Genomic DNA, 230,686 nt, shown 5'->3' on the forward strand with positions numbered 1-230,686 from the left:
TTTCGGCATGGCCGTGATTACCCGGTATTGATGGGGATTGACTGGTGACTGGAGGCCGCCTGATGTCAGGCGGCCTTTTTTTGCCCAGAAGTTTGCTCAAACCCCGCGCGCGCGCTCGACGGCAAATTGCTGGCGGAAGGCGGCAAAGCGGCCCTGCTCCAGCGCCTGGCGCACTTCGCGCATCAGGTTCAGGTAGTAGTGCAGGTTGTGGATGGTGGTGAGCATGGGCCCGAGCATTTCGCCGCAGCGGTCCAGGTGGTGCAGGTAGGCGCGCGAGAAGCCTTCGCGCCCGCCGTTTTCCCAGCTCACGCCGCTGCTGCCCGCGCAGGCGTGGCAGGTGCAGGATGGGTCCAGCGGTTGGTGGTCGGCCTTGTGGCGCGCGTTGCGGATCTTCAAATCGCCATAGCGGGTGAAGATGGTGCCGTTGCGCGCGTTGCGCGTGGGCATGACGCAGTCGAACATGTCCACGCCGCAGGCCACGCCCTCGACCAAATCCTCGGGCGTGCCCACGCCCATCAGATAGCGCGGCTTGTGTGCGGGCAGGCGGTGCGGCGTGTGGGCCATGATGCGGCGCATCTCCTCCTTGGGCTCGCCCACGCTGACGCCGCCGACGGCATAGCCGGGAAAGTCCATCGCCACCAGTTGCTCCAGCGATTCCTGGCGCAGGTGCTCGAACATGCCGCCTTGAACGATGCCAAACAGCGCATTGGGGTTGTTCAGGCGGGCGAATTCCTCCTGGCTGCGGCGCGCCCAGCGCAGGCTCATTTCCATGGATTGGCGCGCCTCGGCCTCGGTGGTGATGTGGCCCTTGGTCTCGTAGGGCGTGCATTCGTCGAGCTGCATGACGATGTCCGAGTTCAGCGCCGTCTGGATTTGCATGCTGACCTCGGGCGACATGAACAGCTTGTCGCCATTGACGGGGCTGGCGAAATGCACGCCTTCCTCGGTGATTTTGCGCATGCTTCCTAAGCTCCAAACCTGAAAGCCGCCGCTGTCGGTCAGGATGGGCTTGTGCCACTGCTCAAAGGCGTGCAGCCCGCCAAAGGAGCGCATCACATCCAGCCCGGGGCGCATCCACAGGTGGAAGGTGTTGCCCAGGATGATTTGCGCGCCCATCTCGTGCAGGCTGCGCGGCATCACGCCCTTGACTGTGCCATAGGTGCCCACGGGCATGAAGATGGGCGTTTGCACCACGCCGTGGTTGAGCGTGAGCGCGCCACGGCGCGCGTGGCTGGTGGCATCGGTGGCGAGAAGCTGAAATTGCAGCATGGCAGGGCAGGGGGCGACGAAAAAAAGAGGGCGATTATCGGCCAAGCGCCCAGTGCGCTGCCCTACAGATCACTGTGGCAGGGCCTGGGCCTCGTCGATCCAGATGCAGGCGGCCATGCGGCCGCTGCTGCCCAGACGGCGCGCATCGCGCCGGTGCGAGAAAAACCAGCGCGCATTGCCCAGCGTGCACCAGGGCGCGCTGCCATCGTTGCCGTAAATCGCCTCGACGCCCAGCGCCTGCAGGCGCAGCCGCGCCAGCGCCGGCAGGTTGGCGTGCCAGCGCATTGGGTCGGCATGGCCGGGGGCAGGCCTGACCTGCGCCGCAGAAGGGGCGGGCGATTGTGCGGACGAAGGGGCCGCAAAACAGCGGGCCACAGCCGCCTGGGCGCTGGCGGGCTGGCCGGCCAGAAAGGCCTGGCGCACCTCGGCGCCGACCTCAAAGGCCGCAGGCCCGATGCACGGGCCCAGCCAGGCCAGCGTGTCGCGCGCGGCCTGCGCCGCCGGCAGGCCGCAGCGCCGCTGCACGGCCTGGGCAAACTGCGCCAGGCTGTGCTCCAGCACGCCCTGGCCATTCTGGCCAGCCAGGCCACGCCAGCCGGCGTGGATGGCCGCCACGACGCGGGCTTGCCGATGGGCCAGCAGTACAGGCAGGCAATCGGCCACCAACATGGTGCAGGCCAGGCCAGGTTGGCTGGCCAGCGCGGCATCGGCCACCAACGGCGCGGTCCGCTGGCCAACTGCCGCATCGCAGTCCGGCTCGTTGCAGCCAGGCTCGGCAGACTGCAGGCCATCGCGCGACAGGGCATCGAGCGGCAAGACATCGCAGCCATGCACTTGCTGCACGAACACCGGCTGCGGCGCGCGCGCGTCCAGCGCCGTCATGGCGCGCTGCAGCAGCGCGCGGTTGGCGGCCACCCGCGCAGGCGCATCGCCCACGTGGTCGCCCAGGTTCCAGCCATCCCAGGGCGCGGGGCTGCAACCGCCCTGGCGGGTGGTGAACAGTGCCCGAACCCAGGGCGGGGCCGGCCAATCGGGGCGCAGCAGCGCCAGCGTGCGGCCATCGCCCAGCTGCAGCGTGTGCAGGCCGGGCGGCGCGATAGGGATGGATGGGGCGGGACAGGGCATGGCGGCGCTTCAGCGCACCCAGGTGTTCATCTGGATGATGGGCAGCAGCACAGCCAGCACGATGACCATCACGGCCAGGCCCATGGCCACGATGAGCAGCGGCTCAAGCATGGTGGCCAGGCGCACGGCGCGGCGCTGCACCTGGCTTTGTAGCTGGCGGGCGGCGCGTTCGAGCATCAGCGGCAGCTGGCCGGTTTGCTCGCCCAGGCGCGCGAACATGGACAGCAGCGCCGGATAGCGTTTTTTCTGCGCCAGCGCGGCGGCCAGCGGCGCGCCTTCGCGCACCAGGGCCAGGGCCTCCAGCGCGTCGCGGCGCATGCTGCGGTTGCCCACGGTTTGCGCGGCCGCTTGCAGGGCCTTGAGGATGGGCACGCCGGCGCCGCTGAGCATGGCCAGTGTGGAGGCAAAGCGCGCTGCATTGAATTGCGCGGCCAGTCGGCCCAGTATGGGCAGCTTCAGCCAGGCGGCGTCGAATTTCTCGCGCTGTGAGGGGATGCGCAGCCAACGTCCGAACAGCCAGGTCGCCAGCGCCAGCGCAGCCAGCAGCCACAGGCCGTAGGCGCGCAAGAAGGCGCTGATGCCCATGAGGATTTCCGTCAGCAGCGGCAGGCTGCGCCGGCCGCCGGCAAAGACGCTGGCAACTTGTGGCACGACGTAGCTGAGCAGGAAGATGACGATGACGATGCCCACCACGGTGACGATGGCCGGATACAGCGCCGCGCCGGTGATCTGGGCTTGCAGGGCCTGGCGGTTTTCCAGCTCGTCGGCCAGGCGCTCGAGCACCAGCGCCAGCTCGCCGCTTTGCTCGCCGGCGCCGACCACGGCCACATAGACCTCGGAGAATTCCTGCGGCCAGGCGGCCAGGGCGCGGGCGAAGCTGCTGCCGGCATTGACCTCGGCGCGCAGGCTGGCCACCAGGTGCTGCTGGCGCAGGTCTTCGGCCTCCTCGGCCAGCATGGCCAGGGCGCGCTCCAGCGTCAGACCGGAGGAGACCAGGCCGGCGAGTTGGCGCGTCCAGATGGCCAGCGCGGTGGCGTTGAAGACACGCCGCCGCAGCCAGCCGCCGCCTGCGGCGGCCTGCGCCGGAGCGCTGGCAGCCACGGCATCGACGCGCAGCGGCACCAGGCCCTGCGTGCGCAGTTGCGAGCGCGCGCTGCGCGCGGAGTCGGCCTCCAGCGTGCCTTTGCGCGGCTGGCCCAGTTCGTCGATGGCTTCGAAGGAGTAGGCGGGCATGAAGGGGCGGGGGTGCGAAGACTTGGAACGGTTTTTTTAGACGGAGCGGCTCAGGCCGCCGTCCACGCGCAGGTTCTGGCCGGTGATGTAGGCCGCGCCATCCGAGGCGAGAAAGGCCACCGTGGCGGCGATTTCCTCGCTCTTGCCGTAGCGCTGCAGCGGCACGCTCTGGCGGCGCTCCTCGGTGGCTGGCAGGCTGTCGATCCAGCCGGGCAGGATGTTGTTCATGCGGATGTTGTCGGCGGCGAACTGGTCTGCAAACAGCTTGGTGAAGCTGGCCAGCCCGGCGCGGAACACGGCTGAGGTGGGGAACAGCGCGCTGGGCTCGAAGGCCCAGGCGGTGGAGATGTTGATGATGGCGCCACCACCCTGGCGCTGCATCAGCGGCACGACCAGGCGCGTTGGGCGCACGACGTTGAGCAAATAGGTGTCCATGCCACGGTGCCAGTCCTCGTCGCTGAGCTCGAGCACTGGCGCGCGCGGGCCGTGGCCGGCGCTGTTGACCAGCACGTCCACGCGGCCCCAGCGCTGCTCGGCCAGGGCCACCAGGCGCTGCAGGTCTTGGGGCGATTGGTTGGAGCCGGTCACGCCCACGCCGCCGAGTTCGCGCGCCAACGCCTCGCCCTTGCCGGAGGAGGAGAGGATGCCCACGGCAAAGCCATCGGCGGCCAGACGCCGCGCGGCGGCCGCGCCCATGCCGCTGCCGCCGGCGGTGATCAGGGCCACTTTTTGTGTCGTTGTCATTGCAAGCTCTCCTTTTAGAAAAATCATTGCGACCGCCGTGGCGGTTGAGGGTGCGCGTGCCGCCAGGCCCAGGGGGGCGTGGGCTCGCGCTGCGTCCACAGGCCCTTGCCGCTGCGCTGCGCCTGTTGCTGCAGGCGCAGCAGGCGCGGGTAGTCGCGCGCCGTGCCACGGTGCACCCAGGCCAGGCCTTGCGCGACCAGGCGCTCGGCCACGGGCACGCCGCCGCAGTGTAGATCGACCAGGGTGCGGCCATAGCGGTCGCGTTGCGCGCGCGCGGGCAGTTGCACGCGCTGGTGCAGGCACAGCGCGAGCAGCGCCTGCCTGGCGGCTTGGCCGTAGGGCTGGCGCAACTCGGGCGCGTCGATGGCGCGCAGGCGCAGCTTGAGCCGTTGCGCGCGCGCGCCGTGCTGGCAGCGCGCCTGCAGCGAATCGCCATCGGAGACGCGGGTGACGATGCACTGCGCCGGCGTGGCCAGCGCGCCGGCAGCCTGGGCCGGGCCGATGGGCAGCAGCAGCCAGGCCAGGCAAAACAGGCACCGCAGCCGCAGAGGAAGGGCGAGCAGCCGCGCAGGCCAATGGCGCAGGGCGTGGCCCCAGGCGTGGCGGGGGGCTGGCAGGCGGGCAGGGGGCGTCATGGCGCAGGCGCTGCGGCCGGTGCCGGGGCTGTTGCCAGGCCATCGTCCGACTGGGCCTGCGCCGAGGCCAGCTGAGCCTGGGCCAGGCCGGTGTGCATGTGGTTGCGTTGCGCCAGCTGCAAAAACAGCGCGCTGTGGTCCAGCGGGCCCAGCCCGCCATCGAGCGCTTGTTGGTAGAGCTGCGCCAGCAGCGCGGTGATGGGGGCTTCGAAGCCCAGCTCGGCGCTGCTGGCCAGCACATTGCGCAAGTCTTTGAGTTGCACGCTCATGCGCCCGCGCGGCGCAAAATCGTGCGCCACCATGCGCTGGCCGTGCAGCTCCAGGATGCGGCTTTGGGCAAAGCCGCCAGCCATGGCCTCGCGCACTTTGGCCGGGTCGGCGCCGCCTTTTTCGGCCAGCAGCAGGCCCTCGGCCACGGCGCCGATGGTGATGCCCACGATCATCTGGTTGACCAGCTTGGCCAGCTGGCCGCTGCCAGCCTCGCCCACGCGGGTGGCGCGGCCCAGCACGGCCAGCAGGGCCTGCACCTGGGCGCGCTCGAAGACCTCGGCCGGCCCGCCGACCATGATGGCCAGCGTGCCGGCCTGGGCGCCCACGGTGCCGCCCGAGACAGGCGCATCCAGCGCGAGCACGCCGCGCGCCTGCAGCAGCGCGGCGTGCTCGCGCGCCTCGCGCGGTTGCATCGAGCCCATGTCGATGAACAGGCTGCCAGGTCGCAGCGCCTGCGCCACGCCGTGCGCCTGCAGCACCTCGCGGCTGATGGCGCCGCTCTCGAGCATGGCGATGGTGATGTCGGCCGCCGCCACGGCCTGCGCGGCGCTGGCGTGGCCGTGCGCGCCAGCCTGGCACAGGGCCTCGGTCTTGCTGGCGGTGCGGTTCCAGACGTGCAGCGCATAACCCGCATCCAGCAGGCGCTGCGCCATGGGCTGGCCCATCAGGCCGGTACCCAGAAAGGCAATGGTCGGAGAGGTGCTGTCGGTGTGCATGTGGTGTTCTGTGGGGCGGGCAGGGCAAAGCAGGGGGTGAGTTTGGGTATAGTACGGCCCCGCCCGGGCCAGAGAGCCCGCACAAGCCCTTGTGCGGGTATTTTTTTGCGCTGCGCCTGGCGCGTGTTCCGTTTTTTCTCTTTTTTGCCCCTTCTCCCATGGCATCCATTTCCCTGCGCAACGTCATCAAACGCTACGGCCGTGGTGCCAAGGTCAATCAGGTCATCCATGGCATCAACGCAGAGATTGCCGATGGTGAGTTCATCGTGATCGTTGGCCCCTCAGGCTGCGGCAAATCCACGCTGCTGCGCATGGTGGCCGGGCTGGAGGAAATCTCCGGCGGCGAGATCCTCATTGGCGGGCAGGTCGTCAACGACCTGGAGCCGGCGCGGCGCGACATCGCCATGGTGTTCCAGAACTACGCGCTCTACCCGCACATGAGCGTGTTCGAGAACATGGCCTACGGCCTGAAAATCGCCAAGACCCCGGCCGATGAAATCAAGCGCCGCGTGGACAAGGCCGCGCAAATCCTGGAGCTGGGGCATTTGCTCGAACGCAAGCCGCGCGAGCTCTCGGGCGGGCAGCGCCAGCGCGTGGCCATGGGCCGCGCCATCGTGCGCCAGCCGCAGGTGTTCCTCTTCGATGAGCCGCTGTCCAACCTGGACGCCAAGCTGCGCGCGCAGACCCGGCTGGAAATTCAGAAGCTGCACCGCGAGCTGGGCATCACCTCGCTGTTCGTCACGCACGATCAGGTCGAGGCCATGACGCTGGCGCAGCGCATGATCGTGCTCAGCGGCGGGCACATGGAGCAGTTCGGCACGCCCGAGGAGGTCTACCACACGCCGGCGACGACCTTCGTGGCCAGCTTCATCGGCTCGCCGCCGATGAACCTGCTCAAGCACGCCCCGGGCAGCCCGGAAGGGTTGATTACTGGCATTCGCCCCGAGCATCTGGACCTGGTCGAACCCGGCCAGGGCTGGCCCGTGGAGGTCGAATCGGTGGAGCTGCTGGGCGCCGAGCGCCTGATCTACGCCCGCCTGCAAGGCGAAAGCCTGATCGTGCGCATTGAGGAAGGCCACTTCGTGCCCGAGCCGGGCCAGACGTTGTACGTGCAGCCCCGCGCCGGGCGCCTGCACTTCTTCGACGCCGAAAGCGGCCTGCGCATCGAGCGCGCGGCCTGAGCCGGCGGCGCCCAGCCGCTCGGGGCTGCGGCCTGCGCCTTCTGGAGCGGTTTCGATGCTCGTGAAGACATTTCCTGAAAGCGCCGCCTTCTCTCGTCACACCTGCGAAGGCGGGTGTCCAGTCGCGACGCGCTGACAGGCGGCGCTGCCGTTTGCCAATCTCCCCACTCGCGCGCAATGGTGGCGCTGGATGCCCGCCTGCGCGGGCATGACGAGAGCCATCTTCGAGATTGCGATGGCAGTCAGCGGCCTGTCTTGGATTTGTCAACGTTCGAGCACAACACGCTCTGATCCCCCGATCAACGCCTGCCTGTGAGCAGGCGTTCGCCCATCTCGCCCATCTCGCCCAGAGCGTGAGCAGCCCTGCTCAGGCAAGGCCAAGGGCCCTCAGGCGTCGGCCATGCTCAGCGCCTCTTGCATGTCCACGGCCACGATGCGCGAGACGCCGCGCTCTTGCATGGTCACGCCGATGAGCTGCTCGGCCATTTCCATGGCGATCTTGTTGTGGCTGATGTAGAGGAACTGGGTGTGCGCGCTCATGCGCTTGACCAGGCGCGCATAGCGCTCGGTGTTGGCGTCGTCCAGCGGCGCGTCCACCTCGTCGAGCAGGCAAAAGGGCGCGGGGTTGAGCTGGAAGATGGCAAACACCAGGGCAATGGCCGTCAAGGCCTTTTCGCCGCCCGAGAGCAGGTGGATGGTCTGGTTGCGCTTGCCCGGCGGCTGGGCCATGACTTGCACGCCTGAGTCGAGGATTTCCTCGCCCGTCATGATGAGCCTGGCCTGGCCGCCGCCGAACAGCTCGGGGAACATGGCGCCAAAGTGCTGGTTGACGGTGTCGAAGGTGCTTTGCAGCAGCTCGCGGGTTTCGGCGTCGATGGTGCGAATCGCCTCTTCCAGCGTGGCCATGGCCTCTTGCAGGTCGCTGGCCTGCGCGTCCAGGTAGGTCTTGCGCTCATTGGCCTGGCCCAGCTCCTGCAGCGCGGCCAGGTTGACGGGGCCCAGGGCCTCCATCTGGCGCTGCATGCGCTCGATCTGGCCTTGCAGGCCTTCCAGGCGCACCTGGCCCTGGGCGATGCTGTGCGCCACGGCCTGTTTGTCGCTCTCGGCCTCGCTCAGCAGGTCTTCGAATTGCTGCCAGGCCAGTTGCGCGGCCTGCTCTTTGAGGCGCAGCTCGGTGATGCGCTGGCGCAGCGGCTCCAGCGCGCGCTCCTTGTGCATGCGGGCCTCGTCGGTGGCGCGCAGCTGGCGGCCCATTTCGTCGTAGTGCTGGCGCGCCTGCTGCAGGCGCTGCTCGCAGTCGAGCTTGACGGCCTGGGCCTGCTCCAGGCCGTCGAGTGCGCCGGTCTCGGCAAAGCGCGCCTGTTCGATCTGCGCCTGTTCGAGCTCTTGCTGCAGGGCCTGCAACTGCTGGCTGGCGGTGGCCAGGCTGCGCTGCAACTCCTGGCGGCGGTGCTGGATGCTTTGCTGGCCGAACTGCGATTCCTGCAGCTGGCGCTCGAGCTGGCGCAGCTGCTCGCGCGCCTGGCCCAGCTGGCGCTCGGCCGCGTCCACGGCCTCGTCCTGCGTCAATTGCAGGGCCTGGGCCTCGGCCAGCTGGGCGTCTAGCTCCTCAAAGCGCGCCTCGGCCTCGATGCTGCGCGCCTGCAATTCTTCCTGGCCTTGCTGCAGCTCTTGCCAGTCGTCCTCCAGCCGGGCGTGCGCGGCGCGCAGCTGCTCGGCCTGCTGGCTCAGCTGCATGACTTCGACCTGCAGCTGGTGGGCCTGTTTTTGCGCCTGGTCGGCGGCGCTGCGGCGCTGTTGCAACGCGGCGGCAGCCTCTTGGTAGGCGCTCTCGGCCTGGGCCTGGGCGCTGCGCTGCGCCTGCACGCTGGTCTCTTGCGCCTGGCAGTCGGCCTGCAGGGCCTCGATCTCCTGGGCGCGCGCCAGCAGGCCGGCCTGCTCGCTGTCTTCGGCGTAAAAGCCCAGGCTGTGGCCGGTGACGCTGTGGCCCTGGGCCAGCAGGATTTGCTCGCCCGGGCGCAGCAGGCTGCGGGCGGCCAGCGCGTCGTCCAGGTGGGCGGCGCTGTAGCAGCCCTGCAACCAGTCGGCCAGCACGGCCTGCAGCTGCGGGTTGTCGCAGCGGATTTTCTCGCTCAGCGGCGGCAGGGTCATGGCCGGGTTGGGGGCGACAGGTGCGGCGGCGGGCGCGGCGGGTGTGTGGCCAGGGGCATTGGCGTAGAACACCAGCTTGACGGGCGGGCGGCGCTCGGCGCTGGCAAAGCCGCGGATGCGCTCCAGGTCGGAGACGGGCAGGGCGGCCATGCGCTCGCGCAGCGCGGCTTCGACGGCCTGCTCCCAGCCGCTGTCCACGTGCAGCTGGCGCCACAGCGGCTCGAACTGCTCCAGCCCGTGCTCGGCCAGCCAGGGGGCGAGCTTGCCTTCGGCCTGCACCTTGTCTTGCAGGGCGCGCAGCGCCTGCAGCCGCGCCTCCAGGCTGGCGAGCTTGCCGGCGCTGGCCTGCAGCGCGTTTTGCGCCTGGCGGCGCTGGCTGTCCAGCTCGGGCAGGCTGGCTTCCAGCTCGGCCCAGGCGGCCTGGGCCAGTTCGGCCTCCTCGCGCGCCAGCTCCAGCGCCTGCTGCTGCTGGGCCAGCTGTTGCTCGTCGATGGGCTGCAGGCCGCGGCGCTCCTGCTCGATGCGCTCCATGCGGGCCTGCTGCTGCTGCTGGCGCTCGGCCAGGCCGCGCTGCTCGGCGGCCAGCACCTGCAGCTGCTGCTGCACGTGCTGGGCCTGCTGGCGCGCCTGCTCGGCCTGCTCGCGCGCCTGGCGCCAGGCCTGCTCCAGCTCGGGCAGTTGGGCGCTGTGCTCGTCGAGCTGGGCGGCAAGGATTTCGCTGCGCTCCAGCGCGCTGGCGTCGTCGCCTTCGAGCGCGCTCAGGTGCTCGCTCGATTGGCTGGAGCTGTGCTGCCACTGCGCCATCTGCTGCTGCAGCGCGTCGATGCGCTGCTCGGCGCGTTGCTTGCCTTCGAGCACGAAGCGGATTTCGGCTTCGAGCTTGCCGACCTCGGCCGAGGCTTCGTAGAGCGCGCCCTGGGCGCTGTTGACCTGCTCGCCGGCGGCGTAGTGCTGCTCGCGCGCCTGCTCCAGCTGCGCGGCGGCGACTTCGATCTCGCCGGTGTGCAGTTGTAGCTCATCCATGGCCTGCTGGCCGGCGGCCTGGGCCTGCTCCAGATCCTGCTGGGCCTTTTGCTGGCGCAGCAGCCACAGTTGCTGCTGCGCCAGCGTGACGCGCTCTTGCAGCTGGGTGTACTGCGCGGCGACCTCGGCCTGGGCCTGCAGCTTGCCCAGCTGGCTGCCCAGCTCGCGCAGGATGTCTTCGATGCGGGTGAGGTTCTCGCGCGTGTCCTTCAGGCGCGCCTCGGTCTCCTTGCGGCGCTCCTTGTACTTGGAGACGCCGGCCGCTTCCTCCAGGAACAGGCGCAGCTCCTCGGGCTTGGATTCGATGATGCGGCTGATCGTGCCCTGGCCGATGATGGCGTAGGCGCGCGGGCCCAGGCCGGTGCCCAGGAACACGTCCTGCACGTCCTTGCGGCGCACCTGCTGGTTGTTGATGTAGTAGCTGCTGGCGCCCTCGCGCGTGAGCACGCGCTTGACGGCGATCTCGCCAAACTGGTTCCACTGCCCGCCGGCGCGGTGGTCGGCGTTGTCGAACACCAGCTCCACGCTGGAGCGGCTGGCGGGCTTGCGCGTGTGCGTGCCGCTGAAGATCACGTCCTGCATGGACTCGCCGCGCAGCTCGCTGGCCTTGGATTCGCCCAGCACCCAGCGCACCGCATCCATGATGTTGGACTTGCCGCAGCCATTGGGGCCGACCACGCCCACCATCTGGCCTGGCAGCAGAAAGTTGGTCGGCTCGGCAAAGGACTTGAAGCCGGCGAGCTTGATGGAATTGAGGCGCACGGGGGAAAACGGGCTGGACTGCTGTGGCGGCGGCGCGCGGCGGCCTGGATGCCGCAGGGCGCTGCCACTACACAACAAAAGCAAAAGCCGCCAATGGTAAAGGCAGTAAAGGCAACGGGCGGTTTCAGGGCCCGTTCAACACAGGGGCATCATGCAGGGCATCAGGATCGACAGGGCATCAGATCAGCCCTGCAGGTTGCGCACGAAGGCGGCGATGCGCCGGGCGGCCTCCAGGCACTCGGCGGTCTCGGCCACCAGCGCCATGCGCACGCGGCCTGCGCCCGGGTTGGTGCCCGCGGCCTCGCGCGCCAGATAGCTGCCGGGCAGCACGGTGACGGCCTGCTGTTCATACAGCGCGCGGGCGAACTGCGCATCGCTCAGGCCCAGATGCGGCGGGATGCCGGCCCACAGGTAAAAGCCCGCATCGGGCAGGCGCACGTCCAGCACGGACTGCAGCACGGGCGTGACCTGGGCGAACTTTTCGCGGTAGAGCTGGCGGTTGTGCGCCACGTGCGCCTCATCGCCCCAGGCGGCGATGCTGGCGGCCTGCACCGGCGGGGCCATGGCGCAGCCGTGGTAGGTGCGGTAGAGCAAGAACTGCTGCAGGATGCCCGCATCGCCGGCCACGAAGCCGCTGCGCATGCCCGGCACATTGCTGCGCTTGGACAGGCTGGTGAGCATCACCAGGCGCTGCCAATCGCGCCCGAGCTGGCGCGCCGCCTGCAACGCGCCCAGCGGCGCTTCATCCTGAAAATAGATTTCGCTGTAGCACTCATCGCTGGCGATGACGAAACCGTGCCGCTCGCTCAGCGCAAAGAGCTTGTCCCACTCGGCCAGCGGCATCACCGCGCCGGTGGGGTTGCCCGGCGAGCAGGTGAACACCAGCTGCGTGCGCTGCCAGACGGCCTCGGGCACGGCATCCCAATCCACGGCGAAATTGCGCGCCGGATCGCTGTTGGCGTAATACGGCTGCGCGCCCGCGAGCAGCGCCGCGCCCTCGTAGATTTGGTAGAAGGGGTTGGGGCAGACGACGATGGCCTGCGCATCGCCCGGATCGACGACGGCCTGGGTGAGCGCAAACAGCGCCTCGCGCGAGCCGTTGACCGGCAGCACCTCGCGCTCGGCATCGGCCTGCACGCCATAGCGGCGCTGCAACCACTGCGCGCAGGCCTGGCGCAGCGCCGGCGTGCCCGCCGTGGCCGGGTAGCTGGCTAGGCCCGGGCTGTGCAGGGCCTGGGCATAGGCATCGAGCACCAGCTGCGGCGTGGCATGGCGCGGCTCGCCAATGCCCAGGCTGATGGGCGCCAGCGCCGCATTGGGCGCAACACCGGCAAACAACTGGCGCAGGCGCTCGAACGGATAAGGGTGCAGGGATTGAAGGCGCGGATTCATGGGGCGCGATTATCGGCCCGCCGCGGGCGGGCCAGCGGCTGCGTGGGCCGGGTGCTTGACATCGGGCGCTCTTGCCAACGGCAGGGCTGAGGCAGGAGAGGGTGACCAGGCAAGCGCGCGGCCAGGCGCCAGGGAGCGAAGAACCTGCTCAAAATGGCAATCCAGTGATCAGGGCGCCTGCTGCCCTGCAAAGCCTCTCAGGGCCACCTGGCCTGATTGCGCCGGCTGGTGTTTGCGCCTTGCAGCCCATCTCAAACCATTTCTTGCCCAACCGCGCTGAAATTTTGAACAGGTTCTAGAATCATTGGCCTGCATTGCCAATGCAATGGGGCTTGCGCTCATCGCTGTTTTACAGAGGATGCTTTCTTGAAAGATGGACTGCTCTAATTTATTTTGAGGTTCCTATGCGTGAAGATGAAGAAAATGATGTCATGCCTGCCTTGCAAACCATTCAGAGGGAGTTTGATTTGCCGGATTGTGTGGGAGGTTTGTATTTTTTGAAAAATGGGGAGATATGGGAGCAAACACCCAAAATCACTCGCCCCAAGCCATGTCCGGAAGAAGGGTCAAATCCTTGGATCATCCAGATGAAGCGAGCCTCTTCATTGAATGTTGTTGCCTATAAGGTATGGTCTAGATACATCATGGCCAGAGGGGTTGCGCTTGCCAAGAAAAAGTTGCAGGATATTTTCTCTTCAGATTATCCGGGGGAGAGGATTTGCTTTTTTATCATGTCGGATGTGGATGAGTCCATGAGTGCGGCTGGTAATTTTTATTTCTTTGCGCCCAAAAGATTTGTTTTTCCCAATAGCTCATCGGGGCGCTGCACTGGTGCGATCGTGGTTTCCGCCAATCAGGTTGGGTGCAAGCTTCTTTTGCAATGCAGGAGAATATCTTCCCAATATTATCAAATGGTTCATGAATATGCTTTTGAGAAGTGGAAGGAGATTGATGGGTTCATTCGTCATCAATCCCTGAATCAAAAGCTTGGGTTGAAGGATCCGCCATTTTCTATGGGGCTTTATGGCTTGGTTTCTCCTCCTTATCCGGACATGCGGCATGAGTTTTTGGAGGAGTTGACGCCTTTTTGGGGACCTTACCTTCCAGATCAGGAATTGCAAAAGCCCATCATATTCAATATAGGTAAGGAGCAGGAAGACCGGATTGCAAAGGAGCTGCAGGCCATTCGAGAGAAGTTTAATCTTGACGAAAGGAGAATGTTAAGGTTAAGTTGGACGCCTCAGGGCGAGTGCATCAGCTCCTCTTATTCTGCTTATGAAGGGGCGCTATGGATTCGCCAGGCCTGGATTGGGTGGTATTCCCCTTTCGAAGAAAAGCCGCCGACAGATGAGGCGGCAAAATTCATCGACTTTTATAAAGAGTCTGACTGTCTGAATAAGGTGGTTGTCAAATTTTGGGGAGTCGAAATTGGCGTGGAGGCGTTAAAATATGCCAAGCGCAGGATGGCTGAATTATTGGCCAAGGACGATCCTGATGAGGAGCTTGTTTACATGGAAATTTGCAATTATGAGACCGAGCAAGACTCCAAGGGCAAGCTGTCGACTGCATTCTATGCGCCCCGGTCTTTTTTGGCGCGAAACAATATTTCTCAATGGCGGGAGTCGATGTGGGGAGTTGAGATTTCTATTGGCGCCCTGGAGCCGGAGTTCATCAAGCGCTTCATGTCTCTCTATAATAGAAGCAATCAAATAGCTTATGAGTACGAATTGAAGAAGTGGTGGGAAATACATGAATTTATATGTGATCAGCGAATGAATGAGCGACTCGGATTGAAAGACCCTTTGTTTACCATGAAGCTTTATGAAATCAACTACCCTCGGCTTGCGGAAAAGCAGTGGATTTTTTCGCTGTACCAGGCTTCGAGAAAAACTGGGGAAAACTCAAAATGCTGACTTGAAGGAAAAATTTCAGGCCTGAAAGAATTTCTCAATACATATGACGTTCAGCTTCATCACAGCGCAACCGAGTCTGAATCCTGCCCAGGCCAACCCAACCCCAGCACAGGCGGCGCGCATCCAGGCCATTTCGCTGGATCTGGACGATACGCTCTGGCCCGTCTGGCCGGCCATCGAGCAGGCCGAGGCCGAGTTGCTGGCCTGGATGCAGGCGCACACCCCGGCGGCGGCGCGGCGTTGGGCCGAGCCGGGGGCGGCGCGGGCCTGGCGCGCGCAGGTCGAGGCGGCCCATCCGCAGCGGGCCCACGATTTGTCGTTTCTGCGCCTGCAAACCATTGCCCTGGCCATGCAGGCCGCTGGCGAGCAGGCCGCGCCGCAGCGCGCGCAGCAGGCTTTCGAGGTCTTTTTTGCCGCGCGCCAGCGGGTGCAGCCGTTTGCCGAGGTGGCCCAGGCGCTGGACTGGCTGGCGGCGCGCTACCCGCTGCTGGCGCTGAGCAATGGCAATGCCGATGTGCTGGCCATGCCCATTGGCCGCTGTTTTGCCGCCAGCCTGCCGGCGCGCGAGGCTGGCCATGCCAAGCCCGATGCACGCATCTTCAGGCTGGGCGCGCAGCGCCTTGGGCTGCCGCCGCAGGCCGTGCTGCACGTGGGCGATGACCCGCTGCTGGACGTGGCCGGGGCGCGCAATGCCGGCATGCAGGCGTTCTGGCTCAACCGTGAAGGCAAGAGCTGGCCGGCCGAAGCCGGGCCGCTGCCGCCGCAGGCGGCCGATTTGCTGCAGCTGTGCCAATGGCTGCAGCAGGTGGGCTGAGGCAGGGCGAAACCGCGCCCAGCGAAACCGCTGCAGGCCACTGCGCGCGGGCCTTGGGGGCAGGGCCTTCAGTTATACTCAGCCGGTTTATCTCACCCGTTCTGATCTGGCCTGTTTGGCCGCCTGGCTGCGCCTTGCCTGCGGCCTTTTTGGGCGCTGCTGCCGGATCGAAAAATGCACAGGCAGGGCGGGGCCTGACGAATCCTTTTTGAGGTGATTGCGTGCTTTTGTCTCTACAGCAAGGGGATTTCCCTGTTGCGCTTTTGGTGCTGGCCGACGGCACGGTGTTCACGGGCAATGCCATCGGGGCCGAGGGCGCCACGGTGGGCGAGGTGGTGTTCAACACCTCGATGACGGGCTATCAGGAAATCCTCACCGACCCGAGCTACTGTCAGCAGATCGTGACGCTGACCTACCCCCACATCGGCAACTGCGGCGCCAATGAGGAGGACGACGAGTCCACCCAGACCTTCGTGGCCGGCCTGGTGATCAAGGATTTGCCCTTGCTGGCCAGCAACTTCCGCAGCACGCAATCGCTGCAGGAGTTCCTGCGCCGCCGTGGCGTGGTGGCCATTGCCAACATCGATACGCGCCGCCTGACGCGCCACCTGCGTGAAAACGGTGCGCAAAACGGCTGCATCATGGCCTTGCCCGCTGGCGGGCAGGCCACGCCGGAGGCGATTGCCCAGGCCCGCGCGCAGGCCCAGGCCGCGCCGTCCATGAGTGGCCTGGATCTGGCGCAACGCGTGAGCACCGACAAGCCCTATGAGTGGACGCAGACCTCCTGGGTGCTGGGCCAGGGCTATGGCCAGCAGGCCGAGCCCAAACTGCACGTGGTGGCCTACGACTTTGGCGTCAAGCGCAACATCCTGCGCATCCTGGCCGACAAGGGCTGCCGGGTGACGGTGGTGCCAGCCAAGACCCCGTTCGAGGAAGTGCAGGCCCTGCAGCCCAACGGCGTGTTCCTCTCCAACGGGCCGGGCGATCCCGAGCCCTGCGATTACGCCATCGAGGCCGCGCGCCGCGCCATCGACAGCGGCCTGCCGACCTTTGGCATCTGCCTGGGCCACCAGATCATGGCGCTGGCGCTGGGCGGCAAGACCTACAAGATGAAGTTCGGCCACCATGGCGGCAACCACCCGGTCAAGGACCATGACAGCGGCCGCGTGAGCATCACCAGCCAGAACCACGGCTTTGCCGTCGATGCCCAGTCGCTGCCGGCTACGGTGCGGGTGACGCACACCAGCCTGTTCGATGGCACGGTGCAGGGCCTGGCCCATGCCGAAAAGCCCGCGTTCTGCTTCCAGGGCCACCCGGAGGCCTTGCCCGGCCCGCACGACATCGCCTATCTTTTCGACCATTTCATTCAGCTCATGCGCCGCCAGGCTGCGTGAGTGCGGGCTGGCAGCAAAGGCTGCGGTGCTGGCCTTTCATCCACGACTTGATCCGAGCATCTGATCCATGAAACTCTTCAGCTTTCCTGCCACGGCCCTGGAAAAGGCCATCGCCAAGCGCATGCTGACGCTGGAGCCCGGCGCGCGCGAGTGGTTTTCCGAGCGCTGGGCGCAAAAGCCCTACAAAAAGGCCTTCATCGAGAAGAAGGCCATGCCGCTGGTGATCTTCATTGCCAAGGGCAAGAACTGGAGCGATGAAGAGTTCGAGCAGGAGCTGCTCGACTGGGATGTGAATTTCTACCCGGCCGAGGTCGACGTGCTGCGCCCCATCGCCGAAGGCGAGGGCATGCTGCAGCTGATGCAAAAGAAAGTGCAACCCGAGCGCCTGGAAAAGCTGCTGGCGCACATCCAGTCGCGCACCATCAGCGGCACGGCCTGATGTTCGCTGCAGCAGCAGGCAGTGGGCCAGTGCAGGCGCGCAGCGCGGATCGCGCGGCCTGGCTGCAGCGGCGGGCGGTTTCGACAACCGCCTTTTCTGTGCCCGCCGGCGTTGCCATGCCCAGGCCTTGGCCCGGCCTGCCGTTTTGTCTCTAGTGAGTCCCCCGAGTTATGCCCAAAAGAACCGACATCCAATCCATCCTCATCATCGGCGCAGGCCCCATCGTCATTGGGCAGGCGTGCGAGTTCGACTACTCCGGCGTGCAGGCCTGCAAGGCGCTGCGCGAGGAGGGCTACCGGGTCATCCTCATCAACAGCAACCCGGCCACCATCATGACCGACCCGGCCACGGCGGATGTGACCTACATCGAGCCCATCAACTGGCAGACGGTGGAGAAAATCATCGCCAAGGAGCGGCCCGACGCCATCTTGCCGACCATGGGTGGGCAGACGGCGCTCAATTGCGCGCTGGATTTGTGGCGCAACGGCGTGCTCAACAAATACCGGGTGGAGCTGATCGGCGCCAAGCCCGAGGCCATCGACAAGGCTGAGGACCGCCAGAAGTTCAAGGACGCGATGACGCGCATTGGCTTGGGCTCAGCGCGCAGCGGCATTGCCCACAGCATGGCCGAGGCCTGGGAAGTGCAAAAGACGGTGGGTTTCCCGACCATCATCCGCCCCAGCTTCACGCTGGGCGGCACGGGCGGCGGCGTGGCCTACAACGCCGAGGAGTTCGAGACCATCGCCAAGCGCGGCCTGGAGGCCTCACCCACCAGCGAGCTGCTGATTGAAGAATCGCTGCTGGGCTGGAAGGAATATGAGATGGAGGTGGTGCGCGACAAGGCCGACAACGCCATCATCGTCTGCTCCATCGAGAACCTGGACCCCATGGGCGTGCACACGGGCGACTCCATCACCGTGGCGCCGGCGCAGACGCTGACCGACAAGGAGTACCAGATCATGCGCAACGCCAGCCTGGCGGTGCTGCGCGAGATTGGCGTGGACACGGGCGGCTCCAACGTGCAGTTCGCCGTCAACCCCAAGGACGGGCGCATGATCGTGATCGAGATGAACCCGCGCGTGAGCCGCTCCTCGGCGCTGGCCTCCAAGGCCACGGGCTTTCCGATTGCCAAGGTCGCGGCCAAGCTGGCCGTGGGCTACACGCTCGATGAGCTGAAGAACGACATCACCGGCGGCGCCACGCCGGCGAGCTTCGAGCCGAGCATCGACTACGTGGTCACCAAGGTGCCGCGCTTTGCGTTCGAGAAATTCCCCCAGGCCGACGACCGCCTGACCACGCAGATGAAGAGCGTGGGCGAGGTCATGGCCATGGGCCGCACCTTCCAGGAGTCCTTCCAGAAGGCCCTGCGCGGCCTGGAAGTGGGCGTGGACGGCATGAACGAGAAAACGCAGGACCGCGAAATCCTCGAGCGCGAGCTGGGCGAGCCCGGCCCCTCGCGCATTTGGTACGTGGGCGACGCCTTTGCCGCGGGCTGGTCGCTGGACGAAGTGCACGCCATCACCAAGATCGACAAGTGGTTCCTGGTGCAGATCGAGCAAATCGTGCGCATCGAGCTGGATCTGGACAAGCTCTACGCCGAAAAGGGCCAGCAGGCCCTGGCCGCGCTGGATGAGGCCACGCTGCGCGCGCTCAAGCAAAAAGGCTTCTCCGACCGCCGCCTGGCCAAGCTGCTGCACACCGACGAGCACGCCGTGCGCGCGCGCCGCCACCAGCTTGGCGTGCGCCCGGTGTACAAGCGGGTGGACACCTGCGCGGCCGAGTTCGCCACCAACACCGCCTACATGTACTCCAGCTACGACGAGGAGTGCGAGGCCCAGCCCACCGACAAGAAAAAAATCATGGTGCTCGGCGGCGGCCCCAACCGCATTGGCCAGGGCATCGAGTTCGACTACTGCTGCGTGCACGCCGCGCTGGCCATGCGCGAGGATGGTTACGAAACCATCATGGTCAACTGCAACCCCGAGACCGTCTCCACCGACTACGACACCAGCGACCGCCTGTACTTCGAGCCGCTGACGCTTGAAGACGTGCTGGAAATCGTGGACAAGGAAAAGCCCGCCGGCGTCATCGTGCAGTACGGCGGGCAGACTCCGCTGAAACTGGCGCTGGGCCTGGAGAAGGCCGGCGTGCCCATCATCGGCACCACGCCCGACATGATCGACGCCGCCGAGGACCGCGAGCGCTTCCAGCAACTGCTGCACCAACTGGGCCTGCGCCAGCCGCCCAACGCCACGGCCCGCACCGAGGCCGAGGCGCTGGAAAAGGCCGCCGAGCTGGGCTATCCGCTGGTGGTGCGCCCCAGCTACGTGCTGGGCGGGCGCGCGATGGAGATCGTGCATGAGCAGGCCGGGCTGGAGCGCTACATGCGCGAGGCCGTGCAGGTCAGCAACGACTCGCCCGTGCTGCTCGACAGCTTCCTCTCCAACGCCATCGAGTGCGATGTGGACGCCGTGCGCGACGCCAGCGGCCAGGTGCTCATCGGCGGCGTGATGGAGCACATCGAGCAGGCGGGCGTGCACTCGGGCGACTCGGCCTGCTCGCTGCCGCCGTACTACCTCAGCGCCGAGACCATCGAAGAGCTCAAGCGCCAGACCCGCGCCATGGCCGAAGGGCTGAACGTGGTGGGCCTGATGAACGTGCAGTTCGCCATCCAGGAAAAGGAAGAGGGCGGGCAGAAGAAAGACGTGATCTACGTGCTGGAGGTCAACCCCCGCGCCAGCCGCACCGTGCCCTTCGTGGGCAAGGCCACCGGCCTGCCGCTGGCCAAGATCGCCGCGCGCTGCATGGCCGGCCAAAGCCTGGCCGAGCAGGGCGTGGGCGGGGAGGTCACGCCGCCGTACTTCAGCGTCAAGGAGGCGGTGTTCCCCTTCGTCAAGTTCCCTGGCGTGGACACCATCCTCGGCCCCGAGATGAAATCCACCGGCGAGGTCATGGGCGTGGGCAAGACCTTTGGCGAGGCCTACACCAAGGCCCAGATGGGCGCGGGTGAGCGCCTGCCCGCCAGCGGCACCGTGTTCCTGACGGTGCGCGACAGCGACAAGCCGCGCGCCGTGGCCATCGCCCGCGACCTGCTGGCCATGGGCTTCGAGCTGGTGGCCACGCGCGGCACCGCCGCCGCCATCGAGGCCGAAGGCCTGGCCGTGAAAGTCGTCAACAAGGTCGCCGAAGGCCGCCCGCACATCGTGGACATGATCAAGAACGGCGAGATCGCCATGATCATCAACACCGTGGAAGAGCGCCGCAACGCCATCGCCGACAGCCGCTCCATCCGCACCAGCGCGCTGCAGGGCCGCGTGACCATCTTCACCACCATCTACGGCGCCGAGGCGGCCGTGGAGGGCATGAAGGCGCTGTCCGACCTGGACGTGATCTCGGTGCAGGAGATGCACGCCCAGCTGTGAACCTCGCGGCCCGTGCGCAGCAAGGCCGTGTGGCTTGTGCGCGGGCGGCGATGGCGCTGAACGCCGGGCATGGGCCAATGCCCGCTTTGCTTTTTGCCGGAGGCCACGATGTCTGATTGGAGTGCTCTCGCCCCCGCCCCTGGGGCGCTGCCGCTGGCCGCACTGGCGCAGGCCTTCGTGGCCGCGCTGCTGTTGCAAACCGTGCTGGAGCTGTGGCTGGCCTGGCGCCAACGCCGCCACGTGCTGCGCCACCGCGCCCAGGTGCCGGCGGCATTCGCGCAGCGCATCACACTGGCGGCGCACCAGCGCGCTGCCGATTACACGGCCGACACGGTGCGGCTGGGCATGTGGGAGGGCGCGCTCTCGGCCCTGGTGCTGCTGGCCTGGACGCTGGGCGGCGGGCTGGACGCGCTCAACCAGGCGCTGCTGCGCTGGATGGGGCCGGGCCTGGGCCAGCAACTGGCCCTGCTGCTGGCCTTTGGCGCCATCTCCGCGCTGCTGAACCTGCCCCTGAGCCTGTACAAGACCTTCGTCATCGAGCAGCGCCACGGCTTCAACCAAATGACTTGGGCCCTGTGGCTGGCCGATGCGCTGCGCGCGGCTTTGCTGGGCTTGCTGCTGGGCGTGCCGCTGCTGGCGGCGCTGCTGTGGCTGATGCAGGCCGCAGGCAGCCTGTGGTGGCTGTGGGCCTGGGCGCTGTGGATGGGCTTCAACCTGCTCATGCTGTGGCTGTACCCGAGCTGGATTGCGCCCATGTTCAACCGCTTCGAGCCGCTGGCCGACCAGGCGCTGGAGGCGCGCATCCGCGCGCTGATGCAGGCCAGCGGCTTCAAGGCGCAAGGCCTGTTCGTCATGGATGGCAGCCGCCGCAGCGCCCATGCCAATGCCTATTTCACCGGCCTGGGCAGCGCCAAGCGGGTGGTGTTTTTCGACACCTTGCTGCGCAAGCTCGGCCATGGCGAGATCGAGGCCGTGCTGGCCCATGAGCTGGGGCACTTCAAGCACCGCCACATCGCCAAGCGCCTGGCGCTGTTTGCGCTGCTCAGCGCCCTGGGCTTTGCCGCGCTGGGCTGGCTGCTGCAGCAGCCGGCATTCTTCACGGCCCTGGGCGTGAGGCCGCAGCTCGATGCCCAGGGCGGCCTGCTGCCGCAGGCCCACAATGCGCTGGCGCTGGTGCTGTTTTCCATCGTCGCGGGCGTGCTGGGCGGGCTGCTGCAGCCGCTGTGGGCCCAGCTCTCGCGCCGCCATGAGTTCGAGGCCGATGCCTACGCCGCACGCCACAGCAGCGCGCAGCACCTGGCCGCAGCCCTGCTCAAGCTGTACGAGGACAACGCCGCCACGCTCACGCCCGATCCGCTGTACGCGCGCTTTCACTACTCGCACCCGCCGGCCAGCGAGCGCCTGGCCCGCCTGGGCCAGCAGGGGCAGGCATGAGCCGGCCTGAGTCCAGCCTGCAGCAAGGCCTGGTGGTGACCGGCCATGGCCGCCACTATGTGGTCGAGGCCAGCGATGGCTCGCGGCGCATCTGCCACCCGCGCGGCAAGAAAAGCCAGGCCGTGGTGGGCGATCGCGTGCAGTGGCTGGCCGCGCCCACCGGCCTGGACGAGGAGGGCAGCATCGAGGCCATCGCGCCGCGGCGCAACCTGTTCTACCGCCAGGACGCGGTGCGCACCAAGGCCTTTGCCGCCAACATCGACCAGGTGCTGGTGCTGCTGGCGGCCGAGCCGGTGTTCTCCGAGGAGCAATTGGCCAAATCCCTGGTGGCGGCGCAGGCCGCGGGCATCGAGGTGCTCATCGGCCTGAACAAGCAGGACGTGCAGGCCCCGTTCGAGCGCGCCTGGCAGCGCCTGCGCGCCTACCGCCAACCCTGGCCGCAAGAGGATCCGGGCGCGCCGGCCCAGCCGCTGTACCCGGTGCTGCGCCTGCAATTGGATGCCCAGCACGGCGGCAGCGACTTTGCCCAGCTGCGCCAGCGCCTGCAGGGCCGGGCCACCCTGGTGCTGGGCCCTTCCGGGGTGGGCAAGAGCACGCTGATCAACCGCCTGATCCCCGATGCGGCGGCGCAGACGGCAGAGATTTCGCGCGCCCTCAACAGCGGCCGCCACACCACCACGGTGACGACCTGGTACTGGCTGGAGCGCGCCAGCGGCACAGCGGTGCTGGATTCACCCGGCTTTCAGGAGTTCGGCCTGAACCACATCCGCCGCCAGGACTTGCCGCGCTGGATGCCCGACATCGGCCGCCACGCCACTGGTTGCCGCTTTCACAACTGCAGCCACCGCCATGAGCCCGGCTGCGTGGTGCGCGCCGCCGTGGCCGAGGACGACGACGCGCCGCCTGCCGCGCCGCAGGCCACCCCCCCCCACCAGGCCCTGCCGCCCATTGCCGCGAGCCGCTATGCGCTGTACCAGCGCCTGTTCGAGCAACTGAGCAGCTAGAGCGTGTTCTGCTCGAACGCCTACAAATCCAAAACCTGGCCGCTGACTGGCATCGCCATCTCGCAGGTCGCTCTCGTCATGCCCGCGAAGGCGGGCATCCAGCGCCACCCTGCGCACGAGAGGGGATTGGCAAACGGCAGCGCTGTCTGTCCGTGTCGCGACTGGACACCCGCCTTCGCGGGTGTGACGAGAACAGGCGGCACTTGCAGGAAATGTCTTCATGAGAATCCAAACCGCTTCAAGCCATTGAGAGCCTGAGCGGCAGGCCATAAAAAAGCCCTGCCGGCTGGGCAGGGCTTTGGACATGCAAGCGGGCAATGCCGCGCGCATCAGAACAGGTGGCGTACGCCCAGGGCGAAGGAGCTGAAGTCCTTGCCAGCGGCCGGTGCGCCGCCGTAGCTGGCGTTGCGCGCATTGTCGATGCGGGTGTAGAAGCCGTAGAGCTTGGTGCGCTTGCTCAGGTTGTAGTTGTAGCCCAGCGTGAACTGGGTGGCGCCGCTTTTCTCCAGCTTGTCATAGGCATCGGCCCAGCCCACGTTGGCGTGGAACTCCGATGCGCCGGCGAAATAGGCCGCAGCCAGGCGGGCCGAGAGGCGATCGCCCAGGCCGGCGCCATGGCCGTTCTCGTCGTACTGCAGGTAGCCGCCCAGTGCGATGCTGTCGGTGGCGTACAGGGCGCGCAGCGTGTAGGCCTCGGCCTTGCCGTGCTTGGCGAAGCCGCCGGCCAGGTCGAAGTTGCCGAACTTGTAGCTCACGCTCAGGTCGTAGGGCGACTTGCCGCTGTGGTTGTCTTCAAAGCCATAGCCCAGCTCCAGCGAGAAGCCGCCCAGCTCCGGCGTCACGTAGCCGACCTTGGCGGCATTGGGCACGATGTAGGCATACAGCGCATCGGCCGACGAGCCGGTGTCGTGGTTGTGCATGCTGATGTAGTCGGCGGTGTTGCTGTAGGCCGTGGAGTTGTAGTTGCCCAGGCGCAGCTTGCCGAAGTTGCCGCCCAGGTACAGCTCGGACTGGCGGCCAAAGCCGTCGGTGGCTGCGCCGGTGGTGGAATCGACCTTTTGCTCGTAGACGAAGCCGGCCTTCAGGCCGCCGCCCAGGTCTTCCGTGCCACGAAAGCCGATGTACGACGAGTTGCTGTGCAGGCCGGTGCTGGCCTTTTCACCCTGGAACTTCTGATGTTCCACGGTGGTGTTGATGCGGCCGTAGAGCGTGACGCTGCTTTGCGCGTGGGCGGCGCCGAAGGCCAGCAGGGGAATCAGGGCGAGGGAGAGGTGCGAGGTTTTCATGGCGGGAATCCCAAAGATTGAAACAATGCCCGGCTGCATGGGGAGGCCGGCCGGGGCGGTGTTCGTCTGCTGCGCCGCGCCTGTGGCAGGCATTGGCAATGCATCGACGCTGCCGAGTGTACGAGCGCGCCTGCACGATGCTTAAGCACTATTTGCATTTGCCCTTGCAGAGCCGCTCAAAGTGTTGCTGTTATGCAACTTGTTTGGTAATTACCCCAGTGAGATCAGGCACTTCGAGGCATTTTTTGCGAGCGATTCTCGCTGTGAAACAGCCACTTGGATCCAGCCGGACGCTGCTCCAAAGCAGCCTGAAAAAAGCGGCCAGGAGGCCGCTGAGGAGGAGGGGCGGGCAGGCGCTTCAATCGCGCAGCAGGTCGTTGAGGCTGGTCTTGGCGCGGGTCTGGGCGTCCACGCGCTTGACGATGATGGCCGCGTACAGGCTGTAGCGCCCGCCGTCCTTGGGCAGAGAGCCGCTGATGACCACGGAGCCGGCGGGAATGCGGCCGTAGCTGACCTCGCCGGTGGTGCGGTCGTAGATCGGCGTGCTCTGGCCGATGTACACGCCCATGGAGATGACGGAGTTTTCCTCCACGATCACGCCCTCGACGATTTCCGAGCGTGCGCCGATGAAGCAGTTGTCCTCGATGATGGTTGGGTTGGCCTGCAGGGGTTCGAGCACGCCGCCCAGGCCCACGCCGCCGGAGAGGTGCACGTTCTTGCCCACTTGCGCGCAGGAGCCCACGGTGGCCCAGGTATCGACCATGGTGCCCTCATCGACGTAGGCGCCGATGTTGACGTAGGAGGGCATCAGGATCGCGCCCTTGGCAATGAAGCTGCCGCGCCGCGCCACGGCCGGCGGCACCACGCGCACCCCGGTGGCGGCCAGCTGCTGCGCCGACATGCCCGAGAACTTGGTGGGCACCTTGTCGTAAAAGCCCAGCTCGCCGGCCTGCATCAGGCGGTTGTCGTTGAGGCGAAAGGACAGCAGCACGGCTTTTTTCACCCACTGGTGCACCGTCCAGTCGCCCACGCCATTGCGCGAGGCCACGCGCAGGGCGCCGCTGTCGAGCTGGGTCAGCACCTCCTCGACGGCGTGGCGCACATCGGCCGGTGCGGAAGCGGGGGAGAACGCAGCGCGCTCTTCCCAGGCGTTTTCGATCAGGGTTTGCAAGGCTTGGGTCATGGTGGTGAGAGGGAGAAAAAACAGTGAAGCAAAAAAGAGAGGGCCAGGCAGGGCTGGCCCGGGAAGGGTCCATGTGCGGCGCTGGCACGTGCGGCCCGCAGCGCGGCGAGTCTCTGAACAGGTTCTGAAACGGGCTCTCTTACTGGGCAACCCAGCCGCCGTCCATGTTCCAGGCCACGCCGCGGACGTTGTCGCCGGCGGGCGAGCAGAAGAAGGCCGCCAGCTCGCCAAGCTCCTGCGGCGTGGTAAAGCGCAGCGAGGGCTCCTTGGCGCCCAGCAACTGGGCCTGGGCCTGCTCGTTGCTGATGCCGCTTTTCTCCGCCAGGGCGTCGATCTGCTTTTGCACCAGCGGCGTCAGCACCCAGCCGGGGCAGATGGCATTGGCCGTCACGCCAGTGGTGGCCGTCTCCAGCGCAGTCACCTTGGTCAGTCCAACCACGCCATGCTTGGCCGCCACGTAGGCCGATTTCTCCACCGAGGCCACCAGGCCATGCACCGAGGCAATGTTGATGATGCGCCCCCAGTTGGCCTGGCGCATGGCCGGCAGCGCCAGCCGCGTGGTGTGGAACACGCTGCTGAGGTTGATGGCGATGATGGCGTCCCAGCGCTCGGGCGGGAAGTCCTCGATGCGGGCGGTGTGCTGGATGCCGGCGTTGTTGACGAGCACGTCCACGCGGCCGAATTCCTTTTGCGCGTAAGCCATCAAATCCTCGATCTCGCCCACCTTGCTCAGGTCTGCGCCGTGGTAGGCGGTGCGGATGCCGTGCGCCTGGCCGGCCTGCTCGATGGCGCGGCGCGGCGCGTCGGCATCGCCAAAGCCGTTGACCAGGATGTTGGCGCCCTGTGCGGCCAGCACCTGAGCAATGCCCAGGCCAATACCGCTGGTGGAGCCGGTGACCAGTGCGGTTTTCCCTTTGAGATGCATGACAAGCCTCCGTATCGGTTGCAGATTTCAGGTTGCGGATTTCAATTAGGATGTGCGCGAAGCGGCCCGTCTGGTGCGGGGCCGTGGCATGGAAAATCTTTGCAGGCCGCATTCTCGCAGCTTTGCCGGCTGTGCTGCTGCGGCCTGCCCGAAAGCCTGTGCAAGGCCCTGACTGGAGGGAAAAGGCATGTCCGAATTACAGCATGAGCACTCAACTGGCACCGCCCGCGCGGCCTGGGCCGCCGATGCGCCACCGCCAGCGCAGTTGCGCCACGTGCAGTGCCCAGGCGCCAGCAAGGCCGGGCCGCACGGCGCGGGCAATGCGCAAAGTCATCGCATGGCCTACTGGGATTGGCCCGCAGCCGATGATGCGGGCAATGCCCACCTCATCGTCTGCGTGCATGGGCTCACGCGCAATGGCCGCGACTTTGACGTGCTGGCGCAGCGCCTGCGGCGCAAGGCGCGCGTGATCTGCCCGGACGTGGTCGGGCGCGGGCGCAGCGATTGGCTGGCCGATGCCCACGGCTACCAGATCCCCACCTATGTGGGCGACATGCTGGCGCTGCTGGCCGAGCTGGCACAACAGGCCCAGGCGCAGGGCCAGCCCATCGCCCGCATGGATTGGGTCGGCACCAGCATGGGCGGGCTGATCGGCCTGGGGCTGCTGGCCCAGCCAAGCCTGCCGCTGCCGCTGGGGCGGCTGGTGCTCAACGACGTGGGGCCGAGCATCGAATGGCAGGCGCTGCAGCGCATCGGCAGCTACCTGGGCCAGCCGCTGCGCTTTGCGGACCTGCAGCAAGGGGCCGAGTACCTGCGGCGCATTGCCGTGGGCTTTGGCCCGCACAGCGACGCGCAGTGGCTGGCGCTGTCGGCGCCGATGCTGCGCAGCGATGGCGCAGGCGGGCTGGCCCTGCACTACGACCCGGCCATTGCGCAGCCCTACCAATCCTTCACTCAGGAGGCCGCCAGCGCCGGCGAGCAGGTGCTTTGGAGCCTGTACGATGCGCTGCGCCTGCCCACGCTGCTGCTGCGCGGCGCGCAGTCCGATCTGCTCAGCGCCGCCACCGCCCAGGCCATGACCCGGCGCGGCCCGCAGGCGCAGCTGGTGCAGTTCGAAGGCGTGGGGCATGCGCCCACGCTGGTGCAGCCCGAACAGCTGGCCGTGGTCGAGCAATTCCTGCTGGGCGAGGCCTGAACAAGAGCCTTTGCGCCTTTGTGCTTTTGCGCGCGCAGCTTGTCCTATAGTGCGCACATTGCGCCCGACGCGGCACGCGGCGCACGCCACGGACTTCACGGTTTGCTATGAACTCCCCCCTTGCAGAGACCCCTGCGCTGCCCCTGGACGGGCTTGGCGCCGCTGCCCCGGCGCCGCCGTTGCTGTTGAGCGCGGCAGCGGCCATGCTGCCCAGCCAGACGGACATGCTGGCGCGCGCGCGCGCCTTTGCCCAGCCGCTGCTGGCCGGCGAAGTGCTGCGCAATGGCGAAGGGGTGCTGGCGCATGCCGATGCAGTGGCCGCGCTGCTGCAGGGGATCGGTGGCTCCGAGGCCATGCAAGCGGCCACCTATCTGATCTATGCCTCGTTCCACCTGCACCAGCCGCAAGAGGCCATTGCGCGCCGCTTTGGCGAAACCTATGCGGCGCTGGCGGTGGAGACCTCCAAGCTCATGCAGGTGCAGGGCCAGGCGCGCAGCGGCTCGGGCGCGCGCAAGCAGGGCGAGGCCAAGATCGAGCACACCGAGACGGTGCGCAAGATGCTGCTGGCTTTCTCGCGCGATCTGCGCGTGGTGCTCATCCGCCTGGCCTCGCGCCTGCAGACGCTGCGCTACCACGCCAGCAGCAAGGCGCCCATCGACCCGCTGCTGGCCGAGGAAAGCCTGTACGTGTTCGCGCCGCTGGCCAACCGGCTGGGCATCTGGCAGTTCAAGTGGGAAATCGAGGATCTGGCCTTCCGCTTTCTGGAGCCCGAGACCTACCACGAAGTGGCCGGCAAGCTCGCGGCCAAGCGGCGCGAGCGCGAGCAGTACATGCAGCAGCTGTGCGACCAGGTGCGCAGCCAGCTGCAGCAAAGGGGCGTGCAGGCCGTCGTGCAGGGCCGGCCCAAGCACATCTACAGCATCGTCAAAAAGATGCGCGGCAAGTCGCTGGCCTTCGAGCAGCTCTTTGACCTGCGCGCCATGCGCATCATCGTGCCCAGCGTGCCCGAGTGCTACGAGGCCCTGGGCTGGATCCACACGCACTTCACGCCCATCGAGGCCGAGTTCGACGACTACATCGCCAAGCCCAAGCCCAACGGCTATCAATCGCTGCACACTGTGGTGCGCGACGCGCAGGGCCGGGCGGTGGAAATCCAGATCCGCACCCAGGCCATGCACGAGCACGCCGAGACCGGCGTGGCCGCGCACTGGGCCTACAAGGAAGCGGGCACCAAGGGCTATGCCGGCGTGTCCGCCAGCGGCGAGTACGACGCCAAGATCGCCGTGCTGCGCCAGCTGCTGGCCTGGGAGCGCGAATTTGCCGACAGCGACGAAGTGCGCGCGCTGGGCCTGTTCGATGACCGCATCTACGTGCTCACGCCCAATGCCTCCATCGTCGAGCTGCCCAAGGGCGGCACGCCGCTGGACTTTGCCTACACCGTGCACACCAGCCTGGGCCACCGCTGCCGCGGCGCCAAGGTCGATGGCGCCATGGTGGCGCTGAACACGCCGCTGCAAAACGGCCAGACGGTGGAAATCGTCGCCGCCAAGGACGGCGGCCCCTCGCGCGACTGGCTCAACCCCGAGCTGGGCTATCTGAGAAGCAACCGCGCGCGCAGCAAGGTGCGCGCCTGGTTCAACGCCCAGTTGCAGCAGCAAACCATCGCCAAGGGCCGCGAGGTGGTGGAAAAAATCCTGCAGCGCGAAGGCAAGACGGCGCTCAAGCTCGACTCGATCGCCGAGCAGCTGGGCTTCAAATCGGCCGATGCCTTCTTCGAAGTCGTGGGCAAGGACGAATTCTCACTGCGCACGCTCGAAGCCCTGCTGCGCCCCGCGCCGGGCGAGGAGCCGGGCCAGGCCAGCGGCGACACCGTGGTGCTGCGCAAACCGCGCAGCGGCGGCAGCGGCAAGGTGCTGGTGGTGGGCATGGACTCGCTGATGACGCACCTGGCCAAATGCTGCATGCCGGCGCCGCCCGACGAGATCGGCGGCTTCGTCACGCGCGGCAAGGGCGTGGCCATCCACCGCAGCAATTGCAGCAACTTTCAGAAAATGCGCAGCACCTCGCCCGAGCGCCTGATCGAAGTGCAATGGCGCGACAGCGCAGCCGCCGCCGGCAGCGCCGAGGCGGGCGGCAAGGCCCTGTACCCGATGGAAATCCACGTGCAGGCCCAGGACCGCCAGGGCCTGCTGCGCGACATCTCCGACGTGCTCACGCGCGAGCGCACCAACGTCATCGGCGTGCAAACGCGCAGCCACAAGAACAACACCGCCACGATGGTCTTCACCGTGGAAGTGCACAGCGCCACCCGCCTGCAGGGCGTGCTCGCCGCCGTCGCCCAGGTGCCCGGCGTGCGCACGGCGCGGCGGCGCTGAGGGCCAAGCGCCTGCCCTCGAAATCCTCGCGTCGGCGCAAGCGCCGGCGCTGACTGCCGACTGCTTTAAAGCGCCACCACCTCGAACTGCTGCTGCGGTTGCACGATCTGCGCCTGCTGCTCGATCAGCGGCAGATCGCGCTGGCCATCCTGGGTGTGGCCCACCAGCGCGTACAGGCTGGCCGTGGCCTGTTGCAGCGCCTCGGGCAGCGGGCGTTGTTGCAGCAGGTGCGCCAGCAAAATGGCTGAGAATGCATCGCCCATGCCATTGGGCAGCGGCGTGCGCGCAATGATGGGCGTGTGCACGGCCCAGGCCTGCTGGGCGCGCACGGCCAGCGTGGCCAGTTGGCCCTTTTGGGCAATCTCAGGCGTGAGCAGGCTGGTGATGACCACTGTCTTGCCCGTGCCTGCAATGTGGCGGCGTGCCACCTCTACCGCATGGGCGGTGGATTGCAGCGTCACCCCCATGAGCTGCTCGAACTCGAACTGGTTGGGCGTGATGATGTCCGCCGCCGCCAGGGTGTGGTCGCGGTGGTATTCGGCAATGCCTGGGCGCACGAACACGCCGCGCCCCACGTCGCCGAACACCGGATCGCACAGGTACAGCGCCGCCGGGTTGGCCTGGCGTACGCGCTGGGCAATGTCGATGATGGCATCGCCAATGCTGCTGTCGCCCATGTAACCAGAGAGCACGGCGGAAATCTTTGGCAGCAGGCCGCGCTCCTCAATGCCCTGGAACACCTCGCGCAGGTGCGCCACATCAAACACCTGGCCGCGAAACGCGCCATAGCCCGTGTGGTTGGAGAACTGCACCGTGTGCACGGGCAGGACTTCGATGCCCAGGCGCTGCATGGCAAACACCGCCGCCGAATTGCCGGCATGGCCGTAGGCGACGTGCGATTGGACGGAAAGGACAAGAGGTGCGCTCATGGTCGGTGAGATCGGTGAGAAGAAAAGGGCCGTAGGAGAAAAAAGAGCGCAAGTATGCCTGCAAGCCGTGGCGGCAGGCGGCTTGCCGGGCCAGAAAAGTGCCGCCCGGCCAGATTGGATGGCGACATTGCGGGTTTTCACAAAGCAGGCGGAGAAAGCCCCGAACCTGCCCAAGCGCTTTTGCCCGCCCGCGCCAAGAGGTTGAGCGGGCAGCTTACGCGGCTTACAGCGCGCGCAGCGTGTACAGCCCTTCGCCCATGTGGCGCTGGGGGCCGAACACGGCCTGCATGGCGTGGGTTTCGGCCAGGCGCCAGCTTTCGAAGACGTGGCGCTGGGCGTCGGGCAGGTTTTCCACGTCGATGCCTTCGGCGCTGCCCGTGCCCTGGGCCTGCACGATGGCGACGAAGGCCTGATAGGTGGGCAAGACCAGCGCGGCGTCGCCCAGGGATTGAGCCAGGGCCTGGGCGAAGGCCTGTTGCGCCTGCTGGCGCTGGTGCGGCGGCAGCTCTTCGGGCAGCCAAAGCTCGATGGCAAAGGGCAGGGCGGTGTGGGGCATGTGGGCAGGCAATGGCTGTGGCGGGCGGGCCATTGTAGGCAGCGTGTTGCTGGCGCGCCGGCCGTGCCTTGGGTTTTGCCTTCGGCCCTTGCGCACTGGTTTTGGCGTACCGGCCAGCAAGGCGTGAGAAGTTGAGCGCGGCAGGCGCTTTGTCTGTGCCGCAGGGCGCAAGGCGTGCGACACTTGCGGCGCTTTTTTTGACATACGGCATTGCGCATGGCCCGAAAGAAATCCCCCGAAAAATCCACCGCTGCTTTTGTTGCACAGGCCCAGCCGCTGGCGCTGCCCAGTGGCGAACAAGGCAAGTTGGCAGTGCAGGCATCGCAGCAGCCAGAACAGCCCAGGCCGGGCAAGGGCCCGAAAGCGGCCAAGCAGCGCAGCGATCGCAAGAAGACTGCCAAGGCCAGCAAGGCGGATAAGGCGGGCAAGGCCGCGAAGCAGGCCAAACCGCCCAAACCATCCAAGCAGGCTAGGCAAACCCAAAAGACCGGCGCCGCCGTGCCGCAGCCTGGCGCGCTGGTGCTGCGCCGCGCCGATGCCGACAGCCTCAGCGATGCGCTGCGCACGGCCCAGGCGCTGCAGGCCACGACGGGCTCGGCCTGGAGCCTGAGCCGCAAGCAGATCGAGGCCGAGAGCGAGCTGATCGTGCACCTGGCGCGGCCCGATGGCATTGCCTGGCTGGATCGGGACGGCAGCATTCTGGATTTCAACGAGCGGGTGTTCGACTGGGCCGAGCGCGACGATGTGCCGCTGCTGGAGCGGCTGCGCTATCTGTGCATCGTCTCTTCCAACCTGGATGAGTTCTTCGAGGTGCGCGTGGCCGACCACCTGGAGGCCGCGCGCGATGGCGTGGAGGACGACGAGTTTTCCGTGCAGAGCTATGCGCGCCTGTCGCACAAGGCGCAGCAGCTGGTGCAGCGCCAGTACGCGCTCTACAACAAGGCGCTGCTGCCGGCGCTGCAGGAGCAGGGCATCCAGATCTTCTCGCACGGCAAGCGCAATGCCGGCCAACGCCGCTGGGTCAAGGAGTATTTCGAGCGCGAGGTGCGGCCGCTGCTGACGCCGGTGGCGCTCGATCCGGCGCACCCCTTCCCGCAGGTGGCCAACAAGACGCTGAATTTCATTGTGCGCCTCGATGGCGAGGACGCCTTTGGCAATCGCAACGAGATCGCCATCGTCAAAGTGCCGCGCGTGCTGTCGCGCTTTGTGCGCCTGCCCGATGCGCTGGCCGGGGGCAAGGGCAAGATCGGCGTGATCAGCCTATCGAGCATCATCCGCACGCACCTGCCCGAGCTGTTTCCGGGGCGCAAGGTGGTGGAGTTTTCGCAGTTTCGCGTCACGCGCCACTCGGATCTGGCCGTCACCGAGGGCGAGGTGCAGAACCTGCGCACGGCGCTGCGCAGGGGCCTGCAGCACCGGCACTTCGGCAAGGCCACGCGCATCGAGGTCTCGCACGGCTGCTCGGCGCCGATTGTGAACTTGCTGCTGGCCGAGTTCGAGCTGCCCGAGCAGGCGCTGTTCCGCGTCGAGGGGCCGGTGAATCTGGTGCGCCTGAACCAGGTCATCGACCTGGTCGATGGCGAGCGCCCGGCGCTGCTGTTTGCGCGCTGGATCCCGCAGTGGCCGCGCTCGCTCAAGAACAGTGAAAACCTGTTTGCGCGCATCCGCCAGAAGGACGTGCTGATCCACCAGCCGTTCGAGAGTTTTGACGCCGTGGTGGAGTTTCTGCGCCAGGCCGTCAAGGATCCGGACGTGCTGGCCATCAAGCAGACGGTTTACCGCACCGGCGCCGACTCGGTGATGATGGAGCTGCTGCGCGAGGCCGTGCGCAAGGGCAAGGAGGTCACCGCCGTGGTCGAGCTCAAGGCGCGCTTTGACGAGGAGAACAACATCAACTGGGCCGAGATGCTCGAGGCCATCGGCGTGCAGGTGGTCTATGGCATCGTCGGCCTGAAGACGCACGGCAAGATGCTGCTGGTCACGCGCCGCGAGGCGCGCGGCCTCAAGCGCTACGGGCATTTGTCCACCGGCAACTACAACCCGCGCACGGCCAAGCTCTACACCGATTTGAGCTATCTGACGGCCAACGACGCCATCACCGCCGACATGGACGCCGTCTTCACGCTGCTGGCCAGCCAGGTGGCGCTGCCGCCGCTCAACCGCCTGCTGGTGGCGCCCTTCACGCTGCATGCCACGCTGATGGAGCACATCGCCCAGGCCCAGGCTGCGGCCCAGGCCTGCCAGCCGGCGCGCATCGTCGCCAAGATGAACGCGCTGACCGACTGGAAGCTGGCCGCCGCCCTGCACCAGGCGGCCCAGCACGGCGTGCAGATCGACCTGATCGTGCGCGCGGCCTGCGTGCTGCCGGCGCTGCACGCCACGCCCGCCGGCGGCGCCATCCGCATCCGCTCCATCGTCGGGCGCTTTCTGGAGCACACGCGGGTGTTCTTCTTCCAGGCCGGCCAGCAGGAGCAGCTGTACCTGGCCAGCGCCGACTGGATGAACCGCAACATGGCTCGGCGCGTGGAGCTGGCCTGGCCGGTGCGCGACGCGGCGCTGCGCCAGCGCATCGTGGACGAATGCCTGGTGGCCTATCTGATGGACGACCAGGACGCCTGGGTGCTGCAAGAAGATGGCCAGTACCGCCGCCTCGATGGCGACACCGTGGGCGTGAGCGCCCAGCAAATGCTGGCGCATTACTTCAGCACGGCCTCGGCCCTGCGCCCGCGCCCGCGCAGCGCGGGCTCTTCCTCGGCCGCGCAGTTGACTGCGCGCACCAAGAGCGCCAAGAAAAAATAGCGCCAGCAGGCAGCGCCCGCTTGCGGGCCACGACAAAGCCCGGCTCGCGCTGGTGCGATACGACATGCAGTAAGCTTCGCGCCGCGCGCGCGGCGCCAAGCCAGTGCGCAGCTTTTTTCATGCTGCCGGCCGGGCAGGCGCGGCGCCCTGGGGCTTGATGCCCCCAACCACTTTCCCCACACCGAGTTTTCCTACGAGCAGGAGCGCCCTTATGGCAAAAACAGTCGACGACGTCATGGCAATGGTCGAAGAAAACGAAATCAAGTTCATTGATTTGCGCTTCACCGACACCCGTGGCAAAGAGCAGCACGTGACCGTGCCAGTGTCCCATTTCGATGAGGACAAGTTCCACAGCGGCCATGCGTTCGACGGCTCCTCCATGCCGGGCTGGAAGGGCGTCGAAGCCTCGGACATGCTGCTCATGCCCGACCCCGATACCGCCAACATCGATCCCTTCTTCCAGGAGCCCACGCTGTTTCTGACCTGCGATGTGGTCGATCCGGCCGACGGCACCCCTTATGAACGCGACCCGCGCAGCATCGCCAAGCGCGCCGAGGCCTATCTGAAAGCCTCCGGCCTGGGCGACACCGCCTACTTCGGCCCCGAGCCGGAGTTCTTCCTGTTTGACGGCGTGCGCTGGGAGAACACCCCCGGCAAGGTCGGCTTTGAAATCGAAGAATACGAAGCGCCCTGGAACAGCGGCGCCAAGCTCGAAGGCGGCAACCGCGGCCACCGCCCCGGCCCCAAGGGCGGCTACGTGCCCGTGCCGCCGGTGGACAGCACGCAGGACATGCGCGCCGAAATGTCGCTGGTGCTCGAATCGCTGGGCATCCCCGTCGAAGTCTTTCACCACGAAGTGGGCGCGGCCGGGCAAAACGAAATCGGCACCCAGTTCAGCACCCTGGTCAAGCGCGCGGACTGGACGCAGCTGCAAAAGTACGTCATCCACAACGTCGCCAACCTCTACGGCAAGACGGCCACCTTCATGCCCAAGCCCATCGTGGGCGACAACGGCTCGGGCATGCACGTGCACCAATCGGTCTGGAAGGATGGCAAGAACCTGTTTGCCGGCGACGGCTATGCGGGCCTGTCGGACTTTGCGCTGTACTACATCGGCGGCCTCATCAAGCACGCGCGCGCGCTCAACGCCATCACCAACCCCGGCACCAACAGCTACAAGCGCCTGGTGCCTGGCTTTGAAGCGCCGGTCAAGCTGGCCTACTCGGCCAAGAACCGCTCGGCCTCCATCCGCGTGCCCTTCGTCACCAACCCCAAGGCGCGGCGCGTGGAAGCGCGCTTTCCCGATCCGCTGATGAACCCCTACCTGGGCTTTGCCGCGCTGCTCATGGCCGGGCTGGACGGGGTGGAAAACAAAATCCACCCCGGCGAGGCGGCCACCAAAGACCTGTACCACCTGCCGCCCGAGGAAGACGCGCTCATTCCCACCGTCTGCCACAGCCTGGACCAGGCGCTCGAAGCGCTGGACGCTGACCGGGCTTTCCTCACCAAAGGCGGCGTGTTCACCGACGCCATGCTGGATGCCTACATCGAGCTGAAGATGGGCGAAGTCACGCGCTTTCGCCAGGCCGTGCACCCGCTGGAATTCGAGATGTATTACTCGCTGTGAGCGCCTGTTGGCTGGTCTCTTGCTCACTTGCGCTGGGGCGCGTGCGGATTTTTAGATGTCTTGTATGCCAATGCGGTAAGCCTTGACGAAATCTGGCCAATCCCGGTGCAGATCCAGGTCGATGTCGTCATCGACGCGCAGTTTGGCGACCGCGCGATCGAACAGCGCGATGCTCTTGGCCGGGTAGTTGTTGCGCGATGGATAAAGCACGCCGTCGAACAATGGCTGGCCGTTGCACCCTTGCAGGGCATGCACCTGGGCCGACAAGCGCTGTGTGTGTGCGTAGTCCCGGCAGGCCAGTTGCGCCAGATTCATGCCCAGGCCAGCGGCCATGAAGCCCGGTGCCGTGAAATCGGCCAGGTGGATGTTGGCCATCACCTCGATGACGCGCACCATCCGCTGCCGAACCTCCTGCAGCGTGATGACGCGGCTTGGAGCCTCAAGCCACAGGTGTTTGTGAAACACCGACTCCATCAGCGCAGTGGGCAGCTCAAAGCCCAGATAGAGCACGCCATAGCCTCGCGCTGGATCGTCGTAGCGGTTGGCTGCATTTCGGCCAAAGTGCAGAGGCGTGTGCCGATAGGCGGTGCGGCTTACATGCTGCAAGAGTTCACCGGCCTGGATCTGAAATGACGGCCAGTCATGCATGGGCGCGCCGCATCAGCGTGCCTGAACGCCCAGGGCGTTGCACACGGCTTCGAGTACGGATTGGAGCGTCTCGGGCGTCACCGCTGCCACCGGCGAGCGCCCCCCCAGACCTTCCAGCGGTTCGGACAAAGCGCGGTAGAGGCTCCAGTGATCAATGCCTGGGAGCTGCTCAAGCGCGGCCTGTGTCAATTGCTGCTTGACCGGATCAAGCTGCCAGTCGGGCAGCCTTTGGCGCTGCGGGCCCACTTTCAGCGCCAGCAGTTTGCGGGCGGCGATGTCCTTGTAGATTTGCTGGCGCGACTTGTCTGCCAGTTGGGCGAAATCCGCAGGGCTGAGGTTGTGCGGCTGCTTGAAAGCCTGCAGCAGCATGGCGCGGCCTCGTTGAATGTCGGTTTCACTGGGCATCCAGCGCGTATCCGCACGCAGCGCGGCCGCCTTGCTGACAAACGGTTGCGAGGAGGCCGCGTCCACCGCAGGATTGGGCATAGACAGCTTTGCTGCGGCAAGACGCTCCTGGAAAAAGGCCTGCAATTGAGCCGCAAAGGCCTTGGCATCGCGGATTTCGATGCTGTTTGCAAAGCGCTGCACATCGCGCACCGTCACAGCTGGCAGATGTTCGCTCATGAATTCGATGGCTTTGGGCATACCGGTCTCTGAACTGGGTTTGTGATGGCGAGGAAGTTATTCTCCTTTGTCGCGTTTGTCAATTTTGACTCGTCTGAATCCCATGCCTGACTGTCAGAGCGCCCGCCTATGGCTGCATCGTGCAGTCGCCCGCTCAACAGGTGCCAAGGCAATGGACGGAGCGGCTTTTTCAGAGCCTGTTCAAAGTCTCGGCGCGAGTGGGCAAGAAGCGGTTTGGGATGGGCTGCAAGGCGCAAAACGCAGACGGGCCGCGTGGCCCGGCGAGGCTTTGCAACGCCGCAGACCGCCCCAATCCGCTTGCTTGCCTGCCGTGCGGAGACTTTGAACAGGCTCTCAAACCCGCCACTGCCTGGCGCCTTGCTGGGCGCGCCAGAGGGCGGCGTAGCGGCCATCTTTGGCCAGCAGTTCGGCGTGCGTGCCTGTCTCCAGGGCGCGGCCCTGGTCGATGACGATGATTTGCCCGGCCCCGGCGATGGTGGAGAGGCGGTGGGCGATGACGATCACGGTGCGCTCGCGCACCAGCGCCTCGATGGCGCGCTGCACGGCCAGCTCGCTTTCGGTATCGAGCGCGGCGGTGGGCTCGTCCAGCACGACGATGGGCGCATCTTTCAGCATCGCCCGGGCGATGCTGATGCGCTGGCGCTCGCCGCCCGAGAGGCTGGCGCCCATTTCGCCGATGCGGGTGTGCCAGCCCTGGGGCAGGCGCTCGATGAAGTCCAGGCACTGCGCGGCGCGGGCGGCCTGGCGCACTTCGTCTTCGCTGGCCTCGGGGCGGGCCATGCGGATGTTGGCCAGCACGCTGTCGTTGAACAGGTACACGTCCTGAAAGACGACGGAAACCAGCCGCCCCAGCGACTCGGGCGGGATGTGGCGCACGTCCACCCCGCCAATGCACACGCGGCCGGCCTGCGGATCGGCATGGCGCATGAGCAGGCGGGTGATGGTGGTTTTGCCCCCGCCCGAGGGGCCGACCAGCGCCGTCATGCCGCGCGCGGGCAGGCGGGCGCAAAAGCCTTGCAGCACGGGCGGGGCGCCGCCGGCGTAGGCGAAGTCCACGTTCTCAAAGGCAATGTCGAAGGCCGTGGGCGCCTGCGCGGGCGCGGCTTGCGGCAGCGGTGGCACGGCCAGCAGGGCGTGAATGCGCTCCAGCCCGGTTTCGATGAGTTCCACGATGGCCGTCATCGACACCACGGTCGAGAGCGGCTCGCCAAAGCGCGCCAGCATCACGGCCACGGCGGCCAGCACGGCCACGTCCATCTGCCCGCGCACGGCCCAGCTCACCCCCGCGGCCATGACCAGCAGCAGCGACAGCTCCACCACGCTGCTGATGATGAGGTTGGGCCGCAGCCCTTTTTTCTGCCCCAGCGCCTGCATGCGTTCCAGCCGCTCGAAGCTCTCTTGCAGGCGCGCGGCGCGCGCGCCGGTGCAGCGCGCCGCGCGCAGCACGGCCAGGCCCTGGGCGTACTCCAGCACGTCGCCGCTGCACTGCGCGTTGGCCTCGGCCAGCGCGCGCATGCCGCGCCCGAAAGCGGGCCGCCGCCAGCGGTACAGAGGTATCAGCGCCGGAAACACCAGCAGCAGGGCCAGGCCCAGCCGCCAGTCCCAGGCCAGCACGCCCAGCGCGGCGGCCAGCGGCGTCAGCGCCGACTGGGTGATGAGCGTGGCGATGGTGATGGTGTAGTTCAGCCCCTCGTCCACGTTGCCCAGCAGGGCCGCGCCCATTTCGCCCGCGCGTTTTTGCTGCAATTGCAGCAGCGGCATGCGGCGAAGCTGCTCGCCCACCAGGCTGCGCAGGTGGTGCACGGCGTCGGCTTGCTGGCCGCCGTAGTCGAACCACTGCGCCCGCCAGCGCAGCGCCAGCGCGGCCAGCGCCAGCGCCCCAAAGCCCAGCAGCCAGGGCAGCGCCGCCGCCAGCGCTTGAGCGCCAGCCACACGGCCCTGCGCCGCAGGCAGCAGCGCGCTGAAGATGGGCAGCATCAGCGCCAGCGCCAGCCCTTGCAGCACGGCGGCGGCGGCCAGCATCAGCAGGCTGCGCCGCAGCGCGTGCGCATGGGGCGCGGCGCTGTCGATGAGCAGCCGCCAGGTGGCGCGCCAAGACCGGGAGCGGGTGGGGGCGCGTGCAGGGGCATTCATGCCTGCCCCCCTGGCAGGCGCCAGCCCTGCGCCTGCTCCCAGCTGTGCCACAGGCGGGCGTAGCGCCCGCCCTGGGCCAGCAGCGCCGCGTGCCGTCCCTGCTCCAGCAATCGGCCCTGGTCAAACACCAGAATCTGGTCGGCGTCCTGCACGGTGGCCAGGCGGTGCGCCACCAGCAGCACGGTCTTGCCCCGCATCAGGGCCGCCAGCGCCTGCACCAGCGCGGCCTCGTTCTCGGGGTCGGCAAAGGCGGTGGCCTCGTCCAGCACCAGGATGGGGCGGCCCTGCAAGATGGCGCGGGCGATGGTGATGCGCTGGCGCTGGCCGCCCGAGAGCTGCACGCCGCGCTCGCCCGCCGGGCTGTCGTAGCCCTGCGGCAGCGCCATGATGAATTCGTGCGCCTGCGCCGCGCGGGCGGCGGCCATCACCGCGTCCATGCTGGCCTCGGGGCAGCCCAGGCGGATGTTGTCGGCGATGCTGCCGGCAAAGAGAAAGGTGTCCTGAAACACGAAGGCCACCTGCTGCATCAGCGTGTCGGCCCGCATCTCGCGCACGTTGGCGCCGCCCACCAGCACGCGGCCCGCGCTCACGTCCCAAAAGCGCGGAATCAGCCGCGCCACCGTGCTCTTGCCCGCGCCCGACGGGCCCACCAGCGCCGTCACGCGGCCTGCCGGGGCCGTGAAGCTCACCCCTTGCAGCGCGGGCGCGCCGCCTGCTTCGTAGCGGAAATGCACGTTGTCAAACACCACGCTGGCGTCCTGCGGCTGCGCGCCTGGCGCGGCCACTTCGGGCTGGGGCGGCTCGGCCAGCAGGCGCTGGATGCGGCCCACGCTGAGCTTGGCCTTTTCGATCAAGTGGTGCAGGCTCATCAGCGGCATCAGCGATTCGGCCAGCCCCGCGCCCAGCAGCAGCGCCGCCACCCACACATCGAATGTCAGCCTGCCGCCCGCCAGCAGCCACGCGCCCAGCCCCAGCAGCACCGCCAGCGTGGGCAGCATGGAGAGAATGGCGATCGAAAAGCGCGCCACGAAGCGCACGCTGGCGTACCAGTGCCGCAGCACCTGCCGGTAGGCCGCCAGCGCCGCCTGGTAGCGCCCGAAGCTGGCGCTGCCCGTGTCAAAGGTGCGCACCACCGGCATGGCCTGCACGAACTCGACGATGGCCGCGGCCACCTGCTCGCGCGCGGCGTTGTAGCGCGCGCTCACCTCGCGGCTGCCGCCGACGATGAGCGCCATCAGCGCAAAGCCCAGCGCGGGCACGGCCAGCGCCGCCAGCGCCAGCCGCCAGTCCAGCCACAGCAGGGCCGCCAGCGCCGCCAGCGGCGCGGCGCAGGCCCGCGCGAACAGCGGCGTGGAATCGGCCACGAACACATGCAGCGCCTGCACGTCGTCGTGTATCACCTTGGCCACGGGCCCCGCGCCCAGCGCCTGCGCCCGCCCCAGCGGCAGCCGCGCCAGGTGCGCCGCCAGCCGCGTGCGCAGCAGCACCTCCAGCCGGAAGGCCGCGTGGTGCGACACGTCAAAGGCCAGCAGCCGCAGCACGAAGGCCGCCACCGTGCACAGCGCCAGCGCCAGCATGGGCGCCCAGGGCCACTGCCCCGGCGCCAGCAGCAGCGCGCGCAGCGCCAGCGCCAGACAGGCCAGCGCCCCCACGCCCAGCGCCGCCGAGGCGCAGGCCAGCGCCACGGCCAGCCCCACGCGCTCGCGCACCGGGGCCATGATGCGCCAGGGGCTGTCCGTGGCGGGCGGCTGATCAGAAGCGGCGGGCGCGGCCGGTGCGGCGGACTCAGGCGCTTGGCTCATGGGCGGGCAAGAGGTTCGTTGCGATCACAAGCCCATCTGCTTGCGCACCTGGGCTGCTGGGCCAAATCCAGTCTGGCTTGATGAAGCTTGATGAGATCAGAAGTGGTGCGTCAGCCCGACGCCGAAGCTGCGCCCGCGCGCGGGCATGCCCGCTTGCAGGCCGGGCCTGATCTGGTAGCCGAAAAGGTCGTAGCGCTCGTCCAGCAGGTTGTCGCCCCACAGGTACAGCTCGGTGTTGCCGCTGACCAGGCCCAGGCGCAGGTCCACTTTGTTGTAGCTGTCCAGGTCAAAGCTGTTTTGCACATCGGCGGCGCGTTTGCCCACGTGGCGCAGCGTCAGGCGCGCGTTGAGCACGGGCGAGCGCAGGCCCCAGAAGGCAGGCAGCGCGCGCTGCCACTGCACGCCCAGCAGGGCAGACAGGCGCGGCACGTCGGGCAGGCGGTTGCCCGCGCGCACGTCGCCCGCCGGGGTGTTGGTGATGACGTCGCGGCGGATGTCGCCCTTGATCCAGCTCAGCGCGCCGCTGAAGCTCAAGCCGCCGCCAGCGCGCCACTGCGCATCCAGCTCCAGCCCCTGGCTGCGGGCATCGGCGTTGATGTACTGGTTGGCCAGGGTGCCGGGGTTGAAGGCGATCAGGTGGTCGTTTTTGACGCGGCTGGCAAACAGCGCCGCGTTCAGGCGCAGGCGCCCGCCTGCCAGCTCGTTCTTGACGCCCAGCTCCAGCGTGTCCACCTTGCTGCTGAGGTAGGGCACGCCGTCGGCTGCCTGCGTGGCGTATTCGTTGAAGCCGCCGGCCTTGGCGCCGCGCGCATAGGTCAGGTAGACATTGGTTTGCGCGCTGGCGGCCCAGCCCAGGCCCAGGCGGCCGGTGGTCAGGCCATCGCTCAGGCTGCGGCTGTCGGATGCGTTGGCAAAACCCCGCGGGCTGTAGAGAGCGTCGTAGTGTTTGCGCTCGCGTGTGTGGCGCAGGCCGGTGGTGAGCTTGAGCTGCTGGCCCAGCGGCCAGGTGGCTTCGCCATAAATGGCGCTGGCGCGGGTGTCCATGTCGTGGTCGAACAGGCCGCCAGGGTGGCTTTGCATGTAGCGGCGGCGGCTGTGGTAGTGGTTCAGGCCCGCGACCCAGAAGGTGCGGCTGCCCGGCAGCGAGGCAAGGCGCAGGTCGTGGTTCCAGTTCGTGCCGTTTTCCAGCACCCGCTGGGGCAACTCCATGTTCACGCCGAGCATGGGCAGGACGACTTCGCTGCCGGTCATGTTGATGACATCGCTGTCCGTGCGCTCATGGCTGCTGGCCGCCGTCAGCCGCGCCCAGGGCAGATCGTGCTGCAATTGCACGGCGTATTGGCCGATCTGGCGGCGGTTGTCGTCGATCAGCCCGTCGCGGCTCAGGCTCTGGCCCGGCGGATCGCCATAAGGGCGCAGCAGCATGGAGCCCTGATAGCGCCGGGCGTCGTGACGGCTGGCGCGCAGCACGACCTCGGTAGCGGCCTGCGGCTGCCACAGCAGGCTGGCGCGCCAGCTCAAGTCGCGCGGACGCGAGACGGGCTTGCCCGTGTTCAGGTTCACGTAGTCGTAGTCCTGCGCGTTGTGGCGCAGGGCCAGGCGGGCGGCGGCGCGCTCGCCCAGCGGCAGATTGAACGCGCCTTCGGCCAAGTGCTGGTGGCCGCTGCCCGCTTCGGCGCGGGCGTGGCCGCCGGTGTGGCCCAGCACAGGACGGCGGGTACGGATATTGAGCGCGCCTGCGCTGCTGCTGCGGCCAAACAGGGCATTTTGCGGGCCTTTGAGCACTTCGACCTGCTCCACATCCAGCATGCCCAGCGCTGCGTTGCCCACGCTGGTGGGAACGCCATCCACATCGACGACCACGGACGTGTCGTCCGGCCCTGACTGGTAAAGCGAGCCGATGCCGCGTATGCGCACGTTGGCGTTGCTGGCGCCGCCCCAGGTGTTGACCTCCACGCCCGGCGTGCCGCGCAGCAGATCCTCCAGATGGTTGAGGCGGCGCTCCTCCAGCTCGACTTCATCCACGGCCTGCACCGTCAAAGGCAGGTCGCGCACCTGCTCGGCGCTGCGGCGGGCTTGTACGGTGATGGCGGGCAGGGTGGTGATGCTCTCTGGATCGGCAGGGGCAGCCGGCGTTTGCCCCGCGGCAGGCAGTGCAGCGCAGGCCAGCAGGGCGGCGGCCAGAACAGGGCAAACACGGCCTTGAGGCCAAGACTGAAGAGGGGGCACGGCAGTCTCCTTGTCCATTTGTCAAAAATGGTCAATGAAATATTTGAATGCAAGTCATTTTTGTTGACTTGCCATCGCCAAAGCGGGAAACGGCTGGCCCGGACGGGAAATTAATCAGGCGTCAGGATGGGGTGTGCCCGCGCGCGGCTTCGCGCAGGCTGGAGGGCAGGTGGCCGTGCGCCTGCGCAAAGGCGCGGGCAAAGCGGCTGGCGCTGGCATAGCCCACGTGGCGGGCCACTTCCTGCACGCTCCATCGCCCTTCTTCCAGCAAGGCCGCGGCCTGCTGCATGCGCAACTGGCGCAGGTAAGCGGCCACGCCCAGGCCGGTGCGGGCCTTGAAGTCGCGCTTCAGATAGCACTCATTGGTGCCGATGCGCCGCGCCAGCGCGTGGATGGAAAGGGGCTGGGCGTATTCGGCGTGGATGATGTCCAGCGCCTCGTCCACGGCGCGGCGCTGGCGCGCGTGCAGGGGGCTGTGCGCGTGCGCATCGGGCAGGGCCAGCCACTGCCCCAGCAGACCCAGGGCCAGTCCTTCAAGTTGCAGGCTGTGCGCCAGGGGCATGCCTGGCGCGCTGGTTTGCGCGCTGCCCTGCCAGGCCATGTGCAGGGCCAGCAGGCGGGCGGCGTCGCGCCGCATGGCCGCGTTCATGGGCAGGGCGTTGATGGGCTGCAAATCATTGCGGCGCCGCAGGCAATGCAGCAGGCGTTGCTCGGCCAGGTGCCCTTCGGGCTGGGCCAGCCAGTGCAGCAAGGCGGTATGCGGCAAGGCCAATGCCACGTAACGCACCGTGCCGGGGTGAACAAGCTGGCCCCTCTGGCAATCGGCCACGCCGCAGCCCCAGTATATCGCGCCCTCGCCATCCACGTGCTCGCGCTGCCCGCTGCTGTCGCGCCAGCTCATGCCGCCAGCAATCGGGTAGAACAGGGTGAGGGCGCTGGCATCGGGCTGGTCTGCGGGCTTGAAACAAACCCCTTTGGGCGCGTGCATGTGAAAGCTGCACAGCGCCAGGCCGCCAGGCATTTCCGCCAGGCCCGCGCAGCCGCGCATGGCGCTCTCGGCGAACACGCTGCGCGCCTCGCGCCGCCCGCCCGCCACGTCGCTGACCGGCAGCCAGCGCCCCAGATTGCGCTGCATGCAGTCAAACGGCAGCAAGGGCTCGCCGTCGCTGGCCGTGGCCGCAGCAGCGGAGGCAGACAAGGCATCAGGGGCGGACGACATGCGGCAAGGCTCCAATCCGGGGTGCTCCGGCAGTGCGGCACCCCGGCAGGGCGGGCCTGCGGAATGCCGTATTGCAAATGACTTGCATTTTGCATCAAAGGGCTGGCCGCGCCGTCCGCATCGCCTGTGAGAGGTGTATGGCTGCCGCACGATGGAGCGCGCCAATAACAGTTGCGGGCGCTGATGTCCTTGTAGATGCTGGCGCGACTTGTCTGCGAGTTTGGCGAAATTTGAAGGGCTCAGATTGTGAGGCTGCTTGAGAGCTTGCAGCAGCTTGGCTGTCGGTGCCAAGAGCCTCAGAACCTGTTCAAAATCTCTGTACGGCGAGCAATGAATCGGATTTGGGCGGTCTGCGGCGTTGCAAAGCCTCGCCATAGCTGCGGCTATGGCTGTGTTTTGCGCCTTGCAGCCCATCCCAAACCGCTTCTTGCCCGCTCGCACCGGGATTTTGAACAGGTTCTCAGCCATTGCCTGTGACGGCATCGCGCAGCCGCCAGCTTAGCGCGCAAACCAGGGCCAGCCAGGCTGTCAGTGCGCCCAGCATGGCGCCGTAGCCCAGGCGGTCGAGCAGCAGGCCCGCCAGCAGCGGGGCCAGCGAGCGGGCGCTGATGAACAGGCTGGACTGGATGCCGTAGTCCAGCGCCTGCAGCGGCGCGCGGGTGTGGCGCATCATCAGGCCGAACAGCAGCGCTGCGCTGGCGCCCATGGCCATGGCCAGCGCAGCGGCGGCGGCCAACAGGGCTGGTTTGCCCAGGCCGCTGGCTACGGCAGTGCCCAGAGCGGCCATGGCCAGCAGGTTGAATCCGGCAAACAGTGGCAGGGTGCGGCGCACGCCCACCCGGTGGGTCAGGTGTGCGCTGGCCAGGCTGGCCAGGGCGCTGAGCAGGCCGCCGGCCACGCCAACGCCCCAGGCGATGTGTTCTTCGGCAAAGCCTTGGTCGAGCATCAGGGGCTTGAGATACACCCAGCCAGCGCCCACGGCGGGGAAATAGCACAGCAGCAGCAGCGCCCAGGCCCGGCGCGGCTTGGGCTGGAAATAGGCCAGTACATTGGCTGGCACATCGGTCAGCCGAGCTTTTTGGTGTGCCGCTGCGGGGGGCTGCCCGGCGCCTTGGGGCGGTGGCGGGATGGCTGCCGTTGTGGCGCTCGTGTGCAGCGGCAGCAGAAGCAGGGCCAGCATGCCGATGAGCACGGCGGCGGCCAATGCGGCAAAGGGCCAGAACCAGCCCAGCCGGGCGTGCAGCACCAGCATCAGCCCGCCGCCTGCGATGGCGCCCAGCGAGGTGGCGGCCGAGCGGATGGCGCCCGCGCGGGTGTGCTCGGATGGGGGCAGGATGCGGATGGCCAGGGCGTTGACGGGCACGTCGGCCCAGGTGCCCAGCAGGCTGGCGAGCATGAGCAGGGCGAACAGGGTTTGGGGCGTGGTGCTGTGCAGCGGGTGCAGCGCCAGGATCAGCAGCGCGGCGGCGTAGGCCAGGCCCAGCGCCAGGGCCCAGTTGCGGTAGTTGACTGCGCCGTGCCGGTCAGCATCGCTCCGGTCAGCGCCACCCCGGACAGCGGCACGGCCCGAGCGCAAAGGCCAACGGTCGATGGGGGCGGCGAGGGCGAATTTCAGCATGGCGGGCAGGCCGGCCAGTTGCAGCAGGCCGATCTCGGCGCCGCTCCAGCCGTGCTGGCGCAGCGCCAGCGGCAGGCCGATGAACAGATAGACGGTGGGCGCGGTCAGCGCCAGGTTGAGCCAGCCGATCAGCCCTTGCTGCGGCCACCAGCGGCGCGATGGCGTGTGCGTTTGCCGTGTGTGCATGGGGTTTCAGTTCAGGGGCGCGCGGCCTGCGTGTACCCAGACCGGGGTCATGGGCAAGGCAGCCAGGCCCAGGGTTTGGATGTCCGTCAGGCCCGCCTGCGCCATGAGGCGGGGGATTTCGCCTTCCTGCGGCAGGTATTGGCCGCGCAGGGCCAGCGGGCCGTAAAAGGGCAGGGTTTGGGCCGCCAGTTCGGCGTGGCGGGTCTGCTCGGCATGGGCCAGCAGCAACAGGCCGCCGGGCCGGAGCGCGGCGCGTGCCTGACACAGCAGGGCCAGTGGGTCGCGCAGAAAGTGCAGCAGGGCCGAGCACCAGATCAGGCCGTAGCCTTCTTCCCCCGCCAACGCGGGGAAGTCCTCATTCAGGTCGCAGGCTTGGGCGCGCAGGCGGGCGCTCAGGCCCGCGGCCTGGATGTTGGCCTGTGCCACGGCTGCCGCTTCGGCCTGGTCGCACACCGTGCCTTGCCAGCCGGGCAGGCGCTGCGCCAGGGCGATGGCAACCCAGCCCGGCCCGCCGCCCAGGTCGAGAAAGTGGCCGCGCCCGGGCAGCTCGGGCAGGGTGTCGAGCAAGGCCAGGGCGGCCGGCGCGGTGATGGCTTGCTGCTCTTGCGCGATGTGCTGGCGCGCAGCTTCGCCCCAGGTGGTCAAGGGCGCGGGCGCGGCAGCGGGGGCGTTGCCGCCGTGGCGCAGCAGCGCAGGCCATTGCGCGGCGAACTGGCGCAGAAAGCGCATGCGAAACAGCCAGGCTTGGGCGATGTTCTCGCCGCTGCCCTCGATCAGCCAGTGCTGTGCCTGGGGCGAGGCTGCGTACAGCGGCGCGCCGGGGTGGGCGGCGCGCTCGTGCCGGGCCAGCCAGCCCATGCTCCACAGCAGCTCCAGCCACAGGGCCGTGGCCTTGGGGGCCAGCGCCAGGCGCTGGGCCACGGCATCGGCTGGCAGGGGCTGGCGCAGCAGGGGCAGCAGGCCGAGCTCCAGCGCCTGCTCCAGTGCGTTGGCCTGCATGGGGGCGGCGGCCATGACCCACAGCGATGGCAAGGGGTTGTTTTGCAAAGGGGCATGCAAGGGCATCGCGCACCTCAATGCTGCCAGCTCAGGCGCAGACTGATTTCGCGCGGCGGGCTGTAGACGGTGACAAAGCCGTTCTGGTAGCCCACGGCGTCGTAGGTGGTGTTGCCGGCATTGCGCACATGGGCGCTGATCTCCCACGGGCCGCGCTGGTAGCCAGCGGCCAGGTTGAGCAGCGCGTGGCCACGGCGCTGGTGGCGGTTGGCGGCATCCAGATAGACCTTGCTGCTGCCCGTCAGGCCAGCTTGGGCGTACCAGCCCTGCGGCGCGTCGTAGCGCAGGCTGGCATGGCCGCTCAGGCGCGGCGCAAAGGGATTGCGTTTGCCGCTGTAGTCGGCCGCGCCATCGACGAAGCGCGCAAAGCGCGTGCGGTTGGCGGCCAGCCCGGCCTTGAGTTGCCAGCCCCCGCCGAGCAAATAGTCCAGATCCCACTCCAGCCCCTGGGAGCGCGCGCTGGCGGCATTGGTCAGGTACATGAAGCCCGGCCTGGGCATTTGCATCACCTGCATGTCGCCGATGCGCATGTGGTAGAGCGCCAGCGTGTGGCGCAGGCGCTTGTCCAGCGCCCAGCCCTTGAGGCCGGTTTCGTAGGACCAGCTCGTCTCCGGCGCGAAGGGCGCGTGGTCGGTGGCCACCGACAAGGCATTGAAGCCGCCGCTGCGCACGCCCCGGCTGACGCTGGCATACCACTGCTGCTCTGGCCGCAGTTGGTATTGCAGCGCCAGCTTGGGTGAGAGGTGGCGCCAGGATTGCCGCCGCGCCGCCTGGCCCTGCGGCGTGATGCGGGCGCGCTGCTGCTCGATGCGTGCGCCAGCGGCCAGGCTCCAGCGCTCGCTCAGCGGCAGGCTCCAGTGCGTGAACCAGGCCAGCGTGCGCTTGTTCATCAGTGAGCGCGGCTGGTCGAGCTGGCCCATGCGCTGGCTTCGGTAGTGCAGGCGGTGGCGGTCTTGCGCAAGGTATAGGCCGCCCAGCCATTGGGCCTGGCCCAGTTGACCCTCCAGCCGCAATTCCTGCGAGAGCGTGCGCAGCCGGTTGTCGCGGCCGACGTGCAGTGCATCGGCCGGGGTGAAGTCCGTGTCCTGCTGCGTGTGGTCGGAAAAACGGCTCCAGGCCGTGATGGCATGCCAGCGCAGGCCCGCGCCCCCATCGTGCGTGGCGTGCAGCGACAGCGATTGCCCGCCTGAGCGGTTCCAACCGGGCGTGCCCGAGGCCACCTGCGCGCGCGGCTGGCGCGGGCTGCCCCAGCGGTTGGCGCCATCGTCGTAGTCCTGCCGCGCGTAGCGCAGCACGGCCTCGGTGTGGGCCGTGGGCGTCCAGCGCAGGCCCAGCTTCAGCTGGCTGTTTTGGCGTGCGTCGTCCCGCACGCCCGTGTGCTGATTGCGGATGAAGCCCTGCTGGCGCATGGCGCTGGCGGCGATGCTGGCGTAAAGCTGGCCCTCGACCACGGGGCGGCTGAGCGCGAACTGCGCGCGCCGCAAATTGCGGCTGCCCAGCTCGGCGGCCACGCGGGTGCGCGGCGTGCCATCAATGGGCTGGCTGTGGATGGCGATCACCCCGGCCTGGGCATTGGCCCCGTACAGCGTCGATTGCGGGCCGCGCAGCACTTCGATGCGGGCCACATCCAGCAGCGCGTCCTCAAAGCCCTGCGCCGTGGGCGTGGGCACGCCATCGACCAGGAGCAGCGCCGAGGTGGCAAAGCTGTTGAAGTTGGCCGTCAGCCCGCGCAGCACTGGCGCATTCAGGCCCGCCTGGCCAAAGGGCTGGAAGGACAGGCCCGGCGCACGCCCTTCGAGCTGGGCCAGGCTGTGCAGGTTCTCGGCCTGCACGTCCAGCGCATCGAGCACGGCCGCGCTGGCGGGCGTTAGCTCCAGCGCCTGCGGCGTTTTGTCGGCGGTGACGATGATGGCGGGCAGCTGCGCCGGGGCGGTCGGGCTCTGTGCCCAGGCTGAGGCAGGCAAGGCCAGCGCCAGCGGCAAGGCGCTGGGCCAGCGGGAAAAACGGGTTCTCATGTCGTGCTCCGAAAGGCGTTTTTGTGCCTGGGCACTGTAAATTTTTTGTGAGAATTGCTCTCATTCAAAACATAGGCATTCCGGAGCAAGACATAGGCAATCCGGACTGTCAGGCTCCCGCGTACCAACGGGCAGGGGCCCAAAGCCACAAGCCAAGGACGACGCCATGCCAGAACCCGCCGCAACCGCCAGCGCCGCAAGACCCATCGAAGACACCGCCATCACCAGCGCAGACGGCGCGGCCAGGGCGCGCGGTTGGCAGCGCCAGGCGCTGCCGCCGCAGGCGGGCCTGTGCTACAGCGAGTTCCTGCCCGTGGCCGATGGGCTGACGCTGGCCTATTCGCATTACGCGCCCCGCCGCGATCTGGTGCAGCGCAGCGAGCAATCCCACGCCGGGCGCGTGCTGATCTTGACGCTGGGCTTGCAAGGGCATTCCTTCACCCTCGATGGCGCAGGCCAGCGCTTTGACTTCGCCAGCGGGCACAGCACCATCAGCGCCTTTGCCCACGTGCAGGGGCAAAGGCACTTCCCGGCCGGGCAGACCACCCGCCAGTTGCGCCTGCTGGTGCAGGAGCGCGCCTTGCACCAGTACGGACTGCAAGCCGCGCTGGCCGATATGGCGCAGGCCGAGCAGGCGCGGCTGCTGTTCTTTGGCCGCAGCGATGGCGCGGCCCAGCATCTGGCCCAGCGCCTGCTGCACCTGCGCGCGCAGAGCCGCGCATCCCTGGGAGTGAACTCGGCCATGCCTGCGCCCAGCCCCTTGCAGTGGCACATCGCCAGCCTCAGCCTGCTGGCCGAGCTGCTGCGGCATCTGCCAGGCGGCGCAGCAGCCCGGGCCGATGCCACAGCCAATGCCGCGGCCCCTGCGCGCCGCTTGCGCGGCAGTGAGCAAGACCGCCTGCTGCGCGCCCGCGAGCTGCTGATGCAACAGTACGCCCAGCCGCTGAGCATCGGCTACCTGTGCACGGCCGTGGGTTTGAGCGAATGCCAGCTCAAGCGCGGCTTTCGGGCGCTGTTTGGCACCAGCGCCTATCGCATGCTGACCGCCATCCGCATGGAAAAAGCCCGGGAGCTGCTGGAGCAGGGGCTGTACGTCTCCACCGTCGCCTACCGCGTGGGCTACCAGCACCCCTCCAGCTTCAGCGCCGCCTTTGAGCGCCACTACGGCATGCCGCCCAAGGCCGTGGCGCGCACGCGCGGCTCGAGCAGCGCCGCGCCGTTGCGGTAGCGCAGATTGCCGCTGGCGCCCAGGATGCGCGCCGGCGCGTGCAGCAGGGCCTGGAAGAAGCTGGCCGCATCGGCAAAGCGCCGGTGGCCGGCGAGGGCGTCCGTCTCCGACAGCAGCACGCAGCCGGCCAGCGGCCCCTGCGTGGGCAGGATCCAATATTCGCGCTCCATGCCGCACTGGGCAAAGCACACGGCGCTGTGCAGCCAGTCGGGCAGGGCGCCTGGCTGCTCGGGCCAGCCGTGCTGGCGCGCCGCTTGCAGCATGCGGGCCTGTTGCTGGGGCCATTGCTCGATGGCAAAGAGCTCCAGCCCCACGGTGTCGCCGTGGCAGAACAGGCGCGCGCCGTTGTGGCTGGCGTAGGCGGCCAGCAGGCCGGCCAGCGGCGCGCCCCACAGGGCCTGGTAGAACTCCAGCAAATCCGGCTCGGGCGCGGGCTGGCTGTGGTGTTGCATGGGCAGCCAGGCGCTGGCGCCATCGGCCAGGGCCTGCAGCGCCAGGCGCGGGTGCGCCTGGGTGATGGCGCGCAGGGCTGGCGGCTGGCTGGGGCCATCGTCTTGCGGCGCTTGCGCAGGCTGCGTCGCCTGCGGCTGGGGGGCGTGGGCATCGGCTGCGCCGCCTGCTGCGGCGGCAGTGGTGGCGTCGGCATCGGTGATGGCGGCGGGCCAGGGCAACTCGGCCAATTCATCGCGCAGCAGCTGCGCCACGGTGTGGGCAAAGGCCTCGCCATGCAGGTCGATGGCGGCGTCGGTGCCGGCCCAGTCCTGGCCGCCGAAATGTTCCTGCGGCGTGGCTTGGGTGCTGAAGTGCAGGTCTTCGTGGCCGAGCTGGCTGAAGGTGATGGTCAGCGGCGGTTGGGCCTGGCCTTGCAGCGCCTGACTGAGGATGTCGGCCAGCATCTCCTGCCCGGCCAGCGCGGCCAGGGCCTGGATGCGCTGCAGCGCTGCGCGCTCGTGCGCCAGCCAGAGGGCGATGGACTGCCTGCCCAGGCAAAAGCGCAGCAAATCCCACCAGCCCTGCCAGGCCGGCTGCAGCGGCCCCTGGGCCTGCTGCGCCTGCAGCTGCTGGTGCAGCTGGTCGAGCAGCCAGAAGGGGCTTTTGTGCGCGGCCTGCCGGGCCAGCTGTTCGAGCAGCGGCTCGCCGACCGGCGTGGCAGGGCTTGAGGTGGGCGTGGGCATCGTGGCTCAGAACCTGTTCAAGATCTCGGGCGAGTGGGCAAAAAGCGGTTGGCGATGGCTGCAAGGCGTAGAGCACAGCGGCTATGGAGAGGCTTTGCAACGCCAGCAGATCGCCCCAATCCGCGCGCTTGCCCGCTGTGCAGGGGGGGTGACGGGCGGTGGGCTCAGTGGCCGGGCTGGCCCAGCGCGGCGGAGATTTTGCTGGCTGTGGTCTGCAGCCTGGGCACCCAGCTTTCTTCCAGTCGGCCGGTGGGCGCGGAGATGGACAGGCCGGCCACCAGCTTGCCCTGGTCGTCGTAGATGCCTGCGGCAATGCAGTTCACGCCCAACTCCAGCTCCTCGCGGTCCTGCGCCAGACCGCTTTGGCGCACGCGGTGCAGCTCGCGTTCGAGCACGTCCAGCTTGGTGATGCTGTTGCGCGTATTGCCCGCCAGCCCGGTGCGCGCGGCGTAGGCGCGCACCCAGTGCGGCTCCTGCGCGGCCAGGAACAGCTTGCCGGTGGAGGTCAGGTGCAGCGGCGCATGGCCGCCGATGGCGCGCACCACCTGCATGCCCGAGCGCTCGCTGAAAGCGCGCTCGATGTAGACGATCTCATCGCCCTGGTGGATGGACAGGTTGATGGCCTGCTGCGTGCTGCGGTGCAGCTCGCGCATCAGCGGCAGGGCCACGTCGCGCACGCTCAGCCGCGCCTTGACCAGATTGCCCAGCTCCAGCAGGCGCAGCCCCAGGCGGTAGCTGCCCGCCTCGGGCCGCTCCACCAGCCGCCCGATGACCAGATCGTTGAGGATGCGGTGCGCGGTTGAAGGGTGCAGCCCGGTGGCCTCGCTGATCTCCTTGAGCGAGATGGCCTGGGCATGGCTGGCCAGAAAATCCAGGATGGCGTACATGCGCTCGAAGACCTGGATGCTGGGCGTTTGCCGTGGTGGCGTGTCGTGAAGGCGCATGGCGGAGAGTGGCGGGCAGTAAGCGCATGTTCAAAGAACAATGCTCAGTGTGAAATGGGCAATCTTAGTTTGTTCCATCCGCGTCAGCGATCATGCCGATGGAGCTGGTGGGCACGCAAAATCCAGGCTTGGCGTTTTCCTGTTTTTTTCAAGTTTCGATGACCATGAGTGATGCCCGCCTGCCTTCTTCCTCTTGCCTTGAAGGCCTTGAGCCGCAGCTGCCGCCGCCCGGCGAGCGCGCCGCCGGCTGTGCGCTGTGCCAGGAGGGCGGCGGGCGCGTGGTGTTTGCCCACCCCTTGCTGCGCCTGGTGCACGCCCAGGAGCCGGGGCTGGAGGCCTTCTACCGCATCGTCTGGACGGCGCACGTGCGCGAATGGAGCGAGCTGCCCGCGCCGCAGCAGTGGCTGTGCATGCAGGCCGTGGCGGTGGTGGAGCGGGCCATGCGCGAGGTGATTGCGCCGCACAAGGTGAACCTGGCTTCGCTGGGCAATGTGGTGCCGCACCTGCACTGGCACATCATCGCCCGTTATGAGTGGGACGGGCATTTCCCCGCGCCGGTCTGGGCGCCGGCGCACACCGCGCCGCAGGATGTGCCGCCGCAGCGCCTGCAATGGCTGCGCGAGCGCCGCGCGGCGCTCGAAGCGGCCATGTGCGCCGGCCTGCAGGCGCTGCTGCAAGGTGGGGCGCCGCCTGCGGCCTGACGACGTTGCACCAGGGCAGTTCGGCACGCATCCAATGATTTCTGCGAGGCCGCTTTTGCGGGCCGTTGCCGAGATCGTGGTGAGCAGGTAGGCCCTCAGGCCTCGACCAGAATGCGCAGCATGCGGCGCAGCGGCTCGGCCGCGCCCCAGAGCAGCTGGTCGCCGATGGTGAAGGCGCCCAGGTACTGCGGGCCCATGGCCAGCTTGCGCACGCGCCCGACGGGGATGCGCATGGTGCCGGTGACGGCAACTGGCGTGAGCTCGGCCAGCGTGGCCTCCTTGGTGTTGGGCACCAGCTTCACCCAGGGGTTGTCGGCGGCGATCATGGCTTCGATCTCGTCGAGCGGCACGTCCTTTTTCAGCTTGAAGGTCAGCGCCTGGCTGTGGCAGCGCATGGCGCCGATGCGCACGCAAAAGCCGTCAACCGGGATGGCCGGCGTGCCAAAGCCTTCGCCCATGCCCAGGATTTTGTTGGTCTCGGCCATGCCCTTCCATTCCTCACGGCTGACGCCGTTGCCCAGGTCGGCGTCGATCCAGGGGATCAGCGAGCCGCCCAGCGGCGCCAGGAAGTGGGCCGTCTCGGCCTCGCTCAGGCCGCGCTGCTTGGCGATGATCTTGCGGTCGATCTCCAGGATGGCGCTGTGCGGGTCGGCCAGCAGCTCGCGCACCTCGGCGTGCAGCGTGCCGAACTGCGTCAGCAGCTCGCGCATGTGCTGCGCGCCGCCGCCCGATGCAGCCTGGTAGGTCTGGGTGCTCATCCATTCGACCAGCCCGGCCTTGTACAGCGCGCCAACGCCCATGAGCATGCAACTGACGGTGCAGTTGCCGCCCACCCAGGTCTTGCCGCCCTTGCTCAGGGCGTTTTGGATCACCGGCAGGTTGACGGGGTCGAGCACGATGACCGATTCGCTGTCCATGCGCAGCGTCGATGCCGCATCGATCCAGTGGCCATTCCAGCCGGCGGCGCGCAGCTTGGGGTAGACCGCCTTGGTGTAATCGCCGCCCTGGGCGGTCAGGATGATGTCGCAGCGCTTGAGCGCCTCGATGTCGTAGGCGTCCTGCAGGCGTGTTTCGTTCCTGGCCTGGGCCGGGGCCTGGCCGCCGGCGTTGGAGGTCGAGAAAAACACCGGCTCGATGCAGTCGAAATCGCCCTCGGCCTGCATGCGCTCAAGCAGCACGGAGCCGACCATGCCGCGCCAGCCGACCAAACCTGTACGTTGTGCCATGTGGATAACCCTTCTTTCAATGGAGATTGCAGAAATGTTGGAACTCTCTGCCCCGGCTCGTCTGGCCGGCTTGAAAGACGGGCGCGACGAACCGCAGCTGCTTCAGCCCTTCGTCGTCTTGGTGATGATCACGGCCACAGCAGCGCGCGCTGCCGGTGCGGGGCGCACGGGCTGCGCACATGCCAACGCCAGGCCCTGGGCCTGGCGCGATGTGCAATGGGAAAAACGCTGCTGCAGCATGATGGCGCGCAGTATAGCGAGTTTGCGCCGCCGCCAGCGCGGGCGTTGAGCGTTGAGCGTTGAGCGTTGAGCGTTGAGCGTTGGCTTGGGCTTGGGCTTGGGCTTGGGCTTGGGCTTGGGCTTGGGCTTGGGCTTGGGGCGCGGCCCATGCCAAGCCCTACAATCGCCGCCCTATGGCAAAACAAGCACCTTCCGCCCCGATGGCCGCCAGCGGCGGCAATGGCTATTCCGAAAGCTCGATCAAAGTCCTCAAGGGCCTGGAGCCGGTCAAGCAGCGCCCGGGCATGTACACCCGCACCGACAACCCGCTGCACATCATCCAGGAGGTGCTGGACAACGCCGCCGACGAGGCCCTGGCCGGCCACGGCAAGAAGATCCGCTTCACGCTGCATGAGGACGGCTCGGTCAGCGTCGAGGACGAGGGCCGCGGCATCCCCTTCGGCCTGCACCCGGAAGAAAACGCGCCGGTGGTGGAGCTGGTCTTCACGCGCCTGCACGCCGGCGGCAAGTTCGACAAGGATTCGGGCGGCGCCTACAGCTTCTCCGGCGGCCTGCACGGCGTGGGCGTGTCCGTCACCAATGCGCTGGCCACGCGCCTGGAGGTGGACATCCACCGCGACGGCCAGGTGGCGCGGCTGGTGTTCGGCAACGGCGGCGAGGTGATCGAGCCGCTGACGGTGCGCAAGGCCCAGCCCGGCGAGCGCCGCCAGGGCACCACCGTGCGCGTCTGGCCCGATGCGCGCTACTTCGAATCCAAGGCCCTGCCCATGCCCGAGCTGCTGCACCTGCTGCGCAGCAAGGCGGTACTGATGCCCGGCGTGGCCGTGACGCTGCGCAACGAAAAAACCGGCCAGCAGCAAAGCTGGCAATACAAGGGCGGCCTGGCCGACTACCTGAGCCAGGCGCTGCCGGCCGAGCCGGTCATCCCGCTGTTCGAAGGCCAGGGCCATGCCGACCGCCACAGCGACAGCTTCGCCGTGGGCGAAGGCGCCGCTTGGTGCGTGGCCTTCACCGAGGAAGGCCAGCCGCTGCGCGAGAGCTACGTCAACCTCATCCCCACCACGGCCGGCGGCACGCACGACAACGGCCTGCGCGACGGGCTGTTCCAGGCCGTCAAGAGCTTCATCGACATGCACGCGCTGCTGCCCAAGGGCGTCAAGCTCATGCCCGAGGACGTGTTCTCGCGCGCCAGCTACGTGCTCTCGGCCAAGATTCTCGACCCGCAATTTCAGGGCCAGATCAAGGAAAAGCTCAACTCCCGCGATGCCGTGCGCCTGGTCTCGGGCTACGTCAAGCCGGCCATGGAGCTGTGGCTGAACCAGCACGTGGACTACGGCCGCCGCATTGCCGAGCTGGCCATCCGCGCCGCGCAAACGCGCCAGAGGGCTGGGCAAAAGGTGGAAAAGCGCAAAGGCTCGGGCGTGGCCGTGCTGCCGGGCAAGCTCACCGACTGCGAAAGCCGCGATTTGACCTACAACGAAGTCTTTCTGGTCGAGGGCGACTCGGCCGGCGGCAGCGCCAAGATGGGCCGCGACAAGGAAACCCAGGCCGTGCTGCCGCTGCGCGGCAAGGTGCTCAACACCTGGGAGGTGGACCGCGAGCGCCTGTTTGCCAACACCGAGGTGCACGACATCGCCGTGGCCATCGGCGTCGATCCGCACGGGCCGGGCGATGAGGTCGATCTCTCCGGTCTGCGCTACGGCAAGATCTGCATCCTGAGCGACGCCGACGTGGACGGCGCGCACATCCAGGTGCTGCTGCTGACGCTGTTCTTTCGCCACTTCCCCAGGCTGATCGAAGCCGGGCACGTCTTCGTGGCCCAGCCGCCGCTCTACAGCATCGCCGTGCCCGCGCGCGGCAAAAAGCCCGCCGCCAAGCTCTACGTCTTGAGCGAGCAGGAGCTGCAGCGCGCGCTGGACAAGTTGCGCAAGGACGGCGTGCGCGAAGGCGCCTGGAGCATTGGCCGCTTCAAAGGCCTGGGCGAGATGAACGCCGAGCAACTGTGGGAAACCACCCTCAACCCCGACACCCGCCGCCTGCTGCCCGTGCAGCTGGGCAGTTTCAGCTTTGCGCAGACCGAGGGCTTTTTCACCCAGCTCATGGGCAAGGGTGAGGCCGGCGCGCGCCGCGAGCTGATGGAGCTGCACGGCGACGCCGTGGACATCGACGTGTGATGGCGCGCCTGCCATGACGGACTGGCTCTCCCTCTTGCTGCTGCTGGCCGTGCTCGGCTGGGTGCTGCGCCTGCGCTACCAGCGCCAGCGCATCGCCTTTCTGGGCCAGCACCTGGCGGGGCTGAAGATCGAACACCACATGGGCCTGCTCACCCAGGGCTATCTGCGCGCCATCCATGAGGACGACCCGCAGCGCCAGGCGCAGATCTGGGACACCTTCGCCCACAGCGAGCGCAGCGTGGCCGAGCACATCGAGCGCCTCAGCGCCGCCATCGCCCAGGCCCCGGCAGAGCGCACCCGCATCGGCCGCTGGGCCCTGTGCCTGCCCTATGTGGAGCAGCTGCTGCCCGCGGCCACGCGCGACTTCAAGGCCCTGCTGCGCCTGCATGCTCAAGGCGTGCGCGCAGCGGTGGACAACGCCCAGGGCCTGCCGCCCAAGGCCCGCGCCTACCAGCTGATGGCCGAGCTGCTGCTGTTGCAGCACAGCTGCCACTGGTTCTGCAAATCGCGCATGGTGGCCGACGCGCGCCTGCAGGCGCGCCACCAGGTCACGCACCAGAAAGTGCTGGACTCGGTCTCTGCCGCCACCGCACAAGCCTATCGCCAATGGCTGCAGCGGGGCTGAGCACCTGAGCTGCGCCCTCCTGGAGCGCGCAGGCGCTGCCCAGGCGATGATTTCAAATGCAATGACAGCCCCTGAAAAATCAACCACTTACAGCCAATGGACGGCCTGCGTGGCACCGATGCTCGATTGGACCGACCGCCACTGCCGGTATTTCCATCGCCTGCTCAGCCGGCACGCGCGGCTCTACACCGAGATGGTGCACACCGGCGCCATTCTGCACGGCCAGCGCCAGCGGTTTTTGCAGTTCAATGAAGAAGAGCACCCGCTGGCGCTGCAGCTGGGCGGCAGTGAGCCAGCCGATCTGGCGCGCTGCGCGCAACTGGCGCAAGAGGCCGGTTACGACGAGGTCAACCTCAACTGCGGTTGCCCCAGCGAGCGGGTGCAGCGCGGCAGCTTTGGCGCGTGTCTGATGGCCGAGCCGGCGCTGGTGAGCGATTGCGTCAAGGCCATGGTCGATGCCTGCAGCATCCCCGTGACCGTCAAGCACCGCATCGGCCTGGATCAGCAGCAAAGCTATGGCCCGCTGCGCGACTTCGTTGGCCAGGTGGCCGAGGCCGGCTGCCGGGTCTTCATCGTCCACGCGCGCAATGCCTGGCTCAAGGGCCTGAGCCCGAAGGAAAACCGCGAAATCCCGCCACTGCGCTACGAAGTGGTGCGCCAGCTCAAGGCCGACTTCCCGCAGCTGGGCATCGTCGTCAACGGCGGCATTGCCACGCTGGCGCAGATGCAGGCGCATTTGCAAGGCGCTGAGGGCCAGCGCCTCGATGGCGTGATGGTCGGGCGAGAGGCCTACCACAACCCCTGGTTCCTCACGCAATGGGACACTGCGCTGTTCGGCAGCCCGCCCAGCGCGCTGCAGCGCGACGCCATCGAGGAAGAAATGGTGCGCTACATGGCCCGCCAGCAGGCCGCAGGCGTCTCGCCGCTGCAGATCGCGCGCCATATGCTCGGCCTGCGCAATGGCCAGCCTGGCGCCAAGGCCTGGCGCCAGGTCTGGAGCGACCACCGCCTCAAGGAGCTGCCTGCCCCGGCCATCGCGGCACAGGCCCGGCAGGCGCGGCTGCGCAATGCTGCGGGCATTGCCCACAGTGAAGCTGGCGTGACAGGCTCTTGAGACTTTGCGCGCAGCAACGCCGCAGCGCGCGCAGCCGGAGGGGACAGGCACGGCGGCTGGGCTGCTTGTCAGGCCCGGGCGCGCGCAAGTGCGCATCAATGGTCAGGCGCAGTGCCAGCCAGGCAAGCCAGTGGGGGCATGACGCCAAGACATTTACCTGCTTTTACACTTGGTGTGCCATGGCCACTGGGCAGCGGCGCTACGATGGCGCCGCCGTGCAGCGCGCTGTCCTTTGCTTTTACCTTTGGCAGCACAGGCTGCATCCAGCGATCGAACTCTCAACAGCTCTGAAGAAAGGGAGGAAATCATGTCCTCATCCCGCATCGCCTATCTGGCCTCGACCACCGCGCTGGCCCTGACCCTGGCGGCCTGCCAAAGCACGCCGCTGTATCCTGCCGATCCCTACCGCGGTGGCGGCGGCCATGTGGGCACCGTGCCCAGCCGGGCCCCGGCCAATATGCTGGAGTACGGCTATGTGACCGACATCCAGGCGCTGCAAAACACCCACCGCGGCAGCACAGGTGCGGGCATTTTGCTGGGCGCCGTCGTGGGCGGCCTGGCGGCCAACCACGTCGGTGGCGGCAGCGGCCGCACGGCAGCCACCATTGCCGGCGCCGTGGGCGGCGCCGTGGCGGGCAATGCCATTGAAGGCCGCATGAACAATGGCGGCGCGCAGGGGCAGGTCTATGGCTATCGCATCACCATCCGTGTGGACAACGGTCAGTACCGCGTGTACGACGTCAGCGATCCGGGCGGCCTGCGCATCAATGATCGCGTGCAGGTGCAAAACGGCCAGATTGCCCGCATCCAGTAAACAGGCCGAAGGCCCTCACGGGGCCAGGTGCTGCGCCCTGACTGGCGCACTTGCTTGAAAGAACCAGTGTCCGCAAGGGCACTGGTTCTTGCTTTTTGGGGTTCTACGATTGGCTTGGCGAAGCGGTTTTCGAGGCAAAAGCCGCAGCAGCATTGAATCTCAACAGGCCCCAAAGCCTTGCAGGCAAAGCGCGATGTCCTGCACGGTGGGGGCGGTGGTGCGGATCTGGCCGAAGCCGATGCGCTGCGCCGCTTGGGCGATGCGTGGGTGCGTGGCGATGGCCGATTGCCCTCGCCAGAAGGTCGCGTCCTGCCCTGGCAGCAGCAGCGGCAGGTGTTGCACGCCTTCCGAGCTGCTCAGCAGCCAGACGCGCCGCGCGGCTGCAGCGCCCAGTGCCATATCACGCTGTTGGGCATCCCAGGCGGGTGGGCCGCGCCGGTAGACGGGCAGCAAGTGCAGTTGCGCGCCGCGTTGCTGCAGTTGGCGCGCCAGCCAGTCGCGCCCATGCCCTTCGTCCTGGGGCTGAGGGGGCGTTGCTTGAGTCGCAGGGCCAGCAGCGACGCGGCTGCCGCGCAGGATCAACACCTGGGCACCCGGGTGGATCTGCGTTTGCACTTGCTGCCACAGCGCCTCGGAATCGAATTGCCCGGCATCGGCTGCGGGCTGGTCAATCCATTCGGGCGCAAAGCCCTGGGCCTGCAAGGCCTGGGCCGTCCCAGGGCCTGGCGCCCACAGGCGCGGCAGGTTATTGGCCCTGGCGTCAGTGCCAGTGTCAGTGCCTAGCTGATGCCAGCGCTGCATGGCCTGGGCATCCCAGAAGCCCTGCACGGCGTTGGGGCTGACGTGCATGATGGCAGTCCATTGGCCGAGTTTGTCGAGCGCCGCCTGGCGGCGCTGCGCGCTGGCGGCATCATCTGGAAACTGGATGTGGATCAGCGGCAGGGCAATGCAGTCGATGCCCAGGGCGGCAAACTGCGCGGCCCAGGCGGCGTTTTGTGCCTCTGGGCGGGTCAATATCAGGCGGGGGAGGGGGGCGGGGCGGGGCACTGCGCGGCAAGATGGGATGGGCAGATGGCCCGCAGCAGGTGCTGCTGCGCCCATGGCGCTGGCCTGGGCAGGCGCGTTGCCGGCAGGCTGCGGCAAGAGGCAAGAAGAAGGTGACGAGCCTGACCCCGGCACTGACTACACAGTTAGGGCTGCTTGGTTCCCCACCTGACCCGGTTGGCTGCTTCACCATGCGGGAAGGCCCGTCGGCGGCGATTGTATGCGATCTGCAGTCGCCCGAAAGGCAATTGCATGCCTTGGCCCAAGCGGGTTTGCCGCTGGCGGGCAGGGGCAGGGCTGGCCGGCTGGAGAGCCTGTTCAAGATTTCTGTGCGAGGGGGCAAGAAGCGCGGTTTGGGATGGGCTGCAAGGCGCCATCTTGCACACATCGCGCAGCAGCCATGGCCCCGGGGCGGATGGCAAGGCTTTGCGGGCGCGGCAGAGCCTTCTAAACCGCTTTCTGCTCGCGCCATGCCGCGCCGTGCAGAGAGATTCTGGACAGCTTTTCAGCCCAGCAGCAGGGCATCGTCGGCGAGTTTTTCGCCCCGGGTGCGCTCGAACATCTGCAGCAGATCGGGCACGTCCATGCCTGCGCGTTCGCTGCCGCTGACGTCCAGCACGACCTTGCCCTGGTGCAGCATGACCGTGCGGCTGCCGTAGTCCAGCGCCTGGCGCATGCTGTGCGTGACCATCATGGCCGTGAGCTGGTTGTCCTCGATGATGCGCGCTGTCAAATCCATGACGAAGGCTGCCGTCTTGGGGTCGAGCGCGGCCGTGTGTTCGTCCAGCAACAGGATGCGCGAGGGCTGCAGCGAGGCCATCAGCAAGCTGACGGCCTGGCGCTGGCCGCCAGAGAGCAGGCCGATGCGGTCGGTCAGGCGCTTTTCCAGGCCCAGGTTCAGGATGGCGAGCTTTTCGCGGAACAGCTCGCGGTTTTGTTTGTTCAGCGCAAAGCCAAAGCGGCGCTTGCGCCCGCGCGCCATGGCCAGGGCCATGTTTTCCTCGATGGTCAGGGCCTCGCAGGTGCCGGCCATCGGATCCTGGAACACCCGCGCCACCAGATCGGCGCGCTGCCAGGCCTGTTTTTTCGTGACGTCGATGCCGTCGATCTCGATGCGCCCCGAATCCATGATCAGGTCGCCGGAGATGGCGTTGAGAAAGGTGGATTTGCCCGCGCCGTTGGAGCCGATGACGGACACGAACTGGCCGGTGGGGATTTCCAGGCTGGCACCGCGCAGCGCCGGGTTTTCGATGGGCGTGCCGGGGTTGAAGGTGATGCGCAAATCGGTGGCTTTGAGCATGGGGCAACTCCTAGGGGTGTGCTTATTGGGCCAGCGATTTGAGGCGGCGCTTGAGCAGCGGGAACACCAGCACCAGGATGACCAGCACGGAGGCAATCAGGTTCAAGTCCTGCGATTGCAGGCCGATCCAGCTGCTGTTGAGCGCCAGCGCAATGAAGAAGCGGTAGAGCACGGCGCCGATGATGACGGCCAGCGTGGCCCACAGAATGCGCCGCGCCGGCAGCACGCTCTCGCCAATGATGACTGCGGCCAGGCCGATGACGATAGTGCCGATGCCCATGGAAATGTCCGAGCCACCCTGGCTTTGCGCAAACAGCGCGCCGCCCAGGGCCACCAGCGCGTTGGAGATGGCCAGCCCCACGAGCTTGGCCCAGCTGGTGGCCACCCCCTGGGCGCTGGCCATGCGTGGATTGGCGCCCGTGGCGCGCATGGCCAGGCCGCGCTCGGAGGCGAAATACCAATCCAGAATGAATTTGGCGATCAGCACAACGACCAGCAGGATCAGCGGCTTTTCGATGTAGTCGGCCCAGATGCCGGGCATGAGCACGGTGAACACCGTGGGCTCAAGGATCAACGGCACATTGGGCTTGCCCATGATGCGCAGGTTGATGGAGTACAGCGCGGTCATCATCAGAATGCCCGCCAGCAAATCCATGATCTTCAGGCGCACATTGAGCCAGCCGGTGGCAAAGCCAGACAGCGCGCCGGCCAATGTGGCGATGAAAGTGGCCAGAAAGGGATCCTTGCCAGTCGAAATCAGTGTGGCTGCGACGGCGCCACCCAATGGGAATGAGCCATCGACCGTCAGGTCCGGGAAGTTCAGGATGCGAAAGGAGATCAGCACCCCCAGGGCAACCAGGCCGAAGATCAGGCCGATTTCCAGTGCCCCCATGAATGAATAAAAGGTCATCGCAGCAAACGGTTTTGGTGTTGGTCCAGGTCCCTGGGTGGCTGTGCGGGCGGTGATGGGGCCTGTCATGGCCCCGCCTGCGGGCAGCGGCCTGAACATCAGCAGGGCAGGCCCAAAGCCTGCCCTGTTGCGGTTTCTTCATGGATGGCCAGCGCGCTCACGCGCAAGGCTATGCGGGGGTTATTCAATCACCTCTTTGGCGGACTGGATCAGCTCCTGCGACAAGGTCACGCCCTGGGCCGCAGCGGCCTTGGGGTTGACGTAAAGCTCCAGGTTGGTGCTGCGCTCGGAGGCGATGGCGCCGGGCTTTTCACCATTGAGAATGCGCACGACGATCTTGCCGGTCTGGCGGCCCAGGTCGCGGTAGTCCACGCCCAGGGCGGCGATGGCGCCGCGCTTGACGCTGTCGGTGTCCGAGGCGACCAGGGGCAGCTTGGCATCGGTGGCCACCTTGACCAGCGATTCATAGGCCGAGACCACGTTGTTGTCGGTGTTGGTGTAGATCACGTCCACCTTGCCCACCAGGTTGCGCGCTGCGGCGGTGATGTCCACAGTGCGCGGGGCCGTGGCCTCGACCAGCTCAATGCCCATCGGCGGCAGGATGCGCTTGAGCTCATTGACGACCACGACGGAGTTGGCCTCGCCCGGGTTGTAGACCATGCCGATGCGCTTGACGTTGGGCATGATCTTCTTGATCAGGTTGACCTGATCTTCCAGCGCCAGGGCGTCGGAAACGCCGGTGACGTTGGTGCCGCTGGGCTCCATGTTCTTGACCAGCTGGGCGGCCACCGGGTCGGTCACGGCCGAGTACACAGTGGGGATGCTCTTGCTGGCGGCCACCACGGCCTGGGCCGAGGGCGTGGCAATGGCCACGATCACATCCGGATTCTGGCCGATGTAGTTGCGCGCGATCTGCGCGGCGGTGCCGGGGTTGCCTTGCGCGCTCTGGTATTGCCACTTGAGCTTGTCGCCCTTGAAGCCGCTGGCCTCAAGCTCCTCCTTGATCCCGTCGCGCACGGCATCGAGCGCCGGGTGCTCGACGATGGCGGTGACGGCCACGGACTTGGCTTGCGCATACACGCTGGGGCTGGCCAGGGCGCTCAGGCCCAACAAGGCGGCCGCAGCGGCCTGCAGCAACTGGCGGCGGCCAGCGCCGCGGGCGATCATGGGAATGCGGTTCATGCAATCTCCTCGGGGGAATGGGTGGGGACAGTGCGTCATTCAGACAAAGGCAGCCATCGGGCGCCCAGGCCCATCGGGGCCGTGGCACCGGCTGCCAAGCGGCGGCAATCGTAACTGAAAAAAGATTCTTGCAAGCGCCCTGACAGGGCCTTTGGCATCAGGGCTATCACTGATATGGCTGCGCCCGGAGCAGCTCCGCGGGCAGGCGCTGGCGCCTGCCGCGGCAGAGGCGGCGGAGGGCGAGAGCTGCGCGACTGCGAACGGCTCTTACTGCGGGGCCTTGGGGGTGTAGCGCTTCATTTGCAGATCGACGGCGTCGCCATCGTCTTGCAGCAGGATGCGCACGGGCAAATAGCCTGTGGCTGCGGCCAGCCAGATTTCAGCCTGCTGGTCGTCGGCCTTGCGCGGCAGGCGGCGCAGCTTGATGGTGGGCAGCGTGCCGGCGGGCAGGGACAGCGATTGCAGGCCTTCGACCTCGAACACCCAGCTTTCCTGCTTGTTGCTGGCCACCGTCCAGATGGGGATGCGCTGGCCTTTGGCGCGCAAACCGGCATCGGCGGCCACGCGCGCGGCCAGCTGGAAGAACACGCTGAGGCGATCCTGGGCATCTGGCGGCACGCTCTCGCTCTGGCCGCTGGCCACGACCGTGACCTTGCCTGCGGCCGGATCAAAACGCAGGTTGCGTTTTTTGCGCGCCGAATCCGTGAACTGCAGCGGCTGCAGGTGCCCGGCCTGGATGCGCCCGCTGCTGACCTGCGAGCGCGTGCCCATCAGTGGCGCCTTGATGCTTTGCTCGGCCCGGTAGCTGTGCCCATCGTGCTGCCAATGCAGTTGCGCGCTGGCGCTGTAGGAAAAGCCGCTGATCTTGCCCTTGGCGTCGAACTGCAAGTGGGCCGCAGGCGGCATGGCCACGCGCTGCTGGGCCGCGGCTGGCGTTGCACCGGCCGCCTGGGCTGGCGCCGCTGTCAGCGCGGCGGCCAGCAGCAGCGCCAGGCAGCCCCACGCCAGGGCAGGCCAAGGGCCGCGACTGGCTTTGCGGCGGGGGCTGTGTTGGCGCCGACCGCTCAGGCCTTGGGCGGATGCGCTGCGGGGAGGTAGGGAAGGGATGCGAAAGCTCATGGCAAGGTCATTTGATGCTCTTTGGCAAAAGGCCAGGTGTTTTGCAGCTGGCCCATCAAGGCATCGATTTGTCGCAAATTGCTCTCGATGCTGGCGCGCAGTGTCTGCAGATCCTGCGTGTTGCTGCTCACGTGCCCGGTGATGGTTTTGGCATCGCCCAGAATGGCGTCGATCTGCTTGAGGCTTTGGCGGCTGGCTTGCAGCAATTGCGTCAGCTGCTGCGTGGCGCTTTGGGCATCGCGCAGCAGGCCGCGCTGCCCGAACACCTGGCTGTCGGCATGATTGACGGTGCGGTTGAGCGATTGCAGCAAGGTGTTGACCTGGACGAGGGCCTTTTGCAGTTGCTGCAGCTCCTGGCCCTCGCCCAGCAGGATCTTCAGCGCGCCGCCCTGGCTGGCCGCCTGGCTGAGGTTGCTGCCCAGCTCATTGATGCGGGCCATGCTTTGGGCCAGATCCGAATCGCTGGCGGTCAGGCCAGTGAGGTTGTTGACCAGGTTGCGCACCGAGGCCATCAGTTGGGGGATTTCCGCCGAGGCATCGCCATAGAGCACGGGCCTGACGGCCCGGTCGGGCAGCGGCGGGTCGTCCCAATCGCTGGTGTAGGCCTTCAGGCTGGTGGCGCCCAGGATATTGCGCACCATGGTGAAGATGCTGGACTCGCGCAGGCGGTGGGCGTTTTTCTCAGGCACCTCGATGTGGATGCGCACGCTGCCATCGTCGGCCAGCTCGATGCGCCGGACCCTGCCGATGGGAAAGCCCGAAAAGGTCAAATCCATGCCCAGCGAGACGCCTTCGGAATCATCGGCCGTGAGCACCAGGGTCTGCTTGTTCTCGAATGCGCCGCGCGCATACAGCAGATAGCCCAGGGCGCCAATGCTCAGCGCGATGGTGATGAGCATCAGCAAAATCGACTTGAAATGCAAATGCGGCACGGGCGCCATGGGCGCCAGGCCCAGTGACGGGCTGGGTGCGGGGGGCTGCTGCGCGGCGCGTTGTTTGCTTGGGCCATCGACAGGCGGCCCGGCCTGAGCGGCGGGCGCCGGCGGGGCAGGGGGCTGGTGCGGCTCTTGGCTCATGAACAAATGCGGTCAGGGCGGGGCGGCACAGGCACAAAACAGTGAGGGCAGGAAGGCCTGGTCAGGCAGGGCATGTGGCAGTTTGCGCGCCCGATGCAGGGCGCGCCGTGGCGCTCAGTAGTCTCAGTAGTAATTGGCGACCAAGGATAACACTTCCACCAGAATGAGCAGGGCCAGCATGCGCGCCAGCGTGGCCAGCTCCGAATCGCGCCGCAGACCGTAGCGGGGGTCGGTGAAGGCCGCCGTGAGCGGGATCAGGGCCACGATGTAGCCGAACGCCACGGCCTTGGCCGCGAAGATGAAGGTGAACAGCGGCGTCATGGTGCGCGCGAAGGCGTGCGTGAACACCTCCAGCCCCGCCAGCGTGTACCCGTAGATGTTGAGGTAGAGCGTCACCATGACGGTGGCGCTGCCCAGGGCCGCAAACATGATGGCGGCGTACACCCCCATCAGCAGCCGCGGCAAAAACTCGGTCTGCAGCGCGTCGATGCCTGCGGCCTCCAGCCGCGCCAGGTGCTTGCGGTGGCGCAGCATGGCCAGCTCAGCCCCCAGCGGGATCGTCAGCTTGATGGCCGCCACCAGCGCGGCGGCCAAGGGCACGACCTCCGCCAGCAGAATGCGCACCATCAGGCTGGGCGTGAAATGGGCCAGGCCAAAGCCGTGCAGGGTCTGCTGGGTAATTTGCGTTGCCACGCTGCCCAGGATGTAGGCAATGAGCAAAAAGCCCAGCAAGGACCAGCGCAGGCGGGCATAGACCTGGGCTGTGACGACCTGCCAAATGCGCCACCAGTGCCTGCCCGGGCGGCACAGCAGCACCAGCATGGAGCTGCCCAGGTACAGATTGCTCCACCACAGCAGCCACCATTCGTGCATGTGCTGGCCGAAACTGCCCGAGTCTGCGCCATGGGCAGGAAGACGAGGGCCTGCGGGCGGCGCGGCAGGCGCGGGGCGAGGCATGTTCACGGGATTCAGGGCGGGTCTTTATGCCATTTGCCAGGGGGAAACAAGCGTCAAGCACCCAAGGCGCCGCCCATGCGCGCAGCGCCGGGGCCGGTGCGGCACGCCGCTCAACTGCTGCGCGAGGGATCGGGGTCGAAGCTGGCCCCTGGCGGCAAAGGGGCGTTGGCGCCCACCAGCATGCTGGCCATGCGTGGCGCAGCCGGGCGCGGCAGCGCAGCCGATTGCATGGCAGCACCGCTGCGCTGGCGTTCGTCACGGCCCGCATTGGCGCTGCTGCGTTGGCTGCGCGCACCGTTGCGCAAATAGCGGTTGCGCGCGTCGTAGCGCGGCACGAAGCGCGAGAGCTCCGTCAAGGCCATCTCGTAAACACCGCGCTTGAATTCCACGACCACGTCCAGCGGCACCCAATAGTCGTTCCAGCGCCAGGCATCGAATTCCGGGTGATCGGTGGCACGCAAGTTCAGATCCCAGTCATTGCCCAGCAGCTGCAGCAAATACCAGATCTGTTTCTGGCCCTTGTAATGGCCACGGGCATCGCGGCGAATAAAGCGATCGGGCACCTCATAGCGCAACCAGTCACGGGTACGGGCAATGATGCGCACATGGTGGGGGTGCAGGCCGACTTCTTCATGCAGCTCCCGGTACATGGCCTGCTCGGGCTTTTCGCCACGATCAATCCCCCCCTGGGGGAATTGCCAACTGTGCGTCTTGATTCGCTTGCCCCAGAAAACCTGGTTTTTCTGGTTGAGCAATATGATGCCGACGTTCGGTCTGAAACCTTCCCTGTCCAGCATAATTGCACCTTTTTTGTAACTGGGCCGTATTATGCCTTGCGCGCCCGCCAGCGCAATTGGCGCATACCCGAACAAGCCCGTGCAGCCTGCCGGCTGCGATGGCGGTGCCTGGGCGCTTTGCCAGGCGCGGGCGGCGGCAAGCGGCGTGCCCGGCCCCGAGAGCATCTGCGATGAAAGCATCGACGTTTTTTATTTCCACCTACAAAGAAGCGCCTGCGGACGCTGAAGTGATCAGCCACCAGCTGATGATGCGCGCCGGGCTGATCCGGCGCGTCAGCGCCGGGATCTACACCTACATGCCCATGGGGCTGCGGGTGCTGCACAAGGTGCAGGCCATTGTGCGCGAGGAGATGAACCGCGCCGGGGCGGTGGAGATGAGTATGCCCATGGTGCAGCCCGGTGAGCTGTGGCAAGAGACCGGGCGCTTCGAAAAGATGGGGCCGGAGCTGCTGCGCGTGCTCGACCGCCATGGGCGGGACTTCGTCATTCAGCCCACCAGCGAAGAAGTGGTCACCGATGTGGCGCGCAACGAGCTGCGCAGCTACAAGCAGCTGCCAGTGAACTTCTACCAAATCCAGACCAAGTTCCGCGACGAGCGCCGGCCGCGCTTTGGGTTGATGCGCGGGCGCGAATTCATCATGAAGGACGCCTACAGCTTCGACAAGGATGTGGCCGGCGCGCAGCGCAGCTACGAAGGCATGCGCCAGGCCTACCGCAACATCTTCGACCGCTTTGGCCTGCGCTACCGCGCCGTGGCGGCCGACAGCGGCGCCATCGGCGGGGATTTGAGCGAGGAATTCCAGGTCATTGCCGCCACGGGCGAAGACGCCATCATCTACGCGCCCGAGAGCGACTACGCCGCCAATCTGGAAAAGGCCGAGGCCCTGGCACCCCAGCAGCCGCGCGCGGCTGCCAGCGCCGCGCTGCAGAAAACGCCCACGCCCGGCAAGAGCACCTGCGCCGATGTGGCCGAGCTGCTGGGCGTGCCGCTGCAGCGCACGGTCAAATCGCTGGTGCTGGCCACCGACGAGCTCGATGAACAGGGCACTGTGGTCGGCACGCAGATCTGGCTGCTGCTGCTGCGCGGCGACCATGACATGAATGAGATCAAGGTCGGCAAGGTGCCTGGCCTGGATGCGGGATTTCGCTTTGCCAGCGAGGCCGAAATTGCAGCGCACTTTGGCAGCAAGCCCGGCTATCTGGGCCCCGTCGGCCTGGGGCGCGAAGGCGCGCGCGCCGTGAAGATCGTGGCGGATCGCGAAGTGGCCGTCATGGGCGATTGGATCTGTGGCGCCAACGAGCCCGACTTCCACTACACCGGCGTGAACTGGGGGCGCGATCTGCCCGAGCCCGATCAGGTCGCCGATCTGCGCAATGTTGTGGCCGGGGATTTGTCGCCCGATGGCAAGGGGGTGCTGGCGGTCGAGCGCGGCATCGAAGTGGGGCACATCTTTTACCTGGGCACCAAATACAGCCAGGCCATGGGGGCCACCTTCCTGGATGAGGACGGCAAGCCCCGCTGCTTTGAAATGGGCTGCTACGGCATTGGCATCTCGCGCCTGCCGGCGGCGGCCATCGAGCAAAACCACGATGAGCGCGGCATCATCTGGCCCGACGCCATTGCGCCGTTCACGCTGGTGATCTGCCCGATCGGCATGGACCGCAGCGAGGCCGTGCGCGAGGCCGCCGAAAAATTGCATGCCGAACTGTTGGCCAATGGCGTGGACGTGATCCTGGACGATCGCGGCGAGCGCCCCGGCGCCATGTTTGCCGATTGGGAGCTGATTGGCGTGCCGCACCGTGTCGTGATTTCGGAACGAAATCTGAAAGAAGGCCAGGTCGAATACCAACACCGTCGCCAAACCAGCGCAGAAAGGGTAACATTGGGTAACGTTACAGCCTTTCTGCAAGAGCGTGGCGTGTTGTAGAAACCTGCCCCCAAGTCCTGTGCGCTGCCGCGTGTGGTGACGCTGACCAAGGGCAGCAACCGCCGCCCGGGCTTTTCCATGAAGCGCGGGCGGTGCACAAGACTTTCTCGACGATGGCGACAAACAACAGCAACCACAAACAGTATGGTGCGGCAGGCTGGGCAGAGGAGAGGGCTCAGCTGCCAGTAGGCCAGGCAGCGACCCGCATCAGCCGGCGGCGTCTGCTGGGCCTGGGCGCAGGGGCTCTGGCCGCGCCGGCCGCAACCCTATGGCCGTGGCAAGAGACATCGGCCCAGCAACTGGAAGAGCCCTTGGTCGATTCCGTGCGCTCGGCATTGCAGGCGGCCATTGCCAATGCCACCCCGCCAGAGCCTGTGTTTGCCGATACCGCCAGCCGCCTGGCCTATCTGCGCTGGCTGACGGCCACCAGCGACAAGCTGGCGCGCCGCATGCCCAGCGTGGCCGTGCGCCATGAGTTTCTGCAAACCGTTTGGTACGAAAGCAAACGCGCAGGCCTTGACACGGCGATGATTCTGGGCCTGATCCAGGTCGAGAGCGGCTTTCGCAAGCACGTGGTCTCGCACGCTGGGGCCTTGGGCTACATGCAGATCATGCCGTTCTGGACGCGCGTGATCGGCGATGGCGACCCGGCCAAGCTGTTCCACATGCAAACCAATCTGCGCTTTGGCAATGTCATCATGCGGCACTACCTGGACATTGAAAAAGGCAATCTGTTCATGGCTCTGGGGCGCTACAACGGCAGCAGGGGACGGGCGACCTATCCCAATGCGGTGTTTGCCGCCCAGCGCCAATGGGAGTTCGAGGATCGGCCCAGCCAGCCTGCGGCAGCACAGGCAGCTGCAGCAGGGTGAAATTTTTCAGCAGTTGCGATATTCTTGAGGCCCAGGGTTAGGAGAAGCACGACACATTTTCTTGGTGGGAGTTTGCAGCGGCTTGAAGCCGCTGCTTTTTCTTTGGGCCAGACTCTTTGGACAAGCCCGATCTCATCGGGTGCCTGCGCGCATCACGGCGAAGGCGCGCCCAGGCTGGCAGTTTCCTGCTCCTTGGGCTCCTGCCCTTCGGCGCACAGGCGCGTGACCAGCACCTGGTCGATGCGGTAGCTGTCCACGTCCATGACCTCGAACTTGTAGCCGCCCCAGTTGACCGAGTCCGTGCGGCGTGGGATGCGGCGCAGCATCACCATCAAAAAGCCTGCCATGGTGTCGTAGTCCTCGAAGTGCGGGAACTCGTCGATGTGCAGCGCATGGACCACGTCTTCGATGGGCGTAATGCCGTCGATAAGCCAGGAGTGCTCGTCGCGTTGCACGATCAGCTCCTCGTCGTCCGGGCCGATCAGGTCGCCCATGACCGTGCTCATGACATCGTTGAGGGTGACCACGCCCACCACCAGGCTGTACTCGTTGACCACCACGGCAAAGTCTTCGCCGGCCTGGCGGAATTGCTCCAGCGTTTCGGCCAGCGACAGGCGATCGGGGATCACCAGCGCCTTTTGCAGCAGGCTGTCATCGCTCAGCGAGATGGGCTGGTTGTTCAACGCGCGCTGCAGCAGGTCCTGGGCATCGACGTAGCCGATCACGTGGTCGATGTCGCGATCGCACACCGGGTAGGTGGAATAGGGCTCGGCGCCGATGCGGGCGCGGATCAGCGCATCGCTGTCGTTCTGCAGGAAAAAGGCAATGCGGTCGCGCGCCGTCATGGCGCTGGTCACCAGGCGGTTGTCCAAATCGAACAGGTTGGCGATGACGCGCTGCTCGTTCTGCGCCAGTACCCCGGCCTGGGTGCCGGCCTCGGTCATGGCCAGGATGTCCTCGGAGGTGATGCGCTCGTCGCGCAGCATGGGCAGGCCCAGCAGCTTGAACACCAGATCGCTGATCTTGCCGTAGAACCAGACCAAGGGCCTGAGCAGTGTGATCACCAGCAGCATGGGGCGGTAAACCCGCATGGCCACGCGCTCGGGCTCGGCCATGCCCAGCCGCTTGGGCAGGATGTCGGAGAACAGGATGAACAGCGATGTGATCAGCAGGAAGGAAATCCAAAACCCCAGTGTGCTGGCGTGCTTGCCGTCCATCCAGTGCCCCAGCACGCTGGTGATGAAGGGGCTGAAAGCCCCTTCGCCGATGATGCCGCCGAGGATGGCAATGCCGTTTTGCGCCACTTGCACGACGGTGAAGTAGTCGCCCGGCTGCTCCTGCATCTGCAGCACCTTGGGCGCGCGCTGGTCGCCATCGGCTGCCAGCTGACGCAGGCGGATGCGCCGCGAGGCCGCCAGGGCAATTTCCGCCATCGAGAAAAAGCCGCTGGCAACGATGAGCACAACGATCAAGAACAGGCTTTGCTGGGTGGACATAAAGACAAGGGCCTCTCCATGGCTGGGCATCGACAGCAAGACCGTGAGCGGGCACTCAAGACAGCATCATTCCTGAAAAAGCATGGCGCGGCGTGCGAGCCGGCGCGCACGCCGACAAGGCGCTGCGCGGCGTGCAGCATACGATGAGCTAGCTCAGGGGCGCCGGCGCCCGCTGATGGCCAGGCCACTGTGCTGCAAGGGCGAGATGCCGCCCTTGTGGCCAGGTTTGTTGCGGCTGCCGGCATTGCCGCTGCGGCGGCGCGTGCGCTCGGCCATGCTGTCCACGCTGGTGCGCATCGGGTCTGGCTGGCGGCCGCTGTCGCCACGGTAGGCCGGCGCCAGTGACATGCCCGCCTGCGTGCCCAGGTGTGCGTCGGCGCGCAGCATGGGGTCGCGCGGCGGTCGCTGCTGCTGGCCAGAGGCATTGCCCGCTGCGGCGCGCGGCTTGTTGGCGCTGCGCTGCGGCTTGTTCGCTGGCGCACGCGCCCGCGTGGCAGCGGCCGTGGCCGCAGTCTCGTCCTTGGCGGCTGGTGCATTGCGCGCCGGGCGATTGCTGCGCCCCCCGGCGCGGAAGCGGTTGCGCCGCTTGATGGGCTTGCCGTTGGCGTCCAGCGGGCGCTGGGATGCGGGCGTGCTGGGCGCGGCATCTGCATGGCCCTGCTGTTGTGCTTGCTGCGCCTGTGGATCTTGCGATGGATCGGATTGGCCCGATGCGCCGGCGGCAGCTTGGGGCATCTGGGCTTTCTTGCGGCTGGGCGCGGCGCTCTTCTTGGCGCTGATGCGTTCGAGCATTTCGCGCCGCGCGGCCTTGGCGGCGGCCTGCATGACCTCGCGGCTGGGCGGCTTGCCGGCCCCGCCCCACAGGGTCTGGCGCCCCATGGCGATGGGCTCTGCCACTTCGCCTTCTGCCGGGCCGAATTCGGGCATGGGCTCGACGGGGATCTCCTGCTTGGTGAAGCGCTCAATCTCCATCATGAAGCCTTCTTCGTCCAGGCAGACCAGGCTGACGGCGTGCCCCTCGTTGCCGGCGCGGCCCGTGCGGCCAATGCGGTGCACGTAGTCCTCGGGCACATTGGGGATTTCGTAGTTGACGACGTGCGGCAGCTCGTCGATGTCGATGCCGCGCGCGGCGATGTCCGTGGCCACCAGCACGCGCAGCTCGCCGGATTTGAAGCGCGACAGCGCCTGCGTGCGCGCCGACTGGCTTTTGTTGCCATGCAGCGCCATGGCCGAAACGCCGTTCTTGTTGAGGAATTCGGCCACGTGGTTGGCGCCGAACTTGGTGCGGGTGAAGACCAGCACCTGGCTCCAGTCGCGCGAGGTGATGATGTGCAGCAGCGCGGCCTTTTTCTGCTGGCGCCCGACAGGGCAGATCACCTGGCTGATGCGCTGCACGGTGGTGTTGGGCGGCGTGACCTGGATGTGCTGCGGGTTGCGCAGCAGGCCTTGCGCCAGCTGCTTGATCTCATCGCTGAACGTGGCCGAGAACAGCAGCGATTGCTTTTGCGCCGGCAGCAGCGCCAGCACCTTGCGCACGTCGTGGATGAAGCCCATGTCGAGCATGCGATCGGCTTCATCGAGCACCAGGTACTGCACGCCGCCCAGATCCACATGGCCCTGGGCGTGCAAGTCCAGCAGGCGCCCGGGCGTGGCCACCAGGATGTCCACGCCTTTTTGGATGCGCTGGATCTGCGGCGTCATGCCGACCCCGCCAAAAATCACGGTGGACTGGATGTCCAGGTACTTGCTGTAGGCGCGGATGTTGTCTTCGATCTGCGCGGCCAGCTCACGGGTGGGGGTGAGGATCAGGGCGCGGATGGAGCGGGCCTGGCCTGCGGGCGCCGGGGCCTGGCGCAGGCGCTCGAGCAAGGGCAGGGTGAAAGCGGCGGTCTTGCCAGTGCCGGTCTGGGCGCCTGCGAGCAGGTCGTGCCCGGCAAGAATCAAGGGAATGGATTGGGCTTGAATGGGAGTGGGCTGGGTGTAGCCCAACTCTGTCACGGCCGCGATGATGTCGGCCGACAGCGTCAAGGATTCAAATGTCACAGCAAAGGGCACTCAAGGGTGCTCGGGGTTGGGGTTATTGCCCGCAGCCAGCAAGGGGTGCTGGGCTGCGCAGTGCAGGGCGGCAGGCGTTGTTGATTAGAATTGTGCGGCTGTGGAAAGCGCGGTCCAGCCAGCCGGGGCAACGCAACGAGAGTCTGTGGTTTTGGTCGACTGCAATCCAAAACGCGCGCATTTTCTCACAAGAAGCGCCGCTGTGCGGATTTTTGTGTATCCGTATGAAATCTGCCCTGTGCTGGGCCCCAGCACCCTGGCCAGCACGCCCCACGCCCTAAGTTTGTTTTTTCAGGAATTGATTTTTCAATGGCACAGTATGTGTATTCGATGAACCGTGTGAGCAAGACGGTTCCGCCCAAGCGGCAGATTCTCAAAGACATTTCCCTGAGCTTTTTCCCAGGGGCCAAGATCGGCGTGCTGGGCCTGAACGGCTCGGGCAAGTCCAGCCTGCTGAAGATCATGGCCGGGCTGGACAAGGAGATCGAGGGCGAGGCCATCCCCATGCCGGGCCTGAAGATCGGCTACCTGCCGCAGGAGCCCCAGCTCAACCCGGAGCAAACCGTGCGCGAATGCGTCGAAGAGGCCATGGGCGAAGTGCTGGCCGCGCGCGCCGAGCTGGAAAAGGTTTACGCCGCCTATGCCGAGCCCGATGCCGACTTCGATGCGCTGGCTGCCGAGCAGGCGCGCCTGGAGGGCATCATTGCCGCGGCCGGCACGGACTCCGAGCATCAGCTGGAAATCGCCGCCGATGCCCTGCGCCTGCCGCCCTGGGATGCCGTCATCGGCCACCTCTCGGGCGGGGAAAAGCGCCGCGTGGCCCTGTGCCGCCTGCTGCTGTCCAAGCCCGACATGCTGCTGCTCGATGAGCCGACCAACCACCTGGACGCCGAAAGCGTGGACTGGCTGGAGCAATTCCTGCAGCGCTTTCCCGGCACCGTCGTGGCCATCACGCACGACCGCTACTTCCTGGACAACGCGGCCGAGTGGATCCTGGAGCTCGACCGCGGCCATGGCATCCCCTACAAGGGCAACTACAGCGAATGGCTGACGCAGAAGCAGGCGCGCCTGGAGGCCGAGCAAAAGGGCGAGGAAGCGCGCGCCAAGGCGCTGAAGAAAGAGCTGGAGTGGGTGCGGCAAAACGCCAAGGGCCGCCAGGCCAAGAGCAAGGCGCGCATTGCCCGCTTCGAGGAGCTGAGCGACTACGAATACCAAAAGCGCAACGAGACGCAGGAGATCTTCATCCCCGTGGCCGAGCGTCTGGGCACCAAGGTGATCGAGTTCAAGAACGTCAGCAAATCCTTTGGCGACCGCCTGCTGATCGACAACCTCAGCTTCAACATCCCGGCCGGCGCCATCGTGGGCATCATCGGCCCCAACGGCGCGGGCAAGTCCACGCTGTTCAAGCTCATTGCCGGGCGCGAGCAGCCCGACAGCGGCACTGTGGAGATCGGCCCGACCGTGCAAATGGCCTATGTGGATCAGGCGCGCGATGACTTGGCCAACGACAAAACCGTCTGGGAGGACATCTCCGGCGGGCTGGACATCATCACCGTGGGCAAGTTCCAGATGCCCAGTCGGGCCTATGCCGGGCGCTTCAACTTCAATGGCGGCGACCAGCAGAAAAAGGTCGGCAACCTCTCCGGCGGGGAGCGCGGCCGCCTGCACTTGGCCAAGACCCTGCTGACCGGGGGCAATGTGCTGCTGCTGGACGAACCATCGAACGACCTGGACGTGGAAACGCTGCGCGCGCTGGAGGATGCCTTGCTCGAATATGCGGGCACAGTGTTGGTCATCAGCCACGATCGCTGGTTCCTCGACCGCATTGCCACGCACATTCTGGCTGCCGAAGGCGACAGTCAGTGGGTATTCTTCGATGGCAACTACCAGGAATATGAAGCCGACAAGAAGAAGCGCCTGGGCGAAGAGGCGGCACAACCCAAGCGGGTGCGCTTCAAGGCGCTGAAATAATCGGCGCGGCCCTTGTCGGCCGGGCCCCTTGCTCCCATCGACTTTGGACGCAAGCAAAGGGCCCGCGCCAAGATGCTGAGTGAGGAGGCAGGCTGCCGGGGCGCGCGGCCATCGAGTCGGCAGCACGGCATGGGCAGGCCACAGGCCCATGCCCTACGCAGAGGAGGAATGACCCATGGTGCAAAACCAGGCCAATTGGCCAATATTCAGAAACGGGGTGATCGCAGCCTTGCGCGAGAGCTCGGGCCTGATTCGCCGGGTGCTGCGCGACACTGGCGCGCGCGTGGCGCAAAACCAGGAGGGCGGCGCCGGCCCTGCCAATCCGCAACTGATCTCCAAGGCATTGCGCTGGATGGATGTGCAGCACGAGCAATGGGTGCAGGCCTACCCGGGCTATTTGCTGCAGGCATTCTCGGAGGTACTGGAGTTCGACCCCTACAGCCAGGACGATGAAGTCATCTCCGGGCTGGGCGACATCGACCTGCACACCACGTTCTCGATCCAATCCAAATCGGACTTGATGCATGTGCACCGCACGCTGGAAGCCGCGGTGGAAAACGCCCTGGAGCGCCTGGATGGCCTGGTCAGCGCAGCGCGGGGCTACGACTACATCCGCAGCAACCGCAATCCCCTGCGGCCGGAGAACTATCTGCATGCCATGCAGAAAATGCTCGAAGCCAGCGAGGGCGAGGAGATCGTCCGGGTCTTGATCCTGAAAAGCTTTGCCGTTGCATTGGCCCCGGTGCTCAACCGCACCTACTTTCTGCTGACCAATCAAATGTCCGAGGCGGGCATCGAGTCGGTGCAAAAACGGGCCACGGGCTTTGGCGCCATGACCACGGGCTTTGGCGATGTGTCCTACCTGCAGACCAATACGGCCGATGCCACCGCAGAGCGGCTGCTGACCCGGGAGGAGCTGATCGAAGGCCTGGGAGCCGATGCCGCGCACTATATGCTCAAAGGCAAAAAGCCGCGCCAGCCTGCCGCGGCACAGGATATTGCCGAGCCTGGCGCCAGCGCCTCGCCAGCGCCATCCCAGAATTTGGCGTCTGCAGCGCCGCCCCAGCAGGCCCCGCGCCCATCACCGGCGGCAGCGCCAATGGGCGACGACGGGCAGGAGGGCAAGCTCGACAGCCTGCAGGATTTGCTGCTTGCCGTGGTCAAGGACGTGGCCCACCTGCAGCCGCTGAAGGAGATCGTGGCGCAGCTGCAGCCCTGCCTGCGCCGGCTGGTGCAAAACGACCCGGCATTCCTGCGCGACCCCCACCATCCGGCGCGCCTGTTCCTGAGCAAAATCCAGGCCGGCGCCAAGCAGTTTGCCCATGTAGAAAGCCCAGGCTGCCAGGACTTTCTGCGCCGCGTGGCCAGCATCAGCGCCACCGGGCGCCTGGGGCAGGCTCGCTCGGCAGAGCCGTTCAAGCTGGCCTACGCCCAGCTGCAGGCGGGCGAGGCAGGGGCGGCAGTGACGACGGCGGCGGCGGCGCAAACGACACAGGCCGGCGCACGCGCAGCCACGCCAGCCCCAGCTGCCGCGGCAAGGCCGGCCCCCTCGCCGCAGGCCCAGGCCTTGTTCGACGCCGTCGTGGCGCGTGCGCAGGCATTGCCATTCTTTGCCGCGGCCGACCCCTGGGTGCAGAAATTCATCGCCGGGCCGTGGGCCAAGGTCATCGTGCGCGCGATCCTGCGCCAGGAGCCCGGCCAGACCGCAGGGGCGGATGTGCAAGCCCTGCTGGCCAAGGATCCCAGAGGCTACGCCGCCCTGGTGCCGCTGTTGCTCACCAGCGTGCAAGCCCAGTACCTGCGACAGGCCGAGCCGGGCCTGCTGCACTCCATCGCCGAAATGCACCAAAAACTGCACGTCGGTTTACTGAGCGTGGGGGTCGAGCGCAGCCAGGCCGAATCGGTGATCGCCAAGCTCAAGAAGCTGCACCATCAGGCCCTGGCTGCCGCAGCGCCTGCCTCTGGCCGGCCCCCGGATCAGCCCGCTGGCAGCGCCGCCCTGCCCAAGCTGACGCATGAACACATGGCCGAAGCCGCATCGCCTGCGGCGCCACAGGCAGAGGGCGCCAGCCAACTGCCCGATGCCTTGCAGCAAATGCGTGTGGGCCAGTGGTACATGATCGGCGAGACGGGCCAGCCATTGCGCACCCAGCTGACCTGGGCCAACCCCGAACGGGGGCTGATGATGTTCACCTCTGCCGACGGCAGCAATCAAACCATGACGTACCGCCGCTTGGTGCAGCTGTACCAGCAGGGGCACTTCGCGCCGCTGGATGAGTCGTGACTGTGGCTTGAGGGACCGCAGCAGATCCAGGCTGTGCCCGCCCCCATGCGCGGGGGCGGGCCCTGCGTAGGCTTTAGGTCGCTGTCTGTGCCTTGGCATCGCCCAGGCTGACCAGCACGGGCGCGTGGTCGCTGGGCTTGGGCCACTTGCGCGGCGTGCGGTCGATCCAGCAGCGCTGCAGCCTAGGCCGCAGCGCGGTGCTGACGAGGATGTAGTCGATGCGCAGCCCGCGGTTTTTCTGAAAGCCCAGCATGCGGTAATCCCACCACGAGAAGCTTTTCTCGGGCTGCTCGAAGCAGCGGAACGCATCGACCAGGCCCATGTCCAGCAAATCCTGAAAGGCCTGGCGTTCCTGCTGCGTGTGGTGGATGGTGTCGCGCAGGCCCTGCGGATCCCAGGAGTCGCAGTCCTGCGCAGTGATGTTGAAGTCGCCCATCAGCACCAGGTGCTCGTATTGCTGCAGCTGCTCCTGCACGAACTGCTTCAGATGCGCCAGCCAGTGCATCTTGTAGGCGAACTTCTCGCTGCCGGGCTCCTGGCCATTGACGAAATAGGCGTTGATGACCCGCAGCCGGCCCCATTCCGAGTCCACGCTGGCGCTGATGACGCGCGACTGCGGATCGTCCAGGCCCGGCAGGTTGCGCACCACCTCATGCGCCGGGCTGCGGTGCAGCAAGGCCACGCCGTTGTACGTGGGCTGGCCCAGCACCGTGGCGCAGTAGCCCGATTCCTGCAGCTGCGCATGGGGAAAGCGCTCATCGGCCAGCTTGAGCTCCTGCATGCCCAGCACGTCCACCGGATTGGCCTGCAGCCATTGCTGCACCTGGGGCAGGCGCACATTGAGCGAGTTCACATTCCACGAGGCAAGGGTCAGTGCCATGAGATCGAAGGGCAGGGGGAAAAGAAAATGGCCGTGCCGCAGCCGAGCTGGGCAAGGCCATGCCAAGGCTTTGAATCGGCGATCAAGCAGCGGAGTCGCTGGGCGGCACGTAGCCTGCTGCCTGGTCGGCGCCACCACCGAAGAAGTGCTGCTCCATCTGGCGCGCCAGGTACTGGCGTGCGCGCGCATCGGCCAGGTTCAGGCGGTTTTCATTGACCAGCATGGTCTGGTGGCGCAGCCAGGCGGCCCAGGCCTCCTGGCTGACGTTGTTGTAGATGCGCTGGCCAAGCTCCCCGGGGTAGGGGGGGAAGTCCAGACCGGGGGCTTGGGTGCCCAGCTTGATGCACTGAACCATGCGTGTCATTGCGCGATGCTCCTTGGAGTGTCGGGGGTGGGGAAGTGGGGGTGCTGCGAAGTGCCTGCGCCGCCAGGCTGGCGGCGCATGGGCATTGCGTCGGTGGCGGGGCGGTGGCGCTCTTTAGCGCAGGCGGCCGATCTCGCGCTGTATGCCTTCGATGTCGGCCTGCACGCGCTCGATATTGGCCTTGAGCTCGGCCGTGCGTGTGATGTAGTCTTGGGGGTTGCGCAACTCCAGCGCCGTGCGCACCGGGGCGCCGTTGTTGTATTCGGCCTCCAGCGTGGCCAGACGCTCCTTGGACTTGCGCAATTCGGCTTCCAGGATGGTGCGGGCATCGGCATCGCGGTTGCGTTGCGTGGACTGCTCGACCCTGGGGGCGTTGACGGGCGCGGCGGCGCTGCTTTGCCGCGGGCTGCTGCCCGCAGAAGAGGACGAGGCCGTGCTGCGCCGCGTGGCCGGGGATCTGCCAGAGCTTTGGATGACGGTGACATTGCCGCCCTCGACGAGCCGGCAGCCCTGGCGCTTGGACGCGCCCGAGGCATTGGTGTACTCATTGCCGCAGCGGTAGACGCGCTCTTGCGCGAAGGCGGCAGTCCCCAGGACTGCGAGCACCAGGGCGATCACGCTGGATTTTTTCATGACGACACTCTCTCATTGATTGGAATCACCGGCTGCCAATGCTGCATGCCGTGGGGCTGTGCGGGCCAGGGCATGGGGCGATGTGGAGCCCTGGGGCAGCCGCGCTGCGCGCCGTCTGCCGGCGTGCATTTTCGGCGCCGATTCTAAACCAAGGGCCCGCTGCGGCAGCCCCCTGGCCGAGTGGGCCGGCAAGGCCTGCGCGAGCGGCAGTCGCCGCATGTGCCGCTGTGGATTAGGGGCGCTGCCAACGCCCGCAAATCCCCGCAAATGCCCGTGGATGCCCCTGGCATCGCAGCCTCTCTCCCCACACCCTGGGCGAGCGCCTTTGCAGCGGATTTGGGGTGGCAAAACGCTTACTTTTTGCCTGCAGCGCGCTGGGCCGATTCGATGGTGTTGGCCAGCAGCATGGTGATGGTCATGGGACCAACGCCGCCGGGCACCGGGGTGATCCAGGAGGCCACTTGCTGCACTTGCTCGAAGTCCACATCGCCGCAGAGCTTGCCCTGTGCATTGCGGTTCATGCCCACGTCGATGACCACAGCCCCGGGCTTGACCATCTCGCGCGTGATCAGCTTTTCCTTGCCCACGGCCGCGACCAGCACATCGGCCTGGCGCGTGATGGCCCCCAGATCGGCCGTGGCGCTGTGGCAGATGGTGACGGTGGCGCTGCGCGCCAGCAGCATCATGGCCATGGGCTTGCCGACGATGTTGCTGCGCCCAACCACCACGGCGTGCTTGCCGCGCAGTTCGCAGCCGATGGCGTCGAGCATCTGCAGGCAGCCGTGCGGCGTGCAGGGCCAGAAGCCGCCGGGCAGGCCGGTCATCAGCGCGCCGGCGCTGGCGATGTGAAAGCCATCGACGTCCTTTTCCGGGGCAATGGCTTCGATCACGGCATCGGCATCCAGGTGCTTGGGCAGGGGCAGCTGCACCAGAATGCCGTGGATGCTGGCGTCGGCGTTGAGCGCGGCAATGTGCTCAAGCAGCTCCTGCTGGCTGGTCTGGGCGGGGAGCTTTTGCAGCACAGAGTGGATGCCCGCTTCCTCGCAGGCCTTGATCTTGTTGCGCACATAGACCTGCGAGGCCGGATCCTCGCCCACCAGCACCACGGCCAGCCCGGGGCGCAGCCCCTGTTCGCTCAGGGCCTGGGCTTGCTGGGCGATTTGCAGGCGCAGTTTTTTCGAAAGGGCAAGGCCGTCGATGAGTTGGGCGGGCATGGTGTCAAGTCGTCACGAAAGAAGGCGCGGCAAAGTCCGCAGAAAAAAGTCTCAAAGCCCGTTTTGCACAGGCTCTCATTGCCTGTTCTCAGGCCACTGGGCCGCCCAGGGCGACCTTGAGCAAATCGGCCACGGTGTTGGCGCCGAGCTTTTCCATGATGTTGGCGCGGTGCGCCTCCACCGTCTTGATGCTGATGTTCAGGTCATCGGCAATTTGCTTGTTCAGGCGCCCGGCGACGATGCGTTCGAGCACCTGCGACTCGCGCGCCGTCAGCTTCGACAGCAGGGCCTCGCGGGTGGCCGCCTGCTGCTGGTTGGCAAAGCTGCTCTCGGCCTGCTGGAGCATGCGCGCCACCAGGGCCGTGATGGCCTGCTCTTCAAACGGCTTTTGGATGAAGTCGACCGCGCCTTTTTTCATGGTCTGCACGGCCATGGGCACGTCGCCGTGGCCGGTGATGATGGCCACGGGCAGGGCAGGGCAGCGCTCGGCCAGCGACTCCTGCAGCTCCAGCCCGGACATGCCGCCCATGCGGATGTCGGTGATCAGGCAGGCGACCTCGCGCGGATCGTAGTGGCTCAGAAAGGACTCGGCGCTGTCAAAGCAGCGCACGTGGAAGTCGCGCCCCTCCAGCAGCCACTGCAAAGAGTCTCGGATGGCCTCATCGTCGTCCACGATGTAGACCGTGCCTTTTTTATTGCCAATCGTCATGCCGTCGTCCTGTCATGGTGGGGGGAGGGGTGCATTGCCGCAGCCACCCATCATGCTTGTACGGGGCGCTGGGGCAGGCCAAAGCGGGCCTGTGCGCAAAAAGGTTGGAATGGGCTTGCCGCCATCGAAAAAACGGCCTGCTGAATCTCAGCCCAGGATGGGCCCGGCGGGCTCATCGGCAGGCGCATGCGGCGCCTGCATGGCCGGCAGCCAGAAGGAAAATTCACAGCCTGTTACCAGGGTGCCATTGTAGAGGTTGCGCACTTGCATTTTTCCTTGATGGGATTCGATGATGCTGCGGCACAGGTTCAGGCCGATGCCCATGCCGTCTTGCTTGGTGGAGTAAAACGCATCGAAGAGGTGCTCCAGTGCCTCATCGGGCAGGCCCGGCCCCTGGTCGGCAATGCGAAAGCGCAGGCCCGCGCCATCGCGGTGCACGATCAGCTCGATGCCGCGGCGCTGGGCCGGCAGCTCAGCGCCATCGATGGCCTCGGCGGCGTTCTTCAGCAGGTTGATCAGCACCTGTTCGATGAGGATGGCGTCGGCCTGCAGCGGCGGCAGCTGGGCTTCGATTTGCACGCTCAGGCGCACGTTGCGCCGGCGGATTTCGATGTTGGCCAGCTCGATGGCCTCGCCAACCAGGCGCTGGGCCTGGCAGGGCTCGCGCTGCGACTGGCTGCGCTGCACGAAGGAGCGGATGCGGTGGATGACCTGCCCGGCGCGCACGGCCTGGTGGGCGGTCTTCTCCAGCGGCAGCAGCAGCTGCTCTTTGTCGATGGTGTTGTTCTGGATGCGCGCAATCATGCCGCCGACGTAGTTGCTGATGGCCGCCAGGGGCTGGTTGAGCTCATGCGCCACGCTGGAGGCCATCTCCCCCATGGTCATCAGGCGGTTGACGCTCTCCATCTTCTGCATCTGGCGCGAGGCCTGCTCCTCGGCCTGCTTGCGCTTGCTGATGTCCGTGGCAATCAGCATCTGCGCCAGGCGCCCATCGACCCATTCGAGGTAGCGCGAGCGCACTTCCAGCCATTTGCCCAGCGATTCGACGTAGATCTCGGCGCGCTCGGAGCTGGCGCTGGTGAGCATGTCCGCAGGCAGGCCCATCAGCAAATCCTCGGGCCCCGCAGCGTCGCCCTGGTCTTCATCGCCCTGCCGCGCGCGGCTGGCGTCGCGCTCGCCGGCCTGGGCCAGCATCTGCAAATGCCCGGCGCTGTGCGTGCCAAACCATTGGCGGTAGAGGCGGTTGGCAAACAACAGCTCCTTGCTGCCCAGCGGGGTGATGCTGATGGAGGCGTCCAGCGATTCGAGCACCAGCGTGAAGCGCTCGTGCGCGGTGGCCAGTTGCTGGCGGATGCGGTTGGGCTCGGTGATGTCGTTGATGGTGGTCAGCCAGCCCACCTGCGTGCCGCTCTCATTGCGCAGCGGCGTCAGAAAGACCCGCGCATCGAACGAGGTGCCATTCTTGCGCCGCATGCGCAGCTGCAACCCGCCCGGGTAGTGCCGGCCATCGAGCTCGGCCTGAAAGCGCTGCTGCAGGATCTCCCGATCCTGGCGCGGCCAGTAGGGAAAGGGCGCCTTCATGCCCACCATTTCGTCCTGACTCCAGCCCACCATGCGGCTGAAGGCGGCGTTGGTGTAGGTCGTCGTGCCCTGCATGTCCAGCGCGCGGATGCCGGTGGTCAAGGCGTTTTCGATTGCCAGGCGGAAGTTGTATTCCTGGCGCAGGTGGCGCTGCGTCTGCAGGCGCCTGCGGCTCAGGCGCCAGTTCATCCACAGCATGCCCACTGTGCTTAAGCCCAGCAGCAGCAGCAGCAGCGACAGCGCGCGCGTGGTCATGCTCCGGTCGGAGCGGTACACGGCCACGTTCAGCCGCCATTGCCCGCCCAGCGGCTGCACCGGCACGGCCAGCTGCGCCGGGGCCTGCTGCGCCGGATCCCAGGCAAAGCCGGCCTCGGCCCTTGCGGGCCGTGCGGGCGCGGCGCCGGCAATGAGCTGGCCTTGCGCGTCGAGCAGCGACACGGCCAGGCCATCGGTCAGGCGCGCCTCGTTCAAGGCGGCGTTGAGCAGCAGGTGCGGCGCGTACTCGGCCATCACCGCCCCGAGCGGGTGGCCATTGATCTCGATGGGGATGAAGAACTGCAGCACGGCCGGCTGCACTTCCTGGCTTTGCTGCTCCTGCCCGGCCACGCTGCGCCAATGGCTTTGCAACGCATCCTCGGGCGCGATGCCCTGCACCACCTGCCCCAGGTTGCGCCGCAGGCTGCTGGGGACCATGGCCGAATGGTGGCTGCTGACCACGCGCTGGCTGGCATCGAACCAGGTCAGCGCATACAGCGCCCGGTCGCGCCCGATGAGCGCGCGCGCGCCCTGATCAAAACCAGTGTTGGAGTTGGGCGAGAGCATGTCCAGCACCAGGCGCTGGATCTGGTCCTGCCGCGAGAGCAGCTGCTCGTTCAGGCGCAGCTGCAGAAACTGCGTGTGCTGCTGCAGCAGCTGTTTCTCGCGGGCCTGTTCCTCACTGCGCAAAAACCCATACGCCCCGACCATGACAACGACGAACAGCACGACGGACAGCAGCGGAATCAGCACACTGAGCCGCTCCAGGCGCAGCCAAGTGGCATTCTTGCCATTGGCAGCGCGAATGGGGTTGTGCAGCGGGGAGGCGGTTTCGGGCATGCGGCGAAAACATGGGCAGGGCGGCAAACCGCCCGTGCCGAGAGCGTGACGAAAAGGGGGCTTATTGTGCCGGCCCGCCGCAACGGCCAGGCAAAACCCCCAGCGCAGGCTTGCCGGGCGCAGAAAGCCGGCAAAATTTTCTTGATGCGAAAAACGCTGTCTCAATTTGAAACAAGACCCCGGCAAACATGCGACACTGCAGGCGTTGCAGCGTCCCCGGGGAAAGTCTGCCCGGCCACTGTGCGTGAGGGCGCTTGGGCCGCAGATTCCGCGTTTCCCCTAGGTATTGCCGCGGCCTTTGAGGCTGGCGCGCGTGGCGCTCTCGGGTAGATTCCAAGGCAAGGTTTGCACGCCTGACGGCGCGCGCCGTGTGCACCTGCGGATTCGAGTGGTTTGCGCGCCCCTGGCGCCCCATTCCGAACCGCCGCGCACACCGCGCTGGCTGGATTGGTGCAGATCTTCCCAAGCGGTGTGGTGCTGCACAGCATCGTGATTTCATGAAATGGAGACTGGACGATATGAGCGATCAGACAAGCATGACGGGCAAGGCACTGGCGGCCACGGACGCCGTGGACACCGACGCCCAGGAAACCCGCGAGTGGCTCGATGCGCTCTCGGCCGTGATCGACCGCGAGGGCGCCGAGCGGGCGCATTTTCTGATCGAGGAGCTGCTGGAGCACGCGCGCCAGCACAGCATCGACCTGCCGTTTTCGGCCACCACGGGCTACGTCAACACCATTGAGCCGGAGCAGGAGGCGCGCTGCCCCGGCAACATCGCCATCGAGAAGCGCCTGCGCGCCTACATGCGCTGGAACGCCATGGCGATGGTGGTGCGCGCCAACCGCCTCAACCCCGACGACGGGGGCGATCTGGGCGGGCACATTGGCTCGTTCGCCTCGCTGGCCTCCATGCTGGGCGCGGGCTTCAACCACTTCTGGCACGCCGAGAGTGAAAACCACGGCGGCGACTGCCTCTACATCCAGGGCCACAGCGCGCCGGGCATTTACGCGCGCGCCTATCTGGAAGGGCGCATCACCGAGGCGCAGATGGACAGCTTCCGTCAGGAGGTCGATGGCAAGGGCCTGTCCAGCTACCCGCACCCCAAGCTGATGCCCGAGTTCTGGCAGTTTCCCACCGTCAGCATGGGCCTGGGGCCGCTGATGGCCATTTACCAGGCGCGTTTTCTGAAGTATTTGCAGGCGCGCGGCATCGCCAACACCGAGGGGCGCAAGGTCTGGGCCTTCATGGGCGATGGCGAGATGGACGAGCCCGAGAGCCTGGGCGCCATTGGCCTGGCCGCGCGCGAGAACCTGGACAACCTGATCTTCGTCATCAACTGCAACCTGCAACGCCTGGACGGCCCGGTGCGCGGCAACGGCAAGATCATCCAGGAGCTGGAGGGCGAATTCCGCGGCAGCGGCTGGAACGTCATCAAGCTGATCTGGGGCAAGGGCTGGGACGAGCTGCTGGCGCGCGACAAGAGCGGCAAGCTCAAGCAGCTGATGATGGAGACGCTGGACGGCGACTACCAGGCCATGAAGGCCAACGACGGCGCCTACGTGCGCAAGCACTTCTTCGGCAAATACCCGGAGACGGCCAAGCTGGTCGAGCACATGAGCGACGACGAGATCTGGGAGCTGCGCCGCGGCGGCCACGAGCCGAGCAAGGTGTACGCGGCCTTCCACGCCGCGCACCACCACAAGGGCCAGCCCACGGTGCTGCTGGTCAAGACGGTGAAGGGCTACGGCATGGGCAAGGCCGGCGAGGGCAAGAACACCGTGCACCAGACCAAGAAGCTCAGCGACGAGGACGTGCGCTACATCCGCGACCGCTTCGGCATCCCCGTGCCCGACAGCGAGCTGGACAAGCTGCCCTACTACAAGCCGGCCGACGACACGCCGGAGATGAAGTACCTGCACGAGCGCCGCCAGGCCCTGGGAGGCTACCTGCCCAAGCGCCGCACCAAGGCCGATGAGAGCTTCACTATCCCCAGCCTGGAGACCTTCAAGGCCGTGCTCGAACCCACGGCCGAGGGCCGCGAGATCAGCACCACCCAGGCCTTTGTGCGCTTTCTCACGCAGCTGCTGCGCGACAAGGCCTTTGGCCCGCGCGTGGTGCCCATTCTGGTGGACGAGGCGCGCACCTTCGGCATGGAGGGGCTGTTCCGCCAGATCGGCATCTACAACCCGCGCGGCCAGCAGTACACCCCGGTCGATAAGGACCAGGTCATGTACTACAAGGAGGCCACCGACGGCCAGATCCTGCAAGAAGGCATCAACGAGGCCGGCGGCATGGCCAGCTGGATCGCGGCGGCCACCAGCTACAGCACGTCCAACCGCATCATGATGCCGTTTTACGTGTTCTATTCCATGTTCGGCTTCCAGCGCGTGGGCGACCTGGCCTGGGCCGCGGGCGACATGCAGGCGCGCGGCTTTCTGCTGGGCGGCACATCGGGGCGCACCACGCTCAACGGCGAAGGCTTGCAGCACGAGGACGGGCACAGCCACATCCTGGCCGGCACCATCCCCAACTGCATCAGCTACGACCCCACCTTCGCGCACGAGGTCGCCGTCATCCTGCACCACGGCTTGAAACGCATGGTGGAAAAGCAGGACAACGTGTTCTATTACCTCACCCTGCTCAACGAGAACTACGCCATGCCCGGCCTCACGCCCGGCACCGAGGAGCAGATCATCCGCGGCATGTACCTGTGCCAGCGCGGCGCGCAGGCGCCCGTGCAGCGCGTGCAGCTGCTGGGCAGCGGCACCATCTTGCGCGAGAGCATCGCCGCCCAGGCCCTGCTGGCGCAGGACTGGGGCATTGCCGCCGACGTGTGGAGCTGCCCCAGCTTCAACGAACTGGCGCGCGACGGCCAGGACTGCGCGCGCTGGAACCTGCTGCACCCCACCGACGCGCCGCGCACGCCCTTCGTGGCGCAGCAGCTGGCCGGGCACGAGGGGCCGGTGATCGCCGCCACCGACTACATGAAGAACTACGCCGAGCAAATCCGCCCCTTCATGCCCAAGAACGAGCAAGGCGCGGCCCGCAGCTACACCGTGCTGGGCACCGACGGCTTTGGCCGCTCAGACTTCCGCCGCAAGCTGCGCGAGCACTTCGAGGTCAACCGCCACTACATCGTGCTGGCCGCGCTCAAGGCCCTGGCCGACGAGGGCAAGCTGCCCGCCGCGCGCGTGGCCGAGGCCATCGCCAAATACGGCATCCAGGCCGACAAGATCAACCCGCTGCACGCCTGAGGCGGCCAGGAAGGAGACAACACATGGCATTGGTTGAAGTCAAGGTCCCCGACATTGGCGACTTCTCGGACGTGGCCGTCATCGAGCTGCTGGTGCAGCCGGGCGACACCGTGCAGGCCGAGCAAAGCCTGATCACCGTGGAGAGCGACAAGGCCAGCATGGAAATCCCCAGCAGCCACGCCGGCGTGGTCAAGGAGCTCAAAGTCAAGCTGGGCGACAAAGTCAGCGAAGGCGCCGTCGTGCTGCTGCTGGAGGCTGAAGGGGCGGAAGAAAAACCGGCCCCAGCGCCCGCTGAACCAACGCAGGCAGCGACCAAAAACGAAGCAAGCGCCGCGCCGGCGGAACCGGCACCGGCAGCGGCCGCCCCCGCCGCCAGCGGCCCGGTCGAAGTGCGCGTGCCCGACATTGGCGACTTCAAGGACGTGGCCGTGATCGAGGTGTTCGTGCAGCCCGGCGACACGGTGAAGGTGGAGCAATCGCTCATCACCGTCGAGAGCGACAAGGCCAGCATGGAAATCCCCAGCAGCCATGCGGGCGTGGTCAAGGCGCTGAAGGTCAAGCTGGGCGACAAGCTCAACATGGGCGACGTGATCGCCGTGCTGGAAGGCGCGGCGGCTGCGCCGCCGGTTCAGCGTTCGGCGTCCGGCGTTGAGCGTGAATCTGCTCCCGCGCCCGCTGCGGCCCCTGCCGCCGCATCTTCTCCCTCTCCCGCCCAGGCGGGAGAGGGCAGGGGTGAGGGCAGGGCGGCCGCCAACGCAGCCCCCGCCGCCCACGACCCGACCAAACCCCCGCTGGGCCTGCCCCACGCCAGCCCCAGCGTGCGCAAGTTCGCGCGCGAGCTGGGCGTGCCGCTGGCCGAGGTCAAAGGCAGCGGCCCCAAAGGCCGCATCACGCAGCAGGACGTGCAGCAATTCACCCAGGCCGTCATGGCCGGCCGCCTGCAAACCCAGGCCCAGGCCGCCCGCGCGCCCGCAGGTGGTGGCACAGGCGGTGGCGCCGGGCTGGACCTGCTGCCCTGGCCCAAGGTGGACTTCGCCAAGTTCGGCCCCGTCGAGGCCAGGCCGCTGTCCCGCATCAAGAAGATCAGCGGCGCCAACCTGGCGCGCAACTGGGTGATGATCCCCCACGTCACCAACAACGAAGATGCCGACATCACCGAGCTGGAAGCCCTGCGCGTGCAGCTCAACAAGGAAAACGAGAAGAGCGGCGTCAAAGTCACCATGCTGGCCTTCCTCATCAAAGCCTGCGTGGCCGCGCTGAAGAAATTCCCCGAATTCAACGCCAGCCTGGACGGCGACAACCTGGTCTACAAGCAGTACTGGAACATCGGCTTCGCTGCCGATACCCCCAATGGCCTGGTCGTGCCCGTCATCAAGCAGGCCGACGCCAAGGGCGTGATGCAGATCAGCCAGGAGCTGGCCGAACTCAGCAAAAAAGCCCGCGACGGCAAGGCCAGCCCGGCCGACATGCAGGGCGCGACCTTCACCATCAGCAGCCTGGGCGGCATTGGCGGCACCTACTTCACGCCCATCATCAACGCGCCCGAAGTGGCCATCCTCGGCGTATGCCGCAGCGAAATGCGCCCGCGCTGGAATGGCGAGAAATTCAAGCCCCGCCTGATGCTGCCGCTCAGCTTGAGCTACGACCACCGCGTTATCGACGGGGCGGCGGCTGCGCGCTTCAACGCCTATCTGGCCCAGGTGCTGGCGGACTTCCGCCGGGTGATGCTGTAAGACAGGAGATGTGAGATGTGTTCTAAAAAAGTATTTTGGGGCCTCACAATAGGGGAGTGGAATATTGCAATTTTCGTGCCGCTGGCACTAGCGCTCTTAGGATATTGTAATTGCTACTGGTTGATGAATTTTAAATCTTTTTTATCTTTGTTTGTTCCTGTTATTGCGGCTTTGCTGGCTTATAAATTATTGCGTAAAACAGAAGAAAGAATAAAAAATATAGAGAGCATTTTAAATGATTCCAAGAGATCCCGGGGGAGACGTTACTTATTGAGAAAAAAAATAGAAAATGATGATTCATTAGTTCAATTTTATTTCTATGTGACAGCCGTTGCATCTGCCGTACTATTTTTTATTTCTATTCATCCTAATTGTAGAGGGGGATAAGTATGGCTATTACTGAAATCAAAGTCCCCGACATCGGCGACTTTGCCGACGTGGCCGTCATCGAACTGCTGGTGCAGCCGGGCGACACGGTGAAGGTGGAGCAGTCGCTCATCACCGTGGAAAGCGACAAGGCCAGCATGGAAATCCCCAGCAGCCACGCGGGCGTGGTCAAGGAATTGAAGGTCAAGCTGGGCGACAAGGTGAGTGAAGGCAGCGTCATCCTCACGCTGGAAGCCAGCGAGGCCAGTGCTGCGGCGAACCCTCCCCCTCTGGGCGAGGGCAGGGTGGGGGCAAACGCGTCTGCCCCAGCGGTGGCCGCGCCCTCACCCCAACCCTCTCCCGCAGGCGGGAGAGGGAGCGATCACCCCGCGCCCACAGCTGCCCATTACAGCGGCAGCGCCGACGTGCAATGCGACGTGCTCGTGCTCGGCGGCGGCCCCGGCGGCTACAGCGCGGCCTTCCGCGCCGCCGATCTGGGCCTGAACGTGGTGCTGGTCGAGCGCTACGCCACGCTGGGCGGCGTGTGCCTGAACGTGGGCTGCATCCCGTCGAAGGCGCTGCTGCACGTGGCCGCCGTGATGGACGAGGTCGGCCACCTGGCCGCGCTGGGCGTGGACTACGGCGCGCCCAGGCTCGACATCGGCAAACTGCGCGCCCACAAGGAAAAAGTCATCGCCAAGCTCACCGGGGGCTTAAGCGCGATGGCCAAGATGCGCAAGGTGAAAGTGCTGCGCGGCTATGGCAGCTTCGTCGGCGCCAACCACCTGCAAGTGGAGGAAACCAGCGGCAGCGGCCAGGAGAAAACCGGCGGCAAGCAGGTCGTGCAATTTGCGCGCGCCATCATTGCCGCAGGCAGCCAGGCCGTGCGCCTGCCCTTCATGCCCGAAGACCCGCGCGTGGTCGATTCCACCGGCGCGCTGGCGCTCAAGAGTGTTCCGAAGCGCATGCTGGTGCTGGGCGGCGGCATCATCGGGCTGGAGATGGGCACCGTCTACAGCACCCTGGGCGCACGGCTTGACGTGGTGGAAATGATGGACGGCCTGATGCAAGGCGCCGACCGCGATCTGGTCAAGGTCTGGCAAAAGATGAACGCGCCGCGCTTCGACCACATCATGCTGGGCACCAAGACCGTGGCCGCCCGCGCCACCGATACGGGCATCGAAGTCAGCTTCGAGGGCGAAGGCGCGCCGCCGCCGCAAACCTACGACCTGGTGCTGCAAGCCGTGGGCCGCAGCCCCAACGGCAAGAAAATTGGCGCCGAAAACGCGGGCGTGGCCGTCACCGAGCGCGGCTTCATCCCCGTGGACGTACACATGCGCACCAGTGCGCCGCACATCTTCGCCATTGGCGACATCGTCGGCCAGCCCATGCTGGCGCACAAGGCCGTGCACGAGGCGCACGTGGCCGCCGAAGTCATCGCCGGTGAACTCAAAGGCGACGAAAAGCTGGCCCGCGCCGCCTTCAACGCCCGTGTCATCCCCAGCGTGGCCTACACCGATCCCGAAGTCGCCTGGGTCGGCCTGACCGAAGACCAGGCCAAGGCCCAGGGCGTGAAGGTGAAAAAAGGCCTGTTCCCCTGGAGCGCCTCCGGCCGCGCCATCGCCAACGGCCGAGACGAAGGCTTTACCAAGCTGCTGTTTGACGAAGCCACCCACCAGATCGTCGGCGGCGGCATCGTCGGCACCCACGCCGGCGACATGATCGGCGAAATCGCCCTGGCCATCGAAATGGGCGCGGACGCCATCGACATCGGCAAGACCATCCACCCCCACCCCACGCTGGGCGAAAGCATCGGCATGGCCGCCGAGGTCGCCCACGGCAGCTGTACCGACCTGCCACCGCAGCGCAAGTAAGGGGGCAAGTGCCCAGCAAAAATCAGATAGCTACAAGTTCACATGCAGAAGATCGTATAGCCTAGAAGAAACCCGGCTTTGGGATGAATACTCGGATTTCTTCAATCAAACAAGGAGGTTTGGTGAGTTTGATTGCTGTGTGCCGGTTCTTGCTTAGTGATGGAATTTCACGGGTGGTATCTAATATATAGATGGGGTGTTATGGCAAATATTTCTGAAATAAATGAAGAGATAGAAAAAATTAATAAGAAGTGGAATAATCCGCAGGCTCGAGATGGGCTTTTTGGTAACATATTGAAATCAATCTCTATAACTGGAGTTCGAGGGCTATCTGCAAAGATAGATTTTTCATGGCCGGTTACAGCCATTGCCGGTACGAATGGGAGTGGGAAAACCACTGTATTACAGCTTTGCTCGGCAGCATACGTAGGTCAGCAAGGGGGGCGTATTTATAAAATTGGGGACTGGGTACGGAATGCATTGGGTGATGAAACGCCAGCATTTGGAGATGGGTCATCGGTTTCGTTTAGTTTTTGGAACGATCACTCAACCTTAAATATTCCGTATAGAAAGGAGCGCACTCGCTGGGGCTATCCTCGTCATGACAATCCAACTAGAAATGTAGAGTTTTTTGGAATAGCTAATTTTGCCCCAAGAATTGAAAGAAAAGATCGTCTTCATGTATTTCGATCAAAATTAGAGATTAAGGAAAGGAATAAGTTTAAGCAGGAGTTGTTAGGCAGTATTTCTACTGTACTGGGGGTTCCTTATCCAGCGGGTAGTATGCATAAGGTTGGCCTTCCTAAGGGAGACTGGAGTGATTCACTTCCTCAGGTCAAGAAAGGTGATTATACATATGGCGAGCCACACATGGGTGCTGGTGAGCAGAAGGTAATCCGCCTCATTCAGTCGCTTGAACTGCTCCCAGATAAGTCGCTGGTACTTCTCGAAGAACCGGAGATTACTCTTCATCCAGATGCACAACGCGGTTTGGCTTGGTATTTAATGTCACTCGCCAGGCGTAAGGGGCATCAAATTATTTTGGCCACTCATTCCGCAGCACTTTTTGAAACACTGCCACCAGATGCACGAGTATTACTTGCGCGTACTCAAAAAGGCGTAACTGTTGTGCCGAAGGCGCCAGCTATTGCTGCGGCTCGTGCACTCTCTGGGATTGCCAATTCCAACAAAGATTTGATTTTGGTTGAGGACTATGTTGGTAAAAATTTTCTATGTGAGATCCTGCGTCGCTATGACAAGAGTCTGCTTACGAACTGTTCTATTGTGCCTGTCGGTAATACAGATGATGTTTACCGATTAGTCAAGAGCTTCAGAGATGAGGGGGTTCGAGCAGTAGGAGTAAGAGATCCAGATATTGGTGATGCACCCCAATGCGGAATTTTTTCGTTGCCTGGTGAAGTTGCGCCTGAAATGCTTCTACTAGAGGAGTCAAACATTAAGGCTGCTGAGAGTTTGCTTAACGGATTAACGGATGCGTTCGCGAAAGCTAGTATGGTAGGTCAAGATTATAATGGTAGTGCTCGTGCTAAGAGGGTATTTCCTGCGTTGGCTAAAGAAATGCAAATGGATGTTGAGGGACTTAGCGATCGCTTGACGATTGCTTGGTTGAATGGAAATGAAGCCGCTGCTCGCGAACTTGTTGAGAAGATACGCTCTGTAATGGGTAGTGATACAAAAAGGGTGGGTATGGATAAATAAAAATCGGATAAGAGGTGTTTTAATTTCCCATTGTCTTGCTAACTTTTATGATTTTTTAAGAAATTTGCTATTTTAATTTTGGCTCTTCACTATAGAAAGTCGGTAGCGGAATACCGACTCTACAAGCCAGCCATTAGCAGAGTTCCCTTTCAGTAAGTTGCGCTTAGGCGCAGCCAAGTCGTTTGATGCCCACATCATCTAGGCTTTGAATGCCTGTGCCTCTAAAGCGTAACTTCTGCGGCGCAGCCAGCCCATGGCGTTATTACGAGGGAGGAGGACCGCATGCGAGCACCCATATTCACAACGGCCAATGCCGACAGCGCGGCCCGAGCCGCTTGGCTCGCTGGCCTGATGGGCTTGGCGGGCGCATGGCCTGCCCAGGCGCAAGGGGAGGGCGGCGAGGAGGCCAGCGATGCCCAAATCATGGCCCAGGCCATTCGCGAAGCCAAGGCCTACCAGCGCGGGGCCAGCGGGCCAATGGGCGCGCCGCCACAGTCAGGCCAGCCGCTGCAGCCCGCCTTGCTGGCCCCGGTCTTTCAAAGCGCGGCGCAGGCGCGCAACCAAGCGGGCGTGACGCTGCGCTTTACTGCCCAGGCGCCGGCACGCTTTGCCGGCCGGCGCCTGGCGCTGGAGAAAGCGACCAGGGACCAGTGCTACACCGATGCGCCCTTGCGCCCCGGCGCGGCCTGCCGCAGCGTCACGCCCGAAGCCATGGATCGCATCGCCCAGGCGCAGCGCTGGTACGCCCGCAGCCAGGCGGCCGCCAGCGAGCAAAAGCGCCACTACAAGGAGCGCAGCGCGCACAGCGACGCCCCTTGCCAGGAGTGGATGGCGGCGCTGCCGCCGGACTTCACGGCGCTGCACATCGACCAGCCCGCCCGCATCGGCCAGGGCAAGCGCTTGCAGGGCATCCAGCTCAAGGGCGACGACAGCGGCGGCGGCGTGGTCTACCACGTGCAGGCGCGCATCAACCAGCCGGACAAGCCCGTCGTGCTGCTGCTGAGCAGCTACTACCCCACCATCTGGCAGATCTCGCGCAGCCCGCAGACGCGCATCGCCGCCGTCTGGGCCAGCGGCTACCACCGCCAATACCCCATCGGCACCGATGAGCAAGTGCCCGTGCTCACCACCTCCCACGACGAGCCGCGCTGCAAAAGCCACCGCCCCCAGGGCCTGCCGTCTTTTGCCAGCCAGGCGCAGAAGTTCAGCAGCAACCGCACGGGCGAAGTGCTCATCGGCGAGCCCAGCGCCCGGTGGATATCGCACGGCCACATCGCCAGCCTGCAAAAAGGCAGCGATGAGCTGCACTCGGGCCAGGGCGGCATGGAGCAATTGCTGCAGCGCGGCATCGTGCGCCAGGCCACCGAGCGTGAATACGCGGCCAACCGCCAGCAGCGCGGCCAGCGCGCCTATCTGCGCAACCAGCCGGACGCACCCGTCCAAGACCATTACCGCATCCTGCAAGCCATGCGCTTTCCCAGCGGCATGTACGGCGGCTATTCGGCCCACTTCTATGTGCCCGAGGGCGTGCCCTTGCCCGAAGGCGACGTGGGGCACAACAGCATCTACCTGCTGCCCAGCGGCTATTGCCTGGGGATTTGCCCCTGAGTGGGGCAGATGCGGGCATCGTTCTGGAACGCGCAGGGCGGCTGCTTGCCATCACGCAGCCGCTGGAATATATTGCAGGCGATATGATGCTGTACGTGCTGGATACCAATGTGCTTGTGGCCGCATTGCGCAGCCCGGCGGGGTTTTCTGCAGAGCTGCTGCGGCGCACGCTGCTGGGCCGCTTGCGCGTGGCGTGCAGCGTGCCGGTGTTCATGGAGTATGAAGCCGTACTGCTGCGGCCCGAACATCTGGCTGCGGCTGAGCTGTCTGCATCAGCGGTGTGCAATGTGCTGGATGTGCTGGCCGGTGTCGTGCAAACCGTGGAGATTCACTTCCTATGGAGGCCCCAGTTGCGCGATCCGCACGACGACATGGTGCTGGAGCTGGCCGTCAATGCCCAGCGCTGGGGCCGGCCCGTGGGCATCGTGACCTTTAACCAGCGCGACTATCTTCCCCAAGCCCGGCACTTTGGCCTGGCGCTTGCCTCACCCCGGCAAATCATCGAAGGAGATTGAAATGGGAACCCCCAGCAACTATGCCCTGCGCCTGCCGCGCTCCTTGAAAGCCGGCGCCGAACAAGTCGCCCGCGAGGACGGCAGCACGCTGAACCAGTTCATCGTCAGTGCGGTGGCCGAAAAGCTGGCTGCGCTGAAGACGGCCGACTATTTCATGCAGCGTGCAGAGCGCGGTGACATGGCTGCGGCCCTGGCTACGCTGGGCCGCGCTGGCGGCCAGCAGCCGGAAGGCGAGGATGCGCCTTGATTGCTCTCCTTGATGATCGCGCTTTGAGATCGGGGCGGGGCAAGATCGGGCGCGCCACTACAGCCGAGCCAGCCGCTGCAATGCGGCGCGCAGGGTGTCGTCCTGCTTGGCAAAGCAAAAGCGGATGAGCTTCTGGTCGAACCCGTCGCCATAGAAGGCCGACAGCGGGATGGCGGCCACGCCGATCTCGCGCGTGAGCCATTGGCAGAACTGGTCTTCCGGCAGGTCGCGCTCGGGCACGGTGAGGTCTTCGATGCCCACGCACTGGAAGTAGCTGCCTTCGCAGGGCAAGAGCTTGAACTGGGTCTGCGCCAGCCCTTCACGGAACAGGTCGCGCTTGGCCTGGTAGAAGGCGGGCAGCCCCAGATAGGGCGCGGCATCCTGCATGTAGGCGGCCAGGCCATGCTGCATGGGGGTGTTGACGGTGAACACGTTGAACTGGTGCACCTTGCGGAACTCGGCGCTGAGCGCGGCGGGGGCGAGCACGTAGCCCACCTTCCAGCCCGTGACGTGGTAGGTCTTGCCAAAGCTGCTGACGATGAAGGCGCGCGCGGCCAGGCCGGGGTAGCGCGCGGCGCTTTCGTGGCGCAGCGGGGCGTAGGCCATGTGCTCGTACACCTCGTCGGAAATGAGCAGGACGTTGGTGGGTGCCAGCAGCTCTTGCAGGCGCAGCATGTCCTGGCGCGACCAGACGGTGGCGCTGGGGTTGTGCGGGGTGTTGATGATGAGCGCGCGGGTTTTGGGGCCGATGGCGGCGGCGATCTGGTCGAAGTCGGGCCGGAAGCTGCCGGGCGTCAGCGGCACGCGCACGGCCGTGGCGCCGGCCAGGGCGATGCCGGGCAGGTAGCTGTCGTAGCAGGGTTCGAGCACGATCACCTCGTCGCCCGGCCTGGCGCAACACAGCAGCGCGGTGAAGATGGCCTGCGTGGCCCCGGCGGTGACGGTGACTTCGCGCTCGGCGCAGTAGGCGCGGCCGTACAGCGCCCCGGTCTTGGCGGCGATGGCCTGGCGCAGCGCGGGCACGCCGGCCATGGGCGGGTACTGGTTGTGGCCCTGCTGCATGGCGGCGCTGACGGCCTCCGGCAGGCGCGGGTCGCAGCCAAAGTCGGGAAAGCCCTGGCCCAGGTTGATGGCCTGGTGCTCGGCCGCCAGCGCGGACATGACGCTGAAGATGGTGGCGCCCACCTGGGGCAGGCGCGAGGCGATGGCGGGCGTGGCCGAAGCCAGAGTGGGTGCGGCAGGCATGGCGGCAGAAAGAGAAGGCCCTGAGCGTGCTCGCCGGGCCGGATGAGACAGCTCAGTCGCCCGCCTGCATGCGCATGGCCGCGGCCTGGGCGTGGGCCTGCAGGCCCTCGCCTTCGGCCAGCACCTGGGCGATGGCGCCAAGCTGGCGCGCGCCGGCCGGGCTGACTTCGATCAGCGAGCTGCGCTTTTGGAAGTCCATGACCGACAGCGGCGAGGAAAAGCGCGCCGTGCCGCTGGTGGGCAGCACGTGGTTGGGGCCGGCGCAGTAATCGCCCAGCGATTCGCTGGTGTAGGCCCCCAGGAAGATGGCGCCGGCGTGGCGCAGCAGTGGCTCCCAGCGCTGGGGCTCGCGGCTGGAGATTTCCAGGTGCTCGGGCGCGATGCGGTTGCTGATGGCGCAGGCCTCATCCATGTCGCGGGTCTGGATCAGCGCGCCGCGGCCGTTCAGGCTCTGGGCGATGATGGCCGCGCGCGGCAGCGTGGGCAGCAGGCGGTCGATGGCCTGCTGCACGGCGTCGATGTAGGCCGCATCCGGGCACAGCAGAATGCTTTGCGCCAGCTCATCGTGCTCGGCCTGGGAGAACAAGTCCATGGCCACCCAGTCCGGCGGTGTGCTGCCGTCGGCCAGCACCAGGATTTCGCTGGGCCCGGCGATCATGTCGATGCCCACCTGGCCGAAGACGTGCTTCTTGGCGCTGGCCACGTAGGCGTTGCCGGGGCCGGTGATTTTGTCCACCTTGGGCACGGTCTGCGTGCCATAGGCCAGCGCGGCAATGGCCTGGGCGCCGCCGATGGTGAACACCCGGTGCACGCCGGCCACGTGGGCCGCGGCCAGCACCAGCGGGTTTTTCTCGCCCCGGGGGGTGGGGGCGACCATGATGATTTGCCCCACGCCGGCGACCTGGGCGGGCATGGCGTTCATCAGCACGCTGGAGGGGTAGGCGGCCTTGCCGCCGGGCACGTAGATGCCGGCGCGATCCAGCGGCGTGACTTTCTGGCCCAGCAGGCTGCCGTCTTCGTCGCGGTAGCTCCAGCTCTGGCCGGCGGCCTGTTTCTGTGCCTCGTGGTAGCGGCGGATGCGCGCGGCGGCCTGTTGCAGCGCCTGGCGCTGGGGCTGGGGCAGGCCGTCGAAGGCGGTCTGCAACTCACTGGCGGGGATTTCCAACTCGGCCACGCTGGCCGCTTGCAGGCCGTCGAACTGCTGGCTCAGGCGCAGCACGGCGGCGTCGCCCTCCTGGCGCACGGCCTGCAGGATGTCGGTCACGCGCTGCTCGATGGCCGCGTCGGTATCGGCGCTCCAGTGCAGGCGCTGCTGAAACTGGGCCTCGAAATCGGGCGACTGGGTGGACAGGCGCAGGGGGCTGGCTTTGAAGGTCATGGCAAAAAGGGCGGGCAATGAAGGCGCTGGGGCACTTGGCGCTGGCGCTGCGGCCATGGGGCATGGCAGCGGGCGTGCGCCGCAGCGCAGCGGCGGGGGCGCGGAGCGGATGGGGGCAGCAGCCAGGGCAGGGGCGCAAGCCTCAGGCCGCTGCCGCGCTGCGTGCGGCGGTGGCCTGGGCAAAGACCTCGATCAACTGCCGCAGCGGCGCCTGCTTGAGCCGCAGCGCGGCCTGGTTGACGATGAGCTGGGAGCTGATGTCCATGATCTGCTCGACCTCCACCAGCTGGTTGGCGCGCAGCGTGCTGCCGGTGGAGATCAAGTCCACGATGGCATCGGCCATGCCCGTCAGCGGCGCCAGCTCCATGCTGCCGTAGAGCTTGACCAGATCGACGTGCACGCCCTTGCGGGCGAAGAACTCGCGCGCGATGGCGGTGTACTTGGTGGCCACGCGCAGGCGCGCGCCCTGGCGCACGGCGCTGGCGTAGTCAAAGCCAGCGGGCACGGCCACGCCCATGCGGCAGCGGGCGATGCGCAGATCCAGCGGCTGGTACAGGCCTTCGCCGCCGTGCTCGATGAGCACGTCCTTGCCGGCCACGCCGATGTCGGCGCCGCCAAACTGCACGTAGGTGGGCACGTCGCTGGCGCGCACCAGCACCACGCGCAGCCCTTCGCGGTTGCAGGGCAGGATCAGCTTGCGCGATGTTTCTGGGTCATCGAGCACGGCAATGCCTGCGCTGGCCAGCAGCGGCAGGGTTTCATCGAAGATGCGCCCTTTGGACAGGGCCAGCGTAATCATGGTGTTCGATCGCTTGGGTGGAGACGGGGCGCGCTTTGCAGCCCCGCTGGCCGGTGGAAGCTGGCCGGTTGAAAACAGGGCGCGATTTTAGAGCGTGTGATGCACTTTGCGCCCCCCGCGAGAGCGCCCCGGCGTGTGCATCACGCGCTCAAGGCTTGCATCCGCCCTTGCCCTGGATGCAGGGCAGCTCGGCCATGCTGTCGCTCCGCTGGGCGCCTCGGTAGAGCGCCCAGCGCCGGCTGCGGTCCGGGTGGAGCATCAGCACCAGATTGGCCACGGCGTGCTGTTTGAACCATTGGGCGGGAAAGTCGCCGAGATCGCCTTGCTCGATCTTGGGCAGGCTGCCCAGCAACTGCTGGAACTGGCTGTCGTCGTCGAGCAGCCACAGCCAGGCATCGGGCTCGCGCTGGTGCCACTGCTGCGCCAGCGCAATGATGCGGGCATCGTCCAGCCCGACGGGCACCCGCACGTACAAGTGCCGAAAACCGTATCGGTTGACGAACTGGCCCAGCCGCTTGCCTTCGGCCAGATCCTGCGGGTCGGCGCTGGCCTCTGCCTGGGGCGGCGTGGCCTGCGCTGCGGCCTGGGAATTGGCAGGCTGGGCGCTGGCGGGCTGGGCCGCCACTGGCAGCGCAGTCAACAGCAGCGCAGCCAGCAACAGGCCCAGCAGGGCGGGGGATGCGATGGGGGGTAAGGTGCTTTTCATGGGCGGCATTGTCACGGCATGGGCCGCGCCGCGGTGGTATCAAGGTGTATCGGCCCGCGCTCCGTTCAGCCGGGCATGAAGAGCTGCTGCAAATCGCTGAGGAAGTCAAAGCCGCGCTCGGTCGGGCGCAGCAGATCGGGGCCGGGCTGCTCCAGCAGGCCGCGCTGCAACGCCTGCTGCAAGGCCGGCTCGATGCTCGACAGCGGCATGCCGGTGCGACGCTGGTAATCGGAGAGCAAAAAGCCCGAGCGCAGCCGCAGCGCATTGAGCATGAACTCAAAGGGTAGATCCTGGCGGGCCACCTCGTGCTCCTGCGCGATGGCCTGGCCGGCCAGCGCGGCCTGCATGTAGCGCTGCGGATCGCGCACGCGCACCTGGCGCACGATGCGGTGCGCAAAACTGAGCTTGCTGTGCGCGCCCGCGCCCAGGCCCAGGTAATCGCCAAACTGCCAATAGTTCAGGTTGTGGCGGCACTGATGGCCAGGCTGCGCATAGGCTGAGACCTCGTAGCGCTCAAGGCCGGCCTGCGCGGTGCCGGCCGTGATGTGGTCGAGCATGTCGTAGGCCAGGTCCTCATCGGGCAGGCGCGGCGGGTACTTGGCAAACAAGGTGTTGGGCTCGATGCTCAGGTGATAGACGGACAGGTGCGGCGGCTGCAGCGCCAGCGCCGTGGCCAGATCCTCGCGCAGCAGCGCCAGATCCTGGCCGGGCAGGGCGTACATCAGATCGAGGTTGAAGGTCTCGAAGGCCTCGCGCGCTTCCTGCACGGCCGCCAGGGCCTGGGCGCGGCTGTGCACGCGGCCCAGGGCCTGCAGCTGCGCATCGCCAAAGCTTTGCACGCCGATGGACAGGCGCGTGACGCCCGCATCGCGGTAGGCGGCAAAGCGGTCGGTCTCGAAGGTGCCGGGGTTGGCCTCCAGCGTGATCTCACAGCCGGGCACCAGCCGCAGGCGCGCGCGCACGCTGGCCAGCAGGCGGTCGATGTGCTCGGCATCGAACAGGCTGGGCGTGCCGCCGCCCATGAAGATGCTGATGACGCTGCGCCCCCAGACCAGCGGCAGCGCCGCATCCAGGTCGGCCTCCAGCGCCTGCAGATAGCGCAGCTTTTGCTCCGCCCCCAGGCCCGCCGCCGCCCCCGCGCCGCGCACGGCGTGCGAGTTGAAGTCGCAATAAGGGCATTTGCGCAGGCACCAGGGCAGGTGCAGGTACAGCGACAGGGGCGGCAGTTCCTGCAATTGCAGCAGGCCAGGGCGCTGGTAATGCGCGATGTCGGCGGGGGCAGGCATGGGGCGGCTGGGGCGGGGCAAAGCATAGAATCTTAGAGCGTGTTCACGACCTCTGGCGTGCGCCAAGATCGTGAACAGGCTTTGAATCGCTGCGGCCACCCCAACGTGGCCCGCAGCCCAATGAAAGCGGCATGCCCATGCTGGCCTTGCGCGCGAATGGCAGGGGTAGGGCATGCATGCACTGTGGATGGTTTTGGGCGCGTTCCTGTTTGCGACGATGGGGGTGTGCGTCAAGTATGCGTCGGCGCATTTTTCGCCGGCGGAGATGGTGTTCTACCGCAGCGCCATCGGCGTGCTGCTGCTGGCGGCGCTGGCGCGCCGGCAGGGCGTGGGCCTGGCCACGCGCTATCCGGGCATGCACGCCTGGCGCAGCATCGTCGGCGTGGCGGCGCTGGGGGCCTGGTTCTACGCCATCGGCAAGCTGCCGCTGGCCACGGCCATGACGCTCAATTACATGAGCAGCGTCTGGATTGGCGTGTTCGTGCTGGCCGGCACGCTGCTGCACTGGCGCCCCGATGCGCGTCACGGCAGGCCGCCCCTGCATGGGCCGCTGATGCTGACGATTCTGGTGGGCTTTGCCGGCGTGGTGCTGATGCTGCGCCCGAGCTTTGCCGCCGAGCAGAGCTTTGCGGCCATCGTCGGCCTGCTCTCGGGCATGATGGCCGCGCTGGCCTACATGCAGGTGGCGGCGCTGGGCCGCCTGGGCGAGCCCGAGACGCGCGTGGTGTTTTATTTCGCGCTGGGCGGCACGCTCGCCGGCGGCGCCGTGATGGCCGCCACGGGCGCGCACAACCTGGCCACGCCAGCGGCGCTGTGGCTGCTGCCCATTGGCCTGCTGGCCACGCTGGGCCAGCTGTGCATGACCCATGCCTATTCCACCGCATCGAGCGCGCGCAACACCTTGATGGTGGCCAGCCTGCAGTATTCGGGCATCGTGTTCGCCTCGCTGTATGGGCTGCTGTTGTTCCAGAGTGAGCGCATCGGCGCCTGGGGCTGGGTGGGCATGGCGCTGATCGTGCTCAGCGGCCTGGCCGCCACCTTGCTGCGCGCCCGCGCCGCCAAACCGGCCTGAGTGCCTGTGCAAAATATTTTTTGCGCCATGCCGGGCGCGGGCGCACGGGCGCTTGGCTTTTGCTGTCATAATCGCGCGCTTTGAGAAAAGGCAGTGTGCGCCGCGTGCTGCCTGCCTTGTTTCTCCGTCGGGTCTGGCATTCGCACTGCCTGTCTGTTCTTGGCACGCCGTGTCGATTCACGCACGGCTGTGGGCCGATGCCACGGGCCAGCCCATGCGCCAGGCGCGGTGCCGGCTCCTCATGCAGGGCCGCCCTTGCCCCGACGCTGCGCCACGCCGCCATGCCAGCGGGTGTGCTGCGTTTGTTCTTGCAGTTGCCTGTGCGGCCCCCATGGCCGCCTTGCCCTTGCCCCCGCCTTGCCAAGCGGGGCAACCTGGCCAGCCGACAAGGGCTGAGCCGCGCTGCACGCATTGCGTGGCAGTGCATGGCTTTTGCGGCCCGCCCCGGGCGGCCTGCAACACCTTCCCCCCATTCCCCTCATTCCCCCGATTTTTCTCTCTTTGTTCTGGAGACCGTATTCATGCACTTGAATGAGCTCAAGGCACTGCATGTGTCCGAGGTATTGAAGCAGGCCGAGGCCCTGGGCATCGAAAACACCGGCCGCATGCGCAAGCAGGAGCTGATGTTCGCCATCATCAAAAAGCGCGCCAAGGAGGGCGAGCAGGTCTTTGCCGATGGCGTGCTGGAAATCCTGCCCGATGGCTTTGGCTTTTTGCGCAGCCCGGACACGAGTTTTACCGCCAGCACGGACGACATCTACATCTCGCCCAGCCAGGTGCGGCGCTTCAACCTGCACACGGGCGACATGATCGAGGGCGAGGTGCGCATCCCCAAGGACGGCGAGCGCTACTTTGCGCTGACCAAGCTCGACCGCATCAATGACGGCCCGCCCGAGCAGAACAAGCACAAGGTGATGTTCGAGAACCTCACGCCGCTGTTTCCCAAGCAGCAGATGAAGCTCGAGCGCGACATCAAGTCCGAGGAGAACATCACCGGCCGCATCATCGACATCATCGCCCCGCTGGGCCGCGGCCAGCGCGCGCTGATCGTGGCGCCGCCCAAGAGCGGCAAGACCATGATGATGCAGCACATCGCCCACGCCATCACGGCCAACAACCCGGATGTGCACCTGATGGTGCTGCTGGTCGATGAGCGCCCCGAGGAAGTGACCGAGATGCAGCGCACCGTCAAGGGCGAGATCATCGCCTCGACCTTCGACGAGCCCGCCGCGCGCCACGTGCACGTGGCCGAGATGGTGATCGAGCGCGCCAAGCGCCTGGTGGAGCTGAAAAAGGACGTGGTGATCCTGCTGGACTCCATCACCCGCCTGGCGCGCGCCTACAACAACGTGGTGCCCACCAGCGGCAAGATTCTCTCCGGCGGTGTGGATGCCAACGCGCTGCATCGGCCCAAGCGCTTTTTCGGCGCCGCGCGCAATGTGGAGGAGGGCGGCAGCCTGACCATCATCGCCACCGCGCTGGTGGACACGGGCAGCCGCATGGACGAGGTGATCTTTGAGGAATTCAAGGGCACGGGCAACAGCGAAATCCACCTCAGCCGCCGCCTGTACGAAAAGCGCGTGTTCCCGGCCATCGAGCTGTCCAAGAGCGGCACGCGCCGCGAGGAGCTGCTGCTGGCGCCCGAAGTGCTGCAGAAAACCCGCATCCTGCGCCAGTTCCTCTTCAACATGGACGAGATCGAATCCATGGAGCTGATGCTCAAGAACATGAAGGCCACCAAGAACAACCACGAGTTCTTCGACATGATGCGCCGCGGCGGTTGAGCCCCGCCTGGCAGCGCACTTGCCGCGCTGTGGAACAATCGGCGCCTTTGACCTGCTGTTGCCTTTTGCCGTGGACGATCAGCCAACGCCCCCCGCATCCCCCCCCCAGGCCGCACCGCTGCCCCAGCTGCTGGCGCGCTGGCGCAAGCCCCTGGCGCTGCCGGCCTGGGGCGCTTGGTTGCTGTCGCTGACGGCGGCGCTGGCCCTGTGGCTGGCCTACGGGCAGTGGAAGCGCCTGAACCACTTGCAGGAGCGCCTGGCCCAGCAATCGGCCGCCACCCAGGCCCAGGCCATCGAGGCGCGCAGCCTCTCGCAGCAAGCCCAGGCCCTGGCCCAGCAGGCGGCCACGCGCTCCAGCCTCAGCGAGGCGCGCATCAATGAATACACGCTGCAGCGCTCGCACCTGGAACAACTGGCCTTCGAGCTCTCGCGCACGCGCGACGAGGCCATGCTGATCGACATCGAGGCCTCGCTGCGGCTGGCGCAGCAGCAGGCGCAGCTGACCGGCCTGGCCGATCCGCTCATCGCCGCGCTGCGCAATGCCAGCCACCGCCTGCAGCGCGCCGAGCAGCCGCGCCTGACCCCCATCGTGGCCGCCATCGACCGCGACCTGGCGCGCCTGACCGGCACGGCCGTGACGGACACCGCCGGCCTGCTCGGCCGCATGGATGCGCTGCTGCTGCAACTGGAGAGCCTGCCGCTGGGCAACGCCGTGGGCGCAGCGCCGCGCAAGCGGGCCGTGCGCGCCCCGGTTGCCATCTCCGACCACGAAGCCCAGGCCCTGGGCCTGCTGCCTGGCAGCGCGGCCGCCCCACAGGGCAGCGCCCAAGCCCAGCAGCCACCACAGGCCGAGTCAGCGCCCGCCCAGCCGCCGCAAGCCCCAGCCCCGCAGACGACGCCAGGCGCAGCAGAGGCGCCTGCGCCAGCGGCCGTGAACGAGGCCCAGGCCGACGCCCCTGGCGACGAAGGCGGCTTCTGGGCCGGGCTGCGCCAATCCTTTCGCGGCCTGGTGCGCGTGCAGCGCATCGAGCACCCGGACGCCGCGCTGCTGACGCAGGAGCAGGCCTTCTTCCTGCGCGAAAACCTGCGCCTGCAACTGATGAATGCCCGCATGGCCCTGCTGGCCAGGCAAAGCGCCTCGGCCCGCACCGACCTGGCCGGCGTGCAGGCCTTGCTGCGCAAGTACTACGATCTGGACGCGCCGCGCACCCGCCAGGCGCTGCGCACCCTGCAGCAACTGCAGGAGCACATCCAGGCCGTGCAGCCGCCGGCGATCACGGACACGCTGCTGGCCATCGCCGCCGCGCAGGAGGCGCCGCGCCAGGCAGGCGGCCAGGGCGGCGCAGCCCATGCCACGGGCGAGGAAGAGGGCGGCAACGCCGCCGCATCGGCTGCGGCCAACAACCCACAGGGGCGGCAGTGATGCGCAGCGCGCTGTGGGTGCTGATGCTGTTCGCCTCCGCCGTGGCGGCAGCCTTGTTCCTGAGCAACAACGGCGCCACCGTGACGCTGTTTTGGTTCCCCTACCGGGTGGACATGTCGCTGAACCTGCTGCTGCTGCTGCTGGCCTTGATCTTCATGCTGGGCCTGTTGCTGCTTTACGCGCTGGTGTCGGTCTGGCGCATGCCAGCCGAAGCGCGTCTGTGGCGCGAATACCGCCACGATGCGGCCGCCCACCATGCCTTCGTGCGCGCTGCCGAGCATTTTGCGCAAGCGCGCTGGCAGCAGGCCGCCGAGGAGGCCGCCGCCGTGGCGCCGCTGCTGGCACTGTGGGAGGCGCAGCATGCACAAAGCAAGGCCGCCAGCGCCGACGTGCAAGCCCATGCCCGCCTGCTGGCCGTGAGCCAGCAGCTGCAACAGGCGGCGCAGCAGCGCCTGCAAGGCAGTGCCAGCGCCAATGTCGCTTCATCGCCGATCGCACCGGCCACGCCCACGCCGGCACTGCTGCAAGCGCCCAGGGCGCAGCGCGCGGCGGCCCAGGCCAGCACGGCAGAGTCAGGGCAGGGCGACTGGGCAGGCCCGCCCGGGCAATCAGAGTAGCCGCCCGTTCAAAGCCTGCTCAAAGTTTCTGCCTGCCCGCCCACGCCGGGACTTGTGCGCTGACACGGTGCGCCGGGCTTTGAGCCGGCCTCATGCGGCGCGCTGGCGCGTGGCGCGCAGCGCATCGGCGCAATACAGCGCCAGCCCCAGCCAGATCAGCGCAAAGGCCACCCAGTGCGTGCGCGTGAAGGCCTCGTGGTAGAGCAGCACCGCCAGGGCCAGCTGGATCGAGGGCGCCAGATACTGAACCAGCCCCAGCGTGGACAGCGGCAGGCGCTGCGCGGCATTGGCAAACCACAGCAACGGCAAGGCGGTGACGATGCCCGAGGCGGCAATGGCTGCCGCCCCCAGCCAGCCATGGCGCCAGAACATCGGCTCGGGAAAGCTCCAGGCGAACCAGGCCATATAGGCCAGCGCAAACGGCAGCATCAGCAGCGTCTCCACCGCCAGGCCAACGGTGGCCGAGACGGGCGTGAACTTGCGCAGCAGCCCGTACAGCGCAAAGGTCGTGGCCAGGAACAGCGACACCCACGGCCACTGCCCCAGGCCGCGCGCCATCCAGCCCACGCCCAGCACCACCAGCAGCACAGCCGCCCATTGCCATGGCCGCAAGCGCTCGCGCAACAGCAGCACGCCCAGCAGCAAACTCAGCAGCGGGTTGATGAAATAGGCCAGGCTGACCTCGGTCACCCGCGCCTGCGCAATGGCCCAGACGAACATCAGCCAATTGGCCGTGATCAAGGCCCCGCTCAGGCCCAGCATGGCCAGCACCCGGGGCTGGCGCAACAGGCGCAGCAAGGCAGGCCACTGGCCCAGCCACAGCAGCAGCGGCAGCAAGAGCAGCACGCTCCAGAGCACGCGCTGCGCAATCAGCAGGCTGTGGGGCACCCAGGGCAGCAGCTTCCAGTACATGACGCTAAAGCCCCAAACGCCATAGGCCAGTAGGGCATAGAACATGCCTGCGCGCCAAGTGGCGTCGAGGCGGCGGTCGAGGCGCCGGTCGAAGTGGCGGGCCTGGGGCGATGGGGCAGGGGACATGGGCTGGAATGCGGCATCAGGCGCTTGTGAAGCAAGGTCTGCACGAATCGCAGCGCATGTGTTCGTGCAGGCCTTGCTCAGGGCCCGGGGCCGGTAGAATACGCCTTTTAACTGCGGTGGCCTGCGCAAGGCAGGGCGCGGCAGCACATTGGTCCCATGGGGCTTGGATTGGCCCGGGGGCCTTTTTGCTGAACAGCGCGCCTGCCCATCCCATGCTCGCCTGCATGCCTGCATGCGGCCCAAGGCCCCGCCAGCCCTTTGCCTTTTGCCATGTCCGCCTGGGTACTGCCCGACCACATTGCCGATGTCCTGCCTTGCGAGGCGCGCCACATGGAAGGGCTGCGGCGCAGCCTGTTGGACGTAGCCGCCAGCTTTGGCTACGAGCTGATCGTGCCGCCGCTGATGGAGTACCTCGAATCGCTGCTGACCGGCAGCGGCCAGGCGCTGGATCTGCAAATCGTCAAGAGCGTGGACCAGCTCTCGGGCCGCACCGTGGGCATCCGCGCCGACAGCACGCCCCAGGTGGCGCGCATCGACGCGCACCTGCTCAACCGCCCGGGCGTGGCACGGCTGTGCTATTGCGGCCCGGTGCTGCATGCCCGCCCCGAGCGCCCCGGGGCCTCGCGCGAGCTGCTGCAATTTGGCGCTGAAATCTACGGCCACGCAGGCCCCGAGGCCGATCTGGAAATCGTGCAGCTGGCCCTGGCCTGCACGCGCCAGCCAGGCATTGCCGCGCCGGTGCTGGTGCTGGGCGACGTGCGCATCGTGCGCAGCCTGCTGGCTGGCGTGATGGCCAGCATGGACACCCTGGCCGCCGTGCACACCGCGCTGGCTGCCAAGGACGCCAGCGCGCTGCAGGCGGCCACGGCCGACTTCCCGCAGGCCCAGCGCGAAGGCTTGGCCGCGCTGCTGGATTTGTACGGCGAGCCCGGGCCCGTCATGGCCCAGGCCCGGCAGCGGCTGGCGCCATTTCCGGCCGCGCTCAAGGTACTCGATGGCCTGCAGTGGCTGACGCAGCAATTGCAGGCCGAAGGCCAGGCCCTGGCTTTGAGCTACGACCTGGCCGACGTGCGCGGCTACGGCTACTACAGCGGCATGCGCTTCTCGCTCTACGTGCCCGGCTGCAACGACGCGCTGGTGCGCGGCGGCCGTTATGACGAGGCCGGCGCCGTGTTCGGGCGCAACCGTCCGGCAGCGGGCTTCAGCCTGGATGTCAAGCAGCTGACCCGCGTGGCCAGCCAGCGCCCCCAGGCCATGGCCATCCGCGCCCCTTGGGTGGAGGGCGACGCCGCGCTGCGCAGCGCCATCGCCCGCTTGCGCAGCCAGGGCGAAGTGGTGCTGCAAACCCTGCCCGGCAGCGCCGCTGCGGACGATGCACTGCGCTGCGACCGCGAATTGCGGCTGTGCAATGGGCAGTGGCAGGTGCAGCAAGCCAGGCTACAGCCCGCCACTGAGGATGAGGGCGTGCTGGAAACAGAAACACCCCGCTGAAAGCACTCGCCAACAAGGGCCGCCCTGCGCGGGGCCGCATGCGCTGCGCGCACCATGACCAGGCCCGAGCAACTGGCCGCCCCGGCCCCAAACCTTTGAATGATTTTTGACGTCTCCACAGGAAACCGTATGAACACACAGCCAAGTTTTGCAAGCTCCGCTGCCGCCACCACAGCGCGCCCAGGGCGCAACGTCGTCGTGGTCGGCACCCAATGGGGAGACGAGGGCAAGGGCAAGCTGGTGGACTGGCTGACCGAAAGCGCCCAGGGCGTGGTGCGCTTTCACGGCGGCCACAATGCGGGCCACACGCTGGTGGTCAATGGCGTCAAGACCGCGCTGCACCTGGTGCCCAGCGGCATTCTGCGCCCCGGCGTGATCTGCTACATCGGCAATGGCGTGGTTGTCTCCGTGGCCAAGCTGATGGAGGAGGTCGCCGGCCTGGAGGCCGCCGGCGTGCCGGTGCGCGAGCGCCTGCGCGTCAGCGAAGCCTGCCCGCTGATCCTGCCGCAGCACGCCTATCTGGACATCGTGCGCGAACACCACCGCGAGCGCGGCGGCAGCGAAAAGATCGGCACCACCGGCCGCGGCATCGGCCCGGCCTATGAGGACAAGGTCGCGCGCCGCGCGCTGCGCGTGCAGGATCTGCGCCACCCCGAGCGCCTGGCGGCCAAGCTCAAGGAGCAGCTGGAGCTGTACAACCATGTGCTGGTGCAGTACCTGCGCTCGCCCGAAGTGCAGACCCCCGAGGCGCTGCAGCCCTTCGTCAAGGACGGGCGCCTGCTGCTCGAACCCATCCTGCAGGAGGCCCTGCGCCAGGCCCAATGGCTCACGCCCATGATGGCCGACGTCTCGGCCGAGCTCAACGCCGCGCACCAGCGCGGCGACAACCTGCTGTTCGAAGGCGCGCAAGGCACCTTGCTGGACATCGACCACGGCACCTATCCCTTCGTCACCTCCAGCAACTGCGTGGCCGGCAACGCCGCCGCCGGCGCCGGGGTAGGGCCCTCGCTGCTGCACTACGTGCTGGGCATTACCAAAGCCTACTGCACCCGCGTGGGCAGCGGCCCATTTCCCACCGAGCTGGACTGGCAGACCCCGGGCACGCCCGGCTACCACATGAGCACCGTGGGCGCCGAAAAGGGCGTGACCACCGGCAGGGCGCGCCGCTGCGGCTGGTTCGATGCCGCGCTGCTCAAGCGCAGCGCCCAGGTCAACGGCCTGAGCGGGCTGTGCATCACCAAGCTCGACGTGCTCGACGGCCTGCAAACGCTGCAAATCTGCGTGGGCTATGAACTTGAGGACGGCCGGCGCATCGACCTGCTGCCGCTGGGGGCCGACGAAATTGCCGCCTGCCGCCCCATCTACGAAAGCCTGCCGGGCTGGAGCGAATCGACCGTCGGCGTGACCGACTACGACAAGCTGCCGGAAAACGCCCGCCGCTACCTGGAGCGCATCGAAGCCCTGTGCGGCGTGCCCATCGCCGTGATCTCCACCAGCCCGGATCGCGACCACACCATCTTGCGCCACCGGCCCTTCGAGCACCGGGGCTAAGAGCCTTTCAAAGTCTCGGCTCGGGTGGGCAAAAATGGTTTGGGGTGGGCTGCAACGGCGCAGACCGCCCAATCCGCTTGGTTAACCGCCGTGCAGAGACTTTGAACAGCCTCTAAGAGCTTCCCAGCACCAACAACCCAGGAGACCTCGCCCCATGCTCACCGAAGACGGCAAGCACCTGTACGTCAGCTACCACGAATACCACAACCTGATCGAAAAGCTGGCACTGCAAATCCACCGCTCGGGTTGGGAATTCGACAACGTGCTTTGCCTGGCGCGCGGCGGCCTGCGCCCGGGCGACATCATCAGCCGCATCTTCGAGCGGCCGCTGGCCATCATGTCCACCAGCTCCTACCGCGCCGCAGCCGGCACCATCCAGGGCAAGCTGGATTTGGCCAAATACATCACCACGCCCAAGGGTGAGCTCTCTGGCCGGGTGCTGCTGGTCGATGACCTGGCCGACACCGGCCACACGCTGCACGCCGTGGTCGAGATGCTGCGCCGCGACTATCCGCCCATCACCGAGCTGCGCAGCGCCGTGATCTGGACCAAGGGCATCTCCACCTTCCGCGCCGATTACTCCGCAGAAGAGCTGCCCACCAACCCCTGGATCCACCAGCCCTTCGAGCAATACGACAGCACCCGCCCGCAGGACCTGCTGCATAAATGGGGCTGAGATCCTGAATCCAGGCGAAGCGCCTGCAGGCATCCGCATGGCCGCTTGGGTGCGGGACGGGCTGGCAGCAATGGCTTGAGTTGCTGCCAATATTCCCCAGAATGCCGGATCGGCATGAAACACACATTGCTGCAGCAACATCGCCTCCCTGCTTATTAATTAATACGATGTATATTATGTCAAATATCAAGTGGATGATTTTCACCATGAACAGCTACGCCATCGAGGCGATGCCCGAGGTGGCCTGAGCTGGCCCGATCTTCAACCTGGTGACACACGCACGCCCATGAACTGCCCCATCCCCACACTGGCCGCGCTGGCCGATGATCTGGCCGCTGGCCGCGCCACGGCCCTGCAACTGACCGAGGCTGCACTGGCGCGCGCCGAGGACCCGGCCGGCGAAGGCGCGCGCGTGTTCACGCGCATCGACCGCGAGCGCGCGCTGGCGCTGGCGCGTGCCAGTGATGGGCTGCGCGCCGCCGGCATCGTGCGCTCGCCGCTGGAGGGCCTGCCGGTGTCGGTCAAGGACTTGTTCGACGTGGCCGGCCAGGCCACCACGGCCGGCTCGGCCGTGCTGCGCCAGGCCCCGGCGGCCACGCGCAACGCCCCGGTGATCGAGCGCCTGCTGGCCGCCGGCGCAGTCATCGTCGGGCGCACCAACATGACGGAATTCGCCTTTTCCGGCCTGGGGCTGAACCCGCACTACGGCACGCCGAAAAACCCCTGGGACCGCGCCACCGGGCGCATTCCGGGCGGCTCCTCCAGCGGCGCGGCCGTCTGCGTCACCGATGGCATGGCCGCGCTGGCCATTGGCTCGGACACCGGCGGCTCGGTGCGCATTCCCTCGGCGCTGTGCGGGCTGACGGGCTTCAAGCCCACCCAGCGGCGCGTGCCCACGGCCGGCGCGCTGCCGCTGTCCACCTCGCTGGACTCCATCGGCCCGCTGGCCGCCAGCGTGCACTGCTGCGCCCTGGCCGATGCCGTGCTGGCCGGCGCCGATGCGCAGACGCTGCCCGCGCCGCTGCCGCTGGCCGACGCGCGCCTGGCCGTGCCCGCGCAGGTGGCGCTCGATGACCTGGACGAAGCCGTGGCCGCCGCCTTCGAACGCGCCCTGGCCTGCCTGCGCGAGGCCGGCGCGCGCATCCACAGCCTGCCCGTGCCCGAATTTTCCGAGCTGGCCGCGCTGCATGCGCGCGGCACCCTGGCCGGCGCCGAAGCCTGGGCCTGGCACCGCCGCCTGCTGGCCGAGCAGGCCAGCGGCTACGACCCGCGCGTGCGCGTGCGCATCGAGGCCGGCGCGCGCATGGACGCGGCCGATTACATCGCGCTGCGCGCCGCGCGCCAGCACTGGATCGCCCAGGTGCAGGCGCGGCTGGCGCCCTTCGATGCGCTGCTGATGCCCACCGTGCCGCACATTGCGCCGCCCATTGCCGCGCTGCAGGCCGACGATGCGCTGTACGGCCAGACCAATCTGCTGATGCTGCGCAACCCGACGCTGATCAATTTTCTGGATGGCTGTGCCCTGTCCCTGCCCTGCCATGCGCCTGGTGACGCGCCCGTAGGCCTGATGCTGGCCGGGCCGGCACTGACCGATGCGCGCATCCTGGGCCTGGGGCTGAGCGTGGAGGCCGCGCTGGCGCGCCTGCGCGGCAACTGACGCCGTGGCGGCGCGCCGAACTTCAGGCGCGTAACCTGGCGCGCGATCTCATGACTGGCGCGCGGCGGCGTTGGCGCGGCGTTCGATCTCGCGGTGGCGGCGCAGGGTTTGCCATTCCTCCTGCGCGAATTGCTCGGCCAGCTGCTCGACCAGATAGACCGAGCGGTGCTGGCCGCCCGTGCAGCCGATGGCCACGCTGACGTAGCTGCGGTGGTTTTGCGCGTGCTGCGGCAGCCATTTGTGCAAGAAGGCCGTCACGTCATGCTGCATGACGTGCACCAGCGGCTCGCGCGCGAGGAATTCGGCCACGGGCGCGTCCAGCCCGGTCAGCGGGCGCAGCGCCGGGTCGTAGTGCGGGTTGGGCAGCATGCGCACGTCGAACACGTAGTCCGCATCGCGCGGGATGCCCCGCTTGTAGGAGAAGGACTGGAAGATCAGCACCAGATGGCCCGGGCCCAGGCGCAGGATTTGCTTGAGCTGGCTTTGCAGCTCGGCCGAGCGGGTCAGGCTGGTGTCGATGACCAGCGACATGTCGCGCAGCGCCCCCATCAGGCCGCGTTCGCGCAGGATGATTTGCACCAGCGCGTCGTCGCCATGCGCATCGGCATCGGCGGCCAGCGGGTGCTTGCGGCGCGTTTCGGAAAAGCGCCGCACCAGCGCATCGGTCGAGGCGTCGAGAAACAGCACGCGCACGTTCACGCCCTGGTCGCGCACGTTCTGCAGAATGGGCGGCACCAGCGGCAGCGAAGCGGCGCTGCGCACGTCGATGACGATGGCCATGCGCGAGATCTGCTGGTTGCGCTCCAGCGTCAGGCTGGGCAGCAGCAGCTCGGGCGGCAGGTTGTCGATGCAGTAATAGCCCGCGTCCTCCAGGGCGCTCAAGGCCACGGATTTGCCCGAGCCGGACATGCCGGTAATCACCACCAGTTCACGCATTGCGTCTTGCTCCAGAAGTTCAGCGCCAGAAGTTCCACTAAGGCCTGTGCCCGGCCTTGCCGCCGCGGGCAGTGCGGCCAGCCTTGCCAGCAGCGCGTGGCGCTGCGGGTGCTGGCGCTTGGGCCTGCGCCTGGGCGGCGGCCTCCTGCAGCATCTCCGTGGCGTGCTCCAGCGTGGCCTGGCTGGGCGCGTCGCTGCCGAGCATGCGGGCGATCTCGGCCACGCGCTGCGCGCCCTGCACGGGCTGCACGCTGCTGCTGATGCTTGCGCCCTGGCGCTGCTTGCGCACCTGCAGGTGCTGGTGCGCGCAGGCGGCCACCTGGGGCAGATGGGTCACGGCCAGCACCTGGCGATCGCGCCCGAGCTGGGCCAGCAGCGCGCCCACACGGTGTGCCACGGCCCCGCCAATGCCCGTGTCCACTTCGTCGAACACCAGCGTGCCGGCCTGGCCCAGGCGGCTGGTCTGCACCGCAATGGCCAGGCTGATGCGCGAGAGCTCACCGCCGGAGGCCACCTTGGCCAGCGCGCGCGGCGCGCCCTGCTCGTGGCTGGCGATCTGAAATTGCACATCGTCCAGGCCGTGGGCCTGGGGCTGCTGCAGCGGCTGCAGCGCAATGCCAAAGCGGCTGCCGGCCATGCCCAGCTCTTGCAGGCTGTCGGTCACGGCCTGGGCCAGGCGCGGCGCGGCCTGCTGGCGCTGCTGCGAGAGCTCGCGCGCCAGCACCATGAAGCGCTCGCGCGCCTGCTGCTCGGCAGCTTGCAGGGCCTGCAGGTCGATGCCTGCATCCAGCGCCTGCAGGGCCTGCTGCCACTGCTGCCACAGCGCCGGCAAATCTTCAGGCGGCTGGCGGTGGCGGCGCGCCAGGGCCAGCCATTGGCCCACGCGCTCGTCGAGTTGTTCGAGCTCGGCCGCGTCCCACTCCTGGGCCTGGGCGTAGTCGCGCAGCTGGCGCGCGGCGTCCTGCAGCTGGTCGGCCAGCGGCTGCAGCTGCTCCTGCAATTGAGCGAACTGCGGCTCGATGTGGCCGTGCTGCTCCAGCGCCTGCAGGGCCTGGGCCAGCGCGGGCAGCGCCCCCCCCTCGCCCCCCGCCTCGCCGCCGTCCAGCGCCTGCCAGGCCAGGGCTGCGGCCTGCTGCAGGTCTTGCATGTGCGTCAGGCGCGTGTGCTGTTGGTTGAGTTGCTCCCACTCGCCTTGGCCTGGCGCGAGCTTTTCGATGCTGTCGAGCTGCCACTGCAGGCGCTCGCGCTCTTGCTGCCATTGGGCCTGGTTGTCCTGCGCCTGCTGCAGCGCCTGCTGGGCCTGGCGCCACTGCGCCCAGGCCGCTTGCACGGGCGCCTCGTCCACGCCGGCAAAGGCGTCGAGCAGGCCGCGCACCGAGTGCGGGCGCATCAGGCTTTGCCAGGCGTGCTGGCCGTGGATGTCCACCAGCGCCTCGCCCAGCGTGCGCAGCTGGCTGGCGGTGGCGGCCGAGCCGTTGATCCAGGCGCGGCTCTTGCCCTGCAGGTCCACGGTGCGGCGCAGCAGCAACGAGCTGCCGGGCTCGAAGCCGTGCTCGTCCAGCCAGGCCAGCAGCGCCGGCTCGCTGGGCAGGTCGAACTCGGCCACCACCTCGGCGCGCTGCGCCCCCTCGCGCACCAGCGCGGCATCGGCGCGTGCGCCCAGCGCGATCTGCATGGCGTCGATCAGGATGGACTTGCCCGCGCCGGTCTCGCCGCTGAGCACCGTAAAGCCCGGCTGCAGCTCCAGCTCCAGCGCCTGCACCAGCACGAAATCGCGCAGCGCCATGCGTTGCAATGCCATCAGCTGCCCCCTTCGTTCCAGCCCAGCTTGTTGCGCAGCATGGCGAAATAGCTCCAGCCCTTGGGATGCAAAAAGCAGGCGCTGTGCGCCGAGCGGCGCACGCGCAGGCGGTCGCCCACCAGCAAGTCGGGCATGGTCAGCATGTCGAACTTGGCGCTCATGTCGCGCCCGGCCAGCACCTTGACGGTGATCTCGGTATCGCCGGGCAGTACGATGGGTCGGTTCGAGAGCTTGTGCGGCGCGATCGGCGCGACCACCCAGCCGGAGGTGGCCGGGTGCACGATGGGCCCGCCCACCGACAGCGAATAGGCCGTCGAGCCCGTGGGCGTGGCGATGATCAGCCCATCGGCGCGCTGGTTGGAGACGAACTGGCCGTTGACCTCCACACGCAGCTCCAGCATGCCCGAGAGCGCGCCGCGCGAGATCACCACGTCGTTGACGGCGTCGCCCTCGAAGACGCGCATGCCGCCGCGCTCGACCCAGGCGTGGATCAGCGCGCGCTGGTCCTGCTCGTAAATGCCGTGCAGCATCGGGCCGAGCTGGTCCTTGTAGTGGTTCAGCGGCAGGTCGGTGACAAAGCCCACCCTGCCCTGGTTGATGCCGATCAGCGGCGTGCCGTAGGGCGCGAGCTCACGCGCGATGCCCAGCATGGTGCCATCGCCGCCGATGGCAATGCACAGATCGCACTGCTGGCCGATCTGCGCCGGGCTCAGGCGCGGGTAATGCTCGATCTCCAGGTGCTGCGCCGAGTCCTGCTCCAGCGCCACATCGCAGCCGTAGCGCAGCAGGAACTGCACCACGTCCTCCACGACGGTGCGGGCGGCGTGGCGTGCGTCGCGCGAGGGCGTGATCTGGTACTTGCCCAGCACCGCCACCTTGTGAAAGCGCGTTTGCATGGTGTGTTGGCAATCGAAAGGCAGTCGAACGGGGCGCCCGGGACGCGCGCCGGGTGCGGCAAGCAAAGAAAAGTGCGCCAGCCCGCCGCTGCGAGCCAGCGCACCCGCCTTCACCCTTCATGAGCGCGGCAAGTATAGCGGTAGAAACTGCGCTCCCACGCCGCGCCGCCCGTGGCAGAGCCTGTTCAAAATGCCGATGGCGCGGCCGTCGCCGGCCCTTGCCAGCGGCCGCGGCAAGCTGCGGTATAGTCCCGCCTCCGCAAAACCGGCCCTTTTTTCCGAGACGCGGCGCCGGCCCGCCTGGCCCCATGCCCGCCCCTGCGCATGGCCAGCCGCAGCCCTTGCCCTGGAACCACGCCCGATATGAAATCCCCCCTGGAAGCCAGCGTGCAGGCCAGCCTGCAGCAGTACTTCAAAGACCTCGATGGGCAAGAGCCCAGCAATGTGTACGACATGGTGATCCACCTGGTCGAAAAACCCGTGCTGCGCGAAGTGATGGCGCGCGCCGGCCACAACCAGTCGCGCGCTGCGCTGTGGCTGGGGCTCAACCGCAATACCTTGCGCAAGAAGCTCAAGATGCACGGCCTGCTCGACGACGGCAGCGCCACCTGAAAGCGCACGGCGCGCCGGCCCGCACATCCCTCGCTCGGCCCCCCTGCCGCCCCCTGCCCCGTTGGCAGCGGGCGGCAGTGTTTTTTCGGCTTTCGGGCCGCGCGGGCCGGGGCCTGTGGCCATAATCGCAGGGCCCGGTGCGCGGCGCCATGCGCCTCATGGCCGGGCCTTCGTCAGCATTCCCAACAGCAAAGGAGATTCCATTCATGAGCACCCTGTCCCCCATCGTGCGCCGTCAAAGCGTGGCCGATGTGCTGCGCCGCACCGCACAGCGCCTGCCCGAGAAAACCGCCGTGATCTGCGGCGAGGTGCGCTGGAGCTATGCCGAGTTCGACGCGCTGGTCACGCGCGTGGCCGCGGGCCTGGCGCAGCGCGGCGTGGCCGCGGGTGACAAGGTGGCCGTGCTGGCGCGCAACTCGCACGGCTTTGCCGCGCTGCGCTTTGCGCTGGCGCGCCTGGGCGCGGTGCTGGTGCCCATCAACTTCATGCTCACCGCCGATGAGGTGGCCTACATCCTGCGCCATGCCCAGGCGCGCTGGCTGGCCACCGACAGCGGCCTGGCCAGCCTGGCCCAGGCGGCGGCCAAGCTCGATACCCAGGTGGCGCACTTCCTCTGGCTGCCCGCCGAAGACCCGGGCGAGCCTGTGGCCGGCATGACCACGCTGGACGAGCTGGCCGCCTGCACCGCGCCCCTGCCCGAGGGTGCCGGCCCCAGCAGCGACGGGCTGCTGCAAATCGTCTACACCAGCGGCACGGAGAGCCTGCCCAAGGGCGCCATGCTCACACACGACGCCGTGCTGTGGCAGTACGTCAGCTGCGTGGTCAATGCCGCCATTGCCGAGGATGACGTGCTGCTGCATGCGCTGCCGCTGTACCACTGCGCGCAGCTGGACGTGTTCCTCGGCCCGGCCATCTACATGGGCTGCACCAACCTCATCACCGCCAAGCCCACGCCCGACAACCTGCTGCCCATGATGGCGCGCCACGGCATCACCAGCTTCTTCGCCCCGCCCACGGTGTGGATTGCGCTGCTGCGCTCGCCGCTGTTTGACCAAACCGACCTGTCCAAGCTGGCCAAGGGCTATTACGGCGCTTCCATCATGCCGGTGGAGGTGATGAAGGAAATGGCGCGCCGCCTGCCCGATGTGCGGCTGTGGAACCTGTACGGCCAGACCGAGATCGCGCCGCTGGCCACCATCCTCGGCCCCGATGACCAGCTGCGCAAACCCGGCTCCTGCGGCCGCCCGGTGCTGAACGTGGAAACCCGCGTGGTCGATGACGACATGCAGGACGTGGCCGTGGGCGAAGTGGGCGAGATCGTGCACCGCTCGCCGCACCTGATGCTGGGCTACTTCAAGGACGAGGAGCGCACCGCCGCCGCGTTCGAGGGCGGCTGGTTCCACTCGGGCGATCTGGCCACCATTGATGAGGAGGGCTACATCAGCGTCGTCGACCGCAAGAAGGACATGATCAAGACCGGCGGCGAAAACGTGGCCAGCCGCGAGGTGGAGGAAATGATCTACCGCATGCCCGAAGTCAGCGAAGTGGCCGTGATCGGCCTGCCCGACCCGAAATGGGTGGAGGCCGTCACCGCCGTGGTGGTGCGCAAGGATGGCGCCGAGCTGAGCGAGCAGCAGGTCATCGACTTCTGCAACGCCCACATGGCGCACTTCAAAACGCCCAAGCGCGTGGTTTTTGCCGACAGCCTGCCCAAGAACCCCAGCGGCAAGCTGCTCAAGCGCCAGCTGCGCCAGACGATCAAAGCCGATTGAGCGCGGCTGCTGCATGGCCCTGCGATGAAGTTCGCCCTGCTTTCCGACATTCACGGCAATTTGCCGGCGCTGCAAGCCGTGCTGACGTGCTTGCGCGCGCAAGGCATCGCGCAGGTGGTGAATCTGGGCGACAGCCTCTCCGGCCCCCTGTGGCCGCTGGAGACGGCGCAATGCCTCATGCAGCAAGGCTGGCCCACGCTGGCGGGTAATCACGAGCGGCAACTGCTCAGCCTGCCGCCTGAGCGCATGGGCGCATCGGACGCATACGCGCACGCACAGCTCAGCCCGGCCGTGTTCGACTGGCTGCGCCAGCTGCCCGCCACCTTGCGCCCCGCGCCCGATGTCTTGCTCTGCCACGGCACGCCTGGCAGCGATCGGCATTATTTCTTGCACAGCATGGTGGCGGGCCGCATGCGCCTGGCCACAGCGCAAGAGATCGACGAACGGCTGGGCGGCGAACGCGCGCGCCTTGTGGCCTGCGGCCACACCCATTTGCCCGGCGTTCTGCAAACAGCCCACGGCCAGACCCTCGTCAACCCCGGCAGCGTGGGCCTGCCCGCCTATGACGATGACCGGCCCGAGCCGCATGTGGTCGAAAACGGCTCGCCCCATGCCCGCTACGCCGTGGCAGAGCGCCTGCCTGCCGCATCGGGCAGCGCCTGGGCCGTGACGCTGCATGCCGTGCCTTACGACCACGAAGCCGCCGCCCGCCAGGCCGAACGCAATGCCCGCCCAGATTGGGCCCATGCGCTGCGCACCGGGCGCATGCCGGCAGGGGCGTAGGCCGCCAGCGGCAAGGCCGATCCGGCCAGACGTGCGCTGCGCCCTGTTCAGCCGGGGCTGTTGAAAAAAACAAGCAATAAAGCAATAGGCAATGACGGTGTGCGGCCACTGCGCGCACCGGCTTTTCGGCTTCTGGCAGGCTGTGGCGGGCCCGCTCAGCGCCGGCGGCGCTGGCGGTCGCGGCCGAGCTGGTCGCCGACCACGCCGCCAATGGCTGCGCCGCCTACGGTGCCCAGCACGCCGCCATTGCTGATGGCCGCGCCGGCCACGCCGCCGATGGCTGCGCCGCCCACGGCGCTGCGTTCGCGCGAGCTCATGTTGTCCCAGGTCGCGCAGGCCGACAGGCCAAAGGCCAGGCTGGTGACGGCGATGACTTGGATGGCTTTTTCCTTGGGTTGCATGACTGCCTCCTGATGCAGATGACTCTGCCCATCGATTCAAGGCCTGAGCCCCGAATCACTCTGCGGAAAAGGGCTGCGCAGACAGACTTTGCCGCACGGCCCGGCGGAATGGGCGCAGCCTAACGGCCCCGGCGGCGCGGCGGCGCAAGCGTGGCGTTGCGGCTGTATCCAAGCGCTTCTGCCCTGTGGGGCCGCATGGCATTTGGTAACACTGCTTGCTTCGTTGTTGGGGGCATGAATCGGCAGTAAAGTCGCGGCTTTTTGGGAGGTCTGCACGAACCCCAAGGTGCACTCGGTGCATACGATGCACACGGCGCTGTGATTCGTGCAGGCCTTCCTTTGCGCTTTGTTCCCCCCTGGTGTTTTTCTGGAGATCCATCATGCACACCACACTTCGCCCCTTGCTGCGCTGGCTGGCCCCGGCGCTGATCGGCACGGCCGCCGCTGCAGCCAGCGTGCTGCCCAGCGCCGCGCTGGCGCAGACCACCTACAAGATGGCCTATGCGCTCTCGCAGCAATCGCACTACGGCGCAGCAGGCAATGCATTTGCCAAGACCCTGGAGGAAGGCAGCAGCGGCAAGTACAAGATCCAGCAGTTCGCCAACAGCGCGCTGGGCGGCGAGCGCGAGGTCATCGAGGGCCTGCAGCTGGGCACCATCGACATGGCCGTGCTCTCCACCGGCGCAACCATGAACTTCGTACCCGCCGCAGCGGTGTTTGACGTGCCCTTCTTGCTGCGCGATCTGGAGCACGCGCGCAAGGTGCTCGATGGCCCGATTGGCCAGGAGATGCTGGCCGAGTTCAACAAGCGCGGCCTGGTGGCCCTGGCCTGGGGCGAGCAAGGCTTTCGCCACCTGACCAACAACGTGCGCGCCGTGGCCTCGCCGGCCGATGCCAAGGGCCTGAAGATCCGCACCACCGAAAATCAACTGCACATTGCCGCGTTCCGCGCCATCGGCATCCTGCCCACGCCCATGGCCTGGCCGGAGGTTTCCACCGCGTTGCAGCAGGGCACCATTGACGGGCAGGAAAATCCGCTGTCGGTCATCACCTCGGCCAAGCTCTCGCAGGTGCAAAAGCACCTCTCGCTGACGGGCCACGTCTATGCGCCGGCGGTGATCATCGTCTCGCCCTCGGTGTATGAAAAGCTCTCCGATGCGGACAAGGCCTTGTTCAAGAAAGCGGCGGAAAACGCCGGCCAGGCGATGCGCGATTTCGTCTCCAACATTGAGAAGTCGGGCGTGCAGCAGCTCAAGGACGAGGGCATGCAAATCACCGAGGTGGACCGCAGCGCCTTCGAGAAAGCCGTGGAGCCGGCCTACAAGGACTACAACAAGCGCTTTGGCGCCGATCTGCTGCAGCGCATCCGCGACACCAAGTAATCTTGCTCCTGTCGGCAGCGCTCCATTGCTTGCGTGATAGTGCGTGATGCCATGGCGCGGGCCACCGCTGCCCGCGCCATGGCCCGCCGCTGCCGCACGCAGGCTGGGGCGCGTGCCCAGCCAAACCCATCGTCTGCCCCCTACCCCTGTTTGCCTTGCGCAATGCCCGCATCCCCTGCTGCCATGCCTGCCCTTCAAGCCATTGACCGCGCGCTATTCGGTCTTGTTTCTTTTCTGGCCCAGCTGCTGCTCTGGCTGGCCGTGGCCATGGGATTTTTCCAGGTCGTGGCGCGCTTTGTGCTGCATTCGCCGCTGGACTGGAGCGAGGTGCTCACGCGCGCGGCCATCATCTGGGTGGTGATGCTGGGCACGGCGCTGGCCTTTCGCAGCGGCACGGCCATTGCCGTGCAATTCCTGCACAGCCGCCTGCGCGGCCCGGCGCGCCGCTGGCTGGAGCACTTCATCGGCGCCACCTGCGTGGGCTTTTTGCTGTTTCTGGCCTGGATCGGCGCGCAAATCACCTACCGCGTGCGTTTTCAGAGCCTGGCCGGGCTGGAGATTTCCATCTCCTGGGTGTATCTGGCCATCCCGGTGGGCGCAGCGCTCTCGGCCCTGGCGGTGCTGCTGCACTGGCTGATGGCGCCGCAGGCCAGCCCAACGCCTGCCGAGCCCGCCCCGCTCTGAGCGCCTCCAAAGCATCCCCTATATCCCCAAGCCTCCAATCCCGAAAGCGCGCCATGTCGCAGTTGATGATCGTCACGATGCTGATTTTCTTTGCCCTGTCCCTGCCCGTGGCAGTGGCCATTGGGTTGTCCAGCATCACCGGCATTGCTTACGCCGGGGTCAATTGGCTGGTCATGCCGCAGCAAATCTTTGCCGCGCTGGACAAATTCCCGCTGATGGCCATCCCGTTCTTCATCCTGGCGGGCAATCTGATGGAGGCCGGCGGCATCTCGCAGCGGCTGGTGGACTTCGCCAAAAGCCTGGTGGGCCGCGTGCAAGGCGGCATGGCCATCACCTGCGTGCTGACCTGCATGATCTTTGCCGCCGTGGCTGGCTCCAGCGTCGCCACCACCTTTGCCGTGGGCAGCATCCTGATTCCTGCGCTGGTGCGCCATGGCTATCCGGCGCCATTCGCCGCCTCGCTGCAGGCCACCTCAGCGGAGCTGGGCGTGATCATCCCTCCCTCGGTGCCGATGATTCTGTACGCCGTCTCCACCGAAACCTCCACCGGCGAGGTTTTCATCGCCGGCATCCTGCCCGGCCTGCTGCTGGGCGCGGCGCTGATTGCCTACGCCTGGTTCTACGCCCGCCGCACCGGCCTGGGCCGCAACGACGGCCAGGGCAGCATGCCCGTCTGGGCCGCGTTGCGCCGCGCCTGGCTGGCGCTGCTGATGCCCACCATCATCCTCGGCGGCATCTACGGCGGCGTATTCACCCCTACGGAGGCCTCGGTCGTGGCCGTGGTCTATGCGCTGGTGCTCAGCTTGTTCGTCTACCGCAGCATCGGCCTGCGCGCGCTGGGGCCGGTGTTTCATCGCGCCGTCACCGGCACGGCCGTGATCATGTTCATCATCGCCAACGCCGGCGTATTCAGCTTTTTGCTCAACCGCGCCGGCGTGCCCGATATGCTGGGCCGGTGGCTGGGCGGCCTGTTCGAGAGCAAATACCTGTTCCTGCTGGGCATCAACCTGGCGCTGTTCGTGATTGGCATGTTCATCGAGACCTCGGCCTCCATCGTCGTGCTCGCTCCGCTGCTGCTGCCTGTGGCGGTGCAGTTCGGCGTCGATCCGGTGCATTTCGGCATCATCATGATCGTCAACCTGGCGCTGGGCATGGTCACGCCGCCCATGGGCGTGAACCTGTTTGCCGCCTGCGCCATCGCCCGCGTCTCGCTGGAGCAGATCGTGCGCCCGCTGCTGCCGCTGGTGGGCGTGGTGCTGGCCTGCCTGGCCATCATCACCTACGTGCCACAGCTGTCGCTGCTGCTGCGCGACCTGGCTTATTCATAAAGTGCAGGCACCCCGTATGAAAACGGCAATTCTTTCCATGTCAGCGGCCTTGATGGCATGCGTTGCATGGGCACAGCCCGATGGCAATGAATATGCCACGATGGATGAAGGCCTGGCCCGTATTGGCATCACGCCTGAAAAACTCAAAAAAGAAGCTATTGCAAGCCAAATATTGCTTGCGATGAAGGCGCATATAGAAAATCAAAATCCTGATGCTTATGGTGGCGCATGGGTCGGTCAAGATGAAAACGGAAATCCTTATCCGATCATTGCCATCAAGCAATCGCTGCGCAAAAATATCGGTCTTAAAAATGAAGAAGGCATTGTCTTCGTAGAAGTCAAATTCAGCTGTAAAGAGCTGCAAGAAGCACAGCAAAGAATCACGCAAGCCCTAATGCCTGCCGACTACCATCAAGCAGCAGCTCTTAGTGTTGGAATCATGGTCGAATTGAATCGAGTGAAAATCACTATCAAACCAGATCATGAAGAAGAAGCCTTGCGCAGACTAGGAAAATTGAGACTCCCTGTTGGCATCTACACGATTGTCATTGCGAATGGCAGCATAGATGGTTAATAAAAAATTACTCTGGAAGCACTAGGGGTTGTTGAGATTTGATTTTGCGAAGCGGCTTTTCGAGACAAACCTCATATGCAAGGCGAAAACGCGCGCAAAGCAAGAACACCTGGCAAGCGTTTTCAATGCAGCGACTGCACAGTTTTTGACCGAAAACACCGCAGGAACACTGAGTCTCAACAGTCCCTGCACCGTGCCGTGAAGGATGCCAATGACAGAACACACGCGCCAAGCCTTTGCATTTTTGCAGCCGGGCGATCCCTTCCCCGCCTATGGCTCGGTCAGTGAGGAGCTGGGCCCGCTGGCCGTGGGCGGGGATTTGCAGCCCCAGACGCTGCAGGCCGCCTACCGTCAGGGCATCTTCCCGTGGTTTTCCGCGCCGCCCATCCTGTGGTGGTCGCCCGATCCGCGCATGGTGCTGCAGGTGCAGGACTTTCGGCTGCACACCTCGCTGCGCAAAAGCATTGCCCGGCTGCTGCGCGCGCAGCGCCTACAGGTGCGTGTGGACAGCGCCTTTGGCACGGTGCTGCGCTGCTGCGCCAATGTGGCGCGGCCCGGCCAGAGCGGCACCTGGATCGTGCCGCAGATGCAGCAGGCCTATGAGCGGCTGCACCAGGCCGGGCTGGTGCACAGCGTGGAGACCTGGCTGGACGGCGAGCTCGCCGGCGGCCTGTACTTCGTCAACATCGGTCAGGCGGTGTTTGGCGAATCCATGTTCGCGCTGCGCAGCGATGCCTCGAAAATCGCCCTGGCCGCGCTGGTGGCCATGTGCCGCGCGCACGGCCTGCCGATGATCGACTGCCAGCAAAACACTGCCCATCTGGCCTCGCTGGGCGCGCGCGAGATGCGCCGCGCGCAGTTTCTTGAGCAGCTCGCACCCCTGGTGCAGCAGCCCGCGCCGTGCTGGCAGTTCAGCGATGCGCTCTGGGCGCAGCTGCCGCAGTGGCCCCAGCGCGATCTTCTTCAATAGGGGCCAGATGAACCAGCGCCGCCCTGCCCTGCAGCTGTACGCCACGGCACCCTACCCGTGCAGCTATCTGCCTGGGCAGATGGCGCGCTCGCAGGTCGTCAGTCCGGGGGAGTTGGTCGGCGCGCCGGTGTACGACCAGTTGATCGCCCAGGGCTTTCGCCGCAGCGGCATGTTCACCTACCGCCCGCATTGCGACCATTGCCAGGCCTGCCAGACGCTGCGCATCCCCGTGGCGCAGTTCCGCCCCAATCGCAGCCAGCGCCGCACCTGGCAGCAGCACCGCCAGCTGTCGGTGCGCGTCATTCCGCCGCTGCTGCAGCCCGAGCACTTCGCGCTCTACCAGCGCTATCTGCAACAGCGCCACGGCGACGGCCAGATGGAACACGACAGCCCAGCGGACTATGAGCAGTTCCTGCTGCGCAGCCACGTACACACGCGCTTGCTGGAGTTCTCCAGCATTGATCCGTCCGGGCAAGAGCCGCCGCAACTGCGCATGGTCAGCGTGGTCGATCTGCTCGGGCACGGCATCTCCGCCGTTTACACCTTCTACGACGCGGCCAGCGCCAAGGGCCTGGGCACCTGGGCCATCCTCTGGCAAATCCAGTGGGCGCGCCAGCTGGGCCTGCCCTATCTGTACCTGGGATATTGGATTGCCGCCTGCCCCAAGATGGCCTACAAGGCGCGCTTTATGCCCCATGAAGTGCTCATCGCTGGGCGCTGGCAGCGGGTTGATGGATAAAGGGCCGCGAAGGCCCTATCCCTATCGCCTCCTATCGCCTGCGCGCCCGAAAGCGCGCACCAACGGCCGGTTCAGGGCGCTTGCAGAAAGCTGCGCATGGCCTGCAGCGTGGCCTCTGGCGCTTCGGTCATCAGGTTGTGGCCCACGTCGATGCTGGCCGTTTGCAGCGCCACGCCCGCTTGCTGCGCGGCCTGCACCAAGGGCTTGGCCGCGCGCGCCGGGGTCATCTGGTCCTGGCTGCCGCTGAGGATCAGCACCTGGGCCTTGACCTGGGCCATGGCCTCAGGCCCGCCTTCATAGCTGTCGCAGGCCACGAAGCCTTTGTGGAAGATGTTCTCACGCGGGTTGCTGCGCAGCACGCGTCGGCCCAGCGCCATGCCCATGCCGTAGGGCCAGGTGCCCGGCCCCAGCGCCGAGGGCGGCGGCGCCAGCGTGCTGCGCGAGAACACGTTGACCAGGTGCATGGCTTTCTCCGGCGCGTTCTGCGACAGCTCCAGCAGCGCGGGCGAGACGCGCATGGGCGCGGCCGTGCCCAGCAGCAGCAGTTTGCTCACCCGCGCGCCCAGCTGGGCCGCAGCCTGCAGCGCGATCAGCGAGCCAAAACTGTGCCCAGCCAGCGCCAGTGGCGCATCGTCCAGCGTTTGCACCAGGGCGGCGATGGCGTCGGCGGCTTGCTGTACGCTGGCGGGCGCCTCGCTGGCGGCGCTGCGGCCATGGCCGGGCAGGTCGATGGCCAGCACGTTCCAGCCGTGGTGTGCAAACCAGCGACTTTGCAGCGCCCAGACGCTGTGGTCATTGAGCACGCCGTGGATCAGGATCAGCCAAGGCTGGCCCGGCTTGTGGGTCGTGCCGCCGGTGTAGGCATAGAGCGGATGGCCATTGAGGGAGATCTGCATTTGTATCGCTCCTTGTCCTGGTTTTTCTTATGCAGCGGCTTTCTCCGCCGCTTTCAGGGCGCGCTTGAGGTCGTCGATCAGGTCATCGGCCTCCTCCAGCCCGATGGACAGGCGGATGGTGCCCTGGGTGATGCCCGCGCCGGCCAGGGCGGCATCGTCCATGCGGAAGTGGGTGGTGCTGGCCGGGTGGATGACCAGCGAGCGGCAATCGCCCACGTTGGCCAGGTGGCTGAAGATTTTGAGCGCATCGACGAACGCCTTGCCCTGGGCGCGGCTGCCTTTGAGATCGAAGCTGAACACCGAGGCCACGCCACGGGGCAGCAGCTTTTGCGCCAGCGCATGGCTGGGGTGGCTCTCCAGCAGCGGGTGGCCCACGCGCTCGACCATGGGGTGGCTGGCCAGGAACTGAACCACTTTTTCCGTGTTGGCGATGTGGCGCTGCATGCGCAGCGACAGGGTTTCGATGCCTTGCAAAATCGTCCAGGCGCTGTGTGGGCTCAGCGCCGCGCCAAAGTCGCGCAGGCCCTCGCGGCGCGCGCGCAGCAAGAAGGCGCCGGCGGTGGCCTCCTCGCTGAAGACCATGCCGTGAAAGCCCTCGTAGGGCTGGGTCAGCTCAGGGAACAGGCCGCTGCCATCCCAATCGAAAGCGCCGCCATCGACGATCACGCCGCCCACCACGGTGCCGTGGCCGCAGAGGAATTTGGTGGCCGAGTGGTAAACCAGATCGGCCCCCAGCGCCAGCGGCTGCATCAGATACGGCGTGGTGAAGGTCGAATCCACCAGCAGCGGCAGGCGCGCGGCGCGGGCGATCTCGGCCACGGCGGGCACGTCCAATACGTCCAGGCCGGGGTTGCCCACGGTTTCGCCAAACAGCAGCCGGGTGTTGGGGCGGATGGCGGCGCGCCAGGCGTCCAGATCGCCCGGATGCACGAAGGTGGTTTCAATGCCAAAACGGCGCAGCGTGTAATTCAGCAGGTTTTGCGAGCCGCCGTAGATGGCGCTGCTGGCCACGATGTGCCCGCCCGCACCCATCAGCGTGGCAATGGCCAGGTGCAGCGCGGCCTGGCCGCTGGCCGTGGCGATGGCGCCCGCGCCGCCTTCGAGCGCGGCCATGCGCTGCTCCAGCACTGCCGTGGTGGGGTTGCTGATGCGCGAATAGACGTGGCCGGCGCGCTCCATGTTGAACAGCGAGGCGGCGTGCTCGGAGGATTCAAAGACGAACGAGGTGCTCAGGTGCAGAGGCACGGCGCGCGCGCCAGTGCTCGCATCGGGCGCGGCGCCTGCGTGCAATGCCAGGGTGTCAAAGCCGGGATCGCTGTAGCCTGCCATGGGGTTGGTCTCCTGTTATTGGTTAAGAACCTGCTCAAAGGAAGGGTTGCGGGCAGCGCACCAGAAGCGCCCGCCAAGGGCGGCCCTTGGGCTGCGAGGGCGCTATTGTGGGCTATATTCCACGCCTGATTGGCGCAGGCCGGGCGCTTGTTGTCGCCCATGCCGCAGCTTGGCAGGCCGCAGCGCCCAGCACGACAAAACCCAGGAGACCCCGCGCATGAAAGTCAGCGATATTCTCAGAGTCAAAGGCAATACCCTGTACACCGTGCGCGCCGATGAAGCCTTGAGCGTGGCCGTCGAGACCATGGCCGAGCGCGACATCGGCTCCCTGGTAGTGGTCGAGCACGGCGAGGTGGTCGGCATTCTGACCTTCCGGGAGGTCATCCTGGCCATGGTGCAACACCGTGGCGCGCTGGACAAGGTGACGGTGCGCGCGCACATGGACGAGTCGCCCATGAGCTGCACGCAACAGACTTCACTGGACGAAGTGCGGCGCATGATGCTTGACCGCCATGCGCGCTATATGCCGGTGATCGACAACCGCATGCTGATGGGCGTGATCAGCCTCTACGACGTGGCCAAGACCGTGGTCGACAGCCAGAACCTGGAGAACAAGCTGCTCAAGGCCTACATCCGCGATTGGCCTGAGGAGGACGCCAGCGCCTGATCGACTGCATTGCCTACACGCCTTGCCCGCTGCGGCCAGGCGCCTTTTGCCCCATACCCGCGCCATGAGCAGCGCGGGTTTTTTTGAACGTTTGATCGCTTCGCATGGAAAAACGGGTTTTGTTCCGCTCGACCTGGTTGCCCTGGGTCCTGCTGGCGCCGCAGATGGCGGTGATTCTGATCTTTTTCTTCTGGCCTGCCGGGCAGGCGCTGGTGCAGTCCTTCCAGATGGAGGACGCCTTTGGCTTCTCACGCGAATGGGTTGGGCTGGAGAACTTCCGCCGCCTGTTCAATGATTCGAACTACCTGGCCTCGTTCCGCATCACGGCGGTGTTTTCTGTGCTGGTGGCCGTCACTGGCATCGGCCTGTCGCTGCTGCTGGCCGTTTTTGCCGACCGCATCATCAAAGGCGCACTGGTTTACAAAACAGCGCTGTTGCTGCCCTACGCCGTCGCGCCGGCCGTGGCCGGCGTGCTGTGGCTGTTCATGTTCTCGCCCAGCCTGGGGGTGGTGGCCTACCTGCTGGAGCAGGCCGGCATGCGCTGGAACCACCTGCTCAATGCCAACCACGCCATGGCGCTGATCGTCATGGCCGCAGTCTGGAAGCAAATCTCCTACAACTTCCTGTTCTTCCTGGCCGGGCTGCAGGCCATCCCCAAATCGCTGCTCGAAGCGGCCGCCATCGACGGCGCCGGCCCGCTCAAGCGTTTTCTGTCCGTGCAGTTCCCGCTGCTCTCGCCCACCACCTTCTTCCTGCTGGTGATGAACGTGGTCTATGCCTTCTTCGACACCTTCGCCATCGTCGATGCCACCACAGAGGGCGGCCCCGGGCGCGAAACCGCCATCCTGGTCTACAAGGTCTATTACGACGGCTTCAAGGCGCTGGACATGGGCAGCTCGGCTGCGCAATCGGTGGTGCTGATGGTCATCGTCATCGCGCTGACCGTGATCCAGTTCCGCTACGTCGAGAAAAAAGTGCAGTACTGATATGTTGACCATCGTTGAACGCCGCCCGATGCTGACCATCCTGGCCCATGCAGTGATGCTGCTGGGCATTGCCGTGGTGGGCTTTCCGCTGTATCTGGCCTTCGTCGCCTCGACCCACACGGCGCAAGACATCGTGCAGGCGCCCATGCCGCTGCTGCCCGGCGGCAATTTCTGGGAAACCTACAAAACCGCCCTGCTCGGCGGCGGCGAGGGCGCTGGCTCGACCGCGCCGGTAGCGCGCATGATGTGGATCAGCTTCGTCACCGCCATGGTCATCGCCGTGGGCAAGATCGCCATCTCGCTGCTCTCGGCCTTTGCCATCGTGTATTTCCGCTTCCCGCTCAAGGGGCTGTTCTTCTGGCTGATCTTCGTCACGCTGATGCTGCCGGTGGAAGTGCGCATTGGCCCGACTTACCAGGTCATCTCCGACCTGGGCATGCTCAACAGCTACGCCGGCCTGACCATCCCGCTGATTGCCTCGGCCACGGCCACCTTCCTGTTCCGCCAGTTCTTCCTGACCGTGCCCGATGAGCTGGTCGAGGCCGCGCGCGTCGATGGCGCCGGGCCGATGCGCTTTTTCAAGGACGTGCTGCTGCCTCTGTCAAAGACCAGCATTGCCGCGCTGTTCGTGATCCAGTTCATCTACGGTTGGAACCAATACCTCTGGCCCCTGCTGGTGACCACCTCCGAAGACATGTACCCCGTGGTCATTGGCATCAAGCGCATGATCGCTGGCGGCGATTCGGGCAACCAGTGGAACGTGGTCATGGCCACCGCCATTCTGGCTATGCTGCCGCCTGCGCTGGTGGTGGTGCTGATGCAGCGCTGGTTCGTCAAAGGCCTGGTGGATACGGAAAAATAACGCGCAAAAATAACGCGCGCCCACGGCCTTGCCGCCCCCATTCTTGCTGGAGCCCCCATGAGCACCCTGACCCTGTACTCCGCCCCTGGCACCTGCGCTCAGGCCACGCACATCGCCTTGCTCGAGGCGGGCGCACCCTTTGAGCTGGTGCAACTGGACTTCACCCAGCAAGCCCAGCGCAGCGCTGCCTATCTGGCCCTCAACCCCAAAGGCCGCGTGCCCGCGCTGCAAACCGAGCAAGGCCTGCTGACCGAAACCCCGGCGCTGCTGGCCTACATCGCGCAGCGCTTTCCTGCCGCGCGTCTGGCGCCGCTGGGCGACGCCTTCGCCTTTGCCCGGCTGCAGGAGTTCAACAGCTACCTGGCCAGCACCGTGCATGTGGCCCACGCCCACGGCCGACGCGGCGCGCGCTGGAGCGACGATGCCGCCGCCCACGACAGCATGCGCGCCAAGGTGCCGCAGAACATGCGCGAGGCCTTTGCCTACATCGAGGCGCACTACCTGCCAGAGGGCAGCGACTGGGCGCTGGGGCAGGACTACAGCGTGGCCGATGCCTACCTTTACACCGTCACCGGCTGGCTGCCCAGCGACGACGTGGCCATCGAGGAATTTCCCAAAGTCGCCGCCCACTACGCGCGCATGAGCGCCCGCCCGGCCGTGCAGCAAGCCCTGGCCCAGGCCAAGGCCTGCACGCCCCGGCTGCTTTGAGCCTTTCGTCCCTGCCCTGCCCCAAAGCCACCATGAGCTTTCTCTTCCCCGCCCCGGCCACCCCCAGCGTGGCCATCCTCGGCCAGGCCGAGCGCTTTCCCGTGCACCGCATCTACTGCGTGGGCCAGAACTACGCCAAGCACGCCCAGGAAATGGGCGCCAGCGGCCGCAAGCCGCCGTTCTTCTTCCTCAAGCCCGCCGATGCCATCCTCAGCGTGGCCGAAGGCGGCCTGGTGGGCCAAATGCCCTACCCCAGCCTGACCGAAGACCTGCACCACGAGGTCGAGCTGGTCGCCGCCCTGCACCGAGGCGGGCGCGACATCCCCGTGGCCCAGGCGCTGGAGCACGTCTGGGGCTACGCCGTGGGCCTGGACATGACGCGCCGCGACCTGCAGGCGCAGCAGAAAAAAGCCGGCCGCGCCTGGTCCATCGCCAAGGGCTTCGAGCACAGCGCGCCCATCGGCCCCATCGTGCCCAAGGCCCAGGTCGGCGCCATCGAGCAGGCCAGCATCGAACTGGACGTGGACGGCCAGCCGCGCCAGAGCGGCAACACCACCGAGATGATCTGGAGCGTGGCCGAAGTCATCGCCACCCTCTCCAAGGCCTGGGAGCTGCAACCGGGCGACCTGATCTTCACCGGCACGCCCGCCGGCGTCGGCCCCGTGCTGCCTGGCCAGCAGATGCAGGCGCGCATCGCCGGCCTGCCCGAGCTGCGCGTGATGGTGCTTTAAATACCGCCATGACGACACCGCGCCACCTGATCCGCTTCTGCCGCGCCTGCGGCCAGCCTGTAGAGCACCGCGTGCCCGACGATGGCGACACCCGGGTGCGCGCCGTCTGCCCGGCGTGCCACACCATCCACTACCTGAATCCGCTGAACGTGGTCGGCACCATCCCCGTCTGGCAGGGCAAGGTGTTGCTGTGCCTGCGCAATATCGAGCCGCGCCGTGGCAAGTGGACGCTGCCGGCCGGCTTCATGGAGCTGGACGAAACCACCGCCCAGGGCGCGGCGCGCGAAACCCGCGAGGAAGCGGGTATTGAAGTCGCGCTGGGCCCACTGTTTTCCATCATCAGCGTGCCACGCGTGGGCCAGGTACACCTGTTCTACCAGGCCGCCATGCACGGGCCCGAAGTCGCCCCCGGCCCGGAAACCCAGTGCGCGCAGCTGTTCGCCGAGGACGAAATCCCCTGGGATGAGCTGGCCTTTCACACCACGCGCCTGACCCTGCAGCGCTTCTTCGCCGACCGCCAGGGCGGCCGCTTCGGCCTGCACGACCTGGTGATCGAATAGCCCGCCTTGCAGCGTTCAAGCGCCCGAGGCTGCAGATGCACTGGGCGCGGCGCTGCGACGCGTGCCGGGCATCCATCACGCTGGCGGTTTGCCAATGCGGCGCTTGGGCGGCTGCCACTGGCGCTCGGTCATGGCCTGCACCCGCGCGCCAGCCTGGCCAATCAGCTGGGGCAAGAGCTGCGCCTCGGGCAGCAAATGCCAGTATTTCTGCGGCATCTCCTGGCGCATCATGCGCGGGTTCAGGCGCGCGGGGTTGAAGATGTGCGCGTAATAGGTCTGCCACAGCGCCTCGCCCGGATCCTCGCCGGGCGCGGCCGCGCGCTGCGCGCCGGGGCCGTATTGCAGCTGCGCGCCATCCCAGGCGGCGCTGCGGTACGGGGTCAGCAGGCACCAGCGCATGCCGGCAAAGCGCCGGGCAAAGAATGGCGCCACCCGATCGACGATCCAGTGCTCGGGCTCGAACCAGGCCACAAAGGCATCGGCCTGCCCGGGCAGCTCGCGAAAGCGCACAAAGGCCTTCATCTTGTGCACATCGCGGCGCACCGCCTGCGCCAGCCGCAGGGCGCGATGCACGTCCGGGTCCGTCACTCTGCCGAGCAAGCCACGCTCGCCCGAGGCCAGCCGCCACAGCAGCCGGTACAGCAGCGCAAAGCGCTGCGGCTCGCGGTGGCACAGCACCTGCATGGCCAGTGCCAAAAAGCCCTTGGGCACATGGGGCGCAGGCCGCTGCGCGGGGGCTTGCTCCACCGCCGGGGCGGCGATCAGGCTGGCTTCATCGCCGGCCAGCCAATCCAGCGCCTCGGGCGCGATGGCCGCGCACCAGGCCTGGCGGGCCTGGGCGCGCCAGGCATCAAGCGACCATGGCGGCGCCACCCGCGCCTGCCAGTGGCCCATGCCATGCCCTATGCCATGGCCCATGTCATGGCTCATGCGAACAACTCCCCCTGCCGGGGCTTGGGCGTGAGCCACTGCCGCAGCGCCGCAGGATCGTCCAACTGCCGCCGCGGATGGTGGTCGGGCAGCAGGATGAAGGGCAGCATTTTCTTCATCGGCGCGCGCAGCCGGGCGATGTCGGCCAGCCGCAAGGCGCCGCTGCGGCGGCTGGCGATGATGCGTTGCACATTGCGCACGCCCAGGCCGGGCACGCGCAGCAGCATCTCCTTGGGCGCGCGGTTCAGATCGACCGGAAAGCGCTCGGGATGGCGCAGCGCCCAGGCCAGCTTGGGGTCGATGTCCAGATCGAGCATGCCATCGCTGCGGGCATCGGCAATTTCGTCGACCTCGTACTGGTAAAAGCGCAGCAGCCAATCGGCCTGGTACAGGCGGTGCTCGCGCAGCAAGGGCGGGGCCTTGGCTGGCAGGCGGCGCGAGGCATCCGGGATCGGGCTGAAGGCCGAGTAATACACCCGGCGCAACTGGTAATCGCCATACAGCCGCGCGCTGGTGCGCAGGATCTGCGCGTCGTTGGCCGCATCGGCGCCCACGATCATCTGCGTGCTCTGCCCGCCCGGCGCAAAACGCGGCGCGCGCACCCCGGCCGGCCGGCCGGCCATGGCCCGCGCCTTGGGCGAGCGCGCCTGGCGCGCCTCATCAATGCGCCACTTCACCGCCCCCATGGCCTCGTGGATGCCGGCATGGGTTTTCTCCGGCGCCAGCTCGGCCAGCCCGGCCTCGGTGGGCAGCTCAATGTTGACGCTGAGCCGGTCGGCGTAGCGCCCGGCCTCGGCCAGCAGCGCATCGGAGCATCCGGGGATGGTCTTCAGATGGATGTAGCCGGCAAAGCGATGCTGCAGGCGCAGCCGCCGCGCAACTTCAATCATCTGCTCCATGGTGTAGTCACCTGAGCGGATGATGCCGCTGGAGAGAAACAGCCCTTCGATGTAGTTGCGCTTGTAGAAATCCAGCGTCAGCTTCACCAGCTCATCAATGGCAAAGCGCGCCCTGGGCACATTGCTGGAGACGCGGTTGACGCAGTAGGCGCAGTCGTAGATGCAGAAATTGGTCAGCAGCAGCTTGAGCAGCGAGACGCAGCGCCCGTCCGGGGTGTAACTGTGGCAGATGCCCATGCCCTCGGTGCTGCCGATGCCGCCGCTTTTGGCCGAATTGCGCTTGCCTGCCCCGCTGGATGCGCACGAAGCGTCGTACTTGGCCGCATCGGCAAGGATGGCGATTTTTTTGATGGTCTCCATGCGGGGATGTTAAGAAATAACTGCCCGGGGCGCAGCGCCGTGTGCCTCTGCGGATTTGTGCCCAGCTCCTCAAGCCAAGCCATCCCCCAGGGTTGCGCGGGCCTGCTGCAGCCAGCCCGGCGCCCAGGCGGCGGCCTGCTCCTCGGGGTCGGCCGGATCGCTGGCGTCGAGCACCAGTAGCTGGCCGATGCGCTGCGCGCCCAAATCCTGCAGACGCGCGTCGAACAGACGCCCACCGGCGGCAAAGGTCTCGCCGTAGAACTGGTCGCCCAGCGCAATCACGCCATAGCGCAGCGCCCCCAGGTAGCGCGGCCGCATGTCCAGATCGGCGTACAGCGGCTGCAGGTTCTCCGGCACCTCGCCACTGCCGTGGGTGGAGGTACACACCAGCAGCAGCCCTTGGGCGCTGATTTGCTCCAGCAGCTCGCCCGTGCATTGCGCGTCGGCCAGCAGCAGCTCGATCTCCAGCGCATGGCCAGGGGCGGCCGTGCTGCGCAGGGCCTGCTCCACGGCTTGGGCCACGTACCAGGCCGTGTCGCTGACCGTGCCTACGAGGATGGTGAGTTTCATAGATCGTGTGTGTCGTGCAAAGCCTGTGGATGCCGCGCTGCGCGGGGCAAGGGCGGGGGCATGCGCCTGTGCCAGGGCAGGCTTCAAGAACGATTTTCATTCCCCAGGCTCTGGCACAATCGCGGATTGTCCCTGTTTTCGGCCTGGCGATCGCTGCAAAGGCCCTGTTACCTTTCCCCATGCCCCAAGAACTGCTCACTCTGGAGCGCATGCGCGCCGACATCGCCCGCATGCTGCACGAAAGCCCGGACGCCATCGCGCTGGACGACAACCTGATCGACTGGGGGTTGGACTCCATGCGCGTGCTCAATCTGCTGCTGGCCTGGAACGAAACCGGCATCGGCCTGGATTTCTCCGAGATCGCCGAGCACACCACGCTGCGCGGCTGGTGGCAGGTGGTGCAGCAGCGCCTGGCGCAAATGGGCCGCTGAAGCCCCCGCGCCATGTCCGCCCCGACGCCTTCCGATGCGGCGCAAGCCGAGATTGCATCCAGTGGCCCCTGGCCGCTGACGCCCGCCCAAACCGGGCTGTGGTATGCCCAGCAGCTCGACCCTGGCAACCCCAGCTTCAACACCGGCCATGCACTGTGGCTGCAAGGCCCGCTGGACGTGGCGGCCTTTGCAGAGGCGGCCAACCAGGCCGCGCGCGAGGCCCAGGCGCTGTGCCTGCGCTTTGGCCTGCGCGCAGACGGCCAGGGCGTGCAGCAGTGGCTGGATGCGGCGCACGCGCCCGAGCTGGAAATCATCGACCTGAGAACCTGTTCAAAGTCCCTGCGCGGCGAGCACTCAAGCGGATTGGGGCGGTCTGCGGCGTTGCAAAACTTGCCAATAGCACGCGCCATTGGCGGCGCTTTGCGCCTTGCATCCCATCCCAAACCGCTTGCTGCCCACTCGCGCCGAGACTTTGAACAGACTCTGAGCGCCCAGCCAGACTCCAGCCAGTGCGCAGAGCACGCAGAGCAGACCAAGCAGGTCGCACAAGAGGCCATGCAGGCCGACATGGCCCGCCCGCTCGATCCCACGCGCGATCGACTGGCGCGCCAATGCCTGTTCGTACTCGGCCCCGAACGCTATTGTTGGTACCAGCGCGCCCACCATTTGTTGTGCGATGGCTACGGCATGGCGCTGTGGGAAGGCCGCGTCACTGCGCTGTACAGCGCCGCTCTGGAGGCCCGGCGGGCCCTGCCGGATGCGGATGCGACAGCGGGTGCCTCCTCGCAGCGCCCGCTGGGGCCGCTGCAGCCCGTCATCGACGAGGCCCTGTCCTACCTGGGCAGCGCGCCCTGCCAGGCCGATGCGACCTATTGGCGCGAGCTGTTCACGCCCGCGATCGAGGTGGCCAGCCTCTCGGCCCAGCCGCACGCCAAGGCCCAGGCCGCGCACCACTGCCTGCGCCTGAGCATCGCACTGCCGCAGGCCTGGCGCGAGGCCCTGCTGGCCTTTGCCCAGCAGCAGGCCATCCCCTGGCCCGATGTGCTCACGGCATTGGCGGCGCTGTACTGCCAGCGCATGGCCGCCGCTGCGCAAACCGTGGTGGGCATCCCCTTCATGGGACGGCTGGGCAGCGCCAGCGCCCGCGTGCCTGCCATGGTGATGAATGTGCTGCCCCTGCCCGTGGCCGCCAGCGACGAGCAGGCCATGGCCCCCTGGCTGCAGACCATGGCCCGCGCGCAACTGCAGGCGCGCCGCCATGGCCGCTACCGCAGCGAGCAGCTGCGCCGCGACCTGGGCCTGCTGGGCGGGCAGCGCCGCCTGTATGGCGCGCTGATCAACGTCCAACCCTTTTACCAGCCCGTGCGCCTGCCAGGCCTGCAGACGGAGCTGGAAATCCTGGGCACCGGCCCCATCGACGATCTGACCATCGGCTTTCGCGGCGACGCCCGCCAGGCGCTGGAGCTGGAGCTGGAGGCCAACCCCAATCTCTACACGCCAGAACAATTGCAGGCCCACTTGCTGCGCCTGCCCGAGTTCATCGCTCAGGCGTGGCTGGCCAATACCCTGGGCGAGCTGCGCCTGGCCAGCCAGGCCGAGGCCCAGCGCTGCCTGTTCGACTTCAACGCCACCGCGCACCCGGTGCCACAGACCACGCTGGCTGCGTTGATCGAAGCGCAAATGCAGCGCAGCCCCCAGGCCACGGCCTTGGAGTACGAAGGCCAAAGCCTGAGCTACGCCGAGTTGGATGCGCGCACCAGCGCCCTGGCCCAGGCGCTGGTTGCCCAGGGCGTGGGGCCCGACGCCCTGGTGGCCGTGGCGCTGCCGCGCTCGCTGGAGCTGCTCATCGCCCTGGTGGCCGTGCTGCGCGCCGGCGGCGCGTATCTGCCGCTGGATTTGCAACACCCCAGCGAGCGGCTGGCGCGCATCGTGCAATTGGCCCGTCCCATCTGCGCCTTGGCGCAACAGGCCGATGCCGCGCGGCTGCCCGCCGGGCTGCCTTGCCTGCCGCCAGCGGCCTGGCCCACTGCGCCGGCCGCGCCCGATGCAGCCCAGCCACTGCCCGCGCCCCAGCCCCAGCACCTGGCCTACGTGATCTACACCTCCGGCTCCACCGGCGAGCCCAAGGGCGTGATGATCGAGCACCAGGCCATCGTCAACCGGCTGGAATGGATGCGCCAGCACTACGGCTTCGACGCCAGCGACCGCATCCTGCAAAAAACCCCGGCGACCTTCGACGTCTCCGTCTGGGAGTTCTTCCTGCCGCTGCTGTGCGGCGGCACGCTGGTCATCGCCCCGCCCGAGGCGCACCGCGACCCGGCCTGGCTGGCGCGCATCATCCGCCAGCAGCGCATCGGCACCTGCCACTTCGTGCCCTCCATGCTGGCGGCCTTTCTGGCCGAGCCGCAAGCGCGCGGCATCCAGATGCGGCGCATCTTCACCAGCGGCGAGGAGCTGCCCGCCGCGCTGCGCCAGCGCCTGCACGCCACGCTGCACAGCCAGCTGCACAACCTCTACGGCCCCACCGAGGCCGCCGTGGACGTGAGCCACTGGGACGCCGGGCCGGGCGACCACACCCAGCCCGTGCCCATTGGCCGCCCGGTCTGGAACACCTGGCTGTACGTGCTCGACGCCCAGCTGCGCCCGCTGCCGCCGGGCGTGGCCGGTGATCTGTACCTGGGCGGCGTGCAACTGGCGCGCGGCTATCTGGGGCGCGAGGACCTCACGCGCGCGGCCTTTGTGCCCGACCCGCACCGCCCTGGCCAGCGCATCTACAAAAGCGGCGATCTGGCGCGCTGGCGCGCCGACGGCGCGCTCGAATACCTGGGCCGCAGCGACCAGCAAATCAAGCTGCGCGGCCTGCGCATCGAGCTGGGCGAGATCGACGCGGCCCTGCTGCGCAGCGGCATGCTCGAGCGCGCCAGCGTCATCGTGCACACGGACGAGCGCGGCGAGAAAAAACTCGTGGCCTATGTACAGCCCAAGGCCGGGCACAGCCCACTGAACAGCGCCGCGCTGCTGCGCAGCGTGGCCAGCCAGCTGCCCGACTACATGGTGCCCGCCGCGGCCGTGGCGCTTCAGCACTGGCCCGTCACGGCCAACGGCAAGCTCGACCGCCGCGCCCTGCCCGCGCCGGACTTTGGCCGCCCTGGCCAGGGCGCAGCGCCGCAGCCGCTGCAAACGGCCACGCAGCGTCAGCTGGCCCAGCTCTTTGCCGACATCCTGCAGCAGCCGCTGGCGCACATCGGCGCCGACAGCGACTTCTTCAGTCTGGGCGGCGACTCTCTGAGCGCCGTGCAGCTGCTGCTGGCCGTGCAACAGCACTGGCAGCGCAACCCGGGGCTGGGCGGCGTCTTCGCCCAGCCCAGCGTGCAGGGTCTGGCGGCGCTGATCGATGACGAGCGCGTCTCCTTCGACGACGGCCTGGCGCCGCTGATCGCCCTGGCCACGCCCAGCGCCGCCGAGACGGCCGAAACCACCGCCACTGCCACTGTCACTGCCCCGGCGCCCCGGCAGGCCCAGCCCAGCGGCAGCCTGAGCGGCGACGCCGCGCCGCTGTTCGTCATCCACCCCGCTGGCGGCATCGGTTGGGGCTACCGGCACCTGGCGCGCGCCCTGGCGCACCCGCAGCGCACGCCAGGCATGCCGCCCCAGGCCCTGCCGCGCGCCGTCTACGCGCTGCAATCGCCCGCGCTGGCGCCCGATCAACCGCTGCCGCACAGCATCGACGCGCTGGCCGCGCAGTACGTGCAGCGCGCGCGCCAGATCCAGCCCCAAGGGCCGCTGCACCTGCTGGGCTGGTCGGTGGGCGGCATCATCGCCCAGGCCATGGCCGCGCACGTGCAGGCCAGCGGCGGCAGCGTCGGCCTGCTGGCGCTGCTGGACGCCTACCCGGCCGACGCCTGGCGCGCCGAGCCCGAGCCCAGCCCCATCCAGGCCCTGCGCGCCCTGCTGGCCGTGGCCGGCCACGACCCCGAAGGCCACCCCGAGCTGGACACCCAGGACAAGGTGATTGCCTTTTTGCGCCAGGGCGACACCGCCCTGGGCCACTTGCCCGATGCCGCGCTGGCCGGCGTGGTGCGCGTGGTCACCGACACCAACCGCCTGATCCGCCAGCACCAGCACCGCCGCTACGAGGGCCTGCTCACCCACGTGCGCGCCGGGCGCGACCACCAGCACAAGCCGCACCTGCAGGCCCAGCTCTGGGCCCCCTACGCCGCGCAGCTGCGCACGTTGCAAGTGCCTTTTTTGCACGCCGAGCTCACCGGCCCCGAGGCCACGGCCGCCATCGCGCCGCAGCTGTTTGGGCCTTGAATCGCCGCAGCGGCCTTGAAGGCTTGTTGGGATTGGGTATTGCGGCGGCGCTTTCGCTCAAAACTGCGCAACTGCCGCGTTGGAAACGCTTGCAAGGTGTTCACAGGCCTTGCAAGCGTTTTCGCCTTGCATCTGCGGCTTTGGGGCGTGTTCTGCTCAAACGTTGACAAACCCAAGACCAGGGCGCTGGCTGGCACCGCCATCTCGCAGGCAGCTCTCGTCATGCCCGCGAAGGTGGGCATCCAGCGCCTCCTTGCGCGCGAGAGGGGGATTGGCCAACGGCAGCGCCGCCCCTGCCAGCGCCGCTCCTGTCAGCACCGCGACTGGACACCCGCCTTGTGCGGGTGTGACGAGAACCAGCGGCGCTTGCAGGAAATGCCTTCATGAGAATCGAAACCGCTCTAGCAATAGCGCCGCACCTCTTGGCGCAGCCGCTGGAGCCTGTCCTTGTCGGGCCTGGCGCTGTCTTGCTGGATGCGCAGGCTGCGCCGGGCCATGTCGCAGGCCTGCTGGTTTTTGTGTCGGCCGCTGCGCCTGGCGCTGCCGGCTTGGCGCTGTGGTTGTTGATTGGCCCTTTGCTGGCGCAGCTGCCGTTTGCGCTCCGCGCTGGCGCGTGGCGCGCCCTGCCAGTGCCGGTTGGCGTCGTTGCCTTGCTGCAGCGCCGCCCCGCTGGCCAGCGGCGCGGGCTGCGCCTGCAGGCCCTGCCCTGCCTGGGCCGCCAGCAGGGCCAGCCACAGCAGGCCTTGCCGCGGCCATCTCCATGGCCATTTCGTCCATCTCATCGTCTTGCCCTTCCCGAACCCTTCCCAAACGGCCTGCCTGCTCTTGGAGCGGGCCGCTCTTTGCCATAATCGCCGCCCATGTTCAGCTACCGCCACGCCTTCCACGCCGGCAACCATGCCGATGTGCTCAAGCACACCGTGCTGCTTGCCGCGCTCGACCACCTTCTGCAGAAAGACACGGCGCTGGCCTTGCTGGACACCCACGCCGGCAACGGGCTGTACCGGCTCGATGGGGATTTTGCCCAGACCAGCGGCGAAAGCCAGCACGGCATCCAAAAACTGCTCTGGGCCTACCAGCATGGCGAGGCTGGCGAAGGCGGCGCCGACTGGCCCGAGGCGCTGCGGCGCTACGTGCAGGCGGTGCTGGCGCACAACGGCGCAGCCGCCGCTGCCACCGCAGCGGGCGCTGGCGGCCAGCGCCTGGTGTACCCGGGCTCACCCGCGCTGCTGCAGCAGCACATGCGCGCGCAGGATCAGCTGCACGTGTTCGAGCTGCAACCGGCCGACATGCGCGCGCTGCAGGGCAATCTGCAGCAAGGCCCACACGCGGCGCGCTGCCACGTCTGGCACGAGGACGGCTGGCAAGGCAGCCTGCGCCTGCTGCCGCCGCCTTCGCGGCGCGCGCTGCTGCTGTGCGACCCCAGCTATGAGATGAAAAGCGACTACGCCCAGGCCGCGCAATGGCTGGGCCAGGCGCTGCGCAAATTCGCCACCGGCTGCTACATCGTCTGGTATCCCGTCATCCCGCGCCCCGAGGCGCACGCCCTGCCGCGCAAGCTCAAGAGCCTGGCCCAGCAGGCCGGCAAGCCCTGGCTGCATGCCACGCTGGCGGTGCGCAGCGGCCAGGGCAGCGGCCTGCGCCTGCCCGGCCAGCAGGCCCAGCGCCCGGGCATGGTTTGCAGCGGGGTGCTGGTCGTCAACCCGCCCTATACGCTGCAGCCGCAATTGCAACAGGCCCTGCCAGTGCTGGCGCGCCTGCTGGCGCAGGATGTGCACGCGGCCTACACGCTGCAGAGCAGCGCGCGCTGAGAGAAAGCGCGCCGCCAGCGCCCTGGACTGCCGCGCCACCGGCCATCGCCCAGTTGCCGCCCTGCCCCAAGACCACGCCCTTTTGTCTGCCCTTTCGCCTGCCCTTTTGCCTGCCCCTTCAACCATGCGCGCTGCCCTTTCCGCTGTCCTTCCCGCCGCTCTGACCCTGTCTGCGCTCAGCCTGCTTTGGGGCCTGCAAGGCATGCCCCGGCACTGGCCCGAGGCCGCGCCGCAGGCCCTGCCCCAGTTGCAGCAGCCCGTGCGCGAGCTGCTGCGCGCGCCGCGCACGCAGCCCATGTATTTGCTGCTCACGGTCGAGGGCCTGGCCTACTGCGCCGAGGGCGAGAGCGCGCCCGAGGTGGTGGACAACGACACGCTGGAGCGCTACTGCGCGCGCCACGGCCTGGACAATGCCCAGCGCCTGGGCGAGTTGCTCCAGCGCATCGAGCCCGGCGGCGCAGCCGGGAAAATCCAGGTCGGCTACGTCATCACCACCAAGCTGCTGAGCCAGTTCCAGCGCGCGGCCGATGGCCAATGGCAGTTCGACCCCGCGCCGCTGGCGCGCCAGCTGCGGCTGGTGGAAAAGCTCGACCGGCCCGTGGCGCTGTACCTGTCCTCGACCCACTTCGACACGCTGGGGCCGCTGCCGGCCGAGCTGGCCAGGGACGCGGCCAACCTGGCCCTGTTTGCCGACCGCCAGCCGCGCACGCTGGACTATTTCAGCTACCCCATCGTGCCCTACACGCTCGATCCCAACCCCGAGTTGGCCGTCAACCGCTACAAGCGCCAGGCGCTGCAGCAGGTGCATGCCATGCTGGCGGCCATGGCGCCGCAGCACCGCCAGAAAATCGTCGCCATCTTCCTGGGCGGGGAGACGCACCATTTCTACCAAAACTTTGCCGACGGCATGGGCGAGTTCGAGCGCCCGGCCGTCACCGACCACGGCCCGGCCTCGGTGCAGGCCTTTCGCCGCTGGCTGCAGCAGCGCTACGGCAGCATCGAGGCGCTCAACGCCGCCTATCTGGGCGAGCAGGGCCAGGCCGGCAGCGCCGCGCCCGGCTACGCGCACTTCGATCAGATCGAGCCGCCTGCGGGCAACTTCCGCGACGACCCGCAAACGCCCTACCTGCAGCACTACGATGGCCACAGCCACGGTCAGCTGGCCGTGCACGGTTGGTACTGGGATGCGCAGCACAACACCCAGGCCCTGCGCGTGTACCTGGACGGCCAGCTCGTCGGCCCGGCCCAGCAGGGTCTGAACCGGCTGGACGTGTATCGCCAGCTCGACGAGGTGGGCACGCCGGCCAGCGGCTTTCGCCTGGAGCTGCCCTTTGACGCCCTGCCCGCCGGGCGGCACATGGTCAGCGTCAGCGCAGTGCGCGGCCAGCGCGAATGCCTGCTGGACGAGCGCGTGGTCAACATCCTCGGGCGCGATGGCGCGCGCTTTGACTGGCGCGACCAGCACCGCGTCTTCACCAGTTTGCAGGACAAGCTGCCGCGCTGCGTGGACCAGGGCCGCGAATCGCAGGCGCTGCGCTTTCACCTCGACGCCCCAGGCTGGGACTTGCCGCTGGGCTACAACCCGCTGGCGCGCGACTGGAACGAGTTCCGCCAGGCCCAGGTGCTGCACTACATGCAGGCCTTGTTCGACTGGGCCGTGCAGATCGGCTTTGCGCCCGAGCTGCTGTTCTCACACCAGATCCTGCCGCAGCTCAATTCCAGCTGGAACGCGAATTTGTTTGCCACGCAGCGCAGCGTGGCGCCCGGCCTGCCCTGGAAGCCGGGCTTCAACCTCTACGGCGGCGGCGTCTGGTCGGCGCCCACCCAGGCGCTGATCGGCCAGCTGCAGGCCGGCCCATCGGGCTATGGCGTGCCCGAGTTCCACCCCCAGCAGTGGAAGGACCGCCGCGCCGTCGCGCAGGCCCTGGCGGCGCACTACAACGCCGGCGCGCACTTCATCAGCCCCTATTACTTCTCGATCGCGCCGCAAAAGCACCTGCAGGCGCCCGAGTCCAACGCCGTGAGCCGCATGCGGCTGGAGCCTGGCAACAGCGCCGATGGCTCGGACCTGTTCTACGAGGCGCTGCGGCAGTTTGCCGCGCAGTAAAGAATAGGCAACAAGGAATAAGGCGCTTTGTCGAGCGCGCTGTGCCGCCAAACCCTGCGCGCCCTGCACTGCTGCGCGCTATGGCACAGGGCACAGGGCACAGGCGGCAGTGCGGCCACTGCCGCCTTCAGGGCGTTTGTGGCATTTGACTCAGCCAGCTGTCGATGGCGGCCACCGCCGCTTGCGCGGCCTGCGCCAGCGCCCAGGCGCCGCCTGCGGCATCGGGCGTGGGCGCCGGGCGCTGGTATTCGAAGGTGCGCTGCCCCAGCAGGCGGTCACCCTGGGGCTGCGGCGCCCACAGCGTGGCGCGCAGGCGCACCTGCGCATGGCTTTGCGTCTGGCTGGTGAAGACCTGCTCGAACTGCAGCACATCGACCTGCAGGGCCAGCGGCGCTTGCTGCTCCTGGCGCAAGCGCGCCGGGCTGAAGCCCTCCTCCAGCACGGGGCGGCGCAGCTCCAGCTGCTGGCGCAGTTGCTGGCCCAGCAGTTGCGGCACCGGCTGGCTCCAGCGCGCCTGCTGGTAGGCGCGCAGCTGCTGGGCGTCGGCATAGGCATAGCGGTAGAGCACGGCCTGGCTGTTGGCCGGCAGGCCATGGGCGCTGACCTTGCCCAGCAGCAGCGGCGCAGCCGCTGGGGCGGGCTGCTGCGGCGTGCCCGATTGCGCCGCTGGCGCGCTGGCGGCCATGGCGGCGCCCTTGGCGCCATCGACCTGCTGGTCGGTGGCCACGCTGAAGTCGTACAGCGCGGGCGCGGCCGTGGGCGTGGGCAAGGCCGAGCAGGCGCCCAGCAGCGCGGCGCTCAGGCCCAGCGCCGCCAGGGCCAGGCGGCGGGGCTGTGCATGGGGGGGCATGGTGGTAGAAGTCATGGTTTGCAATCTTGCTTGAGATGCGGGAGGCAGGCCGCGCGCGGCGGGCTGCTGCGCACGGTCAATGCTGCGCACAGCAGCGGCCATCAACGGCGGCCATCAACGGCGGCGCGGCGCCACGTGGCCTTGCTCGCCCGGGCCGGGCTGGGCCATGTTGGGGCCATAGATCAGGGCCTGGGGGTTGTCGGCCACTTCGCGCGCCAGCAGGCTGATCTCGCGCATGGCGGCGCTGACCTCGCCCAGCGTGCGCAGGATGCGCGGCAGCGTGGCGCTGTTGACCTCGTCGGCCACGCCGGCAAAAGACTGCATGGACTGGCCCAGCTGGTCGAGCACGCCGCCCTTGCGGCCCAGGCTGGCCACGGCCTTGGTGATCTCCTGGCTCATGGCGTTGATGCTGGCGGCCGTCTTGTTCAGTGCCTGCATGTTGCTGCCAATGCCCTGGCCCAGGTTGGCTACGGCCGGGGCGATGTCCTGCGACCAGCTGGCCTGCATCTGGCCCAGCAGCTGCGTCGCGCCCTGCGCGGCCTGGCCGAACTGGGCGATGGTGTCGATCAGCACGCGCTGGTTGTCGTCGCTGAGCAGGCGGTTGATGCGCGCCATGGTCTCGCGCACGTCTCCGATCACCTCGGGCCCCATGGCGGCCAGCTGGCTCAGGTTGGAGGGGCGCATGGGCAGGCGCTTGTAGCCTCTGGAGGACACCAGCGGCTCGGCAGCAAAGGCCGTGGCCGCGTCGTCCAGGTCGATGTAGGCCAGGCCCGTCACGCCCTGGTAGCCCAGCGAGGCAAAGGTGTTTTGCGTCACCGGGGCGTTTTCGTCCACCTCGATGCGGATCAGCACATTGCCTTCGACCTCGCGGTCAAAACCGATGTAGGCCACCTTGCCCACGGACACGCCCTTGTAGCGCACCGCGGCCTGGGGCTGCAGGCCGGTGACGGCCTGGGGGGTGGAGAGCTCGTAGGTCTCGTAGCTGCCCTGATCGCGCGTGAGCCACAGCGCCAGGCCAGCCAACAGCGCCAGCAGCGTCAGCACGAACACCCCAGCGGCAATGGCATGTGATTTGTTTTCCATAACGATCTCTTCTACGCCTTGGCGGCTGCGCCGGCGCCTGCGGCCGGGCCCGCGGGCGCTGGCTCCAGGGCGCGGCGGCCGCGCTCGCCAAGAAAAAATTGTTCGATGAAGGGGTGCTCGAAGGCCACCACCTGCTGAGGCGTGCCGGCGATGATGACGCGCTTTTGCGCCAGCACGGCCACGCGCGTGCTCAGGGCGTAGAGCGTGTCCAGATCGTGCGTGACCATCACCACCGTCAGGCCCAGCTCCTGGTGCAGGCGCAGCAGCAGCTCGCAAAACTCGTCCGAGCCGCGCGGATCCAGCCCGGCCGTGGGCTCGTCCAGCAGCAGCAGCGGCGGATCCATGATGAGCGCGCGCGCCAGCGCCACGCGCTTGATCATGCCGCCGGACAGATCCGAAGGCATGCGCGTGGCGTGCTCGGGCTTGAGGCCCACCATTTGCAGCTTGACCAGCGCCGCATCGCGCACCACCTGCTCGGGCAGGCTGCCCTGCTCGCGCAACGGGAAGGCGATGTTGTCCAGCACGCTGAAAGCCGAGAACAGCGCCCCGTGCTGAAACAGCATGCCCATGCGCGCCGAGGCGCCCTGCGCCGGCAGCTCGGCCGCCGGCAGACCGTCGATCTTCACCGTGCCCTTGCTCGGCCGCGTCAGGCCCAGGATGTGGCGCAGCAGCACCGTCTTGCCCGTGCCCGAGCCGCCGACGATGGTCAGGATCTCGCCGCGGCGCACCTGCAGATCCAGATCCTGGTGCACGCAAAAGGCATTGGCGCCCTGGCCGAACACCGTCCACAGCTTGTCGATCTGCACCAGCGCCTTGGCGTCGGTGCCTGCGCCGGTGTCGGCCTTGGCGACAGCTTGCATGCCCGTGCGCATCAAAACCCCACGTTGCGGAAGATGATGGCGAACACCGCATCGATGACGATGACCGCCGTGATGGCCGTGACCACCGAGGCCGTCGTGCCATTGCCCAGGCTTTCGGTATTGGGCTTGACCCACAGGCCCCAGTGGCAGCCAATCAGGGCGATTGCCAGACCGAACACCACCGACTTGCTCAGCCCCAGCCACAGATTGGCAATGGGCACGGCGCTGGGCAGGGTCTGGAAGAAATAGGCCGGCGAGACGCCCAGCGAGAAATCCGACGCCCAGATGCCGCCCAGCAGGGCCGCCAGGGTCGTCCACAGGCTGACCAGCGGCATGGCCAGCGCCAGCGCCATGGCGCGCGGCAGCACCAGCCTGAAGCCGTGCGAGATGCCCATCACGCGCATGGCGTCAAGCTCCTCATTGACGCGCATCACGCCAATCTGCGCCGTGATGGCCGAGCCCGAGCGCCCGGCCACCAAAATGGCCGCCAGCAAGGGGCCCAGCTCGCGCGTCAGCGAGATGCCCAGGATGTTGACGATGAAGGCATCGGCGCCAAATTGCCGCAGCTGCAGAGCCAGCAGGTAGGCGATCACCACACCGATCAGAAAACCCACCAGCGCCGTGATGGGCAGGGCCTGCGCGCCCATGCGAAACAAATGGGCCGAGACATCGTGCCAGGGCCCGCGCAGAGGCCGGCGCAGCAGGCGCAGCGCATCGATCAGCAACTGCCCCACCAGCTGCACCATGCCCACGGCATGGCCCCAGGCGCCCAGGCTGATTTGGCCGATGTGCTCAAAGCCCGCCAGCCAGCTAGCGCCTTCGAGGGGGGCTGCCGGCACGGCGCTGAGCTCGGCCACGCGCTGCAAAATGGCGCGCTGCTGCGGCAGCGCCTGCAACTGCGCAGGCATTTGCCGGCCCCAACAATCCCACAGCAATTGCGCCGTGACGTAGTCAAAGCCCTGCATCTGGCGCAAATCCCAGTGCGCCACGCCCTGGCGCTGCGCGCGCTGCAATTGGCCGATCAAGGCCTTGGCGCGGCGGCGCTCGGACAATGCCGCAGCCCCCCATCGCCCCAGCAGCAAAGCCTGGGCCGGCTGATGCTCAGCCGTCGATTGGAGATGGAGCTGGGGGTGCGTCACAGCAGGTGCAGAACGAGGAGGCAAAGGGAGCAAACAGGCGAAAAAAACTGCAAGCCACAGGCCCGGGCTTGCAGCGTCGGGCGTGGCGCGGAAAAACCGCTGCATTGTGCCCTGCAAATGCCGGCCCTGCAGCCAGCGGCTGTCAAAAGCCTGCCAAAGCTGCGCGCCAGCTCCGCTGCCTGCCTGCGCGCTGGCAGGGAAAGCCCCGAAAGGGAAAGCCCCAATACCCCCGCTGGCCGGCCGCCCCTATAGTGCAGCCACTCACAGCGCGGGCTTGCAGGCCTTGGCAAAAGCCTTTGACCCCCCGCTGCATGAGAGGCCGAGGAGACAAACAGGCGGCAGCGCCCCGGCGCCAGCAGCCATCATCAACACCATCGAAGCCAAGCAACGGAAAGGCGCCTCAAGGCGCCTTTTCCTTTGGCCTGCAGCGCGGCGCCGGCGCTACTTGTCAAACCAACTGGGCAGGCCGATGACGTAGCTCTCGGGCTGGCCGCTGCCAAAGTTGCTGGCGAAGATGATGCGGCTCAAGTCCCGTGAGGCGCTGGCCTGCGGCTCCAGGAAGTAGGCCTGTGCGCCGGGCAGCTGGTGGAAGTCGTTGGAGTTGCGAATGTGCGCCACGTTCAGCACCCGGCCGCCGGGCTTGAGCTCGGCCAGGATCACCTTCTGGTACTGCGCGCGCCGGTGGCGCGAGGGGAACTCGGTAACCTCGTTGCCCGAGCCGGGCGGGTCCTCGTACCTGCGGCCGTCCTTGTAGGTGGAAATCACCACCCAGCCGGGCTTGTCAAAGGCCTGCCCGCTGATGTGCAGGGCGTAGAACTCGCCGCGCGCCGGGTAGATCTCCAGCAGAGGGAAGCGCTGCATCGTGTCGATGTTGATGGCCTGCACGTGGCCCAGCGTGGCCGGGTCGCTGCCGTCGTCGGCCCAGACGAAGAAATCCTCGCCATTCGGGCCAAAGGCCAGGTCCGAATGCCCGGAGTACTTGGCCAGCTGCTTGACCTGGCTGAAATCGCGCGTGTAGGCATAGGCGCTGCCCCAGGATGGCACGACGTACTTGCCGCTGGCGGAAATGCTGACGTGGTCTGGCCGCGCGCCCGGCACAGGAAAGCGATCGGCATCGAGCGTGCCGACGATTTTCTTTTCCACCAGATCCAGCGTCAGCAGCCCATAGACCTTGACGCGCTGGCTGGCGCTGTCGTAGCGCGTGGCCATCAGGCCCATGTAACGGCCATCGGCGCTGGTCGTGCCTTCGTTGTAGGTCCAGTAATCGCTGGCCTCGGGCCAGGGGGTCTTGCCGGTGAAGTCAAACAGCACCTGCTTGTTCTCGGTCTCCACGTCCAGCACCCACCAGACCATGCGCTGGCCGTTGGAGGTCATGAACAGCTTGCGCGGATCGCTGGGGTGCCAGATCGGCTCGGCCGCGCCGCCCAGCGCGCCGATCTTCTTGATCTTCTGGAACGTCTTGGCGTCGTACAGATACCAGGCGCCATTGCCGCCCCAGGCCAGATAGCGGCTGTTGTCGGCATTGAAGGCCTGGCGGCGGCTGTAGAAATGGCGCACGCGGCGCAGGCCGCTGCCATCGGGCTCGGCCTCGCTGGCGGCCGTGGCCCGGTAGATGCGCACGCCGTAGGCCGGATCGATGAAGGCATCGTCTAGCCCTTGCGCGCGCGGCGGCCTGGGCGCCGGCGCGATCGGATCCAGCGACAAGGGGCGCAGGCGGAAGTCGCGCGCGTACAGCCCGTCGAATGGATTTTGCGCAACGGGCGCAGGGGCCGGAGCTGACGGCTGCGGCGCAGGCGGTTGAGGTGCAGGCGGCTGCGGAGCCGGCGCCGGAGGTTGAGGCGCGGGCGGTTGTGGGGCTGGAGGCTGTGGCGCAGGCGGTTGCGGCGCTGGTGGTTGAGGTGCGGGCGGCTGCGGAGCCGGTGCCGGTGCCGGTGCGGGAGGTTGAGGCGCGGGCGGTTGCGGCGCTGGCGATGGCGGCTGAGGCGCCGGCGGCTGCGGAACAGGTGCCGGGGGTTCAGGCGCAGGCGCAGGCGGTTGTGGTGCCGGCTGCGGTGCCGGAGGCTGTGGCGCAGGTGGCTGCGGTGCAGGTGGTCGCGGCGCAGGCCCTGGCGCAGGAGGGGCGATGGGCCCGCCAGGCGTGCCGGGCGCGGGTGTCGGCGCAGGTGTTGGCGCCGGGGCTGGCGAATCCACGGGCGGTGGCGGGGGCGGGTTCAATGGCCCGTCGCCATCGCCACCGCCACAGGCGGAGACGGACAGGGCCACGGCCGTGCACAGGGCGCAGATGCGCATCAGTTGTTGGTGGTGCCTCATGAAACTCTCTCCTGAACGCTTGCAATGCCAAGGCCGCTGCGCCAAGCGCCGCGCGCGCGGCCATGCTCAGTGGAAAAACCCCAGATCGCGCTGCGAGAAGCGGCCGATGTTGGGCACCACCAGCGGCAAATCCGAGTCGGGCACGCCAAACCATTTGGCCAGGGTGGCCGCGTACTGGTCCACCGAAGTGGTGGGCAGCAGGCGGCCCTGGCCGATGTCATGGCCTGTGGCCGGATCGAACTCGGCGTCCTGCTCGTACACGGGCGTGCTGCCGTACAAGTCCCGGCCCTTGACGGCGTCGCCGACGATGAAGTGCGTGCCGCCCCAGCCGTGGTCGGAGCCATCGCCGTTGGCCACCATGCAGCGGCCAAATTCCGAGGCCGTGAAGGCCGTCACGCTCTGGCCCAGGTCGAGCTTTTTCATGGTCTCGTAAAAGCCCACCAGCGCGTTGTTGAGCTCGGTCAACAGCGGCGGGTGCAGCTTGCGCAGGTCGCTGTGGTTGTCAAATCCGCCCAGGGAGACGAGAAACACCTGGCGGCGCACGCCAATGGTGTTGCGCCCGGCAATCAGCCTGGCCACCATGGCCAGCTGCTTGCCCAGTGTGCTTTTGGGGATGGCCGCCGCCAGGCTGTCAGGCGCAGTGCTCAGCGCGTTCTGCACCACGTCGCTGGCCTGCAGCGAGCGGCGCATCAAGCGGTTGAGCTCGTTTTCCAGCATGTGCTGGCGCGATTGGGTGATCAGCGTGCGCAAGGCGCTGATGCAGGTGGCGTTGTTGCTGCACGCGCCCCACAGGCCGTTGAAGTCGCGCAGCTGCTCGCTGCCGTCCACGCCGATGCGGTAGGCCAGCGCGCTGTCGCCGGCGAGAAACACCGCATTGCCCGATGCGTTGATGCAGGCAAAGGTGGCGTTGCTCGCGCCGCTGGAGAGCGCCAGATCGCCCAGCGTGCCGCCCCAGCCCTTGACCGAGCCCTCGGGCTTGGTGCTTTGCCAGACGGATTGCTGGTCGTTGTGCGAGAACAGCTTGGGCGGCAGTGGCATGGCCCCTTGCTTGTACTGCGGCAGGCTCATGGGGCTGAGCAGCGGGCCGACGTTTTGCTGAATGGCCAGGGCCCCGGCATCGAACAGCTGCCCCAACCCGGCCAGCTGCGGCGCCAGGGCAAATTGCCGGCCTGCGGCCTGCGCGCTGGCCGGCGCCAGCGTGGTGGCCGCCAGGCTTGAGCGCCCCAGCGCCAGCGACTGGCGCATCCGGGCGTAGGCGGCATAGCCGGCATCGTCCACGCGCACCAGGGTGTTGCCGTGGTCGTTGCCGCCGTAGAGGAAGACGCACACCAGCGCCTTGTAGTCGCCGCTGGGAGCGTTGAAGGCCGCGGCCTCGCCCATGGCCGCCAGGTTCACGGCCCAGGGCGCGGCCACGCCGGCCAGGCCCAGCTGGCCAAAGCGCCGCAAAAAAGCGCGCCGCGAAGTGGTATTGAAATCATCCATGGCTGGGCCTCTTCCTCACTTCTGAACAATGTATTCAGGGCAGCTCATCACCAGCAGGATGGCGGCGCAAACCCGGTTCTTGTCGCCCTCCTGCCAGTCCAGCGGCACGGCCTGCACGGCCTGCACGATGGTTTGCACCGTCTCTGGCGAGAGCTGCCCGCCGGCCAGCAGCAGGTTCATGCGCTCGACCAGCTGCTGCGGCTTCGTGGCCAGCGCCAGCTCTGCGGTATAGACCCCGGCCACGGGGTACCAGTCGCGCACCAGCGCCGTCATCAGGTTGATGTAGCGCACCACCGTGTACTCATCCATGATCTGGAACTCCGGCGCGGTGGCGCCCTGCGTGGCCATTTCGGTGTGCGGCGGCACGAAGCCGGGGCGAAAGAAGTTGAACACCGAGGCGCTGTCGAACGGGCTTTGCCCCAGGTCTTCGGCCAGGCTCCACAGCGGGAACGTGCCGCTGGCGGCCACTTTGGGGTTTTTGCGCGCCTTGAAGGTCGCGCCCCATTGCGCCACGCGCAGCATGGGCTCGCGCAGCTTGCCAAACGTGCGCCCTGCCCTGCCCGGCCCGGCGGCGATGGCCTCGGGGTCGAGCAAGATGGCCTTGAGCACGGCCTTCATGTCGCCGCGCTGGCCTGCGCCATTGTTGGCAAAGGCCGCCGCCACGCGCGCCACGTACTGCGCGCTGGGGTGGCTGGTGACCAGGCGCTGGATCAGCTGGCGGCCGATGAAGGGCCCGACGTTGGGGTGGTTGAACAGCAAATCCAGCGCCCAGTCCAGCTTGCGCCGCGCCGGCTCGGAGCCCGCCATGGTCTGGCCAAACAGCGTCACGTCCTCGGTGGCGTGCCAGTCGGGCCTGAGGGCCATGGGGTTGCGCACGCGCTGCGGGTTCGTGGCGCGCACATGGCCTCTCTCGTCGTAGTCCCAACCGGTGAAGATGCGCGCCATGTTGGTGACGGTCTCCTGCGTGTAGGTCTCAATCGGCTTGCCGCCTGCCATTTTCAGGCTACCGTCCTGGTTGAGCTCATGCAGACCAATGGAGAACAGCTGCATGACCTCGCGCGCGTAGTTCTCATCGGGGATGCGACCGGTCTGCGGATCGCCACGGCGGTTGCCGCGGCTGCTCAGGTACGCGCCCATGGCCGGGCTGAGCGAGACATCGCCCAGCAGCGTGCGGTAGTTGCCAAAGGCATTGCGCATCAGCATGTCCCAATAGGCGGCCACGGCAAACGAAGGCGACTCGATGGGCAGCCCGGTGTTGGAGATGACGAAGATCTCCGACAGCGCCAGCGCCACCCGCTTGCGCAGCCCATCGACAGGGTTCATCAGCAGCGCCCACATCATGTGGGTGGCGAACTCGTGCGAGTACAGGGCCGCTATGCGGTTGGCCCCCTCGCGCAGCAGCCAGTCCCAGCCCGTCATCTCCGACTGCGCCGCCCCCAGCTTGCCATCCAGCCAGGGCTCATAGCCCTGGCGCTGGATGTCGGCGATGTCCTGCTCGGTGACGTAGTACTGCGCGCGCAGGATGAAGGTCGCCGCCTCGGCGGGCGTTTGTGGCCGGGGCAAGCCCGGTGCTGGCGCCGGGCTGGGGGCTGGCGCAGGCGCTGGGCTGGGCGTTGGCGTGGGGGCCGGGGCAGGTGTCGGGCTTGGCGCCGGCGTGGGCGATGGCGTCGGGCCAGGCGGCGCGGGCGTTGGTGCCGGGCCAGGGGTTGGCGCGGGCGAAGGCGAAGGCGTGGGCGTAGGTGCCGGCGGCGGTGTCGGCACGGGCGCGGGCGCCGGGGCCGGAATGGGCGCTGGCGGGCGGTTCGGGTCTGGCGGCGGGCCAGCCACTGGCGGGTTTTGCGGCGCGCCGCCCGGTGTGGGCGCCGGGCTCGGGCCGGGGTTGGGCCCGGGCGCAGGCGGCATGCCCGGCGCGGGCGGGGCCGCACCATCGCCCCCGCCGCCGCAAGCTGCCAGGGTAAAGGCCAGCATGGTCGACAGACTGCCGACATTGCGCAGCGCTGGCGAACCCAGCGCCGCGCCAACACCCAGCAGGCTGCCCAGCAAGTGCCTGCCTTGCGGTGCCGTAGCAGGCAAGGCAGCTGGCTGGGCCTGTTCTGGCTTGCTCTGCCCAGCCAGCGGGCCTGGTGCATCACCCAGCGGGCGAGAGGATGAACTCGACATCGCGTACCCCCTATGACGACTCAAGGTGTCGCAGACCATGAAAAGGCGCTGCAGCCTAGCCTGGCGGCAAGGCCAGGCCCCAGCGCAACGCCCAATCGCCCCAAGCCCACAAGGCGCTTGAGACCTGTGCGGTTAGCCAAAGAATCCCAGGTTGGAGCTGGCAAAGTTGCCGATATTGGGCACGACCAGGCGCATCTCCGAATCGCTCACGCCGAACCAGCGCGCCAGCGTGGCGGCGTATTCGTCCACCGAGGCGGTGGGGATCATGCGCCCCTGGCCCACGTCCAGGCCAGTGCTGGGGTCGTAGTCCGCATCGACGTGGTAGATCGGCGTCTTGCCGTAAATGCCACCCTTGACCGCACCGCCCAGCACCATGTGGGTGCTGCCCCAGCCGTGGTCGGAGCCATTGCCGTTGGTGACCATGCAGCGCCCGAACTCCGAGGCGGTGAAGGCTGTGACCTGCTCGGCCATGTTCAGCTTGCGCATGCTTTCGTAGAAGCCATAGAGCGCGTCGTTGAGCTCGGTGAGCTTTTCCGGGTGGCGCGTGGCGAGCAGGGCGTGGTCGTCAAAACCCGACAGCGAGACGAAGAACACCTGGCGGCGCACGCCAATGGCGCGGTTGCCGGCGATGAGCCGGGCCACGATGGCCAGCTGCTTGCCCAAATTGGTATCGGGGATGTCCGAGACCTTGTCCTCCGTGCCAATGGCCAGCATGGCATCGACCTGGTCGCTGGCGGCCATGGAGCGGCGCATCATGCGGTTGAGTTCTTCTTCGAGCATGTGCGGGCGCGCCTCGGTCACCAACTCGTGCAGCACGTCCTGGCATTGCCTGGTGCCGATGCAGCCGCCGGACTGGTTGTTGAAATCGCGCACCCGCGCCGCGCCCTGGGTACTGATGCGGTAGGTCAGCGCGCTCTGGCCGGAGATGAACACCGCCTGGCCTGCGGCCGAGATGCAGGCAAAGGTGGAGTTGGTCGCGCCGCTGGCCAGCGCCAAATCGCCCATGGCCCCGCCCCAGCCCTTGACCGAGCCTTCGGCGTGCGAGCTTTGCCAGACGGACTGCTGGTCGTTGTGCGAGAACAGCTTGGGCGGCAGCGGCACCGAGCGTCTGCGGTATTGCTCCAGCGTCGTGGGCACGATCAGCGGGCCGACGTTTTGTTGGATGGCCAGTACCCCCTGGTCGTAGAGCTTTTTCAGCTTGCCCAGCTGCGGCGCCAGCGCAAAGCGCTGGCCGCTGGGCTGGCCTGCGCTGGCTGCCAGCGTGGTGGCCGCCAGGCTGGCGCGCGCGGTGGCAAAGCCCGCACGCATCTTCGCGTAGGAGGCGTAGCCGGCATCATCGACGCGGATCAGCGTGTTGCCGTTGTCGTTGCCGCCGTAGAGGAACACGCACACCAAGGCCTTGTAATCGCCGCCGGCATTGAAGGCGGCGGCCTCGCTGATGGCTGCCAGATTCATCGCCCAGGGCGCAGCCGCACCGGCCAGCCCCAGTTGCCCGAAACGGCGCAGGAAGGCGCGGCGCGAAGTGGTATTGAAATCGTCCATGATTGGCACCTTTTCTTTGTTATTTCTGCACGATGTACTCGGGGCAGCACATCACCATGAAGATGGCTGCGCGCACGCGGTTGGTGCGTGACTCATCGCCGCCGCCAATCCAGACGGATTCGGCCGCCTGGGCAATGCGCTCGACCGTGCGCTGCGACAGCTGGCCACCGGCCAGTATCAGGTTCAGGTAGCGCACCAGCCGCAGGGGCTCATCCACCATCGTCAGCTCATGGCGGTAGTCGCCCTCCACCTGGTGCCAGCTGCGCAGCAGCGCATTCATGGTGTTGATGTAACCCACGACCGTGTATTCATCGAGGATCTGGAACTCCGGCGCCGTGGCCCCCTTGGCCGCCATGGCCGTCTGCGGCGGGATGTAGCCAGGGCGGAAGAAGTTGAACACCGACATGCTGTTGAGCGGCGTCTGGCCTACGTATTCCGTCAGGTCGTACATGGGAAAGGAGGCCCTGTTGGGCGCGCCGGGCCTTTTGCGCGCCTTGAAGGTCGCGCCCCATTGGGCAATGCGCAGCATGGGCTCGCGCAGCTTGCCAAAGTCGCTGGGGGCTTGGCCCTCGGTGGCGGCCATCACTTCCGGGTCCAGCAGCACAGCCTTGATCACGGCCTTGAGGTCGCCGCGCTGGCCGCGGCCGTTGTTGGCAAAGGCCGCCGCCACGCGCGCCACGTACTGCGCGCTGGGGTGGCTGGTGACCAGGCGCTGGATCAGCTGGCGGCCGATGAAGGGTCCGACGTTGGGGTGGTTGAACAGCAGATCCAGCGCCCAGTCCAGCTTGCGCCGCGCCGGCTCGGAGCCCGCCATGGTCTGGCCAAACAGCGTCACGTCCTCGGTGGCGTGCCAGTCGGGCTTGAGGGCCATGGGGTTGCGCACGCGCTGCGGGTTCGTGGCGCGCACGTGGCCTCTCTCGTCGTAGTCCCAGCCGGTGAAGATGCGCGCCATGTTGGTCACGGTCTCCTGCGTGTAGGTCTCGATCGGCTTGCCGCCTGCCAGCTTCAGGCTGCCGTCCTGGTTGAGCTCATGCAGGCCGATGGAGAACAGCTGCATCACCTCGCGCGCGTAGTTCTCATCGGGGATGCGGCCCGTGCGCGGATTGGCGCGGCGGTTGCCGCGGCTGCTCAGGTACGCGCCCATGGCCGGGTTGAGCGAAATCTCGCCCAGCAGCGTGCGGTAGTTGCCAAAGGCATTGCGCATCAGCAAGTCCCAATACGCCGCCATGGCAAAGGTGGGGGACTCGATCAATACCTCACGGCTGGCCACCACGAGGATTTCCGACCAGGCCAGCGCCACCCGCTTGCGCATGCCATCGACGGGGTTCATCAGCATGAACCACGACATATAGCCCGTGTGCTGCGTGTTGAGGTGCTCCTCGGTGTTCAGGCCTTCGCGCATGGCCCATTGCCAGCCGGTCATCTCGCGCTGCGGCGCGGCCAGCTGCGCATCCAGCCAGGGCTCATAGCCCATGCGCTGGATGTCCTCGATGTCCTTTGGCGTCACGAAATGCTGGCAGCGCAGAATGAACGAGGCCGCCTGCTCGGGCGTTTGAGGCCGCCGCACGGATGGCGACGGTGAGGGCGATGGACTGGGCGCTGGCGAAGGCACCGGGCCTGGAGCTGGCGCCGGGCCTGGAGCCGGCGCTGGTGTTGGCGCGGGCGAAGGTGTGGGCGCGGGTGAAGGTGTGGGCGCGGGCGTGGGTGCCGGCGGCGGTGTGGGCACAGGCGCGGGCGCCGGGGCCGGCGGAATGGGCGCGGGCGGGCGGTTCGGGTCTGGCGGTGGGCCGGCCACTGGCGGGTTTTGCGGCGCGCCACCCGGCGCGGGCGCCGGTGTTGGGCCCGGGTTGGGGCCGGGCGCTGGCGGCATGCCTGGCGCAGGCGGGGCCGCATCGTCGCCCCCGCCGCCGCAGGCGGCCAGGGTAAAGGCCACCATGGCCGCCAGGCCGCTGGAGCTGCGCAGCGCCGATCCAGCCAGGGCGGAGCCCACGCCCAGCAGGCTGCCCAGCGAAATCTGCGCGGCATCGGCAGGCGGCGCAGGCACCGCCTGGGCCGTGCTCGCCGCAGGCTCGCGCTGCGGCATTGGCTGGCCCGGCTGCTCAGGCCGTGGCTCTTGCTCGGTTTGTGGTGATTCAATCTTCATGGCAACAGCCCTTTTACTGTCAATTTCAAACCCGCAGCTGTGCTGCATGCGGCTGGCTCAAGCCAACACCGCCACATGGCCTGCGGGCAGTTCATCGATCATTGCGGCTTGGACGCCTTGGGCAAAACAGCGCTGCTTGGGGGCCAGGCTGCAAACCGCAGCCCGCGCCCAGTCGGCATCGGTTTTGGCCCAGGGCCTCAGGCCTGTTCAAAATCTCAGCGCGGCCTCATCGGAAAAAGCCCAGGTTGGAGCTGGCAAAGTTGCCGATATTGGGCACCACCAGGCGCATCTCCGAATCGCTCACGCCGAACCAGCGCGCCAGGGTGGCGGCGTATTCGTCCACCGAGGTGGTGGGAATGGCGCGGCCCTGGCCTATGTCGTGGCCGGTTTCCTCGTTGAAGTCCTTATCAGTGAGGTAGCTGGGCGTCGTGCCATAGATCTTGCCGCCCTTGACCGCGCCGCCGATGATGAAGTGCGTGCCCGCCCAGCCGTGGTCGGAGCCATTGCCGTTGGTGACCATGCAGCGCCCGAACTCCGAGGCGGTGAAGGCCGTGACCTTGTCGGCCATGTTCATGTCGCTCATGTGTTCGTAGAACTGCACGAGCGCGTCGTTGACTTCCTTGAGCTTGCCCCGGTGCGTGGTGTTCAGGCCCACGTGGTGGTCGAAGCCGCCCAGGGAGACGAAGAACACCTGCCGGCGCACGCCCAGCGAGGTGTGGCCAGCAATCAGGCGAGCTACGATCTTCAATTGCTTGCCCAAGGTGGTATTGGGCATGCGGCTGAACCTGTCGGCGCCGTGCTGCTGCAAGGCCGCGTCGACCTTGTCGCTGGCATCGATCGAGCGCCGCATCATGCGGTTGACCTCATCTTCCAGGATGTGCGCGCGCGTCTCGGTGATCATTTCGCGCAAGATGTCCGAACACTCCTGCACATTCCTGCAAACACCAGCGCGGCTGCCGATCAAGTCCCTGACCTGAGCGGCACCGTCGGTGCTGATGCGGTAAGTCAGCGCGGCCTGGCCAGCGAGGAACACGGCCTTGCCATCCGCCGAAATGCAGGCAAAAGTGGCATTGGTGGCGCCGCTGGAGAGCGCCAGATCACCCAACGTCCCGCCCCAGCCCCTGACGGCCCCTTCCGGGTTGGAGGCCTGCCAGATCGACCTCTGGTCGTTGTGCGAGAACAGTTTGGGCGGCAGCGGCACCCTGCGCGCTTTGTAATCGGCCAACGTGGTAGGCACAATCAGCGGGCCAACGTTTTGCTGAATGGCCAGCACCCCCTGGTCGTAGAGTTTTTTCAGGCCGCTCAGTTGCGGCGCCAGCGCAAAGCGTTGGTCACCAGCTTGCCCCGTGTTGGCCGCCAGCGTGGTGGCGCCAAGCTCGGCGCGCGGGATGGCAAACTCCTCGGTGCGCATGGTCTCGTAAGACGCATAGCCATCGTTATCGACGCGAATCAGCGTATTGCCGTTGTCGTTGCCGCCGACCAAAAAAACACACACCAGGGCCTTGTAATCGTTGCCGGCATTGAAGGCTGCGGCCTCTCCGATAGCAGCCAGGTTCAAGGCCCAGGGCGCAGCGCTGCCAACCACCCCCAAGTGCCCCAGGCGGCGCAGGAAGGCACGGCGCGAAGTCTTGTTGAAATCATCCATGACTGACACCCTTTCTTATTTCTGAACGATGTACTCGGGGCAGCACATCACCATGAAGATGGCTGTGCGCACACGGTTTTTCCGGCTTGCTTCATCCTTGACGGCAATGGCCTCGGCGGCCCGGACGATGCGCTCGAAGTTGCGCTGCGAGAGCTGGCCGCCTGTGAGCATGAGGTTCAGGTGCGCCACCAGGCGCGAGGGCTCGTCGGCCATGGGCATCTCGCGGCTGTAGTCGCCCACCACCTGCCGGTCATCGCGCACCAACTCGGCCACCACATTGATGTAGCTGGCCACGGTGTATTCATCGAGGATCTGGAACTCCGGCGCCGTCATACCCCGCGCTGCCATGGCCGTTTGCGGCGGCACATAGCCAGGGCGGAAGAAGTTGAACACCGTCGGGCTGTTGAGCGGGTGCTGGCCAATCTCCTCCATGAACAAGGGCAATGGGAAAGACAGCCGCGATGTCGAGCTGGCCTTCTTGCGCGCCTTGAAAGTCGCGCCCCATTGGGCGATGCGCAGCATGGGCTCGCGCAGCTTGCCAAAGTCGTTGGGCAACGCCTGCCCTTGCGTGACGGCCATGACCTCCGGATCCAGCCAGATGGCCTTGAGCACGGCCTTCATGTCGCCGCGCTCGCCGCGGCCATTGTTGGCAAAGGCCGCAGCCACGCGCGCCACGTACTGCGGGCTGGGATGGCTGGTCACCAGCCGCTGAATCAGCTGGCGGCCGATGAAGGGCCCGACGTTGGGGTGGTTGAAGAGCAGATCCAGCGCCCAGTCGAGCTTGCGCCGCGCCGGCTCGGAGCCAGCCATGGTCTGGCCAAACAGCGTCACGTCCTCGGGCGAGTGCAAATCGGGCCTGAGGGCCATGGGGTTGCGCTCGCGCATCGGGTTCGTGCCCTTTGTGTGGCCCGTCATGTCGTAGTCCCAGCCGGTGAAGATGCGCGCCATGTTGCTCACGGTCTCTTGCGTGTAGGTCTCAATCGGTTTGCCACCGGCCATCTTCAGGCTGCCGTCCTGGTTGAGCTCGTACAGGCCGATGGAAAACAGCTGCATCACCTCGCGCGCGTAGTTCTCATCGGGGATGCGGCCCGTGCGCGGATTGGCGCGGCGGTTGCCACGGCTGCTCAGGTACGAGCCCATGGCCGGGCTGAGCGAGACATCGGTCAACAGCGTGCGGTAGTTGCCAAAGGCATTGCGCATCAGCAAATCCCAATACGCCGCCACTTTGAACTGGGACGACTCGCCCCGCAGCTCCACCGTGGAAACCACGAAGATCTCCGACAAGGCCAGCGCCACCCGCTTGCGCACCCCGTCGATGGGGTTCATCAGCAGGTACCACATCATGTAGGGCACATCCTGGTAGTTGATGGTCTCCAGGGTGTTGAGCTTCTCTCGCAGGCTCCAGTCCCAGCCAGTGATCTCTTTTTGCGGCGCGGCCAGCTTCGCATCCAGCCAGGGCTCGTAACCCATGCGCTGGATGTCCTCGATGTCCTCTTCCGTCACGTAATGCTGGCAGCGCAGAATGAACGAGGCCGCCTGGGCAGGCGTCTGGGGCCGCAGCACGGATGGTGACGGAGATGGCGCTGGCGAAGGCACCGGGCCTGGGGCTGGGGCCGGGCCAGGGGTCGGCGCTGGTGCAGGCGCTGGGCCTGGGGTTGGCGATGGCGTAGGCGCGGGCGAAGGCGTGGGTGCCGGGGCCGGGGGAATGGGTGCGGGCGGGCGGTTCGGGTCTGGCGGCGGGCCGGGCACCGGCGGGTTTTGCGGAGAGCCGCCTGGCACCGGAGCGGGCGTGGGCCCAGGGTTGGGGCCAGGCGCAGGCGGTATGCCTGGCGCGGGCGGGGCCGCATCGTCGCCCCCGCCGCCGCAGGCGGCCAGCGTAAAGGCCACCATGGCAGCCAGGCCGCTGGAGCTGCGCAGGGTGTGCGAAGCTACGGCCGAGCCCAGGCCCAGCAGCGCGCCCAGCGAAGGCAGGGCTTGGGATGGAGGCTGTGGCGCCGGCGGCAGTGCTCTGGCCTGCGCCGCTGCGGCATCGGGCGCGCTGTGCGGCGCGGCAGGCGCGGCTTGCGCCTCTTTTTCCGGCGGTGGGGACGATGCAATAGTCATGACAAACCCTCTTCTTCTTGACGGTACGGCCGCAGGCGCTGCCTGCAAACCATCCACAACGGCCGGCGGGCACGGGCGGGCACACAAAGATTGCAAAGCGCAACCACCCCGCCGCCGGGCCGGGCCTTGGGCTTTCGGATTTTTTTCAGAGCTCGGCGCAAAACGGCATGCCGACCTTGCTCGCATTTCTCACTGGAAAGCCCAGCAGATTTGTAACAGAAGCAAGCAAGTCAAATGTCAATCAATGCTTGAATTTGAACTTTTTCTTGCACTGGGGTTTTCCCTGGCTTGCCCGCCGGGCGCCGCCGGTCTTTGCGGCCGCAGGCGCTCACTCCAGCGCATCGGCAATGGGCTGCGTGGGCACGTTGCTGACGTCGTAGTGCAAGAAGGCAATCAGGCATTGCACGCCCACCATCACCGTCAGGCCGGCCAGCATCACTGTGCCGCTGCTGGCCGGCACGTCGGTGGCAATGCTGTGCTGCCAGTGGTAGATGCCAAAGGGCAAACCAAAGCCCAGCAGCAGCAAGGCCATGGCGCTGTAGAGCGAGCCCAGGTTGAAGTCGCGCACCCAGTAGCTGTAGGCATAGCGCTTGAGCGCGCGCGAGAGGTTGCCCAGCAGGAACTGCGGCAGCACCTGGCGGATTTTCAAATTCGAGACCTCCTGCGCATACACCGCGTCCATGGGCACGTCGCGCACCACGGCGCGCAGCGTGCCCAGGCGAAACAGCATGTCCGTCTCGAAAAAGTAGCGCCGGGCGATGCGCTGCAGCGGCAGCGCCCTGAGCACCTTGGCCGAGATGGCGGTGTAGCCATTGGTCGGATCCATGTTGGGCCAGTAGCCGCTGCTGAGCTTGGTGAGAAAGGACAGCACCAGATTGCCCAGCAGGCGCACGCCGGGCATGCTGCGCAGCGACTCGGGGCGGTAGAAGCGGTTGCCCTTGGTGTAGTCGGCCTGGCCGCGCACGATGGGCTGCACGAACCGGGGGATCAGCGCCGGGTCCATCTGGCCATCGCCATCGACCTTGACCACCACTTGCGCGCCCAGCTCCAGCGCGCGCGCGTAGCCGCTCATCACAGCCGCGCCCACGCCCTGGTTCTCGGTGTGAAACAGCACCTGCACGCGCGCATCGCGCACCTGCTGCTGCACCAGCTGGCCGCTGCCCTGCGGGCAGGCGTCGTCCACCACCAGCACGTGGCGCACGCCCGCAGGCATGGCCTGCAGCACCTCCAAAATGTGCGCGCTGACCTTGTAGCAGGGAATGACCACCGCCACAGCCGCCTGCGCCAGGCAGGCATCGCGCTCGGCTTGGGCCGGCGTTGGCGGGGCGACTTCGGTGCAGTGGGCGGCAGGCATGGGGGGCAACACGGGCAAGGGGCAAACAAAAGGGTCGCAAACGCGCCGATACTAACCGCCAGCAGGCGCGGCGACGGCCATGGCATGGCGCACAATCGCCCCCTGCGCCGAGATCTTCAACGGCGTTGAGCGCCTGCCACACCATCGACACCGACAGCCATGACCTTGCCCTTGCCCCTGCTTGCCCCCTGCTGCCCCCCACGCAACCCAAAGCGCCTGCGCCGCCAGGCGCTGCTGGCCTGGCTGGCCGCCTGCCTGGCATGGCCGGCGGGCGCGGTGCTGGCTGCAGGGCCAACGACCATTGGCACGGTCGATACAGCCTTCAAGCTCATCGGTCGCGACCACGACATCATCGTCGAGGCCTACGACGACCCGGCCGTGCAGGGCGTGACTTGTTATGTCTCGCGCGCGCGCACCGGCGGCATCAAGGGCTCGCTGGGCCTGGCCGAGGACCGCTCCGAGGCCTCCATCAGCTGCCACCAGGTCGGCCCGGTGCAGTTTGCCCAGCCGCTGCGCCAGCAGGAGCAGGTGTTCAGCGAGCGCACCTCGCTGGTCTTCAAGCGCCTGCGCGTGGTGCGCATGGTGGATGCGCCGCGCAACACGCTGGTGTATCTGACGTACTCGGATCGGCTGATCGACGGCTCGCCGCAAAACAGCGTCGCGGCCGTGCCAGTGGAGCGCGCCACGCCCATCCCGCTCAAGCAATAATCGGCCGCGCCCTGCCGGCTGCCCTGCGCCGCCGGCCTCATCCGCCCTCCCCTCGCCTTGCCATGACCTATCTTCTCGCCCTGGACCAGGGCACCTCCAGCTCGCGCAGCATCGTCTTCGACGCCCAGGGGCGCATCCACGCCATGGCGCAGCAGGAGCTGCCGCAGATCTACCCGCGCCCGGGCTGGGTCGAGCACGACCCGCTGCAGATCTGGCACAGCCAGCTGGCCACGGCGCGCCAGGCGCTCAAGCAGGCCGGCATCCAGGCGCGGCAGGTGCGCGCCATGGGCATCACCAACCAGCGCGAGACCACCGTGCTGTGGCATCGCAGCAGCGGCAAGCCGCTGCACCATGCCATCGTCTGGCAGGATCGGCGCGCCGAGCCGGCCTGCGCGGCGCTGCGCCAGGGCGGGCATGAGGCGCGCATCCAGCGCAGCACCGGCCTGCGCGTGGATGCCTACTTCTCGGCCACCAAGCTGCAATGGCTGCTGGACAACATCCCCGGCGCACGCGCGCAGGCCGAGCGCGGCGAGCTGGCCTTCGGCACCGTGGACAGCTGGCTGATCTGGAACCTCACGCGCGGCGCGGCGCACGTCACCGACGTCAGCAACGCCGCGCGCACCATGCTGTTTGACGTGCAGCGCAACCAGTGGGACCAAGAGCTGCTGGAGCTGCTGCGCATCCCGCCGGCCATCTTGCCCACGGTGCAGCCCTCGGCCAGCGCCTTCGGCCAGGCGCACGCCGACTGGCTGGGCCAGGCCCTGCCCATCTGCGGCGTGGCCGGCGACCAGCAGGCGGCCCTGTTCGGCCAGGCCTGCTTTGACAGCGGCATGAGCAAGAACACCTACGGCACGGGCTGCTTCATGCTGATGCACACCGGCGGGGAGTTCCAGCTCTCGGGCAATGGCCTGCTGACCACCAGCGCCGCGCAGACCGCCGCCGGCGCGCCGCAGTTCGCGCTGGAAGGCAGCGTGTTCGTCGGCGGCGCCGTGGTGCAGTGGCTGCGCGATGGCCTCAAGGCCATCAGCCACAGCAGCCAGGTGCAGGACCTGGCCGCCACCGTGCCCGACAGCGGCGGCGTGATGCTGGTGCCGGCCTTCACCGGCCTGGGCGCGCCCTACTGGCAGCCCGATGCGCGCGGCACCATCACCGGCATCACGCGCGGCACCAGCATCGCCCACATCGCCCGCGCCGCGCTGGAGAGCATCGCCTACCAGAGCACGGCCTTGCTGCAGGCCATGCAGCGCGATGCCCAGGCCGCTGGCGCCGCGCCGGTGACTGCCTTGCGCGTGGACGGCGGCGCCTGCGTCAATGACTTGCTGATGCAGTTCCAGGCCGACTTGCTGGGCGTGCCCGTGCTGCGCCCGCAGGTGGTGGAGACCACGGCCCTGGGCGCGGCCTGGCTGGCCGGGCTGGGCGCGGGGCTGTACGCAGGCACGGACGAGCTGGCCAGCCTCTGGCAGGCCGAGCGCCAGTTCCTGCCGACCATGAGCGCCGAGCGCGCTGCCGAATCCATGCAGGCCTGGGAGCACGCCGTGCGCCAGGCCACGGCGGCCTGAAAGCCCACGCCGCCATCCACCCCGCCACGCGCCGACACAAGGCTTGACAGCGCGCGGCGCCACAGCACGGCGCACTGCCGCCCCTCGTCGCCTTTGCCCTGACCTTGCTTGCACCATGAAAAATTTCAACCACATCATCGAACGCGAATCGGGCCTGCAGCGCCACCTCAGCGCCGGGCAAATGGCCATGATCGCCATTGGCGGGGCCATCGGCACCGGCCTGTTTCTGGGCAGCGGCTTTGCCATCGGCTTTGCCGGCCCCAGCGTCATCCTCAGCTACGCCATTGGCGCGCTGGTGGCGCTGCTGCTGATGGGCTGCCTGGCGGAGATGACCGTGGCCCACCCCACGGCCGGCTCCTTCGGGGCCTATGCCGAGCACTTCATCTCGCCGCTGGCGGGCTTTCTGGTGCGCTATGCCTACTGGGCCGCAGTGGTGCTGGCTGTGGGCACCGAGGTCACGGCCGTGGGCCTGTACATGGCCTATTGGTTCCCGGATGTGCCGCAGTGGTGGTGGGTGCTGCTGTTCTCGGCGCTGCTCATCGCCATCAACGCCACCAGCGTCAAAGCCTTTGGCGCGATGGAGTACGCACTCTCTAGCATCAAGGTCATCGCCATCGTGGCCTTCATTCTGGTGGGCTGCTGGGTGGTGTTTGGCGCGCAGCGCCCGGAGATCGGGCTGCACAACTACACCGCGCACGGCGGCTTCTTCCCCAAGGGCGCCTGGGGCATGTGGGTGGCGGTGATCATCTCCATCTTCAGCTACCTGAGCATCGAGATGATCGCCGTGGCCGCCGGCGAGGCGCGCGATCCGCAAAGCGCCATCCGCACGGCGTTTCGCTCCAGCGTGCTGCGCCTGGTGGTGTTCTACCTGCTGACGCTGGCGCTGATGCTGGCCATCGTGCCCTGGAGCAGCGCCGGCACCGACAAGAGCCCGTTCGTCAAGGTCATGGAGATCATCGGCATCCCGCACGCCGCGGCGGTGCTGAACTTCGTCGTGCTGGTGGCCGCGCTCTCGGCCATGAACAGCCAGCTCTACATCACCACGCGCATGATGTTCAGCCTGGCGCGCGCCGGCCACGCCCCGGCGGCGATGGGCCGGCTCAATGCGCGCGGCATCCCGCTGGCGGCGCTGGCCATCTCCTGCATGGGCATTGCCGTGGCCATGGTGCTCAACCTCTGGAAGCCCGAGCAGGCCTTCTTGCTGATGATGGCCATCTCCATGTTCGGCGCCATGTTCACCTGGTTCATGGTGTTCGTCACGCACTGGTTCTTCCGCCGCCAGCGCCAGCGCAGCCAGGCGCCGGCGCTGCCGTTTCAGATGTGGGGCTTTCCCTGGCTCACGCTGCTGGGCGCGGCGCTCATGCTGGCCATCTTGCTGACCACGCTGTTCGTGCCGCAATTTCGCATGACCCTGCTCGTGGGCCTGCCCTTTTTGCTGGCGCTGACCCTGGCCTACCAATTGCACTACCGCCACCGCACGCCAGCCGCCGTGACCGCGACGGCAGCGCCGGCACAGGAATGAGTCTCTGACCGACAACTCTCTTGCCATGAGCACACCCACCCGCATCACCCAAGCCGATTGCCGCGCGCTGGACGCGCAAGACCCGCTGGCGCCGCTGCGCGCGCACTTTCACCTGCCCGAGGGCCTGATCTACCTGGACGGCAACTCCCTGGGCGCGCAGCCCAAGGCCGCGCTGGCGCGCGCGCAGCAGGTCGTCGGCCAGGAGTGGGGCCAGCAGCTGATCCGCGCCTGGAACTCGGCCAGCTGGATCGACCTGCCCCAGCGCCTGGGCGCGCAGCTGGCGCCACTGATCGGCGCCGGCGCCGATGAGGTCGTGGTCACCGACACCACCTCCATCAACCTCTACAAGGTGCTGCACGCGGCGCTGCACATTGCCCGCAGCGAGCGCCCGCAGGCCAGGACCATCGTCTCCGAGCGCAGCAACTTCCCCACCGATCTGTACATCGCCCAGTCGCTGTGCCAGCAGCTGGGCTTTGAGCTGGCGCTGATCGAGCCCGACGAGCTGCCCGCCTGGCTGCAGCCCGAGCGCGCCGCCAGCGTGGCCGTGCTGATGCTCACGCACGTCAACTACCGCACCGGCGCCATGCACGACATGGCCGCCATCACCGCCGCCGCCCACGCCCAGGGCCTGCTGACCATCTGGGATCTGTGCCACAGCGCCGGGGCCGTGCCGGTGGATTTGAGCGGCAGCGGGGCCGATTTCGCCGTGGGCTGCAGCTACAAATACCTCAACGGCGGGCCGGGCGCGCCGGCCTTCGTCTGGGTCAGCCCGCGCCACGCCGACCGCTTCTGGCAGCCGCTGTCGGGCTGGTTCGGCCACGCCGCGCCGTTCCAGTTCGACCCGCAGTACCGCCCCGCCAGCGGCATTGCCCGCTACCTGTGCGGCACCCAGCCCATCGTCAGCCTGTCGCTGCTGCAATGCGGGCTGGACGTGTTCGACCAGGCCCAGGCGCTGGGCGGCATGGCCGCGCTGCGCAAGAAGTCGCTGGCCCTGACGGACTTGTTCATCGCCCTGGTCGAGCAGGAATGCGCCGGCCACGATCTGGGCCTGGCCACGCCGCGCGAGCACGCGCAGCGCGGCTCGCAGGTCAGCCTCACGCGCCCCTGGGGCGCCGGCGCCGATGGCCAGGACAGCGGCGCCTACGCCATCATGCAGGCACTGATCGCGCGCGGCGTGATCGGCGACTTCCGCGCCGGCGGCGGCCCCGGCAGCGCGCACCTGGACATCCTGCGCTTTGGCTTCACGCCGCTGTACGTCGGCTTCGAGGACGTCTGGCAGGCCGTGGCCCAGCTGCGCGAAGTGCTGGACTCGGGCCAGTGGCGCCAGCCGCGCTTCAACCAGCGCCAGGCCGTGACCTGAGCGCCTGTTCAAAGCCTCACATCACCCCACGAGCCACACACACCATGAGCACCGCCCACGACCCCCGCCAGCCCGCCGCGGCCCCGGCCAGCGCCGAGGCCATCGTCCGCCAGGAAGGCGCGCAGCTGGACTTCAGCCGCGACATGAGCTATGGCGACTACCTGCAGCTGGACACCATCCTCAGCGCGCAGCAGCCGCTCTCGCCCGAGCACGATGAGCTGCTGTTCATCATCCAGCACCAGACCAGCGAGTTGTGGATGAAGCTCATGCTGCACGAGCTGGGCGCGGCCATGCAGGACGTGGCCGCGCGCCAGCTGCCCAGCGCCTTCAAGAAACTGGCGCGCGCCTCGCGCATCATGGAGCAGCTCGTGGCCGCCTGGGACGTGCTCTCGACCATGACGCCGCCCGAGTACACCGCCATCCGCCCCTACCTGGGGCACTCCAGCGGCTTCCAGAGCTACCAGTACCGCTGCATCGAGTTCCGCCTGGGCAACAAGAACGCCGCCATGCTCGGCCCGCACGCGCACCGCCCCGACCTGCTGGCGCTGGTGCAGGCCGCCTACGAGGCGCCCTCGCTGTACGACCTGGCCTTGCAACTGCTGGCCGAGCAAGGCCTGGCCGTGCCGACCAGCCATTTGCAGCGCGACTGGCGCCAGCCCTACAGCGCCAACGCCCAGGTCGAGGCCGCCTGGCTGCAGGTCTACCGCAACCCGCAGCAGTACTGGGACCTGTACCAGCTGGGCGAGAAGCTCGTCGATCTGGAAGACGCCTTTCGCCTCTGGCGCTTTCGCCACGTCACCACCGTCGAGCGCGTCATCGGCTTTCGCCGCGGCACCGGCGGCACCGGCGGCGTGAGCTACCTGCGCAAGATGCTGGACGTGGTGCTGTTTCCCGAGCTGTGGAGCCTGCGCACCAGCCAGTGACGGGCGGCCCCACACAAGCCACAGCACCGCCACACCTGCACCGCCACAGCAGCAACGCCCGATTGCCCGCCCAAGTGCCCCGCCCGCCATGCCCGCCGCCACGCCGCCCTCTGCCCAGCCCGGCCCGCCCCAGCTGCCGCTGCGCAGCGCCTGGCTGATGCTGCTGACGCTCATTGGCGGCTTTGCCCTCAGCCAGGCCTATCGCACGCTGGCGGGCATTCTCTCCGTGCCGCTGACCGAGCACTTTCAGCTCAGCCCGCAGACCATGGGCCTGATTGCCGCCACCTTTCACTATGCCTTCGGCGGCATGCAGCTGCTCATGGGCATCGGCATCGACGTGTTCGGCATCCGCCGCACCATCTTGCTGGCCTTCCCGCTGACCATCGCCGGCGCTGCGCTCTCGGCCCTGGCCGGCTCGGCCGCGCAGCTGGTGCTGGGCCAGGCGCTGATCGGCATTGGCTGCGCACCGGCCTTTCTGGTCTGCACCGTGTTCATCGCGCGCTACTTCCCCGCGCAGCGCTTTGCCGCCATCTCCGGCCTGGCCCTGGGCATTGGCAGCCTGGGCATGATCTTCACCGGCACGCCGCTGGCCTGGCTGGTCGAGCGCTTTGGCTGGCAAACCGGCTTTGGCCTGCTGGCCGCCCTGAGCCTGCTGGCCTGGCTGCTGATTTACTGGCGCGTGTTCGAGCCCAGCGCCCCGGCCAACGATCCGACCAGCGCCAACGCCAACACCGACACCAACGACCGCCAGAGCGCGGCCAACGCCCCAGCAGCCCAGCGCGAATCGCCCTGGCAGGCCCTCAAGGGCTACGGCCTGCTGCTGCGCATGCCGCACACCGCCGGCATTCTGGCGCTGGTGTTCGTCGGCTACGCGGCCTTCATCGCGCTGCGCGGCCTGTGGCTGGCCCCCTACCTGGGCCAACGCTTCGGCCAGGATTTGATCTTCAGCGGCAACGTTGCGCTGGCGCTGTCGGTCATCTCGCTGTTCTCGCCCTCGCTGTTTGGCCGCCTCGACCCTGGCAGCAACCAGCGCCGGCGCTGGCTGCTGATGCGCCTGCCCTGGCTGATCGTGGCGCTTTTTTTGCTGCTGGCGGCCACGCAGCAGCTGTGGCTGGCCGTGGCCGCCATCCTGGCCATCGCCGTGCTGGGCGGCTACGGCGTGTGGCAATACGCCGACGTGCGCGCCGCCTACCCCAGCCACATGACGGGCCGGGCCATGGCCTTGTTCACCATGTCCATGTTCCTGGGCGTGGCCGTCATGCAAACCCTCACCGGCGCGGCCGCCGGCTGGGCCCTGGCGCACGGGCGCGAGCCCTTTTTCACCGTGTTTGCCTGCATCGCCCTGGTGATGGCCCTGGGCGTGGGCGCCTACGCCCTGCTGCCCAAGCCCGCCGCGCAATCGCAGGGCTGATGCACCGCACCGGCCGCTGGCAGAGCCTGCCTTGCGGCACAATCGCGGGCTTGCTCAGCGCCGCCACAGGCCCGGCAGCCGCCCTGCGCCGAGCACCCTGTTTGCGCCGCGCCCTGCCATGTCCACGCCCTCTTCCCTGACCCATCGCCTGCACCAACTGCTGCTCGACCTGCGCCCGGCCCCCACGGGCATTGCCCTCAAGGAGTGTTTGCGCATCATGGGCGGCTGCGCCCTCTCGGTGGGCATTGTCGCCACGCTGGCGCAGTGGCTGGCGCAAAGCCAGCTGGAGCTGTTCTGGCATGGCGCGACGCTGGCCTCCTCGGCGCTGCTGGTGTTCGCGCTGCCCTTCAGCCCCATGGCCCAGCCCTGGGCCGTGCTGATGGGCAGCCTGCTGTGCACGGCTGTGGGCATGGCCTGCTCCTGGCTGCTGGGGCACAACACCGTGCTGGCCGCCAGCCTGGCCGTGCCGCTGGCCATCGTGGCCATGATTTACCTGCGCGCCGTGCATCCGCCGGCCACCTCGCTGGCCTTGTACGCCGTGCTGCAGCACATCCAGGCGCCCAGCGTGCTGCTGTTTCCGATCGGCTTCAACCTGCTGCTGCTCATCGCCATTGCCATGGCCTACAACCACGCCACTGGGCGGCGCTATCCCCACCGGCAGATCAGCACTGCCGCGCCGGACGAAGCCAGCGCGCAGGGCAAGCAATTGCTGACCCAGACCGATGTGGACCAGGTGCTGGCGCGGCACAACGAGCTGCTGGCCATCAGCCGCAACGACCTGACGAAAATGCTGCAAAAAGCCAGCGGCGCAGCCTATGAGCGCACCTTTGGCGAGCTGCGCTGCGCCGACGTCATGACCACCCAGGTGCACAGCGTGCAGGCCGACATGGGCATCGAAGAATTCGAGGCCTACATGCGCCAGTACCGCCACCGCGAGCTGCCCGTGCTCGATGCCCAAGGGCACTTGCTGGGCACCGTCGGCCTGGCGCAATGGATGGACCTGCAAGACCAGCCGCCTGCCGCCCCAGCCGCCGCTGCCGACAGCGCCAGCCAGCCAGCCCAGGGCAGCCGCTGGCGCCAGTGGATGCGCCTGCCCTGGAAAGCCCTGGCCGCCCCGCCCGAGCCGCCAGCGGCCCAGCCCGCGCCCGCCGCGCCGCAGCGCGTGCGCGACATCATGGTGCCCTCGGTGGCCGTGGCCCACGGCGAGCAGCCCGTGCTGGAGCTGCTGGGCCTGCTGTGCCAGGGCGGGCTCTACCACCTGCCTGTGGTGGGCGAAAACCAGCGCCTGCTGGGCATCATCACCCAGACCGACGTACTGCGCGCCCTGAACCAGGCCCTGCCCGAGGCCTCCCCGCGCAGCGACGCCGCCGCAAGCGAGCCAGAAGCCCAAGGCCCGAGCCATGCAGACGAAGCCTCAGTCCCTTGCCTGCCAGCGCCAGCGCAACCCCAGGCCCAGGCCGACAGCGCCCCAGGCGATGCCCCCAATACGGCGGCCATCGCGCCAGCGCCTGCCGCCTCGTCAGAAGGTATTGCATCCAACCCTGCAGAAGCCAGCGCCAGTCCAGCCCCCTCCAGCAGCGCCCAAGCACGCAGCGATTGATCTTCGCCGCGCCTCACCGCAGCCACTGCCGCCGCAGGATCTTGCCCAGCCTGTCGATCGGCAGGCGCAGCTCCTGTGGCCCATCGGTGAAGGGCCCCAGCCCGTAGGGACTGTAGAGAAACACCAGCTCGCCGCCATCCTCGGAGAAGTGAAAGCAGGGACTGATGAAGGTGGCGAACTGCGCGCGCAGCTGCGCATAGTGCTGCGCCGGGCCGTCAAAGGCCGCCTGGCGCGCTTGCTCCAGCAAGGCCAGCAAGGCCGCTTGCTGGCCTGGCCGCAGCAGCCCCTGCACATCCAGGGCCTGGCCCTGGCCGTCGATCAGATAACTGCACTGCGCGTATTCCGGATGGGCCTTGCCTTCGAAGTAATGACCAGACTGCAGCTCAAATTGCTGCCAGCCACGGTAAGCGCCCAGGTAGCTGACCTCCAACGAGAGGCTGCTGTTGCCCGGCATGGCCTCGTCAAAGGCCGCCCAGATCGGCGCAAAGTCGCGCGGAATTCCATGTTCGTCGAGCCCGGCCTGGCGCAAGGCCGCCGCGCCCAGGTGCGCCTGCAATTGCCGGTTGATCTCGGCATTGATGCGGCGGTTGATGGCCGCCTGCGGCGTGGCCGCGTAGCGCAGTTGCAGCTGCGGGCAGGCCCGATCGCAATCGCGCAGCCGCGCCCGCAGCGCCGCTGGCGCCTGGCTCAGCGGCGGCGTGAACGTGGCCTGCATGCCGCCGCCCTGCCCCGGCCGCGTTGCGGGGCTGGCCTCAGCGGCCAGGGCTGCGCCGGCGCACAGCCAGGCGCAAACGCATAAGAGAGTTGCTCTGAACAAGGTTTTCTCCTTTTTCTTGTCAATCATGCGCGCAGCGCCCAAGCCTGCCCGCCACCGGGCGATGCACCGCATCGCGCTTGGCCATTCTGGCATGGGCCAGGGCAGTGACCTGCTGGGCCTGGCAGGCCGGTGCAAGCCGCCAACAGGTTCTAAAATGCGCGGTTTTTTGCAACTGCCCGCTACGCCGGGCCTTTGGCATGTCCGAGTCCACCCCCACCTCTTCGAGCCAAGCTCCGCACCAGGCCGATGCGGCCCCTGCGGTCGATGAAAACCAGCTGTTGGCCGAGCGCCGCGAAAAGCTGCAGCAGCTGCGCGAGGCCGCCCAGGCCAGCGGCGCGCCGGTCTTCCCCAACGATTTCCAGCCCAGCCACCGCGCCCAGCCGCTGCAGGACGCGCACGGCCTGCGCACGGCCGAGGAGCTTCAGGCCCAGGGCGAGCGCGTGCGCGTGGCCGGGCGCATGATGCTCAAGCGCGTCATGGGCAAGGCCAGCTTTGCCACCATCCAGGATGCCACGGGCCGCATCCAGCTCTACATCACACGCGATGGCGTGGGCGAGGAGCTCTACGCCCAGTTCAAGCGCTGGGATCTGGGCGACATCATTGCCGCCGAGGGGGCGCTGTTCAAGACCAAGACCGGCGAGCTGTCCATCCAGGCCGAGCAACTGCGCATGCTCACCAAAAGCCTGCGTCCCCTGCCGGACAAGTTCCACGGCGTGGCCGATCAGGAGCTCAAGTACCGCCAGCGTTATGTGGATCTCATCAGCGACGCCAGCACGCGCCAGCGCTTCGTGCAGCGCAGCCAGGCCATTGCCGGCATGCGCGCCTTCATGGTCGAGCACGGCTTTCTGGAGGTGGAAACGCCGATGCTGCATCCCATCCCCGGCGGGGCCAACGCGCGCCCTTTCGTGACGCACCACAACGCGCTGGAGCAGGACATGTTCCTGCGCATCGCCCCTGAGCTCTACCTCAAGCGCCTGATCGTCGGCGGGTTCGAGCGCGTGTTCGAGATCAACCGCAACTTCCGCAACGAAGGCATCTCGGTGCGCCACAACCCCGAGTTCACGATGATGGAGTTCTACGCCGCGTACTGGAACTACCGCGATCTGATGGACTTCACCGAGGCGCTGATCCGCCACACCGCCTTGCAGGCCACGGGCAGCCTGAAGCTGAGCTACCAGGGCCAGGCCGTGGATCTGGCCCAGCCCTTTGCGCGCATGACCATCCGCGAGGCCATCATGCAGCACTGCGAAGGCGGCAGCGCCGTGGACGATCGCCAGTGGCTGCTGCAGGCGCTGGCGCGCGCGGGCATCGACGCGCAGGAGCAGCAGCTCGAGCGCCGCAGCCTGGCCGGCCTGCAGGTGCTGCTGTTCGAGGAAGTGGTCGAGGCCAAGCTCTGGCAGCCCACTTTCATCATGGAACACCCCACGGAGATCTCACCGCTGGCGCGCGCCAACGACCAACGCCCGGAGGTGACCGAGCGCTTTGAGCTCTACATCACCGGGCGCGAAATGGCCAATGGCTTTTCCGAGCTCAACGACGCGCAGGATCAGGCCGCGCGCTTCAACGCCCAGGTGCAGGCCAAGGACAGCGGCGATGACGAGGCCATGTACTTCGACCACGACTTCATCCGCGCGCTGGAATACGGCATGCCGCCCGCGGGCGGCTGCGGCATCGGCATCGACCGGCTGATGATGCTGCTGACCGACAGCGCCAGCATCCGCGACGTGATCCTGTTTCCTGCCCTGCGCCACCGGCAGGAGGCCTGAAAGGCCCGAAACACCTGAAAGCCTGCCCTGCCATCGCGCCTGTGCCATCTGTGCAATGGCAGGCGCGCTGCATGTGTGCAGCAGCCCTGGCCTGGGTCAGTCGGCCACGCCGGGCGCAATGCGCCTCTGGCGTGGCCTGCGGGCGCTTACTTGGTGCCGAAGATGCGGTCGCCAGCGTCGCCCAGGCCGGGCAGGATGTAGCCGTGCTCGTTGAGCTCGCGGTCCAGCGCGGCGGTGTAGATGTGCACGTCCGGGTGGGCCTTTTGCAGCAGTTGCACCCCCTCGGGCGCGGCCAGCAGGCACAGGAACTTGATCGAGCGCGGCCCCAGCGACTTGACGCGATCGACGGCGGCCACCACCGAGTTGCCCGTGGCCAGCATGGGATCGACCAGGATGACGTCGCGCTCGGCCACTTCCGAGGGCATCTTGAAGTAGTACTCCACGGCCTGCAGCGTCTTGGGGTCACGGTACAGGCCGATGTGGCCCACGCGCGCGCCCGGCACCACGTCGAGCACGCCTTCGAGGATGCCGCCGCCGGCGCGCAGGATGGACACCAGCACCAGCTTCTTGCCGTCGATCATCGGCGCCTGCATGGTCTCCAGCGGGGTTTCGATCTGCACCATGTGCACCGGCATGTCGCGCGTGACCTCATAGGCCATGAGCGTGCTGAGCTCGTGCAGCAGGCGGCGAAAGCTGCTGGTGCTGGCGGTCTTGACGCGCATCAGCGTGAGTTTGTGCTGCACCAGCGGGTGATCGACGATGTGCAGCGTGTCGTGGTTGATGCTCATGGGGCAATCCTGATCGGTGGTTTCAAAGCGCCTGCGTGCAGAGCATGGCTCGCGGGCGGGCGCTTGATGGGTTTCAGTAAATCAGCAGGCTGAGCCAGTAGGCCAGCGCCGCCACCAGGGCGCTGGCGGGGATGGTGAAGATCCAGGCCCAGACGATGTTGCCGGCCACGCCCCAGCGCACGGCGCTGGCGCGCTGGGTGGAGCCCACGCCCACGATGGCGCCGGTGATGGTGTGCGTGGTGGAGACAGGTATGCCGATGATGGTGGCCAGAAACAGCGTCAGCGCGCCGCCGGTCTCGGCGCAAAAGCCGCCCACGGGCTTGAGCTTGGTGATCTTCTGGCCCATGGTCTTGACGATGCGCCAGCCGCCAAACATGGTGCCCAGCGCAATGGCCGCATAGCACGAGAGGATCACCCACAGCGGCGGGGCGCTGGCCTCCTGGCCCATGTAGCCGGTGCCGATCAGCAGCAGCCAGATGATGCCGATGGTCTTTTGCGCATCGTTGCCGCCGTGGCCCAGGCTGTAGGCCCCGGCCGAGACCAGTTGCAGGCGGCGAAACCACTTGTCCACATGGCCGGGCCGGGTGCGCCGAAACAGCCAGGCCACGGCCACCATCATCAGCGAGCCCAGCAGATAGCCCAGCAGCGGCGAGACGAAGATGAACAGCACCACCTTGGCCACGCCCAGCAACTCCAGCGCGCCAGGGCCGGACTTGGCGATGACCGCGCCGACGATGCCCCCAATCAGCGCGTGTGAGGAGCTGCTGGGGATGCCGTAGTACCAGGTCAGCAGATTCCAGCTGATGGCCCCCACCAGCGCGCCGAAGACCACGTGGGTGTCAACGAACTGCGGCGCGACGATGCCCTTGCCCACGGTGGCGGCCACGCTCAGGTGGAAGACGAAGATGGCGATGAAGTTGAAAAAGGCGGCAAACAGCACGGCCTGCGTGGGCTTGAGCACGCCTGTGGAGACCACGGTGGCAATCGAGTTGGCGGCATCGTGAAAGCCGTTCATGAAGTCGAACACCAGGGCCAAGACCACCAGCAAGACCACCACCCACAGGGCGGCCTGCGTCACTGCCATCACTTCCATCGTTCAATCCTGCAAAACGGGTTTAGGGGCATTGCCAAGGCCCGCGGCAGGCCAGCGGCCGCCGCGCGCCCCGGCCAGGGCTGTGTGCTCAGGAGTTCTCCAGCACGATGCCTTCGACGATGTTGGCCACGTCCTCGCAGCGATCGCTGATGGTCTCCAGCAATTCGTAGATGGCCTTGAGCTTGATGAGCTCGCGCACGTCGTAGAGCTCCTCGCGAAACAGCGCGCTCATGGCCGTGCGCAGCACACGGTCGGCATCGCTTTCGAGCTGGTCGATCTCCTCGCAGGTCTTCAGGGCCGCCTCGGCCACGCTGGCGTCGGCGATCTTGTCGAGCATGGCGATGGCGCTGTGCAGGCGCTCGCAGCAGCGCAGGTCCAGCTCGGCCAGGTTGCGCATGGCCGGCGTGAGCTTTTGCACGTCGTAGAGCACCAGCGCCTCGGCCACGTCCTGGATCAGGTCGGCCACATCGTCCAGCGCGTTGATCAGGCTGTGGATCTGCTCGCGGTCGATGGGGGTGATGAAGGTCTGGTGAATGGCCCTGTTGACCTGGTTGGTGATGGCATCGGCCTCGTGCTCGGCATCGTCGATGGCGCGGTTGTGGCGCTCGCGCGCGGCCGGGTCGCTGTAGTTGTCCACCAGCTCGATCAGCGCCTGGGCTGCGCGCATGACGTAGTCGGCGTGCTGGTTGAACAGCGCAAAAAAATTGCCCTCACGAGGCAACAGCTTCCCGAACAGCATGGCAACTCCCTTGAAAAACTGGTCTGGCCGTCATGGCGGAGCCAACCACCGGCACGCTGCCAGGCGGCTGGAAACATTGATACAAAATTGTAAACGAAGCCTTGCCGGGCACCTGCACTCAGCCTGTCTGGCATGCGGCACGCCCCCAGGCACAGGTCTTGTGGCATTGCCTTGCAGCGCCGGCAGCTTCACTCTGGCGATACTATCGCACAGCTTGGCTATCACAATTTCAAAAGCCCTGCAAGGCAGGGCACATAAGGCAAACGGATTATTCCTTTTTGTGCCGGTTTGTATTCAAATGTAGCAATCGCTGCCAGGGGTGCATTGCACACATCCGACGGCCCGGTGAGCGCCGCGTGATTCGTGCAGGGCATCCCTTGAGCCCATGGCCACCCGGCCAGCAGCGGCGCAGGGCGACTGCGCCGCTGCTGGCTGGTCTGGCGCCGGGCATTCAATCTGAAGAAGAAGGGACTGACCATGCGTACCGACATGCTCCAGCAGGTGCTGGAAGAACTCAAGGGCTCCTCGGCCGATGTGGAGGCTTCCGCGCTGATCTCCACCGACGGGCTGATGATTGCCTCCGCGCTGCCCAATGGCATGGACGAGGACCGCGTGGGCGCGATGTCTGCGGCGCTGCTCTCGCTGGGCGACCGCGCCGTGCGCGAGCTGGCGCGCGGCACGCTCGAGCGCGTGCTGCTGCAGGGCGATCGCGGCTACGTGATCATGAGCTCCTCGGGCACGGAGGCGGTGCTGACCGTGCTGGCCAAGCACAACGCCAAGCTCGGCCTGCTGTTTCTGGACATCAAGCGCGCAGCCGAAGCGCTGTCCAAGCTGGTTTGACGCAAGGAGGGCCGGCCAATGGCATTTCCCCCCATGCAGCCCGCTGCCGATGCGCAGCAAACGCATACGCTGCACTTTCATGACGGCAGCAGCCGCACCGTGCAGGTCAGCCAGCGCGAAATCCCCTACCCGGACGGGCGGCTGATCATCTCCCGCACCGACTTGCAGGGCATCATCACCCACGCCAACGAGGCCTTCGTCGAGCTCTCGGGCTACACGCGCGAGGAGCTCATCGGCCAGCCGCACTGCGTGCTGCGCCACCCGGACATGCCCCGCGCGGCCTTCAAGGATTTGTGGGACACCGTCGCCGCCGGCAAGAAGTGGCACGGCTACGTGAAGAACCTGCGCAAGGACGGCGCGCACTACTGGGTCTACGCCACGGCCGTGCCCAATGTGCGCAACGGCCAGATCGTGGGCTACACCTCGGTGCGCCGCAAGCCATCGCGCAAGAAGATTGCCGAGATGAGCGCCTTGTACCAGCAATGGCTGGCCGCCGAAGGGAGCGCGTCATGACACTGAATCTGCTGATCGCGCCCGATTTCGCCCCCGAGCGCTTTGCCGGCTGGCACATGCTCAACACCTTGCTGCAGAAGAAATCGGGCCTGCAGCTGCACCTGCTGACCCCGGCCTCGGCGGCCGAGCAGGCCGAGCTCATCGCCCAGGGCCAGGTGCACCTGGTCTATGCCAACCCGTTCGATGCCGCCTCGATGGTGCGCCAGGCCGGCTACCGCGCCATTGCGCGGCCCGTGGGCAAATCCGACGAAATGGTCATCGCCACCAGCGCCGGCTCGGCGCTGAACAGCGTGGAAGACCTGCAGCCCGGCGCGCGCATCGCGCTGACCGACAACAAGGACGTCAAGCTCATCGGCCTGCGCCTGCTCGAGCCTGCCGACCTGCTCGAGCCCGACGTGCAATGGCAGCTGGTGGACAACTACCAGGCCGCCGCGCGCCTGGCCATCAAGGGCGAGGTCGATGCCAGCTTCTTCCTGGCCGAGGCCTACCACTCGCTCTCGCGCCTGACGCGCTCGCAGCTCAAGCCGCTGATCGAAAGCAAGCTGGCCGACATCACCCATGTGCTGCTGGTGCAAGGCGGCATCGAGCCGGATGCGGCCCAGCGCATCAGCGCGGCGCTGCTGGATCTGAAAGGCACGCCCGATGGTCAGCCCGTGCTCGATGAACTGGGCATGGGCGGCGGCTTTGAAGCCATGAGCGAGGAAGATGCCGAGTTCATGATCGACTTGATGAACACCTTGCTGGACTGAAACGGCGGCACACCCCATGACCGCGCAACAGCACCCGGCCAGACTGCCCCAGACCGCCCAGGCCCAGGGCGCCACGGCCACACACATGGCGCAGGCATCCGGCAGCCCAGCGGCCTCGGCTGCGCAGGCCCACGCTGCCAGCGCCCGCTTGCGTCAGGCCAGCCGTCTGGTGCTGCAAGCGCCAGCAGACTTGGCCTTGCATGCCCAGCGCATCCAAATGGCCCTGGCCTTGCCGGGTACAGAGCCGCTGCAAGCGGCCCTGGTGGACATGCTGTGCGGCTGCAAAGCCCCGCCCCAGGCACTGTGCGAGGTGCTGGCCCAGCCGGCTGTGCGCGAGCGCCTGCCCGCCCCCGCCTGGCAGGCGCTGCACGCCCAGGCGCAAAGCGGCCGGCCGCTGCCGCGCGTCACGCCGCTGGCCACCCGCTGGTGCATACTGGCCAGCCCCTCACTGGATGTGCCGCAGCGGGCTTGGCTGTGCGGGGTGGACGATTCGCGCAACATTGCCGCGCACGCGCTGGCCCCATTGCAGGCAGGCGACGCAGAAGCCGAGCAAGACTTTCTGGCGCACTGCCTAGGCTCGCACGACACCCTGGCCTTCATGCTCGCGCGCCGTGCATTGCAACGCCAGAGCATCGTGCTGTCCCCGCAATGGGAGCACACCATGCAGGCGCTGCAGCAAAGGATGGATGCATGAACGACAACTGGGTATTGCTGGCCGGGCTGACCGACCACGAGGCCGCCGCCATCGAGATCATGATCAACATGACTTGGCGCGACCAGCGCTGCATTACCCTGCGCCGCGACCTCTCGCTGAGCATCCCTGAGCAAACTGCGCAGGCCAAAGCCTGTCGCTACTGCGTCATCGACCTGTTCAGCCTGGGGCTGCGCAAGCATTCGCCCGACAACGAAGTGCTGCTGCTGCAGTTCCTGGCCGGTCGCTCGGCCGTGCTGCTGGTGCGCGGCAGCGGCAGCGGCTGGTTCGACGCCCTGCTGCCGCTGCAGCCTGGCCAGCACATCACCTGCCTGAGCATGCCCTACAGCAGCATCGCCCTGCGCGATGCCCTGCAGAAAATCAAAAACGCCAACGCCGCCGATGCGCAGCGCACGCCTGCCGCAGTCCAGCCCAACGCTCGCCAGCCTGTGCATGCCGCCGCATCAGCGCCATCTGCCTCGTCCGCAGGAGCAACCCAACGCCGCGTCACTGACGACGCAGCGGCTGACAGGCCGCGCGCGGAGGCCATGCCGTCGCGCTCTGCACCTTCCCCCGCGCCTGCTCCTGCCACGGCGCCCGCGCCCGCGCCCATGCCCGCCTGGCGCCGCGCCCTGCAATTGGCCGAGCGCCTGCACGCCGAGCGCAGCGCGCGCCAGCCCGCTGCCGCCCAGCAGCCCGCCCAGCCCCCAGCGCCAAGCGCTCGACCAACCCCGAACCCGCCGCGCGAGCCCATCGCCCCCACCCCCCCACAGCCAGTGGCCAATCGCCCGGCCAGTCACCCGGCCCGCAGCGCCCAGGCGCCTGCCAGCAGCATCGCAGCAGCCCCGCCAAGCCAGACAGGGGCAGCCGAAAGCCTGTCCGTGGCCCCGCCAGCCGTGCCTTTGTCCGCCCAAGCCATGGGCCTGCGCACAGGCGCCTGGACCCAGCTGCTGCGCACCCTGCCAGCCCTGAAGGGGGTTGCGCTGGCAGACTTTATCGGCCAAACGCTGCAGGACACACTGGGCGAAGGCCTGCAACTCTGGCGCATTGGCCCAGTCGTTTGCCTGGTGCATGTGCGCCAGGGCTGGATGGCCACGACAGCTCCGGCGGCCACCTTGCAAAAAATGGTGCATACCCCCGGCCTGCTGCAACGCGTGCAGCGCCAATCCCTGCCCGCCGACGAGTTGCCCAATGCAGTCCAGCAGTTCTTTGGGCAGTCTTTCGAGCGCATGCAAAGGCCGCTGGATGTGCTGGCCTGGGATTTGCTCAGCGAATCGCTGGACGGCCTGACGCTGCAGGCGCAGGACGATTTCACGCTGCAACTGCGCAGCTTTCCCAACTTCCCGCATCTCACGCGCAGCGATCCACTGGACGTGCAGCTGGCAGCCATCTGTGCCCGCATCCCCCAATCCGTGCATGACCTGTTGCGCGCTTTCCCCCGCCATGAACAGGCCGTGCTGCGCTTTATCACGTTGAGCGTGGCCTGCGGTCTGGCAGTGGTGCTGGACACGCCCGCCTACCAGCACAAAGACACCCCAAGCCCCGATCAGGCTGCCACGGCAAAGCCCACACCTGCAGCAGCGCCCCCGGCAGCTGCGCCAGCCCCCGCCAGCGGCGCCACCAAGGCGCGGCGCGGCTTCTTCAAGTCCTTGCTGGACAAGCTCTTCTGACCCTGCTGCCATGGCCAATACCTACAAGCTCGTTTTCGCCGGCCCCGTGGGCGCGGGCAAGACCACGGCCATCCAGTCCCTGTCGGACATCGAGGTCGTGCGCACCGAAGCCAATGCCTCCGACGAGGTGCGCCTGCTCAAGCAAACCACCACCGTGGCCATGGACTACGGCCTGATGAAGCTCGCCAGCGGCGACCAGGTGCGCCTGTACGGCACGCCCGGGCAAAAGCGCTTTGACTTCATGTGGGACATCCTCACCGAAAACGCGCTGGGCCTGGTGCTGATGATCAAGGCCAGCGCTCCCGACCCGGTGGCCGACCTGCGCAGCTACACCCAGGCCTTCCGTCCCTTCATCGACAAAACCTCGCTGGTGGTGGGCATCACCCACAGCGAAAGCCGCAGCCCGCAGGTGCGCCACACCCTCTCGCGCACGCTGCTGGAGCTGGGGCTGCCGCCCACAGCCATGGACACCGACGCGCGCAACCGCGCACACATGGCCATCCTGGTCAAAGCCTTGATCTACGGCATTGACCCCTTCAACGGCTCGCACCAGGGCTGACCACCATGGATGACGCCTTTCTCATGCTCACCCCCGCAGGCGCCTTGCACAGCCATGCGCTGCGCCAGCCTGACGAAGCCTGCGAAGCCTTGCAAAGCCTGATGCGCGGCGAGCAAACGCCGCGCCGCAGCGCCTGGCTGGCGCAATCGCCCGCACACCGCGCCGTATTGGCGCGCGCGCTGTACGAGGGCTGGGTGGACGAGCTGCCGCGCAGCCTGCCCGCGCCCACGCTCAAGCTCGACCACTACCTGCCGCACGCCATCGCCGGCCTGTCCAGCACGCGCACCGCCGCGCTGGCCTCGGACCAGGGCTTTTGCCTGGCGCGCGTGGGCTACGACGAGCGCCAGGCCGAAACCCTGTGCGCCGTCGCGGCCGATTTCAGCGACTTCATGCAGCGCCAGCAGCAACGCGGCTGGCACAACAGCGGCCGCGCCGTCTCTTTTTTTCAGGGCATCGACATGCTGATGCCCGACACCTCGCTGGCCCTGTTCTGGGTGGACGGCGTGGGCTACTGGCTCATCCTCGGCGGCGAGCCCCTGCTCAACAACCGCGCCCTGGTGGAGCTGATCTGGGGCATTCACGCCGCAGGCAGCAAATTCGCCCGCAGCAGCTTGGCGCTGCAACGCTGGCAATCCCGGTAAGCACGCCTTCTTTCTATTTCCAATCAAGGCAAAGGCGCGGCCTCCCGCGCCGCAGCTTCACTGCGCCGGATCGCGCACCACGTCCACGCCTGGCGGCGGCGTGAACTCAAAGCGCTTGGCCGGCAGGGCGACGTTCTTCTCGAAGCCCTCAAAGCGCAGCGCCGAGCGCTGGCCGAAGTTGTCCTCGATCTCCAGCGCCGCCAGGGCATCGCCGGCAAAGCCAATGCGCACGCTGCGCAGCGTGCCATCGCTGGCCTTGGGCGTGGCCAGCACCCATTGCAGGCCGTCGGCATCCGGGGCGCTCTCCAGCTTGAAATCGCGCTCCAGCGCCGCGCGCGTGCTGGCCGAGGAGACGATGGCCGCCGGCGTGCTGCTCAGCGCCCGCTGCTGATCGCGCGCCGTGACCTGCTCCAGATCGGGGTCGTAAATCCACAGCGTCTTGCCATCGCCGACGATTTGTTGCGCAAACGGCTTGAGGTAATCAAAGCGGAACTGCCCTGCCGGGCGCGCAAAGGCAAACGTGCCGCTGGAGCGCGTCACGCGGCCGGCCTCGCCATCGCGCGGCGGCGCCGTCACCGTCTGCGTGAAACTGGCCTGGCCCGACTGCACCTGCTGCACGAAACGCTCCAACGCCTGCAGGCCATCGGCCCAGGCCCAGGGCGCCAGCAAGGCCAGCGCCAGGGAAACTGCGGTTTTCTTCATAGGGAAAGCTTTCATCAGAAACAGGCCCGGCGCAGCGCCAAGCCTTGTGAACAGACTCTTGAGAATAGGCTGGCCTGCATTGTGCCCAAGCCAGCCACGGCCAAAAACTTCCCTTGGAGGCAGGCGCGCCCGCACAGTTCAACGCCCCAAGCGGCAATTACCCTTTTTTGCAGATGCCAGGCCGTGGCCCGTTGTGCCTCGTTGTGCCTCGTTGTGCCTCGTTGTGCCTTGCGGTGCCTCGTGGTGGCACATCGTGCCCATGCAGACCATTGTCACCATCGCCGGGCATACTCCTGGGTTTGCCCCATACCAGAAAACCCCTGCGCCCCGACATGCCCGAACCCCGCCTGCACGACAGCCCCGAACCCGATACGCCCGCCGCCACCTCCTGGAGCCTGCACACCGATGCCGACAGCGCGCTGGCTGCCGTGGCCGCGCTGTACCAGCAGCAAACCAGCCTGCTGCGCCACGGGCTGCAACGCTTTCTGGCCGGTGAGGACACCGGCCCCGTGCGCGCCTGCTACCCCCAGGTGCGCATCGTGCCGGCCAACACCGTGGACAGCGCCCTGGCCTCCTTCAACACCCAATCGGCCTATGGCTTCGTGGCCGGGCCGGGCTGCTACCAATCCACCCTCACGCGCCCGGACCTGTTTGCCGACTACTACCGCGAGCAGTTCTCGCTGCTGCTGCAGCACCACCGCGTGCCGCTGCAAGTCGGCCTGAGCGGCGAGCCCATGGCGCTGCACTTTGCCGACGTCGAGCAGGCCCTGGCCGATGCGCCACTGAGCCCGCAGCGCAAGCAACTGCTGCACCTGTACTTCGACGCCCCCGACCTGCTGCGCGTGGACGACGACGTGGCCAACGGCACGGCCCGCTTCGCCCCTGGCGAGCCCCAGCCCCTGTCGCTGTTCACCGCCCAGCGCGTGGACCTCTCGCTGCAGCGCCTGCGCCACTACAGCGGCACCGCGCCCGAATGCTTTCAGCACTACGTGCTGTTCACCAACTACCAGTTCTACATCGAAGAATTCCTGCGCACCGCGCAGGCCGAGCTGGCCCGCGAAGGCAGCGCCTACACTGCGCTGATCGAGCCGGGCAACCGCATCAGCTGGCGCAGCGGCCTGGGCCCGGCCAGCGCCCAGGTCGAACCCTGGCTGGCCGCACTGGCCGCCGCCCAGGACGCCCAGGACGCCCAGGCTGGCGGCAGCGCCAACCACGCCGCCAGCGGCCCCAGCACCGGCCGCCTGCCGCAAATGGCCGCCTACCACCTCGTGCAGCCCGGCGGCCAGGGCATCACCCTGGTCAACATCGGCATCGGCCCGGCCAACGCCAAAACCATGACCGACCACATCGCCGTGCTGCGCCCGCACGTGTGGATCATGCTCGGGCACTGCGCCGGGCTGCAAAGCAGCCAGCAACTGGGCGACTACGTGCTCGCGCACGGCTACATCCGCGACGACCACGTGCTCGACGAAGACCTGCCCATCTGGGTGCCCATCCCCGCGCTGGCCGAAGTGCAGCAGGCGCTGGAGCAGGCCGTGGGCCAGGTCTGCGGCGTCAGCGGCCTGCAGGTCAAGCGCATCATGCGCACCGGCACCGTGGCCAGCACCGACAACCGCAACTGGGAGCTGCTGGACTACCAAACCCCGCTGACGCGCTTCAAACAAGGCCGCGCCATCGCCCTGGACATGGAAAGCGCCACCATCGCCGCCAACGGCTACCGCTTCCGCGTGCCCTACGGCACCTTGCTGTGCGTGAGCGACAAGCCCCTGCACGGCGAGCTCAAACTGCCCGGCATGGCCAACCAGTTCTACCGCGGCCGCGTGCTGCAACACCTGCAAATCGGCATCCAGGCCATCCAAATCCTGCAAGCGCAGGAGCACGCCCGCCTGCACAGCCGCAAACTGCGCAGCCACGCCGACGTGGCGTTTCGCTGAGCCAGCGCAGCAGCTCCTGGGGGTGGTTGAGATTGGGTTTGCGAAGCGGTTTTTCGAGGCAAAAGCCGCAAATGCAAGGCGAAAGCGCGCGCAAGGTTGGACACCTTGCAAGCGTTTTCAACGCAGCAGTTGAGGGTTTTGACCGAAAACACCGCCGCAACACTCAATCTCGACAAGCCCTAACGCATGGCCAGCGTGTTCCTGCAGCGCGGGTAATTCACACAGCCCCAGAAGCGCTGCCCCGTCTTGCCGTGGGCGCGCTCGGCCATCTTCACGCCACAACTGGCGCAAGTGGGGCGCCAATACTCCCCCTCAAAGGCCACCGCCAGCAGTGCAGCCTGCTGCTCGGGCGTGCGCGAGGCGATCAATTTCAACAAACCCGCGCCATCCTGCGCGTTGATGCCGTGGGCGCGGGCAAAAGCCAAGGCATCGGCCGTAAAGCGCGAGCTGGTCGCGTAGGTGCCACGCTTCAGACCATGCGAAGCCATCACGCCGAAAAACTCCCGCATGGCTGATACCGGCACGGGCCTGCCCTGCCAATGCTTGCACTGCACCACACTTACCAGCGCGCCGCCTGCATGGCGCGAATGCAGCCAGATATCGACCCCGCCATCGGCCCCGTGCGATTGCGAGCGCGCCTCAAAACCCGCCTGTGCGAACAGCGCTTGCACCACCGCCTCGAAGCGCCGCCATTCGATGGCAGCAAAAACTTCGGGGCTCCATTCGCGCAGGCGCTCGTGGGCAGGTATTGAAGGGCGCGCCTGGGTGGTGGGCATCACCGATTCGCCCTCTTTGGGCTGATCTGCCTGCCAGGCAGGCTGCAAGCAGACCCCCCTTTTGGCCTGCTCAGCAACAGCCGTTGCACCGTGCTCGACAGCCGCTGGCACTGCAGCAGCCCGAAAAGCCGCACCCTGCTGCTTGCGCCATTGATGAAGCCCCAGCAACAACAGCCCCAGGCCCAGCGCCATCCCCCCTGGCCAATACAACGCAGCCTTCAACCCCGCCACTGCGGGGTGGGAGCCCGACAAAGCAGGCACAAGCAGCAAAACACTGCCCACGATCGCCAGTCTGAGGCCAAGCTCAAACAGGCTGCTGGCTTTGGATGGATGGCGTTTCATGCATTCCGACCGATGAGAAGTTAATTTTTGCCTGCAGATTGTGTAAGCAATTCGCTTCTACTTCCCTGGATCGCGTTGTGGTTGGTCTATTGGGCGTGCCAGAGTAGGGCCACTCAGGGAATACCGACCACAGCTATAAGAATCTGCCATCAAAACCTCTTATTTCCTCAAAGATCAAGCAATATGAACTGCAGGGCGTAGATTTCAATCTTGCTGTGCGTAGCTTCCGTCACGAATGAAAAGCACAGCAGTGAAGCAAGATCGACCCCAATGCGCGCCCACTTTTGCAGGAATTGCTCGTCTTTGTCCTTTACAGAAACTGCATCGGCATGCAGCAGTTTTTCTTCGGCAATGACGCCCATGTTCATCGCAATATTGCATTGATAGCAGTCGGAAAATACCAGCCTTTGTCGCCTGCCAGAGCCCCAGGCGATGTCAATGCCGATTTCATCCTGATGCCCTGGGCGGCTTCTGTCGATGTGCAAGCCCATCAAACAGGCATCATCCCAAGGTAAATCATTGAATTTCACTTTCACTCTTGGAAGATTCATTGCTTTTTTCATCCAATCCCGGCCATCCAAACAATGGGGGCGCAAAGCTCATGGCACGCGCTAAACAGCCCCATTCCCACTGCTGCGCACGCGTGCGCCGTCGTGCAGTTGGCTGTCGGGCTGCAGCACCACGATGTCGCCCGCTTGCAGGCCTTGTTCGATTTGCACGGCGCTGGCTGCACGCAGGCCGATTTGCACCGGGGTGTGGCGGGCGCGGCCTTGTTCGATGCGGTAGACGGCCCAGCCCTCGGCGCTGCGAAACAGGGCGCTGGCGGGCACTTGCAGCGCTTGCTCGCGCTGCTGGGTGATGAATTCGACCTCGACGTGGAAGGCGTCGCCCAGCGCCTGCCATTGCGCGCGTGGGCTGGTGATGTCCAGCAGCACGCGGGTGCGCTGCTCTTGCACGCCCAGGGCCGAGACTTTGGTGAAGCCCGCCGGCTCGATGCGGCGCACGCGCGCCTGCAGTTGGCCGGGGCCGCCCCAGCGCAGCACTTGCGCGGCCATGCCGGGGGCCAGTTGCACGGCGTCGGCCGAGAGCACCTCAACTTCAAGCTCCAGATCGCTCAGATCGCCGATTTCCAGCAGGGCCTGGCCGGCGGCCACGGGCGTGGCGCTTTCCTGCATGCGGCGCAGCACTTGCCCGTCGATGGGCGCGCGCACGGCCAGCACTGGCGCGGCGCTGCCATTGGGGGCCTGGCTGCTGCCTTGTTGCAACTGGGCGCGGGCCGCTTCGATGCCTTGCTGGGCCACGCGCTCTTCGGCGCGGGCGGCGGCGAGCTGGGCGCGCGCCGTTTCGGCGCGGCTGCGGGCCTGGTCGAGCTGCCCGGCGCTGGCTGCGCCTGCGGCCTGCAGCGGCGTCAGGCGCGCCAGTTCGCTGCGCGCCAGTTGCAGCTCGGCCTGGGCGGCGGCGCTGCGCTGGCGGCTGGCGGCCAGCGTGGCCTGGGCGCCGCGCAGCTGGGCCTGCAGCTGGCTGCGCGTGCGCGCGTCCAGCAGGCCGGAGGTGGCCGGCTCGATTTCCGCCAGGGTTTGCCCGGCCTGCACGGCATCGCCCACCTGCAGGGCGATGCGGCGCAGCTGGCCGGCCACCGGCGCGCTGAGCACGTAGCGCTGGCGGATGCGCGTGCGCCCTTCTTCGGTGAAGCTGACGGTCAGCGGCCCCTGGCTGGCGCTGGCCGTGGCCACCAGTTGCGTGGGTTCGCGCAGCGCCACAGCCAGCAGGGCCAGCACGGCGGCGGCGGCCAGGATCACGAGCAGGATTTTGCGAAGCATGGGGGTCACTCCCGGGTTTTCAGGACTTCGATGAGGTCGAGGCGGCGCAGGCGCCAGACGATGACCAGGGCGGAGAGCGCGGCGCTGGCCAGGGTCGTCAAGGCGGCGATGGCGTAGGTGCTGGGCTCGACGACCAGCGGGATGCGGTAAAGGTCGTTTTGCAGCCCGGCGATCATGGCGGCGATCAGCCCGTAGCCCGCGGCCATGCCCAGCGGCAGCGAGAGCAGCACCAGCACGGCCATTTCGCCCAGCAGGATGTAGGCCACCTCGCCCTGGCTCAGGCCCAGCACGCGCAGGCTGGCCAGCTCGCGGCCGCGCTCGGACAGGGCCATGCGCATGGCGTTGTAGACCACGCCGACGTTGACGATCATGCCCATGACGATGGCGATGGCCGAGAAGGTGCCGCTGACGCGGGCCATCATGTCGAGAAAGGCTTCGATGGCGGTGTGGCGCTGATCGGTGCCCACGACCTTGGGGCGCGCATCGAGCGCGCGCAGCACGCCCAGCTCATGGCCGGGCAGCACGGTGAGCACGGCGCTGTTGACCAATGGGCCTTCGCCCAGGCTGCGGTTGAGCGTGCCCAGCTCCATGTAGGCCGAGCTGCCGTTGAGGTCGTAGATGGTTTGCACCACGGGCAGTTGCAGCATCTTGCCGCGGCCTTCGAGCACTTCGACCCAGATGCGATCGCCCACGCGCAGGCCAAACCACTGGGCAAAGTAATCGCCCAGGATGATGCCGCCGGGCTGCGGCGCCACCGGCTGCAGCGCGGGGCTGAGCAACTGGCGCAGCCGCGCATCGCCGGCCAGGCCTTCGAGCATCAGCAGCTTTTGCCGCCCATCCAGATGCAGGCGCACGGGCACGCTGCGCTGGCCTTCGACCTGCTCAACGCCCGGCAGCGCCGCCAGCTCGTGCAGCGCGCTGCGCGGCATGGCCTCGACGAAGGCCACCGAGACATCGTGGCGGCGCGCCAGGCGGTACTCCACGTCCAGCATGTGGCGCACCGAGGCGCTTTGGAAGTTGCCCACCACGACGATGCCGCCTGCTGCGGCCAGGCCCAGCAGGCTCAGCAGCGCCTTGCCGGGGCGGCGCTCAAGCTGGCGCCAGATCATGCGCGTGGGCTGGGAGAGAAAGCGCGCCAGGCCCAGACGCTCGAGCACGGTGCGGCCAAAGCGCTCGGGCGCGGGCGGGCGCATGGCCTGGGCCACGGGCTCGCGCGCGGCCGCATACACCGCATGGCCGCTGCCCACCAGCGCCGCCAGCAGGCTGATGCCCGCGCCAATGGCCACCACGTGCGGGTTCAGGCTGAAGCGCAGGTAGGGAAAGTGGAAGTTGATCTGGTAGAGCCCGGCCATGCCCTGCCCCAGCCAGATGCCGACGGCCACGCCGATGAGCGTGCCCAGCGCGCAGATCAGGCCGACGATCAGCCCATAGTGCAGCGCCACCTGCGCCGTGCTGTAGCCAAAGGCCTTGAGGATGGCCACCTGATCGCGCTGCAGGCTGATCAGGCGCTTGAACACCATGTTCAGCAAGAAGGCGGCCACGCCCATGAAGATGGCCGGGAACATCCAGGTCATGGTCGCCAGCTGGCGGAACTCCTCATGCAGGATGCGGTGCGAGAGCTGCTCCATGCGGCCGGTGGCCACGCTGCTGCCGTGGCGCGCCAGCTGCCGGTTGAGCGCGCCGATGACGGCCTGCTCATTACCGCCGGGGGCCAGGGCGATGGTGGCCTGGTTGAAAGCGCCCTTCATGTCCAGCGCCGCCGCCAGGCTGCGCTCGGGCATCCACAGCACGGTGTAGCGCGCCTCGTCGGGGAACATGGCCCCAGGCTTGACCTGGTAGATGTGCTCGGCGGACATGGCAATGCCGCTGATGCGCACGCGCTGCGCGCGGCCTTGCAGCGTCACGCGCAGCGCATCGCCCGGGCCCAGCCGGTGCGCCTTGGCAAAGGCCTCGCCGATCAGCACCTCATCGGCCGCGCTGGGCAGGCGCCCGGCGCGCAGGTACAGGCGGTTCTGGCGCGGCTGGCGGCCATCATCGGGCAGCGATTGCGCCAGCGCCTGGGCCGGCTCGCCAAAGCCGGGCACCTCCAGCTTGGCGCCAGCGGCCAGGCGGGTTTCCACCTCGGCCACGCCGGGGATTTCGGCCAGCTGGCGCGCCAGGCTTTGCGGCGCGCGCTTGAGCTGCACCCAGATGTCGGAAAAGCGGCTTTCCTGATAGATCTGCGCGCGCGTGCCGCGCAGCGATTCCAGCGTGGCCTGCGACATCACCAGCATGGCAATGCCCGAGGCGATGACCAGCGCAATGGCCAGCGCCTGGCCGCGCATGCGCCACAGATCGCGCAGGGCCTTTTGGTGCAGCGCCTTCATCGCGGGCCTGCCCCTCCTGCACTGGCTGCCGCCATGCGCCGCATCACCAGCGCAGCTCCTGCGCGGCCAGGCGCTGGGCGTTGCGCTGCTCGCGCACGATCTGCCCGTCCTGCATCCACAGCACGCGCTCGGCCATACGGGCGATGTCGGCGTTGTGGGTGATGATGACCGTGGTCGTGCCCATCTCGGCGTTGACGCGCTCGAGCGCCTGCAGCACCAGCACGCCGGTGGCCGAATCGAGCGCGCCGGTGGGCTCGTCGCACAGCATCACCGCCGGGCGCTTGGCAATGGCGCGGGCAATGGCCACGCGCTGCTGCTCGCCGCCCGAGAGCTGGGCGGGGAAGTGCTCCAGCCGCTTGTCCAGCCCGACCAGCGCCAGCGCCTGGGCCGGGTCGAGCGGATCGGGCGCGATCTCCGTGACGATGGCCACGTTCTCGCGCGCGGTCAGGCTGGGGATGAGGTTGTAGAACTGGAACACAAAGCCCACGTGCTCGCGCCGAAAGCGCGTCAGCGCCGCATCGCTGGCGCGGCTCAGATCCTGCCCGCAGTACCAGACCTGGCCGCTGCTGGGCACGTCCAGCCCGCCCAGGATGTTCAGCAGCGTGGACTTGCCGCTGCCCGAAGGCCCCAGCAGCACCACGAACTCGCCCGCGTGCAGCTCCAGATCAATGCCGCGCAGCGCCTGCACCTGCACTTCGCCCATGCCATAGACCTTGGTCAGCCCCTGGGCGCGAAAGATCAGCTCGCGCGCGGGCGGCGTTGGCGTTGGCGGCATTGACGGCGCGGCGGGCGGCTCGCTGGACGGCGTGGCCGCCGCCTGCAATGCGGCGGCGCTGTTGGCTGCGTGCAGATGCTCCCTCATGGCTGTGTCTCTCCACCGCTGTGCTCGCGGCTGCGCCATTGTGCGCGAAAAACCGCAGGCCGCCGGCAGGCGCTGATGGGCACGGCAAGGCCACGGCGCAAAGCCTGCCCCTTTGCGGCCTTTCATGGCCTTTCGTGCCGCAGTGTGCGGAGCGGCTGCCGTACACGTTGCACTCATGCAGAGATCGCACTTGGTGGCTGCCGCCTGCGCCAGCTTTGAGTGCCGGGGCCGGGATGTGCGCCCGGCGGCGCAGTCACTTTCTTTTTTGTCGAAAAAAGAAAGTGACCAAAGAAAAACGACCCTGCTGCCTGCGTCCCCGACGCTGCGCGCCGGGGCAACCTGTGCCGGTGGCCTGCCTGGTCGGATGCTGCGGAAACTCGCTGCGCGGCTTTGCCGCTACGCTCAAACAGCCGCAACGAAATTGGATGAACGAAGCAGGCCCACTGTGTGTGGGCCTGCCCGCCCAGGCAGACCACCGGCCCAGGCGCAAGCAGAAGGGGGCGCAGCCCGGGCCATCGCTGCGCTCGGCCTTGGGCTGTCGTGGCCCGAGCGCCTGCTCTCAACATGGCCGAGCAATAGCGATTGCGCCGGGCGCACATCCCGGCCTCGGCACTCAAAGCCGGTGCAGGCGGCAACCATTGAACGCCATCTCGTGCAGGGACCAAACCACCCCACAAACCACCCCAATCCGCTTGCCTGGTCGCCGCGCCGCGGCTTTGCGCAGGCGCTCAAGCCACCACCTGCGCCCAGACTTTCTCCAGCCGCTTGACGGATACCGGCTGCGGGGTGCGCAACTGCTGGGCGAAAAAGCTCACGCGCAGTTCTTCCAGTAGCCAGCGATAGTCCTGCAAGGCCGCGTCTTGCTGGCCCTTGCGCTGGGCCAGCAGCTTCCAGTAGCGCGCCTCCAGCGGGGCGATTTCCCCTTGGCGGGCCTGGTCGCGCGCGGGGTCTTCGCGGTATTTGTCCAGCCGCATCAGCATGGCCTTGAGGTAGCGCGGGTAGTGCTTGAGCTGGGCCTGCGGCGTGGCCTGCACGAAGCGCTTGCCCATCAGGCGCTCGAGCTGCTGGCGCACGTCGGCCACGGCCTGCTCGGCGCCTTTCATGTCCTTGAGCTTGCGCACGATTTGCGCGTATTCGGCCAGGATTTGCCCCGCCAGGCGCGCCACTTCCTGCGCCAGCAGCGACAGGCGCGGGCGGCCGTCCTTGAGGCGCTGCTCGAATTGCTCGGCGTTGATGGGCAGCGGCTCTTGCAAGAAGGCCAGCTCGATGGCCACGGCGATGATTTGCGCGCGCAGCTCCTCCAGCGTGCCCAGCAGCATGTAGGCCACGGCCATTTTTTGCAGCTCGGGGATGTTTTTTTCCAGGTATTTGAGCGCGTCCTTGATGTGCAGCGCGAACAGGCGCGCCAGGCCCTGGCGGTGGACCTGGGCGGCGGCCTCGGGTTCGTCAAAGACTTCGATGGTGACGGCGTCGCCTTGATCGACCAGGGCCGGAAAGCCGATGAGTTTGCGGCTGCCTTTGCCCCATTCCATGATTTCGGGCAGCTCGCCAAAGTCCCAACTGGTGTGGCGTTGCTCGGGTTCGCCCAGGGCGTTGGACTCGCTCTGGGCGGCGGGCGTTTGCCCCTTGCCCTGCCCTGCCGCGCTGGCGGGGGTGGGCGTTGCAGCGGCGGCGGCGCGAGCGTTTTTGCCCGCGTCTTTGCCCGCTTTTTCGGCCGTTATTTCGCCCGTTTTTTCGCCACTGCTCTTGCCGCCCTCCTCGCTTTGCGCCAGTTTCAGCCCGGCCAGGGCCTGAAACGCCCCGCGCGCCTGCTGGCCCAGCTCGGCCTTGAGGGCGGCGAGGTTGCGGCCCTGGCCGAGCTGGCGGCCGTGCTCGTCCACGACGCGGAAGTTCATGAACAGGTGCGCGCTGAGCATGTCGGCCTTGAAGTCCGTGGGCTTGATCTCCAACCCGGTCTTGGCGCGCACCCATTGGCGCAGGCGCTCGTGCAAATCGCCCTGGGCGAAGCTGCCCTCCTCCAGCCAGGCCTTGGCGATGGCCCCTGCCGTCTCAGCCAGCGGCAACAGGCGCGAGCGCGGGCGCTGCGGCAGGCTTTTGAGCAGGGCCTGCACCTTGGCGCCCAACATGCCGGGCACCAGCCAATCGGCGCGCGCTTCCTGCACCTGGTTGAGGGCGTACAGCGGAATGGTGACGGTGACGCCATCGCGCGGGTTGCCCGGCTCGTGCAGGTAGCTGGCGTTCAAATCCATGCCCGCCAGCTTGATGGTGGGCGGGAAGGCGGCGGTGGTGATGCCCGCGGCCTCGTGGCGCATCAGCTCGTCTTTTTGCAGCTCCAGCAGTTGCGGCTGCTGGCGGCGCTCCTGGCGGTACCACTGCTCAAGCTGGCGGCCGTTGCACACGGCCTCGGGGATGAGGCGGTCGTAGAAGGCATAAATCAGCTCCTCATCGACCAGCACATCCTGGCGGCGCGATTTGTGCTCCAGCTCCTCGACCTTGGCGATGCGCTTGCGGTTGGTGGCCAGGAAGGGGAATTTGCGCTCCCACTCGCTGGCGTAGTCGCCCTGCACCAGCGCCTGGCGGATCATGATCTCGCGCGCGGCGGCCGGGTCGATGCGGGCAAAGGGCACGCGCCGCCCGCTGTAGACGAGCAGGCCGTAGAGCGTGGCGCGCTCCAGCGCCACGGCCTCGCCCGCTTTTTGCTCCCAGTGCGGCTCCAGCAGTTGTTTTTTCAGCAGGTGCGCGCCCACTTCCTCCAGCCATTGCGGCTCGATGTTGGCCATGCCGCGGCCATACAGGCGCGTGGTTTCCACCAGCTCGGCGGCCACCACCCAGCGGCCGGGCTTTTTGCGCAGCCGCGCGCCGGGGTGGCGGTAAAACTTGATGCCGCGCGCGCCCAGGTAATGCTCGGCCTCGTCGGGCTTGAAGCCGACGTTGCCCAGCAGCCCCGCCAGCAGCGACAGATGCAGCGCCTCGTAGCTGGCCGGGCCGTTTTGCTCGTGCAGCTTCCAGCCCTGTTCGGCCACGGCGGCGGCCAGTTGCTGGTGGATGTCGCGCCACTCGCGCACGCGCCGCACGTTGATGTAGTGGCTGCGCAGCAGGTTTTCGTATTGGCGGTTGGAGAGGCGGTGCGTGGCCTGGGCAGGCGCTGCGCCCTCCGGCCCTGGCCCCGGCACTGCGGGCGCGGTGGCCGCTGCGGGCGAGGCGGGCGCGGCCACGGCGCGCTGCGCCACAGGCAGAGCCGCGTGGCCTCGCCCGGCTTTGCCGCGGCCCTGGGCCTGCGCGACGGCCTGGGCCTGCTGGCGCGCCGAGGGCAAGCTGGCGGCCTTGCCGCCGCGCGCGTCGTGAATCCACTGCCAGAGCTTGAGGTAGCTGGTGAATTCGCTTTTCTCGTCGTCAAAGCGCGCGTGGGCCTGATCGGCCTGGGCCTGCTTGTCCAGCGGGCGGTCGCGCACGTCCTGCACCGACAGGGCGGCGGCCACCACCAGCACCTCCTGCAAGGCGCCGCGCGCGCGCGCCTCGATCAGCATGCGCGCCACGCGCGGGTCCAGCGGCAGGCGCGCCATCTGGCGGCCCATCTCGGTCAGCTCGCGCTGCTCGTCCACCGCGCCCAGCTCCTGCAAGAGCTGGTAGCCATCGGTGATGGCGCGCTGCGAGGGCGCTTCCAGAAACGGGAACTCCTCCACCGCGCCCAGGCCCAGCGACTTCATGCGCAAAATCACCCCGGCCAGCGAGGAGCGCAGGATTTCCGGGTCGGTAAAGCGCGCCCGGGCGGCAAAGTCCGCTTCCTCATACAGGCGGATGGCCACGCCATCGGCCACGCGGCCCGAGCGCCCGCTGCGCTGGTTGGCCGCGGCCTGGCTGATGGGTTCGACCAGCAGTTGCTCGACCTTGCTGCGATAGCTGTAGCGCTTGACGCGCGCCGTGCCCGTATCGATCACATAGCGCACGCCGGGCACGGTCAGCGAGGTTTCGGCCACGTTGGTGGCCAGCACCACGCGCGGCGGCCCGCCGGTCTCGAACACGCGGTCTTGCTCGGCCTGCGAGAGGCGCGCAAACAGCGGCAGCACCGTGCAGTGGCGGCGCACCGGGTCGTGCGAGAGGTGTTTGTGCACGTGATCGGCCGCCTCGCGGATTTCGCGCTCGCCGGGCAGGAACACCAGAATGTCGCCGCCCGGGCGGCCTTGCCACAGCTCATCGACGGCATCGGCGATGGCGGTATTCAAGTCCGTCTCGCGGCTTTCCTCGAACGGCCGCCAGCGGATTTCCACCGGATAGGTGCGGCCCGAGACGTACAGCACCGGCGCAGGCCCCTTGGCCGAGGCGAAATGCTGGGCAAAGCGCTCGGCATCGATGGTGGCCGAGGTGATGATGAGCTTGAGATCGGGCCGCCGCGGCAGGATTTGCTTGAGGTAGCCCAACAAAAAGTCGATGTTCAGGCTGCGCTCGTGCGCCTCGTCGATGATGAGCGTGTCGTAGGCCTTGAGCAGTGGGTCGGTCTGCGTCTCGGCCAGCAAGATGCCATCGGTCATCAGCTTCACGCGCGCGTTCGGCCCCAGCCGGTCGTTGAAGCGCACCTTGTAGCCCACCACCTCGCCCAGCGGCGTTTGCAGCTCCTCGGCAATGCGCTTGGCCACGCTGGAGGCGGCAATGCGCCTGGGCTGGGTGTGGCCAATCCACTGCCCGCGTCGCCCATCCTTGCCGCGCTGGCCGCGCCCCAGCCCCCGGCCCAGCGCCAGGGCGATCTTGGGCAGTTGCGTGGTCTTGCCCGAGCCGGTCTCGCCACAGACGATGACGACCTGGTGCGCGCGCAGGGCGCGCTCGATCTCGTGGCGCCGCACGGACACGGGCAGGCTGTCGGGGAAGCTGATGTGCAGCGGGGCCGGTGGCGCATTCGGCACAGCGGGCGCAGCAGACGCATGGGGCGCGGCTGGCGGCGCGGCGGCAGGGCCGGATGCGGCGTCGGTAGCAGAGTCGGAGGCGGAATTCATCGGGGGCGGATTATCCTGCAGGCACTGCCCATGCCCGCCTTGGCAGGCAGCGCTGCTCCATACAATGCCGCGCCTTCGTCATCCCATCCCCATCAACAGCCAAGCCCCATGGACACCACCCCACAGCTTTTCATGTTCTACCTCGGCGGCAGCGCCGGGCGCTCCAACATCGAGGTGCACGACGTGCAATTCGTCGCCTGCCAGCGCATGGAGGACGCCATCCCCGCCCTCAAGGCCGCCTGGTTTGGCGACCCGGACAAAGTCCACATCGACGGCTACCAGCGCCTGAACTGGGCCGATGGCCACGCCATCACGCTGTCGCGCGAGCCCGCCGCCGCGCAGCCGCGCCTGTACTTCGTCAACGTGGGCGGCTACCTGCCCGAACAACTGGCCGAGGCCCATGCCTTTGGCCTGTTCGTCGCCCCCGATGCCGAGACTGCCAAGGCCAAAGCCAAGGCCACGCTGCTGGCCGGGCACGCACAGCACCACAAGGACAACCTGCTGAGCGTGGACGACTGCCTGCTGCTGGCCCAGGTCGATGGCTGGCACATCCACCTGCAGCCGCAACCGGGCGGCAGCGCCCTGCCCCCGCAAATGCAGGGCTACCACCCCATTTGAGCAACTGTGCGCGCCTTGCGCGGCAAAGCACCATCCATGCAGGGCATGCACAGTCGCGCATGTTGCAACTGTGTGGTTTTGCAAACAATGCAGCCCCTGGCTTCCAAGCTACGGGCAAGCCCGATATATTGCTTGTTCGCAACCTTTTACAACAGCTTCAATATTTCAGGGGGAACTTTCACATGAAAAAAAGAAGCAAGCATGCGCTGCGCGCCGTCGGCATCGCCGCCGCATGGGCCGCGATGGCCGGTGCCGCGCACGCCGACACCGTATTGCTGGGGATCAACCTGGACCCCGGCTCGATCAACGGCCTGACGCTGGAGCCCCACCAGATCAAGGTGGTCATCAAGAATGAACCTTCGCTGCCAGGCACGGCCACCAACGCGCCGGTCGAGCTGAAGCTGCCCCCCAACCTTGGGGGCCTGAAGCTGGTCTCCAGCGGCGCGGCCAACTGCACCACTGCGCCCATCACCGTGCCGAGCAGCACGGGCGCTGGCCACACCGTCTCCTGGACCATTGCCTCGCTGGCACCGAACGCCAGCTGTGAATACGTCTTCGAAGCAGCGCCGTTGGCGGTCGGCTCTTACGCCTTTGCAGCGCAAGTGGCCACCGGCCCGGCAGACAGCCAGCAGGCCGGCGCCAGCGACCCGGTGCTGGTGGACAGCAACCGCACCGTGGCCGTCAAGCCCGTGGCGCTGAAGGTGGAAAAAACCATTGTGCAAATCAATGGCCAACCCGCCACGCCATCTGCCGATCCTGATCTGAATGGCATCAAGGCCTTTCAGGCCGGCTATGGCCAGCCTGTGCGCTACCAGCTGCGTTTCACCAACGCATCGGACGTGCCGCTGAACCTGGGCGAGCTCAACGACTACTGGGCCGATTACGAATACCCCATTGGCCGCGGCACCCGCTGGCTGAGTCACCACCGCCCGGTGAGCTCCACCACCACCAACGCCAGCTGCGCCGTGGAGCACAACACGCCTCAACCGCCGGGCACAGCCACGCAATCGGTCTGCCCTGAAGCGGTCGAGAACGACCCGAACATTGCCAACATCGTGCTCAATGGCGGCCAAGGCACAGACCTGCGCCCCATCGAGGTGCCGCGCCCCATGAGCGGCGTGATGCTGGCCGCGGGCGAGACCATGGTGCTGGAGTACGACCGCACCTACCAGCCTTCGGACTGTGGCGAATCGCTGCTGCGCAACGGCCTGGAGTGGGAAGTCAACAAATACTCCAACAGCGCCCAGTCCATGCAGGTGCAATGGCAAGGCAATGGCAATGGCACCGATGAGGTGTTCCTGGCCCTGCCCATGGGCGGCAGCGGGGCATGTGAGGCCGTCGAGCTGAACCTCCAGGCGACGAAAAAGCTGGTGGAAATCAACGGCCAGGCCGTCACCGGCACTGGCACGCAGGCCCTGCCCAACCCTGGCCCAGGTGCAGAGTCCACTGCGGTGTTTGAAATCAAGGTCACCAACGGGCACACGCCATCGCTGGAGAACTACCTGGCCCGGCCCAACACGCCCAATGACATTCTGTTCACGCTGTACGACCTGTACCGCACGGGCAACTTTGGCACAGCGCCGAGCTTCCACCCCAACGACTCCCTGCAGGAGCAAATCAAGGTGGAAAGCTGCACCAGCAGCATCGCGGGCAAGGCCTGCGCACTGCGCAATCCGGCAGCGCATGGCTTTGCCCCCGGCAACCCGGACCACGGCAAGGACTGGGGCCCGACTGTCAGCGGCAGTGGCTCGGCCATGTGGGATCAGATTTCCCTGGAGCTGAACGAGACCGTCACGCTGCGCCTGGCCGTGAAATACCGCCACAACCCCGGTACCGCAGCCCCGCTGTGCCGCAAGAACATCAACACCTTGGTCAATGCGCTGAACGTCGAGGCCGTCAAGCGCCTGCCTGAGGACCAGGGCATTGTGTTCTCCGGCAAGATCGAATCCGACGGCGCGCCCGCCGACTCGCCCACCGGCACCCACCAAACCCCGCTGGAGCTGCTGGCCGATCTGCCCATTTGCGTGTCCATGACAGCGCAAAAGGACGCAGTGATCACCACCGCCCCGCACGATGTGGAGTTCAGGCTGAGATTCACCAACTCCACCAGCGCCAACACCGGCCTGATCAGCCCAGTGGGCAGCGCCGTCAACCCGCTCAAGCAGGTGGTGCTCAGCGATCCGCTGCCCGCCAGCTTCAAGGCCGATGCCAATGGCGTGAGCTGTCAGGTCATCAAAGGCAATGCCGTGCTGCCCAACCCGCCGGTCTCGGCAGCCAACATCGGCGCCAACAACGAGTTCAAGGTCACCGTCCCTGAAATCGAGGATGGCGCAGAGATCAGCTGCACCATCACGGGCAAGGATCAGACTGCCGGCCTGCACGAGAACACCACTCGCGCCGACGTCGATCCCCACAACGGTGCGGGCACTGGCCCCACTTACCTCGATCCATTTGGCTTCAACGCCAGCAAGGACACCTACCTGATCTCCGGCCCGCAGCTCAAGCTGGACAAGACCGTGCAAGGCCCGCTGCAGCCCGGCGGCGAGATCACCTGGACCATCGTGGCCAGCAACATCAGCGCTTCGCCCACCAACGGCACCATCAATGACACCGTGCCCGCCATGTTCGAGTCCTTCACCTGGACTTGCGCCAGCACCGGCACGGCCGGCGGCTCCTGCGCCACGGCCAATGGCGCGGGCGCAGGTGGCGAGACGATCTCGGTTGGCGCCGTCATCCCGGCGGCCACCAGCAGCACCGCCGTGGGTGAGATCACCCTGACCGTCAAGGGCAAGCTGCCCGCTGGCCAGTTGCCGACCCAGGTTGACAACAGCGCCACGCTGGAGCTGCCGCCAGGCGCTGGCTGTATCGACCCGGCCACCAACCAGTCCGCGACCCCGCCTTGCAAGGCCGATGTCAGCATTGGCGCCACCTTGGTGGCACTGAGCAAGACGGCCCTGCCCGCTGGCACTACCAGCTACACCCCAGGCAGTGAGGTGAAGTTCGCCGTCGAGGTGCGCAACCTCAGCACCACCGGCCAGGCCTCCGTGCGCTTGCAGGATGCACTGCCCGCAGGCACCAGCGTGATGAGCTGGGAGTGCGTGGACCAAGCCAACAACGCCTGTGGCAATGGCGCAGGCGCCCTGGATCTGCCCGCCCTGGTGCTGGCCCCAGATGCGCGCCAGACCTACACGGTGACAGTGCAAGTGCCTGCCGGCTTCACCGGCAATCTGGAGAACATCGCACGCTTGACGCCGCCTGCAGACGGCTTCTGCCAGGTGGCTGGGGGCATCCAGCCTGCAGGCCAGGCTTGCGAGGCCCCGGTCAGCCTGACGCCAGCCGCCCTGCCGCCACCGCCGCCGGCATCCGTGCTGCGCATCACCAAGACCACCGCCAGCACACAGTTGCAGCCCGGCGGCACCGCCCAGTTCACCGTGCAAGTGCACAACACTGGCACTGCGGCAGTGAATGCGGTGCAACTCAGTGACGCCATGCCCACCGGCATTGCCAGCCAGACCTGGACCTGCGCGGCCGCCCCGGCTGGCAGCTGCTCCAGCGCCGCAGGCAGTGGCGCCATCAACCTGACGCTGGATCTGCCCGCTGGCGCCACGGCCACCATCGCCATCACGGCCACGGCCGAAGCCGCCAACTTGCCGGCCCAAGTCGTCAACACGGCCCGCATCACGCCCCCTGCTGGCGCGACTTGCGACCCCGCTTCCTGCGAGGCCAACGCCCAGGTGCCGACCTCCACTGGCCCTGTCCCCATCCCATCGGACGGCGTCGTGACCTTGAGCAAGACGGCCAGCAGCACCAGCGTTGTGGCAGGCGGCAAGATCACCTTTGACCTGGTGGTCTCGGCCAGCGGCGGGCGTGACTCGCACGGTGTGCGCATTCAGGACCCCTTGGCAGCAGGCATCGCCAGCCAGACATGGCGCTGCACCACAGCCACTGGCGGCGCCAGCTGCCCCACGCCCGATCAAGGCAGTGGCGCGCTCGATGCCGTGCTGAGCCAACTGCCCAGCGGCGGCCAGGTCCGCTTCCAGATCGAAGCCACTACCGATGCGGCCTTGCCTGTGGGCAGCCAGGTGATCAACGTCGCCAGGCTGAGCAATCTGCCCAGCAACGTGACCTGCGCCCCAACGGCGACCTGCGAGGCCAGCAATGCTGCCGCGCCAGTCGTGATCGCTGCGCCCAGCCCCACGGGCACGGTGCCTGTGCCCGTGGGCGCGCCCTGGATGCTGGCCCTGCTGGCGCTGTGCATGGCCGGCCTGGCCCGCCGTCAGCGCCGCTGAAGGCAGCGCCCCCCGGCAGGCCGCAGCGCCTGCCGGCTCTGATACAAAACCCGGCCCTTTTCAGGGCCGGGTTTTTTCATGCCTGCCGGCGCGCCTGCAAGCGGCTGCCCACCAGCTTGACAACGTGACAGCGCCACGCAGAAAAATCCATTACCCTTGCCGCCCGGCCGCTGGCGCATGGGCTTGTCCATCCGCACACGGCCCCATGACGGAAGAAACCCGCGATGACTCTGCCCCCTCCCGCCCCCCGCCGCCTGGCCCACACCCGCCAGAGCACATTCCACGGCTATCAGCGCGACGATGGCCTGTGGGACATCGAAGCGGAAATGGTCGACACCAAGCCCTTCGAGTTCGCATTGGCCGATGGCAGCGGCCTGCCGCCCGGGCAGGCGCTGCACCGCATGCTGATCCGCCTGACCATCGACCACCAGCTGGTGGTGCGCGACATCGCCACGCGCATGGGCAATTTTCCGCACGGCTCCTGCCACGAGGCCGACCAGCACATGCGCAAGATGATTGGCAGCACCATGGCCAAGGGCTGGCGCAAAAGCATCGACGCCCACCTGGGCGGCGTGCAGGGCTGCACGCACATGCGCGAGCTGCTCTACAACATGGCCACGGCGGCCTACCAAACCCTGGCCCCCATGGCATTGGCGCATTTCCACGGCCTGCCGCCCGATGCCAACCGGCCGCCGCCGCCACACCTGGGCGGCTGCATGACCTGGGATTTCAACGGTCAGGCCGTGGCGCAGCTGTACCCGGTGTACTTTCAATGGCCGGCCCGCATGGCCAACGCGGCCAGCAGCGCAGCCCACGGCGCGCAGCCGCAGGGCAATGCCCCAGCCCAGCCGCCGGATGCTGCGGATCTGGATGTGAGCTAAAGCGCCGCGCGCCAGCGCATGCGCTTCTCGAACGTGGACAAATCCAAGCCTGGCCGCTGACTGGCATCGCCGTCTCGCAAGTGGCTCTCGTCATGCCCGCGAAGGCGGGCATCCAGCGACACCCTCGCGCACGAGAAGGGGATTGGCCAACGGCAGCGCCGCCCTTGTCAGCGTCGCGGCTGGACACCCGCCTTCGCGGGTGTGACGAGAGAAGGCGGCGCTTGCAGGAGCTGTCTTCATGAGAATCGAAGCCGCTCTATACCTTACCCGGCTCGTTACCCGGCGCCTTACCCGGCTCGTTACCCGGCGCGTCACCCAGCATGGCCTGCAGGGCGCGCCAGGCCTGTTGCTCCAGCGGCTGGGGGCTGCTGGGGCGCGTGGGCTGCGCGCCCAGGGCCGCGCCCTCTTGCAGCAAGCGGCTCAGCACGGCCGCCTGCGGCACGATGCTGCCCCAGAACAGCAGCTGCTGGCCGCGGCCCAGCGCAATGGTCGGGAAGGTGTCGATGTCCAGCGCGCCCAGGGCGTCGCTGGTGGCCGGCTCTTCCACGTCCAGCCAGGCCAGCTGCACCTGGGGATGGCTGCTGCGCAGCCGCTCAAAGACGGACTCGAACTCGCGGCACACGCCGCACCAGGCGGCGCACAGGCCGATCAGGCGCAACGGCGCAGCGGCGGCGGCGCCATCCACATCGGGTTCATTCGCCACGGTGGGGCACCAGGATGTCGCGCTGGCCATTCCTGCCCAGCGCACCGACCAGGCCGGCGCTTTCCATGTCCTCCAGGATGCGCGCGGCGCGGTTGTAGCCGATGCGCAGCTTGCGCTGCACGTGGGAGATGCTGGACTTGCGGTCCTTGAGCACGATCTCCACGGCCTGGTCGTACATGGGGTCTTTCTCGCCGCCGCCTGCGCCGGCGGGCGTGCCCTCAAAATCCACGGCCCAGTCGCTTTCGCTCTCGCTGCCAACGCCCTCGAGCACGCCGTCGATGTATTCGGCCTCGCCCATGCTTTGCTTGATGAATTCGACCACGCGGTGCACTTCGTCGTCGCTGACGAAAGCGCCGTGCACGCGCACGGGCAGGCCAGTGCCGCCTTTCATGTAAAGCATGTCGCCCATGCCCAGCAGGGCCTCGGCGCCCATCTGGTCGAGGATGGTGCGGCTGTCGATCTTGCTGGAGACCTGAAAGGCAATGCGCGTGGGCACGTTGGCCTTGATCAGGCCGGTGATGACGTCCACGCTGGGGCGCTGCGTGGCCAGGATGAGGTGGATGCCAGCGGCGCGCGCCTTTTGCGCCAGGCGGGCGATGAGCTCTTCGATCTTCTTGCCCACCACCATCATCAAATCGGCCAGCTCGTCGATGATGATGACGATGTGCGGCAGCGCGTCCAGCGGCTCGGGGTCCTCGGGCGTGAGGCTGAAGGGGTTGCCGATGATCTCGCCGGCGTCCTGCGCGGCCTTGATCTTGGCGTTGTAGCCGGCCAGGTTGCGCACGCCCAGCTTGCTCATGAGCTTGTAGCGCCGCTCCATCTCGGCCACGCACCAGTTCAGACCGTGCGCGGCCTGCTTCATGTCGGTCACCACCGGGCACAGCAGGTGCGGGATGCCTTCGTAGACGCTCATCTCCAGCATCTTGGGGTCGATCATCAGCAGGCGCACTTCGCTGGGCTCGGCCTTGAACAGCAGCGAGAGAATCATGGCGTTGATACCCACGGACTTGCCCGAGCCGGTGGTGCCGGCCACCAGGCAGTGCGGCATCTTGGCCAGGTCGGCCACGATGGGCTTGCCGATGATGTCCTTGCCCAGGCCCAGCGCGAGTTTGGATTTCTCGTCCTGGTACACGTCCGAGGAGAGGATTTCCTTGAGCTGGATGGACTGGCGGCGCGCATTGGGCAGCTCCAGCGCCATGTAGTTCTTGCCCGGGATGGTTTCGATCACGCGGATGGACATCAGCGACAGCGAGCGCGCCAAGTCCTTGGAGAGGTTGACGATCTGCGCGCCCTTGACGCCCGTGGCCGGCTCGATCTCGTAGCGCGTGACCACCGGGCCGGGCTGGGCCTCGACCACACGCACTTCCACGCCAAAGTCCTTGAGCTTTTTCTCGATCAGGCGGCTGGTCATCTCCAGCGTTTCGGGGGTGACGGTCTCCTGCTTGGCAGCGATCGGATCGAGCAGCGCCACCGAGGGCAGCGCGCCGCTTCTGGCGTCGTCGAACAAGTGCTTTTGACGCTTGACGGGCGTGGAGATCAAAGCCGTCTCGTTGGCCGCAGCCGGGCTGGGGTCGTCCCACAGCGGCTCGATGCGCTCTTGCGGGCGCGTCGTGGCGTAGCTCTTGCCCGGCGCGGGCTCCTCGTCCCAGGGCAAGTCCACGGTTTCGCTGTAGGCCGGCGGCGGCGCTGCGCTCTCGGCGCCGGCCTCGCCGGCTGCGCTGCCGGGCGCAGCGCCGGCTTTGGGCAGTGCCGCCTCGGGCAGCTCCTGCAACTGCGGCAGTTGCTCCTCGGGGATGTCCGCCAGGTGCTCGGGCAGCGCATCGCTCAGGGCATCGCGCGTGAGCACGGCCTCCTTGCTGATTTGCTCCTCGCGCTCGCGCTGCGCGCGCCGCCCGGCGCGGGCATCGCGCAGGTGCTCGTGGCCCAGGCGCACGCGGTCGATCCAGCGCTCGATCCAGGCGCCGGTGCGCTCGGCCACCTTGCCCCAGGAAAAACCCAGCACCCACGACAGCGTCAGCAGCGCCAGCACCAGCGCCGCCACGGTCGAGCCGGTATAGCCCAGCCAGCGCACGGCCAGGGGCCCAACCCAATAGCCCAGCACCCCGCCGGAATGGTCGGGCAATTGGCCCTCGAAGCGGTACAGGCGCGTCCACTCCAGCACCGCGCAGGCGCACAGCAGCAGCAGCACGCTGCCCAGCCAGAACAGGCGCTTGCCCCAGATGCGCAGCATCATCAGCCGCCCGTCGCTGCGCACCTGGCTTTTGCCGCTGAGCCAGGCGCGAAAGGCCCACCACCACAGCAGCGCCAGCGCCGCCACCAGCACCCAGACCGTGTAGCCAAGCAGAAAGTAGCTCACATCCGACCAGTAGGCCCCCAGGCTGCCCAGCCAGTTGTGCGGCACCTGCGCGGCCGCGCCCTGCCCCGACGAGGACCAGGCCGGATCCTGCGGCGAATAGCTCAGCAGCGCCGCCACCCAGGCCGAGCCGACCACCAGGGCGATGAACAGCAGCACATCCTGGCCAAAACGGCTCAGAAAGCCCGGCCCGGCCTCCTGGGGCGAGGAATTGAAAGTGTTGCCAGAGGATCGGGAGCGAGAACGGGAACGGGAACTCATGGTGTTGAACAGGCCCTGGGCGCGCAGGCCATCAAAGCATTGCCACAGGCCGCCCATACAGGAAATCCCTACAATGGCACGCTCTCGGCAAACAAAGCCCGCATTATCGCAAAGAGCGGCTGAAACGCTTCATCCGCAACCCCATTTTTGGTGAAAAACATGAGCACTACCAACACATTACACGCCAAAGTTCTGATTCTCGGCTCCGGCCCGGCAGGCTACACCGCCGCCATCTACGCCGCACGCGCCAACCTGCAGCCCGTGCTCATCACCGGCATGGCCCAGGGCGGGCAGCTGACCACCACCACCGAAGTGGACAACTGGCCCGCCGACGCCGCCGGCGTGCAGGGCCCCGAGCTGATGGAGCGCTTTCTCAAGCACGCCGAGCGCTTCAACACCCAGATCGTGTTCGACCACATCCAGAGCGTGGACCTCTCGCAGCGCCCCTTCAAGCTCAACGGCGACAGCGGCAGCTACAGCGCCGACAGCCTGATCGTCGCCACCGGCGCCTCGGCCAAATACCTGGGCCTGCCCTCCGAGCAGGCTTTCATGGGCCGCGGCGTCTCGGCCTGCGCCACCTGCGACGGCTTTTTCTACCGCGACCAGGCCGTGGCCGTCGTCGGCGGCGGCAACACCGCCGTGGAAGAGGCGCTGTACCTCTCCAACATCGCCAGCAAGGTCACGCTGATCCACCGCCGCGACAAATTCCGCGCCGAAGCCATCATGATCGACAAGCTGATGGAAAAGGTGCAGGCCGGCAAGATCGAGCTCAAGCTGCACAGCGTGCTCGACGAAGTGCTCGGCGATGCCAGCGGCGTCACCGGCGTGCGCATCCGCAACGTGCAGGACGACAGCACCGAGGATCTGGCCCTGCAAGGCGCCTTCATCGCCATCGGCCACGCCCCCAACACCGAGATCTTCCAGGGCCAGCTGGAGATGAAAAACGGCTACATCCTCACCCAGGGCGGGCACGATGGCTTTGCCACGCAAACCAGCGTGCCCGGCGTGTTCGCCGCCGGCGACGTGCAGGACCACGTGTATCGCCAGGCCATCACCAGCGCCGGCACCGGCTGCATGGCCGCGCTGGACGCACAGCGCTTTCTGGAGCAACAGGCTTAAAAAGGCCCGCCTGCGCAGTGCGGCTTGGGCGGACTGCAACGGCGGCGGCACGCCCAGGCCGATGCCTTGGCCGGCTGTGAAATTGCAAGCAGGCTCTCACTGACGCCCCGCCATGCTGCGGGGCGTTTTTGACGTATTGGATGCTGACTCTCGCCATCGAGCGTCAGTCTGATGATTCCCGATGATTGGCCTCTATGCCATGCCTATGCCGACACGGCAGCCGCCAGGCTCTGCCTTTGCCTTATCCAGCGCCGGCAGCCGCCGGCGCAATGCGCAGGGGGATGGTCACGGGCCCGTCGTTGACCAGGGCGATTTGCATGTCGGCTGCGAAGATGCCTTGCGCCACATCGGCGTGGCGGGCGCGGGCCTGGGCCAGCAAGTAGTCGTAGAGCTGGCGCGCCAGCTCAGGCGCTGCGGCGGCGCTGAAGCTGGGGCGGTTGCCGCCGCTGCAGTCGGCCGCCAGCGTGAACTGGCTGACCAGCAGCAGGCCGCCCTGCAGGTCCTGCACGCTGCGGTTCATGCGGCCCTGGGCGTCGCTGAAGATGCGCAGCTTCAGCAGCTTGTCCAGCAGTTTGTCCGCCTGGGGCCGGCCGTCGCCGTGCTCGGCGCAGACCAGCACCAGCAGCCCCTGACCGATGGCGCCGACGGTGCGGCCATCGACCTGCACCTGGGCCTGCGCCACGCGTTGCACCAATGCGTGCATGTGCCGCCCCTTGCCCTTCACGCGCCCAGCAGCGCGCGGCGCTGCGCCGCTGCCACGGCGGGGATGCGCAGCTGCGCATCGGCGTAGTCCTGCGCGTGCAACACGGCGCGCAGCGTGGCCAGGGCCACGGCCTCGGCGACCATGGCGCCCAGCACCATGGCGCCGGGCGAGCTGGCGGCCAGGCCGGTGGAGAGCATGAACAAGGTGTCGCCGTCGGACTGCGTGTGCACAGGCGTGATGCAGCGCGCCAGGCCATCGTGCCCCTGGCCGGCCAGGCGCAGGGCCTGGGGGCGGGTCAGCGGCGCATCGGTGGCGATCACGCCAATGGTGGTGTTGCTGCCGGCCAGCGCGGGCAATGGCGCCTGCCCGGCCAGCAAGGCGCGCAGCGCGTCGCAGGGCTGGGGGCTGCCTGGCGCGGCGCGCGCGCCGGCGAGGATGGCGCCCCGCTCGGGGTGGCGCACGTCGCCCACGGCATTGCAGGCGATCAACGCGCCCACGGTGACGCCGCCCACACGCACCGAGGCCGAGCCGATGCCGCCGCGCATGGCGCGCTCCAGACCAAACATCTTGCCCACGATGGCGCCGCTGCCCGCGCCCACATTGCCCTGCGCCAGCGGCGTGCGGGCGTTGGCCTGGGTCTGGGCGGCCACGCAGGCCGCATGGCCGCAGGCGGCATCGGGGCGGATGCGCACATCGCCAATGAGCAGATCGAACAGCACGGCCGCAGGCACGATGGGCACGCGGCACACGCCAGTGTCCAGGCCCTGGCCCTGCTCTTCCAGCCAGCGCACCACGCCGCTGGCGGCGTCCAGCCCGAAGGCGCTGCCGCCGCACAGGACGATGGCGTGGACTTTCTCCACCAGGTTGCCGGGGGCGAGCAAGTCGGTCTCGCGCGTGCCGGGCGCGGCGCCGCGCACGTCCACCGCCGCGATGGCGCCCTGCCCGCCCGGCGCGGCATGGGCATGGCCGGCGGCCAGCACCACGGTGCAGCCGGTGGCGCGGCCGGCCATCTGGGCATGGCCTGCGGCAATGCCGGGCACATCGGTGATGCAGCTGGGGCGCTGCAGGCGCTGGGCCAGGTCGTCCATGCGTGCGTGCTCCAGGCCGGGCTTATTCGACTTCTTCAAAAACCAGCGCCGGCGGCTCGACGACGCGCACCAGGCTGCCCAGGTCGTGCTGGATGCGGTTGGCGAAGTAGCTGTTTTGCGTGTCGGGCTCCAGCGCGGCAATGGCCAGGTTGGCCAGCGGCTGGCCCATGGGCACGTAATAGCTGCCCGCCGGCACGGTGACGCGCTCGCGCGCCAGTTGCACCTGCACGCGCAGGATCTGCGCCTCGCTGCCCATGGGGCCGAGCACGTCCTGGCGCTGGCCTTGCTCACGGGCCGTTTCCTGATAGCGCTCGACCTGCAGGTCGCCGGCCTCGGCCACGCGCAGCACGTTCACGCCCAGCATTTGCAGCCGGGCCACGGCATCGCCCTCGCTGTGCGCCAGCAGGTAGCCGCAGGGGCGGTTGCGCTGGCGCGTGCTTTGCAGCTGCAGCGAGGATTTCCAGGGCAGCTTGCGCACCACGTCGGCGCCGGTGTTCGCATCCAGCAGCAGCACTTCCTTGTGCTCCTGCGTCTGCGCCGCCTCGATGACGACCTGGCCGTTGCAGGCCGAGGACGCGGCCTCGCGCTCGACATAGCTCTTGACCTGCTGCAGGTGCGAGGCGCGCACGGCGGCCTGCTCCAGCACCTTGCGCACCAGCACCACGTGCGTGTGCACGCGCCGCTGGATGTGGTGGCGGCCGATGCCCACGCCGCGCGTCTCGATCAGCAGGCTCACGGCGTTCTTCAGGCCGTTGACGTTGCGCCCCGTGTCCGGGCGGATGCCGCCCATAGCCAGCGACTGGTCCTGCATGTCGCTGGAGGTCGTGAAATACCACTGCGCGCGCAGGTCGTGGCGCTTGAGCTCCTGGAACATGGGCTGCACGAACCACTCATTGGCCGCCTTGATGGTGAAGTCGCCGATGTTGGGCGTATTGGCGTACTGCAGCATGGCGTCGTAGGCCTGCACGAGCTGGAACTTCTGCTGCACGCGCCCCATGACGCTGAACTCGTGGCTGTCGACGATGACCAGCGGCCGGTAATCGCGCACCAGCTGCGCCAGCGCGCGCGCCTCGGGCGTGCGCAGCAGCAAATGGTCGCGGTTGAGGTCGATGTCGTTGCCCAGCGCGCGCCGGCCCGCCAGCGCGCCATCGGGGTTGGCGCGCGGCACGATGATGACGTTGAGCTGGTTCAGCGCCGAGGCCCATTGCCCATTGAGCAACTGCTCAGCGGCCACCAGCAGGGCCTCGCCCGCGGCCGGCTCATTGCCATGCTGCTGGCCGATGAGCAGCACCGTGGGCTTGCCCGAGCGCGCAAAGCCCGCCGGATCCAGCGTCACGCCCTTGCCCAGCAGCAGCGCATGGATGGGCGCGCCGGCCTGCGAGCGGCCAATCACCAGCGGCTGCGCAGCAACGCCGGCCACGGGCCGGGCCGCCAGCTGGCCCAGGAAGGTCTGGATTTCCTCATTGCTGGTGAACTGCTCGCGCCCTTGCTGCAGGCCCGGCGTGGCATAGCGCACGGCCGGCTCGGCAAAGCGCGCCGCCACGGCCGGACTGTAGGGCGCTGCCGCCTCGCCCTGCACGCCCATGGGCATCGCCTGACCAGGCGGCAGGCGGTGCACCTGGCCGGCCTGCACAGCCTGGCCCTGCTCCCACGGCGGCAAGGGCGTGCTGCTGCACGCCGCCAGCAGGCCGGCCAGCAGCGCGCTGGCCATGCCGGCTCCCAGCCTGCGGCCTGCGGGGGCGCTCGAAGATGATGGGGCGATGGTTCGGTTCCTTGGGTGCATGGCCAACCTCTCTTTGCTTTGTTCTCGTCGGGGCTTAGAGCGTGTGATGCACTTTGCGCCCCCGCGCAAAGTGCATCACACGCTCCAGAACAGATCAATTCGCCACCAGCCCCAGGGCCTCCCGTGCGGGCGGCGGCAAAACGGCCTGCGTGTGCAGGCCGGCGCAAACCATACCATAGCTGCGCGCCCTGCCCAGCGGCGCCGGGCGGGCTTTCAGGCAGATGGCGCGGCGCTGGTCGGGCCTGGCTGCGGCCCTGGCCCGGCGGCGGGCTGACCGGGCTCCTGCGCAATGGGTTGCGCAGCGGCGCTGGCCCGTGGTGGCGCTGGCGTGGGCGGCAGTGGCGCTGGCGTGGCCGCCGCACCCGCAACGTCCGCTGCGCCTGTCGCGCCCTGCACGGCTTGCTGGGCAGGCCCAGCCCCGGCATCGGGCTGGGCGCTGGCTGAAGGGCCAGGGGCCGCAGCGCCAGCCACGGGCGCAGGCGCAGGGCCCGCGCTGCGCGCCCCGTCAGCAGCGGCATCGGGCGTCGCGCCAGGGGCGGCATCGCCCACGTCGCCAGCAGATGGCAGCGCCGGGGTGGCAGGTGGTTGAGTCGGCTGGGGCGGCGCAGGGCGGGGCAGCGCCGTGGCGGGCGGGGCCGGCGGCACCATCGCCAGCGGGCCGCGCTGCGCGGCCAAGACCTCCAGGCAGTAATGCGCATACCACAGCGAGGTCAGCGCAAACACCCAGGTGAACAGCCAGACGGCCAGCGGGATCAGCACCACGAAGGCCACGGCAAAGATCAGGCCCGAGGCCCAGAGCACGCTGGGCGCAGCGCTGAGAAAGCCGCACAGCACGCCGATGAGCAGCAGCGGCCAGCGGTGCCGGGCCATGATCTGGCGCCGCTCGGCAGGGCTGGCGTACTGCGCCAGCGCATCGAAGCTCAGGATGCGATAGGCCAGCCAGCCCCAGATCAGCGGCGGCAGCACCAGCGCCAGCGGCGGGATCAGCCACAGCACCAGCGTGGCCAGCAGCGCCATGCAGGCCATGGCGGTGGACAGCAGCGACCAGCCCAGGCTCTGAAAGAACTGGTTGCCGCCGCGCCGCTCCAGCCCCGGAAAGCGCCGCCCGGCCACATCCTTGGCCATCATCGGCGTCATGAACAGGCTCACCAGCAGCAGGCTGAGCACGATCAGCAGCGGCGTGACCAGCATCACCACCAGCAGCTGGGCAAAAAACGCCGTGGCATTGGCAAAGCCCAGCTCGACCAGCCGCGCATCGAACCAGCCCCAGATGCTGCTGCCCTCCATCCAAGTAGCCATGGCAGCGGTGGCGCTGTCCCAGTACAGATAGCCCAGCAACAGGCTGGCGGCAATAATCAGCCCCAGCGGCAGCAGCGACAAGGCGATGATGCGCGGCCGAAAGCTATCGACCAGGGCGCGCCAGAACGATTCCAGAATGCGTGTCATCTCATTCCTTTCCAAAAGCCTGTGGCGGCACTAAAAAACACACACCAACCAGTGGCACACCCTCGCCCTTGCAACGGCCCCAATCCGCTCGCTCTTTCTGTGCGCTCAAAAAAAGCACCGTTGCTTCATCTGATGGTGCTCAAAACCCTGCCTTGTTCAAACGGGCGTATTCGTCGCAGCCATCTTGATCGCCGCTGTCACAGGCTTGGCCGTACCATTCTTTGGCTGTAGCGGTGTTTTGCCCAACTCCACGACCGTGCTCGTACATCCGCCCCAGGAAAAACCGTGCGCCTGAATTTCCTTGCTGCGCCGACTTGAGGAACCACTCCGCGGCCTTGGCGTAGTCCTGGCGCACGCCTTGGCCTAAGTAGAAACTCATCCCTAAACTGAATTGCGCGCCCGCGTGCCCCTGCTGCGCCGCTTTGCGGAACCACTCCACTGCTTGGGTATCGTCCTGACGCACGCCCACGCCGATGTCATACATCACCCCCAGGCTGAATTGCGCATTCGCCTCCCCCTGCTGCGCGGCTCTGCGGAACCACTCCACTGCACGGGCATCGTCCCGGCGCACGCCTCGGCCTAAGCCATACATCAATCCCAAAACGTACTGCGAATGCGCAACCCCTTTCTGCGCTTCGGCCTGGATGGCGGCAAAGTCCAACTTCGGCTCCTCGGCCTGCGCCCAGGGCGAAAAGGCCAAGCTGGCTGCCAGCAGCGCGACGATGCGGGCGATGCAGTTCAGGCTCACGGCAGGTCCCTTTCTTTCGTTTAAACAGAGAGACTCATCAGGGCACACGAGGCCAGGTACAAGCGCCCATCACCCCAACGCCGCAATCACCTCCGGCGGGGCCTGCACCAGTTCGATCAGCACGCCTTCGCCCGAGATGGGGAATTCGTCGTTGGCCTTGGGGTGCAGAAAGCAGATGTCGTGGCCGGCTGCGCCCTTGCGGATGCCGCCAGGGGCAAAGCGCACGCCCTGGCTGCTGAGCCATTCGACGGCCTTGGGCAGGTCGTCGATCCACAGGCCCACGTGGTTGAGCGGCGTGGCGTGCACGGCCGGTTTGCCTTCGGGGTCGATGGGCTGCATCAGATCGACCTCGACCTTGTAGGGGCCCTGGCCCATGCTGAGGATGTCTTCGTCGACGTTCTCGCGCTCGCTGCGGAAGTGGCCGGTCACTTGCAGCCCCAGGGCGTCAACCCACAGCTGGCGCAGTTTGTCCTTGCTCAGCGCGCCGATGGCGATTTGCTGGATGCCCAGCACCTTGAAGGGGCGTGTTGCTTGGGTGCTCATGTGTTTTTTCTCCTTGAAAGCCTTGGCGTCAGCGGGCTGCGCCCTGCTGGATGTTCAGATGGGCGTGGCTGTGGGCGTGGCGCTCGTCCTCGACCTGGGTGTGGCGGCCGTTGATGCCCAGCTTGGCCAGCAGGCGGGCGTCGTCGCCGGCCTCGGGGTTGCCGGTGACCAGCAGCTTGTCGCCGTAGAAGATGGAGTTGGCCCCGGCCAGAAAGCACAGGGCCTGCACGGCCTCGCCCAGTTGCTGGCGGCCAGCCGAGAGGCGCACGCGCGCCTTGGGCATGGTGATGCGGGCCACGGCGATGATGCGCACGAAGTCCAGTGGATCGACGGGCTCGGAATCGGCCAGCGGCGTGCCGGGCACGGGCACGAGGCTGTTGATGGGCACGGATTCAGGATACGGATCGAGGTTGGCCAGCTGCGCGATCAGCCCGGCGCGGTGCACGGGCGCTTCGCCCATGCCGATGATGCCGCCGCAGCAGACGCTGATGCCCGCATCGCGCACGGCCTGCAGGGTGTCGAGGCGATCCTGGTAGTTGCGGGTATCGACCACCGATTCGTAGTACTCGGGCGCGGTGTCAAGGTTGTGGTTGTAGTAGTCCAGCCCGGCGGCGCGCAGGGCCTTGGCCTGGTGCGGCTGGAGCATGCCCATGGTGGCGCAGGTTTCCATGCCCAGGCCTTTGACGGCGGCAATGAGCTCGACGACTTTTTCGATGTCGCGGTCCTTGGGCGCGCGCCAGGCCGCGCCCATGCAAAAGCGGGTCGCGCCCGCGTCCTTGGCGGCCTGGGCGGCGGCGCGCACTTCGTCCACAGCCATGAGCTTCTGCGCCTTCACGCCCGTGTCGTACTCGGCCGATTGCGGGCAGTAGCCGCAGTTCTCGGGGCAGCCGCCGGTCTTGACCGACAGCAGCGTGGCCAGCTCCACATCGCCCTTGGGCCAGTGCTGGCGGTGCACGGTCTGGGCCTGGTAGAGCAAGTCCATGAACGGCAAATCCAGCAGTTGCTGGACGGCCTCCACGCTCCAGCGCTGGGGCTTGGCATCGGCCGGCACTTTTTTGCTGCGCGGCGTGTGAAAGACCAGCGGCTGGCCGCCATCGAACTGCGCGGCGGGGGCCTCAAGTGGTGTGGTGTAGTTTTCCATCTCCGTCCTTTTTCTCATGGCCGCGCCGCGGCGGGGCGCAGCCTTTGGTGTGCGTTGCAATGCCTGGTGCTGCATTCAGGGGGCGTCTGTGCCTGCGGCCTGCAGCCCGGCCCGATTGTTCTTTGCCTGGGCCGCGCCGGCACGGGTCTGCGCGCCAGATGGGTCGCACTTCATGCCAAAGCGCGGGCCAATGGCCATCGGCGCAGCCCCCACCAATCACGCTGGCTGGCGCAACAGCGCCCCGGCCAGCGCCGCCAGCAGCAGCGCCATGTTGGGGATGACGCTGAGCAAAAAGCCAGGCGCGCGGCTGGCCGGATCGGCCAGGTACTGGCGGCAGTACAGCAGCCGCCCTGCCAGGTAGACCACGCCAATGCCGGCGATCACGGCATTGGGCCAGTACAGGCTGGCAATCAGCAGCGCGGGCAGAAAGCACACCAGCTGCTCCAGCGTGTTCATCTGCACGCGCAGCGCGCGCTCGAACATCTCATGCCCGGTCATGGCCGGCGCCTTGACGCCGTACTTTTCGCGCATACGGCCCACCAGAACGCCAAAAGCCAAAAACTGGGCGATGGCCAGCAAGGCGACGATGTGCACATAGTTCATGTTCATGGCGATTCTTCCCCCCCAGGCAGGCAATGGGCCCCGGGCACAGCCGCAGGGCACAGGGCGCTGGGCGCTGCGCCATGGCCTGGTGCGCAAGCCATGGCGCATGCCCATGCAGGTCAGCGGTGCATCACTCGAATTCGAGGATCACCTGGTCCACAGCCAGGGACTCGCCCTTGCTGGCGACAACCTTGCTGACCACGCCGTCCTGCGCGGCAAACAGCACGTTCTCCATCTTCATGGCCTCGATCACCGCCAGGCGCTCGCCGGCCTGCACCTTCTGGCCAGGCTGCACTTCGACATTGACCAGCAGGCCCGGCATGGGCGAGAGCAGGAACTTGGACAGATCGGGCGGCGCCTTGAAGGGCATGAGGCGAAACAGCTCGGCGCGGCGCGTGGTCAGCACCATGGCCTCGATCTGGCGCCCGTTGTGGCTGATGCGCAGCGCCAGCGGGCTCTTGCCCACGCCGCGCTCGATCTGCGCCGTGAAGGGCTGGCCGTTGACCGTGCCCTGCACCGCCACCTGGTGGCCCAGCGCAGTCTGCGCCTGCAGCTCGTAGCGTTTGCCGCCGATCACGACCACGGCCTTGTCGGCCTGCTCGTGCTCGTACTGCTCGACCAGCGCATCGGCATAGGTGTGCTGGCCCTGGCGCGCATCGAGCTCGATGACGACGAACTCCTTGCCCACGCGCACTTCCTGGCCGGCGAACTGGCCGGAGATGCGGCTGGCGCGGTCGCGAAAGCGCAGCGTCGTCCACACCGCCAGCGCCTGCAGGAATTGGGGCTCATCGTGGTGCACGTCCTCGGCGCGAAAGCCCTCGGGGTAGTGCTGGGCGATGAAGCCGGTGTTGAAGTTGCCCGAGACGAAATCCGGGTGCGAGAGCAGCGCCGCCTGAAACGGGATATTGCTGCTGATGCCGCGGATGACAAAACCGTTGAGCGCCTCGCGCATGCGGGCGATGGCGTCCGCGCGATCCTTGCCGTGCACGATGAGCTTGGCAATCATGGAGTCGTAGTACATCGGGATTTCGCCGCCCTCGTACACGCCCGTGTCCACACGCACGCCCAAGTCCGTGCTGGCCTGGCCCTGCTGCAGGTTTTGCTCGGGCGGGGCAAATCGCACCAGCCGCCCGGTGGAGGGCAGGAAGTTGCGAAACGGATCCTCGGCGTTGATGCGGCACTCGATGGCCCAGCCCTCCAGCTTCACGTCGGCCTGGGTGAAAGCGAGTTTTTCACCGGCGGCCACGCGGATCATTTGCTCCACCAGATCCAGCCCGGTGATGCACTCGGTCACCGGGTGCTCCACCTGCAAGCGGGTGTTCATCTCCAGGAAGTAAAAGTCCTGGTTCTTGCCGACCACGAACTCCACCGTGCCCGCACTCTGATACTTCACGGCCTTGGCCAGCGCCACGGCCTGCTCGCCCATGGCCTTGCGGGTTTCGGCGCTGATGAAGGGCGAAGGCGCTTCCTCGATCACCTTCTGGTGGCGGCGCTGGATGGAGCACTCGCGCTCATGCAGATAGACCACGTTGCCGTGCGCATCGCCCAGCACCTGGATTTCGATGTGGCGCGGCTGCTCAACGAATTTCTCGATGAACACGCGGTCATCGCCAAAGGAGTTGCGCGCCTCGTTGCGGCAGGACTCGAAGCCCTCCAGCGCCTCCTTGTCGTTGAAGGCCACGCGCAAGCCCTTGCCGCCGCCGCCGGCGCTGGCCTTGATCATGACGGGATAGCCAATGCCCTTGGCGATCTCCACGGCCTTTTCGGCCGATTCGATCGGGTCGTTGTAGCCGGGGATGGTGTTGACCTTGGCCTGCTCGGCCAGCTTCTTGGAGGCGATCTTGTCGCCCATGGCGGCAATGGCCTCGTGCTTGGGGCCGATGAAGGCGATGCCGTTTTCCTCCACCTTGCGCGCGAACTCCTCGTTCTCGCTCAAAAAGCCATAGCCGGGGTGGATGGCCTCGGCCCCAGTGGCCTTGGCCGCCTCAATGATCTTGTCGCCCAGCAGGTAGGACTCGCGCGAAGGCGGCGGCCCCAGGCGCACGGCCTCGTCGGCCATTTGCACAAAGCGCGCCTCCTTGTCGGCGTCGGAATACACGGCCACGGTGGCAATGCCCATTTTCTTGGCCGTGGCAATGACGCGGCAGGCGATTTCGCCGCGGTTGGCAATCAAAATTTTCTTGAACATATTCAACGGGCCTTTCAGCTAATAACCGACACCGAAGCGGCGAAATCGCCTGCTTGCGCTGCGCGCACCTGGCAGTTTGGCGAAACCGCGATTTCGCCGCAGTTGGCAATGGGGATTTTTTTGAACATAGTGGTTTCCTTTTGATGTTTTCATTCCGTCAGGCTTTGTCCCAGCCTGTGTCGAAGTAATCACTGTCTACATGTTGAATGGCCAGCGTCTTGACTGTGGACACACCCACGCCGTGCTCCACCATCAAACGTGCCAACTGCGCGCCGTCGATCAAGGCCACTTTCTGGTTTTGCAACCGAGTAACAAAATCACGCGCATCGCGCGAAAACTCAGCGCTGGTGATGAATACGCCCTTGTTGGCGCCTGCACCCGTCAAGGCGCCCAGGAATTGTTGCACTTCGGGACGGCCCACACTTTGTGCGGTGTAACGCTTGGCCTGAATGTAGATGCTGCTCAGGCCCAGCTTGTCTTCATGCACCAGGCCATCCACACCGCCGTCGCGGCTATAGGGCGTGACGCGGCCAGAGGATTCGTCAAAGCCGTAGCCCATGGCCAGCAGCACATCGACCACCAGGCGTTCAAAGTGCTGCGGCTGCATTTGCTTGACACGCTCCAGCACATCCGCACGCAAGCGTTCAGTCAGTTGCGCGATTACGGTTTCAAGCGCCTCTTGCGGGTCTTGTTGCTGCTGTTGATTGGGTGGCGCAAGGGGCTGCCCGGCACTGAGCGCGGCTTTTCCCTTAGGAGTAATTTGCACCACACCGCGTTTGGGTGAATCCAGCAAACCCTCTTGCTTCAGGTAATAGCGCGCCCACCAAACCATGTTGGGAAATTTGAGCTCCCCACTGCTGGCATAGCGGGCGCTTGTGTCTTCTGCCGTCAAAGCCAGCGCCTGCTCCAGTGCAGACACCACATCAGACATGCGGTGTTCTTGCCCGTCAGCCAGCGCGGTCAGCAGGGCTTGCTTGATCGTAGGGGTATCGGGTATTGCCATGTGTGTTGTCCGTCCTTTTCTACTCAAACTCAAGCACTGCCCTGCACCGCCTGCCACACCGGCGTCAAGGCTGCGCGCATCTGCTGCATCGTCGTGGCGCAGATGGGTAAGTCCTGCAAAAGATCAGGCGCCGGTTGCAGGGCTTGCAGCCAGTGCTCAATGACGCGCTCGGCGTCCTTGGGCTTGATGCCGCCTTGGCGCGCCACTTGCAGCAGCTGGCGGCGGCCGGGGGTGCGGCCTTCGCCGGCTACGCTGGTGCTGTGCTCGGCGCCGGGGCCGTGGCTGAACGTCATGTCGAACGCGGGCGAGAGGCGCCAGCGGCCATCGGCGTCCATCAGGTAGGCAAAGTTCTTGGCGTGGTCGTCGCGGTTGTGGGTGAGCACGTTGAACACGCAGCGCTCGAACGCCTTGAGGGTTTCGCGGTAATCGCCCGTCAGGCGCGCGGTAGCCAGCAGCACGGTGCTGTAGTCCAGCGCAGGCAGGCGGTGGTCGGCGTGCAGCGCGGCGGCCAGGCTGAGCATGGGCACGCGCACTTCAGCGCCGCTGCCGGGCAGGCGCAGGCGGTCGAAGCGCCGCACGCCAAAGGCGGCGTGGCCGCCAGACAGAGCAAAGTGGCGCGGCTCGGGCATGTCCATGCCGCCGGCGCGGGCCAGGCGGGCGTACAGGGTTTCCATGGCGCAGACTTCGCTGTGCTCGCCCTGGGCCGGGAATTTGACCAGCCAGGGTTCGCCCTGGGCCTGGGCGGCTGACGCATCGGACGTGACAGGCGTGTCGGCCATGAAACGCGCTGCCTCTGGCATCCAACGCAGCAAGGCCTTGGGGCGTGCGCCCTGGGGCGAGCCGCCCACCAGCAGCAGGCGCTGCAACTGGGCCTCGGGCGTGGCATCCGGCCCTTCTTCCACGCTGGCCAGCAGGCTTTGCACGTCGCGCGCCAGCGCGGCCAGGCTGATGCCTGCGGGCAAGGGCTCGGCCAAGGGCTGCGCCGGCTCGAAAGACCATGCGCCCACGGCCGAATCCCCCAGCATGGCCAGGCGCTCCAGCACGGAGACGGCGCGCGGATCGCGCCCCTGGCGGCGCAGGGCGCGGTCCATCAGCAGCATGCCCCAGCCGTCGGGCAGGGCATCGGCAATGAAGCCGGGCAAGCCATGCGCATGGGCCGGCCCGATCAAGGCCGCAGGCGCAGCGCCCGCGCGCGGCAGAGGCGCGTGCAGGGGCGAGAACTCGCGCCCGCGCTCAATGGCCTCGCGCGAATACTCGAACAGCAGGCGGCCACCCACCTGCGCCAATTGCCCGGCCAGCCAGCGCTCGCCCCAGCCGCCATAAAAGACGTTCAGGCGCGTGATGGGCGACAGGCTCAGGTTCATGCACCCGCTCCGCCAGATGCACCGGATGCACCGGATGCGCCCCGCACGCGCTTGCTGGCGCGCTGGCGCTGGGCGGCGGCGGCCTGCTGCTCGGCCTGGGCGATGGTTTGCGGCACATGCACGAACAAGGCATCGAGCTCCTGCGCCACCTGCAAAGCCTGCGCCACGCGCACCAGCAGCTCCAGCGAGGCCTGGCCCGAAGCCTCCAGCCGCCGGATGGACGACAGCGAAGCGCCTGCCATCGCAGCCAGCTCCTGCTGCGAGATGTTGCGCGCCAGCCGCAGCGCGCGCAGGCGCTCGCCCAGCACTTGGCAGACGGATTCGGGGGGCACGAGAGACAACATTCAACACATCAAATATGAACCGTTAAGGTCAATTATTACACTCAATCATTCAAATAAGAGCTTTTAAGAAAAGCCACTCGCAAGCCGCTCGCCTCGACCACCAAAGCATTCGGCAGTGCAACAGCTGGCTTCGGATGGTTTTCACGCATCGCCTCGCCGAGTTTGTGCCAGCAACGCCTTGCGCTGCGGCGTGAAGGCCCACCAGGGTTGGGCGCGGCCACCGTTCATGAAGTCGTGTGCGGCCATGAACACATCGAGCACGCAAGGGTCATGGCGTTGGGTCGTGGAGGCGCACAGAGCCTCGTAAGCGGCCAGCGGGTTCATGCGGCGCACGTCGTCTGGCGTGGCAATGCCCAGGCCGCGCAGGTCAGCCGCGATCGACAGGCCGACGTTGGGAATGTCGGTCAGTTTCGTGACCTGATCGGCGCTGGCGGCTTTGGGCATGGGCAAAAGCGGCTGCAATTACAGCGGGATGTTGTCGTGCTTGCGCCAGGGGTTGTCCAGCTGCTTGTCCTTGAGCATGGTCAGGCTGCGGCAGATGCGCTTGCGGGTTTCGTGCGGGTGGATGACGTCGTCGATGAAGCCGCGCGCGCCTGCAACGAAGGGGTTGGCAAAGCGGGCTTTGTATTCGGCTTCGCGGGCGGCGAGTTTTTCCGGGTCGTTCTTGTCTTGGCGGAAGATGATTTCCACCGCGCCCTTGGCGCCCATGACGGCGATTTCAGCGTTGGGCCAGGCCAGGTTGACGTCGCCGCGCAGGTGCTTGGAGGCCATCACGTCGTACGCACCGCCATAGGCTTTGCGGGTGATGACGGTGATCTTGGGCACAGTAGCCTCGGCGTAGGCAAAAAGCAGCTTGGCGCCGTGCTTGATGATGCCGCCGTATTCCTGCGCGGTGCCGGGCATGAAGCCGGGCACGTCCACGAAGGTGACGATGGGGATGTTGAAGGCATCGCAAAAGCGCACGAAGCGCCCGGCCTTGATGCTGCTCTTGATGTCCAGGCAGCCGGCCAGCACCAGCGGCTGGTTGGCAACAATACCCACGGTCTGGCCATTCATGCGCGCCAGGCCGATGACGATGTTCTTGGCGTAGTCCGGTTGCAGCTCGAAGAAGTCGTCGTTGTCCACGACTTTGAGGATGAGCTCCTTGATGTCGTAGGGCAGGTTGGGGTTGGCGGGCACCAGGGTGTCGAGGCTGTAGTCCATGCGGTCGGCCGGGTCGCTGGTGGGGCGCACGGGCGGTTTTTCGCGATTGGACAGCGGCAGGTAGTTGTAGAGCCGGCGCACCATCATCAGGGCTTCGACGTCGTTTTCGAAGGCCATGTCGGCCACGCCGCTCTTGCTGCTGTGGGTGAGCGCGCCGCCAAGCTCTTCGGCGGTGACTTCTTCGTGGGTGACGGTTTTGACCACATCTGGGCCGGTGACGAACATGTAGCTCGAATCCTTGACCATGAAGATGAAGTCGGTCATGGCCGGCGAATACACCGCACCGCCAGCGCAAGGGCCCATGATGACGCTGATTTGCGGCACAACGCCCGAGGCCAGCACGTTTTGCTGGAACACGTCGGCATAGCCGCCCAGCGAGGCCACGCCTTCCTGGATGCGCGCGCCGCCCGAGTCGTTCAGACCGATGACGGGGGCGCCGACCTTCATGGCTTGCTGCATGATCTTGACGATTTTCTCGGCATGGGCCTCGGAGAGCGCGCCGCCAAAGACGGTGAAGTCCTGGCTGAAGACGAACACCAGGCGGCCGTTGATCATGCCGTAGCCAGTAACGACGCCGTCTCCGGGGATTTTGGTGTCCTGCATGCCAAAGTCGGAGCAGCGGTGCTCGACGAACATGTCCCATTCTTCAAACGTGCCTTCGTCGAGCAGCAGCTCGATGCGCTCGCGCGCAGTCAGCTTGCCCTTGGCGTGCTGCGCATCGATGCGCTTTTGCCCGCCGCCCATGCGGGCCTGGGCGCGTTTTTCTTTGAGTTTTTCAACGATGTCTTGCATGGTCTTCCTTTGGGTCGATCGAATGGCTTGCGGCTGGAGCCCCCAGGGCGGCAACCGCGCATTGTCTACGGTTTGCACACACTGCCATGGCAGTGTGCGGCGCTATGAAGAGGCCGGGCGATCAGCGCCCGCGCTGTCTGAGGTGTTGTCTGCGGCCTTGGCCACGGTGGCGGTCGAGGCAGCGCCATAGGCGTCGAGCAGCTGGCGCGCCGCTGTGGAGGCCGCCAACTGACCGCCCAGCACTTGCTGCTGCAGCTGCGGCAGGCGCTGGCGCACAGCCTCGTGTTGGCGGAAGGCGAGCTTGAGGCCGGCGTCGATGCGCTCCCACATCCAGGCCATGTTCTGGCGCTGGCGGCGCTGTGCCAGCTCGCCATTGTCGGTCTGCAGCTGGCGGTATTCGCTCACTGTGGCCCAGAAGTTCTCCACCCCCTGGCCCAGCAAGGCGCTGATCTGGATCACCTTGGGCGACCAGTGCCGCCCATCGTGCTGCTCGGCCGTGCCGTGCATGCCCAACAGCCGCAGCGATGAAGTGATTTGCGCCTGCGCCCGCGTGGCTGCTTTGGGGTCGATGTCGGCCTTGTTGATGACCACCAGGTCGGCCATTTCCATCACGCCTTTTTTGATGGCCTGAAGATCGTCGCCCGCGTTGGGCAGTTGCAGCAGCACGAACATGTCGGTCATGCCCCAGGCGGCGGTTTCGCTTTGGCCCACGCCGACGGTTTCCACAATCACCACGTCGTAGCCCGCAGCCTCGCACACCAGCATGGCCTCGCGGGTTTTTTCTGCCACGCCGCCCAGGTTGCCGCCGCTGGGGCTGGGGCGGATGTAGGCGTTTTCGTTGACGGAGAGCTTTTCCATGCGCGTCTTGTCGCCCAGGATGGAGCCGCCCGAGACGCTGGAGGACGGATCGATACTGAGCACCGCCACGCGGTGGCCTTGCTCAATCAGGTGAATGCCCAGGGCCTCGATGAAGGTGGACTTGCCCACGCCCGGCACGCCGCTGATGCCCAGGCGCAAGGCTTTGCCGGTGTGCGGCAGCAGTTGCGTGAGCAGCTCATCGCCCTGCGCGCGGTGGTCAGCGCGGGTCGATTCCAGCAGCGTGATGGCCTTGGCCATGGCGCGGCGTTGCTGCGCGGCGTTGCCGTGCAGGATGTGATCCTGCATGAGGGTATTCATCATGCCCGCTCCTCTTGAGCCCGCTTTTTCCCCAAGCCGCGCAAGCCGATGACACCCAAGTGCGTCACATGAAAGCCTAGCCCGTATTTCAGGCCGTAGCCCAATGCTCGGTCAAAGCAGGCATGAGCAAACCAGATCAGGCTGGCTTGCAAGAGCACGGGCATATTCCAAGCCAACGCCATCACCCCCAGCAGCGCAGCGCCTATGGTGTTGTGGGTCAGGTTATAGAGCCAGGCCGCGTAATGCGCATTGCAGAAGAGGTAAGCCAGCAAGGCCACATCCGGAAGCAAAAAGTACAGGGCAAACTTGCCCCAGGCAAAGTCCATATGGGCATAGAGCCCGAGCGCCAGCAACAGGCCCGTGAGTGCCTCCCAACGCAGCCATGCGGTGATTGGCGGCGCAACGGCATATTGAGCGCCTCGAATTTCTTGCATGTCAAAGTTCTCTTCTCGTGCCAAAGGAGTGCGCATGGCAGATGCCTCACAAAATCTCGAACGCCCGTCCATCGGGCAGCCGATAGCGTGAAAAATCGCGCTTGTCCAGCGTCATGATGCGGGTGATGCCCGTGTCGGCCGCCAGCCAGTAAAGCGACGCATCGGCCAGGTCCATCTCGGTGCGGGGGCGCTCGGTGTAGCGCCGCATCAGCGGCACAAAATCCAGCAATGCCTCCTGGCCGAATGGGAAGACCGAGACCGCCCCCTCGCCCAGCCAGTTGAGCATGTCAAAGCGCTGCGGCGGCGCCAGCAGATAGCTGGCTTCCACTACGCAAGGCCAAGTGGTGGAGAGCACCCAGCGCTCCAGACCGGCGAGCTCCAGCAGGTCGCGGTAGCGCTCGCCGTGCGGCTGGCCCGGGCCGAACATGGCCACCAGGGCGCTGGCGTCAATCAAGGCTGATGCCATGCTTGGCTTTCAGCTTGGCGATCAACGCGGCGCGTGCGGCCTCGGTGTCGTAGGGCACGCTAGGCTCAGCCACGAAAGCCTGGGCCAGTCTTTGCGCGTCAGGATCCTGCGCAGACTCAGCCTTCACCTTGAGAAAAAGCTGGTACGGGTCCTTGCGCCCCAGCGCACGCTCTACCGCGTCGATGATGAATTGCGACTTGGTGATGCCTTTGCGCTGAGCGGCCAGCTCCAGCTCTTTTTCCAGCAGCGGTTCCATGCGAACAGATACGGCCATGATGCAACTCCCAAAAGATCAATTGCCGTATTACTGTATCACGAGAGCTACTTCAACCCTCAAGGGCAACTGCTTTCCTGATCTGCTCCAGCACATCCTTGGCGCTGGCCGGGATGGGGGTGCCCGGGCCGTACACGCCCTTGACGCCAGCCTCGAATAGGAAGTCGTAGTCCTGCGCCGGGATCACGCCGCCGACGAAGACGATGATGTCGTCCGCGCCCTGCTTTTTCAGCTCGGCAATGATGGCGGGCACCAGGGTTTTGTGGCCTGCTGCCAGGGTGGAGACGCCCACGGCGTGCACGTCGTTTTCAATGGCCTGGCGCGCGCACTCCTCGGGGGTTTGGAACAGCGGGCCCATGTCCACGTCGTAGCCCAGGTCGGCAAAGGCCGTGGCCACCACCTTGGCGCCGCGGTCGTGCCCGTCCTGGCCGAGCTTGGCGATCATCACGCGCGGGCGGCGGCCTTGCTCCTCGGCAAATTGGTTGATTTCCTGCTTGAGTTTTTCCCAGCCTTCGGCCGAGTCGTAAGCGGCAGCGTACACACCAGTGACCTTTTGCGTATCGGCGCGGTGGCGCCCAAAGACTTTTTCCAGCGCGTCAGAGACCTCGCCCACCGTAGCGCGCAGGCGGATGGCCTTGATGGACAAATCCAGCAAGTTGCCCTGGCCGCTCTCGGCCGCGGCGGTCAGCGCATCCAGCGCGGCCTGCACGGCGGCGCTGTCGCGGGTTTCGCGGATTTTTTTCAGCCGCGCGATCTGGCCATCGCGCACTTTCATGTTGTCGATTTCCAGGATTTCGACCGGGTCTTCCTTGGCCAGCTTGTATTTGTTGACGCCGACGATCACGTCCTTGCCGCTGTCGATGCGCGCTTGTTTTTCCGCGGCGGCGGCCTCGATCTTGAGCTTGGCCCAGCCGGAATCGACCGCTTGCGTCATGCCACCCATTTGCTCGACTTCCTCGATGATGGCCCAGGCGGCATCGGCCATGTCCTGCGTGAGCTTTTCCATCAGGTAGCTGCCCGCCCAAGGGTCGACCACGCTGGTAATGTGCGTCTCCTCCTGAATGATGAGCTGGGTGTTGCGCGCAATGCGGGCGGAGAATTCCGTGGGCAGGGCAATGGCCTCGTCCAGCGCGTTGGTGTGCAGGCTTTGCGTGCCGCCGAACACGGCCGCCATGGCCTCGATGGTGGTGCGCACCACGTTGTTGTAGGGGTCTTGCTCAGTGAGCGACCAGCCCGAGGTCTGGCTGTGCGTGCGCAGCATCAGGCTCTTGGGGTTCTTGGGGTTGAACTCCTTCATGATGCGGCACCACAGCAGGCGCGCGGCGCGCATCTTGGCGATTTCCAGGTAGAAGTTCATGCCCACCGCCCAGAAGAAGGACAGGCGGCCGGCAAAGGCGTCCACGTCCATGCCCTTGGCCAGCGCGGTCTTGACATACTCCTTGCCGTCGGCCAGTGTGAAAGCCAGCTCCAGCGATTGGTTGGCGCCCGCCTCCTGTATGTGGTAGCCGGAGATGGAGATCGAGTTGAACTTGGGCATGTTCTGCGCCGTGTACTCGATGATGTCGCCAATGATGCGCATCGACGGCTTGGGCGGGTAGATGTAGGTGTTGCGCACCATGAATTCTTTGAGGATGTCGTTCTGGATCGTGCCCGCCAGCTTGTCCTGCGAAACGCCTTGCTCCTCGGCCGCTACCACGTAGCCGGCCAGAATCGGCAGCACCGCGCCATTCATGGTCATGGAGACCGACACCTTGTCCAGCGGAATGCCGTCGAACAGGATTTTCATGTCCTCGACCGAATCGATGGCCACCCCGGCCTTGCCCACGTCGCCCGTCACACGCGGGTGGTCGGAGTCGTAGCCGCGGTGTGTGGCCAGATCGAACGCCACCGAAACGCCCTGCCCGCCTGCGGCCAGCGCCTTTTTGTAGAAGGCGTTGGATTCTTCCGCCGTGGAAAAGCCCGCGTACTGGCGAATCGTCCAGGGGCGGCCGGCGTACATGGTGGCCTGCGGCCCGCGGATGAACGGCTCCAGCCCGGGCAGCGTGTTCGTGTAGGGCAAGTCCTTGGTGTCCTCGGCCGTGTACAGCGGCTTGACGACGATGCCATCGGGCGTGGTCCAGTTCAGGTTCTGCCAATCGCCACCGGGCGCGGTCTTGTTGGCGGCTTTTTCCCAGTCGGAAATACTGTGTGACTTGAATTCAGAAGTACTCATGGGCTTTCCAAAGGACGGCAGGGTCAAACAATTCGTAACCCGCCGAGTGTACAAGCAAGCATCCGCAGCCATTTCAAATTCTGGGCAGGGCAAACTCCAATCCCCGGGGTCTGCCTCCGGCAAGAGCTGCACCCTGCTCATGCCAGCGGCGCAAAAAAACGGCACCGCAAACGCGGTGCCGTTTTACTCATTGCTGGGCATCAAGGCCTCAGCGCGCACTCAGCTCAAGGGTGCTGCTCCAGCGCGTTCTTCACGCCTTCAGCCACTTCCGCGTACTCGGGGATTTGGTCGAAGTTCATGTAGCGGTACACGCTGGCCTTGTCGGCGTCGATCACGCCCATTTCCTTGAGGTATTCCTCGGGCGTGGGCAGGTAGCCCAGGCGCGAGGCGATGGCCGCCAGCTCGGCGCTGCCCAGATAGACGTTGGTGTTCTTGCCCAGGCGGTTGGGGAAGTTGCGCGTGCTGGTGGAGATCACCGTCGCGCCCTCGCGCACCTGCGCCTGGTTGCCCATGCACAGCGAGCAGCCGGGCATTTCGGTGCGCGCGCCAGCGGTGCCGAAGGCGGCGTAGTGGCCTTCCTTGATGAGCTCGTTCTGGTCCATCTTGGTGGGCGGGGCCACCCACAGCTTGACGGGGATGTCGCGCTGGCCGCCCAGCAGCTTGGCCGCGGCGCGGAAGTGGCCGATGTTGGTCATGCACGAGCCGATGAAGGCTTCGTCGATCTTCTCGCCGGCCACTTCGGAGAGGAACTTGGCGTCGTCCGGGTCGTTGGGGCAGCAGACGATGGGCTCCTTGATCTCGTTCATGTCGATCTCGATCACGGCGGCGTATTCGGCGTCGGCGTCGGCCTCCAGCAGCTCGGGCTTGGCCAGCCATTGCTCCACTTTCTCGATGCGGCGCGCCAGGGTTTTGGCGTCCTCGTAGCCATCGGCGATCATGTTTTTCATGAGCACGATGTTGGAGGTCAGGTACTCGATGATCGGCTCTTTGTTGAGCTTGATGGTGCAGCCAGCGGCCGAGCGCTCGGCGCTGGCGTCGGAGAGTTCAAAGGCTTGTTCGACCTTCAGGTCGGGCAGGCCCTCGATCTCCAGGATGCGGCCGGAGAAGATGTTTTTCTTGCCAGCCTTGGCCACCGTGAGCAGCCCGGCCTTGATGGCGTACAGCGGGATGGCGTGCACCAGGTCACGCAGGGTGACGCCCGGTTGCAGCTCGCCCTTGAAGCGCACCAGCACGCTCTCGGGCATGTCCAGCGGCATCACGCCGGTGGCGGCGCCAAAGGCAACCAGGCCGGAGCCTGCGGGGAAGCTGATGCCGATCGGGAAGCGCGTGTGGCTGTCGCCGCCCGTGCCCACGGTGTCGGGTAGCAGCAGGCGGTTGAGCCAGGAGTGGATCACGCCATCGCCCGGGCGCAGGGCCACGCCGCCGCGGTTGCTGATGAAGGCGGGCAGCTCGCGGTGGGTTTTCACGTCCACAGGCTTGGGATAGGCAGCGGTGTGGCAGAAGGACTGCATCACCATGTCGGCGCTAAAGCCCAGGCAGGCCAGGTCTTTGAGTTCGTCGCGCGTCATGGGGCCGGTGGTGTCCTGGCTGCCCACGGTGGTCATGCGCGGCTCGCAGTAGGTGCCGGGGCGGATGCCCTGGCCTTCGGGCAGGCCGCAGGCGCGGCCAACCATTTTCTGCGCCAGCGTGAAGCCCTTGCCGGTGTCGACCGGCGCCTTCGGCAGGCGGAATTCGGTGGAGGCGGGCAGACCCAGGGCCTCGCGGGCCTTGGCGGTCAGCGAACGGCCGATGATCAGGTTGATGCGGCCGCCGGCCTGCACTTCGTCCAGCAGCACCTGGCTCTTCAGCTCGAAATCGGCGATCTTTTCGCCATCCTTCTCGATGCGGCCTTCATAGGGGAAGATGTCGATGACATCGCCCATCTCCATCTTCGAGACATCGACCTCGATCGGAAGCGAGCCGGAGTCTTCCTGCGTGTTGAAGAAGATCGGGGCGATCTTGCCGCCCAGCGTGACACCGCCGAAGCGCTTGTTCGGCACATAGGGGATGTCCTGCCCGGTGGCCCAGATCACGCTGTTGGTGGCCGACTTCCGGCTGGAACCGGTGCCCACCACGTCGCCGACGTAGGCGACCAGGTGGCCTTTCTTCTTCAGATCCTCGATGTACTGGATCGGGCCGCGCTTGCCGTCTTCTTCGGGCTTGAAGGCCGCGTCGGGACGGGTGTTCTTCAGCATGGCCAGGTAGTGCAGCGGGATGTCCGGGCGGCTCCAGGCGTCGGGGGCGGGGGAGAGATCGTCGGTGTTGGTCTCGCCCGGCACCTTGAAGACGGTGACGGTGATCTTCTCGGGCACCTTGGGGCGGCTGGTGAACCACTCGGCATCGGCCCAGCTTTGCATGACTTCCTTGGCCTTGGCGTTGCCGGCCTTGGCTTTTTCGGCCACGTCGTTGAAGAAGTCGAACATCAAGAGCGTCTTCTTCAGCGCCTCGGCGGCCACATCGGCCACGTCGGCGTCGTCCAGCAGCTCGATCAGCGGGTGCACGTTGTAGCCGCCCACCATGGTGCCCAGCAGCTCGGTGGCCTTGGCCTTGGAGATTAGGCCAACCTGCACGTCGCCATGCGCCACGGCGGCCAGAAAAGATGCCTTGACCTTGGCCGCATCGTCCACGCCCGGCGGCACGCGGTGCGTGAGCAGCTCCATCAGGAAGTCTTCCTCGCCGGCAGGCGGGTTCTTGATGAGCTCGATCAGCTCGGCGGTCTGCTTGGCGTCCAGCGGCAGCGGCGGGATGCCGAGCGCGGCGCGCTCGGCGGCGTGTTGGCGGTACTCAGTGAGCATGTTTTTTTCTCCTGGGGCTATTGATTGGTTTCGTCTTGGGGGTGTTTTGGATTTTTTTGGCCATGGCTGCGCATGCAGCCAGGCATCAGGTCTTGGCCAGACACTCAGCGGCCATGCGCTGGCCTTTTTTCTGGTTCATCAGCATGGCGCGGTTGGCCACCTGCAGCCAGATGACGCCTTTGGCCTCGTTTTCCAGCCGCACTGCGCCGCTGGCGGTGACCACAGGCACCATGCGGAACTCAAAGCCTTTGCTCTTGATGACGAACTCGCGCGGGTTGTCGGCCGCATCGCTGACGTTGATCGTCACGGCGCCTGCGCAGAGGAAGTCGCCGCGCTTGACCCGGCTGATGACGTAGTCGATCCCGGTCAGCGGTGCGGGCTGGGGTTGCTGCGCCGCCTGCTGGGCGGCCGGGGCCTTGCCGAATTGCCCTGGCGCAGGCGCCGGGGGATCGGCGATGGCGCGGTCCTGCTGGCCAGCGGCCTGGGCCACGGGCATGGCCGCGCCATTGCCCTTGCCCAAGAACGGCAGCGTGCCCTTGTCACAGCCCGCCAAGGCGCATGCGGCCAAGGCCAGTACGGGGAGTTTCGATAACACTCGCATGGTGGTTCAATCGTTGGGGTGAGTTGAAGAAAGGGCTGCGCAATCACCGTGCCATCTGCCCGCAAAGTTCACGCGCACCGCGCCATGGGCCGTATTGGAACGTATTCGAAGCCAACTGCGGAAAAACAAGACAAAGCCCCTGCACAGACATCAGGCCGCCAGCCAGGCACGCACCGCGTGCGGCAATGGCTGGCCAGTGCGCCAGGCGCGCTCCAGCACCTGCCAGTAATAGCGGTAGCTGGCGCGATCATGCAGCACGCCCTGGTGGCTGATGGGCGCCCATTGCGCCGCCTGGGCCGCTTCAATGATCTGGCATGCGGCTTCGATTTCGGCCGCATCGGGCGCAAATGCCTGCAGGATCGGGCGGATCTGCGCCGGGTGGATGCTCCACATGCGCGTGTAGCTCAGCTCGCCGCTGGCCTGGCGTGCGGCCTGGGCCATGGCCTGCGCATCGGAGAACTCGGTCACGACGCAGTGCGAAGGCGTCTTGCCGTGCGCGTGGCAGGCGGCGGCCATGTCCAGCTTGGCGCGCAGCACCATCGGGTGGCGGAACTGCCCGCTCGCACCCATGGCATCGGCGCCAATGGCCCCGCCGTGGGCCGACACAAAATCCATCAGCCCGAAGCTGAGCGACTGCACGCGCGGATGCGCGGCAATCTCGAACGCGTTGTGCACCGCCAGCGGCGACTCGATCAGCACATGCAGCGGCAGCGCCGTGCCGCCAACCGCATCGACCTGGGCCACGGCGCGCTGCACGTCCTGCAGGCTCTCGACCTTGGGCACCATCACATGGCACAGGCGCTGGTGCGCCTGGCCGACGATCTGGGCCACGTCCTCGGCAAAGCTGGGGTGATCGACGGCATGCACGCGCGCCGCAACCCGCATGCCGGGGGCGGCGCCCTGCAGCAACTCCACCACCAAGGCGGCGTGCTCGCGCTCGCCGCCCACGGGTGCGCCATCCTCGCAGTCCAGC

General features: G+C 67.0%; 183 protein-coding genes and 1 other RNA gene (2 of these 184 running past the window's edge). 79 read left to right on the forward strand and 105 right to left on the reverse strand.

From position 1 onward, the window contains the following. On the forward strand, positions 1–31 hold the 3' end of the coding sequence (locus tag CK625_RS02215) for a hypothetical protein (protein WP_095539039.1). The gene continues 1,070 nt to the left of window position 1, outside the view; the window shows 31 of its 1,101 coding nt (coding positions 1,071–1,101); its start codon lies beyond the left edge, outside the window; the stop codon is at positions 29–31. Between the two features lie 65 nt (positions 32–96). Here CK625_RS02215 and tgt read toward each other — a convergent pair whose 3' ends face one another. The 6 genes from tgt to CK625_RS02245 all read right to left on the reverse strand — a co-directional run bounded on the left by tgt (position 97) and on the right by CK625_RS02245 (position 5,992). Further along, positions 97–1,269, reverse strand: coding sequence for a tRNA guanosine(34) transglycosylase Tgt (gene tgt, locus CK625_RS02220; protein WP_095538608.1), 1,173 nt, complete (start codon positions 1,267–1,269; stop codon positions 97–99). 69 nt (positions 1,270–1,338) lie between these two features. Next, the gene (locus tag CK625_RS02225; RefSeq protein WP_095538609.1) at positions 1,339–2,394 is read right to left on the reverse strand and encodes a polyphenol oxidase family protein; all 1,056 of its coding nucleotides are present in this window, start codon (positions 2,392–2,394) and stop codon (positions 1,339–1,341) included. A gap of 9 nt (positions 2,395–2,403) precedes the next feature. Next, entirely contained in the window at positions 2,404–3,627 is a 1,224-nt protein-coding gene (gene gspF / locus CK625_RS02230; protein ID WP_095538610.1) for a type II secretion system inner membrane protein GspF, read from the reverse strand. Between the two features lie 36 nt (positions 3,628–3,663). Next, positions 3,664–4,371: an SDR family oxidoreductase gene (locus CK625_RS02235; protein ID WP_095538611.1), complete on the reverse strand. Its 708-nt coding sequence runs from the start codon at positions 4,369–4,371 to the stop codon at positions 3,664–3,666. A gap of 23 nt (positions 4,372–4,394) precedes the next feature. After that, positions 4,395–5,006, reverse strand: a complete 612-nt coding sequence (locus tag CK625_RS02240) for a thermonuclease family protein (RefSeq protein WP_095538612.1) — start codon at positions 5,004–5,006, stop codon at positions 4,395–4,397. Continuing rightward, positions 5,003–5,992, reverse strand: coding sequence for an NAD(P)-dependent oxidoreductase (locus CK625_RS02245; RefSeq protein ID WP_095538613.1), 990 nt, complete (start codon positions 5,990–5,992; stop codon positions 5,003–5,005). Before CK625_RS02245 ends, CK625_RS02240 begins: the two co-directional genes overlap by 4 nt. A 158-nt stretch (positions 5,993–6,150) precedes the next feature. Between CK625_RS02245 and CK625_RS02250 the strand changes: the two genes are divergently transcribed. Then, a complete protein-coding gene (locus CK625_RS02250) occupies positions 6,151–7,173 on the forward strand; it encodes a sn-glycerol-3-phosphate import ATP-binding protein UgpC (RefSeq protein ID WP_095538614.1) in 1,023 nt (340 codons plus the stop codon). Positions 7,174–7,560: 387 nt separating this feature from the next. On the opposite strand, the gene smc is transcribed toward CK625_RS02250, so the two are convergent. After that, a complete protein-coding gene (gene smc, locus CK625_RS02255) occupies positions 7,561–11,109 on the reverse strand; it encodes a chromosome segregation protein SMC (RefSeq protein WP_095538615.1) in 3,549 nt (1,182 codons plus the stop codon). 183 nt (positions 11,110–11,292) lie between these two features. Then, positions 11,293–12,501, reverse strand: a complete 1,209-nt coding sequence (gene dapC / locus CK625_RS02260) for a succinyldiaminopimelate transaminase (RefSeq protein WP_095538616.1) — start codon at positions 12,499–12,501, stop codon at positions 11,293–11,295. 404 nt (positions 12,502–12,905) lie between these two features. On the opposite strand from dapC, the gene CK625_RS02265 reads away from it, so the two are divergent. The 7 genes from CK625_RS02265 to rsgA all read left to right on the forward strand — a co-directional run bounded on the left by CK625_RS02265 (position 12,906) and on the right by rsgA (position 22,921). Beyond that, a complete protein-coding gene (locus tag CK625_RS02265; protein ID WP_143326144.1) occupies positions 12,906–14,414 on the forward strand; it encodes a hypothetical protein in 1,509 nt (502 codons plus the stop codon). A gap of 43 nt (positions 14,415–14,457) precedes the next feature. Next, positions 14,458–15,228 (forward strand): HAD family hydrolase, encoded by a 771-nt coding sequence (locus CK625_RS02270; RefSeq protein ID WP_095538618.1) that lies wholly within the window; start codon positions 14,458–14,460, stop codon positions 15,226–15,228. Between the two features lie 221 nt (positions 15,229–15,449). Then, complete coding sequence (gene carA / locus CK625_RS02275) at positions 15,450–16,622, forward strand: glutamine-hydrolyzing carbamoyl-phosphate synthase small subunit (protein WP_172425062.1); 1,173 nt, start codon at positions 15,450–15,452, stop codon at positions 16,620–16,622. A 67-nt stretch (positions 16,623–16,689) separates the two neighbouring features. Then, on the forward strand, positions 16,690–17,061 hold the full coding sequence (locus CK625_RS02280) for a hypothetical protein (RefSeq protein WP_095538620.1): 372 nt from the start codon (positions 16,690–16,692) through the stop codon (positions 17,059–17,061). A 170-nt stretch (positions 17,062–17,231) separates the two neighbouring features. After that, positions 17,232–20,483, forward strand: a complete 3,252-nt coding sequence (gene carB / locus CK625_RS02285) for a carbamoyl-phosphate synthase large subunit (protein ID WP_095538621.1) — start codon at positions 17,232–17,234, stop codon at positions 20,481–20,483. Between the two features lie 108 nt (positions 20,484–20,591). Further along, on the forward strand, positions 20,592–21,917 hold the full coding sequence (locus tag CK625_RS02290) for a M48 family metallopeptidase (RefSeq protein ID WP_095538622.1): 1,326 nt from the start codon (positions 20,592–20,594) through the stop codon (positions 21,915–21,917). Next, entirely contained in the window at positions 21,914–22,921 is a 1,008-nt protein-coding gene (gene rsgA, locus CK625_RS02295) for a ribosome small subunit-dependent GTPase A (RefSeq protein WP_095538623.1), read from the forward strand. The genes CK625_RS02290 and rsgA overlap by 4 nt, the downstream gene beginning before the upstream one ends. A gap of 329 nt (positions 22,922–23,250) precedes the next feature. On the opposite strand, the gene CK625_RS02300 is transcribed toward rsgA, so the two are convergent. The 3 genes from CK625_RS02300 to CK625_RS02310 form a co-directional block, all read right to left on the reverse strand. Beyond that, a complete protein-coding gene (locus CK625_RS02300; RefSeq protein WP_095539040.1) occupies positions 23,251–24,207 on the reverse strand; it encodes a porin in 957 nt (318 codons plus the stop codon). A 358-nt stretch (positions 24,208–24,565) separates the two neighbouring features. Beyond that, positions 24,566–25,390, reverse strand: a complete 825-nt coding sequence (dapD, locus tag CK625_RS02305) for a 2,3,4,5-tetrahydropyridine-2,6-dicarboxylate N-succinyltransferase (protein ID WP_095538624.1) — start codon at positions 25,388–25,390, stop codon at positions 24,566–24,568. Positions 25,391–25,529: 139 nt separating this feature from the next. Further along, positions 25,530–26,315 (reverse strand): 3-hydroxybutyrate dehydrogenase, encoded by a 786-nt coding sequence (locus CK625_RS02310; RefSeq protein WP_095538625.1) that lies wholly within the window; start codon positions 26,313–26,315, stop codon positions 25,530–25,532. 187 nt (positions 26,316–26,502) lie between these two features. On the opposite strand from CK625_RS02310, the gene CK625_RS02315 reads away from it, so the two are divergent. After that, positions 26,503–27,510, forward strand: coding sequence for an alpha/beta fold hydrolase (locus CK625_RS02315; protein WP_095538626.1), 1,008 nt, complete (start codon positions 26,503–26,505; stop codon positions 27,508–27,510). A 107-nt stretch (positions 27,511–27,617) separates the two neighbouring features. Then, positions 27,618–29,885, forward strand: coding sequence for a RelA/SpoT family protein (locus CK625_RS02320; protein ID WP_095538627.1), 2,268 nt, complete (start codon positions 27,618–27,620; stop codon positions 29,883–29,885). 65 nt (positions 29,886–29,950) lie between these two features. Here the strand turns inward: CK625_RS02320 and pdxY are convergent, their stop codons facing one another. Both pdxY and CK625_RS02330 read right to left on the reverse strand, forming a co-directional pair. Further along, positions 29,951–30,814 (reverse strand): pyridoxal kinase PdxY, encoded by an 864-nt coding sequence (pdxY, locus tag CK625_RS02325; RefSeq protein WP_095538628.1) that lies wholly within the window; start codon positions 30,812–30,814, stop codon positions 29,951–29,953. A 223-nt stretch (positions 30,815–31,037) separates the two neighbouring features. Next, entirely contained in the window at positions 31,038–31,370 is a 333-nt protein-coding gene (locus CK625_RS02330) for a hypothetical protein (protein ID WP_095538629.1), read from the reverse strand. Between the two features lie 216 nt (positions 31,371–31,586). Between CK625_RS02330 and ppk1 the strand changes: the two genes are divergently transcribed. Next, positions 31,587–34,169 (forward strand): polyphosphate kinase 1, encoded by a 2,583-nt coding sequence (ppk1, locus tag CK625_RS02335; RefSeq protein ID WP_095538630.1) that lies wholly within the window; start codon positions 31,587–31,589, stop codon positions 34,167–34,169. 211 nt (positions 34,170–34,380) lie between these two features. Beyond that, complete coding sequence (glnA, locus tag CK625_RS02340; protein WP_095538631.1) at positions 34,381–35,796, forward strand: type I glutamate--ammonia ligase; 1,416 nt, start codon at positions 34,381–34,383, stop codon at positions 35,794–35,796. 51 nt (positions 35,797–35,847) lie between these two features. On the opposite strand, the gene CK625_RS02345 is transcribed toward glnA, so the two are convergent. From CK625_RS02345 to CK625_RS02385, 9 genes are all read right to left on the reverse strand, one after another. Continuing rightward, positions 35,848–36,444, reverse strand: a complete 597-nt coding sequence (locus tag CK625_RS02345) for an RES family NAD+ phosphorylase (RefSeq protein ID WP_095538632.1) — start codon at positions 36,442–36,444, stop codon at positions 35,848–35,850. 12 nt (positions 36,445–36,456) lie between these two features. Further along, the gene (locus tag CK625_RS02350) at positions 36,457–37,089 is read right to left on the reverse strand and encodes an integrase (RefSeq protein ID WP_095538633.1); all 633 of its coding nucleotides are present in this window, start codon (positions 37,087–37,089) and stop codon (positions 36,457–36,459) included. 333 nt (positions 37,090–37,422) lie between these two features. Continuing rightward, entirely contained in the window at positions 37,423–39,222 is a 1,800-nt protein-coding gene (locus tag CK625_RS02355; RefSeq protein ID WP_095538634.1) for an ABC transporter ATP-binding protein, read from the reverse strand. Beyond that, entirely contained in the window at positions 39,219–40,940 is a 1,722-nt protein-coding gene (locus CK625_RS02360; RefSeq protein ID WP_095539041.1) for an ABC transporter ATP-binding protein, read from the reverse strand. Before CK625_RS02360 ends, CK625_RS02355 begins: the two co-directional genes overlap by 4 nt. Before the next feature lie 180 nt (positions 40,941–41,120). Further along, positions 41,121–43,271, reverse strand: coding sequence for a TonB-dependent receptor (locus tag CK625_RS02365; protein WP_095538635.1), 2,151 nt, complete (start codon positions 43,269–43,271; stop codon positions 41,121–41,123). A 103-nt stretch (positions 43,272–43,374) separates the two neighbouring features. Beyond that, positions 43,375–44,472, reverse strand: a complete 1,098-nt coding sequence (locus CK625_RS02370) for a helix-turn-helix transcriptional regulator (RefSeq protein WP_172425063.1) — start codon at positions 44,470–44,472, stop codon at positions 43,375–43,377. Between the two features lie 460 nt (positions 44,473–44,932). Next, positions 44,933–46,276 carry an MFS transporter gene (locus CK625_RS02375; protein ID WP_095538637.1) on the reverse strand — a complete coding sequence of 448 codons (1,344 nt, stop codon included), beginning with the start codon at positions 46,274–46,276 and terminating at the stop codon, positions 44,933–44,935. Between the two features lie 6 nt (positions 46,277–46,282). Beyond that, entirely contained in the window at positions 46,283–47,341 is a 1,059-nt protein-coding gene (locus tag CK625_RS02380) for a class I SAM-dependent methyltransferase (protein WP_095538638.1), read from the reverse strand. 8 nt (positions 47,342–47,349) lie between these two features. Beyond that, the gene (locus CK625_RS02385; RefSeq protein WP_095538639.1) at positions 47,350–49,347 is read right to left on the reverse strand and encodes a TonB-dependent receptor; all 1,998 of its coding nucleotides are present in this window, start codon (positions 49,345–49,347) and stop codon (positions 47,350–47,352) included. A 166-nt stretch (positions 49,348–49,513) separates the two neighbouring features. Between CK625_RS02385 and CK625_RS02390 the strand changes: the two genes are divergently transcribed. After that, positions 49,514–50,575, forward strand: a complete 1,062-nt coding sequence (locus tag CK625_RS02390) for a helix-turn-helix domain-containing protein (RefSeq protein ID WP_095538640.1) — start codon at positions 49,514–49,516, stop codon at positions 50,573–50,575. Here CK625_RS02390 and CK625_RS02395 read toward each other — a convergent pair. Both CK625_RS02395 and CK625_RS02400 read right to left on the reverse strand, forming a co-directional pair. Continuing rightward, a complete protein-coding gene (locus tag CK625_RS02395; RefSeq protein WP_095538641.1) occupies positions 50,509–51,750 on the reverse strand; it encodes a hypothetical protein in 1,242 nt (413 codons plus the stop codon). The genes CK625_RS02390 and CK625_RS02395 overlap by 67 nt on opposite strands. Before the next feature lie 164 nt (positions 51,751–51,914). Continuing rightward, complete coding sequence (locus tag CK625_RS02400; RefSeq protein ID WP_095538642.1) at positions 51,915–52,694, reverse strand: IclR family transcriptional regulator; 780 nt, start codon at positions 52,692–52,694, stop codon at positions 51,915–51,917. Positions 52,695–52,858: 164 nt separating this feature from the next. Between CK625_RS02400 and CK625_RS02405 the strand changes: the two genes are divergently transcribed. Continuing rightward, entirely contained in the window at positions 52,859–53,395 is a 537-nt protein-coding gene (locus tag CK625_RS02405; protein WP_095539042.1) for an HIT family protein, read from the forward strand. A 95-nt stretch (positions 53,396–53,490) separates the two neighbouring features. Here the strand turns inward: CK625_RS02405 and asd are convergent, their stop codons facing one another. Then, positions 53,491–54,621 carry an aspartate-semialdehyde dehydrogenase gene (gene asd, locus CK625_RS02410; protein ID WP_095538643.1) on the reverse strand — a complete coding sequence of 377 codons (1,131 nt, stop codon included), beginning with the start codon at positions 54,619–54,621 and terminating at the stop codon, positions 53,491–53,493. On the opposite strand from asd, the gene CK625_RS13865 reads away from it, so the two are divergent. The 5 genes from CK625_RS13865 (at position 54,620) to CK625_RS02430 (ending at position 59,588) form a co-directional block, all read left to right on the forward strand. Next, positions 54,620–54,910 carry a hypothetical protein gene (locus CK625_RS13865; RefSeq protein ID WP_238945460.1) on the forward strand — a complete coding sequence of 97 codons (291 nt, stop codon included), beginning with the start codon at positions 54,620–54,622 and terminating at the stop codon, positions 54,908–54,910. The genes asd and CK625_RS13865 overlap by 2 nt on opposite strands. A gap of 124 nt (positions 54,911–55,034) precedes the next feature. After that, positions 55,035–57,035 (forward strand): DNA topoisomerase IV subunit B, encoded by a 2,001-nt coding sequence (locus CK625_RS02415; RefSeq protein WP_238945461.1) that lies wholly within the window; start codon positions 55,035–55,037, stop codon positions 57,033–57,035. A 13-nt stretch (positions 57,036–57,048) separates the two neighbouring features. Next, positions 57,049–57,660 (forward strand): hypothetical protein, encoded by a 612-nt coding sequence (locus CK625_RS02420; protein ID WP_143326146.1) that lies wholly within the window; start codon positions 57,049–57,051, stop codon positions 57,658–57,660. Between the two features lie 61 nt (positions 57,661–57,721). Beyond that, entirely contained in the window at positions 57,722–58,774 is a 1,053-nt protein-coding gene (dusA, locus tag CK625_RS02425; RefSeq protein WP_095538646.1) for a tRNA dihydrouridine(20/20a) synthase DusA, read from the forward strand. A 307-nt stretch (positions 58,775–59,081) separates the two neighbouring features. After that, a complete protein-coding gene (locus CK625_RS02430; protein ID WP_095538647.1) occupies positions 59,082–59,588 on the forward strand; it encodes a glycine zipper 2TM domain-containing protein in 507 nt (168 codons plus the stop codon). A 159-nt stretch (positions 59,589–59,747) separates the two neighbouring features. Here the strand turns inward: CK625_RS02430 and CK625_RS02435 are convergent, their stop codons facing one another. The 9 genes from CK625_RS02435 to CK625_RS02475 form a co-directional block, all read right to left on the reverse strand. Next, positions 59,748–60,602: a uroporphyrinogen-III synthase gene (locus tag CK625_RS02435; protein WP_172425065.1), complete on the reverse strand. Its 855-nt coding sequence runs from the start codon at positions 60,600–60,602 to the stop codon at positions 59,748–59,750. Positions 60,603–60,744: 142 nt separating this feature from the next. After that, an RNA gene (gene ffs, locus CK625_RS02440) (signal recognition particle sRNA small type) lies at positions 60,745–60,840 on the reverse strand. 297 nt (positions 60,841–61,137) lie between these two features. Continuing rightward, a complete protein-coding gene (locus CK625_RS02445; RefSeq protein WP_095538649.1) occupies positions 61,138–61,932 on the reverse strand; it encodes an ABC transporter ATP-binding protein in 795 nt (264 codons plus the stop codon). Positions 61,933–61,954: 22 nt separating this feature from the next. Then, a complete protein-coding gene (locus tag CK625_RS02450; protein ID WP_095538650.1) occupies positions 61,955–62,842 on the reverse strand; it encodes an ABC transporter permease in 888 nt (295 codons plus the stop codon). 180 nt (positions 62,843–63,022) lie between these two features. Further along, positions 63,023–64,009 (reverse strand): ABC transporter substrate-binding protein, encoded by a 987-nt coding sequence (locus CK625_RS02455; RefSeq protein ID WP_095539043.1) that lies wholly within the window; start codon positions 64,007–64,009, stop codon positions 63,023–63,025. A gap of 282 nt (positions 64,010–64,291) precedes the next feature. Then, entirely contained in the window at positions 64,292–65,143 is an 852-nt protein-coding gene (locus CK625_RS02460) for a DUF3108 domain-containing protein (protein ID WP_095538651.1), read from the reverse strand. Then, positions 65,140–66,219 (reverse strand): MlaD family protein, encoded by a 1,080-nt coding sequence (locus CK625_RS02465; protein ID WP_095538652.1) that lies wholly within the window; start codon positions 66,217–66,219, stop codon positions 65,140–65,142. Before CK625_RS02465 ends, CK625_RS02460 begins: the two co-directional genes overlap by 4 nt. Before the next feature lie 123 nt (positions 66,220–66,342). After that, complete coding sequence (locus CK625_RS02470) at positions 66,343–67,176, reverse strand: ABC transporter permease (protein WP_095538653.1); 834 nt, start codon at positions 67,174–67,176, stop codon at positions 66,343–66,345. A gap of 110 nt (positions 67,177–67,286) precedes the next feature. Further along, positions 67,287–67,973 carry an RNA pyrophosphohydrolase gene (locus CK625_RS02475; RefSeq protein WP_095538654.1) on the reverse strand — a complete coding sequence of 229 codons (687 nt, stop codon included), beginning with the start codon at positions 67,971–67,973 and terminating at the stop codon, positions 67,287–67,289. A 170-nt stretch (positions 67,974–68,143) separates the two neighbouring features. Between CK625_RS02475 and CK625_RS02480 the strand changes: the two genes are divergently transcribed. Together CK625_RS02480 and CK625_RS02485 are read left to right on the forward strand one after the other, a co-directional pair. After that, the gene (locus CK625_RS02480; RefSeq protein ID WP_095538655.1) at positions 68,144–69,901 is read left to right on the forward strand and encodes a proline--tRNA ligase; all 1,758 of its coding nucleotides are present in this window, start codon (positions 68,144–68,146) and stop codon (positions 69,899–69,901) included. 113 nt (positions 69,902–70,014) lie between these two features. Then, positions 70,015–70,773: a lytic transglycosylase domain-containing protein gene (locus tag CK625_RS02485; protein WP_095538656.1), complete on the forward strand. Its 759-nt coding sequence runs from the start codon at positions 70,015–70,017 to the stop codon at positions 70,771–70,773. 152 nt (positions 70,774–70,925) lie between these two features. On the opposite strand, the gene CK625_RS02490 is transcribed toward CK625_RS02485, so the two are convergent. Continuing rightward, positions 70,926–72,269, reverse strand: coding sequence for a hemolysin family protein (locus CK625_RS02490; protein ID WP_095538657.1), 1,344 nt, complete (start codon positions 72,267–72,269; stop codon positions 70,926–70,928). A gap of 153 nt (positions 72,270–72,422) precedes the next feature. Further along, a complete protein-coding gene (locus CK625_RS02495; RefSeq protein WP_095538658.1) occupies positions 72,423–74,312 on the reverse strand; it encodes a DEAD/DEAH box helicase in 1,890 nt (629 codons plus the stop codon). Positions 74,313–74,633: 321 nt separating this feature from the next. Here CK625_RS02495 and ettA point away from each other — a divergent pair, with 321 nt between their 5' ends. Further along, positions 74,634–76,295 carry an energy-dependent translational throttle protein EttA gene (ettA, locus tag CK625_RS02500; RefSeq protein ID WP_095538659.1) on the forward strand — a complete coding sequence of 554 codons (1,662 nt, stop codon included), beginning with the start codon at positions 74,634–74,636 and terminating at the stop codon, positions 76,293–76,295. A 175-nt stretch (positions 76,296–76,470) separates the two neighbouring features. Further along, on the forward strand, positions 76,471–78,579 hold the full coding sequence (locus CK625_RS02505; RefSeq protein WP_095538660.1) for a DUF1631 family protein: 2,109 nt from the start codon (positions 76,471–76,473) through the stop codon (positions 78,577–78,579). Between the two features lie 73 nt (positions 78,580–78,652). On the opposite strand, the gene xth is transcribed toward CK625_RS02505, so the two are convergent. From xth to CK625_RS02535, 6 genes are all read right to left on the reverse strand, one after another. After that, positions 78,653–79,453, reverse strand: coding sequence for an exodeoxyribonuclease III (xth, locus tag CK625_RS02510; RefSeq protein ID WP_095539044.1), 801 nt, complete (start codon positions 79,451–79,453; stop codon positions 78,653–78,655). 88 nt (positions 79,454–79,541) lie between these two features. Then, positions 79,542–79,823 (reverse strand): oxidative damage protection protein, encoded by a 282-nt coding sequence (locus CK625_RS02515; protein WP_095538661.1) that lies wholly within the window; start codon positions 79,821–79,823, stop codon positions 79,542–79,544. Between the two features lie 114 nt (positions 79,824–79,937). Then, positions 79,938–80,456, reverse strand: a complete 519-nt coding sequence (locus CK625_RS02520) for a hypothetical protein (RefSeq protein ID WP_095538662.1) — start codon at positions 80,454–80,456, stop codon at positions 79,938–79,940. Between the two features lie 353 nt (positions 80,457–80,809). Next, entirely contained in the window at positions 80,810–81,670 is an 861-nt protein-coding gene (folD, locus tag CK625_RS02525) for a bifunctional methylenetetrahydrofolate dehydrogenase/methenyltetrahydrofolate cyclohydrolase FolD (protein ID WP_095538663.1), read from the reverse strand. 88 nt (positions 81,671–81,758) lie between these two features. Beyond that, the gene (locus CK625_RS02530; protein WP_095538664.1) at positions 81,759–82,379 is read right to left on the reverse strand and encodes a response regulator transcription factor; all 621 of its coding nucleotides are present in this window, start codon (positions 82,377–82,379) and stop codon (positions 81,759–81,761) included. 147 nt (positions 82,380–82,526) lie between these two features. Continuing rightward, positions 82,527–85,055 (reverse strand): PAS domain-containing sensor histidine kinase, encoded by a 2,529-nt coding sequence (locus CK625_RS02535; RefSeq protein WP_095538665.1) that lies wholly within the window; start codon positions 85,053–85,055, stop codon positions 82,527–82,529. A gap of 518 nt (positions 85,056–85,573) precedes the next feature. Between CK625_RS02535 and aceE the strand changes: the two genes are divergently transcribed. The 8 genes from aceE to CK625_RS13870 all read left to right on the forward strand — a co-directional run bounded on the left by aceE (position 85,574) and on the right by CK625_RS13870 (position 96,371). Beyond that, entirely contained in the window at positions 85,574–88,309 is a 2,736-nt protein-coding gene (aceE, locus tag CK625_RS02540; RefSeq protein WP_095538666.1) for a pyruvate dehydrogenase (acetyl-transferring), homodimeric type, read from the forward strand. A gap of 23 nt (positions 88,310–88,332) precedes the next feature. Beyond that, a complete protein-coding gene (gene aceF, locus CK625_RS02545) occupies positions 88,333–90,042 on the forward strand; it encodes a dihydrolipoyllysine-residue acetyltransferase (RefSeq protein WP_095538667.1) in 1,710 nt (569 codons plus the stop codon). 15 nt (positions 90,043–90,057) lie between these two features. After that, the gene (locus tag CK625_RS13540; RefSeq protein WP_143326147.1) at positions 90,058–90,429 is read left to right on the forward strand and encodes a hypothetical protein; all 372 of its coding nucleotides are present in this window, start codon (positions 90,058–90,060) and stop codon (positions 90,427–90,429) included. Between the two features lie 2 nt (positions 90,430–90,431). Then, the gene (lpdA, locus tag CK625_RS02550) at positions 90,432–92,282 is read left to right on the forward strand and encodes a dihydrolipoyl dehydrogenase (protein ID WP_095538668.1); all 1,851 of its coding nucleotides are present in this window, start codon (positions 90,432–90,434) and stop codon (positions 92,280–92,282) included. Between the two features lie 201 nt (positions 92,283–92,483). Next, the gene (locus tag CK625_RS02555; RefSeq protein WP_172425066.1) at positions 92,484–94,001 is read left to right on the forward strand and encodes an ATP-dependent nuclease; all 1,518 of its coding nucleotides are present in this window, start codon (positions 92,484–92,486) and stop codon (positions 93,999–94,001) included. Between the two features lie 282 nt (positions 94,002–94,283). Beyond that, the gene (locus CK625_RS02560; RefSeq protein WP_143326148.1) at positions 94,284–95,609 is read left to right on the forward strand and encodes a hypothetical protein; all 1,326 of its coding nucleotides are present in this window, start codon (positions 94,284–94,286) and stop codon (positions 95,607–95,609) included. Next, a complete protein-coding gene (locus CK625_RS02565; protein WP_172425028.1) occupies positions 95,588–96,124 on the forward strand; it encodes a putative toxin-antitoxin system toxin component, PIN family in 537 nt (178 codons plus the stop codon). The genes CK625_RS02560 and CK625_RS02565 overlap by 22 nt, the downstream gene beginning before the upstream one ends. Before the next feature lies 1 nt (position 96,125). After that, positions 96,126–96,371 (forward strand): toxin-antitoxin system HicB family antitoxin, encoded by a 246-nt coding sequence (locus CK625_RS13870; RefSeq protein ID WP_122244637.1) that lies wholly within the window; start codon positions 96,126–96,128, stop codon positions 96,369–96,371. A gap of 57 nt (positions 96,372–96,428) precedes the next feature. Here the strand turns inward: CK625_RS13870 and CK625_RS02570 are convergent, their stop codons facing one another. The 5 genes from CK625_RS02570 to hemW all read right to left on the reverse strand — a co-directional run bounded on the left by CK625_RS02570 (position 96,429) and on the right by hemW (position 101,785). Next, a complete protein-coding gene (locus tag CK625_RS02570; RefSeq protein ID WP_095538670.1) occupies positions 96,429–97,616 on the reverse strand; it encodes a pyridoxal phosphate-dependent aminotransferase in 1,188 nt (395 codons plus the stop codon). 52 nt (positions 97,617–97,668) lie between these two features. Next, a complete protein-coding gene (gene hisD, locus CK625_RS02575) occupies positions 97,669–98,994 on the reverse strand; it encodes a histidinol dehydrogenase (protein ID WP_095538671.1) in 1,326 nt (441 codons plus the stop codon). A 142-nt stretch (positions 98,995–99,136) separates the two neighbouring features. Continuing rightward, positions 99,137–99,793, reverse strand: coding sequence for an ATP phosphoribosyltransferase (gene hisG, locus CK625_RS02580; protein ID WP_095538672.1), 657 nt, complete (start codon positions 99,791–99,793; stop codon positions 99,137–99,139). 148 nt (positions 99,794–99,941) lie between these two features. Continuing rightward, positions 99,942–100,499, reverse strand: a complete 558-nt coding sequence (locus CK625_RS02585; protein ID WP_143326149.1) for a hypothetical protein — start codon at positions 100,497–100,499, stop codon at positions 99,942–99,944. A gap of 65 nt (positions 100,500–100,564) precedes the next feature. Further along, positions 100,565–101,785 (reverse strand): radical SAM family heme chaperone HemW, encoded by a 1,221-nt coding sequence (hemW, locus tag CK625_RS02590; protein ID WP_095538674.1) that lies wholly within the window; start codon positions 101,783–101,785, stop codon positions 100,565–100,567. Between the two features lie 172 nt (positions 101,786–101,957). Between hemW and CK625_RS02595 the strand changes: the two genes are divergently transcribed. The 4 genes from CK625_RS02595 to CK625_RS02610 all read left to right on the forward strand — a co-directional run bounded on the left by CK625_RS02595 (position 101,958) and on the right by CK625_RS02610 (position 106,681). Beyond that, positions 101,958–102,857 (forward strand): DMT family transporter, encoded by a 900-nt coding sequence (locus tag CK625_RS02595; RefSeq protein WP_095538675.1) that lies wholly within the window; start codon positions 101,958–101,960, stop codon positions 102,855–102,857. Between the two features lie 521 nt (positions 102,858–103,378). Then, a complete protein-coding gene (gene rho / locus CK625_RS02600) occupies positions 103,379–104,641 on the forward strand; it encodes a transcription termination factor Rho (protein ID WP_095538676.1) in 1,263 nt (420 codons plus the stop codon). A gap of 70 nt (positions 104,642–104,711) precedes the next feature. Continuing rightward, positions 104,712–106,064 (forward strand): uroporphyrinogen-III C-methyltransferase, encoded by a 1,353-nt coding sequence (locus tag CK625_RS02605; RefSeq protein WP_143326150.1) that lies wholly within the window; start codon positions 104,712–104,714, stop codon positions 106,062–106,064. Further along, positions 106,064–106,681, forward strand: a complete 618-nt coding sequence (locus CK625_RS02610) for a heme biosynthesis HemY N-terminal domain-containing protein (protein ID WP_095538678.1) — start codon at positions 106,064–106,066, stop codon at positions 106,679–106,681. Before CK625_RS02605 ends, CK625_RS02610 begins: the two co-directional genes overlap by 1 nt. Positions 106,682–106,771: 90 nt before the next feature. On the opposite strand, the gene rarD is transcribed toward CK625_RS02610, so the two are convergent. Next, the gene (gene rarD, locus CK625_RS02615; protein ID WP_095538679.1) at positions 106,772–107,719 is read right to left on the reverse strand and encodes an EamA family transporter RarD; all 948 of its coding nucleotides are present in this window, start codon (positions 107,717–107,719) and stop codon (positions 106,772–106,774) included. A gap of 270 nt (positions 107,720–107,989) precedes the next feature. Between rarD and CK625_RS02620 the strand changes: the two genes are divergently transcribed. From CK625_RS02620 to CK625_RS02635, 4 genes are all read left to right on the forward strand, one after another. After that, the gene (locus CK625_RS02620) at positions 107,990–109,210 is read left to right on the forward strand and encodes an ATP phosphoribosyltransferase regulatory subunit (RefSeq protein ID WP_095538680.1); all 1,221 of its coding nucleotides are present in this window, start codon (positions 107,990–107,992) and stop codon (positions 109,208–109,210) included. Positions 109,211–109,339: 129 nt separating this feature from the next. Next, positions 109,340–110,761, forward strand: a complete 1,422-nt coding sequence (locus CK625_RS02625; protein ID WP_095538681.1) for an adenylosuccinate synthase — start codon at positions 109,340–109,342, stop codon at positions 110,759–110,761. Positions 110,762–110,915: 154 nt separating this feature from the next. Then, positions 110,916–111,437 carry a phosphoribosyltransferase gene (locus tag CK625_RS02630; RefSeq protein ID WP_095538682.1) on the forward strand — a complete coding sequence of 174 codons (522 nt, stop codon included), beginning with the start codon at positions 110,916–110,918 and terminating at the stop codon, positions 111,435–111,437. 286 nt (positions 111,438–111,723) lie between these two features. Beyond that, positions 111,724–113,094, forward strand: coding sequence for an amidase (locus tag CK625_RS02635; protein WP_095538683.1), 1,371 nt, complete (start codon positions 111,724–111,726; stop codon positions 113,092–113,094). A 48-nt stretch (positions 113,095–113,142) separates the two neighbouring features. Here CK625_RS02635 and rapZ read toward each other — a convergent pair whose 3' ends face one another. Genes rapZ through CK625_RS02650 form a run of 3 tightly spaced genes read right to left on the reverse strand, consistent with a single transcriptional unit; the run spans position 113,143 to position 116,727 of the window. Further along, complete coding sequence (gene rapZ, locus CK625_RS02640) at positions 113,143–114,030, reverse strand: RNase adapter RapZ (RefSeq protein ID WP_095538684.1); 888 nt, start codon at positions 114,028–114,030, stop codon at positions 113,143–113,145. Between the two features lie 37 nt (positions 114,031–114,067). Continuing rightward, positions 114,068–115,831, reverse strand: a complete 1,764-nt coding sequence (gene recN, locus CK625_RS02645) for a DNA repair protein RecN (protein WP_095538685.1) — start codon at positions 115,829–115,831, stop codon at positions 114,068–114,070. Further along, the gene (locus CK625_RS02650) at positions 115,831–116,727 is read right to left on the reverse strand and encodes an NAD kinase (RefSeq protein WP_095538686.1); all 897 of its coding nucleotides are present in this window, start codon (positions 116,725–116,727) and stop codon (positions 115,831–115,833) included. The genes recN and CK625_RS02650 overlap by 1 nt, the downstream gene beginning before the upstream one ends. A 363-nt stretch (positions 116,728–117,090) precedes the next feature. Here CK625_RS02650 and CK625_RS02655 point away from each other — a divergent pair, with 363 nt between their 5' ends. The 3 genes from CK625_RS02655 to CK625_RS02665 all read left to right on the forward strand — a co-directional run bounded on the left by CK625_RS02655 (position 117,091) and on the right by CK625_RS02665 (position 119,894). Then, entirely contained in the window at positions 117,091–117,339 is a 249-nt protein-coding gene (locus CK625_RS02655; RefSeq protein ID WP_095538687.1) for a helix-turn-helix domain-containing protein, read from the forward strand. A gap of 206 nt (positions 117,340–117,545) precedes the next feature. Continuing rightward, the gene (locus tag CK625_RS02660; protein WP_238945463.1) at positions 117,546–119,111 is read left to right on the forward strand and encodes an acyl-CoA synthetase; all 1,566 of its coding nucleotides are present in this window, start codon (positions 117,546–117,548) and stop codon (positions 119,109–119,111) included. A 24-nt stretch (positions 119,112–119,135) separates the two neighbouring features. Then, positions 119,136–119,894, forward strand: coding sequence for a metallophosphoesterase family protein (locus CK625_RS02665; RefSeq protein WP_095538688.1), 759 nt, complete (start codon positions 119,136–119,138; stop codon positions 119,892–119,894). A 155-nt stretch (positions 119,895–120,049) separates the two neighbouring features. Here CK625_RS02665 and CK625_RS02670 read toward each other — a convergent pair whose 3' ends face one another. After that, positions 120,050–120,295, reverse strand: a complete 246-nt coding sequence (locus CK625_RS02670; RefSeq protein WP_095538689.1) for a glycine zipper 2TM domain-containing protein — start codon at positions 120,293–120,295, stop codon at positions 120,050–120,052. A gap of 380 nt (positions 120,296–120,675) precedes the next feature. On the opposite strand from CK625_RS02670, the gene CK625_RS02675 reads away from it, so the two are divergent. The 6 genes from CK625_RS02675 (at position 120,676) to CK625_RS02700 (ending at position 125,972) form a co-directional block, all read left to right on the forward strand. Next, a complete protein-coding gene (locus CK625_RS02675; protein WP_095538690.1) occupies positions 120,676–121,677 on the forward strand; it encodes a TRAP transporter substrate-binding protein in 1,002 nt (333 codons plus the stop codon). A gap of 183 nt (positions 121,678–121,860) precedes the next feature. After that, a complete protein-coding gene (locus tag CK625_RS02680) occupies positions 121,861–122,361 on the forward strand; it encodes a TRAP transporter small permease (protein WP_095538691.1) in 501 nt (166 codons plus the stop codon). A gap of 53 nt (positions 122,362–122,414) precedes the next feature. Then, positions 122,415–123,689: a TRAP transporter large permease gene (locus CK625_RS02685; protein ID WP_095538692.1), complete on the forward strand. Its 1,275-nt coding sequence runs from the start codon at positions 122,415–122,417 to the stop codon at positions 123,687–123,689. Positions 123,690–123,705: 16 nt separating this feature from the next. After that, complete coding sequence (locus CK625_RS13545) at positions 123,706–124,263, forward strand: hypothetical protein (protein WP_143326151.1); 558 nt, start codon at positions 123,706–123,708, stop codon at positions 124,261–124,263. Between the two features lie 205 nt (positions 124,264–124,468). Continuing rightward, positions 124,469–125,233, forward strand: coding sequence for a leucyl/phenylalanyl-tRNA--protein transferase (gene aat, locus CK625_RS02695; RefSeq protein WP_429001286.1), 765 nt, complete (start codon positions 124,469–124,471; stop codon positions 125,231–125,233). Between the two features lie 7 nt (positions 125,234–125,240). Then, positions 125,241–125,972 (forward strand): arginyltransferase, encoded by a 732-nt coding sequence (locus CK625_RS02700; RefSeq protein ID WP_095538695.1) that lies wholly within the window; start codon positions 125,241–125,243, stop codon positions 125,970–125,972. Between the two features lie 71 nt (positions 125,973–126,043). Here CK625_RS02700 and CK625_RS02705 read toward each other — a convergent pair whose 3' ends face one another. Continuing rightward, positions 126,044–126,868: an alpha/beta fold hydrolase gene (locus CK625_RS02705; RefSeq protein WP_095538696.1), complete on the reverse strand. Its 825-nt coding sequence runs from the start codon at positions 126,866–126,868 to the stop codon at positions 126,044–126,046. 27 nt (positions 126,869–126,895) lie between these two features. Continuing rightward, on the reverse strand, positions 126,896–128,197 hold the full coding sequence (locus CK625_RS02710; RefSeq protein WP_095538697.1) for an O-acetylhomoserine aminocarboxypropyltransferase: 1,302 nt from the start codon (positions 128,195–128,197) through the stop codon (positions 126,896–126,898). Between the two features lie 217 nt (positions 128,198–128,414). On the opposite strand from CK625_RS02710, the gene CK625_RS02715 reads away from it, so the two are divergent. From CK625_RS02715 to CK625_RS02740, 6 genes are all read left to right on the forward strand, one after another. Continuing rightward, on the forward strand, positions 128,415–128,864 hold the full coding sequence (locus tag CK625_RS02715) for a CBS domain-containing protein (protein WP_095539047.1): 450 nt from the start codon (positions 128,415–128,417) through the stop codon (positions 128,862–128,864). Positions 128,865–128,968: 104 nt separating this feature from the next. Next, positions 128,969–129,850: a sn-glycerol-3-phosphate ABC transporter permease UgpA gene (gene ugpA / locus CK625_RS02720; RefSeq protein ID WP_095538698.1), complete on the forward strand. Its 882-nt coding sequence runs from the start codon at positions 128,969–128,971 to the stop codon at positions 129,848–129,850. A 10-nt stretch (positions 129,851–129,860) separates the two neighbouring features. Next, positions 129,861–130,712: a sn-glycerol-3-phosphate ABC transporter permease UgpE gene (gene ugpE / locus CK625_RS02725; RefSeq protein ID WP_095539048.1), complete on the forward strand. Its 852-nt coding sequence runs from the start codon at positions 129,861–129,863 to the stop codon at positions 130,710–130,712. Positions 130,713–130,769: 57 nt separating this feature from the next. Continuing rightward, on the forward strand, positions 130,770–131,420 hold the full coding sequence (locus CK625_RS02730) for a glutathione S-transferase family protein (RefSeq protein WP_095538699.1): 651 nt from the start codon (positions 130,770–130,772) through the stop codon (positions 131,418–131,420). A 32-nt stretch (positions 131,421–131,452) separates the two neighbouring features. After that, entirely contained in the window at positions 131,453–132,151 is a 699-nt protein-coding gene (locus tag CK625_RS02735; protein ID WP_095538700.1) for a fumarylacetoacetate hydrolase family protein, read from the forward strand. An 8-nt stretch (positions 132,152–132,159) separates the two neighbouring features. Beyond that, on the forward strand, positions 132,160–132,711 hold the full coding sequence (locus tag CK625_RS02740) for an NUDIX hydrolase (protein WP_095538701.1): 552 nt from the start codon (positions 132,160–132,162) through the stop codon (positions 132,709–132,711). 75 nt (positions 132,712–132,786) lie between these two features. On the opposite strand, the gene CK625_RS02745 is transcribed toward CK625_RS02740, so the two are convergent. From CK625_RS02745 to CK625_RS02755, 3 genes are all read right to left on the reverse strand, one after another. Further along, positions 132,787–133,641 (reverse strand): TIGR03915 family putative DNA repair protein, encoded by an 855-nt coding sequence (locus CK625_RS02745; protein WP_238945464.1) that lies wholly within the window; start codon positions 133,639–133,641, stop codon positions 132,787–132,789. Beyond that, positions 133,638–134,900 carry a putative DNA modification/repair radical SAM protein gene (locus CK625_RS02750; RefSeq protein ID WP_095538703.1) on the reverse strand — a complete coding sequence of 421 codons (1,263 nt, stop codon included), beginning with the start codon at positions 134,898–134,900 and terminating at the stop codon, positions 133,638–133,640. The genes CK625_RS02745 and CK625_RS02750 overlap by 4 nt, the downstream gene beginning before the upstream one ends. 69 nt (positions 134,901–134,969) lie before the next feature. Then, the gene (locus CK625_RS02755; protein WP_095538704.1) at positions 134,970–135,470 is read right to left on the reverse strand and encodes a flavodoxin domain-containing protein; all 501 of its coding nucleotides are present in this window, start codon (positions 135,468–135,470) and stop codon (positions 134,970–134,972) included. A 179-nt stretch (positions 135,471–135,649) separates the two neighbouring features. On the opposite strand from CK625_RS02755, the gene CK625_RS02760 reads away from it, so the two are divergent. Continuing rightward, complete coding sequence (locus tag CK625_RS02760; protein WP_095538705.1) at positions 135,650–135,901, forward strand: phosphopantetheine-binding protein; 252 nt, start codon at positions 135,650–135,652, stop codon at positions 135,899–135,901. 12 nt (positions 135,902–135,913) lie between these two features. Beyond that, complete coding sequence (locus CK625_RS02765) at positions 135,914–140,215, forward strand: non-ribosomal peptide synthetase (RefSeq protein ID WP_095538706.1); 4,302 nt, start codon at positions 135,914–135,916, stop codon at positions 140,213–140,215. Positions 140,216–140,616: 401 nt separating this feature from the next. Here CK625_RS02765 and CK625_RS02775 read toward each other — a convergent pair whose 3' ends face one another. Beyond that, positions 140,617–140,997: a hypothetical protein gene (locus tag CK625_RS02775; protein WP_095538708.1), complete on the reverse strand. Its 381-nt coding sequence runs from the start codon at positions 140,995–140,997 to the stop codon at positions 140,617–140,619. A 78-nt stretch (positions 140,998–141,075) separates the two neighbouring features. Here CK625_RS02775 and CK625_RS02780 point away from each other — a divergent pair, with 78 nt between their 5' ends. Then, positions 141,076–142,026 (forward strand): 23S rRNA (adenine(2030)-N(6))-methyltransferase RlmJ, encoded by a 951-nt coding sequence (locus tag CK625_RS02780; protein ID WP_095538709.1) that lies wholly within the window; start codon positions 141,076–141,078, stop codon positions 142,024–142,026. A gap of 202 nt (positions 142,027–142,228) precedes the next feature. Further along, the gene (locus CK625_RS02785; protein WP_172425067.1) at positions 142,229–144,133 is read left to right on the forward strand and encodes a beta-galactosidase; all 1,905 of its coding nucleotides are present in this window, start codon (positions 142,229–142,231) and stop codon (positions 144,131–144,133) included. Between the two features lie 127 nt (positions 144,134–144,260). Here CK625_RS02785 and CK625_RS02790 read toward each other — a convergent pair whose 3' ends face one another. The 12 genes from CK625_RS02790 to CK625_RS02855 form a co-directional block, all read right to left on the reverse strand. After that, positions 144,261–144,998, reverse strand: a complete 738-nt coding sequence (locus CK625_RS02790) for an ABC-type transport auxiliary lipoprotein family protein (RefSeq protein WP_238945465.1) — start codon at positions 144,996–144,998, stop codon at positions 144,261–144,263. 99 nt (positions 144,999–145,097) lie between these two features. Then, a complete protein-coding gene (locus tag CK625_RS02795; protein ID WP_095538712.1) occupies positions 145,098–146,066 on the reverse strand; it encodes an MlaD family protein in 969 nt (322 codons plus the stop codon). A gap of 11 nt (positions 146,067–146,077) precedes the next feature. Further along, positions 146,078–146,926 (reverse strand): ABC transporter ATP-binding protein, encoded by an 849-nt coding sequence (locus CK625_RS02800; protein ID WP_095539049.1) that lies wholly within the window; start codon positions 146,924–146,926, stop codon positions 146,078–146,080. An 11-nt stretch (positions 146,927–146,937) separates the two neighbouring features. Further along, positions 146,938–148,065: an MlaE family ABC transporter permease gene (locus tag CK625_RS02805; RefSeq protein ID WP_429001287.1), complete on the reverse strand. Its 1,128-nt coding sequence runs from the start codon at positions 148,063–148,065 to the stop codon at positions 146,938–146,940. Between the two features lie 441 nt (positions 148,066–148,506). After that, on the reverse strand, positions 148,507–149,769 hold the full coding sequence (locus CK625_RS02810; protein WP_095538714.1) for a hypothetical protein: 1,263 nt from the start codon (positions 149,767–149,769) through the stop codon (positions 148,507–148,509). A gap of 672 nt (positions 149,770–150,441) precedes the next feature. Further along, complete coding sequence (locus CK625_RS02820; protein WP_095538716.1) at positions 150,442–151,857, reverse strand: DUF1501 domain-containing protein; 1,416 nt, start codon at positions 151,855–151,857, stop codon at positions 150,442–150,444. 15 nt (positions 151,858–151,872) lie between these two features. Next, positions 151,873–153,420, reverse strand: a complete 1,548-nt coding sequence (locus CK625_RS02825; RefSeq protein ID WP_095538717.1) for a DUF1800 domain-containing protein — start codon at positions 153,418–153,420, stop codon at positions 151,873–151,875. 729 nt (positions 153,421–154,149) lie between these two features. Next, complete coding sequence (locus CK625_RS02830) at positions 154,150–155,559, reverse strand: DUF1501 domain-containing protein (protein ID WP_095538718.1); 1,410 nt, start codon at positions 155,557–155,559, stop codon at positions 154,150–154,152. 19 nt (positions 155,560–155,578) lie between these two features. Then, positions 155,579–157,702, reverse strand: a complete 2,124-nt coding sequence (locus CK625_RS02835) for a DUF1800 domain-containing protein (RefSeq protein WP_143326153.1) — start codon at positions 157,700–157,702, stop codon at positions 155,579–155,581. Positions 157,703–157,928: 226 nt separating this feature from the next. Next, positions 157,929–159,347, reverse strand: a complete 1,419-nt coding sequence (locus tag CK625_RS02845; RefSeq protein ID WP_095538721.1) for a DUF1501 domain-containing protein — start codon at positions 159,345–159,347, stop codon at positions 157,929–157,931. 15 nt (positions 159,348–159,362) lie between these two features. Continuing rightward, on the reverse strand, positions 159,363–161,450 hold the full coding sequence (locus CK625_RS02850; protein ID WP_143326154.1) for a DUF1800 domain-containing protein: 2,088 nt from the start codon (positions 161,448–161,450) through the stop codon (positions 159,363–159,365). Positions 161,451–161,778: 328 nt separating this feature from the next. Beyond that, positions 161,779–162,804 carry a glycosyltransferase family 2 protein gene (locus CK625_RS02855; protein ID WP_095538723.1) on the reverse strand — a complete coding sequence of 342 codons (1,026 nt, stop codon included), beginning with the start codon at positions 162,802–162,804 and terminating at the stop codon, positions 161,779–161,781. Positions 162,805–162,963: 159 nt separating this feature from the next. On the opposite strand from CK625_RS02855, the gene CK625_RS02860 reads away from it, so the two are divergent. The 7 genes from CK625_RS02860 (at position 162,964) to CK625_RS02890 (ending at position 171,887) form a co-directional block, all read left to right on the forward strand. After that, positions 162,964–163,512 carry a CreA family protein gene (locus tag CK625_RS02860; protein ID WP_095538724.1) on the forward strand — a complete coding sequence of 183 codons (549 nt, stop codon included), beginning with the start codon at positions 162,964–162,966 and terminating at the stop codon, positions 163,510–163,512. A gap of 62 nt (positions 163,513–163,574) precedes the next feature. Further along, on the forward strand, positions 163,575–165,071 hold the full coding sequence (gene glpK / locus CK625_RS02865) for a glycerol kinase GlpK (RefSeq protein ID WP_095538725.1): 1,497 nt from the start codon (positions 163,575–163,577) through the stop codon (positions 165,069–165,071). 115 nt (positions 165,072–165,186) lie between these two features. After that, on the forward strand, positions 165,187–166,593 hold the full coding sequence (locus CK625_RS02870) for an amino acid permease (RefSeq protein ID WP_095538726.1): 1,407 nt from the start codon (positions 165,187–165,189) through the stop codon (positions 166,591–166,593). Between the two features lie 25 nt (positions 166,594–166,618). Beyond that, positions 166,619–167,953, forward strand: a complete 1,335-nt coding sequence (gene kynU / locus CK625_RS02875; protein ID WP_095538727.1) for a kynureninase — start codon at positions 166,619–166,621, stop codon at positions 167,951–167,953. A 44-nt stretch (positions 167,954–167,997) separates the two neighbouring features. Continuing rightward, entirely contained in the window at positions 167,998–168,876 is an 879-nt protein-coding gene (gene kynA, locus CK625_RS02880; RefSeq protein ID WP_095538728.1) for a tryptophan 2,3-dioxygenase, read from the forward strand. Between the two features lie 88 nt (positions 168,877–168,964). Beyond that, on the forward strand, positions 168,965–170,287 hold the full coding sequence (locus tag CK625_RS02885) for an MFS transporter (RefSeq protein WP_095538729.1): 1,323 nt from the start codon (positions 168,965–168,967) through the stop codon (positions 170,285–170,287). A gap of 118 nt (positions 170,288–170,405) precedes the next feature. After that, the gene (locus CK625_RS02890) at positions 170,406–171,887 is read left to right on the forward strand and encodes an HPP family protein (RefSeq protein WP_095538730.1); all 1,482 of its coding nucleotides are present in this window, start codon (positions 170,406–170,408) and stop codon (positions 171,885–171,887) included. 13 nt (positions 171,888–171,900) lie between these two features. Here the strand turns inward: CK625_RS02890 and CK625_RS02895 are convergent, their stop codons facing one another. Next, positions 171,901–172,602, reverse strand: coding sequence for an RsiV family protein (locus CK625_RS02895; RefSeq protein ID WP_095538731.1), 702 nt, complete (start codon positions 172,600–172,602; stop codon positions 171,901–171,903). A 299-nt stretch (positions 172,603–172,901) separates the two neighbouring features. On the opposite strand from CK625_RS02895, the gene lysS reads away from it, so the two are divergent. Continuing rightward, positions 172,902–174,470, forward strand: coding sequence for a lysine--tRNA ligase (gene lysS / locus CK625_RS02900; protein WP_095538732.1), 1,569 nt, complete (start codon positions 172,902–172,904; stop codon positions 174,468–174,470). 146 nt (positions 174,471–174,616) lie between these two features. Here the strand turns inward: lysS and upp are convergent, their stop codons facing one another. The 3 genes from upp to CK625_RS02915 all read right to left on the reverse strand — a co-directional run bounded on the left by upp (position 174,617) and on the right by CK625_RS02915 (position 177,090). Next, entirely contained in the window at positions 174,617–175,258 is a 642-nt protein-coding gene (gene upp, locus CK625_RS02905) for a uracil phosphoribosyltransferase (protein ID WP_095538733.1), read from the reverse strand. A 73-nt stretch (positions 175,259–175,331) separates the two neighbouring features. Further along, complete coding sequence (locus tag CK625_RS02910; protein WP_095539050.1) at positions 175,332–176,342, reverse strand: inorganic phosphate transporter; 1,011 nt, start codon at positions 176,340–176,342, stop codon at positions 175,332–175,334. A gap of 97 nt (positions 176,343–176,439) precedes the next feature. Beyond that, on the reverse strand, positions 176,440–177,090 hold the full coding sequence (locus tag CK625_RS02915) for a DUF47 domain-containing protein (protein WP_095538734.1): 651 nt from the start codon (positions 177,088–177,090) through the stop codon (positions 176,440–176,442). A gap of 477 nt (positions 177,091–177,567) precedes the next feature. On the opposite strand from CK625_RS02915, the gene CK625_RS02920 reads away from it, so the two are divergent. Genes CK625_RS02920 through CK625_RS02950 form a run of 7 tightly spaced genes read left to right on the forward strand, consistent with a single transcriptional unit; the run spans position 177,568 to position 182,753 of the window. Beyond that, positions 177,568–177,930, forward strand: coding sequence for a roadblock/LC7 domain-containing protein (locus tag CK625_RS02920; protein WP_095538735.1), 363 nt, complete (start codon positions 177,568–177,570; stop codon positions 177,928–177,930). 18 nt (positions 177,931–177,948) lie between these two features. Then, entirely contained in the window at positions 177,949–178,443 is a 495-nt protein-coding gene (locus CK625_RS02925; protein ID WP_095538736.1) for a PAS domain-containing protein, read from the forward strand. Continuing rightward, positions 178,440–179,192, forward strand: a complete 753-nt coding sequence (locus tag CK625_RS02930) for a phosphate/phosphite/phosphonate ABC transporter substrate-binding protein (RefSeq protein WP_095538737.1) — start codon at positions 178,440–178,442, stop codon at positions 179,190–179,192. The genes CK625_RS02925 and CK625_RS02930 overlap by 4 nt, the downstream gene beginning before the upstream one ends. 16 nt (positions 179,193–179,208) lie before the next feature. Further along, the gene (locus tag CK625_RS02935; RefSeq protein WP_095538738.1) at positions 179,209–179,886 is read left to right on the forward strand and encodes a hypothetical protein; all 678 of its coding nucleotides are present in this window, start codon (positions 179,209–179,211) and stop codon (positions 179,884–179,886) included. After that, on the forward strand, positions 179,883–181,553 hold the full coding sequence (locus CK625_RS02940) for a hypothetical protein (protein ID WP_095538739.1): 1,671 nt from the start codon (positions 179,883–179,885) through the stop codon (positions 181,551–181,553). The genes CK625_RS02935 and CK625_RS02940 overlap by 4 nt, the downstream gene beginning before the upstream one ends. 10 nt (positions 181,554–181,563) lie before the next feature. Next, positions 181,564–182,112, forward strand: coding sequence for a GTP-binding protein (locus CK625_RS02945; RefSeq protein ID WP_095538740.1), 549 nt, complete (start codon positions 181,564–181,566; stop codon positions 182,110–182,112). A 5-nt stretch (positions 182,113–182,117) separates the two neighbouring features. After that, positions 182,118–182,753, forward strand: coding sequence for a hypothetical protein (locus CK625_RS02950; RefSeq protein WP_095538741.1), 636 nt, complete (start codon positions 182,118–182,120; stop codon positions 182,751–182,753). Positions 182,754–182,810: 57 nt separating this feature from the next. Here the strand turns inward: CK625_RS02950 and lolA are convergent, their stop codons facing one another. Beyond that, positions 182,811–183,455: an outer membrane lipoprotein chaperone LolA gene (lolA, locus tag CK625_RS02955; protein WP_095538742.1), complete on the reverse strand. Its 645-nt coding sequence runs from the start codon at positions 183,453–183,455 to the stop codon at positions 182,811–182,813. A 332-nt stretch (positions 183,456–183,787) separates the two neighbouring features. Here lolA and CK625_RS02960 point away from each other — a divergent pair, with 332 nt between their 5' ends. Continuing rightward, positions 183,788–185,389, forward strand: a complete 1,602-nt coding sequence (locus CK625_RS02960) for an AMP nucleosidase (protein WP_095538743.1) — start codon at positions 183,788–183,790, stop codon at positions 185,387–185,389. Between the two features lie 179 nt (positions 185,390–185,568). Here the strand turns inward: CK625_RS02960 and CK625_RS02965 are convergent, their stop codons facing one another. The 6 genes from CK625_RS02965 to hrpA all read right to left on the reverse strand — a co-directional run bounded on the left by CK625_RS02965 (position 185,569) and on the right by hrpA (position 196,543). Beyond that, positions 185,569–186,507, reverse strand: coding sequence for a restriction endonuclease (locus tag CK625_RS02965; protein WP_095538744.1), 939 nt, complete (start codon positions 186,505–186,507; stop codon positions 185,569–185,571). Between the two features lie 167 nt (positions 186,508–186,674). Next, positions 186,675–187,070, reverse strand: a complete 396-nt coding sequence (locus tag CK625_RS13555) for a hypothetical protein (protein ID WP_143326157.1) — start codon at positions 187,068–187,070, stop codon at positions 186,675–186,677. Between the two features lie 48 nt (positions 187,071–187,118). Beyond that, positions 187,119–188,327, reverse strand: coding sequence for an efflux RND transporter periplasmic adaptor subunit (locus CK625_RS02975; protein ID WP_095538746.1), 1,209 nt, complete (start codon positions 188,325–188,327; stop codon positions 187,119–187,121). 5 nt (positions 188,328–188,332) lie between these two features. Next, entirely contained in the window at positions 188,333–190,693 is a 2,361-nt protein-coding gene (locus CK625_RS02980) for an ABC transporter permease (protein ID WP_095538747.1), read from the reverse strand. A gap of 43 nt (positions 190,694–190,736) precedes the next feature. Beyond that, entirely contained in the window at positions 190,737–191,468 is a 732-nt protein-coding gene (locus CK625_RS02985; RefSeq protein WP_095539051.1) for an ABC transporter ATP-binding protein, read from the reverse strand. Between the two features lie 815 nt (positions 191,469–192,283). Further along, positions 192,284–196,543, reverse strand: a complete 4,260-nt coding sequence (gene hrpA, locus CK625_RS02990; protein WP_095538748.1) for an ATP-dependent RNA helicase HrpA — start codon at positions 196,541–196,543, stop codon at positions 192,284–192,286. A gap of 108 nt (positions 196,544–196,651) precedes the next feature. Between hrpA and CK625_RS02995 the strand changes: the two genes are divergently transcribed. The 3 genes from CK625_RS02995 to CK625_RS03005 all read left to right on the forward strand — a co-directional run bounded on the left by CK625_RS02995 (position 196,652) and on the right by CK625_RS03005 (position 202,331). Beyond that, the gene (locus tag CK625_RS02995) at positions 196,652–197,161 is read left to right on the forward strand and encodes a DUF1543 domain-containing protein (RefSeq protein ID WP_238945466.1); all 510 of its coding nucleotides are present in this window, start codon (positions 196,652–196,654) and stop codon (positions 197,159–197,161) included. A 182-nt stretch (positions 197,162–197,343) separates the two neighbouring features. Next, the gene (locus CK625_RS03000) at positions 197,344–201,450 is read left to right on the forward strand and encodes a DUF11 domain-containing protein (RefSeq protein ID WP_172425068.1); all 4,107 of its coding nucleotides are present in this window, start codon (positions 197,344–197,346) and stop codon (positions 201,448–201,450) included. Positions 201,451–201,674: 224 nt separating this feature from the next. Further along, the gene (locus CK625_RS03005; RefSeq protein ID WP_095538750.1) at positions 201,675–202,331 is read left to right on the forward strand and encodes a DUF2889 domain-containing protein; all 657 of its coding nucleotides are present in this window, start codon (positions 201,675–201,677) and stop codon (positions 202,329–202,331) included. Between the two features lie 256 nt (positions 202,332–202,587). On the opposite strand, the gene CK625_RS03010 is transcribed toward CK625_RS03005, so the two are convergent. After that, the gene (locus CK625_RS03010; protein ID WP_172425069.1) at positions 202,588–203,034 is read right to left on the reverse strand and encodes a thioredoxin family protein; all 447 of its coding nucleotides are present in this window, start codon (positions 203,032–203,034) and stop codon (positions 202,588–202,590) included. Continuing rightward, entirely contained in the window at positions 203,024–205,648 is a 2,625-nt protein-coding gene (locus CK625_RS03015; RefSeq protein ID WP_095539053.1) for a DNA translocase FtsK, read from the reverse strand. Before CK625_RS03015 ends, CK625_RS03010 begins: the two co-directional genes overlap by 11 nt. A gap of 159 nt (positions 205,649–205,807) precedes the next feature. Between CK625_RS03015 and trxB the strand changes: the two genes are divergently transcribed. Continuing rightward, the gene (gene trxB, locus CK625_RS03020) at positions 205,808–206,767 is read left to right on the forward strand and encodes a thioredoxin-disulfide reductase (RefSeq protein WP_095539054.1); all 960 of its coding nucleotides are present in this window, start codon (positions 205,808–205,810) and stop codon (positions 206,765–206,767) included. Positions 206,768–207,008: 241 nt separating this feature from the next. Here the strand turns inward: trxB and dtd are convergent, their stop codons facing one another. The 22 genes from dtd to CK625_RS03130 form a co-directional block, all read right to left on the reverse strand. After that, on the reverse strand, positions 207,009–207,470 hold the full coding sequence (gene dtd, locus CK625_RS03025; RefSeq protein WP_095539055.1) for a D-aminoacyl-tRNA deacylase: 462 nt from the start codon (positions 207,468–207,470) through the stop codon (positions 207,009–207,011). A 17-nt stretch (positions 207,471–207,487) separates the two neighbouring features. Continuing rightward, positions 207,488–208,558, reverse strand: coding sequence for a P1 family peptidase (locus tag CK625_RS03030; RefSeq protein WP_095538752.1), 1,071 nt, complete (start codon positions 208,556–208,558; stop codon positions 207,488–207,490). A gap of 22 nt (positions 208,559–208,580) precedes the next feature. Further along, positions 208,581–210,269 (reverse strand): M14 family metallopeptidase, encoded by a 1,689-nt coding sequence (locus tag CK625_RS03035; RefSeq protein WP_238945467.1) that lies wholly within the window; start codon positions 210,267–210,269, stop codon positions 208,581–208,583. A 285-nt stretch (positions 210,270–210,554) separates the two neighbouring features. Continuing rightward, positions 210,555–211,787 carry an EI24 domain-containing protein gene (locus tag CK625_RS03040; protein WP_095538754.1) on the reverse strand — a complete coding sequence of 411 codons (1,233 nt, stop codon included), beginning with the start codon at positions 211,785–211,787 and terminating at the stop codon, positions 210,555–210,557. Positions 211,788–211,926: 139 nt separating this feature from the next. Beyond that, positions 211,927–212,535 carry a tetratricopeptide repeat protein gene (locus CK625_RS03045; protein WP_095538755.1) on the reverse strand — a complete coding sequence of 203 codons (609 nt, stop codon included), beginning with the start codon at positions 212,533–212,535 and terminating at the stop codon, positions 211,927–211,929. A gap of 69 nt (positions 212,536–212,604) precedes the next feature. After that, a complete protein-coding gene (locus CK625_RS03050) occupies positions 212,605–213,078 on the reverse strand; it encodes a VOC family protein (protein WP_095538756.1) in 474 nt (157 codons plus the stop codon). A 28-nt stretch (positions 213,079–213,106) separates the two neighbouring features. Further along, on the reverse strand, positions 213,107–214,219 hold the full coding sequence (bioB, locus tag CK625_RS03055) for a biotin synthase BioB (protein ID WP_095538757.1): 1,113 nt from the start codon (positions 214,217–214,219) through the stop codon (positions 213,107–213,109). A gap of 216 nt (positions 214,220–214,435) precedes the next feature. Further along, positions 214,436–214,828: an MAPEG family protein gene (locus CK625_RS03060; protein WP_238945468.1), complete on the reverse strand. Its 393-nt coding sequence runs from the start codon at positions 214,826–214,828 to the stop codon at positions 214,436–214,438. 124 nt (positions 214,829–214,952) lie between these two features. Further along, on the reverse strand, positions 214,953–217,010 hold the full coding sequence (gene accC, locus CK625_RS03065; protein WP_095538758.1) for an acetyl-CoA carboxylase biotin carboxylase subunit: 2,058 nt from the start codon (positions 217,008–217,010) through the stop codon (positions 214,953–214,955). A 157-nt stretch (positions 217,011–217,167) separates the two neighbouring features. Further along, a complete protein-coding gene (locus CK625_RS03070; RefSeq protein ID WP_095538759.1) occupies positions 217,168–218,013 on the reverse strand; it encodes a restriction endonuclease in 846 nt (281 codons plus the stop codon). A gap of 29 nt (positions 218,014–218,042) precedes the next feature. Then, positions 218,043–219,377 carry a type II toxin-antitoxin system HipA family toxin gene (locus CK625_RS03075; RefSeq protein WP_238945469.1) on the reverse strand — a complete coding sequence of 445 codons (1,335 nt, stop codon included), beginning with the start codon at positions 219,375–219,377 and terminating at the stop codon, positions 218,043–218,045. Further along, on the reverse strand, positions 219,374–219,709 hold the full coding sequence (locus tag CK625_RS03080) for a helix-turn-helix domain-containing protein (protein WP_238945470.1): 336 nt from the start codon (positions 219,707–219,709) through the stop codon (positions 219,374–219,376). Before CK625_RS03080 ends, CK625_RS03075 begins: the two co-directional genes overlap by 4 nt. Before the next feature lie 153 nt (positions 219,710–219,862). Further along, positions 219,863–220,165: a helix-hairpin-helix domain-containing protein gene (locus CK625_RS03085; protein ID WP_095538761.1), complete on the reverse strand. Its 303-nt coding sequence runs from the start codon at positions 220,163–220,165 to the stop codon at positions 219,863–219,865. Between the two features lie 18 nt (positions 220,166–220,183). Next, positions 220,184–221,716: an acyl-CoA carboxylase subunit beta gene (locus CK625_RS03090; RefSeq protein WP_095538762.1), complete on the reverse strand. Its 1,533-nt coding sequence runs from the start codon at positions 221,714–221,716 to the stop codon at positions 220,184–220,186. Between the two features lie 102 nt (positions 221,717–221,818). Continuing rightward, positions 221,819–222,895 carry a methylmalonyl Co-A mutase-associated GTPase MeaB gene (meaB, locus tag CK625_RS03095; protein ID WP_095538763.1) on the reverse strand — a complete coding sequence of 359 codons (1,077 nt, stop codon included), beginning with the start codon at positions 222,893–222,895 and terminating at the stop codon, positions 221,819–221,821. Continuing rightward, on the reverse strand, positions 222,892–223,362 hold the full coding sequence (locus tag CK625_RS03100; protein WP_172425070.1) for a DUF4260 domain-containing protein: 471 nt from the start codon (positions 223,360–223,362) through the stop codon (positions 222,892–222,894). Before CK625_RS03100 ends, meaB begins: the two co-directional genes overlap by 4 nt. Before the next feature lie 10 nt (positions 223,363–223,372). After that, positions 223,373–223,792 (reverse strand): type II toxin-antitoxin system VapC family toxin, encoded by a 420-nt coding sequence (locus CK625_RS03105; RefSeq protein WP_095538765.1) that lies wholly within the window; start codon positions 223,790–223,792, stop codon positions 223,373–223,375. Beyond that, complete coding sequence (locus tag CK625_RS03110) at positions 223,773–224,066, reverse strand: hypothetical protein (protein ID WP_143326158.1); 294 nt, start codon at positions 224,064–224,066, stop codon at positions 223,773–223,775. The genes CK625_RS03105 and CK625_RS03110 overlap by 20 nt, the downstream gene beginning before the upstream one ends. Positions 224,067–224,118: 52 nt before the next feature. Then, on the reverse strand, positions 224,119–226,278 hold the full coding sequence (scpA, locus tag CK625_RS03115) for a methylmalonyl-CoA mutase (protein WP_095538767.1): 2,160 nt from the start codon (positions 226,276–226,278) through the stop codon (positions 224,119–224,121). 224 nt (positions 226,279–226,502) lie between these two features. Next, positions 226,503–229,112 (reverse strand): bifunctional aconitate hydratase 2/2-methylisocitrate dehydratase, encoded by a 2,610-nt coding sequence (gene acnB, locus CK625_RS03120; RefSeq protein WP_095538768.1) that lies wholly within the window; start codon positions 229,110–229,112, stop codon positions 226,503–226,505. Between the two features lie 85 nt (positions 229,113–229,197). Then, positions 229,198–229,713 (reverse strand): hypothetical protein, encoded by a 516-nt coding sequence (locus CK625_RS03125; protein ID WP_143326159.1) that lies wholly within the window; start codon positions 229,711–229,713, stop codon positions 229,198–229,200. A 150-nt stretch (positions 229,714–229,863) separates the two neighbouring features. Beyond that, positions 229,864–230,686, reverse strand: partial view of an HpcH/HpaI aldolase/citrate lyase family protein gene (locus CK625_RS03130; protein ID WP_095538770.1) — the 3' portion only. It continues 176 nt past the right edge of the window; only the last 823 of its 999 coding nucleotides appear in the window; its start codon lies beyond the right edge, outside the window; the stop codon is at positions 229,864–229,866.

Source organism: Vandammella animalimorsus, from assembly GCF_002285265.1.
GTDB lineage: Bacteria > Pseudomonadota > Gammaproteobacteria > Burkholderiales > Burkholderiaceae_C > Lampropedia.

What these genes read in the sequence shown, in the direction of transcription:
- CK625_RS03110 (WP_143326158.1), bottom strand. Translation starts at nt 224,066, where the DNA reads ATGGCCGTATCTGTTCGCATGGAACCGCTGCTGGAAAAAGAGCTGGAG.
- glpK (WP_095538725.1), top strand. Translation starts at nt 163,575, where the DNA reads ATGACCTATCTTCTCGCCCTGGACCAGGGCACCTCCAGCTCGCGCAGC.
- scpA (WP_095538767.1), bottom strand. Translation starts at nt 226,278, where the DNA reads ATGAGTACTTCTGAATTCAAGTCACACAGTATTTCCGACTGGGAAAAA.
- CK625_RS02940 (WP_095538739.1), top strand. Translation starts at nt 179,883, where the DNA reads ATGAACGACAACTGGGTATTGCTGGCCGGGCTGACCGACCACGAGGCC.
- CK625_RS02385 (WP_095538639.1), bottom strand. Translation starts at nt 49,347, where the DNA reads ATGAGAACCCGTTTTTCCCGCTGGCCCAGCGCCTTGCCGCTGGCGCTG.
- CK625_RS03005 (WP_095538750.1), top strand. Translation starts at nt 201,675, where the DNA reads ATGACTCTGCCCCCTCCCGCCCCCCGCCGCCTGGCCCACACCCGCCAG.
- accC (WP_095538758.1), bottom strand. Translation starts at nt 217,010, where the DNA reads ATGTTCAAGAAAATTTTGATTGCCAACCGCGGCGAAATCGCCTGCCGC.
- CK625_RS02555 (WP_172425066.1), top strand. Translation starts at nt 92,484, where the DNA reads ATGGCAAATATTTCTGAAATAAATGAAGAGATAGAAAAAATTAATAAG.
- CK625_RS02330 (WP_095538629.1), bottom strand. Translation starts at nt 31,370, where the DNA reads ATGCCCCACACCGCCCTGCCCTTTGCCATCGAGCTTTGGCTGCCCGAA.
- CK625_RS02250 (WP_095538614.1), top strand. Translation starts at nt 6,151, where the DNA reads ATGGCATCCATTTCCCTGCGCAACGTCATCAAACGCTACGGCCGTGGT.
- CK625_RS02225 (WP_095538609.1), bottom strand. Translation starts at nt 2,394, where the DNA reads ATGCCCTGTCCCGCCCCATCCATCCCTATCGCGCCGCCCGGCCTGCAC.
- CK625_RS03060 (WP_238945468.1), bottom strand. Translation starts at nt 214,828, where the DNA reads ATGAACATGAACTATGTGCACATCGTCGCCTTGCTGGCCATCGCCCAG.
- CK625_RS02265 (WP_143326144.1), top strand. Translation starts at nt 12,906, where the DNA reads ATGCGTGAAGATGAAGAAAATGATGTCATGCCTGCCTTGCAAACCATT.
- CK625_RS02930 (WP_095538737.1), top strand. Translation starts at nt 178,440, where the DNA reads ATGACACTGAATCTGCTGATCGCGCCCGATTTCGCCCCCGAGCGCTTT.
- CK625_RS02700 (WP_095538695.1), top strand. Translation starts at nt 125,241, where the DNA reads ATGAACCAGCGCCGCCCTGCCCTGCAGCTGTACGCCACGGCACCCTAC.
- lpdA (WP_095538668.1), top strand. Translation starts at nt 90,432, where the DNA reads ATGGCTATTACTGAAATCAAAGTCCCCGACATCGGCGACTTTGCCGAC.
- CK625_RS02860 (WP_095538724.1), top strand. Translation starts at nt 162,964, where the DNA reads ATGACCTTGCCCTTGCCCCTGCTTGCCCCCTGCTGCCCCCCACGCAAC.
- CK625_RS02985 (WP_095539051.1), bottom strand. Translation starts at nt 191,468, where the DNA reads ATGCCGCCAACGCCAACGCCGCCCGCGCGCGAGCTGATCTTTCGCGCC.
- gspF (WP_095538610.1), bottom strand. Translation starts at nt 3,627, where the DNA reads ATGCCCGCCTACTCCTTCGAAGCCATCGACGAACTGGGCCAGCCGCGC.
- CK625_RS02475 (WP_095538654.1), bottom strand. Translation starts at nt 67,973, where the DNA reads ATGCTGGACAGGGAAGGTTTCAGACCGAACGTCGGCATCATATTGCTC.
- CK625_RS02420 (WP_143326146.1), top strand. Translation starts at nt 57,049, where the DNA reads ATGACGGACTGGCTCTCCCTCTTGCTGCTGCTGGCCGTGCTCGGCTGG.
- dapD (WP_095538624.1), bottom strand. Translation starts at nt 25,390, where the DNA reads ATGACCCAAGCCTTGCAAACCCTGATCGAAAACGCCTGGGAAGAGCGC.
- CK625_RS02400 (WP_095538642.1), bottom strand. Translation starts at nt 52,694, where the DNA reads ATGCGCCTTCACGACACGCCACCACGGCAAACGCCCAGCATCCAGGTC.
- aat (WP_429001286.1), top strand. Translation starts at nt 124,469, where the DNA reads ATGCCAATGACAGAACACACGCGCCAAGCCTTTGCATTTTTGCAGCCG.
- CK625_RS02710 (WP_095538697.1), bottom strand. Translation starts at nt 128,197, where the DNA reads ATGGCAGGCTACAGCGATCCCGGCTTTGACACCCTGGCATTGCACGCA.
- CK625_RS02465 (WP_095538652.1), bottom strand. Translation starts at nt 66,219, where the DNA reads ATGAGCCAAGAGCCGCACCAGCCCCCTGCCCCGCCGGCGCCCGCCGCT.
- CK625_RS02430 (WP_095538647.1), top strand. Translation starts at nt 59,082, where the DNA reads ATGTCCTCATCCCGCATCGCCTATCTGGCCTCGACCACCGCGCTGGCC.
- CK625_RS02705 (WP_095538696.1), bottom strand. Translation starts at nt 126,868, where the DNA reads ATGCAGATCTCCCTCAATGGCCATCCGCTCTATGCCTACACCGGCGGC.
- CK625_RS02520 (WP_095538662.1), bottom strand. Translation starts at nt 80,456, where the DNA reads ATGAAAAAATCCAGCGTGATCGCCCTGGTGCTCGCAGTCCTGGGGACT.
- CK625_RS02845 (WP_095538721.1), bottom strand. Translation starts at nt 159,347, where the DNA reads ATGGATGATTTCAACAAGACTTCGCGCCGTGCCTTCCTGCGCCGCCTG.
- CK625_RS02370 (WP_172425063.1), bottom strand. Translation starts at nt 44,472, where the DNA reads ATGTCGTCCGCCCCTGATGCCTTGTCTGCCTCCGCTGCTGCGGCCACG.
- aceE (WP_095538666.1), top strand. Translation starts at nt 85,574, where the DNA reads ATGAGCGATCAGACAAGCATGACGGGCAAGGCACTGGCGGCCACGGAC.
- CK625_RS02680 (WP_095538691.1), top strand. Translation starts at nt 121,861, where the DNA reads ATGCCTGCCCTTCAAGCCATTGACCGCGCGCTATTCGGTCTTGTTTCT.
- tgt (WP_095538608.1), bottom strand. Translation starts at nt 1,269, where the DNA reads ATGCTGCAATTTCAGCTTCTCGCCACCGATGCCACCAGCCACGCGCGC.
- CK625_RS02760 (WP_095538705.1), top strand. Translation starts at nt 135,650, where the DNA reads ATGCCCCAAGAACTGCTCACTCTGGAGCGCATGCGCGCCGACATCGCC.
- kynU (WP_095538727.1), top strand. Translation starts at nt 166,619, where the DNA reads ATGAGCACACCCACCCGCATCACCCAAGCCGATTGCCGCGCGCTGGAC.
- CK625_RS02785 (WP_172425067.1), top strand. Translation starts at nt 142,229, where the DNA reads ATGCCCCGGCACTGGCCCGAGGCCGCGCCGCAGGCCCTGCCCCAGTTG.
- CK625_RS03090 (WP_095538762.1), bottom strand. Translation starts at nt 221,716, where the DNA reads ATGCAAGACATCGTTGAAAAACTCAAAGAAAAACGCGCCCAGGCCCGC.
- CK625_RS02995 (WP_238945466.1), top strand. Translation starts at nt 196,652, where the DNA reads ATGGACACCACCCCACAGCTTTTCATGTTCTACCTCGGCGGCAGCGCC.
- CK625_RS03050 (WP_095538756.1), bottom strand. Translation starts at nt 213,078, where the DNA reads ATGAGCACCCAAGCAACACGCCCCTTCAAGGTGCTGGGCATCCAGCAA.
- carB (WP_095538621.1), top strand. Translation starts at nt 17,232, where the DNA reads ATGCCCAAAAGAACCGACATCCAATCCATCCTCATCATCGGCGCAGGC.
- kynA (WP_095538728.1), top strand. Translation starts at nt 167,998, where the DNA reads ATGAGCACCGCCCACGACCCCCGCCAGCCCGCCGCGGCCCCGGCCAGC.
- CK625_RS03125 (WP_143326159.1), bottom strand. Translation starts at nt 229,713, where the DNA reads ATGCGAGTGTTATCGAAACTCCCCGTACTGGCCTTGGCCGCATGCGCC.
- CK625_RS02795 (WP_095538712.1), bottom strand. Translation starts at nt 146,066, where the DNA reads ATGGAAAACAAATCACATGCCATTGCCGCTGGGGTGTTCGTGCTGACG.
- CK625_RS03105 (WP_095538765.1), bottom strand. Translation starts at nt 223,792, where the DNA reads ATGGCATCAGCCTTGATTGACGCCAGCGCCCTGGTGGCCATGTTCGGC.
- CK625_RS02455 (WP_095539043.1), bottom strand. Translation starts at nt 64,009, where the DNA reads ATGATCGCCCGCGGCGCTGGCCGCCGCCAGTTGCTGCAGGCCGCTGCG.
- rho (WP_095538676.1), top strand. Translation starts at nt 103,379, where the DNA reads ATGCACTTGAATGAGCTCAAGGCACTGCATGTGTCCGAGGTATTGAAG.
- hemW (WP_095538674.1), bottom strand. Translation starts at nt 101,785, where the DNA reads ATGCCTGCCCCCGCCGACATCGCGCATTACCAGCGCCCTGGCCTGCTG.
- upp (WP_095538733.1), bottom strand. Translation starts at nt 175,258, where the DNA reads ATGAGCATCAACCACGACACGCTGCACATCGTCGATCACCCGCTGGTG.
- CK625_RS02935 (WP_095538738.1), top strand. Translation starts at nt 179,209, where the DNA reads ATGACCGCGCAACAGCACCCGGCCAGACTGCCCCAGACCGCCCAGGCC.
- CK625_RS02670 (WP_095538689.1), bottom strand. Translation starts at nt 120,295, where the DNA reads ATGCAACCCAAGGAAAAAGCCATCCAAGTCATCGCCGTCACCAGCCTG.
- CK625_RS02345 (WP_095538632.1), bottom strand. Translation starts at nt 36,444, where the DNA reads ATGCATGACTGGCCGTCATTTCAGATCCAGGCCGGTGAACTCTTGCAG.
- dtd (WP_095539055.1), bottom strand. Translation starts at nt 207,470, where the DNA reads ATGCACGCATTGGTGCAACGCGTGGCGCAGGCCCAGGTGCAGGTCGAT.
- CK625_RS02790 (WP_238945465.1), bottom strand. Translation starts at nt 144,998, where the DNA reads ATGACTTCTACCACCATGCCCCCCCATGCACAGCCCCGCCGCCTGGCC.
- CK625_RS02240 (WP_095538612.1), bottom strand. Translation starts at nt 5,006, where the DNA reads ATGACGCCCCCTGCCCGCCTGCCAGCCCCCCGCCACGCCTGGGGCCAC.
- CK625_RS02360 (WP_095539041.1), bottom strand. Translation starts at nt 40,940, where the DNA reads ATGGCCCCGGTGCGCGAGCGCGTGGGGCTGGCCGTGGCGCTGGCCTGC.
- CK625_RS02895 (WP_095538731.1), bottom strand. Translation starts at nt 172,602, where the DNA reads ATGCAGGCCACGTTCACGCCGCCGCTGAGCCAGGCGCCAGCGGCGCTG.
- CK625_RS02765 (WP_095538706.1), top strand. Translation starts at nt 135,914, where the DNA reads ATGTCCGCCCCGACGCCTTCCGATGCGGCGCAAGCCGAGATTGCATCC.
- rapZ (WP_095538684.1), bottom strand. Translation starts at nt 114,030, where the DNA reads ATGCGTGAACTGGTGGTGATTACCGGCATGTCCGGCTCGGGCAAATCC.
- CK625_RS13545 (WP_143326151.1), top strand. Translation starts at nt 123,706, where the DNA reads ATGAAAACGGCAATTCTTTCCATGTCAGCGGCCTTGATGGCATGCGTT.
- bioB (WP_095538757.1), bottom strand. Translation starts at nt 214,219, where the DNA reads ATGGAAAACTACACCACACCACTTGAGGCCCCCGCCGCGCAGTTCGAT.
- CK625_RS02350 (WP_095538633.1), bottom strand. Translation starts at nt 37,089, where the DNA reads ATGCCCAAAGCCATCGAATTCATGAGCGAACATCTGCCAGCTGTGACG.
- CK625_RS02570 (WP_095538670.1), bottom strand. Translation starts at nt 97,616, where the DNA reads ATGCCTGCCGCACCCACTCTGGCTTCGGCCACGCCCGCCATCGCCTCG.
- CK625_RS02850 (WP_143326154.1), bottom strand. Translation starts at nt 161,450, where the DNA reads ATGACTATTGCATCGTCCCCACCGCCGGAAAAAGAGGCGCAAGCCGCG.
- CK625_RS02775 (WP_095538708.1), bottom strand. Translation starts at nt 140,997, where the DNA reads ATGAGATGGACGAAATGGCCATGGAGATGGCCGCGGCAAGGCCTGCTG.
- CK625_RS02675 (WP_095538690.1), top strand. Translation starts at nt 120,676, where the DNA reads ATGCACACCACACTTCGCCCCTTGCTGCGCTGGCTGGCCCCGGCGCTG.
- CK625_RS02460 (WP_095538651.1), bottom strand. Translation starts at nt 65,143, where the DNA reads ATGAGCTTTCGCATCCCTTCCCTACCTCCCCGCAGCGCATCCGCCCAA.
- CK625_RS02375 (WP_095538637.1), bottom strand. Translation starts at nt 46,276, where the DNA reads ATGCACACACGGCAAACGCACACGCCATCGCGCCGCTGGTGGCCGCAG.
- CK625_RS02830 (WP_095538718.1), bottom strand. Translation starts at nt 155,559, where the DNA reads ATGGACGATTTCAATACCACTTCGCGCCGCGCCTTCCTGCGCCGTTTC.
- ugpA (WP_095538698.1), top strand. Translation starts at nt 128,969, where the DNA reads ATGGAAAAACGGGTTTTGTTCCGCTCGACCTGGTTGCCCTGGGTCCTG.
- CK625_RS13540 (WP_143326147.1), top strand. Translation starts at nt 90,058, where the DNA reads ATGTGTTCTAAAAAAGTATTTTGGGGCCTCACAATAGGGGAGTGGAAT.
- aceF (WP_095538667.1), top strand. Translation starts at nt 88,333, where the DNA reads ATGGCATTGGTTGAAGTCAAGGTCCCCGACATTGGCGACTTCTCGGAC.
- CK625_RS02625 (WP_095538681.1), top strand. Translation starts at nt 109,340, where the DNA reads ATGAACACACAGCCAAGTTTTGCAAGCTCCGCTGCCGCCACCACAGCG.
- CK625_RS02415 (WP_238945461.1), top strand. Translation starts at nt 55,035, where the DNA reads ATGGCAAAACAAGCACCTTCCGCCCCGATGGCCGCCAGCGGCGGCAAT.
- trxB (WP_095539054.1), top strand. Translation starts at nt 205,808, where the DNA reads ATGAGCACTACCAACACATTACACGCCAAAGTTCTGATTCTCGGCTCC.
- CK625_RS02890 (WP_095538730.1), top strand. Translation starts at nt 170,406, where the DNA reads ATGTCCACGCCCTCTTCCCTGACCCATCGCCTGCACCAACTGCTGCTC.
- CK625_RS02380 (WP_095538638.1), bottom strand. Translation starts at nt 47,341, where the DNA reads ATGCCCTTGCATGCCCCTTTGCAAAACAACCCCTTGCCATCGCTGTGG.
- CK625_RS02585 (WP_143326149.1), bottom strand. Translation starts at nt 100,499, where the DNA reads ATGAAAAGCACCTTACCCCCCATCGCATCCCCCGCCCTGCTGGGCCTG.
- CK625_RS02490 (WP_095538657.1), bottom strand. Translation starts at nt 72,269, where the DNA reads ATGTCCACCCAGCAAAGCCTGTTCTTGATCGTTGTGCTCATCGTTGCC.
- CK625_RS13870 (WP_122244637.1), top strand. Translation starts at nt 96,126, where the DNA reads ATGGGAACCCCCAGCAACTATGCCCTGCGCCTGCCGCGCTCCTTGAAA.
- CK625_RS02800 (WP_095539049.1), bottom strand. Translation starts at nt 146,926, where the DNA reads ATGCAAGCTGTCGCCAAGGCCGACACCGGCGCAGGCACCGACGCCAAG.
- CK625_RS02530 (WP_095538664.1), bottom strand. Translation starts at nt 82,379, where the DNA reads ATGACGATTGGCAATAAAAAAGGCACGGTCTACATCGTGGACGACGAT.
- hisD (WP_095538671.1), bottom strand. Translation starts at nt 98,994, where the DNA reads ATGACCTTCAAAGCCAGCCCCCTGCGCCTGTCCACCCAGTCGCCCGAT.
- CK625_RS02480 (WP_095538655.1), top strand. Translation starts at nt 68,144, where the DNA reads ATGAAAGCATCGACGTTTTTTATTTCCACCTACAAAGAAGCGCCTGCG.
- CK625_RS02245 (WP_095538613.1), bottom strand. Translation starts at nt 5,992, where the DNA reads ATGCACACCGACAGCACCTCTCCGACCATTGCCTTTCTGGGTACCGGC.
- CK625_RS02965 (WP_095538744.1), bottom strand. Translation starts at nt 186,507, where the DNA reads ATGAAACGCCATCCATCCAAAGCCAGCAGCCTGTTTGAGCTTGGCCTC.
- CK625_RS02560 (WP_143326148.1), top strand. Translation starts at nt 94,284, where the DNA reads ATGCGAGCACCCATATTCACAACGGCCAATGCCGACAGCGCGGCCCGA.
- CK625_RS02960 (WP_095538743.1), top strand. Translation starts at nt 183,788, where the DNA reads ATGCCCGAACCCCGCCTGCACGACAGCCCCGAACCCGATACGCCCGCC.
- CK625_RS02300 (WP_095539040.1), bottom strand. Translation starts at nt 24,207, where the DNA reads ATGAAAACCTCGCACCTCTCCCTCGCCCTGATTCCCCTGCTGGCCTTC.
- CK625_RS02445 (WP_095538649.1), bottom strand. Translation starts at nt 61,932, where the DNA reads ATGCTCAAAGCCACCGATTTGCGCATCACCTTCAACCCCGGCACGCCC.
- CK625_RS02910 (WP_095539050.1), bottom strand. Translation starts at nt 176,342, where the DNA reads ATGGCAGTGACGCAGGCCGCCCTGTGGGTGGTGGTCTTGCTGGTGGTC.
- CK625_RS02735 (WP_095538700.1), top strand. Translation starts at nt 131,453, where the DNA reads ATGAGCTTTCTCTTCCCCGCCCCGGCCACCCCCAGCGTGGCCATCCTC.
- CK625_RS13865 (WP_238945460.1), top strand. Translation starts at nt 54,620, where the DNA reads ATGTGGATAACCCTTCTTTCAATGGAGATTGCAGAAATGTTGGAACTC.
- CK625_RS02685 (WP_095538692.1), top strand. Translation starts at nt 122,415, where the DNA reads ATGTCGCAGTTGATGATCGTCACGATGCTGATTTTCTTTGCCCTGTCC.
- lysS (WP_095538732.1), top strand. Translation starts at nt 172,902, where the DNA reads ATGTCCGAGTCCACCCCCACCTCTTCGAGCCAAGCTCCGCACCAGGCC.
- CK625_RS03075 (WP_238945469.1), bottom strand. Translation starts at nt 219,377, where the DNA reads ATGAACCTGAGCCTGTCGCCCATCACGCGCCTGAACGTCTTTTATGGC.
- CK625_RS02950 (WP_095538741.1), top strand. Translation starts at nt 182,118, where the DNA reads ATGGATGACGCCTTTCTCATGCTCACCCCCGCAGGCGCCTTGCACAGC.
- CK625_RS02820 (WP_095538716.1), bottom strand. Translation starts at nt 151,857, where the DNA reads ATGGATGATTTCAATACCACTTCGCGGCGCGCTTTTTTGCGGCGCTTT.
- CK625_RS02945 (WP_095538740.1), top strand. Translation starts at nt 181,564, where the DNA reads ATGGCCAATACCTACAAGCTCGTTTTCGCCGGCCCCGTGGGCGCGGGC.
- pdxY (WP_095538628.1), bottom strand. Translation starts at nt 30,814, where the DNA reads ATGAGCGCACCTCTTGTCCTTTCCGTCCAATCGCACGTCGCCTACGGC.
- rarD (WP_095538679.1), bottom strand. Translation starts at nt 107,719, where the DNA reads ATGTCCCCTGCCCCATCGCCCCAGGCCCGCCACTTCGACCGGCGCCTC.
- CK625_RS03085 (WP_095538761.1), bottom strand. Translation starts at nt 220,165, where the DNA reads ATGCCCAAAGCCGCCAGCGCCGATCAGGTCACGAAACTGACCGACATT.
- hrpA (WP_095538748.1), bottom strand. Translation starts at nt 196,543, where the DNA reads ATGAATTCCGCCTCCGACTCTGCTACCGACGCCGCATCCGGCCCTGCC.
- CK625_RS02740 (WP_095538701.1), top strand. Translation starts at nt 132,160, where the DNA reads ATGACGACACCGCGCCACCTGATCCGCTTCTGCCGCGCCTGCGGCCAG.
- CK625_RS02270 (WP_095538618.1), top strand. Translation starts at nt 14,458, where the DNA reads ATGACGTTCAGCTTCATCACAGCGCAACCGAGTCTGAATCCTGCCCAG.
- CK625_RS02885 (WP_095538729.1), top strand. Translation starts at nt 168,965, where the DNA reads ATGCCCGCCGCCACGCCGCCCTCTGCCCAGCCCGGCCCGCCCCAGCTG.
- CK625_RS02750 (WP_095538703.1), bottom strand. Translation starts at nt 134,900, where the DNA reads ATGGAGACCATCAAAAAAATCGCCATCCTTGCCGATGCGGCCAAGTAC.
- CK625_RS02505 (WP_095538660.1), top strand. Translation starts at nt 76,471, where the DNA reads ATGGTGCAAAACCAGGCCAATTGGCCAATATTCAGAAACGGGGTGATC.
- CK625_RS02835 (WP_143326153.1), bottom strand. Translation starts at nt 157,702, where the DNA reads ATGAAGATTGAATCACCACAAACCGAGCAAGAGCCACGGCCTGAGCAG.
- CK625_RS02310 (WP_095538625.1), bottom strand. Translation starts at nt 26,315, where the DNA reads ATGCATCTCAAAGGGAAAACCGCACTGGTCACCGGCTCCACCAGCGGT.
- asd (WP_095538643.1), bottom strand. Translation starts at nt 54,621, where the DNA reads ATGGCACAACGTACAGGTTTGGTCGGCTGGCGCGGCATGGTCGGCTCC.
- CK625_RS02320 (WP_095538627.1), top strand. Translation starts at nt 27,618, where the DNA reads ATGAACTCCCCCCTTGCAGAGACCCCTGCGCTGCCCCTGGACGGGCTT.
- CK625_RS02610 (WP_095538678.1), top strand. Translation starts at nt 106,064, where the DNA reads ATGCGCAGCGCGCTGTGGGTGCTGATGCTGTTCGCCTCCGCCGTGGCG.
- CK625_RS02235 (WP_095538611.1), bottom strand. Translation starts at nt 4,371, where the DNA reads ATGACAACGACACAAAAAGTGGCCCTGATCACCGCCGGCGGCAGCGGC.
- CK625_RS02855 (WP_095538723.1), bottom strand. Translation starts at nt 162,804, where the DNA reads ATGCCTGCCGCCCACTGCACCGAAGTCGCCCCGCCAACGCCGGCCCAA.
- CK625_RS02980 (WP_095538747.1), bottom strand. Translation starts at nt 190,693, where the DNA reads ATGAAGGCGCTGCACCAAAAGGCCCTGCGCGATCTGTGGCGCATGCGC.
- CK625_RS03015 (WP_095539053.1), bottom strand. Translation starts at nt 205,648, where the DNA reads ATGAGTTCCCGTTCCCGTTCTCGCTCCCGATCCTCTGGCAACACTTTC.
- CK625_RS03030 (WP_095538752.1), bottom strand. Translation starts at nt 208,558, where the DNA reads ATGGACGACCTGGCCCAGCGCCTGCAGCGCCCCAGCTGCATCACCGAT.
- CK625_RS02660 (WP_238945463.1), top strand. Translation starts at nt 117,546, where the DNA reads ATGAGCACCCTGTCCCCCATCGTGCGCCGTCAAAGCGTGGCCGATGTG.
- CK625_RS02915 (WP_095538734.1), bottom strand. Translation starts at nt 177,090, where the DNA reads ATGCTGTTCGGGAAGCTGTTGCCTCGTGAGGGCAATTTTTTTGCGCTG.
- meaB (WP_095538763.1), bottom strand. Translation starts at nt 222,895, where the DNA reads ATGATGAATACCCTCATGCAGGATCACATCCTGCACGGCAACGCCGCG.
- dusA (WP_095538646.1), top strand. Translation starts at nt 57,722, where the DNA reads ATGACAGCCCCTGAAAAATCAACCACTTACAGCCAATGGACGGCCTGC.
- CK625_RS02365 (WP_095538635.1), bottom strand. Translation starts at nt 43,271, where the DNA reads ATGGACAAGGAGACTGCCGTGCCCCCTCTTCAGTCTTGGCCTCAAGGC.
- CK625_RS02515 (WP_095538661.1), bottom strand. Translation starts at nt 79,823, where the DNA reads ATGACACGCATGGTTCAGTGCATCAAGCTGGGCACCCAAGCCCCCGGT.
- CK625_RS02290 (WP_095538622.1), top strand. Translation starts at nt 20,592, where the DNA reads ATGTCTGATTGGAGTGCTCTCGCCCCCGCCCCTGGGGCGCTGCCGCTG.
- CK625_RS03000 (WP_172425068.1), top strand. Translation starts at nt 197,344, where the DNA reads ATGAAAAAAAGAAGCAAGCATGCGCTGCGCGCCGTCGGCATCGCCGCC.
- glnA (WP_095538631.1), top strand. Translation starts at nt 34,381, where the DNA reads ATGGCAAAAACAGTCGACGACGTCATGGCAATGGTCGAAGAAAACGAA.
- CK625_RS13555 (WP_143326157.1), bottom strand. Translation starts at nt 187,070, where the DNA reads ATGAAAAAAGCAATGAATCTTCCAAGAGTGAAAGTGAAATTCAATGAT.
- hisG (WP_095538672.1), bottom strand. Translation starts at nt 99,793, where the DNA reads ATGATTACGCTGGCCCTGTCCAAAGGGCGCATCTTCGATGAAACCCTG.
- CK625_RS02280 (WP_095538620.1), top strand. Translation starts at nt 16,690, where the DNA reads ATGAAACTCTTCAGCTTTCCTGCCACGGCCCTGGAAAAGGCCATCGCC.
- lolA (WP_095538742.1), bottom strand. Translation starts at nt 183,455, where the DNA reads ATGAAGAAAACCGCAGTTTCCCTGGCGCTGGCCTTGCTGGCGCCCTGG.
- ppk1 (WP_095538630.1), top strand. Translation starts at nt 31,587, where the DNA reads ATGGCCCGAAAGAAATCCCCCGAAAAATCCACCGCTGCTTTTGTTGCA.
- CK625_RS02755 (WP_095538704.1), bottom strand. Translation starts at nt 135,470, where the DNA reads ATGAAACTCACCATCCTCGTAGGCACGGTCAGCGACACGGCCTGGTAC.
- CK625_RS02620 (WP_095538680.1), top strand. Translation starts at nt 107,990, where the DNA reads ATGTCCGCCTGGGTACTGCCCGACCACATTGCCGATGTCCTGCCTTGC.
- CK625_RS02485 (WP_095538656.1), top strand. Translation starts at nt 70,015, where the DNA reads ATGGCGACAAACAACAGCAACCACAAACAGTATGGTGCGGCAGGCTGG.
- CK625_RS02920 (WP_095538735.1), top strand. Translation starts at nt 177,568, where the DNA reads ATGCGTACCGACATGCTCCAGCAGGTGCTGGAAGAACTCAAGGGCTCC.
- CK625_RS02925 (WP_095538736.1), top strand. Translation starts at nt 177,949, where the DNA reads ATGGCATTTCCCCCCATGCAGCCCGCTGCCGATGCGCAGCAAACGCAT.
- CK625_RS02715 (WP_095539047.1), top strand. Translation starts at nt 128,415, where the DNA reads ATGAAAGTCAGCGATATTCTCAGAGTCAAAGGCAATACCCTGTACACC.
- CK625_RS02635 (WP_095538683.1), top strand. Translation starts at nt 111,724, where the DNA reads ATGAACTGCCCCATCCCCACACTGGCCGCGCTGGCCGATGATCTGGCC.
- CK625_RS02470 (WP_095538653.1), bottom strand. Translation starts at nt 67,176, where the DNA reads ATGCCTCGCCCCGCGCCTGCCGCGCCGCCCGCAGGCCCTCGTCTTCCT.
- ettA (WP_095538659.1), top strand. Translation starts at nt 74,634, where the DNA reads ATGGCACAGTATGTGTATTCGATGAACCGTGTGAGCAAGACGGTTCCG.
- CK625_RS02655 (WP_095538687.1), top strand. Translation starts at nt 117,091, where the DNA reads ATGAAATCCCCCCTGGAAGCCAGCGTGCAGGCCAGCCTGCAGCAGTAC.
- CK625_RS02535 (WP_095538665.1), bottom strand. Translation starts at nt 85,055, where the DNA reads ATGCCCGAAACCGCCTCCCCGCTGCACAACCCCATTCGCGCTGCCAAT.
- CK625_RS02450 (WP_095538650.1), bottom strand. Translation starts at nt 62,842, where the DNA reads ATGACCTTTTATTCATTCATGGGGGCACTGGAAATCGGCCTGATCTTC.
- CK625_RS03035 (WP_238945467.1), bottom strand. Translation starts at nt 210,269, where the DNA reads ATGGCCAGCGCGCTGCTGGCCGGCCTGCTGGCGGCGTGCAGCAGCACG.
- folD (WP_095538663.1), bottom strand. Translation starts at nt 81,670, where the DNA reads ATGCCCGCCCAACTCATCGACGGCCTTGCCCTTTCGAAAAAACTGCGC.
- acnB (WP_095538768.1), bottom strand. Translation starts at nt 229,112, where the DNA reads ATGCTCACTGAGTACCGCCAACACGCCGCCGAGCGCGCCGCGCTCGGC.
- CK625_RS03100 (WP_172425070.1), bottom strand. Translation starts at nt 223,362, where the DNA reads ATGCGCACTCCTTTGGCACGAGAAGAGAACTTTGACATGCAAGAAATT.
- CK625_RS02665 (WP_095538688.1), top strand. Translation starts at nt 119,136, where the DNA reads ATGAAGTTCGCCCTGCTTTCCGACATTCACGGCAATTTGCCGGCGCTG.
- CK625_RS03070 (WP_095538759.1), bottom strand. Translation starts at nt 218,013, where the DNA reads ATGGCAATACCCGATACCCCTACGATCAAGCAAGCCCTGCTGACCGCG.
- CK625_RS02405 (WP_095539042.1), top strand. Translation starts at nt 52,859, where the DNA reads ATGAGTGATGCCCGCCTGCCTTCTTCCTCTTGCCTTGAAGGCCTTGAG.
- CK625_RS02650 (WP_095538686.1), bottom strand. Translation starts at nt 116,727, where the DNA reads ATGCAAACGCGCTTTCACAAGGTGGCGGTGCTGGGCAAGTACCAGATC.
- CK625_RS02730 (WP_095538699.1), top strand. Translation starts at nt 130,770, where the DNA reads ATGAGCACCCTGACCCTGTACTCCGCCCCTGGCACCTGCGCTCAGGCC.
- CK625_RS02780 (WP_095538709.1), top strand. Translation starts at nt 141,076, where the DNA reads ATGTTCAGCTACCGCCACGCCTTCCACGCCGGCAACCATGCCGATGTG.
- CK625_RS02630 (WP_095538682.1), top strand. Translation starts at nt 110,916, where the DNA reads ATGCTCACCGAAGACGGCAAGCACCTGTACGTCAGCTACCACGAATAC.
- CK625_RS02595 (WP_095538675.1), top strand. Translation starts at nt 101,958, where the DNA reads ATGCATGCACTGTGGATGGTTTTGGGCGCGTTCCTGTTTGCGACGATG.
- CK625_RS02355 (WP_095538634.1), bottom strand. Translation starts at nt 39,222, where the DNA reads ATGAATGCCCCTGCACGCGCCCCCACCCGCTCCCGGTCTTGGCGCGCC.
- CK625_RS02315 (WP_095538626.1), top strand. Translation starts at nt 26,503, where the DNA reads ATGTCCGAATTACAGCATGAGCACTCAACTGGCACCGCCCGCGCGGCC.
- recN (WP_095538685.1), bottom strand. Translation starts at nt 115,831, where the DNA reads ATGGCATTGCAACGCATGGCGCTGCGCGATTTCGTGCTGGTGCAGGCG.
- rsgA (WP_095538623.1), top strand. Translation starts at nt 21,914, where the DNA reads ATGAGCCGGCCTGAGTCCAGCCTGCAGCAAGGCCTGGTGGTGACCGGC.
- CK625_RS02870 (WP_095538726.1), top strand. Translation starts at nt 165,187, where the DNA reads ATGAAAAATTTCAACCACATCATCGAACGCGAATCGGGCCTGCAGCGC.
- CK625_RS03040 (WP_095538754.1), bottom strand. Translation starts at nt 211,787, where the DNA reads ATGACACGCATTCTGGAATCGTTCTGGCGCGCCCTGGTCGATAGCTTT.
- CK625_RS02395 (WP_095538641.1), bottom strand. Translation starts at nt 51,750, where the DNA reads ATGCCCACGCCCACCTCAAGCCCTGCCACGCCGGTCGGCGAGCCGCTG.
- CK625_RS02390 (WP_095538640.1), top strand. Translation starts at nt 49,514, where the DNA reads ATGCCAGAACCCGCCGCAACCGCCAGCGCCGCAAGACCCATCGAAGAC.
- CK625_RS02975 (WP_095538746.1), bottom strand. Translation starts at nt 188,327, where the DNA reads ATGCTTCGCAAAATCCTGCTCGTGATCCTGGCCGCCGCCGCCGTGCTG.
- CK625_RS02745 (WP_238945464.1), bottom strand. Translation starts at nt 133,641, where the DNA reads ATGAGCCATGACATGGGCCATGGCATAGGGCATGGCATGGGCCACTGG.
- dapC (WP_095538616.1), bottom strand. Translation starts at nt 12,501, where the DNA reads ATGAATCCGCGCCTTCAATCCCTGCACCCTTATCCGTTCGAGCGCCTG.